General features: G+C 73.7%; 168 protein-coding genes, 4 pseudogenes and 1 riboswitch (1 of these 173 only partly in view). Of the genes and pseudogenes, 48 read left to right on the top strand and 124 right to left on the bottom strand.

Features of this window, described 5'->3' with window-relative positions; translation table 11 throughout:
- Positions 1 to 119: pseudogene (locus CKY47_RS21100) on the top strand (IS481 family transposase); the annotation flags it as partial.
- On the opposite strand, the gene CKY47_RS21095 reads toward CKY47_RS21100, so the two are convergent.
- Both CKY47_RS21095 and CKY47_RS21090 read right to left on the bottom strand, forming a co-directional pair.
- Positions 116 to 1,519, bottom strand: a complete 1,404-nt coding sequence (locus CKY47_RS21095; RefSeq protein WP_306747627.1) for an FAD-binding oxidoreductase — start codon at positions 1,517 to 1,519, stop codon at positions 116 to 118. The pseudogene CKY47_RS21100 and the gene CKY47_RS21095 sit on opposite strands and share 4 nt — an antisense overlap.
- Before the next feature lie 97 nt (positions 1,520 to 1,616).
- The gene (locus CKY47_RS21090; protein ID WP_306747626.1) at positions 1,617 to 4,142 is read right to left on the bottom strand and encodes a DNA translocase FtsK; all 2,526 of its coding nucleotides are present in this window, start codon (positions 4,140 to 4,142) and stop codon (positions 1,617 to 1,619) included.
- Positions 4,143 to 4,271: 129 nt separating this feature from the next.
- Between CKY47_RS21090 and CKY47_RS21085 the strand changes: the two genes are divergently transcribed.
- Together CKY47_RS21085 and CKY47_RS21080 are read left to right on the top strand one after the other, a co-directional pair.
- The gene (locus CKY47_RS21085) at positions 4,272 to 5,042 is read left to right on the top strand and encodes a lysophospholipid acyltransferase family protein (RefSeq protein WP_306747625.1); all 771 of its coding nucleotides are present in this window, start codon (positions 4,272 to 4,274) and stop codon (positions 5,040 to 5,042) included.
- Positions 5,039 to 5,959, top strand: coding sequence for an EamA family transporter (locus tag CKY47_RS21080; protein WP_306747624.1), 921 nt, complete (start codon positions 5,039 to 5,041; stop codon positions 5,957 to 5,959). The genes CKY47_RS21085 and CKY47_RS21080 overlap by 4 nt, the downstream gene beginning before the upstream one ends.
- A gap of 91 nt (positions 5,960 to 6,050) precedes the next feature.
- Here CKY47_RS21080 and CKY47_RS21075 read toward each other — a convergent pair whose 3' ends face one another.
- Positions 6,051 to 6,887: a helix-turn-helix domain-containing protein gene (locus CKY47_RS21075; RefSeq protein ID WP_306747623.1), complete on the bottom strand. Its 837-nt coding sequence runs from the start codon at positions 6,885 to 6,887 to the stop codon at positions 6,051 to 6,053.
- A 73-nt stretch (positions 6,888 to 6,960) separates the two neighbouring features.
- Here CKY47_RS21075 and CKY47_RS21070 point away from each other — a divergent pair, with 73 nt between their 5' ends.
- Complete coding sequence (locus tag CKY47_RS21070) at positions 6,961 to 8,217, top strand: HNH endonuclease signature motif containing protein (protein ID WP_306747622.1); 1,257 nt, start codon at positions 6,961 to 6,963, stop codon at positions 8,215 to 8,217.
- Positions 8,218 to 8,259: 42 nt separating this feature from the next.
- Here the strand turns inward: CKY47_RS21070 and CKY47_RS21065 are convergent, their stop codons facing one another.
- From CKY47_RS21065 to thyX, 6 genes are all read right to left on the bottom strand, one after another.
- Positions 8,260 to 9,942: a ribonuclease J gene (locus tag CKY47_RS21065; RefSeq protein ID WP_306747621.1), complete on the bottom strand. Its 1,683-nt coding sequence runs from the start codon at positions 9,940 to 9,942 to the stop codon at positions 8,260 to 8,262.
- Complete coding sequence (gene dapA, locus CKY47_RS21060) at positions 9,939 to 10,835, bottom strand: 4-hydroxy-tetrahydrodipicolinate synthase (RefSeq protein WP_306747620.1); 897 nt, start codon at positions 10,833 to 10,835, stop codon at positions 9,939 to 9,941. Before dapA ends, CKY47_RS21065 begins: the two co-directional genes overlap by 4 nt.
- Positions 10,836 to 10,872: 37 nt before the next feature.
- Positions 10,873 to 11,487 (bottom strand): TIGR03085 family metal-binding protein, encoded by a 615-nt coding sequence (locus CKY47_RS21055; protein WP_306747619.1) that lies wholly within the window; start codon positions 11,485 to 11,487, stop codon positions 10,873 to 10,875.
- A 13-nt stretch (positions 11,488 to 11,500) separates the two neighbouring features.
- Positions 11,501 to 12,955 (bottom strand): serine/threonine-protein kinase, encoded by a 1,455-nt coding sequence (locus tag CKY47_RS21050; protein ID WP_306747618.1) that lies wholly within the window; start codon positions 12,953 to 12,955, stop codon positions 11,501 to 11,503.
- 71 nt (positions 12,956 to 13,026) lie between these two features.
- A complete protein-coding gene (locus CKY47_RS21045) occupies positions 13,027 to 13,416 on the bottom strand; it encodes an ACT domain-containing protein (RefSeq protein ID WP_306747617.1) in 390 nt (129 codons plus the stop codon).
- Position 13,417: 1 nt separating this feature from the next.
- Positions 13,418 to 14,170 (bottom strand): FAD-dependent thymidylate synthase, encoded by a 753-nt coding sequence (gene thyX, locus CKY47_RS21040; RefSeq protein ID WP_306747616.1) that lies wholly within the window; start codon positions 14,168 to 14,170, stop codon positions 13,418 to 13,420.
- A 100-nt stretch (positions 14,171 to 14,270) separates the two neighbouring features.
- Between thyX and CKY47_RS21035 the strand changes: the two genes are divergently transcribed.
- Together CKY47_RS21035 and CKY47_RS21030 are read left to right on the top strand one after the other, a co-directional pair.
- The gene (locus tag CKY47_RS21035) at positions 14,271 to 14,780 is read left to right on the top strand and encodes a toxin-antitoxin system HicB family antitoxin (RefSeq protein ID WP_306747615.1); all 510 of its coding nucleotides are present in this window, start codon (positions 14,271 to 14,273) and stop codon (positions 14,778 to 14,780) included.
- A gap of 11 nt (positions 14,781 to 14,791) precedes the next feature.
- Entirely contained in the window at positions 14,792 to 15,730 is a 939-nt protein-coding gene (locus CKY47_RS21030; RefSeq protein ID WP_306747614.1) for a DUF4097 family beta strand repeat-containing protein, read from the top strand.
- A gap of 25 nt (positions 15,731 to 15,755) precedes the next feature.
- Here the strand turns inward: CKY47_RS21030 and CKY47_RS21025 are convergent, their stop codons facing one another.
- The 3 genes from CKY47_RS21025 to CKY47_RS21015 form a co-directional block, all read right to left on the bottom strand.
- Complete coding sequence (locus CKY47_RS21025; RefSeq protein WP_306747613.1) at positions 15,756 to 16,340, bottom strand: TetR/AcrR family transcriptional regulator; 585 nt, start codon at positions 16,338 to 16,340, stop codon at positions 15,756 to 15,758.
- 56 nt (positions 16,341 to 16,396) lie between these two features.
- The gene (locus tag CKY47_RS21020; RefSeq protein ID WP_306747612.1) at positions 16,397 to 17,407 is read right to left on the bottom strand and encodes an aldo/keto reductase; all 1,011 of its coding nucleotides are present in this window, start codon (positions 17,405 to 17,407) and stop codon (positions 16,397 to 16,399) included.
- Between the two features lie 91 nt (positions 17,408 to 17,498).
- A complete protein-coding gene (locus CKY47_RS21015; protein WP_306747645.1) occupies positions 17,499 to 18,704 on the bottom strand; it encodes a winged helix-turn-helix domain-containing protein in 1,206 nt (401 codons plus the stop codon).
- A 79-nt stretch (positions 18,705 to 18,783) separates the two neighbouring features.
- On the opposite strand from CKY47_RS21015, the gene CKY47_RS21010 reads away from it, so the two are divergent.
- On the top strand, positions 18,784 to 19,335 hold the full coding sequence (locus tag CKY47_RS21010) for a GNAT family N-acetyltransferase (protein WP_306747611.1): 552 nt from the start codon (positions 18,784 to 18,786) through the stop codon (positions 19,333 to 19,335).
- Positions 19,336 to 19,356: 21 nt separating this feature from the next.
- Positions 19,357 to 19,866: a YqaA family protein gene (locus CKY47_RS21005; protein WP_306747610.1), complete on the top strand. Its 510-nt coding sequence runs from the start codon at positions 19,357 to 19,359 to the stop codon at positions 19,864 to 19,866.
- Here the strand turns inward: CKY47_RS21005 and CKY47_RS21000 are convergent.
- The 19 genes from CKY47_RS21000 to rimP all read right to left on the bottom strand — a co-directional run bounded on the left by CKY47_RS21000 (position 19,814) and on the right by rimP (position 38,338).
- Positions 19,814 to 20,188, bottom strand: coding sequence for a PRC-barrel domain-containing protein (locus CKY47_RS21000; RefSeq protein WP_306747609.1), 375 nt, complete (start codon positions 20,186 to 20,188; stop codon positions 19,814 to 19,816). The two genes, CKY47_RS21005 and CKY47_RS21000, sit on opposite strands and share 53 nt — an antisense overlap.
- A 54-nt stretch (positions 20,189 to 20,242) precedes the next feature.
- A complete protein-coding gene (locus CKY47_RS20995; protein ID WP_306747608.1) occupies positions 20,243 to 20,686 on the bottom strand; it encodes a tetratricopeptide repeat protein in 444 nt (147 codons plus the stop codon).
- Positions 20,687 to 20,691: 5 nt separating this feature from the next.
- Positions 20,692 to 21,477 (bottom strand): 4-hydroxy-tetrahydrodipicolinate reductase, encoded by a 786-nt coding sequence (gene dapB / locus CKY47_RS20990; RefSeq protein WP_306747606.1) that lies wholly within the window; start codon positions 21,475 to 21,477, stop codon positions 20,692 to 20,694.
- Positions 21,474 to 22,784: a M16 family metallopeptidase gene (locus CKY47_RS20985; protein WP_371320707.1), complete on the bottom strand. Its 1,311-nt coding sequence runs from the start codon at positions 22,782 to 22,784 to the stop codon at positions 21,474 to 21,476. The genes dapB and CKY47_RS20985 overlap by 4 nt, the downstream gene beginning before the upstream one ends.
- A 95-nt stretch (positions 22,785 to 22,879) precedes the next feature.
- The gene (locus CKY47_RS20980; protein WP_306747604.1) at positions 22,880 to 25,126 is read right to left on the bottom strand and encodes a polyribonucleotide nucleotidyltransferase; all 2,247 of its coding nucleotides are present in this window, start codon (positions 25,124 to 25,126) and stop codon (positions 22,880 to 22,882) included.
- A 230-nt stretch (positions 25,127 to 25,356) separates the two neighbouring features.
- On the bottom strand, positions 25,357 to 25,626 hold the full coding sequence (rpsO, locus tag CKY47_RS20975) for a 30S ribosomal protein S15 (RefSeq protein WP_306747603.1): 270 nt from the start codon (positions 25,624 to 25,626) through the stop codon (positions 25,357 to 25,359).
- Positions 25,627 to 25,762: 136 nt separating this feature from the next.
- Entirely contained in the window at positions 25,763 to 26,248 is a 486-nt protein-coding gene (locus CKY47_RS20970; protein WP_306747602.1) for a helix-turn-helix domain-containing protein, read from the bottom strand.
- Between the two features lie 91 nt (positions 26,249 to 26,339).
- The gene (locus CKY47_RS20965; RefSeq protein ID WP_306747601.1) at positions 26,340 to 27,281 is read right to left on the bottom strand and encodes a bifunctional riboflavin kinase/FAD synthetase; all 942 of its coding nucleotides are present in this window, start codon (positions 27,279 to 27,281) and stop codon (positions 26,340 to 26,342) included.
- A gap of 28 nt (positions 27,282 to 27,309) precedes the next feature.
- On the bottom strand, positions 27,310 to 27,678 hold the full coding sequence (locus tag CKY47_RS20960; RefSeq protein ID WP_306747600.1) for a hypothetical protein: 369 nt from the start codon (positions 27,676 to 27,678) through the stop codon (positions 27,310 to 27,312).
- A 48-nt stretch (positions 27,679 to 27,726) separates the two neighbouring features.
- Positions 27,727 to 28,671: a tRNA pseudouridine(55) synthase TruB gene (gene truB / locus CKY47_RS20955; RefSeq protein WP_371320711.1), complete on the bottom strand. Its 945-nt coding sequence runs from the start codon at positions 28,669 to 28,671 to the stop codon at positions 27,727 to 27,729.
- Positions 28,647 to 29,966 (bottom strand): MFS transporter, encoded by a 1,320-nt coding sequence (locus CKY47_RS20950; protein WP_306747598.1) that lies wholly within the window; start codon positions 29,964 to 29,966, stop codon positions 28,647 to 28,649. The genes truB and CKY47_RS20950 overlap by 25 nt, the downstream gene beginning before the upstream one ends.
- A gap of 97 nt (positions 29,967 to 30,063) precedes the next feature.
- Entirely contained in the window at positions 30,064 to 31,380 is a 1,317-nt protein-coding gene (locus tag CKY47_RS20945) for an MATE family efflux transporter (protein ID WP_306747597.1), read from the bottom strand.
- Complete coding sequence (locus CKY47_RS20940) at positions 31,377 to 32,351, bottom strand: DHH family phosphoesterase (protein ID WP_306747595.1); 975 nt, start codon at positions 32,349 to 32,351, stop codon at positions 31,377 to 31,379. Before CKY47_RS20940 ends, CKY47_RS20945 begins: the two co-directional genes overlap by 4 nt.
- A gap of 36 nt (positions 32,352 to 32,387) precedes the next feature.
- Positions 32,388 to 32,837: a 30S ribosome-binding factor RbfA gene (gene rbfA, locus CKY47_RS20935; RefSeq protein ID WP_306747594.1), complete on the bottom strand. Its 450-nt coding sequence runs from the start codon at positions 32,835 to 32,837 to the stop codon at positions 32,388 to 32,390.
- Between the two features lie 42 nt (positions 32,838 to 32,879).
- Positions 32,880 to 33,176 carry a DUF503 domain-containing protein gene (locus CKY47_RS20930; protein ID WP_306747644.1) on the bottom strand — a complete coding sequence of 99 codons (297 nt, stop codon included), beginning with the start codon at positions 33,174 to 33,176 and terminating at the stop codon, positions 32,880 to 32,882.
- A 74-nt stretch (positions 33,177 to 33,250) separates the two neighbouring features.
- The gene (gene infB / locus CKY47_RS20925) at positions 33,251 to 36,340 is read right to left on the bottom strand and encodes a translation initiation factor IF-2 (RefSeq protein WP_306747593.1); all 3,090 of its coding nucleotides are present in this window, start codon (positions 36,338 to 36,340) and stop codon (positions 33,251 to 33,253) included.
- An 87-nt stretch (positions 36,341 to 36,427) separates the two neighbouring features.
- A complete protein-coding gene (locus tag CKY47_RS20920) occupies positions 36,428 to 36,772 on the bottom strand; it encodes a YlxR family protein (protein WP_306747592.1) in 345 nt (114 codons plus the stop codon).
- 22 nt (positions 36,773 to 36,794) lie between these two features.
- The gene (gene nusA / locus CKY47_RS20915; RefSeq protein ID WP_306747591.1) at positions 36,795 to 37,817 is read right to left on the bottom strand and encodes a transcription termination factor NusA; all 1,023 of its coding nucleotides are present in this window, start codon (positions 37,815 to 37,817) and stop codon (positions 36,795 to 36,797) included.
- Positions 37,814 to 38,338, bottom strand: a complete 525-nt coding sequence (gene rimP, locus CKY47_RS20910) for a ribosome maturation factor RimP (RefSeq protein ID WP_306747590.1) — start codon at positions 38,336 to 38,338, stop codon at positions 37,814 to 37,816. Before rimP ends, nusA begins: the two co-directional genes overlap by 4 nt.
- Positions 38,339 to 38,504: 166 nt before the next feature.
- Here rimP and CKY47_RS20905 point away from each other — a divergent pair, with 166 nt between their 5' ends.
- The gene (locus tag CKY47_RS20905) at positions 38,505 to 38,948 is read left to right on the top strand and encodes a hypothetical protein (RefSeq protein WP_306747589.1); all 444 of its coding nucleotides are present in this window, start codon (positions 38,505 to 38,507) and stop codon (positions 38,946 to 38,948) included.
- The gene (locus tag CKY47_RS20900) at positions 38,945 to 39,373 is read left to right on the top strand and encodes a ferritin-like domain-containing protein (protein WP_306747588.1); all 429 of its coding nucleotides are present in this window, start codon (positions 38,945 to 38,947) and stop codon (positions 39,371 to 39,373) included. The genes CKY47_RS20905 and CKY47_RS20900 overlap by 4 nt, the downstream gene beginning before the upstream one ends.
- A gap of 9 nt (positions 39,374 to 39,382) precedes the next feature.
- Here CKY47_RS20900 and CKY47_RS20895 read toward each other — a convergent pair whose 3' ends face one another.
- The 4 genes from CKY47_RS20895 to CKY47_RS20880 are packed head-to-tail and all read right to left on the bottom strand — an operon-like array spanning position 39,383 to position 42,473.
- Positions 39,383 to 40,141 carry a hypothetical protein gene (locus CKY47_RS20895; protein ID WP_306747587.1) on the bottom strand — a complete coding sequence of 253 codons (759 nt, stop codon included), beginning with the start codon at positions 40,139 to 40,141 and terminating at the stop codon, positions 39,383 to 39,385.
- A gap of 25 nt (positions 40,142 to 40,166) precedes the next feature.
- Positions 40,167 to 41,174 (bottom strand): aminotransferase class V-fold PLP-dependent enzyme, encoded by a 1,008-nt coding sequence (locus tag CKY47_RS20890; RefSeq protein ID WP_306747586.1) that lies wholly within the window; start codon positions 41,172 to 41,174, stop codon positions 40,167 to 40,169.
- Positions 41,175 to 41,181: 7 nt separating this feature from the next.
- Complete coding sequence (locus tag CKY47_RS20885) at positions 41,182 to 41,664, bottom strand: DUF4442 domain-containing protein (RefSeq protein ID WP_306747585.1); 483 nt, start codon at positions 41,662 to 41,664, stop codon at positions 41,182 to 41,184.
- Between the two features lie 32 nt (positions 41,665 to 41,696).
- Entirely contained in the window at positions 41,697 to 42,473 is a 777-nt protein-coding gene (locus CKY47_RS20880; protein ID WP_306747584.1) for an SDR family NAD(P)-dependent oxidoreductase, read from the bottom strand.
- A gap of 65 nt (positions 42,474 to 42,538) precedes the next feature.
- Here CKY47_RS20880 and CKY47_RS20875 point away from each other — a divergent pair, with 65 nt between their 5' ends.
- The 4 genes from CKY47_RS20875 to CKY47_RS20860 are packed head-to-tail and all read left to right on the top strand — an operon-like array spanning position 42,539 to position 45,270.
- Positions 42,539 to 42,946 carry a YjbQ family protein gene (locus CKY47_RS20875; RefSeq protein ID WP_306747583.1) on the top strand — a complete coding sequence of 136 codons (408 nt, stop codon included), beginning with the start codon at positions 42,539 to 42,541 and terminating at the stop codon, positions 42,944 to 42,946.
- Positions 42,947 to 42,986: 40 nt separating this feature from the next.
- Positions 42,987 to 43,913, top strand: coding sequence for a DUF8017 domain-containing protein (locus CKY47_RS20870; protein WP_306747582.1), 927 nt, complete (start codon positions 42,987 to 42,989; stop codon positions 43,911 to 43,913).
- Positions 43,910 to 44,593 (top strand): DUF8017 domain-containing protein, encoded by a 684-nt coding sequence (locus CKY47_RS20865; protein ID WP_306747581.1) that lies wholly within the window; start codon positions 43,910 to 43,912, stop codon positions 44,591 to 44,593. Before CKY47_RS20870 ends, CKY47_RS20865 begins: the two co-directional genes overlap by 4 nt.
- Positions 44,590 to 45,270, top strand: a complete 681-nt coding sequence (locus CKY47_RS20860) for an HAD family hydrolase (RefSeq protein ID WP_306747580.1) — start codon at positions 44,590 to 44,592, stop codon at positions 45,268 to 45,270. The genes CKY47_RS20865 and CKY47_RS20860 overlap by 4 nt, the downstream gene beginning before the upstream one ends.
- A 1-nt stretch (position 45,271) precedes the next feature.
- Here CKY47_RS20860 and CKY47_RS20855 read toward each other — a convergent pair whose 3' ends face one another.
- A complete protein-coding gene (locus CKY47_RS20855) occupies positions 45,272 to 47,014 on the bottom strand; it encodes a proline--tRNA ligase (protein WP_306747579.1) in 1,743 nt (580 codons plus the stop codon).
- A 119-nt stretch (positions 47,015 to 47,133) separates the two neighbouring features.
- On the opposite strand from CKY47_RS20855, the gene yaaA reads away from it, so the two are divergent.
- The 4 genes from yaaA (at position 47,134) to CKY47_RS20835 (ending at position 51,423) form a co-directional block, all read left to right on the top strand.
- Complete coding sequence (yaaA, locus tag CKY47_RS20850; RefSeq protein WP_306747578.1) at positions 47,134 to 47,880, top strand: peroxide stress protein YaaA; 747 nt, start codon at positions 47,134 to 47,136, stop codon at positions 47,878 to 47,880.
- Between the two features lie 99 nt (positions 47,881 to 47,979).
- Positions 47,980 to 48,483 carry a hypothetical protein gene (locus CKY47_RS20845; RefSeq protein ID WP_306747577.1) on the top strand — a complete coding sequence of 168 codons (504 nt, stop codon included), beginning with the start codon at positions 47,980 to 47,982 and terminating at the stop codon, positions 48,481 to 48,483.
- A gap of 276 nt (positions 48,484 to 48,759) precedes the next feature.
- A complete protein-coding gene (locus CKY47_RS20840; protein ID WP_306747643.1) occupies positions 48,760 to 49,674 on the top strand; it encodes a serine protein kinase RIO in 915 nt (304 codons plus the stop codon).
- Between the two features lie 288 nt (positions 49,675 to 49,962).
- Positions 49,963 to 51,423 carry a DEAD/DEAH box helicase gene (locus CKY47_RS20835; RefSeq protein ID WP_306747575.1) on the top strand — a complete coding sequence of 487 codons (1,461 nt, stop codon included), beginning with the start codon at positions 49,963 to 49,965 and terminating at the stop codon, positions 51,421 to 51,423.
- Positions 51,424 to 51,493: 70 nt separating this feature from the next.
- Here the strand turns inward: CKY47_RS20835 and CKY47_RS20830 are convergent, their stop codons facing one another.
- The 11 genes from CKY47_RS20830 to CKY47_RS20780 all read right to left on the bottom strand — a co-directional run bounded on the left by CKY47_RS20830 (position 51,494) and on the right by CKY47_RS20780 (position 63,670).
- Positions 51,494 to 52,348 carry an ArsR/SmtB family transcription factor gene (locus tag CKY47_RS20830; protein ID WP_306747574.1) on the bottom strand — a complete coding sequence of 285 codons (855 nt, stop codon included), beginning with the start codon at positions 52,346 to 52,348 and terminating at the stop codon, positions 51,494 to 51,496.
- 136 nt (positions 52,349 to 52,484) lie between these two features.
- On the bottom strand, positions 52,485 to 53,702 hold the full coding sequence (cobA, locus tag CKY47_RS20825; protein ID WP_306747573.1) for a uroporphyrinogen-III C-methyltransferase: 1,218 nt from the start codon (positions 53,700 to 53,702) through the stop codon (positions 52,485 to 52,487).
- A complete protein-coding gene (locus CKY47_RS20820) occupies positions 53,692 to 53,955 on the bottom strand; it encodes a hypothetical protein (RefSeq protein ID WP_306747572.1) in 264 nt (87 codons plus the stop codon). Before CKY47_RS20820 ends, cobA begins: the two co-directional genes overlap by 11 nt.
- A gap of 170 nt (positions 53,956 to 54,125) precedes the next feature.
- Positions 54,126 to 54,914, bottom strand: a complete 789-nt coding sequence (locus tag CKY47_RS20815; RefSeq protein WP_306747571.1) for a S1 family peptidase — start codon at positions 54,912 to 54,914, stop codon at positions 54,126 to 54,128.
- A 101-nt stretch (positions 54,915 to 55,015) separates the two neighbouring features.
- Positions 55,016 to 56,272: a cobalamin biosynthesis protein gene (locus tag CKY47_RS20810; protein ID WP_306747570.1), complete on the bottom strand. Its 1,257-nt coding sequence runs from the start codon at positions 56,270 to 56,272 to the stop codon at positions 55,016 to 55,018.
- Positions 56,269 to 57,111, bottom strand: a complete 843-nt coding sequence (locus CKY47_RS20805) for a bifunctional cobalt-precorrin-7 (C(5))-methyltransferase/cobalt-precorrin-6B (C(15))-methyltransferase (protein WP_306747569.1) — start codon at positions 57,109 to 57,111, stop codon at positions 56,269 to 56,271. The genes CKY47_RS20810 and CKY47_RS20805 overlap by 4 nt, the downstream gene beginning before the upstream one ends.
- 1 nt (position 57,112) lies before the next feature.
- Positions 57,113 to 58,219, bottom strand: a complete 1,107-nt coding sequence (locus CKY47_RS20800) for a cobalt-precorrin-4/precorrin-4 C(11)-methyltransferase (RefSeq protein ID WP_306747568.1) — start codon at positions 58,217 to 58,219, stop codon at positions 57,113 to 57,115.
- Positions 58,220 to 58,278: 59 nt separating this feature from the next.
- Positions 58,279 to 59,658 carry a cobyrinic acid a,c-diamide synthase CobB gene (locus tag CKY47_RS20795; RefSeq protein WP_306747567.1) on the bottom strand — a complete coding sequence of 460 codons (1,380 nt, stop codon included), beginning with the start codon at positions 59,656 to 59,658 and terminating at the stop codon, positions 58,279 to 58,281.
- Positions 59,655 to 60,269 (bottom strand): cob(I)yrinic acid a,c-diamide adenosyltransferase, encoded by a 615-nt coding sequence (gene cobO, locus CKY47_RS20790; protein ID WP_306747566.1) that lies wholly within the window; start codon positions 60,267 to 60,269, stop codon positions 59,655 to 59,657. The genes CKY47_RS20795 and cobO overlap by 4 nt, the downstream gene beginning before the upstream one ends.
- A gap of 13 nt (positions 60,270 to 60,282) precedes the next feature.
- Positions 60,283 to 62,274: a putative cobaltochelatase gene (locus CKY47_RS20785; protein WP_306747564.1), complete on the bottom strand. Its 1,992-nt coding sequence runs from the start codon at positions 62,272 to 62,274 to the stop codon at positions 60,283 to 60,285.
- 40 nt (positions 62,275 to 62,314) lie between these two features.
- Positions 62,315 to 62,436, bottom strand: a riboswitch (cobalamin riboswitch).
- Complete coding sequence (locus CKY47_RS20780) at positions 62,411 to 63,670, bottom strand: cytochrome P450 (RefSeq protein ID WP_306747563.1); 1,260 nt, start codon at positions 63,668 to 63,670, stop codon at positions 62,411 to 62,413. (Overlaps the previous riboswitch by 26 nt.)
- A 36-nt stretch (positions 63,671 to 63,706) precedes the next feature.
- Between CKY47_RS20780 and CKY47_RS20775 the strand changes: the two genes are divergently transcribed.
- Complete coding sequence (locus CKY47_RS20775) at positions 63,707 to 64,885, top strand: 8-amino-7-oxononanoate synthase (RefSeq protein ID WP_306747562.1); 1,179 nt, start codon at positions 63,707 to 63,709, stop codon at positions 64,883 to 64,885.
- Here the strand turns inward: CKY47_RS20775 and CKY47_RS20770 are convergent.
- Positions 64,839 to 65,294 carry a GNAT family N-acetyltransferase gene (locus tag CKY47_RS20770; RefSeq protein WP_306747561.1) on the bottom strand — a complete coding sequence of 152 codons (456 nt, stop codon included), beginning with the start codon at positions 65,292 to 65,294 and terminating at the stop codon, positions 64,839 to 64,841. The two genes, CKY47_RS20775 and CKY47_RS20770, sit on opposite strands and share 47 nt — an antisense overlap.
- A 20-nt stretch (positions 65,295 to 65,314) precedes the next feature.
- The gene (locus tag CKY47_RS20765; protein WP_306747560.1) at positions 65,315 to 66,037 is read right to left on the bottom strand and encodes a serine protease; all 723 of its coding nucleotides are present in this window, start codon (positions 66,035 to 66,037) and stop codon (positions 65,315 to 65,317) included.
- Between the two features lie 177 nt (positions 66,038 to 66,214).
- On the opposite strand from CKY47_RS20765, the gene CKY47_RS20760 reads away from it, so the two are divergent.
- Complete coding sequence (locus CKY47_RS20760) at positions 66,215 to 66,826, top strand: LysE family translocator (protein WP_306747559.1); 612 nt, start codon at positions 66,215 to 66,217, stop codon at positions 66,824 to 66,826.
- Positions 66,827 to 66,890: 64 nt separating this feature from the next.
- Here the strand turns inward: CKY47_RS20760 and CKY47_RS20755 are convergent, their stop codons facing one another.
- Both CKY47_RS20755 and CKY47_RS20750 read right to left on the bottom strand, forming a co-directional pair.
- Entirely contained in the window at positions 66,891 to 67,676 is a 786-nt protein-coding gene (locus tag CKY47_RS20755; protein ID WP_306747558.1) for a S1 family peptidase, read from the bottom strand.
- Positions 67,677 to 67,730: 54 nt separating this feature from the next.
- Entirely contained in the window at positions 67,731 to 68,750 is a 1,020-nt protein-coding gene (locus CKY47_RS20750) for a M48 family metallopeptidase (protein ID WP_306747557.1), read from the bottom strand.
- A gap of 70 nt (positions 68,751 to 68,820) precedes the next feature.
- Here CKY47_RS20750 and CKY47_RS20745 point away from each other — a divergent pair, with 70 nt between their 5' ends.
- Positions 68,821 to 69,750 carry an alpha/beta hydrolase gene (locus tag CKY47_RS20745; RefSeq protein WP_306747556.1) on the top strand — a complete coding sequence of 310 codons (930 nt, stop codon included), beginning with the start codon at positions 68,821 to 68,823 and terminating at the stop codon, positions 69,748 to 69,750.
- Between the two features lie 35 nt (positions 69,751 to 69,785).
- Here CKY47_RS20745 and CKY47_RS20740 read toward each other — a convergent pair whose 3' ends face one another.
- On the bottom strand, positions 69,786 to 70,145 hold the full coding sequence (locus CKY47_RS20740) for a TetR-like C-terminal domain-containing protein (RefSeq protein ID WP_306747555.1): 360 nt from the start codon (positions 70,143 to 70,145) through the stop codon (positions 69,786 to 69,788).
- On the opposite strand from CKY47_RS20740, the pseudogene CKY47_RS20735 reads away from it, so the two are divergent.
- Positions 70,141 to 70,437, top strand: a pseudogene (locus CKY47_RS20735) (LbetaH domain-containing protein); the annotation flags it as partial. The gene CKY47_RS20740 and the pseudogene CKY47_RS20735 sit on opposite strands and share 5 nt — an antisense overlap.
- A 17-nt stretch (positions 70,438 to 70,454) precedes the next feature.
- On the opposite strand, the gene CKY47_RS20730 reads toward CKY47_RS20735, so the two are convergent.
- Positions 70,455 to 71,255, bottom strand: coding sequence for an SAM-dependent methyltransferase (locus CKY47_RS20730; protein ID WP_306747554.1), 801 nt, complete (start codon positions 71,253 to 71,255; stop codon positions 70,455 to 70,457).
- A 155-nt stretch (positions 71,256 to 71,410) separates the two neighbouring features.
- On the opposite strand from CKY47_RS20730, the gene lon reads away from it, so the two are divergent.
- The 3 genes from lon to CKY47_RS20715 all read left to right on the top strand — a co-directional run bounded on the left by lon (position 71,411) and on the right by CKY47_RS20715 (position 75,831).
- Positions 71,411 to 73,780: an endopeptidase La gene (lon, locus tag CKY47_RS20725; protein WP_306747553.1), complete on the top strand. Its 2,370-nt coding sequence runs from the start codon at positions 71,411 to 71,413 to the stop codon at positions 73,778 to 73,780.
- A gap of 109 nt (positions 73,781 to 73,889) precedes the next feature.
- Positions 73,890 to 74,417, top strand: coding sequence for a YbhB/YbcL family Raf kinase inhibitor-like protein (locus tag CKY47_RS20720; protein WP_306747552.1), 528 nt, complete (start codon positions 73,890 to 73,892; stop codon positions 74,415 to 74,417).
- Between the two features lie 40 nt (positions 74,418 to 74,457).
- Positions 74,458 to 75,831: a mycothione reductase gene (locus CKY47_RS20715; RefSeq protein WP_306747551.1), complete on the top strand. Its 1,374-nt coding sequence runs from the start codon at positions 74,458 to 74,460 to the stop codon at positions 75,829 to 75,831.
- A 36-nt stretch (positions 75,832 to 75,867) separates the two neighbouring features.
- On the opposite strand, the gene CKY47_RS20710 is transcribed toward CKY47_RS20715, so the two are convergent.
- On the bottom strand, positions 75,868 to 77,007 hold the full coding sequence (locus CKY47_RS20710) for an MFS transporter (protein WP_306747550.1): 1,140 nt from the start codon (positions 77,005 to 77,007) through the stop codon (positions 75,868 to 75,870).
- Positions 77,008 to 77,210: 203 nt separating this feature from the next.
- Here CKY47_RS20710 and CKY47_RS20705 point away from each other — a divergent pair, with 203 nt between their 5' ends.
- Positions 77,211 to 77,882: a FadR/GntR family transcriptional regulator gene (locus CKY47_RS20705; protein WP_306747549.1), complete on the top strand. Its 672-nt coding sequence runs from the start codon at positions 77,211 to 77,213 to the stop codon at positions 77,880 to 77,882.
- Positions 77,883 to 78,016: 134 nt separating this feature from the next.
- Here the strand turns inward: CKY47_RS20705 and CKY47_RS20700 are convergent, their stop codons facing one another.
- Positions 78,017 to 78,925 carry a LysR family transcriptional regulator gene (locus CKY47_RS20700; RefSeq protein ID WP_306747548.1) on the bottom strand — a complete coding sequence of 303 codons (909 nt, stop codon included), beginning with the start codon at positions 78,923 to 78,925 and terminating at the stop codon, positions 78,017 to 78,019.
- Positions 78,926 to 78,998: 73 nt separating this feature from the next.
- On the opposite strand from CKY47_RS20700, the gene CKY47_RS20695 reads away from it, so the two are divergent.
- Complete coding sequence (locus tag CKY47_RS20695) at positions 78,999 to 79,898, top strand: EamA family transporter (protein ID WP_306747547.1); 900 nt, start codon at positions 78,999 to 79,001, stop codon at positions 79,896 to 79,898.
- A 16-nt stretch (positions 79,899 to 79,914) separates the two neighbouring features.
- Here the strand turns inward: CKY47_RS20695 and CKY47_RS20690 are convergent, their stop codons facing one another.
- Positions 79,915 to 81,474 carry a cobyric acid synthase gene (locus CKY47_RS20690; RefSeq protein ID WP_306747546.1) on the bottom strand — a complete coding sequence of 520 codons (1,560 nt, stop codon included), beginning with the start codon at positions 81,472 to 81,474 and terminating at the stop codon, positions 79,915 to 79,917.
- Positions 81,475 to 81,481: 7 nt separating this feature from the next.
- Between CKY47_RS20690 and CKY47_RS20685 the strand changes: the two genes are divergently transcribed.
- Positions 81,482 to 82,180: an alpha/beta fold hydrolase gene (locus CKY47_RS20685; RefSeq protein WP_306747545.1), complete on the top strand. Its 699-nt coding sequence runs from the start codon at positions 81,482 to 81,484 to the stop codon at positions 82,178 to 82,180.
- Positions 82,181 to 82,186: 6 nt separating this feature from the next.
- On the opposite strand, the gene map is transcribed toward CKY47_RS20685, so the two are convergent.
- From map to dxr, 6 genes are all read right to left on the bottom strand, one after another.
- Complete coding sequence (gene map / locus CKY47_RS20680; RefSeq protein ID WP_306747544.1) at positions 82,187 to 83,047, bottom strand: type I methionyl aminopeptidase; 861 nt, start codon at positions 83,045 to 83,047, stop codon at positions 82,187 to 82,189.
- An 85-nt stretch (positions 83,048 to 83,132) separates the two neighbouring features.
- Positions 83,133 to 84,932 (bottom strand): penicillin-binding transpeptidase domain-containing protein, encoded by a 1,800-nt coding sequence (locus CKY47_RS20675; protein ID WP_306747543.1) that lies wholly within the window; start codon positions 84,930 to 84,932, stop codon positions 83,133 to 83,135.
- A gap of 45 nt (positions 84,933 to 84,977) precedes the next feature.
- The gene (locus CKY47_RS20670) at positions 84,978 to 85,832 is read right to left on the bottom strand and encodes a GNAT family N-acetyltransferase (protein WP_306747542.1); all 855 of its coding nucleotides are present in this window, start codon (positions 85,830 to 85,832) and stop codon (positions 84,978 to 84,980) included.
- A gap of 49 nt (positions 85,833 to 85,881) precedes the next feature.
- A complete protein-coding gene (gene ispG / locus CKY47_RS20665) occupies positions 85,882 to 87,039 on the bottom strand; it encodes a flavodoxin-dependent (E)-4-hydroxy-3-methylbut-2-enyl-diphosphate synthase (RefSeq protein WP_306747541.1) in 1,158 nt (385 codons plus the stop codon).
- Between the two features lie 13 nt (positions 87,040 to 87,052).
- Positions 87,053 to 88,246, bottom strand: a complete 1,194-nt coding sequence (locus CKY47_RS20660) for a M50 family metallopeptidase (protein ID WP_306747540.1) — start codon at positions 88,244 to 88,246, stop codon at positions 87,053 to 87,055.
- A 2-nt stretch (positions 88,247 to 88,248) separates the two neighbouring features.
- Complete coding sequence (dxr, locus tag CKY47_RS20655; RefSeq protein ID WP_306747539.1) at positions 88,249 to 89,469, bottom strand: 1-deoxy-D-xylulose-5-phosphate reductoisomerase; 1,221 nt, start codon at positions 89,467 to 89,469, stop codon at positions 88,249 to 88,251.
- A 154-nt stretch (positions 89,470 to 89,623) separates the two neighbouring features.
- Between dxr and CKY47_RS20650 the strand changes: the two genes are divergently transcribed.
- Positions 89,624 to 89,890, top strand: coding sequence for a GlsB/YeaQ/YmgE family stress response membrane protein (locus CKY47_RS20650; RefSeq protein WP_306747538.1), 267 nt, complete (start codon positions 89,624 to 89,626; stop codon positions 89,888 to 89,890).
- A gap of 104 nt (positions 89,891 to 89,994) precedes the next feature.
- Here the strand turns inward: CKY47_RS20650 and CKY47_RS20645 are convergent, their stop codons facing one another.
- The 6 genes from CKY47_RS20645 to CKY47_RS20620 are packed head-to-tail and all read right to left on the bottom strand — an operon-like array spanning position 89,995 to position 96,301.
- On the bottom strand, positions 89,995 to 90,645 hold the full coding sequence (locus CKY47_RS20645) for a response regulator (protein ID WP_306747537.1): 651 nt from the start codon (positions 90,643 to 90,645) through the stop codon (positions 89,995 to 89,997).
- Positions 90,646 to 90,648: 3 nt separating this feature from the next.
- Entirely contained in the window at positions 90,649 to 92,289 is a 1,641-nt protein-coding gene (locus tag CKY47_RS20640) for a sensor histidine kinase (protein ID WP_306747535.1), read from the bottom strand.
- A 40-nt stretch (positions 92,290 to 92,329) separates the two neighbouring features.
- The gene (locus tag CKY47_RS20635) at positions 92,330 to 93,154 is read right to left on the bottom strand and encodes an ABC transporter permease (RefSeq protein ID WP_306747534.1); all 825 of its coding nucleotides are present in this window, start codon (positions 93,152 to 93,154) and stop codon (positions 92,330 to 92,332) included.
- Entirely contained in the window at positions 93,151 to 93,993 is an 843-nt protein-coding gene (locus CKY47_RS20630; RefSeq protein ID WP_306747532.1) for an ABC transporter permease, read from the bottom strand. Before CKY47_RS20630 ends, CKY47_RS20635 begins: the two co-directional genes overlap by 4 nt.
- Positions 93,993 to 95,138, bottom strand: coding sequence for a polyamine ABC transporter substrate-binding protein (locus CKY47_RS20625; protein WP_306747531.1), 1,146 nt, complete (start codon positions 95,136 to 95,138; stop codon positions 93,993 to 93,995). Before CKY47_RS20625 ends, CKY47_RS20630 begins: the two co-directional genes overlap by 1 nt.
- Positions 95,135 to 96,301: an ABC transporter ATP-binding protein gene (locus CKY47_RS20620; RefSeq protein WP_306747530.1), complete on the bottom strand. Its 1,167-nt coding sequence runs from the start codon at positions 96,299 to 96,301 to the stop codon at positions 95,135 to 95,137. The genes CKY47_RS20625 and CKY47_RS20620 overlap by 4 nt, the downstream gene beginning before the upstream one ends.
- A 179-nt stretch (positions 96,302 to 96,480) precedes the next feature.
- On the opposite strand from CKY47_RS20620, the gene CKY47_RS20615 reads away from it, so the two are divergent.
- Complete coding sequence (locus CKY47_RS20615) at positions 96,481 to 96,738, top strand: DUF2631 domain-containing protein (RefSeq protein WP_306747529.1); 258 nt, start codon at positions 96,481 to 96,483, stop codon at positions 96,736 to 96,738.
- Positions 96,739 to 97,118: 380 nt separating this feature from the next.
- On the opposite strand, the gene rlmN is transcribed toward CKY47_RS20615, so the two are convergent.
- The gene (rlmN, locus tag CKY47_RS20610; RefSeq protein WP_306747527.1) at positions 97,119 to 98,225 is read right to left on the bottom strand and encodes a dual-specificity RNA methyltransferase RlmN; all 1,107 of its coding nucleotides are present in this window, start codon (positions 98,223 to 98,225) and stop codon (positions 97,119 to 97,121) included.
- Positions 98,226 to 98,445: 220 nt separating this feature from the next.
- On the opposite strand from rlmN, the gene CKY47_RS20605 reads away from it, so the two are divergent.
- Positions 98,446 to 99,117, top strand: a complete 672-nt coding sequence (locus CKY47_RS20605; RefSeq protein ID WP_306747526.1) for a PadR family transcriptional regulator — start codon at positions 98,446 to 98,448, stop codon at positions 99,115 to 99,117.
- Positions 99,118 to 99,120: 3 nt separating this feature from the next.
- On the opposite strand, the gene CKY47_RS20600 is transcribed toward CKY47_RS20605, so the two are convergent.
- Entirely contained in the window at positions 99,121 to 100,104 is a 984-nt protein-coding gene (locus CKY47_RS20600) for an aldo/keto reductase (RefSeq protein WP_306747524.1), read from the bottom strand.
- Positions 100,105 to 100,128: 24 nt separating this feature from the next.
- On the bottom strand, positions 100,129 to 100,875 hold the full coding sequence (locus CKY47_RS20595; RefSeq protein WP_306747523.1) for a class I SAM-dependent methyltransferase: 747 nt from the start codon (positions 100,873 to 100,875) through the stop codon (positions 100,129 to 100,131).
- Positions 100,876 to 100,930: 55 nt separating this feature from the next.
- Here CKY47_RS20595 and CKY47_RS20590 point away from each other — a divergent pair, with 55 nt between their 5' ends.
- Positions 100,931 to 101,746 (top strand): VOC family protein, encoded by an 816-nt coding sequence (locus tag CKY47_RS20590; RefSeq protein WP_306747522.1) that lies wholly within the window; start codon positions 100,931 to 100,933, stop codon positions 101,744 to 101,746.
- Positions 101,747 to 101,756: 10 nt separating this feature from the next.
- Here CKY47_RS20590 and CKY47_RS20585 read toward each other — a convergent pair whose 3' ends face one another.
- From CKY47_RS20585 to rpsB, 5 genes are all read right to left on the bottom strand, one after another.
- A complete protein-coding gene (locus tag CKY47_RS20585) occupies positions 101,757 to 102,644 on the bottom strand; it encodes a phosphatidate cytidylyltransferase (RefSeq protein WP_371320705.1) in 888 nt (295 codons plus the stop codon).
- A gap of 84 nt (positions 102,645 to 102,728) precedes the next feature.
- Positions 102,729 to 103,286: a ribosome recycling factor gene (frr, locus tag CKY47_RS20580; RefSeq protein WP_306747521.1), complete on the bottom strand. Its 558-nt coding sequence runs from the start codon at positions 103,284 to 103,286 to the stop codon at positions 102,729 to 102,731.
- A 45-nt stretch (positions 103,287 to 103,331) separates the two neighbouring features.
- A complete protein-coding gene (gene pyrH, locus CKY47_RS20575; RefSeq protein ID WP_306747640.1) occupies positions 103,332 to 104,042 on the bottom strand; it encodes a UMP kinase in 711 nt (236 codons plus the stop codon).
- Between the two features lie 148 nt (positions 104,043 to 104,190).
- On the bottom strand, positions 104,191 to 105,006 hold the full coding sequence (gene tsf, locus CKY47_RS20570) for a translation elongation factor Ts (protein WP_306747520.1): 816 nt from the start codon (positions 105,004 to 105,006) through the stop codon (positions 104,191 to 104,193).
- 89 nt (positions 105,007 to 105,095) lie between these two features.
- Complete coding sequence (rpsB, locus tag CKY47_RS20565; RefSeq protein ID WP_306747519.1) at positions 105,096 to 105,962, bottom strand: 30S ribosomal protein S2; 867 nt, start codon at positions 105,960 to 105,962, stop codon at positions 105,096 to 105,098.
- Between the two features lie 380 nt (positions 105,963 to 106,342).
- Between rpsB and CKY47_RS20560 the strand changes: the two are divergent.
- Positions 106,343 to 106,804: pseudogene (locus tag CKY47_RS20560) on the top strand (peptidoglycan DD-metalloendopeptidase family protein); the annotation flags it as partial.
- Positions 106,805 to 106,953: 149 nt separating this feature from the next.
- Here the strand turns inward: CKY47_RS20560 and CKY47_RS20555 are convergent.
- The 26 genes from CKY47_RS20555 to allB form a co-directional block, all read right to left on the bottom strand.
- Positions 106,954 to 107,949, bottom strand: a complete 996-nt coding sequence (locus CKY47_RS20555) for a FliA/WhiG family RNA polymerase sigma factor (RefSeq protein ID WP_306747518.1) — start codon at positions 107,947 to 107,949, stop codon at positions 106,954 to 106,956.
- Entirely contained in the window at positions 107,924 to 108,901 is a 978-nt protein-coding gene (locus tag CKY47_RS20550; RefSeq protein WP_306747517.1) for a tyrosine recombinase XerC, read from the bottom strand. Before CKY47_RS20550 ends, CKY47_RS20555 begins: the two co-directional genes overlap by 26 nt.
- 33 nt (positions 108,902 to 108,934) lie before the next feature.
- Positions 108,935 to 110,122 (bottom strand): DNA-processing protein DprA, encoded by a 1,188-nt coding sequence (dprA, locus tag CKY47_RS20545; RefSeq protein WP_306747638.1) that lies wholly within the window; start codon positions 110,120 to 110,122, stop codon positions 108,935 to 108,937.
- 20 nt (positions 110,123 to 110,142) lie between these two features.
- Positions 110,143 to 111,654 carry a YifB family Mg chelatase-like AAA ATPase gene (locus tag CKY47_RS20540; RefSeq protein ID WP_306747516.1) on the bottom strand — a complete coding sequence of 504 codons (1,512 nt, stop codon included), beginning with the start codon at positions 111,652 to 111,654 and terminating at the stop codon, positions 110,143 to 110,145.
- Entirely contained in the window at positions 111,654 to 112,007 is a 354-nt protein-coding gene (locus CKY47_RS20535) for a YraN family protein (protein WP_306747515.1), read from the bottom strand. The genes CKY47_RS20540 and CKY47_RS20535 overlap by 1 nt, the downstream gene beginning before the upstream one ends.
- Positions 112,008 to 112,181: 174 nt before the next feature.
- A complete protein-coding gene (locus tag CKY47_RS20530; RefSeq protein ID WP_033431454.1) occupies positions 112,182 to 112,505 on the bottom strand; it encodes a DUF2469 domain-containing protein in 324 nt (107 codons plus the stop codon).
- Entirely contained in the window at positions 112,505 to 113,299 is a 795-nt protein-coding gene (locus CKY47_RS20525; RefSeq protein WP_306747514.1) for a ribonuclease HII, read from the bottom strand. Before CKY47_RS20525 ends, CKY47_RS20530 begins: the two co-directional genes overlap by 1 nt.
- 9 nt (positions 113,300 to 113,308) lie before the next feature.
- A complete protein-coding gene (gene lepB, locus CKY47_RS20520; protein ID WP_306747513.1) occupies positions 113,309 to 114,211 on the bottom strand; it encodes a signal peptidase I in 903 nt (300 codons plus the stop codon).
- Positions 114,212 to 114,227: 16 nt separating this feature from the next.
- Entirely contained in the window at positions 114,228 to 115,127 is a 900-nt protein-coding gene (gene lepB / locus CKY47_RS20515) for a signal peptidase I (protein WP_306747511.1), read from the bottom strand.
- Between the two features lie 34 nt (positions 115,128 to 115,161).
- Positions 115,162 to 115,533, bottom strand: coding sequence for a 50S ribosomal protein L19 (rplS, locus tag CKY47_RS20510; protein WP_306747510.1), 372 nt, complete (start codon positions 115,531 to 115,533; stop codon positions 115,162 to 115,164).
- Between the two features lie 161 nt (positions 115,534 to 115,694).
- The gene (trmD, locus tag CKY47_RS20505; RefSeq protein ID WP_306747509.1) at positions 115,695 to 116,429 is read right to left on the bottom strand and encodes a tRNA (guanosine(37)-N1)-methyltransferase TrmD; all 735 of its coding nucleotides are present in this window, start codon (positions 116,427 to 116,429) and stop codon (positions 115,695 to 115,697) included.
- Positions 116,419 to 116,937, bottom strand: coding sequence for a ribosome maturation factor RimM (gene rimM / locus CKY47_RS20500; protein ID WP_306747508.1), 519 nt, complete (start codon positions 116,935 to 116,937; stop codon positions 116,419 to 116,421). The genes trmD and rimM overlap by 11 nt, the downstream gene beginning before the upstream one ends.
- Positions 116,938 to 116,945: 8 nt before the next feature.
- Positions 116,946 to 117,185 carry an RNA-binding protein gene (locus tag CKY47_RS20495; protein ID WP_015104447.1) on the bottom strand — a complete coding sequence of 80 codons (240 nt, stop codon included), beginning with the start codon at positions 117,183 to 117,185 and terminating at the stop codon, positions 116,946 to 116,948.
- Positions 117,182 to 117,619: a 30S ribosomal protein S16 gene (gene rpsP / locus CKY47_RS20490; RefSeq protein ID WP_306747506.1), complete on the bottom strand. Its 438-nt coding sequence runs from the start codon at positions 117,617 to 117,619 to the stop codon at positions 117,182 to 117,184. Before rpsP ends, CKY47_RS20495 begins: the two co-directional genes overlap by 4 nt.
- Before the next feature lie 134 nt (positions 117,620 to 117,753).
- A complete protein-coding gene (locus CKY47_RS20485; protein ID WP_306747505.1) occupies positions 117,754 to 118,527 on the bottom strand; it encodes a LamB/YcsF family protein in 774 nt (257 codons plus the stop codon).
- On the bottom strand, positions 118,524 to 119,306 hold the full coding sequence (locus CKY47_RS20480) for a CPBP family intramembrane glutamic endopeptidase (RefSeq protein ID WP_371320704.1): 783 nt from the start codon (positions 119,304 to 119,306) through the stop codon (positions 118,524 to 118,526). The genes CKY47_RS20485 and CKY47_RS20480 overlap by 4 nt, the downstream gene beginning before the upstream one ends.
- Before the next feature lie 9 nt (positions 119,307 to 119,315).
- On the bottom strand, positions 119,316 to 120,017 hold the full coding sequence (locus CKY47_RS20475) for a CPBP family intramembrane glutamic endopeptidase (protein WP_306747502.1): 702 nt from the start codon (positions 120,015 to 120,017) through the stop codon (positions 119,316 to 119,318).
- Positions 120,018 to 120,193: 176 nt separating this feature from the next.
- On the bottom strand, positions 120,194 to 121,270 hold the full coding sequence (locus CKY47_RS20470; protein ID WP_306747501.1) for an amidohydrolase family protein: 1,077 nt from the start codon (positions 121,268 to 121,270) through the stop codon (positions 120,194 to 120,196).
- Entirely contained in the window at positions 121,267 to 122,817 is a 1,551-nt protein-coding gene (gene ffh / locus CKY47_RS20465) for a signal recognition particle protein (protein WP_306747500.1), read from the bottom strand. Before ffh ends, CKY47_RS20470 begins: the two co-directional genes overlap by 4 nt.
- A gap of 58 nt (positions 122,818 to 122,875) precedes the next feature.
- Complete coding sequence (locus tag CKY47_RS20460; RefSeq protein WP_306747499.1) at positions 122,876 to 123,421, bottom strand: AAA family ATPase; 546 nt, start codon at positions 123,419 to 123,421, stop codon at positions 122,876 to 122,878.
- Positions 123,422 to 123,670: 249 nt separating this feature from the next.
- Positions 123,671 to 126,040, bottom strand: coding sequence for a [protein-PII] uridylyltransferase (locus CKY47_RS20455; RefSeq protein ID WP_306747498.1), 2,370 nt, complete (start codon positions 126,038 to 126,040; stop codon positions 123,671 to 123,673).
- A 19-nt stretch (positions 126,041 to 126,059) separates the two neighbouring features.
- Positions 126,060 to 126,398 (bottom strand): P-II family nitrogen regulator, encoded by a 339-nt coding sequence (locus CKY47_RS20450; protein WP_306747497.1) that lies wholly within the window; start codon positions 126,396 to 126,398, stop codon positions 126,060 to 126,062.
- Positions 126,395 to 127,738 carry an ammonium transporter gene (locus CKY47_RS20445; protein WP_306747496.1) on the bottom strand — a complete coding sequence of 448 codons (1,344 nt, stop codon included), beginning with the start codon at positions 127,736 to 127,738 and terminating at the stop codon, positions 126,395 to 126,397. The genes CKY47_RS20450 and CKY47_RS20445 overlap by 4 nt, the downstream gene beginning before the upstream one ends.
- Positions 127,739 to 128,081: 343 nt before the next feature.
- A complete protein-coding gene (locus CKY47_RS20440) occupies positions 128,082 to 129,638 on the bottom strand; it encodes an alpha/beta fold hydrolase (protein ID WP_306747495.1) in 1,557 nt (518 codons plus the stop codon).
- Positions 129,639 to 129,762: 124 nt separating this feature from the next.
- On the bottom strand, positions 129,763 to 130,761 hold the full coding sequence (gene alc / locus CKY47_RS20435; RefSeq protein WP_306747494.1) for an allantoicase: 999 nt from the start codon (positions 130,759 to 130,761) through the stop codon (positions 129,763 to 129,765).
- Entirely contained in the window at positions 130,758 to 132,053 is a 1,296-nt protein-coding gene (gene allB, locus CKY47_RS20430; protein ID WP_306747493.1) for an allantoinase AllB, read from the bottom strand. Before allB ends, alc begins: the two co-directional genes overlap by 4 nt.
- Before the next feature lie 206 nt (positions 132,054 to 132,259).
- Here allB and uraD point away from each other — a divergent pair, with 206 nt between their 5' ends.
- From uraD to pucL, 3 genes are read left to right on the top strand one after another with little or no spacing between them, the layout of a single operon-like run.
- Positions 132,260 to 132,775 (top strand): 2-oxo-4-hydroxy-4-carboxy-5-ureidoimidazoline decarboxylase, encoded by a 516-nt coding sequence (uraD, locus tag CKY47_RS20425; protein ID WP_306747637.1) that lies wholly within the window; start codon positions 132,260 to 132,262, stop codon positions 132,773 to 132,775.
- On the top strand, positions 132,772 to 133,059 hold the full coding sequence (locus tag CKY47_RS20420) for a hydroxyisourate hydrolase (RefSeq protein ID WP_306747492.1): 288 nt from the start codon (positions 132,772 to 132,774) through the stop codon (positions 133,057 to 133,059). The genes uraD and CKY47_RS20420 overlap by 4 nt, the downstream gene beginning before the upstream one ends.
- Positions 133,060 to 133,061: 2 nt before the next feature.
- Complete coding sequence (gene pucL, locus CKY47_RS20415; RefSeq protein WP_306747491.1) at positions 133,062 to 133,940, top strand: factor-independent urate hydroxylase; 879 nt, start codon at positions 133,062 to 133,064, stop codon at positions 133,938 to 133,940.
- Positions 133,941 to 133,956: 16 nt separating this feature from the next.
- On the opposite strand, the gene CKY47_RS20410 is transcribed toward pucL, so the two are convergent.
- The 4 genes from CKY47_RS20410 to aceB form a co-directional block, all read right to left on the bottom strand.
- Entirely contained in the window at positions 133,957 to 134,505 is a 549-nt protein-coding gene (locus CKY47_RS20410) for a GNAT family N-acetyltransferase (protein WP_306747490.1), read from the bottom strand.
- A gap of 44 nt (positions 134,506 to 134,549) precedes the next feature.
- The gene (locus tag CKY47_RS20405; RefSeq protein WP_306747489.1) at positions 134,550 to 135,008 is read right to left on the bottom strand and encodes an Imm1 family immunity protein; all 459 of its coding nucleotides are present in this window, start codon (positions 135,006 to 135,008) and stop codon (positions 134,550 to 134,552) included.
- A gap of 101 nt (positions 135,009 to 135,109) precedes the next feature.
- A complete protein-coding gene (locus CKY47_RS20400) occupies positions 135,110 to 136,300 on the bottom strand; it encodes a DUF6986 family protein (protein WP_306747488.1) in 1,191 nt (396 codons plus the stop codon).
- Position 136,301: 1 nt separating this feature from the next.
- Positions 136,302 to 137,831 carry a malate synthase A gene (aceB, locus tag CKY47_RS20395; protein ID WP_306747487.1) on the bottom strand — a complete coding sequence of 510 codons (1,530 nt, stop codon included), beginning with the start codon at positions 137,829 to 137,831 and terminating at the stop codon, positions 136,302 to 136,304.
- Between the two features lie 83 nt (positions 137,832 to 137,914).
- Here aceB and CKY47_RS20390 point away from each other — a divergent pair, with 83 nt between their 5' ends.
- Positions 137,915 to 138,670 (top strand): IclR family transcriptional regulator, encoded by a 756-nt coding sequence (locus tag CKY47_RS20390; RefSeq protein ID WP_306747486.1) that lies wholly within the window; start codon positions 137,915 to 137,917, stop codon positions 138,668 to 138,670.
- A gap of 44 nt (positions 138,671 to 138,714) precedes the next feature.
- Here CKY47_RS20390 and ftsY read toward each other — a convergent pair whose 3' ends face one another.
- Positions 138,715 to 140,148 (bottom strand): signal recognition particle-docking protein FtsY, encoded by a 1,434-nt coding sequence (gene ftsY / locus CKY47_RS20385; protein WP_306747485.1) that lies wholly within the window; start codon positions 140,146 to 140,148, stop codon positions 138,715 to 138,717.
- Between the two features lie 115 nt (positions 140,149 to 140,263).
- Here ftsY and CKY47_RS20380 point away from each other — a divergent pair, with 115 nt between their 5' ends.
- Positions 140,264 to 141,385 carry an anhydro-N-acetylmuramic acid kinase gene (locus tag CKY47_RS20380; RefSeq protein ID WP_371320703.1) on the top strand — a complete coding sequence of 374 codons (1,122 nt, stop codon included), beginning with the start codon at positions 140,264 to 140,266 and terminating at the stop codon, positions 141,383 to 141,385.
- Entirely contained in the window at positions 141,372 to 142,928 is a 1,557-nt protein-coding gene (locus CKY47_RS20375; RefSeq protein ID WP_306747484.1) for a sodium:solute symporter, read from the top strand. The genes CKY47_RS20380 and CKY47_RS20375 overlap by 14 nt, the downstream gene beginning before the upstream one ends.
- Before the next feature lie 57 nt (positions 142,929 to 142,985).
- On the opposite strand, the gene CKY47_RS20370 is transcribed toward CKY47_RS20375, so the two are convergent.
- Entirely contained in the window at positions 142,986 to 143,921 is a 936-nt protein-coding gene (locus CKY47_RS20370; protein ID WP_306747483.1) for a GNAT family N-acetyltransferase, read from the bottom strand.
- 47 nt (positions 143,922 to 143,968) lie between these two features.
- Between CKY47_RS20370 and CKY47_RS20365 the strand changes: the two genes are divergently transcribed.
- From CKY47_RS20365 to CKY47_RS20350, 4 genes are all read left to right on the top strand, one after another.
- Entirely contained in the window at positions 143,969 to 144,562 is a 594-nt protein-coding gene (locus tag CKY47_RS20365) for a maleylpyruvate isomerase N-terminal domain-containing protein (protein ID WP_306747482.1), read from the top strand.
- A 10-nt stretch (positions 144,563 to 144,572) separates the two neighbouring features.
- Positions 144,573 to 145,766: a cytochrome P450 gene (locus CKY47_RS20360; RefSeq protein WP_306747481.1), complete on the top strand. Its 1,194-nt coding sequence runs from the start codon at positions 144,573 to 144,575 to the stop codon at positions 145,764 to 145,766.
- Between the two features lie 108 nt (positions 145,767 to 145,874).
- On the top strand, positions 145,875 to 146,156 hold the full coding sequence (locus CKY47_RS20355; RefSeq protein ID WP_306747635.1) for a hypothetical protein: 282 nt from the start codon (positions 145,875 to 145,877) through the stop codon (positions 146,154 to 146,156).
- 14 nt (positions 146,157 to 146,170) lie between these two features.
- Positions 146,171 to 146,887 carry a lysophospholipid acyltransferase family protein gene (locus CKY47_RS20350; protein ID WP_306747480.1) on the top strand — a complete coding sequence of 239 codons (717 nt, stop codon included), beginning with the start codon at positions 146,171 to 146,173 and terminating at the stop codon, positions 146,885 to 146,887.
- 518 nt (positions 146,888 to 147,405) lie between these two features.
- Here the strand turns inward: CKY47_RS20350 and smc are convergent.
- The 4 genes from smc to CKY47_RS20330 all read right to left on the bottom strand — a co-directional run bounded on the left by smc (position 147,406) and on the right by CKY47_RS20330 (position 152,667).
- Entirely contained in the window at positions 147,406 to 151,110 is a 3,705-nt protein-coding gene (smc, locus tag CKY47_RS20345) for a chromosome segregation protein SMC (RefSeq protein WP_306747479.1), read from the bottom strand.
- Between the two features lie 64 nt (positions 151,111 to 151,174).
- Positions 151,175 to 151,834 (bottom strand): anti-sigma factor family protein, encoded by a 660-nt coding sequence (locus CKY47_RS20340; RefSeq protein ID WP_306747478.1) that lies wholly within the window; start codon positions 151,832 to 151,834, stop codon positions 151,175 to 151,177.
- The gene (locus tag CKY47_RS20335) at positions 151,831 to 152,337 is read right to left on the bottom strand and encodes a sigma-70 family RNA polymerase sigma factor (protein ID WP_306747477.1); all 507 of its coding nucleotides are present in this window, start codon (positions 152,335 to 152,337) and stop codon (positions 151,831 to 151,833) included. Before CKY47_RS20335 ends, CKY47_RS20340 begins: the two co-directional genes overlap by 4 nt.
- Positions 152,338 to 152,370: 33 nt before the next feature.
- The gene (locus tag CKY47_RS20330; RefSeq protein ID WP_306747476.1) at positions 152,371 to 152,667 is read right to left on the bottom strand and encodes an acylphosphatase; all 297 of its coding nucleotides are present in this window, start codon (positions 152,665 to 152,667) and stop codon (positions 152,371 to 152,373) included.
- A 37-nt stretch (positions 152,668 to 152,704) separates the two neighbouring features.
- Here CKY47_RS20330 and CKY47_RS20325 point away from each other — a divergent pair, with 37 nt between their 5' ends.
- The 3 genes from CKY47_RS20325 to CKY47_RS20315 all read left to right on the top strand — a co-directional run bounded on the left by CKY47_RS20325 (position 152,705) and on the right by CKY47_RS20315 (position 154,587).
- Complete coding sequence (locus CKY47_RS20325; RefSeq protein WP_306747475.1) at positions 152,705 to 153,439, top strand: CAP domain-containing protein; 735 nt, start codon at positions 152,705 to 152,707, stop codon at positions 153,437 to 153,439.
- A gap of 18 nt (positions 153,440 to 153,457) precedes the next feature.
- Positions 153,458 to 153,991, top strand: coding sequence for a hypothetical protein (locus CKY47_RS20320; RefSeq protein WP_306747474.1), 534 nt, complete (start codon positions 153,458 to 153,460; stop codon positions 153,989 to 153,991).
- A gap of 134 nt (positions 153,992 to 154,125) precedes the next feature.
- The gene (locus tag CKY47_RS20315) at positions 154,126 to 154,587 is read left to right on the top strand and encodes a hypothetical protein (protein WP_306747473.1); all 462 of its coding nucleotides are present in this window, start codon (positions 154,126 to 154,128) and stop codon (positions 154,585 to 154,587) included.
- Positions 154,588 to 154,593: 6 nt separating this feature from the next.
- Here the strand turns inward: CKY47_RS20315 and CKY47_RS20310 are convergent, their stop codons facing one another.
- Complete coding sequence (locus CKY47_RS20310) at positions 154,594 to 155,127, bottom strand: GNAT family N-acetyltransferase (RefSeq protein WP_306747472.1); 534 nt, start codon at positions 155,125 to 155,127, stop codon at positions 154,594 to 154,596.
- 69 nt (positions 155,128 to 155,196) lie between these two features.
- On the opposite strand from CKY47_RS20310, the gene CKY47_RS20305 reads away from it, so the two are divergent.
- A complete protein-coding gene (locus tag CKY47_RS20305) occupies positions 155,197 to 156,297 on the top strand; it encodes an NAD(P)/FAD-dependent oxidoreductase (RefSeq protein WP_306747471.1) in 1,101 nt (366 codons plus the stop codon).
- Positions 156,298 to 156,301: 4 nt separating this feature from the next.
- Here the strand turns inward: CKY47_RS20305 and CKY47_RS20300 are convergent, their stop codons facing one another.
- Positions 156,302 to 156,979 (bottom strand): response regulator, encoded by a 678-nt coding sequence (locus CKY47_RS20300; RefSeq protein ID WP_306747470.1) that lies wholly within the window; start codon positions 156,977 to 156,979, stop codon positions 156,302 to 156,304.
- A 256-nt stretch (positions 156,980 to 157,235) separates the two neighbouring features.
- Between CKY47_RS20300 and CKY47_RS20295 the strand changes: the two genes are divergently transcribed.
- The gene (locus CKY47_RS20295) at positions 157,236 to 157,667 is read left to right on the top strand and encodes a MarR family winged helix-turn-helix transcriptional regulator (RefSeq protein WP_306747469.1); all 432 of its coding nucleotides are present in this window, start codon (positions 157,236 to 157,238) and stop codon (positions 157,665 to 157,667) included.
- Positions 157,668 to 157,720: 53 nt separating this feature from the next.
- On the opposite strand, the gene mutM is transcribed toward CKY47_RS20295, so the two are convergent.
- From mutM to CKY47_RS20240, 10 genes and pseudogenes are all read right to left on the bottom strand, one after another.
- The gene (gene mutM / locus CKY47_RS20290) at positions 157,721 to 158,578 is read right to left on the bottom strand and encodes a bifunctional DNA-formamidopyrimidine glycosylase/DNA-(apurinic or apyrimidinic site) lyase (RefSeq protein ID WP_306747468.1); all 858 of its coding nucleotides are present in this window, start codon (positions 158,576 to 158,578) and stop codon (positions 157,721 to 157,723) included.
- 10 nt (positions 158,579 to 158,588) lie between these two features.
- Positions 158,589 to 158,819 carry a hypothetical protein gene (locus tag CKY47_RS20285; protein WP_306747467.1) on the bottom strand — a complete coding sequence of 77 codons (231 nt, stop codon included), beginning with the start codon at positions 158,817 to 158,819 and terminating at the stop codon, positions 158,589 to 158,591.
- Positions 158,820 to 158,826: 7 nt separating this feature from the next.
- Positions 158,827 to 159,630 carry a ribonuclease III gene (rnc, locus tag CKY47_RS20280; protein WP_306747466.1) on the bottom strand — a complete coding sequence of 268 codons (804 nt, stop codon included), beginning with the start codon at positions 159,628 to 159,630 and terminating at the stop codon, positions 158,827 to 158,829.
- Positions 159,631 to 159,661: 31 nt separating this feature from the next.
- On the bottom strand, positions 159,662 to 159,844 hold the full coding sequence (rpmF, locus tag CKY47_RS20275) for a 50S ribosomal protein L32 (protein WP_306747465.1): 183 nt from the start codon (positions 159,842 to 159,844) through the stop codon (positions 159,662 to 159,664).
- A 2-nt stretch (positions 159,845 to 159,846) separates the two neighbouring features.
- Positions 159,847 to 160,434: a YceD family protein gene (locus tag CKY47_RS20270; RefSeq protein WP_306747464.1), complete on the bottom strand. Its 588-nt coding sequence runs from the start codon at positions 160,432 to 160,434 to the stop codon at positions 159,847 to 159,849.
- Positions 160,435 to 160,541: 107 nt separating this feature from the next.
- Positions 160,542 to 161,258, bottom strand: coding sequence for a DivIVA domain-containing protein (locus tag CKY47_RS20265; RefSeq protein ID WP_306747463.1), 717 nt, complete (start codon positions 161,256 to 161,258; stop codon positions 160,542 to 160,544).
- A 322-nt stretch (positions 161,259 to 161,580) separates the two neighbouring features.
- Positions 161,581 to 162,063: a pantetheine-phosphate adenylyltransferase gene (gene coaD, locus CKY47_RS20260; protein ID WP_306747462.1), complete on the bottom strand. Its 483-nt coding sequence runs from the start codon at positions 162,061 to 162,063 to the stop codon at positions 161,581 to 161,583.
- A gap of 54 nt (positions 162,064 to 162,117) precedes the next feature.
- A complete protein-coding gene (gene rsmD / locus CKY47_RS20255; protein WP_306747461.1) occupies positions 162,118 to 162,684 on the bottom strand; it encodes a 16S rRNA (guanine(966)-N(2))-methyltransferase RsmD in 567 nt (188 codons plus the stop codon).
- 4 nt (positions 162,685 to 162,688) lie between these two features.
- Positions 162,689 to 163,368 (bottom strand): annotated as a pseudogene (locus CKY47_RS20250) (SDR family NAD(P)-dependent oxidoreductase).
- Positions 163,365 to 164,276, bottom strand: partial view of an MBL fold metallo-hydrolase gene (locus tag CKY47_RS20240; protein WP_306747458.1) — the 3' portion only. It continues 168 nt past the right edge of the window; 912 of the gene's 1,080 nt are visible here — the last part of the coding sequence; its start codon lies off the right edge, out of view; the stop codon is at positions 163,365 to 163,367. Before CKY47_RS20240 ends, CKY47_RS20250 begins: the two are co-directional and overlap by 4 nt.

Below are 164,276 nucleotides of genomic sequence, written 5' to 3'. Positions count from 1 at the left end.
AACGACGAGCGGCACTGCCGCGATGGCTGCACACCTACAATCACCACCGCGGCCACACCGCGCTCAAGGGCCAACCACCCGCCAGCCGCGTCCCCAACCTCACAGGACAGAACACCTAGGCCAGCCCCTGCGGGAACGCCAGCACGCGGTCCGGGTCGTACCGACGGGCGACGCGGCGCAGCCTCGGCGCGTTGGCCCCGTAGTAGGCGGTCGGCCAGTCCGGCATGTCCGGGTCGATGTAGTTGACGTACCCCGTGGCGCCCGTGCCGAGCCCGTCGCGGATCGACGCCAGCGACAGGCGTGCCTCCGCCTCCGTCATGTCGATCACGTCGACGAAGACCTGCACGCTCGCCAGCGCGGAACGGTGCGGGAACGCCGTCGCGTCCGGCGCGACCCGGGCCAGCGCGCCGCCGAACGAGTCGAACAGCAGCACGACGTTCCGCCGACCGTCCACCAGCCCGGTCATCCGCTCGGGCTCGACCGGGCGGTCCAGCATCCGCGACGACGCCACGAACGGGAGCCCTCGCCGGGGTGGGCACGCGGGCAGGCAGCCCGCGTAGTACCGCATGGCGGTGAGGTAGTCCATCTCCCGCACCTCGCGCGTGGTGGGCGGCACGACGCGACCCAACCGGTCCAGCAGCGGGTCCAGCCCCCGCGCCGGGCCGACGTACGCGCCGCTGACCAGCGCCGTCGACGGGTCCCCGGACGTGATCCGGCAACCGGACCACAGCTCGTCCGGCGCGTCGGCGATCCAGTCCTGCCAGGCGCCGAACACGTCGCCCGTGGCGGCGGCCGGGTAGCCCAGGGCGAACACGGTGACGTCGGGCGCCGGGTCGCTGTCGAACGTGAACGACGTGACGACGCCGAAGTTGCCGCCGCCGCCACCCCGCAACGCCCACAGCAGGTCCGGTTCGGATTCCGCCGACACCGAGCGCACACAGCCGTCCGGCGTCACGATGCGCGCGCCGACCAGGCGGTCGCAGGTCAGGCCGTACTTGCGGCCGATGACGCTGATCCCGCCGCCGAGCGCCAGGCCGGCGATGCCGACGGTGGCGCACGTGCCGGCGGGCACGCTCCGCCCCCGCGCGCCGAGCCCCTCGTAGAAGCCGATCAGCGAGGTGCCCGCGCCGACCCGCACCAGCCCGCCGGGCCCCACGTCGACACCGGACAGGCCCGCGACGTCGATGACGAGGCCGCGTTCGGGCACGGAGTACCCGGCGTAGCTGTGCCGGCCGCTGCGAGCCGCGACCGGGATGCGCTCCCGCGCGGCGAACTCCAGGCACGCCTGCACGTCCGCGGGACGCGCGCACCGGGCGATCGCCGCGGGACGGCGCCCGGCGTACACCGTGTTGTACGGCTGCCTCAGGTCGTCGTACCCGGTGTCGGACGGCAGCACCAGCCGCTCGCGGAGCCTGCTCCGCAGGCGGGCCCAGTTCGTCGGCCCGGATTCGCCGCCGTGGCCGTGGCCCGCCGCCACGAGCACGGCGGACTGCAGGAACGCTCTTCTCGGGAATTTCACGAGACCACCTCCCCCGGGGGGAATGGTCCTCCGGACGCCGCGCCGCGCCGCGCCAGGCATTCGTGCGGTTGTGGCCCGATCGGCGCAGTGGCGCCGCTCAGTCCTCCCCGGCGTCGTCGTCCGGGCCGGGGCCGCCCCGGATGAGGTGGACCACCGAGTCCAGCTCGTCCGGCTTGATCAGCACCTCGCGGGCCTTGGAGCCCTCCGACGGGCCGACCACGCCGCGCGTCTCCAGCAGGTCCATCAACCGGCCCGCCTTGGCGAAGCCCACCCGCAGCTTGCGCTGGAGCATCGACGTGGAGCCGAACTGCGACGTGACGATCAGCTCCGCCGCCTGGATCAGCAGTTCCAGGTCGTCGCCGATGTCGGCGTCGATCTCCTTCTTCTCGCCCGCCTTCGCCGCCGTGACGCCGTCGGTGTACTCGGGCTGCGCCTGGTTCTTGGTGAAGTCGACGATCTCGGCGATCTCCTCGTCGCCGACGAACGCGCCCTGCACGCGCACCGGCTTCGAGGCGCCCATCGGCAGGTACAGGCCGTCGCCCATGCCGATCAGCTTCTCCGCGCCGGGCTGGTCGAGGATGACGCGCGAGTCGGTCAGCGACGACGTGGCGAACGCCAGCCGCGACGGGACGTTGGTCTTGATCAGACCGGTCACCACGTCCACCGACGGCCGCTGCGTCGCGAGCACGAGGTGGATGCCCGCCGCGCGCGCCTTCTGCGTGATCCGGACGATGGCGTCCTCCACGTCGCGCGGCGCGGTCATCATCAGGTCGGCCAGCTCGTCGACGATCGCCATGATGTACGGGTACGGGCGGTAGACGCGTTCGCTGCCGGGCGGCGCGCTGATCTCGCCCGACTTGACCTTGCGGTTGAAGTCGTCGATGTGCCGCACCCGGTTGACCTGCATGTCCTGGTAGCGCTGCTCCATCTCCTCCACCAGCCAGGCCAGCGCGGCGGCGGCCTTCTTCGGCTGGGTGATGATGGGCGTGATCAGGTGCGGGATGCCCTCGTACGGCGTCAGCTCGACCATCTTGGGGTCGATGAGGATCATCCGGACCTCGTCCGGGGTGGCGCGCGCCAGCAGGGACACCAGCATCGAGTTCACGAAGCTCGACTTGCCGGAACCCGTGGAGCCGGCGACCAGCAGGTGCGGCATCCTGGTCAGGTTCGCGGTGACGAAGTGGCCCTCGATGTCCTTGCCCAGGCCGATGACCATGGGGTGGTTGTCCTTGACCGTGGACGGCGCGCGCAGCACGTCGCCCAGGCGCACCATCTCGCGGTCGCTGTTGGGCACCTCGATGCCCACGGCGGACTTGCCGGGGATCGGGGCGAGCAGCCGCACGTTGTCGGTGGCCACGGCGTAGGCGATGTTCTTGGTCAGCGCGGTGATCTTCTCGACCTTCACGCCGGGGCCCAGCTCGACCTCGTAGCGGGTGACCGTCGGGCCGCGGGTGAACCCGGTGACCTGCGCGTCGATGGAGAACTGGTCGAGGACGCCGGTGATGGCCTCGATCATCTGGTCGTTGGCCTTGCTGCGGGCCTTCGGCGCGTCGCCGTCCTTGAGGATGGTGGGCGGCGGCAGTTGGTAGTCGCCCTCGACGGCGCGGACGGCGATCCCGGTGTCGCGCGGCGTCGGCTCCGGCTCGGCCTTGGCCCGGGGCTTCGGCGCGGGCCGCGCGGACGGCGGCGGTGGCGGCGGGGGTTCTTCCTCGTCCAGGGGCAGTTCGGGCTCGTCCAGGGGCGCGAGGTCCGACGCGGCGGTCTGGCGGCGGTTGCGCGACGGGCGACGCAGCTTGGCGGGCTTCGGCTCCTCGTCGACCGCGTCGTCGAGCAGGTCGTCCTCGACGTCCGAGAAGCCGTCGAGCCGGTCCTCCGCGCGCCGGTGCAGCAGGCCGCCGAGCCTGCCCGGCACGTCGCGGATCGGCACGTGCACGAGCAGCAGCACGCCGTAGGCGAAGATCAGCACCAGCAGCGGCCCGGCGACCCACGGCGTGAGCCCCTGGGCCAGGAACCCGCCGGCGAGGTAGCCGAGGGCGCCACCGGCGTCGCGGCGCGCGACCGGGTCCATCGGCAGGCCGCCGACGAGGTGGAACATGCCGAGGAAGCCCACCAGGACGAGCAGTCCGCCGATCACCAGGCGGGGCCGGGCCTCCGGGTCGGCGTCGGTGCGCATGAGCGCCACGCCGATCGCCAGCAGCACCGCGGGCACGATCACGGCCGGTCCGCCGACGGAGCTGCGGACGGCGACGTCCACCCACCGGCCGATCGGCCCGCCCGCCTGCCACCACACGCCCGCGGCGGTGATCACGGCGAGCGAGATGAGCAGCAGGCCGAGGCCGTCGCGGCGGTGCTCCGGGTCCAGCTCCTTGCCGCGACCGACGGCGCGGACCACCGAACCGACACCGCGGCCGACGAACCCCCAGGCCCGCCCGACCGACGAGCCGCCCGATCTCCTGGCCGGGGAACGCCTCGCGGGCGCGCGCTTCGCCGGCGCGCGCTTCGCGGCGGGCTTGGCGGGGGCCTTCTTGGCGGTGGACCGGGACGCGCCGGCGCGGGGCTTCGACCCGGTCGATCCGGAGCTGCGGGTCGTGCCCTTGCGCGATGTCCCAGTTCGGCCGGCCATGTGTATACGGTAGTCCCTCGAGCCTCAAGCGCCCCAGCCGTCGCAGGGGACGTGACGAGCGCTGCTCGACGCCCATGGTTGCCCCGAACCCGGTGCGCCGACACCTCGACACGCCGTAGCCTGCCCGCTGTGTCCACACCACTGCTGTGGCGCGTGCTGACCGCCGTCGACCAAGGGGTCGTCGCCCTGAGCGGGCGACTCGAGGTCACCGGCGACATCCCGGCGGACCTGAGGGGCCGCCCCCTGCTGCTCGCGTCCAACCACATCGGCAACCTCGACCCGTTCGTCCTGATCGCCGCCTGCCGCAGGATCGGCATCGCGCCGCGCTTCCTGCTCGCGGGCGGGCTGCTCGACGCGCCGGTCATGGGGCCGCTGCTGAAGGCGTCCGGTCACCTGCGCGTCGACCGGGCGTCCGCCGACGTCGGCACCGCGTACGACCGGACCGTCGAGGCGCTGCGGCGCGGTGGCGACCCGATCGCCATGTACCCGGAGGGCCGGATCAGCCTGGACCCCGGTCTGTGGCCCGAGCGGGGCAAGACGGGCGCGGCGCGGCTGGCGCTCAGCGGCGGCATCCCGGTGGTCCCGATCAGCCAGTGGGGCGCGCACGAGGCCGTGTACTGGGGCAACACGCACGTGAAGGGGTGGGACGACGCCAAGCCGTACCTGACCTCCTACGTGCGCGGGCTGCGGAGGCGACCGACGTTCAAGGTGCACTTCGGCAAGCCGGTGGGGCTGTCCGACCTGGTGGACGGCAAGCCCGGTGACGCGCGGCGCGCCCACGCGCGGATCATGCGGGCGATCGTCGACGGCCTGGTGCCGCTGCGCCTCGACGAACCGGACCTGCCGAAGTTCCACGACCCGACCCGACCGACCACCGGCACGTCACCTTGGCGCCCGTGACCCCGGCGCCCGTGACCGGTCGGGGCACCGCGCTGGCGCTGCTGTCGTCGCTGACCTTCGGCATGTCCGGCGTGCTGGCGAAGTCCGTGATGGCGACGGGCGCCGCGCCGGCGCAGGTCACCAGCGCCCGGATCGCGCTGGCGGCCGCCGTGCTCGTCGTGGGCGTGGGCCTGTTCCGGCCGGGGGCGCTGCGGTTCGGGCGCGGCGACTGGGGCCTGCTCGTCGGCTTCGGCCTGTTCGGGGTGGTCGGCGCGCCGCTGACGTTCTTCGTGGCGGCGTCGCGCATCCCGGTGGGCATCGCGATGCTGCTCCAGTTCACCGCGCCGGTGCTGGTGGCGCTGTGGGTGCGGTTCGTGCGCGGCACCCGCCTGCCGGCGGCGGTGTGGTGGGGCACCGCCGTGGCCGTGGTCGGCCTGGCCGTGGTGGCCGAGGTCTGGAGCTGGTCCCCCAGTCTGGACCCCGTGGGCGTGCTGGTGTCGCTGTGCTCGGCGGTGTGCCTGATGGCCTACTACCTGCTCGGTGAGCGGGCGGGCGGCGCGCACGACTCGTACGGCGTGCTGGCGGGCGGCATGGTCGTCGGCGCGGTGGTGCTGACCGTGGTCAGCCCGCCGTGGCTGCTGCCGCCGGGCGTCCCCACGTCGCTCGGGCCGACCTGGCTCGTGCTGGTCGTGCTGGCGCTCGTGGCGACCGTGGTGGCCTACCTGACCGGGGTGCTGTCGCTGCGCCACCTACCGCCGTCGGCGGCGAGCGTGATCGGCCTGCTGGAGGTCGTGGTGGCCGCGGTCCTGGCGTGGTGGCTGCTGGACGAGCGGCTGACGGTGGTGCAGGTGGTGGGCGCGGTCGTGCTGCTGGCCGGTGCGGCGGTGGTGCAGGTGGCGAGCGCCCGGAAACCGCTGGAGGTCGCGGTGGCGGGGTGAGGGCCGGGAGCGGAGCGGCGGTCCTGGTTGCCCTGTGCGGGCCCGGCCGCGCTGCGACGGTCCTTCGTGCCTCTTCCCCGCGATCACGCGGTCACGCGGTTTCGGCGGTCCCGGGTTCGTAGTGGTCGGCCCACCGCGTGAGCGCGTCACGGGTGTCCGCTTCGCCGAGCGCCACCCGGTCGAGCGCGGCGCAGCTCTCCCGGTACGCCTCGGTCGCCTCGGGCGCGTCCATGAACACCGACGCGGGACCGAGTTCGGCGTAGGTGAGCGGGCGGTGGTCGGCGAAGGTCATGTGCGCGAAGTCCGCGGTCAGCGACGCGGGGAGGACCGAACCCAGTGGCACCAGTCGAACGTGGTCGCGGAACAACAGCCTCAGCACCTGCTCGTACATCACCCGCGGCCCGCCGACCACGCGGTGCAGCACGGCCTCGTGGAGGAAGAAGACGCCCACCGGGGCCGACGCCGTCCCGAACACCTCCTGCCGCTCCATCCGGACAGCGACACCCCTGGCCACGTCGGCCCGGCTCGCCATCAGGGCCCGGGCGTAGTCGGCCGTCTGGAGCAGGACGGGGACGACCGTCGCGCTGTAGCACCAGATGGTCTTGGCGGTCCGCTCGTGCAACACCAGCAGCCGCACCGAATCCGACTCGGCCACGCGGTGCGGTCGGACGGCGTAGCCGGTGTCGGGTTCCCGCGCCAGCGCCATGATCCGGTCGAAGACCGGCTGTTCCGGGCGGAGGTGGCCGGCGTACCGGGCGATGTCGAGCAGGCCGGTGCCACGCGTCCCCGCCTCCAGTTTGGAGATCCGGGCGAGCGACCAGCCCAACTGCTCGACCAGCGCCCCGGTCCTGACTGCGGATCGGCGGCGGGCTTGGCGGAGCGCGTCACCCAGCTCCCGGCTGAGCGCGGTGGAGGTCCTTGGTTCCATGCCGGCACGGTAGAACCACCTGACCAGCGCTTTCCAGCAGAATTCGCTGTTTGCACCCCAAGGGGTCACGGCCATGCCGGCCAGTTCCGGATTCACTCGATGGTACAACCATTCGAGTGATGAAACGGGAACTGGTGTTCGAATAGCCTGGATTCATGGACGTGTCGCCCGCGCTGCTCCCGACGATGGTGTGTTCGCCGCCATCGCCGAGACCGAAGCCGCGGCGCGGGCGCTGCACCTGCGGCGACCGCACCTGTTGGCCGAGGTGTTGCGGCGCGGGCTCGACACGGACACCTTCCGGCGGTTGGTGCGTGCCGACCCGCGTGACCTCAAGCGGTGGACGGCGCAGGTGACCCTCTTCCTGCCCTCCACCAGCCCCACCGGCCAACCACTCCCACCCCTGCACCCCGTGACCGGTGCGGTGCTGGACGAACTCTCCGACGGACACCTGACCGAATTGGCGCGAGCCATCGCTTCGCGCCTGCCCGAGGGGTCGGAGGAGATCCTGGTCGAGGCCGCGCGATCGGTGGAACCGAAAGCGGTGCGGCAACTCGCCGACCGGATTCGCGACCGCGCCGAACAGGACCGCGTGGACGAAGTGGACGAACCCGCCGCCACACCCGGCGACACACTGCACCTGCGCGACCTGCCCGGCGGACGACTCGAATTCTTCGGCGAACTGTCCGCCGAGACCGGCGCGCGGTTCACCGCGATGCTCGAACCACTCCCCACACCACGCCCGGACGGCCCCCGCGACGCGGCACGACGGCGCGGTGAGGCGTTCGCCGACCTGATCGCACTGGCTTCGCGGTCGGGCGACCTGCCCACCGAAGCCGGAGAACGGCCGCACATCAGCGTCACCATCGACCACGACACCCTCCGCCGGGGCGTCGGGCACGCGGTGCTCGACGGCGACCACCACCTCAGCGCCGCCCAAGCCCGCCGCACCGCCTGCGACGCCACAGTCCTCCCCGTCGTCCTCGGCGGCGACTCCGAAGTGCTCGACCCCGGCCGCGCCAAGCGAACCGTGAGCGTCGCCCAGCGCAGGGCACTGCACGCCCGCGACCGGGGCTGCGCCTTCCCCGACTGCCACCGACCACCCCAGTGGTGCGACGCCCACCACATCCAACACCGGGCCGACGGCGGCACCACCGACCTGGACAACCTCGTCCTGCCCTGCCACACCCACCACACACTCATCCACCACACGCAGTGGCGGATCACCACCACCGGCGGGACACCGGTCTTCATCCCACCCCGACACACCCACCCCGCACAGAGGCCACGCCAGAAGCTGCTCCACCGACCACCCACACCCGTGGCCGCGTGAACGACCGTGCCCACCGGCGGGAGCGGTGGGCACGGCGTGCGCTCAGTTCACCGGGATGATCGTCGGCACGATCATCGGCCGACGCCGGTAGGTCTCGGCGACCCAGCGGCCCACCACGCGGCGCACCGCCTGGGCGATGCGGTGGGTGTCGGTGATGTTCTCGGCTTCCGTGCGGGACAGCTCCATCTCCACCAGGGAGATGGCCTGGTCCAGCGCCTTCGGGTCGTCCGAGAAACCTCGGCCCGAGACGGTGGGCGGGGCGACCGCGCGGCCGGAGCCGGAGTCGATGGCGACGGTGATGGCGATGAACCCGCCCTCGCCGAGCACGAGCCGGTCGGACAGGGTGGACTCGCCGACGTCACCCACGGACAGGCCGTCGACGTAGACGTGGCCGACCTCGACCTTGCCGCTGATCACCGCCTTGCCGTCCAGCAGGTCCACGACCACGCCGTCCTCGGCGATGACGACCTGCTCCTCGTCCACGCCGGTCGCCACGGCCAGCGCGGCGTTGGCGCGCAGGTGCCGCCACTCGCCGTGCACCGGCATCACGTTCGACGGGCGCACCGCGTTGTAGAGGAACAGCAGTTCGCCCGCCGGCGAGTGGCCGGAGACGTGCACCTTGGCGTTGCCCTGGTGGATGACGGTGGCGCCGAGCCGGGCCAGGCCGTTGACGACGCCGAACACGGCGTTCTCGTTGCCCGGGATGAGCGACGAGGCCAGCACGATCGTGTCGCCGGCCTTGATGGAGATCTGCCGGTGCTCGCCGCGCGCCATGCGCGACAGTGCGGACAGCGGCTCGCCCTGGGAGCCGGTGGACACGAAGAGGACCTGGTCCTCGGGCATGTCCATGGCCTCGTTGAGGTCGACGAACAGCCCGTCCGGCACGTGCAGGTAGCCGAGTTCGGCGGCGATGCCCATGTTGCGGACCATGGACCGGCCGACCAGGGCGACGCGGCGCTTGTACTGCACGGCCACGTCCAGCACCTGCTGCACGCGGTGCACGTGGGAGGCGAAGCAGGCCACGATGACGCGCTGGTTGGCCTTGCGGATGACGTTCTCCAGCACCGGGCCGATCTCGCGCTCGGGCGCGACGAAGCCGGGCACCTCGGCGTTGGTGGAGTCGACCAGGAACAGGTCGACGCCCTCGTCGCCCAGGCGGGAGAAGCCCGCGAGGTCGGTCAGGCGGCCGTCCAGGGGCAACTGGTCGAGCTTGATGTCGCCGGTGTGCAGGACCAGGCCCGCCGACGTGCGGATGGCGACCGCGACGGCGTCCGGGATGGAGTGGTTGACCGCGAAGAACTCCAGGTCGTACGGCCCGAACGAGCGCCGCTCGCCGTCGACGATCTCGACCAGGCGCGGCGTCTGCCGGTGCTCCTTGCACTTCGCGGCGAGCAGGGCGAGGGTGAACCTCGAACCCACCACGGGCAGGTCGGGGCGCAGCTTCAGCAGGAACGGCACCGCACCGATGTGGTCCTCGTGCCCGTGCGTCAGCACGAGCGCGTCGATGTCCTCCAGCCGGTCCTCGATCGCCCGGAAGTCCGGGAGGATCAGGTCCACGCCGGGCTGGTCGTCCTCGGGGAAGAGGACACCGCAGTCCACGACGAGCAGCCGGCCGGCGTGCTCGAAGACGGTCATGTTGCGGCCGACCTCGCCGATCCCGCCCAGTGCGACGACGCGGAGAGCTCCGTCGGGCAGTGCGGGCGGGGGTGAGTTCGGGTTGATCACGCGTTGACTCCCAATTCGGCCTCGACGGCCTCGATGTCCTCGGTTGATGCGGGTACGAGCGGCAGTCGCGGGTCGCCCACGTCGAGCCCGCGCAGTCGCAGCGCGGCCTTCACGTAGGTCACACCGGGCATCCTGCGGAACGGGCGCAGCAGCGGCAGCAGCGCGTGGTGGACCGCGGTGGCGCGCTTGACGTCGCCGGACTCGAACGCGTCGAGCAGTTCGCGCAGGCGGTCGGCGGCGAAGTGCGAGATGACGCTGACGAAACCGACGGCCCCGACCGAGAGCCAGGGCAGGTTCAGCGGGTCGTCACCGGAGTAGTAGGCCAGGTCGGTGGCCGCGATGACCTTGCTGCCCTCGTGCAGGTCGCCCTTGGCGTCCTTGACCGCCACGATGCGCGGGTGCTCCGCCAGTCGCAGCAGCGTTTCCGCCTCGATGGGGACGATGCTGCGCGGCGGGATGTCGTACAGCATGACCGGCAGCCCCACGGCGTCCGCCACGGTCGTGAAGTGCGCGTGCAGGCCCTGCTGGGACGGCCGCGAGTAGTACGGCGTGACCAGGAGCAGGCCGTGCGCACCCGCCGCCTCGGCGGCGCGGGCCAGGTGCACGCTGTGTGCGGTGTCGTACGTGCCGGCCCCGGCGACCACGGTGGCGCGGTCGCCGACGGCCTCCACCACGGCCCGGAGCAGGTCGGCCTTCTCCGCGTCGCTGGTGGTGGGGCTCTCGCCGGTGGTGCCGTTGACCACGAGCCCGTCGCTGCCGCCGCGGACCAGGTGCTCGGCCAGTTCCTGCGCCTTGCCGAGGTCCACCGCCCCCCGGTCGTCGAACGGCGTGACCATGGCGGTGAGCACTCGGCCGAACGGGCGTCCGGGTGAGGCGGAAGGACTTGCGGTCATGTGCGAAATCTACCGCGTCACCCTCCGCAAGCTGCGACTACACACCCCGGTCGAGGGCCTTGACGAGCCGCACGGCCTCGTCGGCGCCGTCGTACTCGACCCGGGAGGCCGAACGCCCGAAGACGTGCATCAGCAGTTCCTGGACCTGGCCCGTCAGCACGACCGGGTTCGCGCCGCGCCTGGCCACCACGGCCTCGCCGTCGGGGCGGCGCAGCACCACGCCCACGGGGCTCTTGCGGTAGATCATCTTCGCGGTGACGGGCAGGCGCTTCCACAGCACCTGGTCACGCACCGGATCGGGTGAACGCGGTTCCCAGTCGGGTCGAGCGCGGCGCACGTCCTCGTGGTGGACGAAGTACTCGACTGCGTTGACCGCCTCGTCGACGAGGCGGAACGGCGCGGGCGGGCCGGTGCGCACCAGCTCGACCAGCTCGTCCCACGGCTTCGCGGCGTAGCCGTCCTGCACCTTCCGCGTGTGCCCGGCCAGCGGCCCGAGCAGGATGCCCGCCGCGGCGTCGGGCCGGCGCTCCCGGAGCACGAGGTGCGCGGCCAGGTCGCGGCCGCGCCACGGGTCGCACAGCGTGGGCGCGTCCGGCCCGACCCGGAGGAGGAGATCGCTCAGCAGCCTGCGTTCGTCGCGCGCCACACCCATGGAGCCAACCTACCTACTCGGCGGTCACCCGGCTGGACAGCTCGGCCTTGTCCCTGTTCCACAGCACGCAGGACACCTCGCGGGTGAGCTCGCTGTCCTTGGGGCCCTCCTGCCACTCGCCGCGCGTGGGGACGACCGCGGCGTAGTTCAGCTTGTCCTCCTTGTCGTCCAGCTGGACGACGTCGGACATGAAGTGCAGCGTGCAGAAGTTCTCGGCGTAGGCGCGCAGCCACTCGTCGCCGGGGTAGGCGTGCTTGCCGGAGGAGCTGAACGGGTTGCCGACCGCGAAGAACTCGACCCGGTGGTCCTTGTCGCACTCGGTGTAGTTGACCGTGACGGTGGGTTCGAGGAAGTTGTCGCCGCACTTCTGGCCGCTCATCTTGAACTGGCTCGCGGACATCGTGCCGCCCGAGCCGAAGGTGATGGTCTCGGCCATCGCGGCGGGCTTCGACGGGGTGAACCACCAGCGGCCCAGGAACACGCCCGCGACCAGCAGCACCACGGCGGCCAGGGCGCCGCCGCCGATCAGCACGCCCTTGAGCCACGGCTTGCGGGCGACCGCCTGCCGAGCGCCGCCGGCGAGCTGCGTGTAGTTCATCGTCGCGTTGGGCGGCGCGCCGAAGCCGCTGGGCGGGGTGGGCTGGGCGAGCGCGCGTTCGAGCATGGCGCGGGCCTGCTGACCGGTGAGGCGGGCGTTCGGGTCGGGCATCAGCAGACCGGTGATGACCGCGCCGAGCGCGCCGTGCGCCCTGGTCAGGCGGGGCGCCTCGTTCATGATCGCGTGCAGCGTGGACGCGGTGGACGAGCGCTCGTAGGGGCTCACGCCCTCCACGGCGTAGGCCAGCGTCGCGCCCAGCGCCCACAGGTCCGCGGCGGGCGTGGCCTCGTGGCCGTGGATGCGCTCCGGCGACATGTACGCGGGCGAGCCGATGAGGCTGCCGCTGGTGGTCAGGCGCGGGTCGTCGACGGCCTGGGCGATGCCGAAGTCGGTCAGCTTGACCCGGCCGTTCGGGGTGATCATGAGGTTGCCGGGCTTCACGTCCCGGTGCACGACCCCCGCCTGGTGCGCGGAGTCCAGCGCGGACAGCGCCTGCACCGCGATGGAGACGACGCGATCCTGCGGCATGGGGCCCTGGGCGTTGATCAGCGTGGAGAGGGTGGCGGCCTCCACCAGCTCCATCACGATGTAGGTCATGCCGCCCTCGACGACCACGTCGAACACGGTGACCACGGCGGGGTCGTTGAGGCGGCCCGCGGTGCGCGCCTCGCGCAGCACCCGCTCCTCCAGCACCCGGCGCTCCTCGTGCGCGATGCCGTCGGGCAGGTGCAGCTCCTTGATGGCGACGTGGCGCCCGATCACGGTGTCCTGGGCGCGCCACACCACGCCCATGCCGCCGCGCCCCAGCTCGGCGAGCAGGGTGTACCTACCCGCGATGACCCGCGGCTGCACGCCGTGTGGACTGTTCACCGTCACTCCTCGCCACCGACCCCTGGAACGGGCGGAACGCTAACTCAGACCCCGCGCCGCCCGATCCGGTTTCACGGTTTCGTGACTTCGTGCCCCGACGCGCGCAGCGCCCGGACGGCGCGCCCCAGGTCGACCGCCTTCACCAGCAGGTGGTCCGTGTCGTATGTGGACAGCGCGAACAGGCTCACGCCCGCGGCGGCGAGTTCGCCGGACAGCGCGGCCATGATCCCGGTGAGGGTGAACTCCAGCGGGCCGCGCACGGTCAGCAGCCGCCAGCCGGGCTGGGCGGTGGCCGTGTCGGGCGCGTGCTCGGTGGGGCACACGACGGACAGCTCGGCGGGCGTCCTGGTGACCGACACCAGGCCGGGCCGGTCCAGCAGGCCGGCCGGGACGGGCGCGTCGGCGGGCAGCCGGGCGACCGTGTACTCCCCCGGCTGGACGTCGACGACGAGGTGCTTCACGTCAGCCTTCGGTGACCAGCGGGCTGGAGGCGACCTCGGTGCCGTCGGGCAGCGCGGAGATCGTGAAGTCCGCGAACGCGTTGCCCGCCGCCTTCTGGAGTTGGCGCAGGCACTCCACGGCCAGGGCGCGGATCTCCACGTCGGCGTGCTCGGTCGCGCGCATCGCGATGAAGTGCCGCCAGGCGCGGTAGTTGCCGGTGACCACGATGCGGGTCTCGGTGGCGTTGGGCAGGATCGCGCGGGCCGCCTGGCGGGCCTGCTTGCGGCGCAGCGTGGCGCTGGGCACGTCGGAGAACTTCTCCTCCAGGCCCTTGAGCAGGTCGTTGTAGGCCTCGACGCTCGCCTGGGCGGCCTTGAGGAACATCTCGTGCAGCTCGGGGTCGTTCGCGATGACGTCCGGCTCGACCATGGCGGCGTTGCGCTCGGGCACGTACCGCTGGGACAGCTGGCTGTAGGAGAAGTGCCTGTGCCGGATCAGCTCGTGGGTGAGCGAGCGGGAGATGCCGGTCAGGTAGAAGCTGACCGAACCGTGTTCGAGCACGGAGAGGTGGCCGACCTCGATGATGTGCTTGATGTAGCCCGCGTTCGTGGCGGTGGCCGGGTTGGGCTTCGTCCACGACTGGTAGCACGCGCGGCCCGCGAACTCGGCGAGCGCCTCGCCGCCGTCGGCGTCGGTGGACCACGGGACGTCCTCCGGGGGGAAGAACTCCGTCTTCGCGATCAACTGCACCTTCGGCGACACCGTCTCAGCCATGGCCGAGACCCTAACCGACCGGTGCCGCCATTCGGTCGTAGCGTCGACATGACACCACCTCGCGGTTGCGTGATGTCGTTTGTGATGTCACAGTGGTGTCATGGACCTGTCGCCTTACATCGCCGCGCTGCGCGAGGACCTCGCGACGGCCGCGTCCGCCGGGGACGACGGCACCCGGCGCACGGCCGCACTGCTGGCCGTGGCCCTGGAGCCGGCCGCACGGCTGGCGCTCATGAACGCCCTGTCCGACCTGGCCGCCGAGGTCACCTCCGCCCTGGACGGGGTGGTGGTCGACGTCCGGCTCGACGGTCGCGACGTGCGGGTGGTCGTCACCGGCTCCGCGCCCCGCGAGGAGCACGAACCGGAGCCCCGGGAAGTTCCCCGGCCGGCCGCCGGTGATGCCACGCGCATCACGCTGCGCCTGCTGGACGAGCTGAAGTCGAAGGCCGAGCAGGCCGCCGCGTCGCAGGGCATGTCGTTGAACACGTTCGTCGCGCAGGCCGTGCAGGGCGCGGTCGGCGGTCGGCGCGGTCACCACAAGAACCCGGCGCCGCCGAAGGACCAGTCGGGCGGCCCCGGCTCCCGGGTCCGCGGCTGGGTGCAGGGCTGAGGAGGGGGAACGTGGAGTCGTCCGATGTCGTCCGTCAGCAGGGCTTCGAGGTCGAGGGCACCGTCGAGGTCGACGTGTCCGTGCCGGCGGGCCGGGTGCGGGTGCACCTGGTCGACGAGCCGGGGGTGCACGTCGAGGTGAAGCACGAAGCGTCGGCGACCGAGCCCGTGACGACCGGCCTGTCCGGCCTGCTGAACTGGGCGAACGAGCAGTTCGGCGGTCAGTTGGCGAACCAGTTCGGCAGCCAGTTCGGCGGCCGGTTCGGGGGTGGGCCGGGGCAGCCGACCGGTCCGGCCGAGGCGGTGCGCGACGCGCGGGTCGAGGTGACGGGGTCGCGCCTGCGGGTGCGCTCGTCCGAGGCCCTGCCGCTGCGCGGGGTGCCGCTGGACGTCGTGGTCCGCGCCCCGGAGGGTTCGCACGTGATCGTGAAGTCGGACTCGGCGGACGTGACCGTGACGGGACCGGCCGGCCGGCTGGAGATCCGGACCGGCACGGGTCACGTGACCACGGACCGCGCCGACGCGTCCTCGCGGGTCGACTCGCGCAGCGGCAAGCTGCGCCTGGGCCCGATGCTCGGCGGCCTGCGGGCCAAGACCGGGTCCGGTGACATCGAGGTCGCGGCGATCGGCGGCAACACCGTGCTCCACTCGGGCACCGGTGACGTGTGGCTGGGCGCCGTGCAGGACGACGTGCAGGTCCGCACGGCCGGCGGTGACGTGACGGTCGCGGACGCCGCCTCCGGCCGCATCCAGATGGGCACCGGCTCCGGTGACGTCCGGGTGGGCGTCCGCCCCGGCGTGGCGGCCCAGATCGACCTGCTCTCCAGCTCCGGCACGGCCCGCTCGGAGCTGGACGTCTCCGACACCCCGCCCCCGGGCGACCCGCTGCTGTTCATCACGGGCCGGACGGGCACCGGCACGGCCCTGGTGACCACCGCGACCGCCGGCTGAGCCGAGCCGCCACCGGACCGGGGCGTCACGCCCCGGTCCGCAGGCCCGCCACCAGCAGCGACACGACCGCGTCGAACGCGTCGTCCGCGTCGGGCCCCGACCAGTCCGACGCGTGGGCCGGGTCGTGGTAGCGGGCGGTGGCGTGGAAGACGGCCCTGGCGGTCCGGCGGGGGTCCGCGGTGGTGAAGTGGCCCGAGTCGACGCCCGACCGGACGATCTCGGTCAGGTCGTCGACCATCGCGGCCACGTGGGCGGCCACGACCCGGCTGTTCTCGGCGACGAGGACCTGGAAGGTGGCGAACAGCTCCGGGTCGCCCAGGGCCTTGCGGCGCTTGGCCTCGAACAGGGCGGCCAGCCAGTCGCGCAGGCGCTGCGGCGGGTCGGTCGGCGCGGTCACGAGTTCCGCCAGGCCCGCGTGGGCGCGGTCGAGCCAGCGCTGGGTCACGGCCTCGCGCAGCGCGGCCTTGGTCGGGAAGTGGCGGTAGACGCTGCCGTGGCTGACGCCCAGCGCCCGCGCCACGTCCACGACGGTGGCCTTCGCCGGGCCGAAGCGCCGCAGGACGTCCTCGGTCGTGCCGAGGATGGTCTCTGCGGTCAGCGCTTCGGCCACGGTGTCCTCCAGGTCCGGGATGGGTCCGGATGATTGTGCGGGACGAGCGCGCCCGATCAGTGCTCGCTGTCCAGGTGGGTCATCTGCGCCTCGGCGTAGCGGCTGCCCGCGGCGGCGTCGCGGGGCACGGCGGCCTCGATCGCGGCCAGGTCGGCCGGGGTCAGCTCCACCTCCAGGGCGCCCAGGGCCTCGGTGAGGCGGTCGCGGCGGCGGGCGCCCACCAGCGGCACGACGTCGTCGCCCCGCGCCAGCACCCAGGCGATGGCCAGTTGGGCGACGGACACGCCCTTGCCGGCGGCGACCGCGCGCAGCGCCTCGACCAGCGCCAGGTTGTGGTCGAGGTTCCCGCCCTGGAAGCGCGGGGAGGCCGAGCGGAAGTCTGCGACCTGGCGGGACGCGGTCCAGTGGCCGGAGATCAGGCCGCGCGACAGCACGCCGTAGGCGGTGACGCCGATGCCCAGTTCGCGCGCCGTGGGCAGGATGTCCTGCTCGATGCCGCGCGAGATCAGGGAGTACTCGATCTGGAGGTCGGTGATCGGGTGCACGGCGTGCGCCCGGCGCAGGGTCTCCGCGCCCACCTCGGACAGTCCGATGTGCCGCACGTGGCCCTTCCCGACCTGCTCGGCGATGGCGCCGACGGTGTCCTCGATCGGCACGGCGGGGTCGAGGCGGGCCGGGCGGTAGACGTCGACGTGGTCGGTGCCCAGGCGGCGCAGGGTGTAGGCGAGGAAGTTGCGCACGGCCTCGGGCCTGCCGTCGTTGCCGTGCCAGCCGCCGTCCGCGTCGCGCAGCGCGCCGAACTTCACGCTGATCGCCACGTCGTCGCGGGCGCGGTCGGCCAGCGCGCGGCGGATCAGCATCTCGTTGTGGCCCATGCCGTAGAAGTCGCCGGTGTCGAGCAGCGTCACGCCCGCGTCGATCGCGGCGTGGATCGTCGCCACGCTCTCCGCCTCGTCGGCCGGGCCGTACAGGTCGGACATGCCCATGCAGCCCAGGCCGAGCGCGGAGACGCGGAGGTCGCGGCCGAGCCGCCGATCGCGGGTGACCCGGGGAGTGGAGTCGGTCATGACCCCACTCTCCCGCACGAGCTGACAGATTTCAATATCTGTCAGCCCATCGGTGTCACTCCCCTGGTGTCCCCCTCCTGGTGTCGCACCCTCAGCGCACCACCGCCGACAGCGCGGGCGCCAGGTCGCCGCGCGGCGCCACGACCACGTCGTCCAGCTCCAGCCAGTCGGCCATGTGCCGCAGCTCGGCCGCCAGCTCCACGGCCACCCGCCCCACGTCCGCCGTCGGCTCGGAGAACGCCGACTGCACGCGCAGGACGCCCGCCGCCCGGTCGGCCTTGAGGTCCACCCGGCCCACCAGCCGCCCGTCCAGCAGGAACGGGAACACGTAGTAGCCGTGCACCCGCTTCGGCGCGGGCACGTAGATCTCGATGCGGTAGAAGAAGTCGAAGACGCGCTCGGTGCGCGCCCGCTCCCAGATCAGCGGGTCGAACGGGCACAGCAGCGCCCGACCCGCCACCACGCGCGGCACGCGCGCCTCGACGTGCTTGTAGGCGGGCGCGTTCCAGCCGCGCACCTCGACCGGCTCCAGCACGCCCGCGTCCACCAGCTCGGCGACCGCCTGCCTGCTCCGCGCCGGGGCCAGCCGGTAGTAGTCGCGCAGGTCCGGCTCCGTCGCCACGCCCAGCGCCGTCGCCGCCCGCGCCACCAGCTCCCGCGCCCCCTCGTCCGCGGGCACCCGGCGGGCCAGCACGTCGGGCGGCAGCACGCGCTCGGCCAGGTCGTAGTGCCGCTCGAACCCGCGCCGCGTGCCCGTCGTCAGCACGCCCGCGCCGAACAGGTACTCGCAGACCTGCTTGACCTCCGACCAGTTCCAGCCCCAGTGGTCCTTGGCGCGCGGCCCGCCGCCGGACAGCGCCTTCTCGATCGCGCCCGCGCCCATCGGCCCCGACTCCCGCACCACGGCCAGCACGTCGTCGACCAGCCCCGGCGACGCCTCGACGACGGTGGCGTAGTTGCGCCACCAGCCCTGGCGCTTGGCGCCGGAGTGGAACAGCGGCCAGTCCTCCACCGGCACCAGGCTCGCCTCGTGCGCCCAGTACTCCACCAGCAGCCGCGGCCGGCGCGCGCTGTGCGACCACGCCGCGTCGTCCACCAGGGCCGGCTCGTAGGAGCCGAGCCGGGAGAACAGCGGCATGTAGTGCGCGCGCACGGCCACGTTCACCGAGTCGAGCTGGAGCAGCCGGACGCGGGACAGCACCTTCCGGAGGTGCCGCCGGGTCGGCGCCCCCGCTGGTCGGGGTTCGGCGAAGCCCTGCGCCCCCAGGGCGATGCGGCGTGCGACGTCGGCGCTCATCTTCTGCACGCGCGGATGATCCCACCGGGGTACGACACCGCGGGTGATCACCGGGGGACCGGCCGGCTAGGGTGCTGCCATGGCCGACGCCGCGGTGCGCACCGCTGAGCCCGACGACGTGGCGGAGATCGCCCGCATCCACCGGGACACCTGGCGGACCGCCTACCGGGACCTGGTGCCCGGGGAGGTGCTGGCGGGCCTGGACGTGGCGCGGACCGCCCCCGCCTGGGCCGAGGCCGTCGGGGGCGGCCAGGTGCTGGTGGCCACCGAGGGCCGGTGGCTGGTGGGCTTCTGCGTGGCCGGCGCCGCCCCCGCGGACGACGTGGCCCGCGCGGACGGCTCGCTGCCGCCCGACGCGGCCACGACGGCACTGGTGAGCGTGCTGGTCGAGCCCCGCTGGGGACGGCGCGGGCACGGCGGCCGGCTGCTGGCCGCGGCCGCGGCGCGGCTGCGCGAGGCTGGCGCCACCAGGGGCGTCGCGTGGGTCCCGGAGGCCGACCGGGCGTCGACCGGCTTCTACGCCAAGGCGGAGTGGACCCCGGACGGCACGGTGCGCACACTGGACGCCCTGGGACGACCCCTGAGGGAAATCAGGGTTTCCGGGGGGTTGACCCTGCTGCTGTCGCCGTGATCCGCCAGTAACCTCGGTCACGTGTTCGGGTGGTTGTGCCTCACGTTCGGCATCGCGTTCGGCTCCGCGGTGCTCCCTCTGATCAGCATCGAGATCTTCGTGATCGGCCTGGTGACGCAGCAGCCGGGCATCTCCTGGTGGTGGATCGGCCTCGCCGTGGCCGTGGGCCAGGTGCTGGGCAAGATGTTCTACTTCCTGGCCGCGAAGGGCTCGCTGCGCCTGCCCGCGTTCCTGCGGCGCGCGGAGAAGCCCGCGAAGCCCGGGAAGTCGCCGTCGCCGTGGCGGCTGCGGTGGCGGGCGCGGTTGGAGTGGGTGCGCCTGCGCTGCCACCGCCACCCGCACTGGATGTTCGGCACGCACGCGGTCAGCTCGGTCGTCGGCCTGCCGCCGTTCATGTTCACCACGGTGCTCGCGGGCCTGGCCGGCATGTCGTCGTGGCTGTTCATCTCCACCGGCATGATCGGCCGCTTCGCCCGGTTCAGCGTGCTGGCCGCATCGCCTGCCGCTCTCGCGGGCTGGCTGGTGCACTAGCCCCGCTCCCCCCGGCGCGGTCGTGCCGCACGAGCCGCTGCTCGGGCATCGACAGGCCGTAGTGGTCGTGCACCTCGGCCGTCGGGCCGCCGTCGACGTGCGGCGCGTCCTCCACCTCGCGGCGGTCCACCGGCACGACGAGCCGGCGGTCGCGGACCTGGGCGCCGCGGATCGGCACCAGGGCCGTGCCGGCCGTTCTGCGCACGGACGCCCACGTCGGCCGGCCGTTCGACAGCCACAGGTCGACGACGTGGCCGATGTGGCGACCGTGGCGGTCGAGGACGTCGCAGTCGTAGAGGCGGTCCACCGCAGTCCGATCCATGCCCACGCCATTACCCGGGCCGGCGGCCTTGTCACGTGGGTTCACCCGTTCGAACTACACCCCGGAGAACAGCCCGATGGCCTTGCGCATGGTCTCGCGCGCCCGGCCCCGGTCGCCCGACAGGTCGTAGGCCTGGGCGAGCAGGAACCAGGCCCGCCAGTCCTCCGGGCGCGCCTCCACGTCCCGCTTGCGCTCCTCGAACCACTCGTCGGCGGCGGCCCGCTCCACGCGGCCGGACGGCGTGCGCGGCAGGCCGGAGAGGTCGGGCAGCGCGCCCTCCGCCTCCAGCCGCCGCGCCATCCGCTCCGTGGTGAAGCCGAACCGGATGTTGGTCCACGCGATCCACGCGCCGACCAGCGGCAGCAGCAGCACGCCCACGCCGAGCGCGACGCCCACCGGCTCACCGGTGCCCAGCAGCACCACCGCCCGACCGCCGAGCAGCACGAAGTACACCGCCAGCGCGGCGGTGATGAGGAACGCGACGGTGCGGGTGCTCATCGACCTCAGAGGTCCATGTACTTGTCGAGGCCCACGGACAGCCCCGGGTGCCGCGCGATCCGCCGCACCGCCAGCAGCACGCCCGGCATGAACGACGTGCGGTCCAGCGAGTCGTGCCGCAGCGTCAGCGTCTCGCCCTCGGTGCCGAACACGACCTCCTGGTGCGCGATCAGGCCCGCCACCCGCAGCGAGTGCACCCGCACGTCGCCCACGAGCGTGCCGCGCGCGCCCGGCGCCTCCTGCGTCGTCGCGTCCGGCATCGGGCCGAGCCCGGCCGCCTCGCGCGCCTGGGAGATCAGCCGGGCGGTGTGCGCGGCCGTGCCCGACGGGGCGTCCACCTTGCGCGGGTGGTGCAGCTCGACGACCTCGACCGACTCGTAGTAGCGGGCGGCCAGCTCGGCGAACCGCATCGACAGCACCGCGCCGATCGCGAAGTTCGGGGCGATCAGCACGCCCACGCCCGGCTTGGCGTCCAGCCACTCGGAGACGGTGCCCAGCTTCCGCGCGTCGAAGCCGGACGTGCCGACGACCGCGTGGATGTCGTTGTCCACGCAGAACCGGATGTTGTCCATGACGACCTCGGGGCTGGTGAAGTCGACCACGACCTCGGCGCCCGCGTCGGACAGGTTGAACAGCCAGTCGCCGGCGTCGACCATCGCCACGACTTCCATGTCCGGCGCGGCCTCGACCGCCCGGCACACCTCCGCGCCCATCCGGCCGCGCGCGCCGATGACGCCGACGCGGAGCGGTTCTTCCCGCACGGTCTCGTCGAGGGGGGACGGGTCGTTCAAGAGATCACCTCGTGCACCTGGGACGGCAGATCGTCGACGTGAGCGTAGGGGCCGACCACGGCGGCGGCGACGGGGCGTCGCAACAGGTCGCGCGCCAGCGCCGCCACGTCCTCGGGCGTGACCGCGTCGATGCGCGCCAGGGTCTGCTCCACCGACAGGTGGTCGCCGTAGTTCAGCTCGCCCTTGCCGATGCGGGACATGCGCGAACTGGTGTCCTCCAGCCCCAGCACGAGCCCGCCGCGCAGCTGCCCCCGGCCGCGCGCCACCTCCGCCTCGGACAGGCCCTCGCGGGCCACCGTGGACAGCACGTCGCGCACGACGCCCGCCACGTCGCCGAGCCGGTCGGGCTGGCAGCCCGCGTACACCGACAGGGTGCCCGCGTCCGCGTACATGCCCACCGACGAGTACACCTGGTAGGCCAGGCCGCGCCGCTCCCGGACCTCCTGGAACAGCCGGGAACTCATCCCGCCGCCCAGGGCCGCGTTCAGCACGTTCAGCGCGAACCGGCGCTCGTCGTGCCGGTCCAGCGCCCGCACGCCCAGCATCAGGTGCGCCTGCTCGGTGTCGTCGTCGTGCAGCACCAGCCGGCGCGACGCGGGGATGCGCGCCCGGCCCGCGCGGGGCGCCACCGGGGTGCCCACGCGGTCCAGCCGGTCGCCGATCAGGCGCCGCGCCAGCTTCATGACCTGCGCGTGCTCGATGTTGCCCGCCACCGCCAGCACCATCCGGGGCAGCGTGTAGCGGCGCTTGTAGAACGTGAACAGCGCGTCGCGGTCCATGTCCCCGATGGACTGCTCGGTGCCCAGCACCGGGCGGCCCAGGACGTGGTCGCCCAGCAGTGCGTCCAGGAACGCGTCGTGCAGCAGGTCCTCGGGGTCGTCGTCGCGCATCGCGATCTCCTCGAGCACCACGCCGCGCTCGGTCTCGAAGTCGCGCGGCTCGCAGAGCGCGTCGAAGACGACGTCGCACACCAGGTCCATCGCCAGCGGCAGGTCCTCGTCGAGGACGTGCGCGTAGTAGCAGGTGTGCTCCTTGGCGGTGAACGCGTTCAACTCGCCGCCGACCGCGTCGATCTCCTCCGCGATGGCCGCCGCCGTGCGGCTCGCCGTGCCCTTGAACAGCAGGTGCTCCAGGTAGTGCGCGGCGCCCGCGACCTCGGCGCGCTCGTCGCGCGACCCCACCTGCACCCACAGGCCGACGGACGCCGACCGCACGCCCGGGACGCGCTCGGTGACGACCCGCAGGCCCGACGGCAGCAGGCTGCGCCGGACGATCGCGACGCCGTCGCCGTCGCGCTCCAGCGCCACCGTGGTGCCGGGCTTCTGGAGGTGCCCCGGACGCCGGGTAAGCGGACGGCCGCGAGCGCCGGAAGCGCTCGCGGCCGTCCCGTTGACGCTCGTCGTCACTCGGCCGAAGCCTCCGCCGGAGCGGCGTCCTGCGCGGGGGCGTCGGCGGCGTCGCCGGCCGGGGCCGCGTCGGCGTCCTCGTTGACCAGCACGAGGCTGATCTTGCCGCGCTGGTCGATGTCCGCGATCTCGACGCGGAGCTTGTCGCCGACCTTGACGACGTCCTCGACCTTGGCGATGCGCTTGCCGTTGCCCAGCTTGGAGATGTGGATCAGGCCGTCCTTGCCCGGCAGCAGCGACACGAACGCGCCGAACGCCGCGGTCTTCACCACGGTGCCCAGGAAGCGCTCGCCCACCTTCGGCAGCTGCGGGTTCGCGATGGCGTTGATCAGGCCGATGGCGGCCTCCGCGGACGGGCCGTCCGCCGCACCGACGTAGATCGTGCCGTCGTCCTCGATGGAGATGTCGGCGCCGGTCTGCTCGGTGATCGAGTTGATCATCTTGCCCTTGGGCCCGATGACCTCGCCGATCTTGTCGGTCGGGATCTTGACCGACGTCACGCGCGGCGCGAACGGGCTCATCTCGTCCGGGCGGTCGATGGCCTCGGCCATGACCTCCAGGATGGTCAGGCGCGCGTCGCGGGCCTGACCGAGGGCCTTGGCCAGCACGTCGGACGGGATGCCGTCGAGCTTGGTGTCGAGCTGGAGCGCGGTCACGAACTCCTTGGTGCCGGCGACCTTGAAGTCCATGTCGCCGAACGCGTCCTCGGCGCCGAGGATGTCGGTCAGCGCGACGTACTCCGTCTTGCCGTCGACCTCGTCGGACACCAGGCCCATGGCGATGCCGGACACCGGCGCCTTCAGCGGCACGCCGGCGTTGAGCAGCGACATCGTGGACGCGCAGACCGAGCCCATCGACGTGGAGCCGTTCGAGCCGAGCGCCTCGGACACCTGGCGGATCGCGTAGGGGAACTCCTCGCGCTTGGGCAGCACGGGCATGAGCGCCCGCTCGGCCAGCGCGCCGTGGCCGATCTCGCGGCGCTTCGGCGAACCGACGCGACCGGTCTCACCGGTGGAGAACGGCGGGAAGTTGTAGTGGTGCAGGTAGCGCTTGTGCGTCTCCGGGGACAGCGAGTCGATCTGCTGCTCCATGCGCAGCATGTTCAGCGTGGTGACACCCAGGATCTGGGTCTCGCCGCGCTCGAACAGCGCCGAGCCGTGCGCCCGCGGGATCAGCTCGACCTCGGCCGACAGCGACCGGATCTCGGTGAGACCGCGGCCGTCGATGCGGACCTTGTCGCGCAGGATGCGCTGGCGGACCAGCTTCTTGGTCAGCGAGCGGAACGCGGCGCCGACCTCCTTCTCGCGACCCTCGAACTGCTCGGCCAGCTTCTCCAGCACCGACGCCTTGAGCTCGTCGATGCGGTGCTCGCGCTCCTGCTTGCCGGCGATGGTCATCGCCTGGGCCAGCTCGCCCGCCACGGCCTGCTCGACGGCCTCGAAGGCGTCGGCCTGGTAGGCCGGGTAGGTCGGGAACTCGCCGGTGGCCTTCGCGGCGACCTGCGCCAGCTGGGCCTGCGCCTCGCACAGCGACGCGATGAACGGCTTGGCGGCCTCCAGGCCGGCGGCGACGACCTCCTCGGTGGGCGCCTGGGCGCCCTCGCCGACCAGGTCGACGACGCGCTCGGTGGCCTCGGCCTCGACCATCATGATCGCGACGTCCTCACCGACGATGCGACCGGCGACGACCATGTCGAACACGGCCTTCTCCAGCTGCTCGTGCGTGGGGAACGCCACCCACTGGCCCTCGATCAGCGCCACCCGGACGCCGCCGATGGGGCCGGAGAACGGCAGGCCCGCGAGCTGCGTGGACGCGGACGCGGCGTTGATGGCCACGACGTCGTACAGGTCCTGCGGGTTCAGGCTCATCACCGTGATGACGACCTGGATCTCGTTGCGCAGACCGTCCACGAAGGACGGGCGCAGCGGCCGGTCGATCAGGCGGCAGGTCAGGATCGCGTCGGTCGACGGGCGACCCTCGCGGCGGAAGAACGAGCCGGGGATGCGACCCGCGGCGTACATGCGCTCCTCGACGTCCACCGTGAGGGGGAAGAAGTCGAAGTGCTCCTTGGGGTGCTTCGACGCCGTGGTGGCCGAGAGCAGCATGGTCTCGTCGTCCAGGTAGGCGACGACGCTGCCGGCGGCCTGGCGGGCCAGGCGACCGGTCTCGAAGCGGATGGTGCGGGTGCCGAACCGACCGTTGTCGATCAGGGCTGAAGTCTCGTGGACCTCGAATTCCGTCATGCGGAAACTCCTCGTCGTGCGGGCCGCAGCGCGCTCGGGTGCGGGATCGCGGTTCGGACGAGGCCGGTCTTCGATCGAAGTCCCCTGGTCTTCTCCACTGCCAGGGGGCCACTACCGAGGACCGGCGAACTGTCGTCCCGTGCGCCGCGCGTACGTCCCTCGTCTTTGTTGTCTTGTCCTTGCGAAGCCGAAGGGGGAGTGATCATGCGATCACTCCCCCCCGGCACGTTTCACCTGCGCAGGCCGAGACGACCGATCAGGTCGCGGTAGCGCTGGATGTCCACCTTCTGGAGGTAGTTGAGCAGCCGGCGGCGACGGCCGACGAGCAGCAGCAGGCCACGACGCGAGTGGTGGTCGTGCTTGTGCTTCTTGAGGTGCTCCGTCAGGTCGGCGATGCGCTTGCTCAGCAGCGCGACCTGAGCCTCGGCGGAGCCGGTGTCCGTGTCGTGGACGCCGTACTCGGCGAGGATGGTCTTCTTCTCATCGGTGGAGAGTGCCACGTTCCTGCTTCCTGGTTCTCGATTCCCGTGCCGTGGGGCCCCGCTCGCGCGGGGTAGTCGGTACTGGCCGCCACGGACCGCAGCCAGACCCAACTGTCGAGGTTACCAGTAGTGGCGGACGGCTACCCGTCCGCGGTCAGGCGTCGCGGTCCTTGCCCGCGCGCCGCAGCACGTCGGCCAGCGCCGGGAAGTCCTCGCCCAGCACGTCGGCGGCCTGCGACAACTCGCGGCGGTCGGCCAGCCGGCGCAGGAACGGGAACACCACGGCCTCGTCGTCGGCGAGGTTCACCGGCAGCGACTCGCGCCCCACCGTGGGCTTGGAGCCGCGGACCTCGTCCAACGCGCGCTGGAGGGCCTCGGGCGCACCGGTGGACACGTCGGGGGTGAGGACCTTGCGCTCCAGCATGATCATCCGCGCCAGCACCGACGGGTTGCCGATCTTCGCGCGGCGACCGCTCATGACCTGGCTGAGCATCGGGGCGCTGATCCCGAGGACGTCGGCGAGCTGCGCCTGGGAGACGTTGAAGGCGACCACCAACCGGCGCACCCGGTCGCCCAGGGGCTCCCCGTACCACTCACGCTGCAACGCGAGGTTGCGCTGGACGATCTTGTGGTCCTCCACCTGCGCCTCTCCCCTAGCCCGGTCGACGTGACAGCATCCTGCCAGGTCGCCGACCACGGCACGGACGGTTCCACCCACCTGGTTCAACAGGTCACAGCTGCTCTTCGGCCACCAGGACGTCGCGGGCCACGGCCACGTCGCGGTGCATCTGCACCAGCAGGTCCTCGACCGCGTCGAACTTCTCCATGCCGCGCAGCCGCTCCACGAAGTCCAGCGCCACCCGCTGGCCGTAGAAGTCCTCGTCGACGTCGAGCACGTAGGCCTCGACGCGCCGCTCCCGGCCGGAGAAGGTGGGGTTCGTGCCGACGCTCACCGCGGCCCGGAGGCGCCTGCCGTCGCCGCGGACGAACCAGCACGCGTACACGCCGTCCGCGGGCACGGCGGCGAAGCGGGTCGTGGACAGGTTGGCCGTGGGGAAGCCCAGCTCCTTGCCGCGGCCGTCGCCGCGCACCACGATGCCCTCCAGCCGGTGCGGCCTGCCCAGCGCGTGCGCGGCGGCCGCCACGTCACCCGCGTCGATGCACGCCCGGATGTAGGTCGACGAGTACGTCACCCCGTCGTCGGTCACCAGATCCGCCCCCTCCGTCACGAAGCCGAACCGCGTGCCCAGCGCGCGCAGCAGGTCGACGTTGCCCGCCGCCTTGTAGCCGAACGTGAAGTTCTCGCCCACCACCACGGCCGCCGCGTGCAGCCGGTCGACCAGGATCTCGTGCGCGAACTCGTCCGCGGGCATCCGGGACACCTCGGCGGTGAACGGGATGACGCAGAAGACGTCCGCGCCGAGCCCCTCGACCAGCTCGGCGCGCCGGTGCAGGCCCGTCAGCTGAGCGGGGTGGCTGCCGGGGCGGACGACCTCGGAGGGGTGCGGGTCGAACGTCATGACGACGCTCGGCACCCCCTTGGCCGCCGCCAGGTCCACCGCGCGGCCGATCAGCGCCTGGTGGCCCCGGTGGACGCCGTCGAACACGCCGATCGTCACGACGCAGCGGCCCCAGCCGCCCGGAAGGAGGTCGAGCCCTCGCCAGCGTTGCACGCGGCAAGCCTACGGGGCCGGGTCGCGGTCAGCGGTTGGGGTTGACGTCCCGTCCGGCCTGGTAGACCGTGCCGCCGTCGCGCGCGACCGCGTGCTGGGTGACCGCCGTCGACGAGTCGATGGTGACCGAGCCCACGTTCCCGGCCTGCACGACGCCGCCGTGCACCGTGCCGGTGACCGAGTTGTGGACGGACGGCCCCGGCGGGGAGGGCCGGGGTGCGGGCTGCGGCTCGGCGGGCCGCTGCATCCGCACGGTGAGCGCGACGCCCAGCAGGGTGAGCAGCACGACCGCCGCCCACGCCCACGGGTCGCCAGCCGCGTCCGTGGCCATGTTGACCGCCACACCGGTCGCCGAGGCGACCACCCCCGCCGCCGCGGGCAACACCCATCTCGCCATGCGTCCACGGTAGGCCCACGCGGCCGCGGTGTGACCGGGGATCGGCGGTCAACCCGCCGGCGTGAGCACCACCAGGGACCTGGTGACGGCACCCTCGTCCTTGGCCAGGGCCACGACGTGGCCGTCCGGGCCGAACACGCCGTAGGTGCCCTCCAGCCCACCCGCCGGGAGGCGTTGGCCGTGGGACAGGGCCACGGCCTCGCGCGGCGCGATCTCGCGGCGCGGGAAGGCGGTGGCGACGGCCGCGTCGAGGTCCAGGGACAGGCCCGGCGCGTCCTCCAGCTGCTGGAGTGTCCTGGCGACGCGCAGGTCGAACGGTCCGACCCTGGTGCGGCGGAGGTTGGCCAGGTGGCCGCCCACGCCCAGGGCGGCGCCGAGGTCGCGGGCCAGGGCCCGGACGTACGTGCCGGACGAGCACTCGACCATCACGTCCAGCTCGGTGGTCGCGCCCTCGCGGCGGATCGACAGGACGTCGAAGCGGTGCACGGTGACCGGGCGCGCCGGGATGTCGACGACCTCGCCGTCGCGCACCCGCGCGTAGGCGCGCTTGCCGTCGATCTTCACGGCGCTCACCGCGCTCGGCACCTGCTGGATCGCGCCGGTCAGGGATTCGACGCCCGCGCGGATCGCGTCCTCGGGCACCGCCGAGGCGTCCGCGCTCGACACGACCTCGCCCTCGGCGTCGTCGGTCGTGGTCGACGCGCCCAGGCGGATCGTCGACAGGTACGCCTTGCTGTCCAGCGCGAGGTGGCCGAGGAGCTTCGTGGCCCGCTCGATGCCGAGCACGAGCACGCCGGTCGCCATCGGGTCGAGCGTGCCCGCGTGGCCGACCTTGCGGGTGCCGAGGATGCGGCGGACCTTGGCGACCACGTCGTGGGAGGTCATGCCGTCCGGCTTGTCGACGACGACCAGGCCGGGCGCTACGGGGGGACGGGAAGGGCGGCTGGGTGCGGGCACGAGGGGAGATCTTAGGCGTCGGCCAGGGCGTCCCAGCGACGGCGGCGCACCGGTACCGGCACGGTCTCCCCCCGGTCGAGCGCGGCGAACACGGCGGCCCTGGCGCGCCGCCACCACACGACCGTGCGCCACACCCCGACCAGCAGCACGGCCACCACGGACAGGAACGCGACCCGGTAGGCGTCGGGGGCGGCCAGCGGTTCGGCGACGTCGAGCAGCACGCCCACGACGAGCGCGGTGAAGGTGATCGCGCCGAACCCGCCGACGTTGGCCACGCCGGTCGCGGTGCTCACCCGGTGCAGCGGGTTGTAGTCGCGGACGAGGGCGAAGGCGACGCCGGACACCGGGTTGCCGATCGCGAGGAGGGCGAACACGGCGTACAGCACGGGGGTGGGCAGCACGCCGCCCGGCCAGCCGAGCAGCAGGGCCCAGCACACCACCGCCACGCCGAGGTAGCCCCCGACGATCGGCATGCGCCAGCCGGGGCGGCCGGCGATGACCGCGCCCATCACGGGACCGGCCACGACGGCGATCACGACGAGGGTGCTGAGCACGGCGGACGCGGCGGGCCGGGACAGGCCCTGCCCCTCGACCAGGTACGGGAAGCCCCACAGCAGGGCGAGCAGCGCCGGGGTGGACATCGACGTGAAGTGGACCCAGAAGCCCAGGCGGGTGCCGGGCACGCGCCACGCGGCGGCGACGCGCGGGCCGAGCGCGCGCAGCGGCACCGGCTCGGCGACGGGTGGCGGCACGCCGTCGGGGACCTCGCGCACCCGCCACGCCACGACCGCGGAGTAGGCGGCGGTGGCGGCGCCGGCGATGAGGAACGTGGCGGTCCAGCCGGCGTTGCCCAGCAGCAGGGTCAGCGGGACGGTGGCGACGAGGTTGCCGGCGCCGCCGAGGGCCGCGGACAGCGTCATCACGACGGTGAACCGGCGGGGCGGGAAGTGCGCGGCGGCGAGCCGCAGCACGCTCACCCACGTCATGGCGTCGCCGATGCCGAGGACGGCGCGGGCGGCGAGGCCGACCTGGTAGGAGGAGGCCAGCGCGAACAGGACCTGGCCGGCGCCCATGAGCAGCGCGGCGGCGACGAGGACGCGGCGCGGGCCGAAGCGGTCGACGAGCAGGCCCGTGGGGACCTGCATCAGCGCGTACAGCCCGATCTGGAGCACGGTGAACGTGCTGAGCGCGGCGGGGCCGACGCCGAACCGCTCGGACGCCTCCAGGCTGGCGACGCCGAGCGAGTTCCGGTGGAACAGGGCGGCGACGTAGACGGCGACGGCGGTTGACCAGATCAGCCAGCCGCGCTTCGTGGCTCGATCGACCGGCAAGGGGAACTCCTCGTGGACCGTGCGGCGGCACTCCCGGTATCGAGAAACACTTGTCCTGTGTTAACGATTCCCGGACGTGCGCCTCGCCACACGCCGGTCAGGTCACGCCGACCCTCGCCCACCTGCCGGAACGGGTCCGCGCCAGCACCGCCACCAGCCGCAGGACCATGAACGCCGTCAGGCCCGTCCAGATCCCGACCAGGCCCCAGCCGAACACGTGCGACGCCCACACCAGCGGCAGGAAGCCCAGCGCCGCGGAGGCCAGGGTGGCGGTGCGCAGGAACCCGGCGTCGCCCGCGCCGAGCAGCACGCCGTCGAGGGCGAACACCACCCCGGCGACGGGTTGCAGGCCCACGAAGAACCACCAGGCGTGCGGGATCTCGTCGAGCACGAGCCGGTCGGTGGTGAACAGCAGCGGCAGCGGACCGGACAGCGCCGCGAACACGACCCCCAGGAACACGCCGAACACCAGTCCGTAGCCGGTGACCTGCCGGGCGAACCGCCGGGCCCGGTCGCGGCGCCCGGCGCCCAGCGCCGCGCCGACGATGGACTGCGCGGCGATGGCGAGGGAGTCGAGCACGAGCGCCAGGAACGTCCACAGCTGGAGCACGACCTGGTGCGCGCCGACGGCGGCGACGGACGTGCGGGCGGCGACGGACGCGGCGGACAGGAAGCACGCCTGGAACGCCAGGCTGCGCAGCACCAGGTCGCGGCCGAGGCCGAGCTGGGCGCGCATCCGGCGCGGGTCGGGTCGCAGGTCGACGTGCTCCGCGCGCAGCGCCCGGCCGAACAGGCCGGCGGAGAGGACCTGCGCGATGACGTTCGCGACGGCCGAGCCCTCCAGGCCCCAGCCGGCGACGTGCACGAAGAGCGGGCACAGCACGGCCGAGATGCCGTTGCCCACGAGCACGTAGCGCAGCGGGCGGCGGGTGTCCTGCACGCCGCGCATCCACCCGTTGCCGGCCATGGTGACCAGTACGAACGGCGCGCCGAACAGGGCGATGCGGAGCCAGCCGACGGCGTTGTCGGCGACCTCGCCCGGACCCGCGAGCAGGCGCGCGGCGGGAGCGGCCAGGAGTTGGCCGAGGGCGATCACGAACGCGCCGACGGCGAGCGCGAGCCACGTCGCCTGCACGCCCTCCTCGACCGCCCCGACCCGGCGGCCCGCGCCGAACAGGCGTGCGGCGCGGGCCGTGGTGCCGTAGGAGAGGAAGGTGAGCTGGGTGGCGACCTGCGTGAACAGGACGCCGCCCAGGGCCAGGCCGGCGAGGGGCAGCGCGCCCAGGTGGCCGACCACGGCCGTGTCCACCAGGACGTAGAGGGGTTCGGCGGCCAGGACGACCAGCGCCGGCGCGGCCAGGCCGATCACGCGGCGCGCGGGCACCCGATCGGCGTCGAGGGGGTCGGGGCTCATCGTCCGGCCACCTCGGCCAGCGCCTCCCGCAGCCGCCGGAGCACCGCGTCGGCCGTGCCGGTCGCGGTGAAGCCCGCGGCGAGGCGGTGACCGCCGCCGCCGAGCAGCTGCGCCACCTCGCGGACGTCGACCCGGCTCACCGCGCGCAGCGACACCGACCACGTGGCGGGCCGCAACTCCTTCAGCACCGCCGCCACCTCCGCCTCGGACGTGGTGCGCACCAGGTCGACCACGCTCTCCACCTCCTCGGGACGCAGCCCCGCGGCGTCCTCCAGCGTCACGACGGCGTGCACGAACCCCAGCCCGGCCGCCGCGTCCGGTTCCAGCCGCGCGCCGCGCAGCACGGTCGACAGCATCCCCAGGTAGCCGAACGGGTGGGAGTCCATCAGCGGCCGGGCGACGGCCTCGGCGTCGACGCCCGCGGCGAGCAGGCGGGCCGCGACCTCGTGCGTGGACGCCGACGCGTGCCGGAACGACCGCGTGTCCGTGACCAGGCCCGCGTAGATGCAGCGGGCCACCGGCTCGTCCAGCTCCACGCCCAGTTCGTCGAGCAGCCGCAGCACCACGATCGCGGTGGCCTCGGCGCGGTCGTCCACCACGTTGACGTGCCCGAAGCGGGGGTTGGACACGTGGTGGTCGAGCACGACGACCACACCGGCGGTGTCCACCCGGTCGCCGAGCGGCCCGAGCCGGCCGACGCTGCCGGTGTCCAGGGCGACGAGCACGGGCGGCGCGGCGGGCACCTCGGAGGCGGGCACGAGCAGACCGGCGACGTCCAGGTCGCGCAGCGTCTCCGGCACCTCGTCGGGCGCCCCGAACGACACCCGCGCGGTCACGCCGCGGCGGTGCAGGGCCAGGCCGAGCGCCAGGGCGCTGCCCAGCGCGTCCGCGTCGGGGTTGACGTGGGCCAGCAACGTGACGTCGGTGGCGGTGGACAGGACGCGGGCCGCGGCGGTGAGGTCGTTGTGCACGACCGGAACGCTAGTCGGCCCGCGTCGGTCGCATCCCTACTCGCCGTCCTCGGTCTCCCGCGGCGGCTTGTACGGGTCGGGCTCGCCGGCGGGCTCCGCGCCGGACGCGATGCGGGCCACCTCGGCGTCCGCCTCGCGCGCCCTGGCCAGCAGCTCGTCCATCCGCCGCGCCTCGTCGGGCACGGTGTCGGTGACGAACGTGAGCGTCGGGGTGAACCGCACGCCGGTCTGCTGGCCGACCATGGTGCGCAGCACGCCCTTGGCGCTCTCCAGCGCCGCCGCCGCGCCCACGAGGTCCGGCTCGGCGTCCAGCTTCTCGCCCAGCACGGTGTAGTACACCGTCGCGTCGTGCAGGTCGCCCGTAACGCGGGTGTCGGTGATGGTCACGCGGGCCAGCCGCGGGTCCTTCACCTCGTGCTCCAGCGCGGAGGCCACGATCTGCGAGATCCGCTTGGCCAGCTTGCGAGCCCGTGCCTGGTCGGCCACGGCGCTCCCCTCCTTATCGGTTGTCGCCGCGTGGCGACGTGTTCAGTCGTCCTCCGGCCCGACCAGCCTGTGGCGGGCGGAGAGCAGTTCCAGTTCGGGTCGCCCGGCGACGAGCCTCTCGCAGGCGTCCAGGACTTCCCTGACATGCTGGGCGTCGGCGGCGACCACCGCCACTCCGATCAACGCCCGGCGGTGCAGGTCCTGGTGGCCCGCCTCGGCGGCGGACACCTCGAACCTGCGCCTCAGCTCGGCCACGACGGGCTTCACCGCGGACCGCTTCTGCTTCAACGAGTGGACGTCGCCGAGCAGCACGTCCAGCTCAAGAGCACCGACGAACAGGGTTCATCACCACGTGGGTTTCCAAGGGTGCGGGGCCGCCCCGTGGGACGGCCCCGCACCGTGTCGGAAGACGATCAGGCGCGCGGCTTCTCGCGCATCTCGAACGTCTCGATGACGTCGCCGATCTTCAGGTCGGCGTAGTTGCCGAGCGTCAGACCGCACTCGTAGCCCTCGCGGACCTCGGTCGCGTCGTCCTTGAACCGCCGCAGCGAGCTGATCGGCAGGTTCTCCTGGACGACGTTGTTGTCGCGCAGCAGGCGGGCCCGCGCGTTGCGGCGGATCTCGCCCGACAGCACGAGGCAACCGGCGATCGTGCCGACCTTGGAGGACTTGAAGACCTCGCGGACCTCCGCGCGGCCCAGCTGGACCTCTTCGTACTCCGGCTTGAGCATGCCCTTGAGGGCCTGCTCGATCTCGTCGATCGCCTGGTAGATCACCGTGTAGTAGCGGACGTCGACGCCCTCGCGGTTCGCGAGCTCGGTCGCCTTGCCCTCGGCCCGGACGTTGAAGCCCAGGACGATGGCGGAACCGGCGACGGCGAGGTTGATGTCGCCCTCGGTGATGCCACCGACGCCGCGGTGGATGACCCGCAGCTCGACGTCGTCGCCGACCTCGATCTTCATGAGCGCGTCTTCCAGTGCCTCGACGGTACCGGAGTTGTCGCCCTTGATGATCAGGGTGAGGGCGCTGGTCTCCTTCAGCGCGGCGTCCAGGTCCTCCAGGCTGACGCGCTTCCGCTTGGCCGCGTTCATGGCGTTGCGGTTGCGGGCCTGGCGGCGCTCGGCGATCTGCCGGGCCACCCGGTCCTCCTCGACCACGAGGAACGTGTCGCCGGCGCCGGGCACCGAGGTGAGGCCGATGACCTGCACCGGGCGCGACGGGGTCGCGACGGTGACGTCCTCGCCGTGCTCGTCGACCATGCGGCGCACGCGACCGTAGGCGGCACCCGCCACGATCGAGTCGCCCACGCGGAGCGAACCGCGCTGCACCAGCACCGTGGCGACCGGACCGCGACCGCGGTCGAGGTGCGCCTCGATGGCGACGCCCTGCGCCTCCATCTCGGGGTTGGCGCGCAGGTCGAGCGACGCGTCGGCGGTCAGCAGGATCGCCTCCAGCAGGCCGTCGATGTTGATGCCCTGCTTCGCCGAGATGTCCACGAACATGGTCTCGCCGCCGTACTCCTCGGCGACCAGCCCGTACTCGGTGAGCTGCTGGCGGATCTTGGCGGGGTTGGCCCCCTCCTTGTCGATCTTGTTGACCGCGACCACGATCGGCGCGTCGGCCGCCTGGGCGTGGTTGATCGCCTCCACCGTCTGCGGCATCACGCCGTCGTCGGCCGCCACCACGATGACCGCGATGTCGGTCGAGTTCGCACCACGCGCACGCATGGCGGTGAACGCCTCGTGACCCGGGGTGTCGATGAAGGTGATGAGGCGCTCGTTGCCCTCCAGCTCCGTGTTCACCTGGTAGGCGCCGATGTGCTGGGTGATGCCACCCGCTTCGCCCTCGGCCACCTTCGCGGTGCGGATCGTGTCGAGCAGCCGCGTCTTGCCGTGGTCGACGTGACCCATGACGGTGACGACCGGCGGGCGGATCTGGAGGTCCTCCTCGCCACCGGCGTCGTCGCCGTAGGTGATGTCGAACGTCTCCAGCAGCTCGCGGTCCTCCTCCTCGGGGGACACGACCTGCACGACGTAGTTCATCTCGGAGCCGAGCAGCTCCAGGATCTCGTCGGACACGGACTGCGTCGCGGTGACCATCTCGCCGAGGTGGAACAACACCTGCACCAGCGAGGCCGGGTTGGCGTTGATCTTGTCGGCGAAGTCGGTCAGCGAGGCGCCGCGGGGCAGGCGGATCGTCTCGCCGCTGCCCTTGGGCAGGCGGACGCCGCCGACCGACGGCGCCTGCATGTTGTCCATGTACTCCTGGCGCTTCTGCCGCTTCGACTTGCGGCCGCGACGCGCCGGACCACCGGGACGGCCGAAGGCGCCCGCGGCACCGCCGCGACCACCGGGGCCACCGCCACCGGGACGACCGCGGAAGCCACCGCCGCCGCCACCGGCCGGGGCGCCACCGCCGCCGCCGGGGCGGAAGCCACCGCCACCGCCACCGCCGCCACCGGGACGGAAACCGCCGCCACCGCCACCGCCGCCGCCCCCACCGGGACCGCCGCGGAAGCCACCGCCGCCACCGCCGCCACCGGGACGACCGCCGCCGCCACCGGGACCGCGACCGCCACCACCGGGTCCGCCGCCGGGACGACCGCCGCCACCGCCACCGCCACCGGGGCGGGGGGCCGGACGGCCGGGCATCATGCCCGGGTTCGGCCTGGGCGGCATGTTGCCGGGGTTCGGGCGCGGGCCGCCGGGACCGCCGGAGCCACCCGGACGCGGACCGGCCGGACGCGCGTCACCCGGCTTCGGGCCGGACGGGCGCTCGTCGCGACCGCCACCGGGGGTCTGCGGGCGCGGGGCCTGCGGACGCGGCGCGGGAGCGCCACCGCCGACACCGAACGGGTTGTTGCCCGGACGCGGGGACCGCGGGCCGGCGGGCTTGGGGGCCTGCGGGCGCGGCGGGACCACGGACGGGGGGTTCTGCGCCGCGGCGGGCTGCTGCTGCTGCGGCGCCGGGCGCGGGCCGGGACGCGGACCCGCGGGCCGGGAGGCCTGCTGCTGTTGCTGCTGGGCCGGAGCCGGGGTCGGCGCCGCGGCAGCGGGCGCCTGGGCCGCGGGGGCCTTGGGCTGCTGCGCCGGGGCCGGGGCCGCGGGGGCCTTCGGCTGCTGCGCCGGGGCCGGGGCCTGGGCCGCGGGAGCCGGGGCCGCGGGAGCCGGGGCCGCGGGAGCCGGGGCCGGCGGCTTCGGGGCCATCGGCTTGGGACCGGGCACCGGGCGCGGGCCGGGCTTGCCGGCGGGCGCGCCGGGGCGCGGGGCGTCACCGGACGACGCGGGGGCCTGCGGCTTCGGCGGCGCCGGGCGGGCGCCGGACGACTTCGGCTTCGCGTCGTTCTTGGCGTAGGCGTCGCGCAGCCGTCGGGCCACCGGGGCCTCGACGGTGCTGGACGCGGACTTCACGTACTCGCCCTGGTCGGCGAGCTTGGTCAGCAGTTCTTTACTCGTGACACCGAGCTCTTTCGCGAGCTCGTGCACGCGGGCCTTGCCTGCCACTGCACTCCTCTGTGAGGGAGGCCGGCGGCTGGTCCCGTCGACCTCGTCTTAACGTCGCGCGTTCATGTCTTCAGCTTCACGGCTGACTCATGACGGGTCGACCTGCTTCCTTGCTTCCTGCTGGTCACGGGGCGATCCCGCGACCTCCTGGCGGTACTGCTCGAAGTGTTCGCGCAAGCCTTCGACGTCGAGCGGACCCTGGACCCGGAAGGCCCTGGGGAACGCCCGGCGCTTCTCTGCGTTGCGCAGGCAACCGGGATCGGGGTGCAGCCATGCTCCCCGCCCCGGCAACCGTCGGCGCGTGTCCGGGACCACGGTCCCGTCCACGACCACCACGCGCAGCAGCTCGGAGGGCAACGTCCGAGCGCGGCATCCTATGCACGTACGAACCGGGCCGATGTGCGTGAGAACCGATCCCCGACGTTGAACCACTGGGAAGTCTATCCCCTAATGCCTATTCGGCCGAACCGGACGTCGCCGCGCCCGCCGGAGCGGCCCCGCCGGCGTCCGCGTCGGAGCGGATGTCGATGCGCCAGCCGGTCAGCCTGGCGGCCAACCGGGCGTTCTGGCCCTCCTTGCCGATGGCGAGGGAGAGCTGGAAGTCCGGCACGACGACGCGCGCCGTCTTGGCGCGTTCGTCGAGCACCTTGACGGACACGACCTTCGCAGGCGACAGGGCATTCCCGACGAACGTGGCCGGGTCGTCCGAGTGGTCGATGATGTCGATCTTCTCACCGGCCAGCTCGCTCATGACGTTGCGCACACGGGCGCCCATCGGGCCGATGCAGGCGCCCTTGGCGTTGACCCCGGGCACCGACGAGCGGACCGCGATCTTCGAACGGTGACCTGCCTCACGTGCCACCGCGGGGATCACCACGGTGCCGTCCGCGATCTCCGGGACCTCCAGCGCGAACAGCCGGCGCACGAGGTTCGGGTGGGTGCGGGAGAGGGTGATCTGCGGGCCGCGCTGACCGCGGGACACGCCCACGACGTAGCACTTGATCCGCGAACCGTGGACGTAGGTCTCGCCGGGCACCTGCTCGGCCGGGGGCAGCACGCCCTCGGTGTCGCCGATCTGGACGACGACCATGCCGCGGGCGTTCGCGCGGGCGTCGCGCTGCACGACGCCGCCGATGATCTCGCCCTCCTTGGCGGAGAACTCGCCGTAGGTGCGCTCGTGCTCGGCGTCGCGCAGGCGCTGGAGGATCACCTGGCGGGCGGTGGTGGCGGCGATGCGGCCGAACCCCTCGGGGGTGTCGTCCCACTCCTCGGCCACCGAGCCGTCGGGGTTGAGCTCCTGGGCGAGGACGCGCACCACGCCGGTCTTGCGGTCGATCTCGACCCGCGAGTGCGAGTGGTGCCCGTCGGTGTGCTTGTAGGCGGTGAGCAGGGCGGTCTCGATCGCTTCGAGGACCGTGTCGAAGGGGATGTCCTTGTCCCGTTCGATCGCCCTGAGAGCGGCGATGTCGACGTTCACTCCGACTCCTCCTTCAGGTGCTTGCCCTCCAGGAGCGCGAGCTCCTCGACGGGCGGCTGCTTGAACTCCACTTCCACGGCGGCGCGCTCGATCGTCGAGTACTCGACGCGGCGCAGCTCGCCCTTGACCAGCAGCACGACCCCGGTGTCGTCCGCGTCACCGACGCGGCCGAACCACTCGACCTGGTCGGGCTGCTTGACCTTCACCAGGCGCAACCGGTTGCGCTTCCAGTGGCGCGGCCTGGTCAGCGGGCGGTCGGCGCCCGGCGAGGTGACCTCAAGCGTGTACGGGCCGGCGATGAGGTGCTCGTTCGCGTCGAGGGCGGCCGACACGACGCGGCTCGCCTGAGCCACCTCGTCCAGGCCGATCCCGTCGTCGCCGTCGACGACCACCTTCACCAGCCTGCGACGCCCAGCCTGGTTCACGTCGAGCAGTTCGAGGTCGAAGCCGATGGCCTCGACCGCCTCCCGCACGACGGGGGTTAGCTGCGCGGCGAGTTCTCCGCGCGGCGGGCTGGACACGTGGTGACTCCTTGTGTCGACGTGTGCAGGGTCAGGGCGGAGGGCATGACGACCCCGGTCGACGCTGCACTCGCCGGCCGTGGTCGCCCAGACTATCTCGTCCCGGCGGGGGCGCACGTCCCACGGGAGGGCGGCGCCCGTTCCGGCTCTGGCAGGATCGGTACCCGTGATCGGTGAATCGGCGTTCAGCAGGCGGGGAGTGCTGCTGGCGGCGGCAACGGTGCCGTTCGTGGCGGCGTGCACCCCGGAACCTCCCCCTCCGCCACCCCCGGACGTGCTGGAAGACCTGGTGGGGGCCGCCCTGTCCGACGCCGCGCTGGCCGCGGCGGTCGGCGCGCCGGAGACGGCCGCCGCCCGGACCGAGCACGCCGACCGGCTGCGCGCGGAGATCGAGCGCGCCACGCCGCGGGTGCCGGGGTCGACGCCGCCGCCCTCGCCGCCGCCGTCGGTGGCGCCACCCGCCGGGGGGACGCGGGAGACGTTGGTTACGTCGCTCCAGGCGGCGCAGAAGCAGGCCGGCGACCTGGCGGTGACGGTCGGGTCGCACCGGGTCGGGTTGGTCGCCTCGGTGGCCGCCGGGTGCGCGAGTCTGGTGGAGGCGTTGTCGTGAGCGTGGACGCGGTGCAGGACGCGTTGGCCGCCGAGCACGCGGCGGTGTGGACGTACGGGCTGGTCAGCGCGTTCATCGAGCAGCAGGCCGCGGCGGTGGCGGACGGCGCGAACGCGCACCGGGCCCGGCGGGACACCACCGAGCGGTGGCTGCGGGACCAGGGGGCGACGCCCCGCCCGCCCGCGGCGGCGTACCTGCCGCCGCAGCCGGTGGACAGCGCCGCGTCGGCCATCGCGGCGCTGATCGCGGTGGAGGCGGACGCGTGCGCGGCGTGGCGCGGGGTGCTGGAGCGGACCGACGACGGCGCGCTGCGGCGGTCGGCGCTGGACGCGCTGACGGTGTCCGCCGTGCGGGGCACCCGGTGGCGGAAGGTCGCCGGGGTCGCGCCGCTGTCGATCACGATGCCGGGGGCCGCGGTCGGCTGACCCGGCCCCTCAGCCCCTCAGCTCGTCCGCGAGCCGCATCGCCTCGAAGCTGATCTTCTTCATGAGGCGGTTGTGCTCGGCCTCGTTCGCGCCGTGCGTGATCGTGTCCGACTCGATGATGACCAGGTCGCGGTCCTTGAGCTGGGCCGCGAACCCGCCGTTGCCGAGGGTGGACAGGCCCTGGACCTTCACCGCGCCGTCCTTGACCAGGTCGTTGACGTTGCCCGTGCCGTCGCGGCTGGTCAGGTCCTTGAGCTTGGTGGCGTCCTCGACGGTCCTCATGCGCACGACCGACACGGACGTGTAGACCGTCACGCCGTCGGGTGTCCTCGTCGTGTACAGGCCGCGGGTGAGCTGCTGGCACGGGGTCGCGGTGAGGAACGCCTTGGTCTGGCCGTAGGCGTGGGACGCGCAGTCGCTGTCCTTGAGCGGCTCCGGGGCCTGCGCCGACTCTGCGAAGGTGAACTCCCCCGCCGGCGCGGGCGTGGTGGTGGGCGTGCCGGTCGGCGTGTCCTTCGGCATGACCAGCAGCCAGACCAGGCCGGACACCACCGCCACGCCGAGCAGGCCGGCGGCCTTGACCAGCAGGCCGCGGCGCGACGTCCCCGGCGCGGGCGGTGGCGCGGACGCGGGTGCGGGCGGTGGTGTGCTGAGCAGGGAGTCCAGCTGCCCGATCTCGGACGGCCGCCACAGGGGGGCGGTGTCCGAGGGGCGGAGCGGAGGAATCCGCTGCGTCACCTCTTCGGGTGATTCGGGAGGAACCGACACGAAGACCCACGGTAACGGAAGTGCGTCAGCGGAGCGCCGCGAGCACCGCGTCGACGTCCTCGGCGGTGTTGTAGAGGTGGAACGCGAGGCGGACCCGACCGGCCCGGACGCTGGAGCGGACGCCCGCGGCGGCCAGCTTCTCCGCCGCGCCGGGCAGGCCGAGGGAGACGATCGGGCTGGGCGCCGGGGGCAGGTCGAGGGCCGTGAGCAGGTCGTTCGCCAGGCCCACGGCGTGCTCGCGGACCTCGCCGAGGTCCAGCCCGGCCAGGTAGGGCAGGGACTCGGCGGCACCGAACTGGGACAGCCAGACCGGGGACAGGTCCAGCCGCCGGGCGTCCGGGGCCAGGCGCAGCGGGAGGCCGTAGACCGAGGTCCAGGGGTCGTCGCCCGCGTACCAGTTGGCGGCGGCGGGGGTGGTGCGGGCCAGCGCGGCCGGTGAGCAGGCCAGCCAGGCGCAGCCGCGCGGGGCCATCAGGAACTTGTAGCCGGCGGCGACGACCCAGTCGGCCCACCCCAGGTCGAGCGGGGTCCAGCCGACCGCCTGGGTGGCGTCGAGGAGGACCGGGGTGCCGGCCGCGCGCAGGGCGTCGAGGTCCACGGCGCGGCCGTCGGCGGACTGGACGACGCTCACCGCGACCAGGTCGTGCCGGGGGGCGTGGGCGGGGACGTCGTCGAGGTCGACTTCGGTGATCCGCAGGCCGTGGGCCGCGAAGGGGAAGGTGAGGCTGGTGAAGTCGCCCCTCGCGACGAGGACCGAGGTGGTCGGCGGGACGCTCGCGGCGACCAGGGCGACGAGCTGGGACACGGAGGCGCCGGACGCGACGCGGTCGCCGGGGACGCCGACGAGGCGGCCGAACGCGCGGCGGGCGGCGGTGACGTGCGGGTCGGCCGTGCCGCCGTTGTCCAGACCGGTGGACCAGCGGCGCACCGCGTCGGCGACGGCGGCCGCGGTGGGGGCGGGCGGCACGCCGACGGACGCGGTGTTCAGGTAGCCGAGGGGGACGTCGAAGGTCGTTCCGAAGGCTTCGCGCATGCGGTCATCAGACGGCCCGGGGCGCGTCGGCGTCCACCGGGTTCCCGCGCCGCTTGCGCCGGGCGTAGACCTGCTTGCGGGTGCGGGCGACGACGGCGCCGGTCTCGTCGACGACGTCGGTCTCGAACCAGACCAGCGCCTTGCCGCCGTCGGCGGTCCGCGAGCGGATCTCGTCGAGGTGCTCGTCGGTGAGGCGGAACTCGGCGGTGACGGTGCCCCGGCCGGGCGTGACGAACTCGATCTCGCCCGCCTTGTCCCACACGAGGTGCTCGCGGCCCAGGTGGTGCAGGACGAGCAGCATCCAGAACGGGTCGGTCATGGCGAACAGCGAGCCGCCGAAGTGGGTGCCCACGTAGTTGCGGTTCCACCGGTGCATGCGCAGGCGGACCCTGGCGCGGCGGTAGTCGTCGGACAGCTCCACGACGCGGATGCCGGCGAACAGGAACGGCGGCCACAGGTTCATGCCCCGGCGGAGGTGCGATGCCTTCACGCGCAGCCATGTTACCGGCGGGTAGGAGCCGGTCAGTGCAGCGTGATGACGTTCTTCGTCACTTTCGCCGCCTCGTCGGAGCAGAGGAAGGCGACGACCCCGGCCACGTCCTCGGGCTGCGAGACGTCGTGCTGCGCGCGCACCGCGTCGTTGACCCAGCCGGTGTCGGTGACGCCCGGTTTCACGACGTTCGACGTGATGCCGTGCGGCCACAGCTCGGCGGCGGCGGACATGGCGTAGTTGTCGAGCGCCGCCTTGGCCGCGCCGTACGTGACCTCGCTCGGGAACCCGAGGGGGCCGCCGGAGGTGAGGCCGACGATGCGGCCCCAGTTGCCGCCGCGCGCGATGTGCCTGCGGGCGAACTCGGAGATCATCAGGGCCCCCGCGCGGGCGTCCACGGCGAACTGCGCGTCGAACGTCTGGGGCGTCACGGCGCGCAGCACGCGGCCGAACTGGTCGGTCTCGGCGGCCAGGAACGTGTCCTGCACCCAACTGGAGGCGTTGTTGACCAGGATGTCGACCGGCCCGAAGACGTGCTCGGCGACGTCGAACAGCCGGGCGGGCACGAGGGGGTCGGCCAGGTCGGCCTCGACGGCGTGGGCCCGGCCGCCCGCCTCGGTGATGGCGGCGACGACGTGGTCGGCGTCCGACTCGCGGGCGGCGAAGTACTCGGGCGGGGTGCTCGGGTCCGGCGCGGGCGCGAAGCGCAGGAACGTGACGAGGACGTTGACGCCCCGGGCGGCGAGGGCCTTGGCCGTGGCGGCGCCGATGCCCTGGTTGGCGCCCGTGACGATCGCGGTGTGGATCACACCGCGATCCTGCCCGACCGGGCCGTGCGGGCGCACCGGCATTGTTCCGGGCAAGGTATGGGGTCATGCGCAGCGAAGAGATCGAGGTCCGCACCGGGTCCGAGCGGGTCGTCCACGACCTGACGCGGGCGTGCGAGGAGTTCCTGGCCGACGTCGACGGCGACGGCCTGCTGCACGTGTGGGTGCCGCACGCCACCGCGGGCCTCGCCGTGCTGGAGACCGGGGCGGGCAGCGACGACGACCTGCTGGCCGCGCTGGAGGACCTGCTCCCCGCCGACGGCCGGTGGCGGCACCGGCACGGGACGCCCGGGCACGGCCGCGACCACGTGCTGCCCGCCCTCGTGGCGCCGTACGCGACCATCCCGGTGCTGGGCGGCGTGCTCGCGCTCGGCACGTGGCAGTCGGTGTGCCTGGTGGACACCAACGTCGACAACCCCGTGCGCACGGTGCGGTTGAGCTTCCTGCCGGGGTGACCCGGCCTCCCTGCCGGCGGTGTCGGGGTACGGTTCACCGGTGACGTACCCAGGTGACGGGCAGACCGGCTGGGGCGGCCAGTCCAACCAGGGCGACTGGGGCCGGCAGCAGCCGCAACCGCAGCAACCGCCGTACGGCGGGTACCCGCAGCAGGAGTACCCGCAGCAGGGCTTCGGGTCCTACGGCGGGCTCGGCGTGTTCTCCGGCGGGGACGAGCCGCCGCGCAAGGACCGGACGAAGGTGTGGATCGCCGTCGCGGTCGCCGCGGTGGTGCTCCTCGCCGGCGGGTTGACGGCGTTCTTCGTGACCCGGTCCGGGTCCACGCCGGTCGCGCAGACGTCGAGCAGCGCGCCGACCACGACGACCACCCGGTCGTCCGCCCCCACCACGACGCGGACGACCGAGGCCGGGCCGTCGTGCGAGGCGGCGAAGCGGGACTGGAACTGCCTGCCCGTGCCCGCCCTGTCCTACAGCTACGACGTGCCCAAGGGCTGGTCCCCCGCGGCGGGGTCGGCGAACGTCGAGGGCCTGGACGGGGTGAAGCTCACCGGCCTCACCCTGACCGGCGCCTACGACTGCGGCGGCAACGGGTTCACCCGCGGCGGCGCGGGCGGCGTGGTCGTGCCGGCGGGCGACCTGGCGGCGGTGGCCAAGGACTTCGCGCAGAGGCTCGGCACCCAGTTCTACAACTCGGCGCCGCGGTTCGAGGTGAAGCTCGGCGAACCGAGGCCGGTGAAGCTGGCGGGCGAGGTCGAGGGCGTGCAGGTCGACGCGACCATCACCACCTCGGGCGACGAGTGCCTGGCCACCAAGGGCATGGTGAAGGTCCTCGTGCTCCGGGGCGACCCCGGCTTCCACGTGTTCATGGCCAACGGCGACCTGGAGGGCGGTCCCGCCCAGCCCGCGCCGCCCACCGAGGCCGACCTCCAGGCCATGGTGGACTCCGTGAAGCCGCTGGCCCGGTGAGCTACACCGGTTTCGGGGTCTACCAGCCCCCACCGCCCCCTCGGAAGCCGAACCGCGCGCCGCTGTGGGTGGCGCTCGGCGTCGTCGGCGTGCTCGCGGCGGGCGGCGCGGTGGCCCTGGTCGCGGCGGGCTCCGGTGACGAGCCCGCCGCCCCGTCGTCGTCGTCCCCCGAGGCTCCCCCGTGGCAGGTCGTGGAGGACCCCCGATCCGGGGTGGTCTACGAGCTGCCGCCGGACTGGGAGTCGCAGGGCGGCGGCGCGTCCGGGCGGATCGCGCTGGGCTCGTCGTACGTGTCGCGGCCGTTCGAGTGCCAGGGGCGGAACATGATCCAGGCCCAGGCCGTCGCCGGGTCGCTCGTGGAGGACGACCCCGGGCAGGTCGGCACCGAACTGGTGAACCGGCTCGCGGCGAGCGGCTACACGGTGGACGGCGCCCCGCCGACGATCGGCGACCCGCGGGTCGAGGGCGACGGCGACCGGGTCGTGGTGAGCGTCGAGGTGACGCCGGAGGCGGCGAACGCCTGCTTCGCGCCGAAGGCGAGGATCACGGCGGTGGCGCTGCGCAACGGCGGCGAGGTGGCGGTGTTCGCCCTCAACGTCGCCGAGGGCGGCCCGCACGTGGCCGAGGGACCGTCGGAGGACGACGTGGAACGCATCCTGGGGAGTGTGCGGCTGCCGTGAACACGCTGGTGCTGTGGGACATCGACCGCACCCTGGTCGACGCGGGCGGGCTCGGCGTCGACTGGTACCGGACGGCGCTGCGCGCGGCGGCCGGCCTGGACATGGTGCGCGAGCCGGACTTCGCCGGGCGCACCGAGCGCGCCATCACGCTGGAGCTGCTGGCGCTGCACGAACTGGAGGCCACCGAGGAGCTGATCACCCGGCTGCACGCCGAGCTGATCGACGCGGCGCGGCGGGAGCACGGGCTGCTGACCGAGCGCGGCCGGGCGCTGCCCGGTGCGCTGGAGGTGGTGCGGGCACTCGCCCGGCGCGACGACGTCGTGCAGACCCTGGTGACCGGGAACCTGGTGGAGATCGCCCGGTTCAAGCTCGCCCCGTTCGGCCTGGACGAGCACCTGGACTTCGACATCGGCGGCTACGGCAGGCTGTCCGAGCACCGGCCCGAGCTGGTGCTGGAGGCCGTGCGGTTGGCGTCGGCCAAGCACGGCCGCGAGTTCCGCGCCGTGGTCGTCGGGGACACGCCGCACGACGTGCGGGCCGCGCTGCACCACGACGCCGTCGCCGTGGGCGTGGCGACGGGCCGCAGCAGCGCGGAGGAGCTGCGGGAGGCCGGCGCGCACGTGGTGCTCGCCGACCTGTCCGACACGGGCGCCGTGCTGGCGGCCGTCCTCCCCTGACCTAGCCCTTCACGACGTCGACGAGGTGCTGCACGGCGCCGTCCACCGGCACCTCGACGCGCTCGCCGGAGCGGCGGTCCTTGACCTCGACCACGCCGTTCGCCAGGCCGCGGCCCACCACGAGGATCGTGGGCACGCCGATCAGCTCGGCGTCGGCGAACTTCACGCCGGGGCTGGCCTTGCGGTCGTCCAGCAGCACCTTCACCCCCCGCGCGGACAGCTCGGCGGCCAGCTTCTCCCCGCCGGCGAGCAGGGTCTCGTCCTTGCCCGCGACGACCACGTGCACGTCGTACGGCGCCACGTTGCGGGGCCAGATCAGGCCTCGCTCGTCGTGGCTCTGCTCGGCGATGGCCGCGACCAGGCGGGACACGCCGATGCCGTAGGAGCCCATGGTGATGCGGACGGGCCTGCTGTCCGGGCCCAGCGCGTCGAGCTGGAACGCGTCGGCGTACTTGCGGCCGAGCTGGAAGATGTGCCCGATCTCGATGCCGCGCGCGGCCACCAGCACGCCCCGGCCGTCGGGCGACGGGTCGCCCTCGCGGACCTCGGCGACGTCGATCACGCCGTCGGGGGTGAAGTCGCGGCCCGCGACCAGGTCCACCACGTGGTGGTCGGCCTTGTCCGCGCCGGTCACCCACGCCGTGCCGCGCACGACCCGCGGGTCGGTCAGGTACCTCACGCCGTTGGCCTGGAGAGCGGCCGGACCGATGTAGCCCTTGACCAGGAACGCGTTGCGGGCGAAGTCCTTGTCCTCCAGCATCGCGATCTCGGCGGGCTCCAGCGCCGCCTCCAGGCGCTTGAAGTCCACCTCGCGGTCGCCGGGCAGGCCGATCGCCAGCAGCTCCCAGTCGCCGCCGGGGACCCTGGTCTTCACCAGGACGTTCTTGAGGGTGTCCGCGGCGGTGAAGGCGCGGTCGGTGTTGGCGTTGAGGAACGCGACCAGGCTCTCGATGGTCGGCGTGTCGGGCGTGTGGTGGACCTGCGCCCCGGGCTTGGTCGCCGGGTCCTGCTCGGGGGGCGCGGGCGTGGTGACCGCCTCGACGTTCGCCGCGTAGCCGGACTCCGTGCTGCGCACGAAGGTGTCCTCGCCGGTGGGCGCGACCGCCAGGAACTCCTCGGACGCCGAGCCGCCCATCGCGCCCGACGTGGCGGAGACGATCACGTACTCCATGCCCAGCCGGTCGAAGATGCGGATGTAGGCGTCGCGGTGCTGCCGGTACGAGTGGGCCAGGCCCTCGTCGGTGAGGTCGAACGAGTACGAGTCCTTCATGACGAACTCGCGCCCGCGCAGGATGCCCGCGCGGGGACGCGCCTCGTCGCGGTACTTGGTCTGGATCTGGTAGAGCGTGACCGGGTAGTCCTTGTAGGAGGAGTACTCGCCCTTCACGGTGAGGGCGAACAGCTCCTCGTGCGTGGGGCCGAGCAGGTAGTCGGCGCCCTTGCGGTCCTTGAGGCGGAAGATGTTGGGGCCGTACTCGGTCCACCGGTTGGTGGCCTCGTAGGGCTCCTTCGGCAGCAGCGCGGGGAACTGGATCTCCTGCGCGCCGAAGGCGTCCATCTCCTCGCGCACCACCTGCTCGATGTTGCGCAGCACCCGCAGCCCCAGCGGCAGCCACGAGTAGCCGCCCGGTGCGACCCGCCGGACGTACCCGGCGCGGACCAGCAGCTTGTGGCTGGGGACTTCGGCGTCGGCCGGGTCCTCGCGCAGGGTGCGCAGGAACAGCGACGACATCCTCGTGATCACGGTGGGTGCTCCTCGTGGCGCTGGTGGTCCGGCCAGGGTAGTGAACGGCGTCTGCCCAGTTCCAACGGGTTCCGCCTCGTGCCCGGCGTCCGGGCGGCGGGGCACTAGGCTGCCCGGTCGTGCTGGTGCTGCTCCCCCCGTCGGAGACCAAGGCCGTCGGTGGTTCCGGCGCGCCGCTCGACCTCGACCTGCTCTCGCACCCCGAGCTGACGCCGGTGCGGGCGAAGCTGGTGGACGCCCTCGTCGACCTGGCGGCCGACGTGCCCGCCGCCCTGGCCGCGCTCGGGCTGTCCGAGCGGCAGGTCGGGGAGGTGGAGCGCAACGCCCGGCTGCGCGGGTCTCCGACGATGCCCGCGCTCGCCCGGTACACCGGTGTGCTGTACGACGCGCTCGCGCTCGACTCGTTCACCAGGGCCGAGCGGGCGCGGGCGTTCGGGCGGCTGGCGGTGGCCTCGGCGCTGTTCGGGCTGGTCGGCGGCGGCGACCCGATCCCGGCCTACCGGCTGTCGGGCGGCAGCGCGCTGCCGTCGGTGGGCCCGCTGGGCGCGCTGTGGCGGCCCGCGCTGGAGCCCGTGCTGGCGGGCGGCGGGTTCGTGGTGGACCTGCGGTCGAGCCCGTACAACTCGCTGGCCCGGGTGCCCGGCGCGGCGGTGGTCCGGGTGGTCACCGAGGGCGAGGGCGGGCGGCGGGTCGCGGTCAGCCACTTCAACAAGGCCCACAAGGGCCGGCTCGCACGCGCGCTGGTGAAGTCGCGCGCCGAGCCGGGCGACCTGCGGGCGCTGGCCAGGGTCGCGGTGCGGGCCGGCCTGCGGGTCGAGGTGACCGGGCCGGCGACGGCGGACCTCGTCGTCGGGGCGGGCGGGTGAGCGCGGCCCCCGCGGTCCTCCCCCGGAGTCGCCCGCCGAACGCGTGACGGAGCGCGGCGACTTGTGACCGCTGGTGACACAGGTGCCAGAATGGCCCGCGTGAGCCCCGACACACCCGGCGACACGTCTGCCGAGACCGTGACGCCCGCCCTCCTGAGAGGGATCTCCGAGGACCTGCGAGCCGGACCGCTCGACGCGCCCGAGGCGCTGAAGCTGGTCTGGTCGGGGCTGTGCCTGGCCCGGCTGCTCGGCCTGCGGCTGGGCGCGGTGGACGGGCGGTGGCGACAGCGGCAGCGCAACGCCGAGTCGGTGGAGCACCAGTTGGCGCGGGACTTCGGCACGTCGGCGACGTTCACCGGCACCGCGCTCGCCCTGCCCGGTCACGGGTTACCGCGCCCGCTGGCCGCGGACGAGGTGGACGAGGCGCTCGACGCGCTGGTGGAGTTCAGCTCGGCGGCCCGGCAGCGGATGCTCGCGACCGCGCCGAAGGCCGCGCAGTGGCACGACGAGCGCGTGCTGCGGCACGACTCGCTGGTGATGGGCGAACTGGGGGCGGCGTGGCTGGGCAACCGCGCCAGCTACCGCGTGGACAGGTCGCGGTAATCCGGTTGCGGCCGCGCCGGGACGCGCGGCACCCTGTGCGGGAACGCGTTGCAGCGCCGGCGGTGGAAGCCGCGGCGGACCAGAGGAGGTGCCAGATGGCCATTGCCGTCCGGGACGTGGCACCGACCCGTCCGCTCGCCCCGCCCGCCTGACGCGGGCCACTTCGGCACCGCGCCGGGTCGGGGCGACCACCCCACCTCACCTGGAGCACATCCGGTGCGCGAGCACAACGCTGAGCACGACGACCACCACACCGATTTCGAGCACGCCGACGACCTGCGCTGGCAGTCGAAGAAGGCCGCCCGGGCACGCCGCCGCGAGGACGTGGACCCGGTCCGCCGGGGCCGCCTCACCGAAGAGGCCAAGGACCGCCTGGCGCAGGTCCGCGAGGACGTGGCGGTCGAGGACGCGCCGCCCCACGGCGACCGCTGGTCGACCTGGGGCGACGCCGACCAGGGCCCCGAGCCGTACCCGTCGTGGCTGGTCACGGACCTGTCCGCGGTGGACCGCGAGCTGGGGGTCGTGAAGACCGGCAAGGAGGCGGACGTCTTCCTGCTGGAGCGGTCCACGCCCGGCACCGACCGCGCGTGCCTGCTGGCCGCGAAGCGGTACCGCAGCAACGACCACCGGCTGTTCCACCGCGACGCCGGTTACCTGGAGGGCCGTCGCATGCGGCGGTCCCGCGAGATGCGGGCGATGGGCAACCGCAGCGCGTTCGGCCGCAACCTCATCGCCGAGCGGTGGGCGGTGGCCGAGTTCGCGGCGCTGACCACGCTGTACCGGCTGGGCGCCCCGGTGCCCTACCCGGTGCAGCGGGACGGCACCGAACTGCTGCTGGAGTTCGTCGGCACCGACGGGACGGCGGCGCCGAGGCTGGCGCAGCTGCGCCCGGAGCCCGACGAGCTGCTCGACCTGTGGCGGCAGCTGGTCGACGCGCTGGACGTGATGGCCTCGGCGGGCCTCGCGCACGGCGACCTGTCCGCGTTCAACCTGATGGTCCACGACGGCCGGCTCGTCGTGATCGACCTGCCGCAGGTGGTGGACGTGGTCGCCAACCCGCGGGGGCCGGAGTTCCTGGAGCGCGACGTGCGCAACGTCGCGGCCTGGTTCACCGCGCGCGGCCTGGAGCCGGAGCTGGCCGATCCGTCGGCCGTCACGGCGTCACTGCTGGAGACCGCAGGAATGCGGTGACGATCCGGGTCGGCGCCCGCCTCGGCGGGCGCCGACCCGGGTCTACCCGCCCCGTGTGCGCCACGACACCACGGTCGTGACGAACTCCGGCGCGTGATCGGCTAGACTGAGTGGTGCACCGCCCGGTGGCGCCACGAAGCGCCCCAGGCCGCCCGAGTGGCCGGTGGTGCTTCCAACCACTATCGGCGCGGTCCGCGCGCCGGGCCCGTCCCCGCGATTCGCGCCTGCGCAGCAGATGCAGAGCAATCTCCGAGACGTGCCTTGTCCCGGAGGTTTGATTTGCCCACCATGTCCCAAGGCCGTTCCGAGCGCCCGCAGTTCCGCAAGACCCGCAGCAGGCGCCCTGGCCAGGGCAACCGTCGTCCCGCCTCCGTCGTGGAGCAGACGACCACCATGTTCGACGACGTCGAGAACATCATCCCGGACGGCCCGCTGCCCTCGTTCGCCGAACTGGGCCTCGCCGACGAACTGCTGGCCGCGCTGATCAAGGCCGGCATCACCGAGCCGTTCCCCATCCAGGCGGCCACCCTGCCCGACGCGATGGCGGGCCGTGACGTCCTGGGCCGCGGCCAGACCGGCTCGGGCAAGACGCTCGCCTTCGGGCTGGCCCTGCTGTCCCGCCTGGCCGGTGGCCGGGCCAAGCCGCTCAAGCCGCGCGCCCTCGTGCTGGTGCCGACCCGCGAACTGGCCATGCAGGTGGAGGAGGCGCTGTCCCCGTTCGCGCGCTCCCTCGGCCTGTGGTGCCGGACCATCGTCGGCGGCACGTCGTTCCCCCGCCAGATCGACGGTCTGCGCCGCGGCGTCGACCTGCTGATCGCCACGCCGGGTCGGCTGTCCGACCACGTGCGGCAGGGCACGGCCGACCTGTCCGAGGTCATGTTCACCGCGCTCGACGAGGCCGACCAGATGGCGGACATGGGCTTCATGCCCCAGGTCCGGGCCATCCTCGACCTGACGCCGCAGGACGGGCAGCGCCTGCTGTTCTCCGCGACGCTCGACGGCGACGTGGACAAGCTGGTCCGCCAGTACCTGCACGACCCGGTCGTGCACTCGGTCGCGGCGGCCACCGGCAGCGTCACGACGATGGAGCACCACCTGCTGTTCGTGTCCGCCGAGGACAAGCAGAACGTGGTGACCGAGGTCGCCGCCCGCGAGGGTCGGACGATCATGTTCGTGCGCACCAAGCACCACGTCGACCGCCTGGCCAAGAAGCTGCGGTCGATGGGCGTCCACGCGGGCGCGCTGCACGGCGGCAAGGCGCAGAGCGCCCGGACCCGCGTGCTCGGCCAGTTCCGCGAGGGCTCCATGCCGGTCCTGGTCGCCACGGACGTGGCGGCGCGCGGCATCCACGTCGACGACGTGAGCCTGGTCGTCCACGTCGACCCGCCGGCCGACCCCAAGGACTACCTGCACCGCGCCGGCCGCACGGCGCGCGCGGGCCAGTCGGGCACGGTCGTCACGCTCGTCACGCACGACCAGCGCCGCGCCGTGCAGGGCCTCACCGCCCGCGCGGGCATCCGGCCGGCCTCCACCAAGGTCCGCCCGGGTGACGAGGACCTGATCCGCATCACGGGCGCCCGCACGCCCAGCGGCGTCCCGGTCGTCGAGCCGGAGGTCCCGGTCCGCGCCCGTCGCGGTGGCGGTGGCGGCGCTCCGCGTCGCACCGGTGGCGGCCAGTTCCGCGGCGGTCGCCCCGACCGCTCGGGCGGCGGCTCCGGCCGTCCGCGCCGCAGCGTCGCCCAGCACTGACGCGACAGCACCGACGCAGCACCGGCAGACCGCGAACGCCCGGCCCCCAGGGGGTCGGGCGTTCGCGCTGTCACTCCAGCAGCACGTCGGCGCGGGCGGTGCGCATGTGCAGCACGTGGCGCCCCTCGCGGCGCGTCGTCACCAGGCGGGCCGCCCGCAGCACGGCGACGTGCTGCGACACCGCGCCCGGCGTGACGCGCAGCGCGCTCGCCAGGTCGGTGGTGCTGCGCGGCGCCGCCAGGAGCGTCAGCAGCCCGGCCCGCGTGCGCCCGAGCAGCGCCGACAGGTCCTGCGGCACGTCGCGGTCCTCCCACAGGGTCCCGATGCCGCGCGCCGGGTACCGCAGCACCCCCTGGCCGACGGGGTCGAGGGCGATCCACGCCTTGGGCCAGCAGAACGCGCTGGGGCACAGCACCAGCCCGTGCTCGGCGAGGTCGACGCGGTGCTCCGGCTTGCGGTGCAGCACGAGCTCGCCGTCGGCCCACGTGACCTCCGGGTGCAGCTCGGTGAACACCGCCTCCACGCCGTGCGCCGCGAGCGTGGCGGCGCGCGCGGCGATGTCGGCCTCCAGCACGGCGGTGATCCGCTTCCAGTGGGGCGCGACGACCGCCGCGTGGCAGCGCCTGATCACATCCGCCTCCGCCGGCGGCACGGTGCGCAGCTCGGCCTCCAGGTCGGGCGCCCGCACGTCCGGCACCGGCAGCAGGTCGGCCGGTTTCGCGGGCCCCTCCAGCCGGGCCAGCAGCGCGTCCAGGCCCTCGACACCGGCCAGCCGCTCCCGCGCCCACCGCGCCCACGGCTCGTGCACGGCGTGCGCGCGGGGTCCGCGCAGCCCGTCGACCGCCATCACCGTCTCGAACACCGGCGAGTAGGCGAACCTGACCCTCGCCAGCCCCACGCCGGCGAGCCGCACCTGCACCGCCACCCGATCAGCCTAGGCCCGGGGTGGTGCTGCCCTCACCCCCGACCGGCGGGCCGGGCACCGGTGAACCGGGGCCGCCCGCCGGGGACGCTGCTCCCATGGTCGACCGCGGTGATGGGGTGCGCGTCGGCCGAGCCGCTCAGGAGTGGAACGGCAGCTCCGCGGCGAGACCCGCGACCGGTCCCACCACGATGATCGCGGGCGGGCGGATGCCGTGGTCGGCGAGGTCCGCGGCCAGGGTGTCCAGGGTGGAGCGCACGACCTTCTCCGTGCGGGTGCTCCCCTCCTGCACGACCGACACCGGGGTGTCGCCGGACCGGCCCTCCCGCAGCGCCGCCGCGAACGCGCCCGCCCGCTCCACGCCCATCAGGATCACGACGGTGCCGCGCAGCCGCGCCAGGGCCGACCAGTCGACCAGCGACCTCGGGTCGTCCGGGGCGACGTGGCCGGACACGACCACCACCTCGTGCGCCACGCCCCGGTGCGTCACCGGCACGTCGGCCAGCGCGGGCACGCCGAACGCACTGGTCACGCCGGGCACGACGGTGACCGGCACGCCCGCCTCGGCGCACGCGATCAGCTCCTCGAAACCCCGGCCGAACACGTACGGGTCGCCGCCCTTGAGCCGCACCACGAACTTCCCGGCCTTGGCGTTGTCCACGAGCGTGGTGTTGATGAAGTCCTGGGTGGCGGCCCGGCCGTAGGGGATCTTGGCCGCGTCGACGACCTCCACGTGCGGCGGCAGCTCGTCCAGCAGCTCGCGCGGCGCGAGCCGGTCGGCCACCACGACGTCCGCGCGGGCCAGCAGCCGCCGGCCGCGCACCGTGATCAGCTCGGGGTCGCCGGGGCCGCCGCCGACCAGGGCGACGCCCGGCGGCTGGTCGTGGTGGTCGGCGATCGACCCGTCGCGCAGGGCGGCGATCAGGCCGTCCCGCACGCCCGCCGACCGCCGGTGCTCCCCGCCCGCGAGGACGCCCACCAGCAGGCCGTCGTGCTCGCCCGCGGCGGGGGTCACGGCGGTGCCCTTCACCGCGACGTCCGCGCGCACGCAGAACACCCGCCGCTCCTCGGCGTCGGCGGTGATCCGGGCGTTCACCTCCGGGTCGGAGGTGCAGGCCAGCACGTACCAGGCGCCGTCGAGGTCGCCGTCCGCGTAGGGCCGGGCGTGCCAGGCGGCCTCACCGCCGTCCACGAGGCCCTGGACCGCCGGGGTCACCTCGGGCGAGATCACCTCGACCCGGGCGCCCGCCGCCACCAGCCTGGGCAGGCGCCGCTGGGCGACCGTGCCGCCGCCCACGACGACGACCCGCCGTCCGGTCAGGTCCAGGCCCACGAGGTAGTGCTGTTCACCGTGCATGGGTAGAAGCATCCACACCAGACATGTCCTGTCCAACGTGGGTGCCCCACATCACCAGCACGTGAGACGACCACGCCTCCTCGACCTCCGCGCCCACCGCCCGCGCCGGGCCGTGGCACGACGCGCCGAGCGCGCCCTTGCCGCCGGAGATCGTGATCCACGGGCTGCGCGCGAACCGGTTGTCGTCGCACGCCACGACGACCCGGAACGTGTCGCTGCCGCTGCACCAGCCGTTGCCGACCGAGTCCTCCACCGACGTGCCGCACGAGTGCAGCCCTCCGGATCGGCCGACGCGGCGCCGGCGGCGGCGGGGAGGGCGGCGAGCACGAGGACCGTTGCGAGTGGTGAGCGCACGCCCGGATGGAACACACGGGACGTGCCCACGTCCGGGACCTCACCCGGACGTGGGCACGTCGTCGTGCGCTACAGCTGTGCCGTGATCGTCGAGTGGTACGTGGCGATCCGGGCGTACACGCCGGGGTAGCCGGCCGAGGCGCAGCCACGGCCCCACGAGGTGGCGCCGATCAGCTTGCCGCCCGCGACCAGCGGGCCGCCGGAGTCGCCCTGGCAGGTGTCCACGCCGCCCTGCGTGCGGCCCGCGCACACCATGGCGGTGGCGATGTAGCTCGACCCGTACGCCGTGCGGCAGGTGGCGTCCGAGGTCAGCGGCACGGTCGCGCCGAGCAGGTAGCGCGACGCCGAGCCGCCCGAGGAGGTGGTGCCCCAGCCGAGGATGGTGGCGTTGGTGCCCGCCGCGTACAGCGCCGTGTCGGACGGCGTGGCCAGCGGCAGGTACGGCGAGGGCAGGCTGGTGCCCAGGGTCAGCACGGCCACGTCGTAGCCGGAGGTGGCGGTGCGGTAGCTCGGGTGCACCCAGATCCGGCTGACCGTGGCCACGGTGCCCGCCGTGCTCTGCTTGTCGTCGCGGCGGTGCACCACGCGGGTGCTGGACGCCGAGCGGCCGCTCACGCAGTGCGCGGCGGTGACGACCTTCGTCGCGCCGACCAGCGTGCCGCCGCAGAACTGGCCGCCGGAGGACGTCGCCAGGTACACCACCCACGGGTAGGTGCTGGTGGACACCCGCGAGCCGCCGACGATGAACGTCGAGACGTCGTCCGGGGTCTGCGCGTTCGCGGGCGCGACGGTCATCAGGCCCACGGCCGCGACGGCCGCGGCCAGGGCGGTGATCAGGCGATGCAGGGTTTTCGCCATGTCGGTCCTTCCGTGCAGGGACGCGCCGGGTGGCGCGCTACTCCCTGCCTAGGTCCAACCGGGCAAAGCCGACAACCACCTTTAGGAGGCTGCGGGCCGCTTCACAGTTGACTGGGCACGCCCGTGACGCGGACGACGTCGGCGTGCACCGTGCCCGTGACGACCGGCCCCTCCCCCGCGGCCACGAACGCCACCGCCGCGCCGGACTCGGCCAGGCCCACCGCGCCGTCGGCCCGCACCCGGGTGCCCGGCCGCAACAGGTGCCGCACCTGCGCCACGCACTCGTCGCTGCCCACCACGACCGACGCCCGCCGCAGCTCGGCCTCGGCGCGCGGGGTGCGGTCGTCCGCGCCGCCCGGCCCGAGGCCCACCAGCGCGAGCCTGCCGCGCGGCAGCACGCGGGCGGCGGCCACCGTGACGTTGTCGCCCTTGGCCTTCTCGGCGGCCATCTCCACCCGGCCGCCCGCGGACAGCTCCACCGCGCCGCGCAGCGCCGCCGCCTCGGCCACGCTGGGGATGCCGATGGCCAGGTCCGCCGGGTTCGGCACCGGGACGACCGCCAGCTCCTCGCCGGGGTAGGCCAGCAGCGGCGCGGTGGTGGAGCCGTGCCAGAAGCCCCAGTCCTCCAGGGCGTCGGCGATGCCCTGCTCGGCGACCTTGCGGTCCAGCGTCGCGAACGCGCGGACCGCGCGCAGGTCCAGGCCCTCGTCCTCCTCCAGCCGGGCCAGCGCGGCGGACACGGCGGACGCCGGCACGCCCGTGCCGGAGCCCACGCCGACGACGAGCGTGCGGGGCACGATCCGCACCACGCGCTCCTTCGCCGGGCCCTCCGGCACGCGGTCGTCGATCAGGACCGTCCACGCGCCGCGGCCCCGGTGCAGGACGTTGTCCGGCAGGGCGGGCAGCGGGAAGCCCAGGGGGTTGAGCAGCAGCACGGGTTCGCCGAGCCGCAGGGCCTCGCCGCACCCGGCCAGGTCGCCGTCCGCGGTGGCGTCCAGCAGCTCCACCAACTCGTCCAGCGGCGAGTCGGCCGAGGCGGAGGTCACCACGGCCCGCAGGCCCAGCACGTCGGCGACCCGCTCGGCCAGCGCGTCCGCGCCGCCCAGCAGCGACACCGCGTACCCGGCGTCCACGCACACCACGCCGGGGTCGGACCGCTCGTCGCGCACCAGCGGCGCGACGAGCCGCACGGTCGCCTCCGTGCCGAGGAGGAACACCGCCGACCCCAGGCGCGGCCACAGGGCGCGCAGGGCCGGTCCGACCGGTCCGTCGGGCAGCACCGCGTCGGGGCCGAGCAGCCCGGCGAGGTCCGCGGCGGCCCGCCGGCCCGCCTCCCCCGCGGCGAACACGCCGATCACGCCTTCTTCCTCCCCCACAGCACGGTCACCGGGTTGGTGGCCAGCAGCGTCCCGCCGGTCAGCCGGGCCGCGGACAGCTGGCTGCCCTCGACCTCGTAGCCGGCGTCCACCAGGGCGTCTCGGGACGGCACGACGCGGTCCAGGTCGGACGTGGTCACGACGATCCGCCGGGCGCGGGAGCGGGCGACGTGGCGCACCGCGTCCGCGCCGCCGCCGCCGACGTGCGCGGCGTCGGGTGGCGGCAGCTCGCCGGCCCGGTCCAGCTCGGCCTCCACGACCCGCACGTCCACGCCGTGCGCGGAGGCGTTGGCGATGATCCGCACGCACTGCACGGGGTCGCGCTCCACGGCGACGACGGCCGCGCCGAGGCGGGCGCACTCGACGCCGACCGCACCCGGTCCCGCGCCGACGTCCCACACCAGCACGCCGGGGCGCGGGGCGAGCCGGGCCAGCACCAGTGCGCGCACCTCGGCCGCGGCGACCATGCCGTCGCGGTGCGCGAAGTCGTCGTCGGGCAGCGCCCAGCCGCCGGGTGAGGGCGCGAAGGCGCTCTCCGCCAGGCACAGCACCGCGCCGGGCTCCTCCCAGCGGCGCACCACCGCATCGGCCGGGTCCACAGTGGACAGACCGGCGGCGGACTCGACGACGAGCGTGCGGCGCCACCCGGCGAGGTCGCGGGCCAGCTCGGCGGGGTCCGCGCCGGACACCACCACGGCGGGCCGGGCCCGGCACACGTTGACCGCGTGCCGCCGACCGACCGCGGCGGCGTCCACCGCGGTCACCTCGTCCCAGGACCGACCGGCGCGGGTGACGAACGCGTGCAGCGCGACGACGTCCACGTCAGGTGGCGCGCTTGCTCTTCTTGGCCCGCGACCCGACCGGTTTGCGCGGCGTCGTGCTCGCGCGCACGCCCACCGGCTTCGGCGTGGTCGCCGCGGCCACCACGGTCTTCGGCTTCGGCTCGGCGGGCGGGCCGTCGGCCCCGCCCTCGGCGACCGGGCCCTCGACCGCCGTGCTCCCGGCGGCAGGGCTCCCGGCGGCGGACTCGTCCACCACCAGTTCCAGCACCGGCGCTCCGGGATCGGCGGCCTCGGCCGCCTTCGCGGCGCGCTTGGTGCGCGCGGCCTCCTGCCACTCGTGCACCGCCGACCAGGCGGCGGCCGACGGCGAGTCGCCCGCGGGCCGCTGGGTGCGCCGGGACCACTTCGACCGGCGGACCGGCTCGTCGCCCTCGACCGACGGCGAGCGGCGCCGCGCCGGCGGCTGCGCCAGCGCCTCGCCCACCAGGAACAGCGTGGTGCGGTAGAGCTTGTGCTCCTTCACGCACGCCTCCAGGCCGCCGATCGTGGTCTGCGCGACCGTCTCGTCCGGCAGGGACACCTTGTGCGCCACCACGACGGGCGTCTCGTCCGGGTAACCGCCGGCGCGCAGCCGCTCGACCACCAGGCCGGCGCGGGCGCCGGAGGCGGAGATCGCCATGGTGGTGCCGTGCGCGGCGAAGTCCTCGACGTGCTCGGCGGTCTCGGGGCCCGTGAGCACCAGCGACTGGGCGACGTCCGAGGTGGTCAGCTCGCGGCCGACGGCCGCCGCCGCGGCGGAGACCTGCGACACGCCGGGCACGACCTCGGTGTCCAGGCCGAGGCGGCGGCAGGTGTCCTGCTGCTCGGTCAGGCCGCCCCACAGCGCCGGGTCGCCCGCGTGCAGCCGCACGACCTTGAGCTTGCCCGCCGACGCGCGGCGGTACAGCTCGACGACCTCGATCTCGGGCACGCGCGAGAAGTCGACCAGCTCCGCGTCGGGACGGGCGTGCTCGCGCACCGCCTCCACCTCGATGACCGCGGGCGACCACACCACCGCGTCGGCCTCGGCTATCCGCTTCGCCCCGCGCACGGTGATGAGATCGGCGGCGCCGGGACCGGCGCCCACGAAGCTGACCCGACCAGTCATCACAACTGCTCCCCACGAGGTGTTCGTCTTGGTGGGCAAGGACCGTACCGCGCGGGCGGTCACCACGGACGAGTGGCCTCGCGGCGCGGCGCCGCGGCCGCGCAGGCCCGCGCGAAGCGGGCCACGACCCCCGGTTCGGACGCCGGGTGGGTGTGCAGGTACGACGCGTGCACGCCGCCGAGCACGAACCCCTCGGCCACCGGGCGCTGGTCGTGGCCGCGCCACCGCCAGGCGGGCTTCGCCCCGTGCGGCACGCTCAGCGCGGTGCGGTGGAACTCGTGGCCGGTGATCCGGGCGCCCGCGCGGACCAGCACCGAGTCGTGCGGCGCGACGGCGTCGCGGTAGCCCAGGGTGAGCCGGGCCGTCATCGCGCCGTCGGCGTCGACCACCCCGCACATGGGCGCGCCGTCCAGCGACGTGGCCAGGTACAGCAGGCCGCCGCACTCGGCGTGCACCGGCGCGCCGGACCGCACCAGGGAGGTGACGGCGGCGCGCAGCGGCTCGTTGGCCGACAGCTCGGCGGCGTGCTGCTCGGGGAACCCGCCGGGCAGCACGAGGCCGGTCGTGCCGGCGGGCAGGGCCTCGTCGCGCAGCGGGTCGACCACGACGACGTCCGCGCCCGCCGCGCGGAGCAGCTCGACGTGCTCGGCGTAGCCGAAGGTGAACGCGGCGCCGCCCGCGACGGCGACCACCGGCGAACCGGCGACCGGTTCGACCTCCGCGGCCGGGTCCCAGGGCGGCACGGCCAGCGCGGGCGCCTGCGCGGCGAGGGCGCGGATGCCGTCGAGGTCAACGTGCCGGGCGACGGCGTCGGCGATGGCGTCCACCGCCTCGACCGCGGCGGCGCCGTGCTCGGCGGCCGTGACGAGGCCCAGGTGCCGGGACGGGAGCGCGAAGGCGTCGTCGCGCGGCAGCACGCCCAGCACCTCCAGCCCCACCTCGGCGCACGCCTGCCGCAGCACCTGCTCGTGCCGGGCGGAGCCGACCTGGTTGAGCACCACGCCACCCAGTCGCACGGTCGGGTCGTAGCCGCGGAAGCCGTGCAGCAGGGCGGCCAGGCTGCGGCTCTGGCCGCGCGCGTCGACCACGAACAGCACGGGCGCGGACAGCAGCTTGGCGACGTGCGCGGTGGACCCGACGCCCTCGGTGTCCACCCGCCCGTCGAACAGCCCCATCACGCCCTCGACGACGGCGATGTCGCAGCCGCGGGAGCCGTGCGCGAACAGGCCCGGCACGCGGTGCTCGCCGACCATGACGGCGTCGAGGTTGCGGCCCGGCCTGCCGGTGGCGACCGAGTGGTAGCCGGGGTCGATGTAGTCGGGGCCCACCTTGAACGGCGCGACCCGGTCGCCGGCGCGTCGCAGCGCCGCCATCAGGCCGGTGGCCACGGTCGTCTTGCCGCTGCCGGAGGCGGGTGCGGCGACGACGAGCCGCTTCACCACTCGATCCCCTTCTGCCCCTTCTGGCCGGCGTCCATCGGGTGCTTCACCTTGGTCATCTCCACCACCAGGTCGGCGGCCTCGACGAGCGCGGCGGGGGCGTGCCTGCCGGTGATGACGACGTGCTGGTGGCCGGGCCGGTCGCGCAGCGTCGCCACGACCTCGTCCACGTCCACCCAGCCCCAGTGCAGGGGGTAGGTGAACTCGTCGAGCACGTACAGGCCGTGCCGCGCGTCGCCGATCCGGCGGGCGATCTCGCGCCAGCCCTCGCGGGCGGCCTCGGCGTGGTCGTCCTCGGTGCCCTGCTTGCGGGACCAGGACCAGCCCTCTCCCATCTTGTGCCACTCGACGGGGCCGCCCTCGCCGGTCTCCTCGTGCAGCCGGCCCAGGGCGCGGAACGCCGTCTCCTCGCCGACCTTCCACTTGGCCGACTTCACGAACTGGAAGACGCCGATCGACCACCCCTGGTTCCACCCGCGCAGGGCGAGGCCGAACGCGGCGGTGGACTTGCCCTTCATCTCCCCGGTGTGCAGCACGACCAGCGGCCGGTTGCGGCGCTGCCGGGTGGTGAGCCCGTCGGTGGGCACGACGGACGGTTGTCCCTGCGGCATTCCCGTTCCCCTCTCAGGCGGCGCGCACGGCGCGCACGACGCCGGCGACCTGGTCCGCGGACAGTTCCTCCAGGCGCAGGCACGCGGCCTCCAGCGCGCCGGCGACGCGGGCGGCCAGGCCGAGCCTGACGTGCCCGGACTCGCAGTCCACGACGACCGAGGCGACGCGGTCCGCGGCCAGCAGGGCGGCGGCGCGCAGGGCGTCGCGCACCGGGTCGCCGCCGGTGCCGCTCGCCGTGGCGCGGCCGTCGGTGAGCAGCACGAGCAGCGGGCGGCGGCGCGGGTCGCGGACGCGTTCGACCTCCAGCACGCGGCGGGCGCGCAGCAGGCCGTCGGCGAGCGGGGTGCGCCCACCGGTGCGCAGGGCGCGCAGGCGGGCGGCGGCGGCGTCGACCGAGTTGGTCGGGGGCAGCGCCACCACGGCCTCGCGGCCGCGGAAGGTGACCACGCCGACCTTGTCGCGCCGCTGGTAGGCGTCGCGCAGCAGGGAGATCACGGCACCGCTGACGGCGGACATCCGCTGCCGGGCCGCCATCGAGCCGGAGGCGTCGACGGCGAACAGCACGAGGTTGCCCTCCCGGCCCTCGCGCACGGAGCGCCGCAGGTCCTCGCCGCGCAGCTCCAGGCCGGGTCCGGTGCGCCCGCGGCCGGCCTGGTGGGGCGCCGCCGCGGCGAGCGTGCCGATCAGGTGCAGGCCCGATCCGTCCACGGTGGACGGTCGGACCACGCGGCCGGTGCGGGCGCGGGCGCGGGAACGCCGGCCGGGCGCGCCCTCGCCGACGCCGGGCACCTGGAGCAGCCGGGCGCGGAACGCGGGGGCGGGGGCGTGCGTGCGCTCCGGCGAGCCGGTGCCCTCCGGCGCGTCGGTGTCCGAAGTGGACCCGAGCGGCCCGTCGGGCGGCTCCGAGCCGCCGCCGTCGGGACCGCCCCCGTCCGGACCGTCCCCGTCCGGGCCGTCGTCGTCGGGGCCGTCGGGGTCGTCCCCGGGTTCCCGGGCGGCCTCCTCGCCCTGCCGGAGGGCGTCGTCGAGCTGCTCCTCCTCCAGACCGGGCTCGTCGAACGGGTCGCGGCGCTTGCGGTGCGGCAGCGCGAGGCGGACGGCGGCCTCCACGTCCTGCTCGGCGACCTCGTCCGCGCCGCGCCAGGCGGCGTGCGCGGTGGCCGTGCGGGCGACGACGAGGTCGGCGCGCATCCCGTCCACCTCGAACGCGGCGCAGATGCCCGCGATGCGGCGCAGCTCGGCGTCCGGCAGCGCCACGGACGCCAGCCGCGACCGGGCGGCCACGATCCGGGCGGCGAGCGCGGCGTCCTCGGCCTCCCAGCGCGCGGCGAAGCCCTCGGGGTCGGCCTCGTAGGCCAGCCGGCGGCGCACGACCTCGGTGCGCGTCGCCACGTCCCGCGACGCCCGCACCGAGACGGTCAGGCCGAAGCGGTCGAGCAGCTGCGGGCGCAGTTCGCCCTCCTCGGGGTTCATCGTGCCCACGAGCAGGAACGACGCGGCGTGCGAGACCGACACGCCCTCGCGCTCGACGTGCGCGCGCCCCATGGCGGCGGCGTCGAGCAGCAGGTCGACGAGGTGGTCGTGCAGCAGGTTGACCTCGTCCACGTAGAGCACGCCGCGGTGCGCGGCGGCCAGCAGACCGGGTTGGTAGGCGCGCACGCCCTCGGTGAGGGCGCGCTCCAGGTCCAGCGAGCCGATCAGGCGGTCCTCGGTGGCGCCGACCGGCAGTTCGACCAGCCGGGCGGGCCGGCGTTCGACCCCGGGTCCGTGCGGCCCGTCGGGGCAGTCCGCCGGGGCCGCGGGGTCGCAGCCGAAGCGGCAGCCCGGGACGACGTCCAGCTCCGGCAGCAGCGCGGCGAGGGCGCGGACCACGGTCGACTTCGCGGTGCCCTTCTCGCCGCGGACGAGCACCCCGCCGATACCGGGGTGCACGGCGTTGAGCAGCAGGGCCGTGCGGAGGTCGTCGTGGCCGACGACGGCGGAAAAGGGGAAACGCGCGCCCATGCGGCGGTGTCCTTCCTCGGGTGTCCACGCCCGGGTCCGGTGAACGATCACTCGGGGGGCGAGTTCCTGACTCCCGGGGTGAACCGGTCACAGTGGCGGGACCGTGCCGGATTCGCACCGGCTTCCTCGCGCACCCCTACAACCCCGGCATCGTCGCACTTCGCCCGGCGGGCTCCAAGTCCCGGGCCGGTGCCGCGGGGGCGACCGCGGTCACACCCGCCCGGACCGGGGCGTGCCCGTCCCCCAGCAGCACCGGGACGGCCACCGGCGCGCGGAACGACAGCAGGCCGAGCATGGGCGGCGGGTCGTCGGAGGCGAGCCGCAGGCGCGGGAAGCGGCGGGCGGTCTCGCGCAGCACCACCTCCGCCTCCAGCCGGGCCAGCCCCGCGCCCAGGCAGAAGTGCCGCCCGTGGCCGAAGGCCAGGTGGCGGCGGTTGTCCGGGCGGGCCGGGCAGAACCGCTCCGGCTCGTCGAACACCTCCGGGTCGGAGCCGCTGCCCATCAGCATCAGCAGCAGCGGCGCCCCCGCCGGGACCGCCACGTCCGACAGCGTCACCGGCTCGGCCGTCACCCGCCGCCACGTGCTCACGGGCGGCTCGCGCCGCAGCACCTCCTCCACGCACGCCGCCGCGAAGCCCGGCTCGTCGAGCCGGGACCACAGGTCGCCGTGCCGCAGGACCGCGTGGAACGCCGCGCACAGCAGCTGCGTCGTCGTCTCCTGCCCGGCGATCAGCAGGAAGTAGCACAGGCCGACGGCGTCGCGCGGCGGCACGCCCGCCGTGCGCAGCGCGCCGAACAGGTCGTCGTCCCCGGCCGCGGTCCTGATCCGCGAGGTCAGCCACCGGTGGAACGCGGCGGCGGGCTCGGCCAGCTCGCGCTGCCGCTCCGGGGTGACGTCGCCCCAGAACAGCTCCAGCGACGCCGTACTCCACGCCTTGAGCGCGGCGACGTCCACGTCGCGGATGCCCAGGACCTCCAGCAGCACGACCGCGGGCAGGTCGCGGGCCAGCGCCGGGTGCAGGTCGGCGGCGCCGGACAACCGGTCCAGCCGCTCGCGGGTCAGCTCCGCGACGCGCGGACCGAGCGCGGCCACCCGGGCGGGGGTGAGGAAGCGGGCCACCAGTCGGCGCAGGCCGGCGTGGGTGGGGGTGCCGTTGTTGGCCAGCGTCGGGGGCAGCGAGAACCCGGCGCGGGCCAGCGTCCGCAGCACCGGGCGCGGGATCGGGACCACCGCGTCCAGCGCGTTGTCCGGGCGGAACCGGCGCTGGTCGGCCAACGCGGCGCGCACGTCCTCGTACCGGCTGACCAGCCACAGCCCGGTGCGCCCGTCGCGGTGGACCGGGGCGTTCGCGCGCAGCCCGCGCAGGTCGCCGGGGCCGTGCCGGAAGAGGTCCACGCCGGCACGGTAGCCGTCGGATGCGACACTCCCGGCGTGAGTGCGCACACAGGCGAGTCGGTGTTCGACTGGATCGACACGCGGGCCGAGGCCCGCGCGAAGGCCGGTCTGGCACGCCGGGTCCGGCCCCGCCCGGCCGACTCGACGGACCTCGACCTGGCTTCCAACGACTACCTCGGCCTGGCCCGGGACAAGCGGGTCACGGGCGCCGCCGCGGCGGCCTCGTTGCGCTGGGGCGCGGGCTCGACCGGCTCGCGGCTCGTCACCGGCTCGATCGAGCTGCACACCGAGCTGGAGTACGAGCTGGCGAACTTCTGCGGCGCGCAGTCCGCGCTGGTGTTCTCCTCCGGCTACGCGGCGAACCTCGGCGTGCTCACCGCCCTGTCCGGGCCGGGCACCGCGATCGTCGCCGACCAGCACATCCACGCCTCGCTCATCGACGGGACCCGGCTGTCCAAGGCCGACGTCGTGGTCGCCGGGCACTGCGACGTGCCGCAGGTCACGCACGCCCTGTCCACCCGGGGCAAGCGGCGGGCGCTGGTCGTCACCGACTCGGTGTTCTCGGTGGACGGCGACCTCGCGCCGCTGGCCGAGCTGGCGGCGGCGTGCCGCGAGCACGACTCGGCGCTGATCGTGGACGACGCGCACGGCCTGGGCGTGATCGGCGAGGGCGGGCGCGGCGCGGTGCACGCGGCGGGCCTGGCCAAGTCGCCGGACGTGGTGACGACGCTGACGCTGTCCAAGTCGCTCGGCGCGCAGGGCGGCGCGGTGCTCGGCCCGGGCCGGGTGATCAGGCACCTCGTCGACACCGCGCGCACGTTCATCTTCGACACCGGCCTCGCGCCGTCGAGCACCGCGGCGGCGCTGGCCGCGCTCAAGGTGCTGCGGGAGGAGCCCGACCGGCCGGCCCGGGCCCTGGACGTGGCCCGGGACCTCGCGTTCCGGCTGAAGGACAGGGGGCTGCGGGTCAGCACGCCGACCGCGGCCGTGGTGTCGATCCAGGCCCCGTCGGCCGAGGCGGCGTTCGGCTGGGCCGAGGCGTGCCGCGCGCAGGGGGTGGTCGTCGGCTGCTTCCGGCCGCCGTCGGTGCCCGACCAGGTCTCCCGGCTCCGGTTGACCGCCCGCGCTGACCTCACCGAGGCCGACGTCGAGCGGGCCGTGCGGGTGATCAGCGAGACCGGCGCATCCGCTGGTGCGGTATCCCGTCCTCGATGAACTCCGCGCCCTCCGGCACGAAGCCGAACGACGCGTAGAAGTCGACGACGTAGGTCTGCGCGTCGAGCACGCAGTCGGCGTCGCCGACCTCGACGAGCGCGGCGTCCACCAGGCGGCGGCTGTGGCCCCGGCCGCGGGCGGCGCGGGCGGTGCAGACGCGGCCGATGCGGAAGCCGCCGCCGGGTTCCTCCAGCAGCCTCAGGTACGCCTCCGGGTGCGGCGAGCCGGCGGACTCCAGCCACAGGTGCCGGGTGCCGGGCTCCAGGTCACGCCCGTCCAGCTCCGGGTAGGGGCAGTCCTGCTCGACCACGAACACGTCCACGCGCAGCGCGAGCAGGGCGTACAGCTGCCCGGTGGTCAGGTCGGCCGACCACTGCCTGCGCAGGGTGGCGTGGGGTCGCTGGGTCACGCGGCTTTGGTACCACAGCCTCAGATCAGGTCGAGGTACCGGCTCAGCCTGGTGTAGACGCCCGGCTGGTCGGGGCGCGCGCAGCCGCGGCCGAAGGACACGACGCCGACCAGCGCGCCGTCCACGATCAGCGGGCCGCCCGAGTCGCCCTCGCACGCGTCCCTGCCGCCCTCGGGGTAGCCCGCGCACACCATGCCCTCGGGGCGGTAGCCGGGGACGTCGGCGGCGCACTCGGCATCGGCGCGGATCGGCACCTCCACCTGGCGCAGCCGCCTGCTCGGCGCCTTCAGCTCGCCCGTGCGGCCCCAGCCGTAGACGGTGGCCCGCGCCGGGCCGGTGTCGGCGACGCGCACCGGGCGGACGGGCACCGGTTCGGCCAGGGTGAGGGTCGCCACGTCGTGCCCGTCGGCGACGTCGGTGAAGTCGGGGTGCCGCCAGACGGCCCGGACCGCGACGGCGTGCCCGTCGTCGCGGTCGAGGTCGGCGCGGCCGACGAGCGCGGTCACCTCCTCGGGACGGCGGTCGCGCTTCGTGACCGCGGTGCGCTCGATCGTGCAGTGCGCGGCCGTGACGACCCGGTCCCGGCCGATCAGCGCGCCGCCGCAGAACACGGTGCCCGCCCGGTCCGCCAGCGCGACGACCCACGGCACGGGGGGCGCCTCGCGGCCGCCGACGATCGCGTCCGCGGGCACGGCGGACAGGACCAGCACCAGGACGGCGAAGACCGGCGCGCTGATGCGCATGGCGTACCCCTCTACGTCGGGTGGTCGATCGGGCACCGACCGTAGCGGACCGGGGACGAAGGCGGCAGCCGGGTATCAAAACCGGAAAATCTGTTGTTACGATCTCACGAGGCCGGAGATTCAACGGCTTGAGAGACAGATCACGCTGATCTGTCCGGATCACGAGGGGGGTTTCCCATGCACCTGGACTTCACCCAGTTCCCGGCGTTCCTGATCGCGTGCGCGGTGGTCGTGCTGACGCCCGGGGTGGACGCCTTCCTCCTGCTGCGCACCTCGATGCGCGCGGGCACCCGGGCCGGGCTGTGGGCGCTGGCGGGCATCCACACCGCCGCGTTCACCCAGGTCGCCCTGGTCATTTCGGGCCTCGGCGCGGTGATCGCGCGCTACCCGGCGGTGCTGACCTCGCTGCGCTGGATCGGCGCGGCCTACCTGCTGTACCTGGCGCTGTCCATCGCGCGCGGCCTGCTCCTGCGGCGCTCGGGCGGCGAGACGGCGGAGGTGGCCTCGGACCGGCCGTTCCGGCAGGGGTTCCTGACCAACATCACCAACCCGAAGATGCTGCTGTTCTCGCTGGCGTTCCTGCCGCAGTTCATCGGCACGGGCGACCCGACGTGGCAGCTCGGCATGCTCGCGGCGGTGTTCCTGGGACTCGCGGCCCTGTGGGAGCTGACGATCGTGGTGGCCGCGGCGCGCGTCGGCGGCTCACTGCGGCGACCGGGCGTGACGACGGCGCTGGACGCGGTGTGCGCGACGGTGTTCGTGACCATGTCGGTCGGGCTCGTCCTGTAGCCACCCCTCCGGGCGCCCGCCGCGCGGGTCCCGGGGCAGCGGGTCCGCGCGACGGGGTCGGCGGTCAGGAGCCGAGCTGCTCCCGGAGGACGTCGTGGTAGGCCGCCACGCGGCTGTAGACACCCGGCTTGCCCTCGCGCGCGCAGCCCTCGCCCCACGAGGTGACGCCGATCAGCTTGCCGCCCGCCACCATCGGACCGCCCGAGTCGCCCTGGCAGGTGTCCACGCCGCCCTCCGGGTAGCCCGCGCAGGTCATCGTGGCCTCGTCGTACTGGAAGTACGCGGCGGAGCAGTCCTCGTCCGACATCACCGGCACGGTCGCCGCCAGCAGGTACCGCGACGCCGGGGCCTGCTCGCCGGTGCGCCCCCAGCCGAGGACCCGCGCCCGGGACCCCTCGGCGTACAGCTCGTCGTCCTCCGGGCCGGCCGGCGGCAGGGGCTCCTGGTCGACGGCGGCGCGCAGCGTCAGCACCGCGATGTCGTCACCGCGGTCGGCCGCCACGTAGTCGGGGTGGACCCACGGCCTGGACGCCAGCCGGACGACCGCGCCCTCGTCGCTGTTCTTGTCCCCGCGCCCGACCACCACGCGGGTGTTCCTGGTCGTCCGGCCGACGGCGCAGTGCGCGGCGGTCACCACCTTGGTCGGCGCGACCAGCGTGCCGCCGCAGAACTGGAACCCGCTCGCGTCGGTCAGGTACACCACCCACGGGTGGTCCTCGATGGACACGCGCTCGCCGCCGACCACGCGGTCGTCCACCACGCGGTCGTCGGCCGAGGCCGTCCCCGCGAGAGCCATCAACAAAGTCACCATCAACGCGGCAAGCCGCATCGGCCCCTCCTCGTAGATCACCAGGCATCCACGAGGAGGTTAACCAGGATGGCCCACGATGTTCGGCCGAACGGCCTAATTACCACCGAACTTGCTACGGACCTTGCCCGCGGCACCCGCCAACACGTCGCCGAACTCGTTGAAGACCTTCATCAGCGGGTCCTCGGACTCGGCCGCCGACTCCTTGTAGGACCGGGCCGCCGCCTTGAGGTCGTCGGTGAACGCGCCGGTCGGCCGGCCGTCCTCGCGGCGCTCGTACTCGCCGGTCAGGATCGCCCGGTACTCCTCGCCCGCCGCCCACTTCTGGAGCTCCGCCGCCCGCACCACGGCCAGCGGGTGCGTCAGCGGCCAGGTGCGGATCAGCTTGAGCACCGAGTCGCGCACGTCGTCGACCTGCTCGTACTCCTTGGCCTGCTTGAGGAACTCGGCCGTGTCGACCTGGCTGAGGTCCATGCCGCCCGCCATGGCCACGTGCACGCGCAGCGCGGCTGCCGGGTCCTGCACGCACAGCAGGCCGGCGCGGTCGCAGGACAGCTCGGTCTTGCGGTACCACTCGCACAGCGCCGCGATGACCGCGCGGATCGCCCAGTAGCCGGCGGGCATCCAGCCCAGGCCGTACTGGAGCTGCATCAGCCGCTGGAGGATCGTCTGGTAGAGGGCGTGCCCGGACAGCACGTGCCCCATCTCGTGACCGATCGCGAAGCGCAGGCCGTCGTGGTCGAGCAGCTCCACCAGGCCCGTGGTGAGCACGATGAACGGCTTGTCGATGCCGAGGCTCATCGCGTTGGGCACCGGGTCGCGCCGCACGAACAGCTCGGGCACCGGGTCGACGTCGAGCGTCGCCGCCACCTCCAGCCGGAGCCGGTCCAGCTCCGGGTACTGCTTCGGACCGACCCGGATGCTCGACGCCAGGTACCCCAACCGCTCGCCGCGTTCGGTGAACGCGCCCGCCACCGCCTGCAGCACCGGACCGATGCCCGGCACCGCGCGCAAGACCGCCAACGCCCCCCGGTCGACCGGGTGCTCGTACGCCCTGGGGCTGATGCCCGGGAAGCGGACGCGCGCGGTCGACCGTTCGATCTCCTCGCTGCTCATGCGCCCCAGCGTGCCACGCCCCGACGACCACCTCTCACCGTTCGGGGTAATCGGCGTGCACACTTGGCCGGTGGACGCAGACGCGCTCGGGACCGACTACGAGACCCGCACGCTGCCGCTGGGCGGCGAGCTGAACGCGGTGCTGGTGCGCCGACGCGCGCAACCGGCCACCCGGGGCGCCGTGCTGTACGTGCACGGCTTCGCCGACTACTTCTTCCAGCGGCACGTGGCCGAGCACTTCACCGCGCGGGGCTTCGACTTCTACGCGGTGGACCTGCGCGCCTACGGCCGGTCGCTGCGCCCCGGCCAGCTGGCGAACTACGTGACCGACCTGACCGAGCACTTCGAGGAGATCGACGCCGCGGTGCGCGTGATCCGGGAGGAGGACGGGCACCGGCACCTGGTCCTGATGGGCCACTCGACCGGCGGGCTGACCACCAGCCTGTGGGCGCACGAGCGCCGCGACGACGACCTGGTCGACGCGCTGGTGCTCAACAGCCCGTGGCTGGACCTGGCCGGGTCGTGGTTCATGCGGACGGTCGGCACGGCGGTCGTGCGCGGCGTGGGCCGGGTGGCCCCCAGGCTGGTGCTGAGGCCCGGGCTGGGTCCCGTGTACGGCCGGAGCATCCACCGCGACCACCACGGGGAGTGGGACTTCGACCTGGCGTGGAAGCCGCTGGAGGGGTTCCCGGTGCACGCCGGGTGGCTGCGCGCGGTGCGCCGCGCCCAGGCGCGGCTGCACCGCGGCCTGGACGTGCGCGTGCCCGTGCTGGTCCTGCGGTCCGGGCGCAGCCACCTGCACGCGAAGGCGTGGACGCCGGAGGCGATGACGTCGGACACGGTGCTGGACGTGGAGCACATGCGGCGGTGGGGGCCGAAGATCGGCCGTCACGTGGTGCCGGTGGCGGTCGAGGGCGGGATGCACGACCTGTTCCTGTCGGCGGAGCCGGTGCGGCGGCGGGCGCTGGCCGAGGTGGACGAGTTCCTCGACTCGGTGTGAGCCGGCCCGGCCGGGCCGCCGGAAGGCCCCGGCCGTCAGAAGACCCCGGCCCGGGCGGCGGCGAGCGCGGCCCGGGCGGCGCGTTCCGCCGTGGCGCGGTCGACCGGTTCGCCGGACACGAACACCCGGTAGAAGATCGGCGCGCACGTCTGGCGGACCAGCTCGCGCGCGTCCACGCCCGGGGGCAGCTCACCGCGCTCGACGCCCCTGGCCGCGATGGCCGCCGCCGCCTCGTGCCGGGCGTCGTAGTAGGCGCGCTTGGCCTCGGCGGCCCGGTCCGAGTGGAGGGCGGCGGCGACCAGGCCGATCGGCACGGCCCGGGTCGCGGGGTCGGTGAAGGCGTCGACCACCTCGGTGGCCAGGGCGATCAGGTCGCCCTCGACGGCACCGGTCATGCCGGGCGTGACCATCGGCGACGGCGCGATCATCGCCACCGGTTCCGTGGTGGTGGACGACGTCCCGCCCTACACCGTCGTCGGCGGCAACCCCGCCCGCCCGGTCAAGCGGCGCTTCCCGGCGGAGGACGTCGCCCGCCTGCTGCGCGCCCGCTGGTGGGACTGGCCGGTCGGGTTGATCACCGAGCACGTCCGCACGATCATGGCCGGCCGACCCGAGGACGTCGAGCGCGTCGCCGAGGAGAACGGGTTCCGCGCTCCCGCCCGACCGCGTCCCACCCCACCCGCGTGATCAGGGCCGCCGGGTGATCAGGGCTTGCGCCCCACGCCGGCGTAGGCGCTGATGTAGGCGTCGTCGGAGTCCGGGCGCCACTCGGCCAGCGGCACGACGCCGGGCTCCGCCACGTCCAGGCCCTCGAAGAACGCGGTGATCTCGGCGCCCGAGCGCAGCACCAGGGGGCTGTCGGTCTTGCGGTAGATCGCGTTGACCTGCTCGCCGCCCTCGATGCCCTCCGCCGAGATGCCGTCCCAGCTGGCGTGGGAGATGGCGATGTGGCTGCCGGGCGCCAGCGCCTCGCGGTAGCGGGCGATGGCGGAGCCCGGGTCGTCGTCGTCCGGCACGAAGTGCAGCACCGCGACCATCAGCAGGCCGACCGGGCGGTCGAAGTCGATCATGCGCTTGACCTCGTCGTGCTCCAGCACGGAGGCGGGGTCGCGCAGGTCGGCCTGGATGGCGCAGGCCTGCGCGTTGTCCGCGAGCAGGGCCGTGCTGTGCGCCACCGCGACCGGCTCGACGTCGGCGTAGACGACCTTCGCCAGCGGGTTGGCCTGCTGGACGATCTCGTGCACGTTGCCCACGGTGGGAATGCCCGAACCGAGGTCGAGGAACTGGTCGATGCCCTGCTCCAGCAGGTAGCGGACGGCGCGGCGGAGGAACGAGCGGTTGGCCCGCGCCGCGCCGGACATGCCGGGGAAGATCTGCTCGACCGACTTCGCCGCCTCGCGGTCGACCGCGAAGTTGTGCGAGCCGCCCAGGTAGTAGTCGTACATGCGGGCCGCGCTCGGCCGGTCCAGGTCCACCGAAGACGGGACCCAGCTCGCCTGTTCCATGCGCACATCTCCTCGTCAGCCGGACTGCGTGATCGTCGTCGGGCGCCCGACGGGGCACAACCCCCGAATGGACGCTCGCTCAGGGCGAACACCTACCGGAAACAATGCCCCGCTCATCTTGGTTGAGCCAATCAGACTCAACTTTGGAGGAGATCATGGGCGAGACGTTGGCGCTCCCGGTGCTGCCGCTGGACGACGTGGTCGTGCTGCCCGGCATGGTCGTGCCGATCCGGCTGAGCGGCTCGGACGCCACCGCCGAGGCCCGCGCCGCCGTGGAGGCCGCCACCGCGGCCGGTGGCCGGTTGCCCGACGGGAAGTCCGCGGTGCTGCTGGTGCCCCGGCTGGACGGCAAGTACGCCAAGGTCGGCACGCTGGCGCTGATCGAGCAGGTCGGCCGGCTGTCCGGCGGCGAGCGCGCGGCCGTGGTGCGCGGCACGGAGCGGGTCCGCATCGGCACCGGCACGACCGGCCCCGGCGCGGCCCTGTGGGTGGAGGCGACGGTGGCGGACGTGCCGCCGGTCGACGACCGCACCCGCGAACTGGCCCGCGAGTACCGGGCCGTGGTGACCACCATCCTCCAGCAGCGCGGCGCCTGGCAGGTGGTCGACTCGGTGCGGCAGGTGGACGAGCCGTCGGCGCTGGCCGACCTCGCCGGCTACGCCCCGTACCTGGACGACGGGCGGAAGGTGTGGCTGCTGGAGACCCCGGACACCGCGCGGCGGCTGGAGAAGCTGCTGGAGTGGGGCCGCGAGCACCTGACCGAGCTGGACGTGGCCGAGACGATCCGCAAGGACGTCACGGAGGGCGTGGAGAAGCAGCAGCGGGAGTTCCTGCTGCGCCGGCAGCTCGCCGCGATCCGCAAGGAGCTGGCCGAGCTGGACGGCAAGCCCGCCACCGAGGAGCAGGACTACCGGGCCCGCGTCGAGGGCGCCGACCTGCCGGAGAACGTGCGCGCCGCGGCGTTGGCCGAGGTCGACAAGCTGGAGCGGACGGCCGAGCAGTCGCCCGAGGTCGGCTGGATCAGGACGTGGCTCGACATGGTGCTGGAGCTGCCGTGGAACGAGCGGACCGAGGACGCCTACGACATCGCGGGCGCGCGGGCGGTGCTGGACGCCGACCACGCGGGCCTGGACGACGTGAAGGAGCGCATCACCGAGTACCTGGCCGTGCGGCGGCGGCGCGCCGACCGCGGCATGGGCGTCGTCGGCGGACGCCGGTCCGGCGCGGTGCTCGCCCTGGTGGGCCCGCCCGGTGTCGGCAAGACGTCGCTGGGCGAGTCGGTCGCGCGGGCCATGGGGCGGAAGTTCGTCCGGGTCGCGCTGGGCGGCGTGCGGGACGAGGCCGAGATCCGCGGCCACCGGCGCACCTACGTGGGCGCGCTGCCCGGCCGGATCGCGCGGGCCGTCGCGGAGGCCGGCTCGATGAACCCGGTCGTGCTGCTGGACGAGATCGACAAGGTCGGCGCGGACTACCGGGGCGACCCGACCGCGGCGCTGCTGGAGGTGCTGGACCCGGCGCAGAACCACACGTTCCGGGACCACTACCTGGAGGTGGAGCTGGACCTGTCGGACGTGGTGTTCCTGGCCACGGCCAACGTGCTGGAGTCCATCCCCGGCCCGCTGCTGGACCGGATGGAACTGGTGCGGCTCGACGGCTACACCGAGGACGAGAAGGTCACCATCGCGCGCGACCACCTGCTGCCGAGGCAGGTCGAGCGGGCGGGCCTGACGACCGAGGACGTGTCGGTCTCCGAGGGCGCGCTGCGCAAGCTGGCGGGCGAGTACACCCGCGAGGCGGGCGTGCGGCAGCTGGAGCGCTCGCTGGCGCGGGTGCTGCGGAAGGTGACGGCGCGGGTCGCGCTGGGCGAGGCGACGCTGCCGGTGTCGGTGGACGTGCCGGACCTGCGCGGGTACCTGGGCTCGCCCAAGCACACGCCGGAGTCGGCGGAGCGCACGGCGGCGCCGGGCGTGGCGACGGGTCTCGCGGTGACCGGCGCGGGCGGTGACGTGCTGTTCGTCGAGGCGTCGCTGGCCTCGGAGGGCACCGGGGCGGCCGGCGTCACCCTGACCGGCCAGCTGGGCGACGTGATGAAGGAGTCGGCGCAGATCGCGCTGTCCTACCTGAAGTCGCACGACGAACGGGCGGCCGTGCTGTCCCAGCGCGGGGTGCACATCCACGTGCCGGCGGGCGCGGTGCCGAAGGACGGGCCGTCCGCGGGCGTCACGATGACGACGGCGCTCGCGTCGCTGCTGTCGGGGCGGCCGGTGCGGGCGGACGTGGCGATGACCGGCGAGGTGTCGCTGACCGGCCGGGTGCTGCCGATCGGCGGGGTCAAGCAGAAGCTGCTGGCCGCGCACCGGGCGGGCATCACGACCGTGCTGCTGCCGCGGCGCAACGAGCCCGACCTGGACGACGTGCCGGCGTCGGTGCGCGACGAGCTGACCGTGCACCTGGTCGGCGACGTGCGCGAGGTCCTCGACCTGGCGCTGGAGCCGGTCGCCGCGGGTGCCACCGCGGCGGCCTGACCCTCCACCGACCCGACCTGCCGGAGCCCTGGCGACCCGCGTGGTCGTCGGGGCTCCGGCGCACGCGGCGCCCTGCGACGCCCCCGCGCCGCCGATAGGGTCGTGCGGCATGAGCCTCGAACGACCCGTCGCCCCCGACCCGTACGCGCTGCTGCCGCAGGTGCCCCCGTTCACCGTCTCGTCGACCGACGTCGAGGACGGCCAGGCCCTGCCGCAGGCCCAGGTGTTCGAGGGCGGCAACACCTCGCCGCAGCTGACCTGGACCGGATTCCCGGAGGGGACGAAGAGCTTCGTCGTCACCTGCTTCGACCCGGACGCCCCGACGCCGTCGGGCTTCTGGCACTGGGTGGCGGTGAACATCCCGGCGTCGGTGACCTCGCTCGACACCGGCGCGGGCGGGTCGGACGACTCGCTGCCCGCCGGCGCGTTCCACGTGCGCAACGACTACGGCACGCGCGCGTTCGGCGGCGCCGCCCCGCCGCCCGGCGACCAGGTGCACCGCTACTTCTTCGTGGTGCACGCGGTCGACGTGGAGGAGCTGGACGTCGACGGCGACGCCTCGCCCGCCGTGGTGGGCTTCAACCTGGCCTTCCACACGCTGGCCCGCGCCATCCTCACCCCGACCTACGCGCACTGACGTCGGGAACAAGCGCCCCGCGCCGGGAGTTGGAGCCGACGTGAGGCACTTCGACCTGGTCATCATCGGCACCGGTTCCGGCAACTCCATCGCGGACGAGCGGTTCTCCGGCTGGAACATCGCGATCGTCGAGAAGGGCGTCTTCGGCGGCACGTGCCTGAACGTCGGGTGCATCCCCACGAAGATGTTCGTGCACACGGCGGACGTCGCCGGGGCCCCGGCCTCGGGCGCGCGGCTCGGCGTGGACGCCCACCTCGACGGCGTCCGGTGGACGGACGTGCGCGACCGGATCTTCGGGCGCATCGACCCCATCTCCGAGGGCGGCCGGCGCTGGCGGGCGGAGGAGAACGCGAACGTCACCGTGTTCGCCGGCACGGCGCGGTTCACCGGCCCCAAGACGCTGGACACCGGCACCGGCGAGACGATCACCGCGGACCGCTTCGTGATCGCGGCCGGCAGCCGCCCGGTCGTGCCCGAGGTCGCGGACATCGGGACCGTCGGCTACCACACGTCCGACACGGTCATGCGCCTCGACGCCCTGCCGGCCCGGATGACGATCCTGGGCAGCGGGTTCATCGCCGCCGAGTTCGCGCACGTGTTCTCGTCGTTCGGCGTCCGGGTGACGATCGTGGGCCGCTCCGACCTGTTGCTGCGGCACGAGGACCAGGAGGTCGCGCGGCGCTTCACGCGGATCGCGTCGGAGAAGTGGGACGTGCGGCTGCACCGCAAGGCCGTGCGGGCCGAGCGCGTGGACGGCGTCGTGCGCCTGCACCTGGAGGGCCCGGACGGCGCGGAGGTCGTGGAGTCGGAGGAGCTGCTGGTCGCGGTCGGCCGCACGCCCAACTCCGACCTGCTCGACCTGGCCGCGACGGGCGTCGACGTGCGCCCGGACGGCCGGATCGTCGTGGACGAGCACCAGCGGACGTCGGTCGAGGGCGTCTACGCCCTGGGCGACATCAGCTCCGACCACCAGCTCAAGCACGTGGCCAACCACGAGGCGCGGGTCGTGCGGCACAACCTGCTGCACCCGGACGAGCCGATCGCCTCGGACCACCGGTACGTGCCGTCGGCGGTGTTCTCGTCGCCGCAGATCGCGTCGGTCGGCCTGACCGAGGAGCAGGCGGTCGAGCGCGGCCTGCGGTACGTGGTGGGGTCGCAGGCGTACGCGTCCATCGCCTACGGGTGGGCCATGGAGGACACGACGGGCTTCGCGAAGGTGCTGGCCGACCCGACGACGGGCGAGATCCTGGGCGCGCACGTGATCGGCCCCCAGGCGCCGACGGTGATCCAGCCGGTGATCCAGGCGATGAGCTTCGGCCTGGACGCGAGGACGATGGCGCGCGGCCAGTACTGGATCCACCCGGCGATGCCCGAGGTGATCGAGAACGCCCTGCTCAACCTGCCGCTGCACTGAGCGGGCGCGGTCCCCGACGCGAGGACCAGCCGGCCGTCACACGGTGCGCGGGCGGCCGGCCACGTAACCGAGGACCGTCAGCAGCACGAGCAGGACCACCAGCACCAGCATGGACACCGTCCAGGTGCCCGTCGCGCCGCGCAGCACGCCGAAGGCGAAGGGGCCGCTCGCCGAGATCAGGTAGCCGATGCTCTGCGCCATCGCGGACAGCCTGGCGGTGTCGGCGGAGTTGGCCGTGCGCAGCGAGATCATCACCAGCGCGAGCGGGAACATGCCCATGCCGACGCCGACCAGCACGACCCAGAGGCCGGGCGCGGCGGCGGGCGCGAGGGCCAGGCCCAGGACGCCCAGCACGGACAGCGCGCCGAGCGCCACGACGAGACCGGACTGGCTGCGCCGGCGGGCCGCGAGGGGCGGGACGATCAGGCTGACCGGGACGCCGAGGACCATGGTGACGGCGAGCAGGAGACCCGCGGTGGTGCGCTCGACGCCCGCGTCGCCGAGGATCTGCGGCAGCCAGCCCATCACGGTGTAGGCCAGCAGCGACTGGAGGCCGAAGAAGACGGTGACGATCCAGGCCAGCGGGCTGCGGAACAGCGAGCGGCCGGGGGCGGGGCGGCGGGTGGCGGCGGTGCGCGCGGCGGTGCCGTGGCGGGCGCCGGCGGTCCAGACGAGCAGCGCGGCGAGGGACAGCAGGGCCCACGCGCCGACGGCCGGGCGCCACGAGCCGAAGAACGACTCCAGGCCCGGGGTGAACGCGGCGCCCAGGGCCGCGCCCGCGGCGAGCGCGGCCGTGTAGACGCCGGTGACCAGGCCGACCCGGCCGGGGAACGACTCCTTCACGACCACCGGGATGAGGACGTTGCAGACGGCGATGCCCGCGCACGCCACGAACGTGCCGCCGAGGACCGTCAGCGGGCCGTCGAGCACCCGCAGGACGAGGCCGGCGGTCAGCACGGCCAGCGACAGGCCGACGGCGCGCGCCATGCCGAGGCGGCGGCCGAGCCAGGGAGCGAGGAACGCGGCGGCGCCGAAGCACAGCGTCGGCACGGCGGTCAGCGCGCTCGTCCAGGCCGTCGACACGCCCAGCGACGTGCGCACGTCGCCCAGCACGGAGGCCAGGCCGGTCACCGCGGGGCGGAGGTTCGCGGCGGCGAGCGCTACGCCGATCGCCAACAGGGTGCTGCCGACCAGGGCAACTTGACGACTCCGCCGCACGGCACCGGCGGCACTACCAGCAGGATGGTCGGCGATCGTCGCATTGGCACGGGGATCAGTGGCAATGTTGACGGTCGACGGTGACACGTCCGACCGGGTCTGCGGGATCGTCACCGGATTACTATCGCAGACATGGGATGTTCGGATGAAAGGATGATGCTGTGCCGTTGGCCACTACTCGGCGGGCAGGGCTCGTCGACCAGGTGATCGACCAGATGCGAGGTGCGATCGCCGCCGGTGAATGGCCGGTCGGTCGCCGCATCCCGCCGGAACCCGAGCTGGTCACCGCGCTCGGGGTGGGCCGCAACACCGTGCGGGAGGCGGTGCGCGCGCTCTCCCACGCCGGCCTGCTGGAGGTGCGCCAGGGCGACGGCACGTTCGTGCGCGCCACGAGCGAGCTGTCCGGCGCGGTCCGCCGGATGTGCGGCAGCGAGCTGCGCGACGTGCTCCAGGTGCGGCGGACGCTGGAGGTCGAGGGTGCCCGGCTGGCCGCGACGAACCGCACCGACGACGAGCTGCGCAGGCTGGAGCAGCTGCTCACCGAGCGGGACGAGGCGCTGGGCGCGAAGGACTGGGCGAAGCTCGTCGAGCGGGACACGGCGTTCCACGTGCTGCTCGTGCAGTGCTCGCACAACACGCTGCTCGCCGAGCTGTACCAGGGCCTGACCGAGGCGGTCCGGGCCAGCATCACGGCGACCGTCGAGACCGACCACGACGACGACCAGGTCTCGCACACCGGCCTGCTGGACGCGGTGCGCGACCGCGACGCCGCGCGCGCCGCCGTGGAGGCGGGCGGTTTCCTGGAGGACCTGCTGGAGCGGCACAAGCACTAGCCCGCACCGGGCGGGGACCCCCCACGACGGCGGATCCGTGGGAGGCCCCCTGGGTGGGTGGCTCGGCAGGACGTCGGCCCACCTGGGAATCGTCACGAGGGGGCATTACGCAACAGCGTGGAGCACGATCGTCATCACGCCGTGTCCCGCAACCCCCAGCACTCGCGCAGGGCCGCGAGGGCGGCCGTCACCGCCGGTCGCCTGCTCGCCTGCGTGCGCCACACCGCGAACACGCGGCGGGTCGGCGTGGGCCGGAACGGCACCGCGCGCACCGAGTCCGGCAGCGCGCCGCGCCCGAGCCGGGGCAGCAGCGCGACGCCGATCCCCTTGGCCAGCAGCGCGAGCTGCGTCTCGTACTCGGCGACGCGGTGCGCCAGGTCGGGCTCCATGCCCGCGCCGCGGAAGGTGTTCACCAGCCAGTCGTGGCAGATCGCGCCCTCGGGCTGGCAGATCCACCGCTCGCCGGCCAGGTCCTCCGGCGTCAGGGACTCGCGCGCCGCCAGCCGGTGGCCGACCGGCAGCAGCACGTCGGCCACGTCCTCGCCGAGCCGCGCCCGCGACACCGACCCGGGCACGGCGAGCGGCGCGTTGACCCAGTCATGCGCGACCGCGAGGTCCAGCTCGCCCCGCGCCACCGCCTCCAGCCCGTCCGGCGGGTCCAGCTCCACCACCCGCACGTCCAGCTGCGGGTGGCGCTCGTGCAGCAGCACGAGGGTGGTGGGCAGCAGGCCGCGCGCGGCGGTCGCGAACGCGCCGACGCGCAGCTCCCCCACCGCGGCGCCGCGCTGCTCCTCCAGCGCCACCTCGACGCCCTCGACGAGCGCCAGCACCTGCCCGGCGGCCGCCGACAGCAGGTGCGCCGCGTCGGTGAGCGCCACGCCCCGGCCGCGCCGCTCCAGCAGCGTGGTGCGGGTCTCGCGCTCCAGCTTGGCGATCTGCTGCGACACCGCCGAGGGGGTGTAGCCGAGCGCGGTGGCCGCCGCGCCGACCGAGCCGTGCGTCGCCACCGCGTGCAGCGCGCGCAGCCGTCCGAGGTCCAACATGCAGCGATCCTAAACTGAAGACTTCAGAACTCGTTGCTGGTGCTAAACGTTCGCAGCGCCGAGAGTGGAGCGCGTGAAACCACGCCACGCCGCCCTCGCGGTGCTCGTCGCCACCATCTGGGGCGTCAACTTCGTCGTCATCAAGGTGGGCCTGCGCGACTTCCCGCCGATCCTCTTCTCCGCGCTGCGCTTCCTGGCCGCCGCCGTGCCCGCGCTGTGGTTCGTCGGCCGGCCGCGCGTGGCGTGGAAGTGGATCGTGGCCGTGGCGCTGGCGCTGGGCGTGGCGAAGTTCGGGCTGCTGTTCGTCGGCATGGCCGCGGGCATGCCCGCCGGGCTGTCGTCGTTGGTGCTCCAGAGCCAGGTGTTCTTCACCGTGCTGCTCGCCGCCGTGCTGCTGCGCGAACGGCCGAGCGCCGTGCAGGTCGTCGGCATGGGCGTGGCGGCGGTCGGCATCGTGGTCATCGGCGCCGACTACGGCGCGGGCAGCCCGCTCGGCGCGTTCCTGCTGGTGGTCACGGCCGCGCTGGCGTGGGGACTGGCGAACGTCGCCACCCGGCGCGCCCAGGCGCCCGACCCGCTCAACTTCATCGTCTGGGTGAGCGCGGTCGCGTTCCCGCCGCTGCTCGTCCTGTCCCTGGTGTTCGAGGGCCCGGCGGCGGACCTCGCCGCGCTGCGCGGGCTCGACTGGTCGAACGTCGGCGCGATCCTGTTCATCGCGTGGGTGTCGACGCTGCTCGGCTTCGGCCTGTGGAACTCCCTGCTGCACACCTACGAGGCCGCCGTCGTCGTGCCGTTCGCCCTGCTGGTGCCGGTGGCGGGGATGCTGTCGGGGTGGCTGCTGCTGGACGAGGCGGTCACGCCGGTCCGGCTGGGCGCGGGCGCGCTGGTGGTGCTCGGCATGGCCGCCACCACGATCCGCCGCCGCCGCGTGCCGCGCGCGGAGCGGGAGCCGGCGGCGGTCGCGGTGCCGTAGCCGCACGCGCGGGCGCTCACGACACGGGCGGTGCACCCGCGGGCGGGATGACGGGCAGTCCCCGCGGCGCACCGCGCTCCAGCAGGTCCTTCACCGCACCGGTGTCGAGGTGCTCGACGACCAGGTCCCCGAGCAGGTCGAGCTGCGCCGCCCGGCGGCCGGCGAAGTCGACGTCCGGCGCGGGGGTGAAGCCGTCGCGGCCCGCGTGGCCCGCGGCCCAGCGCAGGAACGCCCGCCGGAACGCGTCGTTCTCCAGCAGCCCGTGCCAGTGCGTGCCCGCCACGCGCCCCCGCAACGCGCCCTCCGCCGTGCCGTCGGCCAGGGTCACCAGGCCGTCCTCGGCGCTGCGGGCGACCGAGCCGTGGTGGATCTCGTAGCCGGTGACGGGTTCGCCGAACGCCGTGCCGCGCGGGTTCCCCAGGGCCTTGTCCGCCGCGAACCGCACGTCCACGTCCAGCAGGCCGAGCCCCGCCACCGTCCCCGCGCGGGACTCCACCGGGTCGTCGATGCGCGCGCCGAGCATCTGGAACCCGCCGCAGATGCCCAGCACCGGGCCGTCGTGCGCGGCGACCGCGTCGGCGAGGCCGGTGGCGCGCAGCCAGCGCAGGTCCTCCACGGTGGCCTTCGAGCCGGGCAGCACCACGAGGTCCGCGTCGGCCAGCCGGGACGGTTCGGTGACGAACCGCACGGACACGCCCGGCTCGCAGGCCAGCGCCTCCACGTCGGTGGCGTTGGAGATGCGCGGCAGCCGCACCACCGCCACCCGCAGCCACTGGTCGCCGCGCGGCGCCTCCGGCCGCCCGATCACGCCGTCCGCGGCGTAGGACAGCGAGTCCTCGGCGTCGAGCCACAGCTCCTCGCGCCACGGCAGCACGCCGTGCACCGGCCGCCCGGTCAGCGCCCGCAGCTGGCGCAGACCCGGTTCCAGCAGGGCCGGGTCACCGCGGAACTTGTTCACCACGAACCCGGCGACCAGCGCCTGGTCGGCCGGGTCCAGCAGGGCGAGGGTGCCGAACAGGTGCGCGAACACCCCGCCGCGGTCGATGTCGCCGACCACCACCACCGGCAGGTTCGCGGCGCGCGCCAGCCCCATGTTCGCGATGTCGTCCGCCCGCAGGTTGATCTCGGCGGGCGAGCCCGCGCCCTCGCAGACCACCGCCTCGAAGTCGTCGCGCAGGGAGTCGAGGGTGTCGAGCACGGTGGTCATCAGCTCGGCCTTGCGCGCCCGGTAGGACAGGGCGGACACCTCGCCCACCGCCCGGCCCAGCACGACGACCTGCGAGCTGCGGTCGCCGCCCGGCTTGAGCAGCACCGGGTTGAACCGCACGCTCGGCTCCAGCCCGCACGCGGCGGCCTGGAGCGCCTGCGCCCGGCCGATCTCGCCGCCGTCGCGCGTGACGACCGAGTTGTTGGACATGTTCTGCGCCTTGAACGGGGCGACCGCCACGCCCTCGCGCGCCAGCCAGCGGCACAGCCCGGCGACCAGGACGCTCTTGCCCGCGTCCGAGGTCGTCCCCGCCACCAGCAACGCGCTGCGCACGAATGTCCCTCCGCCGTCGGTCCCGGCTGACATCATCCACGTCATGGTCGACGTCCCCGCCACCGCGGTCCTGGTGCACAGCCCGTACCTGGGACCCGCCAGCCTCCGTCCGCTCGCCCGGGTCCTGGCCTCCCTCGGGCACCCCGTGCTGATGCCGGACCTGAGGGCGACGGTCAACGCCGCGCCCGTGCACCAGCGGCTCATCGGGGTGTTCGCCGACGCGGTCGAGGAGTCCGAGGTGGTGGGCGACCTGGTGCTCGTCGGGCACGGCGGCGCCGGTCCGCTGCTGCCCGCGTTCGCCGACGCGCTGGAGACGCCGGTGCGCGGCCTGGTGTTCCTGGACGCCGAGCTGCCCACGCCCGGCCGCAGCTGGCGCGACGACGCGCCCGCCGAGCGCATGGCGCGCCTCAAGTCCCTCGCGCGGGGCGGCCTGATGCCGCGCTGGGACCTGTGGTTCGCGCCCGAGGCGCTGTCGGCGATGGTGCCCGACGTGCGGCTGCTGGAGGAGATCGTGGGCGAGGCGCCCGAGGTGCCGCTGGCGTTCCTGAAGGAGGCCCGGCCCACCGTGTCGTGGACCGGGGCCTGCTCCTACCTGCGGCTGAGCGCGGTCTACGACGCCGCCGCCGGTCGGGCCCGCGAGCTGGGCTGGCCCGTGGTGTCGCTCGACGCGCACCACCTGGCCGCCGCCACCGAGCCCGACCCGGTCGCCTCGGCGCTCGTGCCGCTGCTCGGCGGGCGGTGACCCGGGTCAGCAGACGGTGAGGATCTCCGCGCCGTCGTCGGTCACGACCAGGGTGTGCTCGAACTGGGCCGTCCAGCTCTTGTCGCGGGTGGTGACGGTCCAGCCGTCGTCCCACACGTCGTGCTCGATGCCGCCGAGGGTGATCATCGGCTCGATGGTGAACGTCATGCCCGGCTCGATGACCGTGGGGACGTGCGGGGCGTCGTAGTGCAGCACGACCAGGCCGCTGTGGAAGGTGCGGCCGATGCCGTGGCCGGTGAAGTCGCGCACCACGCCGTAGCCGAAGCGGTTGGCGTACGCCTCGATGACGCGGCCCACGACGTTGAGCTGCCGGCCCGGCTTGACCGCCTTGATGGCGCGCATCGTGGCCTCGTGCGTGCGCTCGACCAGCAGGCGGACCTCCTCGCGCACGTCGCCGGCCAGGAAGGTGGCGTTCGTGTCGCCGTGCACGCCGCCGATGTAGGCGGTGACGTCGACGTTGACGATGTCACCGTCCCGCACGACCGTCGAGTCGGGGATGCCGTGGCAGATGACCTCGTTCAGCGAGGTGCAGCAGGACTTCGGGAAGCCGCGGTAGCCGAGCGTCGACGGGTACGCGCCGTTGTCGCACAGGAACTCGTGCGCCACGGCGTCGATCTCGTCGGTGGTCACGCCGGGCACGATGACCTTGCCCGCCTCCTGGAGGGCCTGCGCGGCGAGCCTGCCCGCGACGCGCATGGCCTCGATCACCTCGGGCGGCTGCACCCACGGGTCGGTGTTCCTCTTGGGCTCCGAGCGGTCCACGTACTCGGGGCGTTCGATCCCCTCGGGCACCGGACGACGCGGGGACTGCACACCTGGCTGGAGGACGGCACGAACGGACGACATGCCCCCAGGTTACGACGCGTCGTGGAGCGGACCGCGCCGTGTGCCCGTTGTGCGGCCGGCCGGTGCCGGGCGGCCCGGTGACCGGTCAGCCCAGCGCGGCCAGGAACCTGGCCGTGGCCTCGACCGCCGGGCCCGACGAGTTCGCGCCCACCACCAGGGTGGCGAAGGCGACGTCACCCCGGTAGCCGACGAACCAGCCGTGCGAGTTGACGCCGTCGCCGAACTGGGCCGTGCCGGTCTTGCCCCGCACGTCGCCGTACGGCTTGAGCTGCGGCGCGCTGCCGTAGTCGACCACCTCGCGCATCATCGCCCGCAGCGGCTCCAGGACGGTCGGCGCGGGCGGGGTCGGGTTGTGGTCGACCTTCGTCTCGCGGCCCTCGATCAGCGTCGGCACCGGCACCGCGCCCGACGCGGCGGTGGCGGCGACGACGGCCATGCCGAACGGGCTGGCCAGCACCTTGCCCTGGCCGAAGCCGTCCTCGGCGCGCTCGACCACGTCGGTGGCGGGCGGCACGGAGCCGGTGATCGTGGTGATCGCCGGGATCTCGTAGTCCACGCCCAGGCCGAACGAGTCCGCCGCCTTCGTCAGCGCGTCCGGCGCCATCCCGGCCGCCAGCTCGGCGAACGTCGTGTTGCACGAGAACGCGAACGCCGAGCGCAGCGGGATGGTGCCCTTGTCGAAGTCGCGGTCGTTCGGCACGATCCGGCGGCCGTCGATCGTGGTCCGCCCCGGGCACGGCAGGGGCGTGTCCGCGGTCGCCCGGCCGGTGCCGATCGCCGCCGCGGCGGACACCACCTTGAACGTCGAGCCCGGCGGGTACTGGCCGGTCAGCGCCACGGGGCCCTCGGCGTCGGCCGGCGCGTTCTGCGCGACAGCCAGCACGTCGCCGGTCGACGCGGACAGCGCCACCAGCATCGCCGCCTGCGGCACGGGCTCCAGCGCGTCCTCGGCGGCCGTCTGCACCGCCCGGCTCAGCACGGTCCTGACGGCCCGCGCCGGCTCGGGCTGCTGCTCGTGCAGCGTCTCCACCTCGTCGCCGGCCGCGCCCACCGTGTGGACGCGCACGCCGGCGCGGCCCTCGACCTCCTCCTCCACGTGCCCGCGGATCGCGGGCAGGACCTGCGAGCCGAACGTGCGCGACGGCGCGAGCAGGGTGGTCTGGGAGGTGAACCGCACGCCCGGCAGGTCGTAGATGGCCGGTTTCACGGTCTGGTAGTCGGCGTCCCGCAGCGCCGCCACCTGGTAGGCCTGCCCGGCCGGGACCCCGGCCGCACCCCGGGTGATGGACTCGCGGGTGATCGCGGCGTCGATCGGGGACAGGGCGGCGGACAGCGCGGCGGCCACCGCGGGCACGTCGCCCGCCTCCTGCGCGTTCAGCAGCACCGAGACGACCTGCTCGGGCGCCAGCAGCGCCGCGCCGTCGCGGTCCAGCACGGGCGCGGGCTCCGGCCGCACCTCGGCCAGGCCCAGCGTCTGCTCGGCGGCGAGCTTGGGGTGCACGACGGACGGGGCCCAGTGGACCTTCCAGTCCTCGTCCTCGCGCCGCAGGTCGAACCTGGTCTGGTAGGTCCACGCGTGGCCGTCGCCGAGGTCCCATGCGAGTTCCGCCGTGGCGTCCGCGGTGGACGACTCGCCCGCCGAGCGCACCTGCTGCACGGTCGCGCGCAGGGCGGCGGGCTCGAGCACCCCCCGGACCTCGTCCAGCAGCTCCTTCGCACCCGCCGGGTCGTCGGTGACGCCCGCGGCGCCGTCGACGTCACCGGCCGCGAGCTTGGCGAGGAAGTCGTCCGCCACCTGGTCGGGCCCCGGGCGGGAGGAGAACAGCCCACAGCCGCCGACGAGCAGCAGCACGACCACGGTCAGGGCGAGCGTGCGCGCGATCACGGCCCGAGTATGCCCGTGCGCCGCCGCCGACGGGGTGCCACCCGCTCAGAACAGGACGGTGGCGTACTCGCCGACCTGCGCGAAGCCGATCCTGCGGTAGGCGGCCTGCGCCACCTCGTTGTAGGAGTTCACGTAGAGCGAGGCGGTCCGCCCCAGGCCGCGGACCAGGCGGTCCGCGACGGCCGCGGTGCCGGCCGTGCCGATGCCGCAGCCCCGCCGGTCGGGCCGCACCCACACGCCCTGGATCTGGCCGACCCGCGCCGACATGGCCCCGATCTCGGCCTTGTAGACGACGTCGCCACCCTCGAACCGGGCGAACGCCCGGCCGCCCGCGATGAGCTCGGCCACCCGCGCCCGGTAGGACGCACCGCCGTCCTCGGCGCACGGGTCGACGCCGACCTCCTCGATGAACATGGAGATCGCCGCGGGCAGGTACCGGTCCAGCTCGTCCGGTCGCACCGGCCGCACCAGCGGGTCCGGCGCGACCGACGGGGTGCCGCCGAGCGCCATCAGCGGCTGCGCGGGGCGCACCTCGCGGGCGGGGCCCCAGTCCCGGGACAGCTCCTCCCACAGGCCGAGCACCTGCTCCGAGGGCCCGACCAGCGACGAGCACATCCGGCCGCGCCGGCGCGCCCGGTCGGCGAAGCCGCGCAGCGCCGCCGCGTCACCGCGCAGCGGGATCAGGTTGGGCCCGGCGAAGCAGAGGGCGTCCACCCGGCCGCCGCGCAGCGCGCGGTGGTCGTAGGCCCACACCTCGCCGCCCAGCCGCCACGGGTCGAGCCCCGCGACCTCGACCCGGGCGGCGACCATGCAGGACGCCACCGGGTCGGCCGCGAGCACCGCGAGGACCTCGCTCAGGTCCCGCTCGTCGAGCAGGCGCGCGCCAGCCAACCTCAACACGGTTCAAGCCTGCCAGAAGGACGGCGTCATCCGCGCGTCCACCACCCGCTCAGCCGACCGAGACGACCGGTTCACCGCCCTCGACGGACTCGCCCATCTCCTCGGCGAGGCGCATGGCCTCCTCGATGAGGGTCTCCACGATCTGGTGCTCGGGCACGGTCTTGATCACCTGGCCCTTGACGAAGATCTGGCCCTTGCCGTTGCCGGAGGCGACGCCCAGGTCGGCCTCGCGGGCCTCGCCGGGACCGTTGACGACGCAGCCCATGACGGCCACCCGCAGCGGCACCTCCATGCCCTCCAGACCGGCGGTGACCTGCTCGGCGAGGGTGTAGACGTCCACCTGGGCCCGCCCGCACGACGGGCAGGACACGATCTCCAGCTTGCGCGGGCGCAGGTTGAGCGACTGGAGGATCTGGTGGCCGACCTTGACCTCCTCGACCGGCGGCGCGGACAGCGAGACCCGGATCGTGTCGCCGATGCCCTGGCGCAGCAGCGCGCCGAACGCCACCGCCGACTTGATGGTCCCCTGGAACGCCGGACCGGCCTCGGTCACGCCCAGGTGCAGCGGGTAGTCGCACTGCTCGGCCAGCAGCTCGTAGGCGCGGACCATGACGACCGGGTCGTTGTGCTTGACCGAGATCTTCAGGTCGTGGAAGTCGTGCTCGGCGAACAGCGACGCCTCCCACAGCGCGGACTCGGCCAGCGCCTCCGGGGTGGCCTTGCCGTACTTCGCCATCAGCCGCGGGTCGAGCGACCCGGCGTTGACGCCGATCCGGATGGGCGTGCCGTGGTCGCGGGCCGCCGCGGCGATCTCCTTGACCTTGTCGTCGAACTTCCGGATGTTGCCCGGGTTGACCCGCACCGCCGCGCAGCCCGCCTCGATGGCCGCGAACACGTACTTCGGCTGGAAGTGGATGTCCGCGATCACCGGGATCTGGGACTTCTTCGCGATCGCGGCGAGCGCGTCCGCGTCGTCCTGCGACGGGCACGCCACGCGCACGATGTCGCAGCCCGCCGCGGTCAGCTCCGCGATCTGCTGCAACGTCGCGTTGACGTCCGCGGTGAGGGTGGTCGTCATCGACTGCACCGACACCGGGAACTCGCTCCCGACGCCGACGGACCCCACCATGAGCTGGCGGGTCTTGCGCCGTTCCGACAGCACCGGAGGCGGCATCGCCGGGATACCGAGCATGACGCCGTCACTCATGTACTAACACCTCTCATGGGAGCCGGATGGGGTTGACGATGTCGGCGGTGATCGTCAGCAGCGTGACCGAGCCGCCGATCAGGATCACGAAGTAGGTCAGCGGCAGGAGCCGCAGGTAGTTGACCGGCGCGCCGGCGGGCAGGCCGCGGAGCTTCCTCACCCAGTTTCGCACCCGTTCGTACAGGTTGACCGCGATGTGACCACCGTCAAGCGGCAGCAGGGGCAGGAGGTTGAACACACCCACGAAGAAGTTCAGGCCGGCGAGCATGAGCCAGAAGAACGGCCACAGGCCCTTCTCGACCGCGTCGCCGCCCAGGACGCTGGCGCCCACGACGCTGACCGGGGTGTCGACGTCGCGCTCCGCGCCGCCGATGGCCTTGACCACCGCGGGGATCTTCTCCGGGAACCGGAGCAGACCCTCCCAGGTGTTCTGGAACATCGTGCCGGTGAACTTGGTGGCGCCGCCGACCGCGGTGAGCGCGTCGTACTCGAAGTTCTGCTCGTGGATGACGCCGATGGCGCCGATCTCCTGCTTGTAGGTCGAGCCGTCGGCCCTGCGCAGCTCGCGCTCGACCCGCGCCACGTCGGCGGTCAGCGTCAGCTCGCGGCCGTCGCGCTCGACCCGGAACTCGGTCGTGCCGGCGCGCTCGCGCGTCTCGGTGATGACGTCGGTCCAGGTGGGGGTGGAGGTCCCGGCCACGGCCAGGATCTCGTCGCCGGGCCGGAAGCCCGCGTCCTTGGCCGGGGCGGGCGCGCCGGCGGCGCACTCGGCGTCCACGCTGTTCTGCACGCACGGGGCGACCTCGGCGATCACGGCCGTGTCGCGCACGTTGGGCAGGCCGAACGTGAAGGCCATGAAGTAGAGGATGACGAACCCGACGATGAAGTGCGTGATGGAGCCCGCCGAGAGCACGACGACGCGCTTCCAGGTCTTCTGCCGGTAGAACGCGCGGGGCGCGTCGTCGGGGTGGACCTCCTCCAGCGAGGTCATGCCGGTGATCTCGCAGAACCCGCCCGCGGGGATCGCCTTGAGGCCGTACTCGGTCTCGCCGCGGCGGAACGACCAGATCTTCGGCCCGAACCCGATGAAGTACCGGGTGACCTTCATCCCGAACATCTTCGCCGTGGCCAGGTGGCCCAGTTCGTGCAGCGCGATCGAGATGCCGATCAGCAGGGCGAAGAGCAGGATGCCCAAAAAGAAGACCACGGTCAGTCCCTTCCCGACCCCGCCGGGGCGGCCACGAGTTCCCGCGCCCGCGCGCGGGCCCAATCCTCCGCCGCGAGCACCTCGGCGACGTCCGCCGGCTCGTGAGCCCAGTCACCGGCCTCGTCGAGCACGCGCCGCACAGTGTCCACGATGGAGGTGAACGACGTGCGACCGCCGAGGAAGACGGCGACAGCTTCCTCGTTGGCCGCGTTGTAGACCGCGGGGAGGCAGCCCCCGCCGGAGCCCGCCCACCTGGCCAGGCGCACCGCCGGGAACGTGTCGTCGTCCAGCGGTTCGAACGTCCACGCGGTCGCCACGTCGAAGGTACACGCGGACGAGGCGCCGGGGACGCGGTCGGGCCAGCCGAGGCCCAGCGAGATGGGCAGCTTCATGTCCGGCGGGCTGGCCTGCGCCAGCGTGGAGCCGTCGGTGAAGGTCACCATCGAGTGAATGACCGACTGCGGGTGCACGACCACGTCGATGCGCTCGTAGGGCACGCCGAACAGCAGCTGCGCCTCGATCAGCTCCAGGCCCTTGTTGACCAGCGTGGCCGAGTTGACGGTGATGACCGGCCCCATGGACCACGTGGGGTGGGCAAGGGCGTCACGCGCGGTGACGTCCGCGAGCTGGTCCCGGGTCCGGCCGCGGAACGGGCCGCCGGAGGCGGTGAGCACGAGCTTGGCCACCTCGTCCTCCCGGCCGCCGCGCAGGCACTGCGCCAGCGCCGAGTGCTCGGAGTCGACCGGCACGATCTGGCCCGGCTTGGCGGCCTTGAGCACGAGGGGGCCGCCCGCGATCAGCGACTCCTTGTTGGCCAGGGCGAGCGTGGCGCCGGTGGCGAGCGCGTGCAGCGTGGGTTCGAGGCCGATCGAGCCGGTCACGCCGTTGAGCACGACGTCGGCGGGGGTCGAGTCGATGAGGTCGGTGGCGGCGGTGGGGCCGGCGAGGATGCGGGGCAGCGTGAACCCGCCCCGCGCGTAGCCGCGCTTCTGCGCCTCGGCGTAGAGGGCGAGCGTGACGTCCTCGACGGCGGTGGCCCGGGACACGGCGACCGCGGCGACCCCGAACTCGACGGCCTGGGCGGCGAGCGCGGCGGGGTCCGCGCCGCCGGCGGCCAGTCCGACCACGGAGAACCGGTCGCGGTTGGCGGCGATGACGTCGAGGGCCTGGGTGCCGACGGACCCCGTGGAGCCGAGGACCAGGACCGTGCGTGGTGTGCTCATCACGTCCATTGTTCCGGACACCGGCCGACACCCTCACAGCGGTCGTTCGATAACAGAATGGTAACCCACGCGTGGCGCGCCCTCGCGGTGGGCACTCCCTGATCAAGCGCCACGACGAATCCGCTCGCCGTGGTCCTCAGGAAGGAGAGCCCCCGTGGGCATCTTGGGTTGGATTGTGCTCGGCCTGATCGCGGGTGCCATCGCCAAGGCCATCATGCCTGGTCGCGACCCCGGTGGCATCATCATCACGATGCTGCTCGGCATCGTCGGCGCCATCATCGGCGGTTTCGTGGGGCGTGCCATCTTCGGCACGGACCTCAACACGTTCTTCAGCCTGAGCACCTGGCTGCTGGCCATCCTCGGCTCGCTGATCGTGCTCGGCATCTACCGCCTGGTGACGGGCAACCGAGCCAGGGCTTGACATCGACCGACCCGTCGAGGCGGGTCTGAGCGAACTCACGCGGAGCGGCCCCCGTCGACCTCGGTCGGCGGGGGCCGCTCCGCGTCCCGGTCACCCGCGCCCGCTCACCCGGCGAGCCCGGCGTCGCGGGCCAGCAGCGCGGCCTGCACCCGGTTGGTGAGGCCGAGCTTGGCGAGCAGCCGGCTCACGTAGGTCTTCACGGTCGCCTCGCTCATGTGCAGCCGGTGGCCGACGTCGGCGTTCGACATGCCGAGCCCGAGCAGGGCCAGCACCTCGACCTCCCGCTCGGTCAGGCCCGCGACCTGCCGCACCGCCTCCTGCCTGCGCGGCTGGCCCACCTGGGCGACCATGCCGACCACGCGGCTCGTGACCATCGGCGACAGGTACGCCTCACCCGCGTGCACGGCCCGCACCGCGCGCAGCAGCTCCTCGGGGGCGGAGTCCTTGAGCAGGAAGCCGGCCGCGCCGTCGGACAGCGCGCGCACGATGTTGTCGTCCTCGCCGAACGTGGTCAGCACCACGACGCGCACGCCCGGCGCGACCGAGCGCAGCTCGCGGGCCGCCGCCAGGCCGTCCAGGCGCGGCATGCGGATGTCGAGCACGGCGACGTCGACCCGCCGCTCCCGGGCCAGGGCGACGGCCTCCCGGCCGTCACCGGCCTCGGCGACCAGCTCGATGTCGTCGGCGGTGCCGAGGATGGCCTTGATGCCCGCGCGCATCAGCGGCTCGTCGTCGGCGATGAGGACCCGGATCAACGTTCACATCCCCTGGAGGTGGGTTGTCTTCTCGACGAGCCGTCCGCCCGCGAAGCAGAACCGGACGACCCTGGTCGCCTGCGACCGGTAGCTCTGCTCGTCGGCCACGCGGTACCGGCACGTCGCCCCGGCGGGTTCCGGCGGCGCGTCGGAGCTGAGGTCGCCCAGCGGCGGTTCGGCGCCGCCCGGCAGCCTCGCCATCACGTCGGCCTCGGCCTGGCCGACCTCGATCGAGTCGTACAGCGCCTGGTCGACGACCTTGGTGAAGGGCTGGGAGCCGATCCACGTGTAGCCGCCCACGACCACCACCACGACGACCCCGGCGAGCAGGATGGAGCCGACGCCCGCCCACTTGCGGATGCCGGTCGGCTTGGCGGGCTCGGGCTCCACCTCGTCGGACGGCTCGTCGTCCGCCGCGGCGGTGTCCTCGTAGGGCAGCACGGCCGCGATCCGGAACCCGCCGGCGGGCAGCTCGCCGACGTGCAGCATGCCGCCCGCCAGCCGCACCCGCTCCCCCAGGCCGATCAGGCCGAAGCCGGCGCCCTCGGGCCGCTTCGCGCGGGGCGGGTTGTTGCGGACCTCGACGACCAGCGCGTCCGGCTCGTACTTCACGGTGACCTGCACGCTCGCGCCGGGCGCGTGCTTGCTGGCGTTGGTCAGGCCCTCCTGGGCGATGCGGTAGGCGGCGTGGCTGACCTTCGCGGGCAGCGGCACGGGTTGGCCGCCGCGGACCAGGCTGACCCGCACGCCGGCCCGCCGGGCGCCCTCGACCAGCTCGTCGATCGCGTCCACGGTGCGTCGGACCTGGTCCTCCTCGGGCTCGTCGCGCCGCAGCACGCCGATGACGCCGCGCAGCTCCTCCATCGCGGTCAGGGCGGCGCTGCGCAGCACCTGGACGGCCTCGCGCTGCTTCTCGCCCAGCCCGCTGTCGAGCGCGAGCGCGCCCGCGTGCACGGAGATGAGGCTGAGCCGGTGGCCGAGGCTGTCGTGCATGTCCTGGGCGATGCGGTTGCGCTCGCGCAGCCGCACCTGGCGCGACACCATCCGCCGCTCGCGCACCACCCGCTCCTCGCGCTCCTGCAGCGCGGCGACCAGGGCGTTGCGCTGGGCGGTGTACCGGCCGACGAGGAACGGCAGGGCGACGGCCATGCCGTAGACGGTGAGCATCACGAACGACCCGAACGGGCCGGACAGGCCCGGCGTCGACACGCCCCAGGCCAGCATGTGCAGGGCCAGGGCGAGCACGGCGGTGAACAGCGCCCGCTGCCACGACGCGATCCGGTAGCCGGCGCCGTAGGCGAGCATCACGATCATGACGAGGCCGCCGTGCTCGTGGCCGAACACCACCCAGGTGCCGATCAGCAGCGCCAGCGCCGGGAACAGCAGCCGCACGAGGTACAGCGCCACGTAGCCCGCGCCGACCCCGGCCAGGACCAGGCCGGACGTCCGCCAGTCGCCCTGGAGCCAGCCGGGGAACACGTCCATCGCGAGCATCACCAGCACCGCGAACACCTCGCGGGCGACGCGCCACGGCGTCACCCGGGCGAGCCGGGCGGCGTGGGTGCGCAGGAAGGCGGCCGGCGCCTCCCGGAGATCCGGCAGGTCCGGCCGGAACCGCTGGACGCGGTGCACGACAGGGGTCACAGGTGACCACGGTAGAGAAGCCGCAGGTCGTCGGCCGCGTTCATTGGTCGCGAAGGTGTTCGACGAAAGTTGACGCGCGCCCGGCGCGGCGGGCCCGCCAGGTGGCGACGAGCACGCCCGCGACCAGCAGCGCCGCGCTCACCCCCACCATCAACGTCGACAGGGCGACGATCTCCGGGGAGACGCCGCGCTTCGACGCCTGGGCGTAGACGAACACCGGCAGCGTCGTCGACCCCACCCCGGTCAGGTAGCTCGACGTCACGACGTCGTCGAAGGAGAGCAGGAACGCGAACGCGAACCCCGCCGCCACGGCGGGCGCCACCAGGGGCAGCGTGATCGTGCGGAAGGCGACCAGCGGACCGGCCCCGAGGTCGGCGGCGGCCTCCTCCAGGCGGTGGTCCATGCCGGCCACCCGCGCCCGCACCACCACGACGACGAAGCTCAGCGAGAACGCCACGTGCGCCGCCACCAGGGCGCCGAACCCGAGCGGGATGCCGGCGAGCTTCACGCAGAACCCGAGCAGCGCCACCCCCAGCACCACCTCGGGGACGACCAGCGGCAGGCTGAGCAGCACCGTCCACAGGCCCCGCCCGGGGAACGCCCGCCGCAGCCCGAACGCGGCCAGCGTGCCGATCAGCGTGGCCACGACGGCGCTGGTCAGCGCCAAACGCAGGGTCAGGCCGAGCGCGCCGAGCACGCGGTCGTCGGCGAACAGCTCGGCGTACCAGCGGGTCGACAGGCCGGTGATCCGGCTCAGCGAGCGCGAGTCGTTGAACGACACGACCGCCAGCCACGCGATCGGCGCGTACAGGAACGCGAACACCAGCCCGGCCACCCCGCCGAGCACCCACGGTCGCCGGGTCACAGCACGTCCTCCCCCGGTTTCCCGCGCAGCACCAGCACGACCACCACGAGCACCAGCAGCAGCACGGCCATCGCCGAGCCGAGCGGCCAGTTGTTGCCGCCCCGGAACTGGTCGTCGATGACGCTGCCGAACGTGGACTGGTCCACGCCACCGAGCAGCCGGGGCGTCACGAAGTCGCCCGCCGCGGGCACCAGGACCAGCAGCGACCCGGCCAGCACGCCCGGCGCGACACCGGGCAGCACGACCCGCAGGAACGTCGACGACCGGCCGTGGCCGAGGTCGTAGGACGCCTCCGCCAGCCGGAAGTCGAACCGCTCGCACGCCACGTACAGCGGCAGCACCATGAACGGCAGGAAGCCGTAGGTCAGGCCGAGCACCACCGCGCCGTGGGTCAGCAGGAACCCGCCCTCGCGGTCCAGCCCGACGTACCCGAGCACCGTGTTGACCAGGCCCTCGCCGTCCAGCAGCGCCTTCCACGCGTAGACGCGGGCCAGGTAGCTCGACCAGAACGGCACCAGCACCGCCGCGAGCAGCGCCGTGCGGTACCTCCCGCCGTGCCGCGCGGTGAACCACGCCAGCGGGAAGCCCAGCAGCAGGCACAGCAGCGTCGTGAGCACCGCGTAGGCCAGCGTGCGGCCGAAGATCGGCAGGAACGCCGGGTTCAGGGCCGTCGCGTACGCCTGCGTGGTCCACGGCAGCACGGCCCGCGCCACGCCGGTGTCCCGGGTGGCGAAGCTGAACTGCACGACCAGCGCCAGCGGCGCGATGAGGAACAGGCCGAGCCACAGGCCGGTCGGCGCGAGCAGACCGGTGGCGACCAGCCAGCGGGGACGTGCCATCAGCCGGTCTTCACCCTGGTCCACGCGTCGGCGTAGCGGGCCTCCAGGTCCGCGCCGAGGTCCTTGGTGAACGGCAGCTTCGCCAACTGCTCCTCCGACGGGTACACGAGCGGGTCGTTCAGCAGCTCGGGGTCGATCAGCAGGCGGGCGGCCTCGTTGGGGCTGCCGTAGCGGACGGCGTTGGTGAGGGCGGCGCCCACCTCCGGCCGCAGGACGTAGTCGATGAACCGGTGCGCGTTCGCCGCGTGCGGCGCGTCCTTCGGCACGCACAGCAGGTCGACGTAGGACAGGCCGCCCTCGGTCGGGATGGTGTACGCCACGTCCTCGTTGGCGTCGCGGACCTGGAAGGCGTCGCCGGAGTACGCCTGCGCCAGCGGCACCTGGCCGGACGTCAGCGGCTCGATCACGTCCGAGGTGATCTGGCCGAGCTTCTTCTTCAGCGCCAGCAGCGCGGCTGCGGCCTCGTCCACCTGCTTCACGTCCGTGGTGTTCGGGTCGTGGCCCAGCACGAGCAGGCCCAGCGCCATGGCGTCGCGCGCCTCGTCGAGGATCGAGCTGCGGCCCTGCGCGGCGGCCAGGTCGTAGGCCGAGAACCCGGTCACGTCGCCGAGCTGGGACTTCGAGTACGCCAGGCCCGTCGTGCCCCACGCCCACGGCACCGAGTAGCGGTTGCCCGGGTCGTACTCCGCCTCGGTGAACCTGGGGCCCAGGTTGTCCAGGTTCGGGATCAGGTCGTGGTCCAGCGGCGAGAGCAGGCCCGAGCGCAGGAACCGGCGCAGGAAGTTGTCACTCGGCACGACGAGGTCGTAGCCCGCCGCCCCGGAGGCGATCTTGGCCTCCATCTCGTCGTTGGTGCTGAAGTTGTCGTAGGTGACCTCGATGCCCGAGACCTCCCGGAACCCCGACAGCGTGTCCGGCGCGATGTAGTCGGTCCAGTTGTAGAAGTTCAGCTTCGGCTCGTCGGTCGCGTTGGTCGCCTTCGTGGCCGACGTCGCCGCGCCGCTCGTGCCGGACGGGGCCTCGCCCACGCCGCACGCGCCGGTGGCTGCCAGCGCGAAGAACGCGGAGGAGCGCAGCATCGTCCGGCGCGTCACCTTCGGGCCGGCATCCCACAAACGGGCGATCCGGAGGTTCTTCTCAGTCATCGGTGCTCGCTCTCCAGCAGAACGGTGAAGTCGGGGTCCCAGGCCATGCGCACGGGTTGGCCGGGCGCGCCCGCGTCGGTGGTGCGGCGGGTGTTCTGGACGAACGCGACCAGCTCACCGCCACCCGGCACGTCCACCACGTACTGCGTGGACACGCCGGTGTAGACGACGTCGCGCACGGTGCCGGTGAGCACGCACCAGCCCGTCGGCGGCTCGTCGTCGAGGTCGTGCAGGTGCACCTTCTCCGGCCGCACGGTCGCCGCGACCCGCTGCCCGTGCTTCACCGACCGGGTGAGGAGAGGCACGCGCAGTCCGGTGACACCGGGCGCGTCCAACCGCGCCCAACCGCCCTCCACACCGGACACCGTCGCGTCCAGGATGTTCGACGTGCCGATGAAACCGGCCACGAAGCGGGTCGCCGGGCGCTCGTAGACGTCCTCCGGGTAGCCGACCTGCTCCAGCCTGCCCGCGTTCATCACGGCGACGCGGTGCGACAGCACCAGCGCCTCCTCCTGGTCGTGCGTCACGTAGAGGAACGTGGTGCCGACCTCGCGCTGGATGCGCATCAGCTCGATCTGGAGCTCCTTGCGCAGAACCGCGTCCAGCGCGCCAAGGGGCTCGTCGAGCAGGAGGAGCCGCGGGCCCGCGGCGAGCGCGCGGGCGATGGCGACCCGCTGCTGCTGGCCGCCGGACAGCTGCGCGGGCCGCCGCTTGGCGTACTGCCCGAGTCGAACCAGTTCCAGGTGCTCACCGACCACCTTCTTCAGCTCCGGGCCCCTGGTGCCCTTGCGCTTCACGCCGTACGCCACGTTGTCCCACACCGACATGTGCGGGAACAGCGCGTAGGACTGGAACACCGTGTTCACGTCGCGCCGGTGCGGCGGGACGCCCACCATGTCCACGCCGTCCAGCTCGATCCTCCCCGACGTGGGGTGCTCGAACCCGGCGATCATGCGCAGCAGGGTCGTCTTGCCGCAGCCCGACGGCCCGAGGACGGAGAAGAACTCGCCCTCGTGCACGTTGAGCGTCACGTCGTTCACCGCGGTCTGGTCGGAGAAGCGCTTGGTGACGCCGTGCAGCCCGACCTCGACGGGTGCGAAGGTGTCGGGCATGCGTTCCTCGGCCGGGTGGAAGCCGCGGACCGGCTGATCGGTCAACCTCATCGCCTTTCTGGCAGCGCGCAGCCCCGGTGGCAGGGCGGGAGCGGTGCGGACGCGCGCGAGGGGTGAGGGTAGACGCCGGAACGGTGCCGCGCACCTCACGTCCCGCGGGGCGCGGGCGTGTGCGACGATTGCGGGCGTTGGTGAACGTGATCGTGATCGGGCAGGAAGGTCGTGCGGCTGTGTCTTCGTCCTCGGAACTGGACAAGCGTCCGGCGGTCGACCCCCACGACGAGCCGTCGGCCGAGTGGGGTTGGCACGGCACCTTCCCGAAGGGCATCAAGATCGCGGGCTGGCTGTCCACGCTGAGCGTGTTCGCCATGCTGATCGGCAACCACCACGGCCGCACCGAGGACCTGTGGGTCGTCCTGATCGGCGTCGCCATGGCCGCCGGTCTGATCTGGCTCCAGGTGCGCAGCCGCACCCCTTGGCGCCGCTGACCCACCCCGGTCCACCGACAGCCTTCGACGCTTCCCGCCCGAGGGCTTCTCGCGTTCACCCCTCATCGACGTGAGGGACACCCGTCCGACCTTCGCGGCAACGAGCAGGTGCCGTGCGGGATGGACCACTCACCTCGTGATCGCACGCACGTAGGCGGGCGCCAGCGCGCGGACCCGCTCACCGTCCACGTCGCCGGCGAGCGCCTCTACCGCCATGCGGACGCCAGGGTCCGCCCCACCGAACTGACTGCGCAGAATGACAGTCGGTCAGGAAACTTTCCCTGATCGGCGACTTTCTCCGGTCGAGGAACTCGCCAGTCGGGGAAAATTCGTGGAACTCGGCCACTTTCCTGCACGAGGAAAGTGGAAAGAACGAGAACTCAGCCCTCCGCCGCCAGCTGCCCGCAGGCGGCGGCGATCTCCTGGCCCCGGGTGTCGCGCACGGTGCACTCCACGCCCTGCTCCTTGACCCTGCGCACGAACTCGCGCTCCACCGGCTTCGGCGACGCGTCCCACTTCGAGCCGGGCGTCGGGTTCAGCGGGATGACGTTGACGTGCACCAGCTGCCCCAGGTACCTGCGCAGCAGCTTGCCCAGCAGGTCGGCGCGCCAGCCCTGGTCGTTGATGTCGCGGATCAGCGCGTACTCGATCGACACGCGACGACCGGTCTTGTCCGCGTAGCCGCGCGCGGCCTCCAGGACCTCGGCGACCTTCCACTTCGTGTTGACCGGCACGAGGGTGTCGCGCAGCTCGTCGTCGGGGGTGTGCAGCGACACGGCCAGCCTGACCTGGAGGTCCTCCTCCGTCAGCTTCCGGATCGCCGGCACCAGGCCGACCGTCGACACGGTCACCGAGCGCTGCGAGATGCCCAGGCCGGACGGCGCCGGGTCGCAGATGCGGTGCACGGCCTCCAGCACCCGCTTGTAGTTGGCCAGCGGCTCGCCCATGCCCATGAACACGATGTTGGACAGCCTGCCGGGACCGCCCGGGAGCAGGCCGTCGCGCATGGCGGCGGCGCCGCGCCGCACCTGGTCCACGATCTCGGCCGTGGACAGGTTGCGGGTCAGGCCGCCCTGGCCCGTGGCGCAGAACGGGCACGCCATGCCGCAGCCGGCCTGCGACGAGATGCACAGGGTGGCGCGGTCCGGGTAGCGCATGAGGACGCTCTCGACCAGCGTGCCGTCGTGGGCGCGCAGCAGCGTCTTGCGGGTCATGCCGTCGTCGGCCTCCACGCCGCGCAGCTCGGTCCACAGCGGGGGCATGAGGTCGGCGACGAGCCGGTCGCGCGCGGCGGCCGGGATGTCGGTCATCGCGTCGGGGTCGACGGTGAGCCGGGAGAAGTAGTGGTTCGACAGCTGCGCGGCGCGGAACGGCTTCTCACCGAGCGCGACGACGGCCTCTCGACGCTGGTCGGCGGAGAGGTCGGCGAGGTGGCGCGGCGGCAGGCCCCGCTTGGGCGCGTCGAAGACGAGGGGGAGGGCAGTCATGGCACCTCCAGTGTCCCACGCCCGCGCCGCTGCCCCCGACCACGCGCACCGTGTGACCGAACACGCTGCGCGATCGGCGGTGCGGTGAGCGGTGACACAGCGTCAAGCGAGCGATCGCCGTTGCATCGCGATACGTTCCGATATATCGTTAATATGTCACAACCGGTCGGTACCGACAGCCGGTACCGGCAACGGGCACTTCACGACGAGGAGCGGGACGATGCGTTTCCACCACGAACACCACGGACACCGGCACGGATACCTGCACCAGCGCGACCACGGGTTCGGCGACCCGCGCGGCGGCGGGCCCGGGGGCGGCTTCGGGCCGTTCCACCCCGGTCCGCCGGCACCACCCGGACCGCTGGGGCCGCCCGAACCGCCGGGCTTCTTCGGCCACGGCCGGGGGCGCGGGCGCGGGGGCAGGCAGCGGAAGGGCAACGTGCGCGCCGCCGTGCTCGCCCTGCTCGCCGAACGGCCGATGCACGGCTACGAGATGATCCAGGAGATCGGCCGCCGCACGGACGGCCTCTGGCGGCCCAGCCCCGGGTCGGTCTACCCGACCCTGCAACTGCTGGCCGACGAGGGCCTGGTCGCCTCCACCGAGGAGGCGGGCGGCAAGAAGCTGTTCACGCTGACCGGGTCCGGGCAGGCGGAGGCCGCGAAGCTGGAGGGCGCGCCGCCGTGGCAGCAGGTCAACGACGAGCTGGACCTGAACGCGGCGAAGCTGCGCACGGCGTCGCGGCACCTCGGCGCGGCGATGCAGCAGATGGCCCACGCGGGCACGCGGGAGCAGCAGAACCGCGCCGTCGAGGTCCTCAACGAGGCTCGCCGCAGGCTCTACGCGATCCTGGGCGAGCTCGACGTCGAGGAGGACGACGCGGACGAGGGGTGACCGCTACCAGCGGTCGTGCACCAGCGGGCGGATGAGCGAGTCGTACACGGCGCGCACCTCGTCCCGGGCCGACGGCGACAGCGGCGGGAGGTCCGCGGCGGCCGAGTTGGCGCGGGCCTGCCCGGCGTTGCGGGCCCCCGGGATCACCACGGTCACCCCGGGCTGGTCGACGATCCACCGCAGCGCGAACTGCGCGAGGGTCGCCCCGGCGGGCACGAGGGGCCGCAGCCGCTCCACCGCCTCCAGGCCGACCTCGAACGGCACCCCGGAGAACGTCTCGCCGACGTCGAACGCGTCGCCGTTGCGGTTGTAGTTGCGGTGGTCGTCCTCGCCGAACGTGGTCGACCGCGTGTACTTGCCGGAGAGCAGGCCGGAGGCGAGCGGCACGCGGGCGATGACCGCCGCGCCCGCCTCGGCCGCCGCCGGGAGCACCCGCTCCAGCGGCTTGAGGCGCAGCGCGTTGAGGATGATCTGGACGCTCGCGACGCCCGGCCGGGCGATCGCGGTCAGCGCCTCCTCGACCGTCTCCACGCTCACGCCGTAGGCGGCGATCCGCTTGGCCTCGACCATCTCGTCGAGGGTGTCGAACACCTCGTCGGTGGAGTACACCGGCGTCGGCGGGCAGTGCAGCTGCACGAGGTCCAGGGTGTCCACGCCGAGGTTCGCGCGGGACCGGTCGTTCCAGGCCAGGAAGTTCTCGCGGGAGTAGTTCCCCGGCACCTGCTCGACGCGGCGGCCCATCTTGGTGGCCACGGTGATGCCCGCGTCACCGCGCTCGCGCAGGAACTTGCCGACCAGGGTCTCGCTGCGGCCGTCGCCGTAGACGTCGGCGGTGTCGAAGAAGGTCACCCCGGTGTCCGCGGCGGCGTGCAGCACCGCGAGCGCGTCGGACTCCTCGACCTGCCCCCAGTCCGCGCCGAGCTGCCAGCAGCCCAGACCGATGACGCCGACCTGCCGACCGAACCTGCCCGCGTTCCTGTTCTCCACGCCGTCGATCCTAGGTGAACGTGCTCAGGGCAGCACGAGACCGGTGGGCTTGCGCCGCACGTGCAGCCGGTAGCCGACCTCGAACGACAGGCCGGGCGTCTCGGAGAGGGCGCGTTCGGCGACGGCGGCGGAGAACTCGATCCGCAGCACCGCCTCCAGGTCCTCGCGCCGCTCGAACCGCCACAGCGCGCGCACCCGGCGCAGCGAGAAGCCCTGCTCGGCGAAGAACCGCTCCACCTCGACGGGGTCGTAGCGGGGTTCGTCGGCGCACAGCCACGGCCCGTAGGGCGGGGTCAGGCCGTCGAGGTCCACGACCGCGAGCGCGCCACCCGGCCGCAGCACCCGGTCGGCCTCCCGGATGCCCGGCTCGCAGCCGGGGCCGAAGAAGTACGCGGTGCGCGCGTGCACCAGGTCCGCGGTCGCGTCGCGCAGCGGCAGCCGCTGGGCCGGGCCGGGCAGCACGGACGCGCCCGGCACGTCGGCGACCCGCGCGCGGGCGCGGCGCACCAGCGGCGGGTGCGGTTCGACGCCGACCACCGACGCGGCGTCGCGGGCGAACACCGGCAGGTGGAAGCCGTCGCCGCAGCCCACGTCGACGACGTCCCGGCCCGCCCAGTCGCACTCCTCGCGCAGCGCCGCCCAGAGGGCGCCGTCCACGTCCTGCGCGCGGTTCTCGACCTCGTAGACCTCCGGCCAGTGCCAGATGTTGGGGCTCGGCAGCACGTCGGCCGGGCGGACGGCGGCCAGGGCGGCGCGGACTAGTCCCTTCACGGGACGACTCTAGAGCCGTAGCGTGATCCGGACACCGGTGAGCAGGAGGTAAGCGGTGTCGATCGTCCCGAATTCACCCGCTTTGGCCGAATTGCACCACGGCGCGCCGTGCTGGGTGGACCTCGCCACCACCGACCTCCAGGCGAGCATCGACTTCTACACGGGCCTGTTCGGCTGGTACTACGCCGACAGCGCGGGCCGCACGGTCGCCGTCGTGGACGGGCTGCCGGTCGCCGAGCTGGTCCCCGCGTCCCAGCCGAGCGCGTGGACGCTGTACCTGCGCACCCCGCACGCCCGCGCCACCGCCGAGCGGGCGCACGCCCTGGGCGGCGCCGTCCTCGGCGAACCGACCGAGGTGTCCACCGTGGTCGTCGACCCGTCCGGCGCGGCGATCGGCTTCCGGCACGTGCCGCCGGACTGGCTGTTCGGCACCAACGGCCACGGCGCGTACGCGTGGGCCGAGCTGAACACGCGCGACGTGCGGGCCGCGGACGCGTTCTTCCACGAGCTGTGCGGCTACGAGATCACCCAGATCGGTGATGGTCAGGCGGTGGACTACACGCTGTGGGCGATCGAGGGCGAGACCGTCCTGGGGCGGCAGCGGATGGGTGGCGCGTTCGCGCCGGACACCCCGCCGCACTGGATGGTGTACTTCACGGCAGCGCCCGAGATCGGCGCCGACTCCGCCGCGTCCCGCGTCCTGGAGCTGGGCGGGCAGATCACCGTGGAGCCGTACGACACGCCGTTCGGCCGGATCACCGTGGTCGCCGACCACGTGGGCTCGGTGTTCTCGGTGATCGACCCGTCGCGCAGGTCGCCGCTGGCCGACGACGAGGTCGGCTCGGCGATCGACGACCCGTACGACGAGTGAGGCGGCCGTCCTAGGACGGCACGAACGTGTGCAGCAGCAGCCAGGACACCACGGCCGACGGCAGCAGCGAGTCCATCCGGTCCATCAGGCCGCCGTGACCGGGCAGCAGCGTGCCCATGTCCTTGATGCCCAGGTCGCGCTTGATCAGCGACTCGACCAGGTCGCCCGCGGTGGCCGTGACGACCAGCGCGGCGCCGAACAGGACGCCCTGCCACCACTGACCGTCGAGCATCACCCCGACGGTGAGCACACCGCCGACCGTGCCCGCCAGCAGCGAGCCGCCGAAGCCCTCCCAGGACTTCTTCGGGCTGATGGCGGGCGCCATCGGGTGCCTGCCCAGGAGCACGCCCGCCACGTAGCCGCCGGTGTCGGACAGCACGACGCCGATCAGGAACGCCAGGACGCGGAACACGCCGTCCTCGGGCACCACCAGCATCACCGCGAACGCCGCGAACACCGCCACGTACGCCACCGTGAAGATCGACGCGGTGACGTCGCGCAGGTAGCCGTCGGCGCCGTCCTTGAGCCGCCACAGCAGGCAGACCAGCATCGTCACGACGAACGCGCTGAGGACGCCGCCGCGCTCGAACGGCCAGGCCAGCCAGACGACGGCCTGCGAGCCGAGCAGCACGGGCACCAGGGCGACCTGGATGCCCGCGCCGCGCCTGAGGGCGCCGGCCAGCTCGTACACCGACACGGCGACGGCCACCGCCACGACGACCACGAACAGCTGCCGCACGGTGAAGAGCGCCACCAGGATGACCGCGCCCAGCCCGACGCCCACGCCGATGGCGGCGGGCAGGTTGCGGCCCGCGCGGGACGGGGACGTGCCCCCGACCGGCGCGTCCCGCTCCGGTGCGCCCTGTCCCGGTGCGCCCTGTTCACCGCCGCCTGACACCTGTTGCGCTCCTGTCACGGCCGTCGACCGGCCAAGCCACACCCCCGGTCGTCGACCCGACCGGGCGAACCCGACACGACCCACCTAGACCTCGAGCAGCTCGGCTTCCTTGTGCTTGACCAGCTCCTCGACCTGGGTCACGTACCGGTGGGTGACGTTCTCCAGCTCCTTCTCGGCGCGGGAGCCGTCGTCCTCGCCGACCTCGCCGTCCTTGACCAGGCGGTCCAGCTCTTCCTTGGCCTTGCGGCGGATGTTGCGGATGGACACCTTGGCGTCCTCGCCCTTGCCCTTGGCGACCTTGACCATCTCGCGGCGGCGCTCCTCGGACAGCTGCGGGATCACCACGCGGATGATCGAGCCGTCGTTGCTGGGGTTGACGCCCAGGTCGGAGTCGCGGATGGCCTTCTCGACCGCGTTGAGCTGCGTCGTGTCGTAGGGCTTGATGACCGCCATGCGCGCCTCCGGGATGGCGACGCTGGCCAGCTGGTTCAGGGGCGTGGGCGAACCGTAGTACTCGACGACGATGCGGGAGAACATCGAGGGGTTGGCGCGGCCGGTGCGGACCGAGGCGAGGTCCTCCTTCGCCACGGACACCGCTTTTTCCATCTTCTCCTCGGCGTCGAGGAGGGTCTCGTCGATCACGGCTGACTCCCTTGTGTGCGCTGTTCGGCTCGAATCCCAGCAGGTCTAGAAGGACGGGCGACCACCGGGGGTGCTCACCAGCGTCCCGATCTTCTCACCACGAACGGCACGCGCGATGTTCCCCTCGGTGAGGAGGTTGAACACCATGATCGGCATGTTGTTGTCCATGCACAGGCTGAACGCGGTGGCGTCCGCGACGTTCAGGCCGCGTTCGAGCACCTCCCGGTGGGTGATGTTGTCGAACATCAGCGCATCCGGGTCGATCTTCGGGTCGGCGGTGTAGATGCCGTCCACGGCCTTCGCCATCAGGACGATCTCGCAGCCGATCTCCAGCGCGCGCTGGGCGGCGGTGGTGTCGGTGGAGAAGTACGGCATGCCCGCGCCGCCGCCGAAGATCACCACGCGCCCCTTGTCGAGGTGCCTCATCGCCCGGCGGGGGATGTAGGACTCGGCGACCTGGCCCATCGTGATGGAGGTCTGCACGCGCGTGTCGATGCCGTGCTCGCGCTCCAGGAAGTCCTGGAGGGCGAGGCAGTTCATCACCGTGCCGAGCATGCCCATGTAGTCGGCGCGGCTGCGGTCCATGCCGCGCTGCTGGAGCTCCGCGCCGCGGAAGAAGTTGCCGCCGCCGATGACGACGGCGACCTGGACCCCCGTCCGGACGACCGCGGCGATCTGGCGGGACACCGTCTGCACGACGTCCGGGTCGACGCCGACGCCGCCGCCGCCGAACATCTCGCCGCCCAGCTTGAGCATCACGCGGCGGTAGCCGGCAGCCGGCTCCTCCTCGCGGGCTCCCGGGCCGTCCACCTCTGCGTTCTCTGCCTCTGGGCTCACGGGTCCTCCTCTGGACACGGCAAGGGCGGGGTCGCGACACCTGCGCGCAACCCCGCCCTCACGTGGATCAGGCCTGGCCGACCTCGAAGCGGGCGAACCGGGTCACGGTGACCCCGGCCTCGTCCAGCACGGCCTTGACGGTCTTCTTCGACTCCGTCACCGACGACTGCTCCAGGAGCACGACGTCCTTGAAGAAGCCGTTCACGCGACCCTCGACGATCTTGGGCAGCGCCGCCTCCGGCTTGCCCTCCTCGCGAGCGGTCTCCTCGGCGATGCGGCGCTCGTTGGCCACCACGTCCGCCGGGACCTCGTCACGGGTGAGGAAGCGCGGACGCATCGCGGCGATCTGCATCGCGGCGCCGCGGGCGGCCTCCTCGTTGTCACCGGTGTACTCGACGACGACGCCCACGGCGGGCGGCAGGTCGGCGGCACGGCGGTGCAGGTAGGTGGTCACGGTGCCGTCGAAGACGGCGACCTTGGCCAGCTCCAGCTTCTCGCCGATCTTGGCGGAGAACTCCTGCACGACCGCGTCGACGGCCTTGCCGTCCAGGTCGCCGGCCTTGAGGGCCTCGACGTCCGCCGGGCGGGTGGCCTTGGCGACGGCGACGATCCGGGAGGCCAGCTCCTGGAAGTCGGCGTTCTTGGCGACGAAGTCGGTCTCGCAGCGCAGCTCGACCATCACGCCGTCCTGGGCCATGACCAGGCCGTTGGAGGTCGTGCGCTCGGCGCGCTTGCCGACGTCCTTCGCACCCTTGATGCGGAGGATCTCGACCGCCTTGTCGAAGTCGCCGTCGGCCTCCTCCAGCGCCTTCTTGCAGTCCATCATGCCTGCGGCGGTGAGCTCGCGGAGGCGCTTCACGTCAGCGGCGGTGTAGTTCGCCATCGTGCTGAATCCGTTCCTTCTGCGTATCGCGCGGGTGTCTGTGCGCGCGCCGCGCCCACCCTGTCGAGGTGGGCGCGGCGTGCGGCGGATCAGGACTGAGCGGCCTCGGTGCCCTCGGCGGGCGCGGCGGGCGCGTCGGCGGCGGGGGCGGCAGCGGCGGGCGCGTCGGCGCCGACCAGCAGCTCCTGCTCCCACTCGGCCAGCGGCTCGTCGGTGCCGACACCCGGCTCGGGCTTCTCGGCGCCGTCAGCGGCCTGGTTGCGGGCGCCGGAGCGCTGCATCAGACCGGCGGCGGCGGCCTCGGCCACGACCTTGGTCAGCAGGGCGGCGGAACGGATCGCGTCGTCGTTGCCCGGGATCGGGTAGTCGACCTCGTCCGGGTCGCAGTTCGTGTCGAGGATCGCCACGATCGGGATGTTCAGCTTGCGGGCCTCGCCGACCGCGATGTGCTCCTTCTTGGTGTCCACGATCCACACGGCGCTGGGCACCTTGGACATGTCGCGGATACCGCCGAGCGTGCGCTCCAGCTTGTCCTTCTCGCGGTTCATCATCAGGATTTCCTTCTTGGTGAAACCCTGGAAACCGCCGGTCTGCTCCATCGACTCCAGCTCCTTGAGCCGCTGGAGGCGCTTGTGCACCGTGGAGAAGTTGGTGAGCATGCCGCCCAGCCAGCGCTGGTTCACGAAGGGCATGCCGACGCGGAGGGCCTCGTTGGCGATGGCCTCCTGCGCCTGCTTCTTGGTGCCGATGAACAGGATCGACCCGCCGTGCGCGACCGTTTCCTTCACGAACTCGTAAGCCCGGTCGATGTAGGTCAGCGTCTGCTGCAGGTCGATGATGTAGATGCCGTTGCGCTCGGTGAAGATGTAGCGCTTCATCTTCGGGTTCCAGCGGCGGGTCTGGTGCCCGAAGTGCACGCCGCTGTCGAGCAGCTGCTTCATGGTGACGACGGCCATGGCCGGGTTCGCACCTCTTCGTTCGGGCGCACCGGCTCGTTCAGGCCGGCACGCGGTTCCGGTTCCTCGCGGCGGACCGGGGTGGACCGCCGCCCTGGTGCCCTTGCCGCCGCCCGAACCGGAGGGGTGTCGCATGCTTGCTCGCCACACCTCGGGACCGCCGGACTGCGTGACTCGACCACGGAAGCGGGTCGGATCTGCATTGGCACGCGAAGTCGTCCCGCGCTCACACGGGCCGCGGCACGAGTGTACGCCGATCGGCTCCGGAACACCGAACCGCCCCCGGGAGTTGTCCACAGGCCGCCGAGTTGTCCACAGCCGGCGTGAAGCCACTGGTGAACCGCACCGCGGCCCAGGACCGTGGACCCGTGACTCCCACGATGCGAACGCCGCTGGTCCTGGCCTTGACAGCCCTCCTGACCCTGTCGCCGCCCCTGCCCCTGCTCCCCTCGCCGCCGTCGTGGTCGCCGTCGTGGTCGCCGCTGTGGGGTGCGTCGGTCGCCGGGGCGAGCCGGGCGCCGCGCTTCGCCTGGCCCCTGGCCCCGCCGCGCGAGGTGGTCCGTCGCTTCGAGCGCCCACCGGGCCCGTACGCCGCCGGCCACCGGGGCGTCGACCTGTCCGCCCCACCGGGCGCCGCGGTCCTGGCCGCCGCCGACGGCGTGGTGCTGCACAGCGGCCCGGTGGCCGACCGCACCGTGGTCTCGTTGCTCCACGTGGGCGGCCTGCGCACCACCTACGAGCCGGTCATCCCCTCGGTCCGCACGGGTCAGGACGTCCGGCGGGGCGATCCGATCGGCACCCTGCGCCCCGGCCACGAGGGCTGCCCGACCCCGGCCTGCCTGCACTGGGGAGCCCTGAGGACGATGCCGCCCCGGACCCGCGACTACCTCGACCCGCTGCGCCTGGTGCTCACGGGACGGGTGCGCCTGCTACCCCGGGCCACGCCGATGGCGGCCGCCGCCGCGCGCGCGATGACCGCGGTGGTGCCCGCTCAGGCTTCGAGCTGCTCGTTGAGCTTGGTGCGCAGGCGCAGGACCGCCCGGGTGTGGAGCTGGCAGACGCGCGACTCGGTGACCCCGAGGACCTTGCCGATCTCGGCGAGGGTCAGGTTCTCGAAGTAGTACAGGGTGACCACGACCCGGTCGCGTTCGGCGAGCTGGGCGATGGCGTCCGCGAGCTGGCGGCGGCTGTCCTGGTCGACCAGGCTCGCGATCGGGTCCTCCGCGCCCTCGTCGGGCAGCGACTCGGCCAGTGACGAGCCCGGACCGCCGGTGCTGCGCCCGGCGGCGATCAGCTCGTCCAGCGCGACGACGCTGGTGAGCTGGAGCTGGGCGTACAGCTCGCGCAGCTCGCCCAGGCCGATCTTCAGCTCGGCGGCGAGCTCGCGGTCGGTCGGGGTGCGCTGGAGGCTGGCGCCGAGGCGTTCGAGCGCGCGCTCGACGTCGCGGGCCCGGCTGCGGACCGAGCGGGGCACCCAGTCCTGGGAGCGCAGGTCGTCGAGGATCGCGCCGCGGATGCGCTGCATCGCGTACGTCTCGAACTTCAGGCCGCGCTCGGGCTCGAACTTCTCGATCGCGTCGACCAGGCCGAAGATGCCGGACTGGATGAGGTCGGCGACGTCGACGTGCGCGGGCAGACCGGTGCCGACGCGGCCCGCGACGTACTTGACCAGCGGCGCGTAGTGCAGCACCAGCCGGTCGCGCAGGCCCTGCTTCCGCGACTCGCCGTAGGTGTGCCAGAGCGCGATGATCCCGGCTTCCACGTCGTCCGCGGTGCGCGACTCGGACGCCGGGTGCGCCGGTCTGCCGGCGGGCGCGGGTGCGGCGTGGCCGTTGATCGCCTGCGCGCCGTCGACGTGGTGACCGTTCGTCCCTGCCGGGGTGCGCGACTCCGACGAGGTCCCGACGTGCGCGGCGGAGGGAGAGGTCACGGTTGCGGTCCGCGAACCTCCCCCTGCGACGTCAGGAGCGGGGGTGGGTTCGGTCATGGATCGCCTTCAGCCGTTCGACGGTGACGTGTGTGTAGAGCTGAGTGGTTGCGAGCGTAGCGTGACCAAGAAGCTCTTGGACGGTGCGCAGGTCCGCTCCTCCTTCCAACAGGTGCGTGGCCGCGGAGTGGCGCAGCCCGTGCGGTCCGGTGTCGTTCGCCTCGGGGACCGCGCCCACTACATCGTGGACGACCCTCCGGGCGGTACGCGGGTCGAGCCTGCCGCCTCGCGCACCGAGCAGCAGCGCACGGTGTGATCGGTCGTTGACCAGCGCCGACCGTCCGTGCTCCACCCAGCGCCGCACCGCCCGTTCGGCCGGAACGCCGAAGGGCACCGTGCGTTCGCGATTGCCCTTGCCCAGAACCCGAATCACCCTTTGGGAGTAGTCCACGTCGTCGAGGTCGAGCCCGCACAGCTCGGCGACCCGGACACCTGTCGCGTACAGCAACTCCACCACGGCCTGGTCACGCAGCGCAACCGGATCGCCCTGTTCCGCACCTGCTTCCGCTGCCGCCATGGCGGCCCCGGCCTGGTCCTGCCGCAACACCGAGGGCAGCGTGCGGTGCGGGCGCGGCGCGACGAGCCGCAGGCCGGGGTCGGCCGCGAACGCGCCCGTGCGGGCGGCCCAGGCGGTGAACGCGCGGGCGGAGGCCGCGCGGCGGGCGAGCGTCGTCCGGCTCGCGCCCGCGGCGTGCTGCGCCGCGAGCCACGAGCGGAGTCCGGGCAGGTCGACGGCCTCGACGGTGGCGTCGTCGGGTTCGCCGCCGGCCAGGTGGACCAGCAGCGCGACGACGTCACCGAGGTAGGCGCGGACCGTGTGCGGGGACAACCCGCGCTCCATCGACAGGTGGCGCTGGAAGCTCTCCAGAGCCGCCGCCACGTCGCCCGGCAGCGCGCGACGAAGGCGCACGAGGTCGACACGACGTGTCCGAGCGGGCGGCGGCGGGGACATAGGCCCTGACGCTGCGCCCTCGGACGCGCTTGGTCAAGCATCGCCACGCCAACTCGCCTCCTGGGAGCGCTTCCAACCTGAGTCGCCCCGCTCTGCGAGACGAGCCAGTTCCAGTTGTGGCAACAGGGCGCGCACCCTCGCCAGCTCGACGCCGGACTCCACCGAGATGGCCTCCGGGCTGTGCCCGGACGACAGGCCGAGGGCCTCGAAGACCCTCATCGCGTCCCCCTGCGGCGGCCCGACCTCGGTGTTCCGCCGCGCCTCGACCAGGTCGACCCCGAGCCGCCCCGTCGACTCGACGACCTCGGCCACGCTGCTCACCGGCACCGCCTCCCCCGAGCGCAGCAGCTCGTGGCACCCGGACGAGCTGACCGAGGTGATCGGTCCGGGCACCGCCATCAGCACCCTGCCCAGCGCCGACGTCGACGCCGCGGTGTTCTTCGCCCCGCTGCGCCGCCCGGCCTCGACCACGACGGTGCCCTCCGCGAGTGCCGCGATGAGCCTGTTCCGGGTCAGGAACCGGTGCCGGGCCGGCGTGTGCCCCGGCGGGTACTCGCTCACCACGAGCCCTTCGACCGCGATGCGCTCGATCAACGCGCGGTGACCGGAGGGGTAGGCCACGTCGACGCCGCACGCCAGCACCGCGACCGTCGTGCCGCCGGCGGTCAGCGCGCCCCGGTGCGCCGACCCGTCGATCCCGTAGGCCGCGCCGGACACCACCGCCACCCCCGCCTCGGCCAACCCGAAGCCGAACTCCTCGGCGACGTGCTGCCCGTACCCGGTCGCGGCCCGGCTGCCGACGACCGCGACGGCCCGCCCGGTGACGGCGGCCAGGCTCGCCCCGCCGCGCACCCACAGCGCCAGCGGCTGGAGGCCGCAGCGCAGGCCGTTGGCGGCGGCCGTGTCCAAGGCGGTGAACGGCCACGCCGGCCACTCGGGGTCCTCGGGCACGACCAGCCGCCCGCCGGCCTCCGCCACCAGCTCCAGGTCGCGCTCGGGCCGGACCTCCGCGCGCCGGGCCGAGGTCTGGCTGTCGACGGCGGCGGGCACCTCGCCGCGCCGGACCAGCTCCGCCGCCGCGACCGGGCCCACCCGGGCCACGAACGCGTGCAGGGCGTGCGCGGGCGGCTCCGCGACCCTGGACAGGTAGGCCCGCGCCAGCCGCACTTCGTCGCCGACCGCCGGCCTGGTCGCGGACGGCGGGCCGGGTGGTGCGGGCACCCCGGAGCCGGCGTGGTCGGTCACGGCGTCCTCCGGTCCCGGAATTCGAGCGCGGCGGCCACGTGGTCGGCGGTCGGGCGGTCCACCTCCGCCAGATCGGCAAGGGTCCAGGCGACCCGGAGGCAACGGTCCGCTCCCCGGCCGGTCAGGGCGCCCAGCGACAGTGCACGGTCCAGGATTCCGGTGACGTCGCGCGGCAGGCGGTGGTCGCGGCGCAGGGCGGGACCCGGGACCTCCGCGTTCGTCGGCCAGCCGTGCGCGGACCAGCGTTCGGCGGCCCTCGTCCTGGCCTTGTGGACCCTGGCCCGGACCGCGGCCGAGGGTTCGGGGGGCGCCACCTCCGCACCCGACATGGCGGTGAGGGGGCGCATGGTCACGCGCAGGTCCACCCGGTCGAGCAGGGGGCCGGACAGCTTCGCCTCGTACCGCCGCCTGGCCGCGGGCGGGCACAGGCAGTCGATGTCCTTCGGCGGCGCGCACGGGCAGGGATTCGTCGCCAGGACCAGCTGGAACCTCGCCGGGTAGCGGACTATCCCGTCACGCCGCGCCAGCCGGACCTCTCCCTCCTCCAGGGCGGTGCGCAGGGCCTCCAGCTTCGCCGCGCCGAACTCGCGGGCCTCGTCCAGGAACAGCACACCGCGGTGGGCACGGCTCATCGCGCCCGGCTTGGCCGTGCCGGAGCCGCCGCCGACGAGGGCCGCGGCGGACGTGGTGTGGTGCAGCGAGACGAACGGCGGTGTCGAGACCAGGGGCGCGTGCGGGGTCAGCAGGCCCGCGGTGGAGTGCACCGCCGTCACGCCCAGCGCCTCGTCCCGGCCCAGCGGCGGCAGCAGGCCCGCCAGGCGCTGGGCCAGCATCGTCTTCCCCGTGCCGGGAGGACCGGTGAGCAGGAGGTGGTGGCCGCCCGCCGCCGCCACCTCCAGCGCCCACCTCGCCTCCGGCTGGCCGATCACGTCCGCCAGGTCCGGGCCGTCCGGCGGCCGGGTCGGGGCCGGTTCGGGCGCGGCGGCCAGCTCGCCCTCGCCCGCCAGCCACGCCAGGACCCCGGTGAGGGTGGACGCGCCGCGCAGGTTCAGGCCGTCGACCAGGGCCGCCTCGGGCAGGCAGTCGACCGGGACGACCGCGTCGGTCAGACCGGCCCGCTTCGCCGCCAGCAGCGCGGGCAGGACGCCGCGGACCGCGCGGACCCGGCCGTCCAGGGCCAGCTCGCCCAGCAGCACGGTGCCCTCCAGCCGGTCGCCGGGCACCGCCCTGGTCGCGGCCAGGACGACGCACGCGATGGCCAGGTCGTAGCCCGAGCCGTTCTTCGGCAGCGTGGCCGGGGACAGGCCCAGGGTCACCCGCTGCGTCGGCCACGCGTGGCCGCTGTTGCGGACCGCCGCCTTCACCCGGTCCTTCGACTCGTGCAGGGCCGCGTCCGGGAGGCCCAGGAGCTGGGTGCGCACGGTGCCCGCGCCGACGTCGGCCTCGATCTCCACCGGTACGCCGTCGACCCCGGAGAGGGCCACGGACCAGGTGCGCGCCAGTGCCATCACACACCCCGCAGGTGGTGCAGGCGGACGCGACCGCCGGGCGGCCACTCGATCGCCACGACGTCCACGCGGATGCGGACGCCGGGCAGGCGGTGCAGGGCGGACCAGCGCAGCGAGGCCCGCCGCACCCGGTCGAGCTGCGCGGGCGTCACGGCCTCCAACGGCGTGCCCCGGCTGGTGCCCGAGCGGCACTTCACCTCGACGACGACCAACTGGTCGCCGTCGGTGGCGACGACGTCGAGCTCACCCTCCTCGCAGCGCCAGTTGCGGGCGAGCAGGGCGAGGCCCTCGTGTTCGAGGTAGCGGCACGCCGCGTCCTCGCCGCGCCTGCCCAGATCGGTCGCCGTGCTCATCCCGTGCCTCCCGGTGGTGGTCGTGTGGTCGACCATCCCGGGACGGCCGGGGCGCGGCCACCGGCGAATCCGGAACTGTGGACAACTCCGCGGCCTGTGGACAACCGGCCGGGAACGCCCCGAAAAGCCGCGCGGGGGCCCGCCGGACGGCAGACCCCCGCGATGCGGCCGGTGTCAGGAGTTGAACGGGCCGTCCTCGGGCAGGCGCAGCTCGGGCTTGTCGAGCTCCTCGACGTTCACGTCCTTGAACGTGATGACCCGGACGTTCTTGACGAACCGGGCGGGGCGGTACATGTCCCACACCCAGGCGTCGGACATCCGCACCTCGAAGTAGACCTCGCCGTCCGCGTTGCGGACCTGCACGTCCACCGAGTTGGCCAGGTAGAACCGCCGCTCGGTCTCCACGACGAACGAGAACTGGCTGACGATGTCGCGGTACTCCTTGTACAGCGACAACTCCATCTCGGTCTCGTACTTCTCGAGATCCTCTGCACTCATTACGCCTCCGCGCGGGTATTCATCGAATCCGCGCCCCTCCTCGTCGCGAGCCTGCCACCGCTGGTCTGCGGGGGTGTTCCATTCTGGACCACACCGGCGGTCACGACGCCACGCGCCACCCGGTGCGGCGGCTCCAGGCCGTGACGAGCCGCTGCCGCCGCCACATTCGCATACGACCAGCGGTGTTGCGCACTCGGGCCGTGTTCCGCCAGCGCCGCGGTGTGCTCCGCGGTGCTGTAGCCCTTGTGCACGTCGAACCCGTAGACGGGCAGTTCCTCGTGCAGCCCGGTCATGATCCGGTCGCGCGTGACCTTGGCCAACACCGACGCCGCCGCCACGCAGGCCGCCACGCGGTCGCCCTTGACGACCGGCATGCTCGGCGCCGTGAGGCCCGGCACGGGGAACCCGTCGGTCAGCACGTAGCCGGGATGTGCACCCAAACGGGCGACAGCCCGACGCATGCCCTCGATGTTGGCCACGTGCACGCCGATGAGGTCGACCTCGGCCGCCGGCACGACGATCACCGCGTAGTCGACGGCGTGCTCCAGCACCACGTCGTACATGCGGTCGCGGGCGGCGGCGGTGAGCAGCTTCGAGTCCGTCAGGCCCGTGAACTTCGCGGCGTCACCCGGCTTGAGCACGCACGAGGCCACCACCAGCGGTCCGGCGCACGCGCCGCGCCCCGCCTCGTCCACACCCGCCACCGGGCCGAGGCCGCGCCGGTCGAGCGCTGCCTGGAACGCCCAGATGCCCGCGGTCGGCCGGACCTGGACGCGGGGCGGCTTGCGGATCACCCCTCGACCTTATCCCAGGCGGGAGCGGCGGAACCGGGCGCGCACCCGCTTGCCGAGCAGCAGCACCGGCCACGCCGCCGCGAACCCGACGCCGGCCGGGAGGGCGTCCTGCCAGGCGGGCGCGCCGATGGCCACGGCCTGCGGGTCGTGGTCGCCCACGCCCTGCCAGCGCGACGGCGGCAGCACGATCGCCCGCGCCTTGCCCACCACGTTGTCCACCGGCACGAGGCCGCCCTCGCGGCCGTCGCCCTGGCACCGCGAGTCGCACGAGTCGTTGCGGTTGTCGCCGAGCACGAACAGGTAGCCCTCGGGGATCTTCAGCTCCGCGAACGACTCCTGCACGGTGCTGCGGCCCGGCTCCCAGTGGACGTAGGGCTCGTCCAGCGGCTTGCCGTCGACCACGACCCGGTTCTTGTCGTCGCAGCACCGCACGGTCTGCCCGCCGACGGCGATCACCCGCTTGACGAAGTCCTCCTCGTTCGCCGAGGGGAAGCCCATCAGCGAGCCGAGGCCCTGGATCGCCTTCGCGATCGGGTTCGTCGGCTCCGGGACCGCGAACTCCTGGTTGATCCAGGTGTCGGGCCCGTGGAAGACCACCACGTCACCCGGTGCGGGCTCGGTGAAGTCGTAGGTCAGCTTGTCGACCAGCACCCGGTCGCCGAAGCAGCCGTCGGAGCAGCCGTGCAGCGTCCGCTCCATCGACTCCGACGGGATCATGTAGACCTTGGCCAGGAACGACTGGATCAGCACCGCCAGCACGACGGCGACACCGATGAGGATGGGCAGTTCCTTCCAGAACGAGCCCTTCTTCCCGGCCTTCTTGCGCGCGCGGGCGCGCCACTGCTCGACCTTCTCCTCGTGCTCCGGGTCATCCCCGTCGGAGGGGCCGCGGGACGGTGCGACGTCTACCACCCGCCCAGCGTACCGATCACGCCTGTGAGGCCCTGGTCAACCGCTTCCGCACCTTCCGGGTGAAGAACACCAGGGGCCACGCGGCGACGAGCCCGGCGCCGGCCGGGATGCCCTGCTGCCACGCGGGGGCGCCGAGCGCCGCGGCCTGCGCGTTGTGGTCGCCGATGCCCTGCCAGCGCGACGGCGGCAGCACGATGACGCGCGCCTTGCCGATCACGTTCTCCTCGGGCACGGTGCCGTTCAGGCCGCCGCCGCCCTGCGCGCGGGAGTCGGTGGAGTTCGTCCGGTTGTCGCCCATGACCCAGAGGTGGCCCTCGGGGACCGTGACCTTCTCGAACGGCTTGTGGTCCTCCGGCGAGGTGCCGGGCGCCCAGTAGACGTAGGGCTCGTCGAGCGGCTTGCCGTCGACCTTGAGCCGGTGCCGGTCGTCGCAGCACTCGACGGTCTGGCCGCCGACGGCGATGACCCGCTTGACGAAGTCGCGCTCGTCCGGCGGCGCGAGGCCGACCAGGGACAGCACCGACTGGAGGCCGGCGACGACCGGGTTCTCGGAGCGCACCGAGGTGAAGTCGTTGTTGCCCCACGCGTCGGGGCCGCGGAAGACCACGACCTCGCCGGGTTCGATGTCGCCGAAGTCGTAGACCAGCTTGTCGACCAGCACGCGGTCGTTGTTGCACCCGGGGCAGCCGTGGAGGGTCTCCTCCATCGACTGCGACGGGATCACGTACACCCTCGCCAGGAAGGTCTGGATCAGGACGGTGAGGACGAGGGCCGTCGCGGCGAGCACGAGCAGCTCGCGCCACAGCGGCGGCTTCTTCTTGTCCTTCGGACCGTCACCCGCAGCCGCGTCCGGAGTGGACTCGGCTGCGGGTTCCTGACCGTCTTCGTCAGCGGAGCGGTGCACGGGTTCTGCCACGTGGGCAGGCTACTGGTTCCGCGTGAGCCCGGCGTCAGGAGGCCGGCTTGGCCCCGGGCTTCGCGTCGCGCTTCTCCTTGATCTTGGCGGCCTTGCCGCGCAGGTCGCGGAGGTAGTAGAGCTTCGCGCGGCGCACGGCGCCGCGGGTGGCGACCTCGACCTCGGCGATGTTCGGGGAGTGCACCGGGAAGGTGCGCTCGACGCCGACGCCGAACGAGACCTTGCGGACGGTGAAGGTCTCGCGGATGCCGCCACCCTGGCGGCGGATCACGACGCCCTGGAACACCTGGACCCGCTCGCGGGAGCCCTCGATGACGCGGACGTGGACCTTCAGCGTGTCGCCCGGCCGGAAGCTCGGGATGTCGGAGCGCAGCGACTGGGCGTCAAGAGCGTCCAGGGTGTTCATCGGTGGTCCGTCCTCGTCCTCACGTGTACGTACTCCCCCGGCGCGCGTTCGGGTGAAACTTCACGGCCTTCGGGGGCGGGCTAGCGCACGCCGGACAAGTTGAACCGGGTGCAGCAACCTGTCCAGTGTGCCAGATGGGCACGGCCGGGACGAAATCGGGCCTAGTCGAGCTCGTCCAGGAGCGTGCGGTCGTGCTTGTCGAACGCGCTGTCGGGCAGCGCGGCGAGCAGTTCGGGGCGGCGCTCCCGGGTGCGGCGCAGCGACTGGTCGCGGCGCCAGCGGTCGATCAGCCGGTGGTTGCCCGAGCGCAGCACCTCGGGCACGGCCAGGTCGCGCCACACCTCGGGGCGGGTGTAGCTCGGCCCTTCGAGCAGGCCGTCGGAGAACGAGTCCTCCGCGGCGGACTTCGGGTTGCCCAGCACGCCGGGCAGCAGCCGGGCCACCGCCTCGACCACGACGAGCACGGCGACCTCGCCGCCGACCAGCACGTAGTCGCCGATGGAGACCTCGTCCACGCGCATCCGGCGGGACGCGTCGTCCACGACCCGCTGGTCGATGCCCTCGTACCGGCCGCAGGCGAACACCAGGTGCTCCTCGGCGGCGAACTCGTGGGCCATCGCCTGGGTGAACGGCCGGCCGGCCGGCGTGGGCACGACGAGCCGCGTCCCCTCCGTGCACACCGCGTCCAGGGCGTCGCCCCAGACCTGCGGCTTCATCACCATGCCGGGGCCGCCGCCGTACGGGCTGTCGTCCACGGCCTTGTGCACGTCGTGGGTCCAGTCGCGCAGGTCGTGCACGCCGACCGAGATCAGGCCCCGGTCGACCGCCTTGCCGAGCAGGGCGGCCCGGAGCGGGTCGAGGTACTCCGGGAAGATCGTGACGACGTCAATCCGCATCGAGCAGGCCCTCGGGCGGGGTCAGCACGACGCGCCGGCCGGCGACGTCGACCGTGGGGACGATCTCCCGCACGAACGGCACCAGGTGCTCGCCGCCGCCCTCGCGGGTGATGACCAGCAGCTCGCCACCGGGACCGTGCACGACCTCGCGGACCGTGCCGACCTTCGTGCCGTCGGCCAGCTCGGCGGCCAGGCCCTCCAGCTCGTGGTCGTAGAACTCGTCCGGGTCGCCGGTGGGCGGCAGGTCGTCCGTGCTGCCGAGCAGCAGCGTGCCGCGCAGCGTCTCCGCCACGTCCCGCGTCAGGACCTCCTCGAAGCGCACCAGCAGCCGCCCGGAGTGGTTCCGGGCGGCTGTGACGGTGAGGTCGCGGGACGTGCCGTCGCGCAGCTTCGCGGCCAGCACCGAGCCCGGCGCGAACCGGGTCTCGGGTGAATCGGTGCGCACGTCGACGGCGAGCTCGCCGCTGATCCCGTGCGCCTTGGCCACGCGGCCGACGACGACGTCCATGCGCGCGCTCAGCGGTCGGTGTCGACCACGTCGACCCGCACGCCACGACCACCGATGCCGGCCATCACGGTGCGCAGCGCGGTCGCGGTGCGGCCGGAGCGGCCGATCACCTTGCCGAGGTCGTCCGGGTGGACGTGGACCTCCAGCGTGCGACCGCGCCGGGTCGTGACCAGGTTCACCCGGACGTCGTCCGGGTGGTCGACGATGCCCCGAACGAGGTGTTCGAGGGCGTCAGCCAACAAGCTCACGCCTCGTCCTTGGGGGCGTCGGCGGCGGGCTCGGCGTCGGCCTTCTTGGCGGCCTTCTTCTTCGGCGTGGTGGCCTCGGTCGACGGCGCGTCGCCGGCGGCGGCCAGCGCGGCGGCGAACAGGTCCGCCTTGCTGGGCTTGGGCTCCTTGACCTTCAGCGTGCCCTCGGCGCCCGGCAGGCCCTTGAACTTCTGCCAGTCGCCGGTGATCTCCAGCAGGCGCTGCACGGACTCGGTCGGCTGCGCGCCGACACCCAGCCAGTACTGCGCGCGGTCGCTGTCGACCGCGATGAACGACGGCTCTTCCTTCGGGTGGTACTTGCCGATCGTCTCGATGGCCTTGCCACTGCGGCGGGTGCGGGCGTCGGCGACGACGATCCGGTAGTACGGCTGACGGATCTTGCCGAGTCGCTGAAGCTTGATCTTGACGGCCACGGGTGTGGGTGCTCCTCGTGCTTCGATGTGCTCAGGTTGGGCAGTCCTCACCCGCGTGGGGCACGGGTGCGAAAAGCCCAGGTGTCTGGGGCGCCACGGCACGGTGAGAGGGACCGACCTCGGCGAACAACCAATCATTCTGCCAGACGCGTCGCCCCCGGGACGAACCGGGCCACGTCCACCCCCGCCGACGCCAGGGCCGCGCGGATCACCCGGGCGTGTTCGACGGCCCCCGGCGTGTCGCCGTGCACGCACACCGAGTCGACGTCGACCTCGATCACGGACCCGTCCGCGGCGACCAGCTCACCGCGCTCGGCGAGCCGCAGGACCTGCGCGAGGACGGCGTCCGCGTCGCCGAGCACGGCCCCCGGCTCGCGGCGCGGCACCAGGGTCCCCTCCGGGGTGTACGCGCGGTCGGCGAACGCCTCGCGCACCGGGCGCAGGCCCGCGCGCGCGGCGTGGTGCAGCAGGCGCGAGCCGGGCAGCCCGAGGACCGGCAGGTCGCCGAACGCCCGCACCCCCGCCACCACGGCGGCGGCCTGCCCGTCGTGGTGCACGGTGGCGTTGTAGAGCGCGCCGTGCGGCTTCACGTAGGTCACCGACGTGCCGGCCGCGCGGGCGCACGCCTCCAGGGCGCCGATCTGGTAGAGCACCTCGTCGGCCAGTTCGCGCGGATCGACGTCGATGAACCGGCGGCCGAAGCCCGCGAGGTCGCGGTAGGAGACCTGGGCGCCGACGGCGACACCCCGGGCGGCGGCCCGCTCGCACACCCGGCGCATCGTCGACGGATCGCCCGCGTGGAACCCGCAGGCCACGTTCGCGCTGGTCACGACGTCGAGCAGGGCATCGTCGTCACCGAGCCGCCAGATGCCGAAGCCCTCACCGAGGTCGCTGTTGAGGTCGATCACGCGGGCATCACCCCCACGGAGACGAGGAGCAGGGTCAGACCGGGCAGGAAGTTGTTGACCACGTGCGCGACGACGCTCGCCGTCAGCCTGCGCGTGATCAGCCGGGCGATGCCGATCGGGATCGCGATGACGATGAGCAGCGAGGTCCGCAGCGGCTCCAGGTGGCTCGCGGCGAAGATCAGCGTGGTGAGCGTGAACGCCGCCCACCGGCTCCAGCGCTGCCGCTCGATCGCCCCCCACAGCAGGCCGCGGTAGATGACCTCCTCGCAGACCGGGCCGAGGAAGCACACGTAGAGGAACATCGCGACGGCCGCGCCGAGCGGCAGGGCCGCGCCGTCGACCAGTTCGCCGATGGCCGAGGTGGCGTTCTGGTCGCCGACCACCCGGGACCAGACCACCGCGGCCACGTAGGTGAGCACCAGGCCGAGGGCGCCGAGCTTGAGGCCGACCTTCACGTCCGCCCAGTCCCAGCCCAGGCGCAGGTCCTGCCACGGGCCGTTGCCGCGCAGGTAGGTGATGACGACGGCCACGGTGGCGGCGAGCACGGTCGGGACGATCGAGCCGACCAGGATGAACGCCACCGAGTTGCCGAGGTCGGTGCCCGAGGTGCGGGCGATCGCCGTGATGAACACGGCGCTGAGGATGAAGATCGCCTCGACCAGCAGGAACGCGCCGAAGCCCCAGCGCTGCCCGGAACGGGCGGGTTCCGGCTCGCGGCCGACCGCGCGGACGCTGGCGATCAGTCCCGTCGGGGGTTCGTCCGGTGGGTTCACAGCCATCCACCCTAATCAGCCGGTGTAGAGGTACACGGCGGGCAACAGGTTGTTCGTCGCGTGGGCCACCACGCTCGACGCCACGCGCCCGGTGATCATGCGGGCCGCGCCGATGGCCAGCCCCTGGGCGAAGAGGCTGATCATGCGCCAGCTCTCCTCGTGCAGGAAGGCGAACACCAGCGCGGTGAGGGCGAGGACCGCGACCCGCGGCACCCGGTAGTGGGCCAGTGCCTGCCACAGGGCTCCCCTGGTCAGCAGCTCCTCGGCCAGCGGCGCACCGAGGAAGACGAACAGGACCGCGGCGGCCAGCCAGACGGTGCGACCGCCCGACAGCGCCTCGATCCGCTCCGCGCCGGACGTCTGGTCCCGGGTCAGCCGGAGCAGGATCGCGCCGAGCAGCCACGCCGCCAGCAGCGCCGCGCCGCCCGCGGCCAGGCCGACCTTGAGGTCGCGGACCGTGGGCAGCAGGCCGAAGTCCCGGTTCGGCCCGGCGCCCCACCGCCAGGACACGACGGCGGGTCCCAGGCCGAGCAGCACGTTCGGCAGGAACACCAGCAGCAGGAGCGGGCCGAGCACCGGCGGGTCGGAGATGTCGACCTCGGCGAAGCGATCGGCCGTCGCCGCGGTGGACACCAGGGTGGCCAGGTAGTAGCCCGCCAGCCCCGTGAAGAACGCCAGGAAGCCCCAGTGTGCCCGCCCGGTGTCCTGTTCCTCCACTCGTCCGAACGTAGTGGTGCCCGGTCGGGGCACGCCGCCCGAGGGCGGTCAAGATCACCCTGACGGCGGCACGGCGCCTTCGGGGTCGTGCGCGCCGGTCGGCCCCGGGCCTGATCAGGCCCGAATCGGTCAGGCCCGAATCGGTCAGGCCCGGGATCGGGCAGGCCCGGGATCGGTCAGGCGTGGACGCGGCCCCGCAGCATGACCAGCTCCGGGTGGCGCAGGGCGTCCAGGTCGACGCGCGGGTCGGTCCGGTAGACCACGACGTCGGCCGCCGCGCCCTCGGTCAGCGACGGGAAGCCCAGCCACTCGCGGGCCGCCCACGACGCCGCGCCGAGCGCGCGTTCCGCCGTCATGCCGACCCGGCGCAGGGCCTGCACCTCGTCGACGATCCGGCCGTGCTCGATGCCGCCGCCCGCGTCGGTGCCCGCGAACACGGGCACGCCCGCCTCGACCGCCTTGGCGACGGTCCCGGCGCTGCGCGCGTACAGGTCGAGCATGTGCCGCTGGTAGACCGGGTACTTGTCGGCGCCCGCCGCGATCGACGGGAAGTTCTCGGTGTTGATCAGCGTCGGGACCAGGGCGGTGCCGTTGCGGGCCATCTGCTCGACGGTGGCGTCGGTGAGGCCGGTGCCGTGCTCGACGCAGTCGATGCCCGCGTCGAGCAGGTCGGGCAGGGCCTCCTCGCCGAACACGTGGGCGGTGACCCGTGCCCCGCCCTCGTGGGCGACCTTGACGGCCTCGGTGAGCGCGTCGCGGGTCCACAGCGGCTTCAGGTCGCCGCTCCCGCGGTCGATCCAGTCGCCGACGAGCTTGACCCAGCCGTCGCCCTGCCCGACCTGCTCGGCGACGGCGGCCGGCAGGTCGGCCGGGTCCTCGACCTCCACGCCCAGGTACTTGATGTACCGCTTGGGGCGGGCGATGTGCCGGCCCGCGCGGATGATCCGGGGCAGGTCCAGGCGCTCCTGCAACGGCCTGGTGTCCAGCGGCGAGCCGCAGTCGCGGACGAGCAGCGTGCCCGCCCGGCGGTCGGTGAGCGCCTGCTCCGCGGCCTCGGGAAGGTCGACGGCGCCCTTCGGGCCGAGGCCCACGTGGCAGTGCGCGTCGACCAGGCCGGGCAGCAGGTAGCCACCGTCGACGACGGTGGTGGCGCCCGGCACGGGCCGCGTGCGGATGCGGCCGTTGACCACCCACAGGTCGCGCGGGTCGCCACCCTCCGGGAGGACGACGCCGCGCAGGTGCAGACCGGTCACTTGCCGAACTTCAGCTTCGACGGGTCGAAGCCGGGCGGCAGCTGGTCGAGGCCACCGAGGCCGGGGGGCAGCTCGGGCGCGCCGCCGGGCATGCCGGGCGGCATGCCACCGGGCATCATGCCGGGCACCATCCCGGGGAAGCCGCCGCGCACCTTCGGCGGCGTCGGGCCGCGCCCCTTGCCCTTCTTCCCCTTCTTGCCCTTGCCCTTGCGGTTGTTCTTGCCGCCACCGGCGCCGGGCAGGCCGAACCGGCCGGCCATCTGCGACATCATCTTGCGCGCTTCGAAGAAGCGGTTGACCAGGTCGTTCACGTCGCTGACCCGGACGCCGGAGCCGTTGGCGATGCGCAGCCGGCGCGAGGCGTTGATGATCTTCGGGTCGTCGCGCTCGGCGGGCGTCATGCCGCGGATGATCGCCTGCACGCGGTCGAGGTGCTTCTCGTCCAGGTTGGCGAGCTGGTCCTTCATCTGGCCCGCGCCGGGCAGCATGCCCAGCAGGTTCGCGATGGGCCCCATCTTGCGCAGGGCCAGCATCTGCTCGAGGAAGTCCTCCAGGGTGAGCTGGCCGGAGCCCATCTTCACCGCGGCGGCTTCGGCCTGGTCGGCGTCGAACGCCTGCTCGGCCTGCTCGATCAGGGTGAGCATGTCGCCCATGCCCAGGATGCGGCTCGCCATCCGGTCCGGGTGGAAGACGTCGAAGTCCTCCAGCTTCTCGCCGTTCGAGGCGAACAGGATCGGCTGGCCGGTGACCTCGCGGACGCTGAGCGCGGCGCCACCGCGGGCGTCGCCGTCGAGCTTGGTGAGCACCACGCCGGTGAAGCCGACGCCGTCGCGGAACGCGGTCGCCGTGTTCACGGCGTCCTGGCCGATCATGGCGTCGACGACGAACAGCACCTCGTCCGGCTGGACGGCGGCGCGGATGTCGGCCGCCTGGCGCATCATCTCCTCGTCCACGCCGAGGCGGCCCGCGGTGTCGACCACGACGACGTCGTGCTGCGACCGCCTGGCCTCCTCGATGCCGCGGCGGGCGACGTCGACGGGGTCGCCCACGCCGTTGCCCGGCTCGGGCGCGAACACCTTCACGCCGGCGCGCTCGCCGACGACCTGGAGCTGGGTCACCGCGTTGGGGCGCTGGAGGTCGCAGGCGACCAGGATCGGGGTGTGGCCCTGGCCGCGGAGCCACTTGGCCAGCTTGCCCGCCAGCGTCGTCTTGCCCGCGCCCTGGAGGCCGGCGAGCATGATCACGCTCGGCGGGTTCTTGGCCAGGTTCAGCCGCCGGGTCTCGCCGCCGAGGATGCCGACGAGCTCCTCGTTGACGATCTTGACGACCTGCTGGGCCGGGTTCAGCGCCTGGCTGACCTCGGAGCCCTTGGCGCGCTCCTTGACCTTGGCGATGAACGTCCGCACCACGGGCAGCGCGACGTCGGCCTCCAGCAGCGCGACCCGGATCTCGCGCGCGGTGGCGTCGATGTCCGCCTCGGACAGCCGTCCCTTGCCCCTCAGGTTCTGGAGAACCCCGGTGAGCCGGTCGGAAAGGGTGTTGAACACGGTGCCGCCAGACCTCGCACGTCGGTTTCCGCCACTGGTCGCTTCCCAGGGTAGCCGTTCAGCCGGCCGTCACCGACAGGCGCAGGCGGTCCCGGCGGGTCAGCACGGTCACGCCGTGCCACCCGCGAGGGGGTCGGCCCGCGGTGAACCGGGTCCGCAGGCGGGTCGCGCGGCGCACGTGCCGCCCGAACGACCGGGAGCGGATCAGCCTGCCCCGCGCGACCTGGCCCGAGAACGCCTCCTCCGGCGTGGCGTCGAGCCACACGAAGTGCCGCGGCCGGTTGCTCAGCACGCCGACCACGACCAGACCGGCCCTGGTGGTGGGCCGGGTCGACGGCTCGTGCACCAGCAGCAGGCTGGTGGTGGCGGTGAGCGCGAACCAGAGGATGCGGGTGCGGTGGACCAGGTGGACCAGCGGCCGGTAGAAGCGGTAGGGGAGCGCCCGGGGCAGAGCGGCCGTGAGGGCGCTCCGGACCTGGTCGGAGTCCAGCACGACGGTCGGCGCTCCCCCGGTGTCGGCGGCGGCGAGCAGCGTCGTCTTGCCCGCTCCCGGCAGTCCGGCCAGCACCACGAGCGAGCGCGGCCTCACAGCGACAGCGGTCATCACGTCCATACTAAGGAGACGTTCCGGGAGCGGTTGAGTTCCCGGCCACGACCGGCCGCGACCGGCGGCGGCCCAACCCCTCGATGGGCCGCCACCGGCCGGCCGTGGCGACGATCCCCCGCCCCACCCCCCTTGATCGGGCGGGGTCCCCCCTGCCATGCCGGAAGCTTGCCCCGAGGACGGGCGCGGGGGCAGCGTGAGCACCCCCGGTCGGTTGTGCGTAGAGCTACGCAACCCGGGCGCGCGGAGTCACCCGGCGGCGAGCAGCACGGCGCGTTCGACCGCGCGGCGGGCGGCGGCGTCGAGGCCGCCCGGCACGGTGAGGGCGAACGAGTCGACCACCGTGGAGCCCATTGTGGACACCCGGGCCCAGGCGACGTCCACACCGGACCGCTCCAGGGCGTCGGCGACGCGGTGCAACAGCCCGATCCGGTCGGCCGCGCGCAGCTCCAGCACGACGGCGCCGGTCGACTCGTCGTCGAACCACAGCACCTTCGGCGGCGGCGGGTCCTGGGGCGGGCCGCCGTAGTCGCGCTCCTTGGCGGCCAGCTTGTCGGCCAGCGGCAGCGAGCCGTCCAGGGCCCGGATCAGCTGCTCGCGCAGCAGTGCCACGTCCGGCAGCGAGCCGAACCGCGGCGACACGGTGAACACGTCCACGGCGACCGCGCCGAGGGAGGGGTCGACGTGCGACCGCAGCGTGGCCGCGTGCACCTCCAGGGAGTTCAGCGCGAGCACCCCCGCCGCCCGGGACAGCAGGCCGGGCCGGTCCGGCGCCACCACGGTGACGACGGCGCCCTGGTTGCCGGGGTCGACCAGCACGTCCGGCCGGCCGCCGGCCAGCACGGCGGCCGCGAGGTCGCGCCGGCGCCGGTCGAGCGGCTCGGGCTCGGGCAGGGGGTCGCCCGCCATCGCCGTGCGGCAGCGTACGACCAGGTCGCCGATCAGCGAGGACTTCCACTCCGACCACGCGTTGGGCCCGGTGGCCACGGCGTCGGCCTCGGCCAGCGCGTGGAGCAGTTCGAGCAGCACCGGGTCGCCGTCGAGGGTGTCCACGACCCGTCGCACGGTCGCCTCGTCCTCCACGTCGCGGCGCGTCGCCGTGTGCGGCAGGAGGAGGTGGTGGCGCACGAGCGCGGTGAGCGTGGCGACGTCCTGGGGCCACAGGCCGAGGCGTTCGGCGATCTGCGTGGTGAGGGCGGCGCCCACCTCGGAGTGGTCGGCCTGCCGGCCCTTGCCGATGTCGTGCACCAGGGCGCCGAGCAGCAGCAGGTCGGGCCGGGAGACCCGGGTGACCAGGCGGGCGGCGTGCGCGGTGGCCTGCACGAGGTGCCGGTCGACGGTCCAGGTGTGGGCGGCGTCGCGCGGCGGCAGGTCGCGGACCGCGCCCCACTCGGGGAACAGCCTGCCCCACAGGCCGGTGCGGTCCAGCGCCTCCACCACGTCGACCAGGCCGGTGCCGCTGCCCAGCAGGGCCAGCAGCTCGTCGCGGGCCTCCCGGGGCCACGGCTGGCGCAGCTCGGGCGCGGTGTCCGCGAGCGTGGCGAGCGTGCCCGGCGCGATCGGGTGCTTGCCGCGCGCGGCGGCCGCGGCGACCCGCAGCAGCAGCGCGGGGTCGCGGCCGGGCACGGCGTCGCGCGCCAGGGCCACCTCCGCGCCGTGCAGCACGACCCCCTCGTCCAGCGGGCGCCGGGAGGGCGTGCGCCGCAGCGTGGAGCGGGCGAAGACGCCCAGGCCCTTCCTCGGCACGGCGGCCCGCGCCGTGCGCATGGCCACGTCCACCGCGTACACGATCGTCCGCGCGGCCGACGACATCGCCCTGGCCAGCGCGAACCGGTCCTGGAGGCCGAGCGCGGCGGCGACCTCGTCACCGTCCTGGGCGCGCAGCACGTCGCGCGGGCGGCCGGCCACCCGGCGCAGCTCGGTGCGCACGTCCAGCAGCAGCTTGCGGGCCTCGTCGACCTCCGCCGACGGCCGGTCGACCAGCTGCGCCGCGGACAGCGCGTCCAGCAGCACCACGTCCCGCAGTCCGCCGCGGCCGTGCTTGAGGTCGGGTTCCACGCGGTGCGCGATCTCGCCGCTGCGCGCCCACCGGCGCGACGCGGACTCGGACATCTCGTCCAGCCGGGCGCGCACGCCGGTGCGCCACGCCTGGCGCGCGCCGTCCGCGAGCCGCCGGCTGACCTCCTGGTCGCCCGCGAGGTGGCGGGTGTCGAGCAGGCCCAGCGCGGTGCGCAGGTCGTCGGCGGCGACGCGCAGCGCCTCGCCGACGGTGCGCACCGAGTGGTCCAGGCCGATGCCCGAGTTCCACAGCGGGTACCAGAGCTTCTCCGCGATGCCGTCCACGCCCTTGTGCCCGTTGTGCACCAGGAGCAGGTCGAGGTCGGAGTAGGGCACCAGCTCGCGCCTGCCCAGGCCCCCCACGGCGACCAGGGCGACCCCGCTGCCCGGCCTGCCGACGCCCGCCTGCGCGGCGTGGGCGGTCAGCCAGAACTCGTGCAGGTCGACCAGCGCCTCGCGCAGCGACTCCCCCGTCAGACGGCGCCGACCCGGCGCGAGCAGCCGATCGCGTGCCCGCACCAGGTCGTCAGCCGTGACGACGGCCGTCTCGGTGTTCTCCATACGGCCGTCTCCCATTGCCTCAGAGGGCGTCCGAGCCGCGCTCCCCGGTCCGGACCCGGATGACCGTGTCGACCGGCGTCACCCAGACCTTCCCGTCGCCGATCTTGCCGGTGCGCGCGGCCTCCACGACGGCGTCGAGGACCTTGTCCACGGCGGCGTCGTCGATCAGCACCTCGATGCGCAGCTTGGGCACGAAGTCGACGGCGTACTCGGCGCCGCGGTAGACCTCGGTGTGGCCCTTCTGCCGGCCGTAGCCCTGGACCTCGCTGACGGTCATGCCGAGCACCCCGAGCTGTTCCAGGGATGTCTTCACGTCGTCGAGGGTGAACGGCTTGATGATCGCGGTGACCAGCTTCATGACTTGTTGCTCCCCTCAAGGACCGCGGTGGCGCCCGCGGCGGCGCTGGGCTTGGAGGCACCGCGGGTGCCGAGGCCCGAGCCGAACTCGTACGCGGTCTCCGCGTGCTCGGCCTCGTCGATGCCGCCGACCTCGGCCTCCTCGTCGACGCGGAAGCCGACGGTGAACTTCACCAGGTAGCCGAGGAGCAGGCTGAGGACGAAGGAGTAGGCGAGCACGGCGAGCGCGCCCACCGCCTGGCGCCACAGCTGGTCCACGCCGCCGCCGTAGAAGAGGCCGTCGATGCCCGCGGGGGCGGCCGAGCTGGCGAAGAAGCCGATCAGGATGGTGCCGGACAGACCGCCGACCAGGTGCACGCCGACCACGTCGAGCGAGTCGTCGAAGCCGAAGCGGTACTTGAGGCTGACGGCCAGGGCGCACAGGGCGCCGGTGATCGCGCCGATGGCGATGGCGCCGACGGGGGTGACCGAGGAGCAGGCGGGGGTGATGGCGACGAGGCCCGCGACGACGCCGGAGGCCGCGCCGAGGGTGGTGGCGTTGCCGTCGCGGACGCGCTCCACGGCGAGCCAGGCGAGCATGGCGGCGGCGGTGGCGACCAGGGTGTTGACGAACGTGACGCCCGCGGTGGCGTTCGCGCCGAGCGCGGAGCCCGCGTTGAAGCCGAACCAGCCGAACCACAGCAGGCCGGCGCCCAGGACGACCAGCGGCAGGCTGTGCGGCTTCATCCGGTCCTTCGGCCAACCGACGCGCTTGCCGAGGACGAGCGCCAGCGCGAGGCCCGCCGCGCCCGCGTTGATGTGGACCGCGGTGCCGCCGGCGAAGTCGATCGCGAGGAGCTTGTTGGCGATCCAGCCGCCGGGGTCGACGACGTTGCCGTCGGCGTCCTTGCCGTCGAAGTCGAACACCCAGTGCGCGACCGGGAAGTACACGACCAGGGACCACAGGCCGGCGAAGAGCAGCCACGGACCGAAGCGGGCGCGGTCGGCGATCGCGCCGGAGATCAGGGCCACCGTGATGATGGCGAACATCGCCTGGAACGCGACGAACACGGTCGTCGGCACGGTCCCGAACAGCGATTCCTTGGTCAGCAGGCCGTCCAGGCCGAAGAACTCGAACGGCTTGCCCAGCAGGCCGCCACCGAGGTCGGTGCCGAACGCGGTGGAGTAGCCGACCAACACCCAGAGCACACCGACCACGCCGATGGCACCCAGGCTCATCATCATCATGTTGAGCACACTCTTGGACCGGACCATGCCCCCGTAGAAGAAGGCAAGTCCCGGCGTCATCAACAGCACCAGTGCGGCACTGGTGAGCACCCAGGCGGTGTCCCCTGTATCCACGTCGACCTCCACTGCACGTCGGTTGCGGAGGAGCATCGGCACGTCCTGTTTCGCGCGGCCGCGCCAGGGGTTTCGCGGGGGTGAACTGTCGCGGTCCCGGTGTTACGGGCAGGTTTCGCGTGGTTGAAGGGCGCGGTTCTTCCTGCGGGGAGTCCACCCGGCCGGGGAATCGACGGTGACGTTGCGTGTGAGCGACCCCCGCCCCGGGGTGGCGCGCGGGTCACGGCGGTCCGCCCGGCGACGGTGGGTCACCGGTGGCGCCGACCTCGGGGGCGGGCGTGCCGGAGACGGCGGAGGCCGCCCCCGCGCGGTGGCGGGGGCGGCCTCCTGGTCGTGCCGGCGGTTACCGCAGCCAGCCGGGCACGCCCGGCGCCGGGCCCGCGGGCAGCGGCGTGGCGTTCGGCGACGCCACCGCCTGCTCGGGCGGCTCCACGGCGGCGCAGCGGGCGCCGGGCCGCGGGGTCTTGAGCGCGATCAGGTACTGGTCGGTCGCGCCGCGGGTGCAGTCGCTGCGGTCGTACACGCCGTGGCCCCAGCCCTCGTAGGTGAGCAGCACGGTCTTGTCGCGGCTCTGCCGGTGGGCGTTGACGGCCCACTCGTAGCCGGTGGCCGGGTCGTGCAGGGCGTTGCTCATCAGGATCTTCGGCGAGTCCCCGATGCGCAGGCGGTGCTGCGGGTTGTTGACCTTCTCGGGCAGGCCCACGCAGCCGGCGATGGCCGAGTGCCCGAGCGACCCGCCGCGCATGTGCGGGGCGAGCTGGTTGGCGCGGTTCACCAGGGCGGAGAACTCGCGGTAGTTCTTGACGCGGATGGCCCAGTCCTGGCAGAACACCGCGGGGAACGGGTTCTCCACGGTCTCCTGGGCGGCCCGGACGGCCTTGACCGACGTGCCCGGAGTCGGCTCACCGGCGGCGAGCCTGACGAGGAACTCGGCGAGCGGAGCCCAGTTCGGGCCGTAGAACGCGCCGAAGGCCGTGCCGATGATGTCCCGCGCGGAGACGACGTAGGTCGGGTCGCCCGGGTCGGTGATCTCGCCGCGGTCGGCGCGGGCGAGCAGGTCTTCCCAGAACTCCACGACGTCCCGGTCGTGCAGGGCGCACGACTCGGTGCGCTCGCACCACTTCACGAACTCGGTGAACGAGTCCTCGGCGGTGACGGCCTCGGTCTCGTTGAAGCGCCACGTGCCGAGGCTGTGGTCCATGTTCGAGTCGATGACCATGGCGCGGATGTTGCGGCCGAACTCCTCGGCGTACTGCTGGCCGATGAGCGTGCCGTAGGAGATGCCGTAGTAGTTGATCTTCCGCTCGCCGAGGGACCGGCGCAGGGCGTCGATGTCCTTCACGACGGACAGCGTGTCGGCGTGGTCGTAGATCGGGCCGCTGTGGGCGCGGCAGTCGGCGGCCAGCTCGCGGTTGTAGGCGACGAGGGCGTCGAAGCCGGCCTGGTCGGTCGGGTAGATCGACGGGGCGTTCACCGCGAGGTCGAACGAGCACTTCACCGGCCGGCTGCGGGCCACGCCGCGCGGGTCGAAGCCGATGATGTCGAAGCGCTGCTGCACCTCCGGGCTGAAGTAGCCGTCCGCGCCCAGCGCGAAGTCGACGCCCGAGCCGCCGGGACCGCCGGGGTTGACGACCAGGACGCCGAGGCGCTCGGCCGGGTCGAGGGCCTTGCGGCGGGCCACGGCGAGGTCGAACTTCTCGCCGCGCGGCCTGGTCCAGTCGATCGGCAGGCTGAGCGTGCCGCACTCGACCTCGGCGATCTCGGGGCAGGGCGCCCAGGTGATGCCCGCGACGCCCTGGGCGTCGACGGGCTGTTCCTCGGCCGACGCGAACGTGGCCGTCCCCAGGACGAGCGCGGCGGCGGTCCCCAGACCGCCGAGCGCACGGATGATCGATCGCACAGGTTCCTCCCTAGTTCCTGTCACCCAATCGGGTTACCGCAGGCTTTCAGGGGGGTGGTGCGCCTCACAACCGACTCAGGTCGTACAGGTCATCAGCCCTTGGGCGGACGACTTTGACGGTTGTTCAGCTCAGTTCCCGGTACCTCCGGGTGATCGCCCTGAGGCCGTCCGTCGTCAAGCGGCCGAACAGCCGAAGGCGTGCCATCCCGCCGTCGGGGTGGATGTCGAGCCGCGCGTGCGTGGCCTCCGGGACCGCCTCGACGGGGAAGCGGTGGCGGGTGTCGGGTTGCAGGCGGGTGCGGGGCAGGACCGGGAACTCCGCGCCGGTGCGCTCGTCCCGCCCGGTCACCGACGCCCAGCCGGGCGCGTTGCCCTTGAAGTGCGTGGTGTCCAGCTCGACCAGCCGCACCGCGCCGGCCGCGGCCAGCCGCACGTCCACCCAGTCGTTGCCGTCGTCGCGGCGGCGCGCCGTCTCCCAGCCCTCCCCCATCACCGCGGCCTGGCCGGGCGCGATGAGGTTGCCGGGCGAGCCGTAGAACATGTCGCTGCACCCGACCACCGCGCCCCCGTTCTCCAGCGCCGCCAGGTCCACCGCCTCGGGCAGCAGCAGCGCCGGGTCGGGCACCGGCTCGCCGAAGACCCGCAACCGGGCCACCCCGCCGTCCGGGTGGATCGTCAGCCGCACGTGGGTGTACCGGCGTGCGGCGTCGACCTCGAAGGAGTTCTTCCGGTCGCCCCCCAGCGGCGACTTGGGCACCAGCTCCTCCCAGCCGGTCAGCTCGGTCGGGTCCGGGTGGCCGACCGCCGAGGTGGCCTGGACCGAGGCGAACGGCGGGTAGTTGCCCGTGAAGAACGCCGTGTCGACCACCACCGCCTTGACCACGCCCGGCAGGCCGAGGCGGACGATCGCCGAGTCCTGCCCCGGTTCGCGCCGGCGCCGGGTCTCCCAGCCGTCGTAGACCTGCCCCTTGTGGCCGAAGGTGTAGGTGTCGAACACGGGCTCGGCCCGTTTGATCAGGTTCTCCCGCTCGGCGAACAGCTCGTCGTTCGCCCACACCACGCCGCCGCCGAACTCGCGGCACGCCAGGTCGGGCAGGTGGGTGAAGCCGGGTGCCTCGGTCATGCGTCTCCTCGGGTGAGCAACCGCCCGCGCGGTCGGTCGTCGATCGGCTGCCCGCGCAGCCACGTCCGGCGCACCACGCCGGCCAGCGGTCGGCCGTGGTAGGGCGTCACGGGGTTGCGGTGGTGCAGCGCGTCCCGGTCCACCACGAACGCCTCGTCCGGCGCGAACACGACGAAGTCCGCGTCCGCGCCCGGCGCGATGCGCCCCTTGGTGGTCAGGCCGACCAGGTCGGCGGGGTTGCCGGCCATCCAGCGGACCACGTCGTGCAGGGTGTGGCCGCGCCGCCGGGCCTGGGTCCACACGGCGGGCAGGCCCAGCTGGAGGCTCGCGATGCCACCCCACGCGGTGGCGAAGTCGCCCGCCTTGAGGTCCGGCGTGCACGGCGAGTGGTCGGTCACCACGAGGTCGACCACGTCCTCGCCGAGCGCGCGCCACAACGACTCGCGGTTGGCGGCGTCGCGGATCGGCGGGCAGCACTTGAACTCGGTGGCCGCGTCCCCGATCTCCTCGGCGACGAACGTCAGGTAGTGCGGGCAGGTCTCGGCGGTGACGGCGAGGCCGCGCGCCTTGGCGTCGCGGACGTGCGCCACGCCGTGCCCGCTGGACAGGTGCAGCACGTGCAGCCGCGCGCCAGTCTCCTCCGCCAGGCCGACGACGGTGGCGATGGCGCCGGACTCGGCCGCGTGCGGGCGGGAGTCGAGGAACGCCCGGTAGCCGGGGCCCGGTTCGGTGATCTCGCGCGGGTCCTCGGCGTGCACGACGGTCAGCGCGCCGCGCGGTCCCAGGCGGTGCAGCGCGCGCCGCAGCTCGTCCCCGGTCACGTGCGGGAACTCGTCCACGCCGGAGTGCGCCAGGAAGCACTTGAAGCCGAACACGCCCGCGTCGTGCAGCCCGTCGAGGTCGTCGAGGTTGTCCGGCACGATGCCGCCCCAGAAGCCGACGTCCACGTGCGCCCGCTCGCGCGCCACCTCCCGCTTGGCCTCCAGCGCGGCCACCGAGGTCGTCGGCGGCAGGCTGTTGAGCGGCATGTCGACGATGGTGGTGACACCACCGGCGGCCGCCGCCCGGGTCGCGGTGGCGAAGCCCTCCCACTCGCCGCGCCCCGGCTCGTTCACGTGGACGTGCGTGTCGACCAGGCCGGGCAGCAGCACCTCGTCGGCCGCCAGCTCGACGACCCTCGCCCCGTCCAGGCGGTCGGCGACGGCCGCGATCCGACCGCCCTCCACGCCCACGTCGGCCCGGCGCTCGCCGTCCGGGGTGATCACGCGGGCAGCGCGCAGCACCAGGTCCATCGGATCACCTTCGCACCCATCGGGCGCGGTGCGAAGCCCCGGTTTCCCCGGCGGCGGTCCCGGCCGCGCCGAGGTGGGGCGGGTGGCCGGGCCGACGTCGTTGACACGCTCCGAAGGCGCTCGTACCGTCCCCCGTTGCGGAAGTGGCATTCCGCCATGCAAAAGAGGGGGCCGCCGTGCCTGATCCCGCCGTGCCCGATCCCGCCGTGCCCGATCCCGCCGCGGCCGATCCCGCCGGGTTCGACCTCACCGGTTTCAACACCGCGCCCGCCGACGTGCTCCGGCCCCTGCTCACCGAGTGCCTCGCGGTGCCGCGCTGGGTCGACGCCGTGCTGGCCGGGCGGCCCTACCCCGACGTGGACGCGCTGCTCGCCGGCTCCGCCCGCGCCGCGGACCTGTCGGACGAGGAGGTGCGCGCCGCGCTCGCCGGGCACCCCCGCATCGGTGAGGGGGCGCGGCGCGGCGGCGTCTCGGCGGCGTGGTCGGCCGACGAGCAGTCCGGTGTCGCGGGGGCGGCCGCCGACCGGCTCGCCGCGGCCAACGCCGCGTACGAGGACCGGTTCGGCCACCTCTACCTCGTGTGCGCCACGGGGTTGTCCGCCGGGGAGGTCCTGGACGACCTCGCCGCGCGGATGGACAACGAGCCCGCCGCGGAACTGCGCGTGGCGGGCCGGGAACTCGGGAAGATCGCCGCGCTGCGGCTCGGGAAGGTGGTGGCATGAGCACGCTGTCCACGCACGTCCTCGACGCGGAGGCCGGTCGGCCGCGGGTCGGCGTGCCGGTGCGGTTGGAGCGCGACGGCGCGGTGCTGGCCTCCGGCCGCACGGACGACGACGGCAGGCTGCGGTTCGCCGAGGAGCTGGAACCCGGCGTGCACCGGCTGGTGTTCGAGGTCGACACGCCGTTCTACCCGGAGATCACGATCGCCTTCCGGGTCACCGAGGGGCACCTGCACGTGCCGATCCTGCTGAGCCCGTTCGCGTTCACCACCTACCGAGGGAGCTGACCATGGGGATCGTCCTGGGCCCGAACCAGTACGGGAAGGCGGAGAACCGCCTGGTGGTCGTGTCGCGCGACGGCGACGTGCACACGATCAAGGACCTCACCGTCGGCACGTCCCTGCGCGGCGACCTCGCGGACACCCACCTCACCGGCGACAACTCGAAGGTGCTGGCGACCGACACGCAGAAGAACACGGTCCACGCGTTCGCCAAGCAGGCCCCGGTGGGCGAGATCGAGGACTTCGCGCTGCGCCTGGGCAGGCACTTCGTGTCCTCGCAGGAGGCGATCACCGGCGCGCGGGTGCTGGTGGACGAGCACTCGTGGCAGCGGATCGAGGACAACGGCCACTCGTTCGTGGGCGGTTCCGCGGAGAAGCGCACGACGGCCGTGACGGTCGACGGCCCGCGCGCCTGGGTCGTGTCGGGCGTGCGGGACCTGGTGGTGCTCAAGACGACCGGTTCGGAGTTCCACGGGTTCCCCCGCGACGAGTACACGACGTTGCCGGAAACCGAGGACCGCGTCCTCGCCACCTCGGTGACGGCGCGGTGGCGCTACCGGGACGAGGACGTCGACTGGGCCGCGTCGCACGCGGCGATCCGGCGGCTGCTGCTCGGCGCGTTCGCCGCGAAGCACAGCCTGTCGCTGCAGCAGACCCTCTACGCGATGGGCGAGGCCGTGCTGCTCGACCGGCCCGAGGTCGCCGAGGTGCGGCTGTCGATGCCGAACAAGCACCACTTCGCGGTCGACCTGTCCCCGTTCGGCCTGGAGAACCACAACGAGGTGTTCCACGCCGCCGACCGCCCGTACGGCCTCATCGAGGGTTCCGTGCTGCGCGACGACGCCGAGGACGTCGGCCTGGCCTGGTACTCGCTGCCGGAGTTCTGACCCGGCAGGGGCCCGGTCAGCCCGGCTTGACCGCGGCGTACAGCAGCATGTCCACGCGCCGCCCGCCGATCTCCTGGTGGCTGCGCATCAGGCCCTCGCGCTCGTACCCGGCGGCCTCGGCGGTGCGGACCGACGCCGTGTTCCACGGTTCGACGTGCAGCTCCACCCGGTGCAGCCCCGGCACCGTCCACGCGAACCGGGTGAGGGCGGCGAGGGCCCGGCCCGCCGCGCCGCGCCCCCGGCTGCGGGGCGCGATCGAGTAGCCCGCCGACGCCCGGCCGGCCGGGAGCTGGGCCAGCCAGAGGCCGGCGCCGCCCAGCGCCTCGTCGGTGTCCCGGTCGGCGACGCAGAACGAGTACCCGTAGCCGGTGGCGAGGCGGTCGTGCTGCCGGGCCAGGTAGGCGAGGGCCTGCTCGCGGTCGGCGTTCAGGGGCAGCGTGCCGATCGTCGGCACGTACGGGTCCGTCGCGAGGTCCAGCACCATGTCCACGTCGCGGTCCTCGAACGCGCGCAGGCGCACGTCCTCGAAGGTGGGGGGCGGTGACGGCACGACGAGGGGTTCCACGCCCTCGATCATGACCCCGGGCGGCCCCGGCGGGCCACCCGGTTTCACACCTCGCGCAGGGCCATCCGCCGCACCCGCCACTCGTGGAACAGGTCGGCCTCGTCGTACCAGTCCACGGTGGTCGGCCGCCGCGCGGTGGCGAGGAACTCCAGCAGCACCTCGCGGAACAGCGGCAGGCGCAGGCCCACCCCCGGCGGGAAGTCGGTGTACCGCTCGTCCACGTACGGCGCGTCCGGGTCGCCCTTGGGCCAGCCGGTGAAGTCGTCGTCCACGTAGTTCAGGTAGCCCCACGGGCCGCGCACGGCGAGGACCAGGTTGTGGTCGCTCTCCCCGTCCGCGTCCAGGTCGCGGGCGAAGTGCTCCAGCATCCCGTCGTTGCACTCCGGCCGCCCCAGGGCGGCGATGAGCACGTCCACGTCCTCCGGGCACGCCACCACCTGGTACCGGAACTCGGCCCGTTCCAGGTCCGGCAGCCCGGTCCACAACCCGGCCCGCATGGTCATGGCCCCCACCATGGCCGGTCGTCGCGCGCTCGGCCGCGCGGAACCGCGAGATCACCCCTTCCGGTGACGGCGGGGTCCGCCGCCGGGGGCTTCGCGGCCGGTCACCCCCGCCGGGCCAGGGCCCTCAGCTCGTCCGGGCCGAGGCCGGTCGCGCGGCGCACCTCGTCCTCGTCCAGCGCGCCGCAGTCCAGGGCGCGCACGAACGACGACGACAGCGCCCGCGCGGTGGCGGGCTCGTCCAGCACGGACCCGCCCGCCCGCGCCACGTACGCCCGCAACCGCGCCGCGTCGCCCGCCAGGCCCTCCAGGTGGAACGCGTGCACGGCGGCGTACCGGGTCACCAGCTGCGCCGGGTGCAGGTCCCAGCCCTGGTGGAAGCCGTGCGCCAGGGAGCGGCGGACCAGGCCGTAGTGGGTGCGCCAGCCGTGCTCGACGGCGTCGCCGACGGGCAGCACGTTGGTCGAGCCGTCCGACACCTCGACCCCCGTGCCGGCCGCCGACACCTGCATGACGTTGCGCGCGAAGTCGCACGCGCCGTGCGCGAGGTGCTGGTGCGCCGCCCCGAGGCCGCAGTCCGCCGTGTAGTCGTAGGTGCCGAAGTGCAGGCCGCTCACCCGCCCCCGGCCCGCCTCGATGAGCCGCGGGATCGCGAGCCGGCCGGCCGGGTCCACGATCGACCGGGTCGTCTCGACCTGGATCTCGAACCGCAGCGGCAGCCCGAACAGGTCGAGCACGTCGCCGAGCACCTCGACCTGGTCGACCGAGGTGACCTTGGGGAAGGTGATCACGAACCCCTCGGGCGCGCCGCCGAGCGCGGTGAGGAACACGTCGAGCGTGCGGATGCCGCGCTCCCGCAGCGCCCGCGTGTCGAACGACTTCATCCGCAGCCCGAACCGCGGCGGCGCGGCGCCGGAGGCCACCCAGTCCCGCACGACCAGCGCGGTGCGCTCGGCGTCGGCGTCCTCCTCGGCGTCGGGGCGCGGGCCGTAGCCGTCCTCGAAGTCGACGCGCAGGTCCTCGACCGGTTCGGCGGCGAGCTTCGCCCGCACCCGGTCGGGCAGCACGGCGGCCAGGTCGTCCGGCAGGCCGAGGACGCGCCCCAGGTCGGGGTGCGCGTCCAGGGCCGCAAGCGCTTGCGCGCCCCAGACCCGCACGGTGTCCGCGGTGACCCGGTCGGCGGGCACGTAGCAGGTGTGCACCGGCTGCCTGCCGACCGGCGACCGCTGCCCGGCGTCGGCCAGCCGCGCGGTGAGCGCCCGCACCGCGTCGGCGGGCAGCGACGTGCGCGGCACGTCAGATCCGCTCGTAGGCGGGCAGGGTCAGGAAGTCCACGAAGTCGTCGGACAGCGCGACCTGCTCGAACAGCTCCACCGCCGCGTCCAGGTGCTCGCCGTCGAGCCGCCCGCGGACCTCCGCCAGCACCTCGCGCACCAGCTCGGCGGTGACCGGCGTGCCGTCGTCGAGCACCACGTCGTTGTGCACCCACTGCCACAGCTGGGAGCGGGAGATCTCGGCGGTGGCGGCGTCCTCCATCAGGTTGTGGATGGCCGCCGCGCCGTTGCCGCCCAGCCACGACAGCAGGTAGCGCACGCCGACGTCCACGGCGGACTCGACGCCCGCGCGGGTGGCCGCACCGCCGGTGGACGCGAAGTCGAGCAGCTGCCCGGCCGTGACCTCCACCTCGGGCCGCAGCACGTCGAGCTGGTTCGGCTCGCCGCCCAGCCGCTCGTCGAAGATCTCCCGGCACACCGGCACGAGGTCCGGGTGCGCGACCCACGAGCCGTCGAACCCGTCACCCGCCTCGCGGGTCTTGTCGGCGCGCACCTTCTCCAGCGCGTTCTCCGTGACCTCGGGGTCGCGCCGGTTCGGGATGAACGCCGCCATGCCGCCGATGGCGAACGCGCCGCGCTTGTGGCAGGTGCGCACCAGCAGCTCGGTGTAGGCGCGCATGAACGGCGCGGTCATGGTGATGCTGTTGCGGTCGGGGAGCACGGCGTCCGGGCCCGCGTCGCGGAAGTACTTGATGATGCTGAACAGGTAGTCCCAGCGGCCCGCGTTGAGACCGGACGCGTGGTCGCGCAGCTCGTGGAGGATCTCGTCCATCTCGAACGCGGCGGGGATCGTCTCGATCAGGACGGTGGCGCGGATCGTGCCGTGCGGGACGCCGAGCCGCTCCTGCGCGGCGGTGAACACGCTGTTCCACAGCCGGGCTTCGAGGTGGCTCTCCATCTTCGGCAGGTAGTAGTACGGCCGGCCGAGCGCGGCGTTGTGGAAGAAGTGCAGGCCGAAGTCGACCAGCGCGCCGATCGCCGGGCGGCCCTCGACCTCGAGGTGCCGCTCCGGCAGGTGCCAGCCGCGCGGGCGGACCACGATCGCGGGCCGCTCCACGTCGTCGCGCAGGGCGTAGTGCTTGCCCTCGGGCGAGGTGAACTCGACCGTGCCGCGGGCGGCGTCGTAGAGGTTGACCTGGCCGGAGACGACGTTGTGCCAGTGCGGCGTGTTGGCGTCCTCCAGGTCGGCCAGCCACACCTTCGCGCCGGAGTTGAGCGCGTTGACGGTCATCTTGCGCTCGGTCGGGCCGGTGATCTCGACCCGCCGGTCGCGCAGCGGTCCCGGGGCCTCGGCGACCTTCCAGTCGCCCTCGCGGACCTCCCTGGTCGCGTCGAGGAAACCGAGCGGGCGGCGGTGCGCGCGGCGGCGCATCAGCGCGGCGTGCTCCGGCGCGAAGCGGCCGTGCAGCTCGGCCACGAACTCCAGCGCGTCCGGCGTGAGGATCTCGTCCCCGCGCTCCACATCGCCCCCGAGGACACGAACACCGGACATGGAGGTCCACCTCGTTTCAGCTCGGTTTCTACTTGGCGGACTATAGTTTTCACAACGCGGAACGGCAACGAAGGAGTGGTCCCGTGGCACGAGAGTCGGGCGGCGGGGTCCAGTCGCTGCAACGGGCCTTCGACCTGCTGGAACGCCTCGCGGACGCCGGTGGCGAGGCGAGCCTGTCCGAGCTGGCCGCCACCTCCGGCCTGCCGTTGCCGACCATCCACCGGCTCATCCGCACCCTCGTCGCGCTGGGGTACGTGCGGCAGAACAGCAACCGCCGCTACGCGCTCGGCCCCCGGCTGATCCGGCTGGGCGAGAGCGCGTCGCGGCAGTTCGGCACGTGGGCGAGGCCGTTCCTGGCGCAGCTCGTGGACCAGGTGGGGGAGACCGCGAACCTGGCCGTGCTGGACGGCGACGAGGTGGTGTACGTGGCGCAGGTGCCGTCGCGGCACTCGATGCGGATGTTCACCGAGGTCGGCCGCCGGCTGCTGCCGCACGGCACGGGCGTGGGCAAGGCGATGCTCGCGCGACTGCCGCGCGACGAGGTGCGGGCGCTGCTGGCGCGCACCGGGCTGCCCGCGTACACGCCGAACACGATCACCGACGTCGACGCCCTGCTGGTCGAACTGGACCGCGTCGCCGAACAGGGTTACGCGCTGGACGAGGGCGAGCAGGAACTGGGCGTGCGCTGCGTCGCCGTGCCGCTGCCCGGGGCCCCCGCCCCGGCCGCCCTCTCGGTCTCCGGCCCGGACAGCAGGCTGACCAAGGAGTCGGTGGCCGGCATCCTCCCGGCGATCCTGGGCACCGCCGCCCACCTGACCACCCAGGCCACCCGCACCTGACCCCGAGAGTCCAACGCCCTGCGGGTTGGACTCTCGGGTGGGGGTCAGTTGAGGAGGGCGTCCACGAAGGCCTGCGGTTCGAACGGGGCCAGGTGGTCGGCTCCCTCGCCCAGGCCCACGAGCTTGACCGGCACGCCCAGCTCGCGCTGCACCTGGAACACGATGCCGCCCTTGGCGGTGCCGTCGAGCTTGGTCAGCACGATGCCCGTCACGTCGACGACATCGGCGAACACCCGCGCCTGGGTCAGGCCGTTCTGGCCGGTGGTGGCGTCGAGGACGAGCAGCACCTCGTCCACCTCCGCCTGCTTCTCCACGACGCGCTTGACCTTGCCCAGCTCGTCCATCAGGCCGGTCTTGGTGTGCAGGCGGCCCGCGGTGTCGATCAGCACGGTGTCCACGCCCGCGTTCACGCCCTGCTTGACCGCCTCGAACGCGACCGACGCCGGGTCCGCGCCCTCCGCGCCGCGCACGGTCGACGCGCCGACCCTCGAACCCCAGGTCTCCAACTGGTCGGCGGCGGCGGCGCGGAACGTGTCGGCCGCGCCCAGCAGCACGGTCCGGCCGTCGGCGACGAGCACGCGGGCCAGCTTGCCGGTGGTGGTGGTCTTGCCGACGCCGTTGACGCCCACGACGAGGAGGACGGCCGGCTTCACCCCGTGAGGACCGGTGGAGTGGGGCAGCGCGTGCACGACGCGGTCCATCTCCGGGTGCAGCGCGTCGACCAGCACGTCGCGCAGCAGGGCGCGGGCGTCGTCCGGCGTGCGCACGCCGCGGGTGGCGATCTGCTCGCGCAGCGCGGCGACGACCTGGTCGGTGATGGCGGAACCGAGGTCGGCCATCAGGAGGGTGTCCTCGACGTCCGTCCACGAGTCCTCGTCCAGGTCGCCCGCGCCGAGCAGGCCGAGCAGGCCCTGGCCGAACGTGGACCGCGACCGCGACAGCCGCCCGCGCAGCCGCTCCAACCGGCCCGCGGTGGGCTCGATCTCGTCGATCTCGGACGCCTCTTCGGGCAGGTCCACCTCGACGAACCCGCGCTTGACCGAGTCGCGCGGCACGGAGGCGTCGTCACCGACACCCGGCTGGCCGTCGACCTCGGTGCGCTCGGCGACCGGGTGCTCGACCGGTTCGACCACCGGGGGTTCGACCACCGGGGATCCGGCCACGGGGGGTCCGGCCACGGGGGGTTCGGCCACTGGAGGTTCGGCGGCCTCGGGTTCGACCACCCGGGGTGCGGCCGGCTCGGGCGCGGTGGTCTCGACCGGCTCGGGCGGGGCCGTCGACTTCGGTGGAGCGGTCGGCGCGTTGAACGTGATCGCCCCGCCGGCCTGGTAGCCCTTGGCGGGCTTCTCGACCTCGTCGCGCTTGGTCTCGGTGAGGCTGATCCGCCGGCGCCGGGACAGCGCGACGCCCGCCACGATGGCGACCGCGAGCAGTGCCGCGACGACGACGATGATCCAGATCAGGGACGTGGTGGACACCGGGCAATCCTCGCACGCCCCCCTATGTGGACGATCGACGAACCAAGTTGATTTCCGGCAACTTTCCCACCTACGGTCTTGCGCGCTGCGGGCTGTGTGGAATACACCACAGGGCGTGAGGGTGATCGGGCTCATCTCGGGCACGTCGATGGACGCCGTCGACGTCGCCGTGGCCGACCTGTCGCTGGACGGGCCGACCGTCCTGCTGACCCCCGTGGAGCACGCCGAGCACCCGTTCCCGGCCGAGCTGCGCGTGCCGCCGACGAGCGCCGCCGAGCTGTGCGAGCTGGACACGCGGCTCGGGCAACTGTTCGCGGACGCGGCGTCGCGGTACGAGGGCGACCTGGTGTCGTCGCTCGGCCAGACCGTGCACCACCGGGTCGAGGACGGCCGCTGCCTCGGCACGCTCCAGCTCGGCCAACCCGCGTGGATAGCCGAGGTCACCGGTCTGCCGGTGGTGTCCGACCTGAGGGTCCGCGACGTCGCGGCGGGCGGGCACGGCGCACCGCTGGCGAGCACCCTCGACGCGCTGTGGCTCGCCGACCTCGCGGCCGACGGGCCCGCCACCGCGCTCAACATCGGCGGCATCGCCAACGTCACCAAGGTGTCACCCGCAGGCGTGATCGCCTACGACACCGGCCCGGGCAACGCGCTCATGGACGCCGCGATGGTCGTCCTCTCCGGCGGGCTGCGCGACCGGGACGTCGACGGCGAGTACGCCCGGCGCGGCCGGGTGCGCGCCGACCTGCTCGACCGGCTGCTCGCGGACCCGTACTACGCGCGGCCCGCCCCGAAGTCGACCGGCAAGGAGCACTTCGACCGCGCCTACCTCGACCGCGCCACCGAGGGCCTCACCATGCCCGCCGAGGACCTGCTGGCCACGCTGACCGAGCTGACCGCGCGCACGGTCGCCGCCGGCTGCGAGGGCGTCGTGGTCGGCTCGGGCGGCGGGATGCGCAACCCCGTGCTCGTCGAGTCGCTGCGGCGGCACGTCGACCTGCGGGCGAGCGACGAGTTCGGGTTGCCCTCGGACGCCAAGGAGGCCTACCTCGCGGCGCTGCTGGGCTTCCTCGGCTGGCACGGGCTGCCGGCCAACGTGCCGTCCGCCACCGGCGCCGCCGGCCCCCGCCCGCTGGGGTCGTTCACCCCCGGCCGCCACCCCCTGCGCCTGCCCGAACCCGCGATCACCGCCGTTCGCGGGCTCAGAATCACTGGAGGACACCGTGCGCGCACTTGATGTCGGCATCATCGTGCTGTTCCTGGTGGGCATGCCGCTGCTGGGGGTGTGGATCGCCGGGCGGCAGCGGTCGGCGACCGACTACTTCGTCAGCGAGCGCCGCATCTCGTGGTGGGTCGTGTGCGTGTCGGTGGTGTCGGCGGAGACCTCCACGCTGACCGTGCTCAGCGTGCCCACGATCGCGTACCTGGGCACCTCGACGTTCCTGGCGCTGGCGTTCGGCTACCTGATCGGCCGGGTCGTCGTGTCGTTCGTGCTGCTGCCCAGGTACGTCGCGGGTGAGCTGATCACCGCGTACGGGTTCCTGGGCAAGCGGTTCGGGCCGGGCATCCAGAGCACCGCGTCGGTGACGTTCCTGGTGACGCGGCTGCTCGCGGACGGCCTGCGGCTGTTCGCCACGGCGATCCCGGTGAAGGTCGTGCTGGCCGCGTACGGCGTGGACGCGTCGTACTGGGTCATCGTGGCGGTGCTCGGCGTCGCGATGGTGGCCTACAGCTTCCTCGGCGGCGTGCGGGCCGTGGTGTGGGTCGACGCGATCCAGATGCTCTGGTACGTCGTGGGCGCGGTCGCGGTGATCGCGGTGCTGAGCGGGAAGCTGCCCGACGGCTGGTTCTCCGCCGCCGCCGACGCGGGGAAGTTCCAGGTCATCGACCCGTCGCTGTCCGCGTTGACCTCGCCGTACGCGATCCCGACCGCGTTCATCGGCGGCGCCGTGCTGTCGATGGCGTCGCACGGCGCGGACCAGCTCGTCGTGCAGCGGCTGATGGCGACCAAGGACGTGAAGGCGGCGCAGAAGGCGCTCATCGGCAGCGGCGTCGTGGTGATCCTCCAGTTCGCGCTGTTCCTGTTCATCGGCGTGATGCTGTGGTCGTTCTACAAGGCCGCCGCGCCGGTGAAGGACCTCGGGCTCAACAACAACGACGAGCTGTTCGCGCACTTCATCGTCAACGACATGCCGTCGGGCCTGTCCGGGTTCGTGATCGCGGGCATCCTCGCCGCCGCGCTGTCGTCGTCGCTGGGCGCGCTGGCGTCCTCGACGGTGACGGACGTGGTGCAGCGCGTGCGGCGGACGCCGATGACCGAGGCCGAGGTGTTCCGGCAGGGCCGGTTGTGGACGGTCGCGTGGGCCGGGCTGCTGATCGTGTGCGCCGGGCTGTTCGCGTCGCTGACGCGGCGCGGCAACCCGATCGTGGAGCAGGGCCTGTCGATCGCCGGGTTCACCTACGGCGCGCTGCTGGGCGCGTTCCTGCTGGGGCTGCTGTTCCGCCGGGCGCGGCAGTCCGACGCGATCGTGGCGTTCGCGGTGACGGTGGTGGTGATGGCGTTCGTGATCCTGGGCGTGAAGTTCGTCGGCCCGGACGCGACCCTCGCGATCGACTTCTCCGCCGCGGCGCCCGCGCAGAAGATCGTGTCGCTGGCGTACCCCTGGTACACGCCGATGGGCGTGCTCGTCACGCTGGTCGTGGGCGGGCTGTTGTCGTTGCGGCACAAGGGGGAGCTGCCACCGGGGGTGGACGAGCCGGTGTCGGCCGAGGCCCGCTGACCCGGTCCCGCACGCCCCGGGTCGGGCGGCGCGCTCCGCCGCCCGACCCGGGTGGGGTCACGCGGCCTTGCCGACGCGGTAGGACACGAGCTCCAGGTGCAGCCGGAAGCCCAGGCGCTCGAACAACCGCCGGGACGAGCGGTTGCCCGCGAGGATCGCGGCGGCGGCCTGGGGGCGCGCGCCCGCCGACTCGGCGAGCTTCCACACCAGCTCGGTGATCAGGGCCGCGCCGACGCCCTGGCCCCGGACGTCGGGTTCCACGGCCACGAAGTCCAGGTAGAACTCGCCCGGTTCGGCCTTGCCGGACGCGTAGCCGAGGACGCGGCCGCCGTCCATGGCGACCACGACGGTGTGCTTGCGGCTGCCGTCCACGAGCGAACGGCCGGACAGGTAGGTCTTCGGGAAGCACCGCTCGTGCAGCACGGCCACGGCCTCGTGCACGGCGCGGTCGGTGGGCAGGACGCGCATCTCGCGCGCGGGACCGGTGCGGGGGCAGCTCGCCTCGCGCAGCATCAGCTCGCGCAGGCCGTCGCCCTCCAGCACGTGGATGCCGCACGGTCGCGCGGCGGCGAAGCCGTGCCGCTCGGCGAACGCGGCGAGCCGCCGGTGGCCGGTGTGGCCGAGCAGCTCCCGGTCGGCGACGCCGTCGAGCAGCGGCGCGGCGCGGACGTAGAGGGCGTCGGCGGTCTGGTCCCAGATGCGACTGCCGGCGGGGTGGTTGACGGGTACGTCGACGAACGGGCCGTGCAGGAAGGCGCGGTTCAGCTCGGTGTCGACCTCGATGCTCAGCGCGCCGCACACCCGACCGGAGTCGTCGGTCGCGACCACCGTGCACGAGGCCCAGTCGGGCTCGAACTCGGCCAGCTCGGCCGCGAGGTCGCCGAGCGTCTCGCCGAGGTAGCCGATGTGGTGCGCGTCGTCGGCCTGCAGGCGCAGGACGAAGGCGAGCACGGCGTCCAGGTCGTCCTGGGCGGCGGGACGGATGTCGTACATGTCTGAGATGGTCACCCGCGGGTCCGACGAATGCGAGGGAGTTTTCCGTGGTGGACGGGGCGGTGGTCCGGGCGGTCGCGCGGGAGTGCGGCGGGTTCCTCGACGGGCTGGTGGGGGCCGACTGGTCGGCGGTGGTGCCGGAGGTCGGCTGGACGGTCGCCGCGACGGTGGCGCACGTGTCGGACTGCCTGCTCTACTACTCGGCGGACCTCTCCGCGGGGCCGGAGGGGCTGCGCGTGGCGGAGGTGCGGGTGCAGCCGTCCGCACCGCCCGCGGACCTGGTGCGCGCGGTGCGGACGACGGCCTCGGTGCTCGCCGCCGTCGTGGAGGGCCGGCCGCCGGACGCGCTCGGTTGGCACCCCTGGGGCCTGTCGGACGCGGCCGGGTTCGCCGGGATGGGCTGCGACGAGATGCTGGTGCACACCCACGACGCGGGCCGCGGCCTCGGCGCGGTGTTCGCACCCGACCCGGCGCTGCCCGCGGCGGTGCTGCGGCGCCTGTTCCCGGACGTGCCGCCCGGCGACGACCCGATGGCGGCTCTGCTGTGGGCGAACGGCCGCGTCCCGCTGGGTGGGCGGCCCCGGCGCGAGGAGTGGCGGTGGCGGTGCGCGCCCCTCGACGCGGCCGGGTCCGGCTCCTAACGTCGGGATCATGACGGACGACGTGCTCGACATCCCGTTCGCCGACGCCTTCTCCTTCGACCCCTCCCCCACGTGGGCGCGGTTGCGCGAGGAGGCGCCGGCGGTGCGCGTGCGCACGCTCGCGGGCGCGCGGGTGTGGCTGGTGACGCGGTACGACGACGTGAAGCTGGTGCTGGCCGACCCCCGGTTCTCCCGCGCGGCGGTGGTGGAGGAGGGCGCGCCGAGGGTGGGCGTGTCGCGCCCGCTGGCCGGCACGCTGCCGACGACCGACCCGCCCGAGCACACCCGGCTGCGCGGGCTGGTGTCCGGCGCGTTCGCGCACCGGCGGGTGGAAGGGGCGCGGGAGTGGGTGCGCGAGCTGTGCGAGGGGCTGGCCGACGACCTCGCGGCGGCCCCGGCGGACGGCGTGGACCTGCGGCGGGTGTTCGCGCTGCCGCTGCCGATCCAGGTGATCTGCACGCTGCTCGGCGTGCCGTACGACGACCGCGAGCGGTTCCGCGAGTGGGTCGAGCTGTCCTACAGCATGGAGATGTCGGAGCGGGGGCGCGTCGAGGAGGCGATGGCGGGCCTGCTGGAGTACATGGGCGCGCTGGTCGCCGCGAAGCGCGCGGAGGAGCGCGCCGGGGAGCGGTCGGCCGACCTGCTCGACGAGCTGTGCGCGACCTCGTTGACGCACGACGAGCTGGTGGCGTTCGCGCTGAACCTGCTGGTCGCCGGCCACGAGACGTCGGCGAACCAGATCACCGGCTTCGTCGCCACGCTGCTGCGCGACCGGCGGCACTGGGAGCGGCTGGTGGCCGAGCCGGACCTGGTGCCGCGCGCGGTGGAGGAGCTGATGCGGTTCACGCGGCTCAGCGAGGTCGGGCAGCTGCGGGTGGCGCTGGAGGACGTCGAGGTCGCCGGGGTGGTGGTGCGGGCGGGCGAGGGCGTGATGGCGTCGATCGGCTCGGCCAACCGCGACCCGCGGGCGTTCGACGCGCCGGACGAGCTGGACCTGGCGCGAACGCCGAACCCGCACCTGGCGCTGGGCGCGGGCCCGCACTTCTGCCTGGGCGCGCAACTGGCCCGGATCGAGCTCCAGGAGGCGCTGGGCGTGCTGCTGAGGCGGTTCCCGGGCCTGCGGGCGGCGCGGCCGGTCGAAGAACTCGCGTGGCGGCGGGTGCTGGTCAGCGGGCTGGCGGAGCTCCCGGTCGCGCCGGGTTGAGCGACATCACTTGCCGCGCGTTCACCGCTGGGGAACCCTGGACGGGTGAGCAGTGAGGAAACGATCCAACTCGAACTCAACGACAGCGGGGTGGCGGTAGACCTCCCGATGCCCGCCAACCAGCGGGACCAGGTACAGGAAGTCCCCTACCGGCCCGTCGAGTTCCGCGACGACGACCTGCCCAGCGCGTTGGAGCGCGCCGCCTCCTGGCTGCGGCAGACCCAGGACTGGCTCGGTGAGCCGGTCGACGTGATCGCCGTGCACCTGGACTACGACGACACCAAGGGGTCGCCGTACTACGCGCTGAAGCTGTTGTGCAACGAAGAGGACCTGGCGGGGGTGCCCAAGGTCGTGCGCGAACACGAAGGCTCCTCCACTACTAGCGAGTAACGTAGGCTGGTCGTATGCCAGATCGCGTGTACCCGCCGGTGATCGCCGCGGCCAAGCTGATGTTCCGCGTGCTCGACCTGCGCATCGCCCGGGAAGGCACGGAACACGTGCCGACCACCGGCGGGGCCGTGTTGGCCTCCAACCACGTGTCCTACCTCGATTTCATCTTCGCCGGGTTCGGCGCGCTGCCCGCGCGCCGGCTCGTCCGGTTCATGGCCAAGCACGAGGTGTTCAAGCACCCCGTGTCCGGCCCGCTCATGCGCGGGATGCACCACATCCCGGTGGACCGGGGCGCCGGTCAGGCGTCCTACCAGCAGGCCCTGACCGCGCTGCGGTCCGGCGAGGTCGTCGGGATCTTCCCGGAGGCCACGATCAGCCGGTCGTTCACGGTCAAGGAGGTCAAGAGCGGCGCGGTGCGGCTCGCGGCCGAGGCGGGCGTGCCGCTGCTGCCGACCGCCGTGTGGGGCACCCAGCGGCTGTGGACCAAGGGCAGGCCCAAGAGCCTGACCCAGCGGCACGTGCCGATCACGATCGTCGTCGGCGAGCCGATCGAGCCGACCACCGACGCCGCCCTGCGCACCCGCGTCCAGGAGCTGCTGGACCACGCGCAGAAGAGCTACCCGGAGTCCGGCGAGGGGCAGTGGTGGCAGCCCGCGCACCTCGGCGGCACCGCGCCCACCCCGGAGGAAGCCGCCCGGCTCGACGCCCCGAGGGGCCCGTCACCCGCGTAGCACCTCCCGGCGGAGCCGTTCGGCCAACCGCCGCTCCACCGTCGTGTAGGTGTGCCTGCCGATGCCGCCGCCCACCGCGACCAGCTCGCCGGCGGCGGTGACGGCGCAGGTGGGACGGCGCAGGTGGGGACGGCGCGGTCGCGGTGCACGACCACCACGTCCTCGTCCACGCCCCGGTCGGCCCGGTACAGGTGGACGGTGCGCGCGACGGCGGCGTAGCCGGCCTCGTCCAGGAAGCCGGGGAGCCCGGAGGGCTTCCCGGACCGGACCTCCAGCAGGTCGCCGGCCGCGGTGATCGCCAGGCCGCCCTCGACGAAGAGGACGTCCGCCTCGTGGACCGCGGTGGACACCCGGAGCCACTTCGTCCGCCGCAGCTCGGTGGAGACGCGCCACGAGGGCATGCCGATCCCGGCGGCCACCCGGTACTGCCGGTCGCCGCGCTCGGCCTGCGCGCCCCACCAACTCCCGCGGGCGGTCCTCGACGTCGCCCATGACCCGACCCTGCGCACGGCGCGGGGTCACCCGCCGGGTTCGACCTCGGGCTCGGGGACGGCGGCAGGAGGTTCGGCGGCAGCGGGCTCGGCAGCGGGCTCGGCAGCGGGAGGTTCGGCGGCGGGCTCGGCCTTGGCGCGCTTCGGCTTGTCCTCCGGCGCGCGCAGGCGCTGCGAGATCACCTGGCTGATGCCGTCACCGCGCATCGAGACGCCGTACAGCGCGTCGGCGATCTCCATCGTCGGCTTCTGGTGCGTGATGATCAGCAGCTGCGAGTGCTCGCGCAGCTGCTCGAACAGGCTGATCAACCGGTGCAGGTTGGTGTCGTCCAACGCCGCCTCGACCTCGTCCATCACGTAGAACGGCGAGGGCCGGGCGCGGAAGATCGCGACCAGCATGGCGACCGCGGCCAGCGACTTCTCGCCACCGGACAGCAGCGACAGCCGCTTGACCTTCTTGCCGGGCGGGCGGGCCTCCAGCTCGATGCCGGTGGTCAGCATGTCGCCCGGCTCGGTCAGCACGAGCCTGCCCTCGCCGCCGGGGAACAGGACCTTGAACACGACCTCGAACTCGCGGGCCACGTCCTCGTAGGCCGACGTGAAGACCTCCAGGATCTTGTCGTCGACGTCCTTCACCACGGTCAGCAGGTCGCGCCGGGTCGCCTTGATGTCCTCCAGCTGGTTGGACAGGAACTTGTAGCGCTCCTCCAGCGCGGCGAACTCCTCCAGCGCCAGCGGGTTGACCTTGCCCAGCAGCGACATGTCCCGCTCGGCCCGCTTGGCCCGCCGGACCTGGGTCTCGCGGTCGTACGGGATCGGCTGCGGCGGGGTGACGGCCTCGCCGCGCTCCTTGGCCGCCTCGTACTCGGCGACCTCCTGCGGCGACGGCGGGATGAACACGTCCGGGCCGTACTCGGTGACCAGGTCGTCCAGGCCGATGCCGAAGTCGTCGGCGACCTTGGTCTCCAACTGCTCGATGCGCATCCGCTGCTCGGCGCGCAGCACCTCGTCCCGGTGCACGGCGTCGGTCAGCTTCTCCAGCTCCACCGACATCTCCCGCACCAGGTTGCGCACCTGGGCGAGGAACGCCTCGCGCTGGCCGCGGCGCTCCTGCGCGGCGTCGCGCTCCTGCGCGGCGCGGGCGAGCGACACCGCGATCCGCTCCAGCGCCAGCTCACCGCCGCGCACCACGGCCTTGGCGACGACGGCGCCGCGGGCACGGGCGGCGTGCGCGCGCTGCGCGCGTTCCCGGGCCTCCCGCTCGGCGCGGGCGGCGCGGCGCAGCCCCTCGGCCTTGCCCTGCAACGCCCGCGCGCGCTCCTCGGCGGTGCGCAGCGACAGCCGCGCGTCCACCTCGCCCTGGCGGGCGGAGGCCAGCTCGGCGGCCATCTCGTCCCGGTGCGCGGTGTCCGGCTCGTCCTCCAGGTCCTGCTGCTCCTGGGCGACGAGGAGGCGTTCCTCCAGCTCGGCCAGCTTGAGCAGGTTCTCCTCGCGGGCCGCCTCGACCTTCCCGCGCTGCGCGCGGGCCCGTTCGACCTCGGCCTCGGCGGAGCGCACGGCCGCGGCGAGCCGGTTGAGCCGCTCCGAGGACCGGGCGCGGCGCACCTTGGCCTCGTTGAGCTGCTCCTTCAGGGCGGCGACCTCGGCGCGCCTGGCCTGCTGCTCGGCCCGCGCGCCCTCCAGCGCCGCCGTGTGCTGCTCGGCCGCCCGCTCGGCGAGCGCCAGCTTCTCGGTCGCCTCGTCGACCGCGGCCTGCACCTCGATGACGCTCTGGCTGCGCGCGCCGGAGCCGCCGACGGCCCAGTCCGCGCCCAGCACGTCGCCCTCGCGCGTCACGGCCCGCACCGACGGGTGCGCCTCCACGAGGTCCCGCGCGGCCGGCAGGTCGTCGACCACGACCAGCCCGTCCAGCGCCCGGTGCAGCGCGGGCCGCAACGCCTCCGGCGCCCGCACCAGCTCCACGGCCCACTGCGCGCCGGGCGGCAGCGGCGGCCTGCCGGAGCGGTCGGGGAACGTCGGCGCGCCGCCGACCAGCAGGCCCGCGCGCCCGCCGTCCTGCTCCTTGAGGAACTCCAGCGCGGCGACCGCGTCGGAACCCGCCGCCACCGCCACCGCGTCCGCGACCGGACCCAGGGCGGCGGCCAGCGCGACCTCCGCGCCCGGTTCCACCGTCAGCAGCGCGGCCACCGACCCGAGCAGTCCGGGCAGCCGGGACGCCAGCAGCGCGCCCGCCCCGTCCTTGCGGGTCAGGCCGAGCGACAGCGCGTCCACGCGGGCCTTCCACGACGCGATGTCGCGTTCGGCGGCGCGCTCGGCCTTCACCAGCTCCTCGACCCGGCCCCGCGCCGCGTCGTCCGCCTCGACGGCCAGCCGGTGCCGCTCGTCGAGCCCGACGTCGTCCTCGTCCTCGGTGCCGGTGGCCTCGCGGCCCTCGGCCAGCTCCCGCTGCGCCAGCTCCGACCTCTCGGCGGCCTCGGCGAGCGCGGTGGACATGCGCTCGATCTCCTCGGCGGTCGCGCTCGTCTTGGAGCGCAGCGCCTCCACCTGGCCGGACAGCCGGGCCAGGCCCTCGCGGCGGTCGGCGATCGCCCGCACGGCCGCCAGGTGCGCCTTCTCCGCCGCCGACACCTGCCGCTCCAGCTCGGCGCGGGTCTCCACGGCCTCCGCCAGCCCCACCCGGGCCTCGGTGACCGCCTCCTGGAGCTCCTCCTCCAGCATCGCGGTCTGCTCGGCCTCGGCCTCCAGCTCGTCCGGGTCGCGCCCGCCGCGCGGGGCCTCGACCGCCGCCGACAGGTGCCGCTCGCGCTCCACGGCCAGCCGCACGGTGCCGCGCAGCCGCTCCTCCAGCGCGGAGAGCCGGTACCAGGTGTCCTGGGCCCGCTGGAGCTTCGGCGCGTCGGCCGAGACCTGGTCCTCCAGCTCGTTCTGCTGGAACTGCGCCTGCTGGAGCGACTTCTCCACCTCGGCGCGACGGGCGCGGGCGCGCGCCTCGTCCTGCTCCTCGCGGGCCAGCGCCTCGCGCTGCGTCACCAGGTCGTCGGCCAGCAGGCGCATCCGCGCGTCCCGCAGCTCGGACTGCACCACCTGGGCGCGGCGGGCGATCTCGGCCTGCTTGCCCAGCGGCTTGAGCTGGCGGCGCAGTTCGGCGGTGAGGTCGGTGAGGCGGGTCAGGTTCGCCTGCATCGCCTCCAGCTTCCGCAGCGCCTTCTCCTTGCGCTTGCGGTGCTTGAGGACGCCCGCGGCCTCCTCGACGAACGCCCGCCGCTCCTCCGGCTTGGACTCCAGGATCGCGGCGAGCTGGCCCTGGCCGACGATCACGTGCATCTCGCGGCCGATGCCGGAGTCGCTGAGCAGCTCCTGGATGTCCATGAGCCGGCACGAGTTGCCGTTGATCTCGTACTCGGTGGCGCCCTCGCGGAACATCCGGCGGGTGATCGACACCTCGACGTAGTCGATCGGCAGGGCGCCGTCGGAGTTGTCGATGGTCAGCGTCACCTCGGCGCGGCCGAGCGGCGCGCGGCCGGACGTGCCGGCGAAGATGACGTCCTCCATCTTGCCGCCGCGCAGGTCCTTCGCGCCCTGCGTGCCCATCACCCAGCGGAGCGCGTCCAGCACGTTCGACTTGCCCGACCCGTTGGGGCCGACGACGCACGTGATGCCCGGCTCGAAGCGCAGGGTGGTAGCCGAGGCGAAGGACTTGAAGCCCTTCAGCGTCAGGCTCTTGAGGTGCACGCCGGGCAGCGTAACCGAGAACGGTTCGGGCCGGTCACGGACCGGGCGGGGCTGACCTGCGCGATCACGGCGCCACCGAGACCAGGACCTTCATGTCCACCACCACGTCGAGGCGCTCGATGTCCTCCACCGGGAACGAGGTGGCGCCGGGTACGCGGTCGCCGGGGACGTGGTCGGTGCCCCACCAGCCGCCGATCTCGGTGCGGCCGGCGCGGTCGTGGACGACGAGCTCGCACCTCATGCCCTTGGGCACGTTCCCGATGGTCAGCCACAGCTCCGTGCCCCACGACCGGCCGAGGAGGTCGGCGCGGGCCTCCACGCCGGAGGTCGCGTCCAGGGCGTGCCAGCTGACCGTGCCCCGGTCCGGCGCGTCGTCGCGCGGCGACGGCAGGAGCAGCGCCGCGACCGCGACCAGCGGCACGAGCACCCCGGCGGCCACGAGCGGCAGCCGGCGGCGCCGGGTCCGGGCGGTGGGTCCGGCCGGCGCCGGGTCGTCCAGGGGCGGCAGCGGCCACAGGTCCGGCGTCGGGGCCGGGTCGTCGAACGGCAGCTCCAGGTCGGCCGGCTGGACCTGCCCGAGCAGGCCGGGCAGCGGCGCGAGGCGCACCACCTCCCGGCGGCAGGTGACGCAGGTGCGCGCGTGCCGCTCGAACCACGCCCGTTCGGCCGGGTCGAGCGAACCGAGCAGGTAGGCGCCCAGCGCGATGGTCTCCGCGCAGCTCACGACCGGGTCACCCCGCGTTCCTCCAGGGCGTCGCGCAGGGCGCGCAGGGCGTAGAAGCAGCGCGACTTGACCGTGCCGGCCGGGACGCCGAGCACCGCCGCCGCCTCGGCCACCGTGCGGCGCCGGTAGTACAGCTCGACCACCGCGTCGCGGTGGTCCGGGCCGAGGGACCGCAGCGCCTCGACCACCTGCCAGCCCTGGAGGGCGTGCTCCACCGCGTCGGCGACCGGCGGCCGGCGCCGCGGTTCGACCGGGGCCTCCGGGTCGTGGCCGCCGCGCTTGCGGAAGCCGGACACCACCAGGTTGCGCGCCACGGTGTGCAGCCACGGCCCCGCGTCGGCGGGCGTGAGGTCGCCGGCGTGCCGCCAGGCCCTCAGGAGGGTCTCCTGGACCACCTCCTCCGCCTGCTGGTGGTCACCCCCGACCATCCGCAGGACGTAGCCGTGCAGCGGGCCGCGCCAACGGCCGTACAGCTGCCTGACGACATCTTCGCCCCGGTCCACATCGAGGTACTACGCCATCGGGCGGTCGCGCGTTCAACGCTCCGCGAAACCGGTGAGGCCGCCTCGGGCCGCCGACCAGCGCTCCACGACGGATTCCACCCGACCGGGGGTAGCGCCGGAACGCAGCGCGACCACCAGTTGGCGGCACGCCGACTCCGGGCCCTCGGCGTTCACCTCCACGCGGCCATCCCGCAGGTTGGAGGCCGATCCGACAAGTCCCAGCTCAAGAGCTCGTGATCGGGTCCACCAGCGGAATCCGACCCCTTGTACGTGCCCGCGCACCCAGGCGGTGAGGCGCACGACCGGTTCTGCTTCAGCCACGATGGCCATCCTGGCATTTCACCCGTTAGTGGTACGGTGCGCGACCGTGACTGCACGACGCGGTAATCGGTCCGTGATCGGCGTGCTCCTCGGCCTGCTGCTCGGCGCGGCCGGTGCGACCGGGGTCGCGTTCGCGGGGCCCGAGCAGCTCGCGCCGTTCACCGGGCAGAGCACGGCCCAGGACGGTGACGTGGGCAACGGCATCGGCGGCGTGGGCGGCATCGGCGAGCCCGCGCAGGGGCGCGAGTCCGAGGCCCCGCCGTCGACCACCGCCGCGCCGTCGGTCGACGAGACGACCACCACGACCACCACGACCACCACCACCGCGCCGACCACGACGACGCCGGTGACGACGACCACCGCCCCCCGCGAGTCGTCCACCGCGCCCACCACGACGACCACCGAGGTCGCCGCGTCCCCCGAGGCCGAGGTCGTGGCGCTCGTCAACGACGCCCGCGAGCTGGCCGGCTGCACGCCGCTCAAGGTCGACGAGCGGGTCGTGCGGGCCGCGCAGGACCACACCACCGACATGGCCGACCGCGACTACTTCTCGCACACCACCCCGGAGGGCGTGGACTTCGCCCAGCGGATGCGGTCCGCGGGCTACCCCAACCCCGGCGGCGAGAACATCGCGAAGGGCCAGCGCTCCGCCGAGCAGGTCATGACGGCGTGGATGAACTCCGACGGGCACCGGCGCAACATCCTGAACTGCGGGTTCGCCACGATCGGGGTGGGCCTGGACACGCGCGGCTGGTACTGGACCCAGAACTTCGGCTGGTAGATCACCTTGGGAGCACCGTTGCACGACACACCGGAGCAGGGCACACCGGAGTACCGGACCCCGGAGCCCGACGGCTCGCGCAGGCGCGTGTCGCCGCACTGGCTGCTGGCCGCGTCCGGTGTCGCCGTGTCGACGGTGTTCGCCACCATCGCCTCCTTCGCGGGCGCGAGCCCCGGCGCGGCCCCCGCGCCGACCCCGCGCGAGGACGTGGTCAGCCGCGACACCCTCACCACCGCGTCGCGCACGTCGTCGGCGGCCCCGTCGGTCAGCGTGACCACGACGACCGAGAGCACGCCGTCGTCCGCGGCGGAGACGACGACCACGACCACCGCGAAGCGCACCCGGGTCACGACGGTCACCAACGCGGACGGCACCACGACCACCACCACGGTCGAGGACACCGGCCCGACGCGGCAGCCGACCGACCCGGGCCGGCCGACCACGACGACCACCACGCCGCCGCCGGTGGTCACCACGACCACGACGACCACCACGGTGCCGACCACGACCGCCACCACGACGACCGCTCCGACGGGCAGCGAAACGCCGTAACGAGCGCCCGCGCGACCGGTGACGGTCCTCCACACCATCGTGTGGAGGACCGGTCCGGGCGGTGAACATCGCCCCCCGAACCGCCGATATCCCGGGAACCCGGCCGATCGACCGGGTTTCCCCTGGGAGATGGTGTGTTCGAGGAAGATCGCCAGACGTCGCCGAAGAAGCGGTTCTCGTCCGTCGCGCTGCTCGCCGCGGGCGGCGCCGTCATCGCCACCGTCATCGCCACCCTCGCGTCGATGATGGCCACCGACGACCCCGCGCCCGCCCAGCCGGAGCCGCGCGCCGGCGTGGACGCGTCGTTCACCACGTCGGAGAGCGTCCGGCCCGACGGCCGGACGGCCACGGTCGTCGTCACGGTGTCCACCCGCGCGGGGGCCGCCCAGCGCCCCGAGGCGCCGGCGGCGAAGCCCGAGGAGCAGCGGCCGGCCACGGAGTCGGCGCGGGTCACCACGGTGACGCCGACGGAGCAGCGGGCGACCACCACGCAGCCGCCGAGCACCCCGCCGTCGTCCGCCCCGGCGTCCTCGTCCGCCTCGTCGAGCGCGACCACGACCCCGACCACCGCCACGACGGACACCGGGGCGTCGTAGGGCGCGCTACCAGACGTCGCCGTCGCGCCAGTCGCACGTGAGGTCGCCCCCGAGGTCCGGCACGGCCCCCGCGGGCAGCACGAACACCCCGTCGTCCTCCTCCTCGGTGCGCACGACCCCGCCCGGGGTCATCGCGAAGGTCCGACCGCGCCACCGCAGCCACCCGCGCCCCGCGTAGAAGGGCACGCCGTCCTCGGAGGCGCTCAACGCCCCGAACGCGTACCCGCCGCGCACGACGTCCTCCAGCGCGCCCATCACCGCGCCGCCGACACCCCGGCGGCGGTGCGACGCCCGCACGGCCACCGCCTCGACGTACCCGACGCGCACCGACCGGCCCCCGTGCAGCATCTCCCGCCGCACGACCGAGCCGTGGCCGACGAGGGTGTCGCCGTCGCGCACGAGGGCGTGCACGCCGCCCAGGGCGTGCGCCCAGTCCTCGTCGGAGAACCCGCCGTCGAACGCCCCGTCGAGCAGGTCCCGCACGGCGGCGCGGGTCGGCTCGGGCAGCTGCCAGGTGTGGACCAGGGAGAGGGGTGACACGCTTCACACCCTAGGCGCGTCACGCCCGCGCCCCCGGCCCCGCTCCACTTCCGGAGAGAGGACGGGGACATGGCAGAGCACGTCGTGGTGGTCGGCGCGGGGTACGCCGGCCTGGCCGCCGCCAAGCTGGCGGCGAGGTGGACCGGCTCCAGGGTCACCCTGGTCAACGAGCGGGACCGGTTCGTCGAACGGGTCCGGCTGCACGAACTGGCGGCGGGTCGGCGGCTGCGGGACCTCCCGCTGCGCGACCTGCTGGCGGGCAGCGGCGTGGACCTCGTGGTCGACCGGGTCACCGGCATCGACCTCGCCGCGCGCGAGGTCCGGCTCACCGGTGGCGCCCTGGGCTACGACCGGCTCGTCTACGCGCTGGGCAGCCACGCCGGCCCGGGCGTGCCGGGCGCCGCCGAGCACGCGCACTCGGTGTCCACCCTGGAGGACGCCGAACGCCTCGCCGCGGCGCTCGCCACCGCGCGGGCGGTCGCCGTCGTCGGCGGCGGCCTGACCGGGATCGAGGCCGCCGCGGAACTGGCCGAGTCGCGCCCGGACCTGGCCGTGGCGCTGGTGACGGGCGGCGGGTTCGGGGAGGCGCTGTCGGTGAGGGGCCGGCGGCACGTGCGCCGCGTGTTCGACCGGCTCGGCGTCACCGTCCACGACGGCGCGGGTGTCACCGCGGTGGACGCCGACGGGGTCGCGCTGGCCACCGGCGGGCGGGTCGCGGCCGACGCGGTGGTGTGGGCGGCCGGGTTCGCCGTGCCCGACCTGGCCCGCGCGGCCGGGCTGGCGGTGGACGCCGCGGGCCGCGTGCTGGTCGACCACACCCTCACGTCGGTCTCGCACCCCGACGTGCTGGCGATCGGCGACGCCGCCGTGATCAGGCGGCGGGACGGCCTGGAGCTGCGCATGGCGTGCGCGACGGGCCTGCCGACCGCGCAGAAGGCCGTGCGGGCGCTGGCGCGGCGGCGGCGCGGCGGGGAACCGGGGCCGCTCGACTTCCGCTACGTCAACCAGTGCGTCAGCCTGGGCCGCCGCGACGGGCTGATCCAGTTCGTGGACGCCGACGACCGGCCGAAGGAGTTCGTCCTCACCGGACGGATCGCGGCGCGCTACAAGGAGCTGGTGGTGCGCGGGACCGTCCTCGTCGAGCGGCACCCGGTGATCCCCGCCGGGTGAGGGCTCACACCTCGAACCGGTACCCCATCCCCGGCTCCGTCACCAGGTGCCGGGGGCGGGACGGCTCGGGCTCCAGCTTGCGGCGCAGCTGCGCCAGGTACACCCGGAGGTAGTGCGTCTCCTTCGCGTACTGCGGGCCCCACACCTCCTGGAGGAGCTGCTTCTGCGCCACCAGCCGGCCGCGGTGGCGGGCCAGCACCTCCAGCAGGCCCCACTCGGTGGGCGTCAGGTGCACCTCGGCGCCGTCGCGCAGCACCTTCTTCGCGGCCAGGTCCACGGTGAACGACGCCGTCTCCACGACCGCGTCCTCGCCCTCCACGACGGCGCCGCGCCGCACCGCCGCGCGCAACCGGGCCAGCAGCTCGTCCATGCCGAACGGCTTGGTCACGTAGTCGTCGGCGCCCGCGTCCAGGGCCTCCACCTTGTCGGTCGAGTCGACCCGCGCGGACAGCACGATGATCGGCACGGTCGTCCAGCCGCGCAGGCCCGCGATCACCTCGGTGCCGTCGACGTCCGGCAGGCCCAGGTCCAGCACCACCACGTCCGGCTTGCCCTCGGCGGCGGCCCGCAGCGCGGTCGTGCCGTCGTGGGCCGTCAGCACGGAGTAGCCGCGCGCCGACAGGTTGATCCGGAGGGCCCGCACGATCTGCGGCTCGTCGTCCACCACCAGCACCTTCGTCACGCTCGGACACTACGCCCGGGACGCGCCGGGCCGCCGCGCGCGATCACGTTCGGCGAGTTCCCTGACGCCGTCTTGACGGGGTCGGGTCAACCGCCCATCCCAGGTCGTGGCCCGAAGTCCGCATCGGTGCGGACACAGGTGAGTACATCCGGGTGCGAATGAATCCATTCTCTGGACAGGAGTACTGCGATAGTGCGAACGTCCTGTCCGAATTCGGACACTTGCTCACTCACGGTGAGCCACCAGGAGGTCCTTGATGACCACCAGTGTGACCAATCAGGACGCGTTACAACTCGTGGTCGCCGTGCACCGGCTGACCCGGAGCCTGCGCCAGTCCGCCTCCGTACGCCGGCTCCAGCCCACGCAGCTGCTGGTGCTGGCCGAGCTGTCCTCCCTGGGGCCCATGCGGATCGGCGAGATAGCGGTGCGGGCCCTGTGCTCCCAGCCGACGGCGACCACGGTGGTGACCGGCCTGGAGTCGACCGGTCTGGTCCGGCGCGAGTCGGACCCGGCCGACGGCCGGGCCACGATCGTCGAGCTCACCGCGCTGGGCCGCGACACGATCGCGTCGCTGGCGCACGGCGAGGCGGAACTGCTCTCCGAGCGGCTCTCCCGCCTCAGCGAGGACGAGCGCGACGCGCTCAGGTCCGTCACCCCGCTCCTGCGACGCCTCGCGGAACCGCGGTGAGGCCGCACCGGTGACCCGCGCCGCGCCCTACCCGCGGCTCACCGGCCCCCCGCTCAGGTCCTGGGCCTCGGCTGGCAGCGGGGGCACGAGTACGACGAGCGGTTCATGAACGGCTCGCGCCGGACGGCCGTCCCGCACCGGCGGCACGGCTCGTCCTCCCGCCCGTACACGGCCAGCGAGCGGTCGAAGTAGCCCGACTGGCCGTTCACGTTGACGTACAGCGCGTCGAACGACGTCCCGCCCTGCCCCAGCGCCTCGCGCATCACCTGCGCGGCGTGCGCGATCAGCTCGGCGGCCTTGGGCCGGGACAGCCGGTCCGTCGGCCGCTCACCGTGCAGCTTGGCCCGCCACAGCGCCTCGTCGGCGTAGATGTTGCCCACCCCCGACACCAGCGTCTGGTCGAGCAGGGCGCGCTTGACCCCGGTCCGCCGCCCGCGCAGCGCGGCCACCGCCGCGGTCGGGTCGAACGCCGGGTCCATCGGGTCGCGCGCGATGTGCGCCACCGGCCGCGGCAGCCGGGCGCCGTCGACCTCCACGACCTCCGCCAGCGCCAGCCCGCCGAACGTCCGCTGGTCGACGAACCGCAGTTCAGGGCCGTCGTCGTCGAACCGCACCCGCACCCGCAGGTGCTTCTCGTCGGGCGCGCCGACCGGTTGGACCAGCATCTGGCCGCTCATGCCGAGGTGCGCGAGCATGGCGTCGCCGCCCGACAGGTCGAGCCACAGGTACTTGCCGCGCCTGCGCGCGGCCTCCAGGGTCTGCCCGGTCAGGCGCACGGCGAAATCCGCCGCACCGGGCAGGTGTCGGCGGATCGCTCGTGGGTGGAGGACCTCGACCGCGGCCACGGTCCTCCCGGCGACGTGCTCGTGCAGACCTCGGCGGACGACTTCTACCTCGGGCAACTCGGGCACGGGCGGTCGATCAGCCCTCGGACTGCTCGCGCTCGGCGGCGGCCTCGGCCTGCTCCAGCTCCTCCAGGAGCTCGTACGCGGCGGCCTGCGGCTTGGTCGGCTTGAGCATCCAACCGCCCGCCTGGGCGGTGTCGCGCACGAGGACCAGGCCCTGGATGCCGCCGTTGCGGGAGGCGTTCAGCGGGCGGGAAGGACGCGCGTGGCGCGCGCGCCGGTTCGTCCGGACGTTCGTGGCATACATTTCGGCGTCAGTCTTCCTGAGTAGGTGAAGTCTGCGTGTTCGCCGAGTGGGAGGCGTGACCGTTCCCGGCCGCACCGGCTTCCTGCTCGGCGCGGACCCGTTCGTGGAGCACGCGGTAGGCGGCCTCGGCCGCCTTCTGCTCGGCTTCCTTCTTCGTGCGCCCGTCGCCGGTGCCGTGGGGCCTGCCACCGACGAGCACCGTCGCGGTGAACTCCTTGCGGTGGTCGGGCCCCTGGTCGTCGACCCGGTACTCGGGGACGCCCAGGCCCGCCGAAGCGGTCAACTCCTGCAAGCTGGTCTTCCAGTCCAGCCCGGCGCCCCGCAGCGGCGCTTCGGCCAGCAGCGGGTCGAACAGGTGGTGGACCAGCTGGTGCGCGGTGTCGATGCCGAATTGCAGGTATACCGCGCCGATGACGGCTTCGAGGCCGTCGGCGAGGATGCTCGCCTTGTCCCTGCCACCGGTCAGCTCCTCGCCACGACCGAGCAGCAGGTGACCACCGAGACCGTCCTCACCCAGACCGCGGGCCACGCCCGCGAGGGCGTGCATGTTCACCACGCTCGCGCGGAGCTTGGCGAGCTGCCCCTCGGGCAGGTCGGGGTGCGTCTGGTACAGGTGGTCCGTGACGACGAGGCTGAGCACCGCGTCGCCCAGGAACTCCAGTCGCTCGTTCGGCGGGAGGCCGCCGTTCTCGTACGCGTACGACCTGTGCGTCAGGGCGAGCGTCAGCAGCTCGGCGTCCAACGGGACGCCGAGCGCTTCGAGCAACGGGGCGCGGTCGGCGGACCGACCGCGCGACGACCTACCCCCCACGATTCGCCGCTACCTTCACCAGAGGGGGTGATCAGGCCGGCTGGACGACCTGGCGGCCGTCGTACTGGCCACAGGTCGGGCAGGCGACGTGCTGCGGCTTCGGCTGGCGGCAGGCCTTGTTCTGGCAGGCCACCAGGTGCACGGCAGCGGTCTTCCACTGAGCGCGGCGCGAGCGCGTGTTCGAGCGCGACATCTTCCGCTTCGGGACGGCCACGACTAGTTCTCCTCTGGATTGTCACGATTCCCGTCGAACCGCTCCTGAAGAGCAGCCCAACGGGGGTCAATCGTCTCATGCCCGTGGTCGGGTCCGAGATCGGCCAGCCTGCCGCCGCAGTCGACGCACAGCCCGAGGCAGTCCGGCGAGCACAGCGGCACCTGCGGCAGCGCGAGCACGATCGCGTCGCGCACCACCGGTTCGAGGTCGATCAGGTCGTCCTGCAGACGGCTGACCTCGTCCTCTTCGGTCGTCTCGTCGGTGGTGCTGTCCGGGTACGCGTACAGCTCGGTCAGCTCCACCTCGACCTCCGCGGACAGCGGCTCCAGGCAGCGCGAGCACTCCCCTTCGACCACCGTCGCGGCGGCGCCGGTCACCAGCACGCCCTCGACCACCGACTCCAGCAGGAGGTCGAGTTCGACCACGCCCCCCGCCGGCACCGCGATCACGCCCAGGAGGCCGACACCCTCCGCGGGCACCGTTCGGCGGTAGGCGCGGCTGGAGCCCGCGCGACGACCCAGGTCCCTGGTGTCGATGACCCAGGGCCCGGCTGCTGTGGGACGCGCGGCGGCGTGACGGTGCTCAGGCATGATGTGTGGGTGCTGTCGGGCGACTTACCACGACCAGCCAATCAAGGGTACGGGACAATCGCCCCGGACGTGAAATCGGCAGGTCGGACGTCGTCCGACCAGATCGCTCAGTCGTGGTAGTCGAACGGCGCGGCGGCGCTGGCCACGGCCGGGCCGCGCAGGTGCGAGCGCCCCTTGCCGACGCTGCGCAGGGTGTGCGCGAGCAGGTCCTCGAAGTCGGCGAGCTTGCCGTCCACGTACGCGTCGCACTCGCCGCGCAGCCGGACCGCCTCCGTCCGGGCGACCTCCAGCACGCGGGCCGCCTCGTTGTGGGCGGCCTGCACGACCTCGGTCTGGTCGACCAGGCGCGTCTGCTCGGCCCGGCCCTCCTCGACCGCGCGCTCGTAGTTGGCCCGGCCGGCCTGGACCATCCGGTCGGCCTCGGCGTGGGCGCGGCCGACCAGGTCCTCGTACTCCTGGCGACCGGCGGCGACGGTCCGCTCGGCCTGGTCCTGGGCCTCCGCGACCATCCGCTCCGCGCGGACTCGCGCCTCGGACAGCATCCGCTCGGCCTCGTGCTGGGCCTCGGAGACCATCCGGTCGGCGTCGGAGCGGGCCTTGCTCAGGCTCTGCTCCACCTCGTGCTGCGCCTTGCCGACCAGTTCGTCGCGGTGGTCGAGCACGTCCTGCGCGTCGTCCAGCTCGGCGGGGATCGCGTCGCGGACGTCGTCGAGCAGTTCGAGCACGTCACCGCGCGGCACGACGCACCCGGAGGTCATCGGCACGCCACGCGCTTCCTCGACGATCGTGACCAGCTCGTCGAGGGCCTCGAACACCCGGTACACGTCACACTCCTCGCGCCCACAGCAGTACCCGTCCAGTGTGCCCTGCCGATCTCGTCGCCGCCGGGAGATCGGCAGGGCGTGTCCGGCCATCGGGTGATCTCCACCGGACGGGGCCCGCGCGACGTACCGGCGGCGGGGGCGCGGCCGCGGGCTCGCGCCGCCGGTACGTCGCCTGGGCGGAGGCCGCCGGCCGGGCCGGGGCGGGAGCGGCGGCGGGGGGTGCGGCGCCGTCACGGCGCGCGATGTGATCCCGCTCATGTCGACGAAGGATTACCACGCCGGGTGACGGCGAGCACCCCTCGGGGTGGCCGACGGTGACCGGTCAGCGGCTCTCGGCGAGCCGGGCGAGCAGCCGCTCCTTGATCGTCGGCGGCAGCAGGCTGGACACGTCGCCACCGTAGGTCGCCACGTCCTTCACCAGGGAGCTGGCCAGGAAGCTGTAGATCGGGTTGGTCGGCATGAACAGCGTGTCGACGCCGGTGAGCTGGTGGTTCATCTGCGCCATCTGCAACTCGTAGTCGTAGTCGCTGACCGCTCGCAGGCCCTTCACGATGGCCTTGATGTCGTTCTCCAGGCAGTAGTCGACCAGCAGGCCGTGCCAGGCGTCGACGCGGACGTTCGGCCACTGGGCGGTGACCTCGCGCAGCATCTCGGTGCGCTCCTCGACCGAGAAGAGCGTCTTCTTGTTCTTGTTGATGAGCACGGCGACGACGACCTCGTCGAAGAGCTTCGCCGCTCTGCCGATGATGTCCAGGTGTCCGTTGGTGGCCGGGTCGTAGGAGCCGGGGCACACGGCACGCGTCATGGTTTCGGACGGTAGCACCCGATCGGACGCGTCCAGTCCGGTGCGTGGTCCGCATCACCCGGTGGCGGACACCTGTTCGGCCCAGTGCAGCGCGGTGTCGCCGTATCGCTTGCCGCGCAAGGATTCCACGCCGGCCGGCCACACCGGCTCGGGGTCGCGCGCGGCCCGTTCGACGACGAGCAGCGTGCCCGGCTTGGTCCACCCGGCGGTGACCAGGGCTTCCAGCAACCGGTTGAGCTGCTCGGCGGTCACCGCGTAGGGCGGGTCGGCGAACACGACGTCGCACGCCTCGTCGGGCGCGGTCGCGGCGACGGCCTCGGCGGTGCGGTTGAGGACCGTCGCGCCGGGCAGGCCGAGCGAGCGGGCGTTGCCCCTCAGCACTTCGGCAGCCCGCTTGTCGGACTCCACGAACACGGCCCCGGCCGCACCCCGGGACAGGGCCTCGAGGCCGAGCGCCCCGGAACCGGCGTAGAGGTCGAGCACGGTCGCGCCGTCGAGGTCGAGCAGCGCCTCCAGCGAGCTGAACATGGCCTCGCGGACGCGGTCGGAGGTGGGGCGCGTGCCGCGCGGCGGCACCTGGAGGCGGCGGCCACCGGCGACGCCCGCGACGATCCTGGTCACGCCCTCATCGTCCCAGGTGCGCGCCGCCGTTGACGGCGACCACCTGCCCGGTGACGTGCCCGGCCCCCGGCGAGGTGAGGAACGCCACGGTGGCGGCCACGTCGGCGGGCGTGCCCGCGCGGCCGTTGGCGGTCTGCGCGACGAGGTTCGCGCGGCGCTGTTCGCCCATGGCGCCGCCGAAGAACTCCGTCCCGTCGACGAAGCCGGGCGACACGACGTTGGCCGTGATGTCGCGGTCGCCGAGGCGGAACGCCAGTTCCGCCGTCCACGCCTCGACCGCGGCCTTGGCCGCGCCGTGGCTGCCGCCGCCGCGGCGGCCCGCGATCGAGCCGATGGTGACCACGCGCGCCTGGTCGTTGAGCCGGGGCTGGAGGGCGGTGGTGACGAGGACCGCCGTGACGACGTTCAGCTCGTAGTCGGCCGGCCACCGCCGCTTGAGGTCGGCGCCGTCGGCGAGCCCGCCCGCGTTGTTCACCAGCACGTCGACCCGCTCGGGCAGGTGCGCGAGGGCCGCGTCGAACGCCACCGCCCGCGCGCCGATCTCCGCCGCGGTCTTCTCCGGCACGTCGGCACGTCGGCGCGGCGGCCGGTGACCACCACGTCGAGCCCTCGCCGCACCAGTTCCTCCGCGACGGCCCGGCCGATGCCGGTGCCGCCGCCGGTGACCACCGCCGTCCTCGTCATGCGAGCGCCTGCCACCAGCCGTCGACCGCGGGGGGCCGGGAGACGTCGATCCTCTCGCCCGGCCGCGGCACGGCGAGCGGGACCTCCTGGGCCTTGGCCTCGCGCCACACGCGGTCCACGGGCTCGGACCAGTCGTGCAGGGCCAGGTTGAAGGTGGCCCAGTGCACCGGGATCAGCAGCCCACCGCGCACGTCGCGGTGCGCGGCCACGCCCTCCTCGGGCGTCATGTGGATGTCCGGCCAGCCCGGTCCGTACGCGCCGATCTGCACCAGGGCCGCGTCGAACGGCCCGTGCTCCTCGCCGATCCTCCGGTAGCCGTCGAAGTAGCCCGTGTCGCCGCTGTAGTAGACGCGGTGCTCGGGCCCCTTGACCACCCACGACGCCCACAGCGTGTTGTCCCGCTCGAAGCCGCGGCCGGAGAAGTGCTGCGCGGCGGTGGCGACCAGCGTGATGCCCGCGACCTCGTGCGACTCGTCCCAGTCCAGCTCGACGATCCGGTGCTCGGGCACGTCCCAGCGGCGCAGGTGCGCGCCGATGCCCAGCGGCACCACGAACACCGCGTCCTGGCCCTCGGTCAGCGCCCGCACGGTCGGCAGGTCGAGGTGGTCGTAGTGGTCGTGCGAGATGACGACCGCGTCGACCCGCCCGACCTCGTCGAGCCGGTGCGGCACGGGGTGCAGGCGCTTGGGGCCGACCACCGGCGACGGCGAGCAGCGGTCGCTCCACACCGGGTCGACCAGGACGCGGGCGCCGTCGATCTCGATCAGCGTGGAGGCGTGGCCGTACCAGGTGATGTGCAGGCCGTCCGGCGTGCCGGGGACCGGCGGCACGAGCGGCACCTCGCCGTCCGGGTGGCGTCGCTGACCGCCGAAGAGCATCTCCCGCAGCGTCCCGCCGGCGTCGGAGGG

This window comes from Saccharothrix longispora (genome assembly GCF_030852425.1).
GTDB classification, from domain to species: domain Bacteria; phylum Actinomycetota; class Actinomycetes; order Mycobacteriales; family Pseudonocardiaceae; genus Actinosynnema; species Actinosynnema longispora.
The sequence above is the reverse complement of the archived record's forward strand: the minus strand, read 5'-3'. Positions and strand labels throughout refer to the sequence as shown.

Excerpts from the sequence above, each read along its gene's own strand:
- CKY47_RS20835 (WP_306747575.1), top strand. The coding sequence starts at position 49,963 with ATGTCCCAAGGCCGTTCCGAGCGCCCGCAGTTCCGCAAGACCCGCAGC.
- CKY47_RS20420 (WP_306747492.1), top strand. The coding sequence starts at position 132,772 with ATGAGCACGCTGTCCACGCACGTCCTCGACGCGGAGGCCGGTCGGCCG.
- CKY47_RS20945 (WP_306747597.1), bottom strand. The coding sequence starts at position 31,380 with ATGAGCCCCGACCCCCTCGACGCCGATCGGGTGCCCGCGCGCCGCGTG.
- CKY47_RS20530 (WP_033431454.1), bottom strand. The coding sequence starts at position 112,505 with ATGAGTGCAGAGGATCTCGAGAAGTACGAGACCGAGATGGAGTTGTCG.
- coaD (WP_306747462.1), bottom strand. The coding sequence starts at position 162,063 with ATGACGCGTGCCGTGTGCCCCGGCTCCTACGACCCGGCCACCAACGGA.
- pucL (WP_306747491.1), top strand. The coding sequence starts at position 133,062 with ATGGGGATCGTCCTGGGCCCGAACCAGTACGGGAAGGCGGAGAACCGC.
- CKY47_RS21015 (WP_306747645.1), bottom strand. The coding sequence starts at position 18,704 with ATGAGCGCCGACGTCGCACGCCGCATCGCCCTGGGGGCGCAGGGCTTC.
- cobO (WP_306747566.1), bottom strand. The coding sequence starts at position 60,269 with ATGCCGCAGGGACAACCGTCCGTCGTGCCCACCGACGGGCTCACCACC.
- alc (WP_306747494.1), bottom strand. The coding sequence starts at position 130,761 with ATGACCGAGGCACCCGGCTTCACCCACCTGCCCGACCTGGCGTGCCGC.
- CKY47_RS20750 (WP_306747557.1), bottom strand. The coding sequence starts at position 68,750 with ATGAGCAGCGAGGAGATCGAACGGTCGACCGCGCGCGTCCGCTTCCCG.
- CKY47_RS21090 (WP_306747626.1), bottom strand. The coding sequence starts at position 4,142 with ATGGCCGGCCGAACTGGGACATCGCGCAAGGGCACGACCCGCAGCTCC.
- CKY47_RS20765 (WP_306747560.1), bottom strand. The coding sequence starts at position 66,037 with ATGCGCATCAGCGCGCCGGTCTTCGCCGTCCTGGTGCTGGTCCTGTCC.
- CKY47_RS20730 (WP_306747554.1), bottom strand. The coding sequence starts at position 71,255 with ATGGAACAGGCGAGCTGGGTCCCGTCTTCGGTGGACCTGGACCGGCCG.
- CKY47_RS21035 (WP_306747615.1), top strand. The coding sequence starts at position 14,271 with ATGGACCTGTCGCCTTACATCGCCGCGCTGCGCGAGGACCTCGCGACG.
- CKY47_RS20405 (WP_306747489.1), bottom strand. The coding sequence starts at position 135,008 with ATGACCATGCGGGCCGGGTTGTGGACCGGGCTGCCGGACCTGGAACGG.
- CKY47_RS20480 (WP_371320704.1), bottom strand. The coding sequence starts at position 119,306 with ATGGCTGTGAACCCACCGGACGAACCCCCGACGGGACTGATCGCCAGC.
- map (WP_306747544.1), bottom strand. The coding sequence starts at position 83,047 with ATGTCGTCCGTTCGTGCCGTCCTCCAGCCAGGTGTGCAGTCCCCGCGT.
- CKY47_RS20550 (WP_306747517.1), bottom strand. The coding sequence starts at position 108,901 with ATGTCCCCGCCGCCGCCCGCTCGGACACGTCGTGTCGACCTCGTGCGC.
- tsf (WP_306747520.1), bottom strand. The coding sequence starts at position 105,006 with ATGGCGAACTACACCGCCGCTGACGTGAAGCGCCTCCGCGAGCTCACC.
- CKY47_RS20630 (WP_306747532.1), bottom strand. The coding sequence starts at position 93,993 with ATGGCACGTCCCCGCTGGCTGGTCGCCACCGGTCTGCTCGCGCCGACC.
- CKY47_RS20980 (WP_306747604.1), bottom strand. The coding sequence starts at position 25,126 with ATGACGGAATTCGAGGTCCACGAGACTTCAGCCCTGATCGACAACGGT.
- CKY47_RS21055 (WP_306747619.1), bottom strand. The coding sequence starts at position 11,487 with ATGGGTGTGGCGCGCGACGAACGCAGGCTGCTGAGCGATCTCCTCCTC.
- CKY47_RS21010 (WP_306747611.1), top strand. The coding sequence starts at position 18,784 with ATGGCCGACGCCGCGGTGCGCACCGCTGAGCCCGACGACGTGGCGGAG.
- CKY47_RS20460 (WP_306747499.1), bottom strand. The coding sequence starts at position 123,421 with ATGACCGCTGTCGCTGTGAGGCCGCGCTCGCTCGTGGTGCTGGCCGGA.
- CKY47_RS20685 (WP_306747545.1), top strand. The coding sequence starts at position 81,482 with ATGGTCGACGTCCCCGCCACCGCGGTCCTGGTGCACAGCCCGTACCTG.
- CKY47_RS20555 (WP_306747518.1), bottom strand. The coding sequence starts at position 107,949 with ATGACCGAACCCACCCCCGCTCCTGACGTCGCAGGGGGAGGTTCGCGG.
- CKY47_RS20890 (WP_306747586.1), bottom strand. The coding sequence starts at position 41,174 with ATGCGCGAAGCCTTCGGAACGACCTTCGACGTCCCCCTCGGCTACCTG.
- cobA (WP_306747573.1), bottom strand. The coding sequence starts at position 53,702 with ATGCACGGTGAACAGCACTACCTCGTGGGCCTGGACCTGACCGGACGG.
- CKY47_RS20620 (WP_306747530.1), bottom strand. The coding sequence starts at position 96,301 with ATGAGGTTGACCGATCAGCCGGTCCGCGGCTTCCACCCGGCCGAGGAA.
- aceB (WP_306747487.1), bottom strand. The coding sequence starts at position 137,831 with ATGTCCGGTGTTCGTGTCCTCGGGGGCGATGTGGAGCGCGGGGACGAG.
- CKY47_RS20960 (WP_306747600.1), bottom strand. The coding sequence starts at position 27,678 with ATGGCGAGATGGGTGTTGCCCGCGGCGGCGGGGGTGGTCGCCTCGGCG.
- rplS (WP_306747510.1), bottom strand. The coding sequence starts at position 115,533 with ATGAACACCCTGGACGCTCTTGACGCCCAGTCGCTGCGCTCCGACATC.
- CKY47_RS20360 (WP_306747481.1), top strand. The coding sequence starts at position 144,573 with ATGACGGACGACGTGCTCGACATCCCGTTCGCCGACGCCTTCTCCTTC.
- CKY47_RS20370 (WP_306747483.1), bottom strand. The coding sequence starts at position 143,921 with ATGTACGACATCCGTCCCGCCGCCCAGGACGACCTGGACGCCGTGCTC.
- CKY47_RS20785 (WP_306747564.1), bottom strand. The coding sequence starts at position 62,274 with ATGGGCGCGCGTTTCCCCTTTTCCGCCGTCGTCGGCCACGACGACCTC.
- CKY47_RS20700 (WP_306747548.1), bottom strand. The coding sequence starts at position 78,925 with ATGTTGGACCTCGGACGGCTGCGCGCGCTGCACGCGGTGGCGACGCAC.
- CKY47_RS20760 (WP_306747559.1), top strand. The coding sequence starts at position 66,215 with ATGCACCTGGACTTCACCCAGTTCCCGGCGTTCCTGATCGCGTGCGCG.
- CKY47_RS20535 (WP_306747515.1), bottom strand. The coding sequence starts at position 112,007 with ATGAGCACGGCGACCGATCTGGGCAGGCGCGGCGAGGACGCGGCGTGC.
- CKY47_RS21020 (WP_306747612.1), bottom strand. The coding sequence starts at position 17,407 with ATGACCGACTCCACTCCCCGGGTCACCCGCGATCGGCGGCTCGGCCGC.
- CKY47_RS20455 (WP_306747498.1), bottom strand. The coding sequence starts at position 126,040 with ATGGAGAACACCGAGACGGCCGTCGTCACGGCTGACGACCTGGTGCGG.
- CKY47_RS20815 (WP_306747571.1), bottom strand. The coding sequence starts at position 54,914 with ATGGCGAAAACCCTGCATCGCCTGATCACCGCCCTGGCCGCGGCCGTC.
- CKY47_RS20605 (WP_306747526.1), top strand. The coding sequence starts at position 98,446 with ATGCGTTTCCACCACGAACACCACGGACACCGGCACGGATACCTGCAC.
- ispG (WP_306747541.1), bottom strand. The coding sequence starts at position 87,039 with ATGAGTGACGGCGTCATGCTCGGTATCCCGGCGATGCCGCCTCCGGTG.
- dapA (WP_306747620.1), bottom strand. The coding sequence starts at position 10,835 with ATGACCGCAAGTCCTTCCGCCTCACCCGGACGCCCGTTCGGCCGAGTG.
- rpsB (WP_306747519.1), bottom strand. The coding sequence starts at position 105,962 with ATGGCCGTCGTCACCATGAAGCAGCTGCTCGACAGCGGCGTGCACTTC.
- CKY47_RS20995 (WP_306747608.1), bottom strand. The coding sequence starts at position 20,686 with ATGAGCACCCGCACCGTCGCGTTCCTCATCACCGCCGCGCTGGCGGTG.
- CKY47_RS20350 (WP_306747480.1), top strand. The coding sequence starts at position 146,171 with ATGCCAGATCGCGTGTACCCGCCGGTGATCGCCGCGGCCAAGCTGATG.
- CKY47_RS20540 (WP_306747516.1), bottom strand. The coding sequence starts at position 111,654 with ATGGCACTGGCGCGCACCTGGTCCGTGGCCCTCTCCGGGGTCGACGGC.
- CKY47_RS20285 (WP_306747467.1), bottom strand. The coding sequence starts at position 158,819 with ATGTATGCCACGAACGTCCGGACGAACCGGCGCGCGCGCCACGCGCGT.
- CKY47_RS21070 (WP_306747622.1), top strand. The coding sequence starts at position 6,961 with ATGCCGGCCAGTTCCGGATTCACTCGATGGTACAACCATTCGAGTGAT.
- CKY47_RS20800 (WP_306747568.1), bottom strand. The coding sequence starts at position 58,219 with ATGACTGGTCGGGTCAGCTTCGTGGGCGCCGGTCCCGGCGCCGCCGAT.
- CKY47_RS20295 (WP_306747469.1), top strand. The coding sequence starts at position 157,236 with ATGACCACCAGTGTGACCAATCAGGACGCGTTACAACTCGTGGTCGCC.
- CKY47_RS20625 (WP_306747531.1), bottom strand. The coding sequence starts at position 95,138 with ATGACTGAGAAGAACCTCCGGATCGCCCGTTTGTGGGATGCCGGCCCG.
- CKY47_RS20450 (WP_306747497.1), bottom strand. The coding sequence starts at position 126,398 with ATGAAGCTGGTCACCGCGATCATCAAGCCGTTCACCCTCGACGACGTG.
- lon (WP_306747553.1), top strand. The coding sequence starts at position 71,411 with ATGGGCGAGACGTTGGCGCTCCCGGTGCTGCCGCTGGACGACGTGGTC.
- CKY47_RS20330 (WP_306747476.1), bottom strand. The coding sequence starts at position 152,667 with ATGGCCATCGTGGCTGAAGCAGAACCGGTCGTGCGCCTCACCGCCTGG.
- CKY47_RS21075 (WP_306747623.1), bottom strand. The coding sequence starts at position 6,887 with ATGGAACCAAGGACCTCCACCGCGCTCAGCCGGGAGCTGGGTGACGCG.
- CKY47_RS20875 (WP_306747583.1), top strand. The coding sequence starts at position 42,539 with ATGCGCAGCGAAGAGATCGAGGTCCGCACCGGGTCCGAGCGGGTCGTC.
- CKY47_RS20270 (WP_306747464.1), bottom strand. The coding sequence starts at position 160,434 with ATGCCTGAGCACCGTCACGCCGCCGCGCGTCCCACAGCAGCCGGGCCC.
- dxr (WP_306747539.1), bottom strand. The coding sequence starts at position 89,469 with ATGAGCACACCACGCACGGTCCTGGTCCTCGGCTCCACGGGGTCCGTC.
- rlmN (WP_306747527.1), bottom strand. The coding sequence starts at position 98,225 with ATGACTGCCCTCCCCCTCGTCTTCGACGCGCCCAAGCGGGGCCTGCCG.
- trmD (WP_306747509.1), bottom strand. The coding sequence starts at position 116,429 with ATGCGGATTGACGTCGTCACGATCTTCCCGGAGTACCTCGACCCGCTC.
- CKY47_RS20305 (WP_306747471.1), top strand. The coding sequence starts at position 155,197 with ATGGCAGAGCACGTCGTGGTGGTCGGCGCGGGGTACGCCGGCCTGGCC.
- CKY47_RS20720 (WP_306747552.1), top strand. The coding sequence starts at position 73,890 with ATGAGCCTCGAACGACCCGTCGCCCCCGACCCGTACGCGCTGCTGCCG.
- CKY47_RS20740 (WP_306747555.1), bottom strand. The coding sequence starts at position 70,145 with ATGACCGGTGCCGTCGAGGGCGACCTGATCGCCCTGGCCACCGAGGTG.
- allB (WP_306747493.1), bottom strand. The coding sequence starts at position 132,053 with ATGGACCTGGTGCTGCGCGCTGCCCGCGTGATCACCCCGGACGGCGAG.
- CKY47_RS21000 (WP_306747609.1), bottom strand. The coding sequence starts at position 20,188 with ATGGATCGGACTGCGGTGGACCGCCTCTACGACTGCGACGTCCTCGAC.
- thyX (WP_306747616.1), bottom strand. The coding sequence starts at position 14,170 with ATGGCTGAGACGGTGTCGCCGAAGGTGCAGTTGATCGCGAAGACGGAG.
- rimM (WP_306747508.1), bottom strand. The coding sequence starts at position 116,937 with ATGGACGTCGTCGTCGGCCGCGTGGCCAAGGCGCACGGGATCAGCGGC.
- CKY47_RS20690 (WP_306747546.1), bottom strand. The coding sequence starts at position 81,474 with ATGATGTCAGCCGGGACCGACGGCGGAGGGACATTCGTGCGCAGCGCG.
- CKY47_RS20355 (WP_306747635.1), top strand. The coding sequence starts at position 145,875 with ATGCCCGCCAACCAGCGGGACCAGGTACAGGAAGTCCCCTACCGGCCC.
- pyrH (WP_306747640.1), bottom strand. The coding sequence starts at position 104,042 with ATGCTCAAGCTGGGCGGCGAGATGTTCGGCGGCGGCGGCGTCGGCGTC.